229 protein-coding genes and 2 other annotated features (2 of these 231 cut by a window edge) are annotated in these 230,686 nt (G+C 37.2%); of the genes, 43 read left to right on the top strand and 186 right to left on the bottom strand.

Annotated elements, in window-relative coordinates:
• From MKY13_RS04335 to MKY13_RS04235, 21 genes are all read right to left on the bottom strand, one after another.
• On the bottom strand, positions 1-3 hold the 5' portion of the coding sequence (locus MKY13_RS04335; RefSeq protein WP_191698461.1) for an oligopeptide ABC transporter substrate-binding protein. Its footprint begins 1,842 nt before the window's first position; 3 of the gene's 1,845 nt are visible here — the first part of the coding sequence; it begins with the start codon at positions 1-3; the stop codon falls past the left edge of the window.
• Between the two features lie 20 nt (positions 4-23).
• Positions 24-935, bottom strand: coding sequence for an ABC transporter permease (locus MKY13_RS04330; RefSeq protein WP_191698462.1), 912 nt, complete (start codon positions 933-935; stop codon positions 24-26).
• 37 nt (positions 936-972) lie between these two features.
• Entirely contained in the window at positions 973-1,935 is a 963-nt protein-coding gene (gene opp4B / locus MKY13_RS04325; protein WP_191698463.1) for an oligopeptide ABC transporter permease, read from the bottom strand.
• A gap of 1 nt (position 1,936) precedes the next feature.
• Positions 1,937-2,884 carry an ATP-binding cassette domain-containing protein gene (locus MKY13_RS04320; RefSeq protein ID WP_191698464.1) on the bottom strand — a complete coding sequence of 316 codons (948 nt, stop codon included), beginning with the start codon at positions 2,882-2,884 and terminating at the stop codon, positions 1,937-1,939.
• On the bottom strand, positions 2,881-3,897 hold the full coding sequence (locus tag MKY13_RS04315; RefSeq protein ID WP_191698465.1) for an ABC transporter ATP-binding protein: 1,017 nt from the start codon (positions 3,895-3,897) through the stop codon (positions 2,881-2,883). The genes MKY13_RS04320 and MKY13_RS04315 overlap by 4 nt, the downstream gene beginning before the upstream one ends.
• Positions 3,898-4,527: 630 nt before the next feature.
• Positions 4,528-5,160: an orotate phosphoribosyltransferase gene (gene pyrE / locus MKY13_RS04310; protein ID WP_191698466.1), complete on the bottom strand. Its 633-nt coding sequence runs from the start codon at positions 5,158-5,160 to the stop codon at positions 4,528-4,530.
• A gap of 1 nt (position 5,161) precedes the next feature.
• Entirely contained in the window at positions 5,162-5,869 is a 708-nt protein-coding gene (gene pyrF / locus MKY13_RS04305) for an orotidine-5'-phosphate decarboxylase (protein WP_191698467.1), read from the bottom strand.
• A gap of 1 nt (position 5,870) precedes the next feature.
• Entirely contained in the window at positions 5,871-6,782 is a 912-nt protein-coding gene (locus tag MKY13_RS04300) for a dihydroorotate dehydrogenase (protein ID WP_191698468.1), read from the bottom strand.
• Positions 6,779-7,552: a dihydroorotate dehydrogenase electron transfer subunit gene (locus tag MKY13_RS04295; RefSeq protein WP_191698469.1), complete on the bottom strand. Its 774-nt coding sequence runs from the start codon at positions 7,550-7,552 to the stop codon at positions 6,779-6,781. The genes MKY13_RS04300 and MKY13_RS04295 overlap by 4 nt, the downstream gene beginning before the upstream one ends.
• Position 7,553: 1 nt before the next feature.
• On the bottom strand, positions 7,554-10,751 hold the full coding sequence (gene carB, locus MKY13_RS04290; RefSeq protein ID WP_339215447.1) for a carbamoyl-phosphate synthase large subunit: 3,198 nt from the start codon (positions 10,749-10,751) through the stop codon (positions 7,554-7,556).
• Positions 10,744-11,844, bottom strand: a complete 1,101-nt coding sequence (locus tag MKY13_RS04285; RefSeq protein ID WP_339215446.1) for a carbamoyl phosphate synthase small subunit — start codon at positions 11,842-11,844, stop codon at positions 10,744-10,746. Before MKY13_RS04285 ends, carB begins: the two co-directional genes overlap by 8 nt.
• Positions 11,844-13,118: a dihydroorotase gene (locus tag MKY13_RS04280; protein ID WP_191698472.1), complete on the bottom strand. Its 1,275-nt coding sequence runs from the start codon at positions 13,116-13,118 to the stop codon at positions 11,844-11,846. The genes MKY13_RS04285 and MKY13_RS04280 overlap by 1 nt, the downstream gene beginning before the upstream one ends.
• A gap of 1 nt (position 13,119) precedes the next feature.
• Positions 13,120-13,998 carry an aspartate carbamoyltransferase catalytic subunit gene (locus MKY13_RS04275; protein WP_191698473.1) on the bottom strand — a complete coding sequence of 293 codons (879 nt, stop codon included), beginning with the start codon at positions 13,996-13,998 and terminating at the stop codon, positions 13,120-13,122.
• A 242-nt stretch (positions 13,999-14,240) separates the two neighbouring features.
• The gene (locus tag MKY13_RS04270; protein WP_225231065.1) at positions 14,241-15,539 is read right to left on the bottom strand and encodes a solute carrier family 23 protein; all 1,299 of its coding nucleotides are present in this window, start codon (positions 15,537-15,539) and stop codon (positions 14,241-14,243) included.
• Between the two features lie 25 nt (positions 15,540-15,564).
• Complete coding sequence (gene pyrR / locus MKY13_RS04265; protein ID WP_191698474.1) at positions 15,565-16,110, bottom strand: bifunctional pyr operon transcriptional regulator/uracil phosphoribosyltransferase PyrR; 546 nt, start codon at positions 16,108-16,110, stop codon at positions 15,565-15,567.
• Between the two features lie 386 nt (positions 16,111-16,496).
• Positions 16,497-17,189, bottom strand: a complete 693-nt coding sequence (locus MKY13_RS04260) for a hypothetical protein (RefSeq protein WP_191698475.1) — start codon at positions 17,187-17,189, stop codon at positions 16,497-16,499.
• Positions 17,182-17,697, bottom strand: coding sequence for a sigma-70 family RNA polymerase sigma factor (locus tag MKY13_RS04255; protein ID WP_225231066.1), 516 nt, complete (start codon positions 17,695-17,697; stop codon positions 17,182-17,184). The genes MKY13_RS04260 and MKY13_RS04255 overlap by 8 nt, the downstream gene beginning before the upstream one ends.
• A gap of 623 nt (positions 17,698-18,320) precedes the next feature.
• On the bottom strand, positions 18,321-19,223 hold the full coding sequence (locus tag MKY13_RS04250) for an RluA family pseudouridine synthase (RefSeq protein WP_191698476.1): 903 nt from the start codon (positions 19,221-19,223) through the stop codon (positions 18,321-18,323).
• A complete protein-coding gene (gene lspA, locus MKY13_RS04245) occupies positions 19,223-19,699 on the bottom strand; it encodes a signal peptidase II (protein WP_191698477.1) in 477 nt (158 codons plus the stop codon). Before lspA ends, MKY13_RS04250 begins: the two co-directional genes overlap by 1 nt.
• A gap of 346 nt (positions 19,700-20,045) precedes the next feature.
• Positions 20,046-21,188, bottom strand: coding sequence for a glycosyltransferase family 4 protein (locus MKY13_RS04240; protein ID WP_339215441.1), 1,143 nt, complete (start codon positions 21,186-21,188; stop codon positions 20,046-20,048).
• Positions 21,181-21,879, bottom strand: a complete 699-nt coding sequence (locus tag MKY13_RS04235) for a glycosyltransferase family 2 protein (protein WP_191698478.1) — start codon at positions 21,877-21,879, stop codon at positions 21,181-21,183. The genes MKY13_RS04240 and MKY13_RS04235 overlap by 8 nt, the downstream gene beginning before the upstream one ends.
• Positions 21,880-22,033: 154 nt before the next feature.
• Here MKY13_RS04235 and MKY13_RS04230 point away from each other — a divergent pair, with 154 nt between their 5' ends.
• Together MKY13_RS04230 and MKY13_RS04225 are read left to right on the top strand one after the other, a co-directional pair.
• Entirely contained in the window at positions 22,034-22,210 is a 177-nt protein-coding gene (locus MKY13_RS04230; protein WP_191698479.1) for a DUF2642 domain-containing protein, read from the top strand.
• Between the two features lie 18 nt (positions 22,211-22,228).
• A complete protein-coding gene (locus tag MKY13_RS04225) occupies positions 22,229-22,444 on the top strand; it encodes a hypothetical protein (protein ID WP_191698480.1) in 216 nt (71 codons plus the stop codon).
• Between the two features lie 152 nt (positions 22,445-22,596).
• Here the strand turns inward: MKY13_RS04225 and MKY13_RS04220 are convergent, their stop codons facing one another.
• From MKY13_RS04220 to MKY13_RS04050, 35 genes are all read right to left on the bottom strand, one after another.
• Positions 22,597-22,923: an AzlD domain-containing protein gene (locus tag MKY13_RS04220; protein ID WP_191698481.1), complete on the bottom strand. Its 327-nt coding sequence runs from the start codon at positions 22,921-22,923 to the stop codon at positions 22,597-22,599.
• Positions 22,920-23,636 carry an AzlC family ABC transporter permease gene (locus MKY13_RS04215; protein ID WP_191698482.1) on the bottom strand — a complete coding sequence of 239 codons (717 nt, stop codon included), beginning with the start codon at positions 23,634-23,636 and terminating at the stop codon, positions 22,920-22,922. The genes MKY13_RS04220 and MKY13_RS04215 overlap by 4 nt, the downstream gene beginning before the upstream one ends.
• Positions 23,637-23,728: 92 nt before the next feature.
• Positions 23,729-26,494: an isoleucine--tRNA ligase gene (gene ileS, locus MKY13_RS04210; RefSeq protein WP_191698483.1), complete on the bottom strand. Its 2,766-nt coding sequence runs from the start codon at positions 26,492-26,494 to the stop codon at positions 23,729-23,731.
• A 260-nt stretch (positions 26,495-26,754) separates the two neighbouring features.
• Positions 26,755-26,974 (bottom strand) — a binding site (T-box leader).
• A 67-nt stretch (positions 26,975-27,041) separates the two neighbouring features.
• Positions 27,042-27,587, bottom strand: coding sequence for a DivIVA domain-containing protein (locus MKY13_RS04205; protein WP_191702308.1), 546 nt, complete (start codon positions 27,585-27,587; stop codon positions 27,042-27,044).
• Positions 27,588-27,682: 95 nt separating this feature from the next.
• Positions 27,683-28,471, bottom strand: a complete 789-nt coding sequence (locus tag MKY13_RS04200) for an RNA-binding protein (RefSeq protein WP_191698485.1) — start codon at positions 28,469-28,471, stop codon at positions 27,683-27,685.
• A gap of 142 nt (positions 28,472-28,613) precedes the next feature.
• On the bottom strand, positions 28,614-28,874 hold the full coding sequence (locus MKY13_RS04195; protein ID WP_191698486.1) for a YggT family protein: 261 nt from the start codon (positions 28,872-28,874) through the stop codon (positions 28,614-28,616).
• 22 nt (positions 28,875-28,896) lie between these two features.
• Complete coding sequence (locus MKY13_RS04190) at positions 28,897-29,433, bottom strand: cell division protein SepF (protein ID WP_191698487.1); 537 nt, start codon at positions 29,431-29,433, stop codon at positions 28,897-28,899.
• A 12-nt stretch (positions 29,434-29,445) separates the two neighbouring features.
• Positions 29,446-30,114, bottom strand: a complete 669-nt coding sequence (locus MKY13_RS04185) for a YggS family pyridoxal phosphate-dependent enzyme (RefSeq protein WP_191698488.1) — start codon at positions 30,112-30,114, stop codon at positions 29,446-29,448.
• A 75-nt stretch (positions 30,115-30,189) separates the two neighbouring features.
• Positions 30,190-30,429, bottom strand: a complete 240-nt coding sequence (locus tag MKY13_RS04180; protein ID WP_191698489.1) for a YlmC/YmxH family sporulation protein — start codon at positions 30,427-30,429, stop codon at positions 30,190-30,192.
• A gap of 107 nt (positions 30,430-30,536) precedes the next feature.
• Positions 30,537-31,307, bottom strand: a complete 771-nt coding sequence (gene sigG, locus MKY13_RS04175; protein WP_191698490.1) for an RNA polymerase sporulation sigma factor SigG — start codon at positions 31,305-31,307, stop codon at positions 30,537-30,539.
• Between the two features lie 90 nt (positions 31,308-31,397).
• Positions 31,398-32,108, bottom strand: a complete 711-nt coding sequence (sigE, locus tag MKY13_RS04170) for an RNA polymerase sporulation sigma factor SigE (RefSeq protein WP_191698491.1) — start codon at positions 32,106-32,108, stop codon at positions 31,398-31,400.
• Between the two features lie 16 nt (positions 32,109-32,124).
• Positions 32,125-32,943, bottom strand: a complete 819-nt coding sequence (locus tag MKY13_RS04165) for a sigma-E processing peptidase SpoIIGA (protein WP_191698492.1) — start codon at positions 32,941-32,943, stop codon at positions 32,125-32,127.
• Positions 32,944-33,128: 185 nt separating this feature from the next.
• A complete protein-coding gene (gene ftsZ, locus MKY13_RS04160; RefSeq protein WP_191698493.1) occupies positions 33,129-34,286 on the bottom strand; it encodes a cell division protein FtsZ in 1,158 nt (385 codons plus the stop codon).
• 40 nt (positions 34,287-34,326) lie between these two features.
• Complete coding sequence (gene ftsA, locus MKY13_RS04155) at positions 34,327-35,622, bottom strand: cell division protein FtsA (RefSeq protein ID WP_191698494.1); 1,296 nt, start codon at positions 35,620-35,622, stop codon at positions 34,327-34,329.
• 113 nt (positions 35,623-35,735) lie between these two features.
• Positions 35,736-36,089 (bottom strand): small basic family protein, encoded by a 354-nt coding sequence (locus MKY13_RS04150; protein WP_191698495.1) that lies wholly within the window; start codon positions 36,087-36,089, stop codon positions 35,736-35,738.
• A gap of 14 nt (positions 36,090-36,103) precedes the next feature.
• Positions 36,104-36,811 (bottom strand): DUF881 domain-containing protein, encoded by a 708-nt coding sequence (locus MKY13_RS04145; protein ID WP_191698496.1) that lies wholly within the window; start codon positions 36,809-36,811, stop codon positions 36,104-36,106.
• Positions 36,812-36,834: 23 nt separating this feature from the next.
• Entirely contained in the window at positions 36,835-37,575 is a 741-nt protein-coding gene (locus tag MKY13_RS04140) for a DUF881 domain-containing protein (RefSeq protein WP_191698497.1), read from the bottom strand.
• Positions 37,565-38,416: a cell division protein FtsQ/DivIB gene (locus MKY13_RS04135; RefSeq protein WP_191698746.1), complete on the bottom strand. Its 852-nt coding sequence runs from the start codon at positions 38,414-38,416 to the stop codon at positions 37,565-37,567. Before MKY13_RS04135 ends, MKY13_RS04140 begins: the two co-directional genes overlap by 11 nt.
• Positions 38,417-38,423: 7 nt before the next feature.
• Positions 38,424-39,518: a putative lipid II flippase FtsW gene (gene ftsW, locus MKY13_RS04130; protein WP_191698747.1), complete on the bottom strand. Its 1,095-nt coding sequence runs from the start codon at positions 39,516-39,518 to the stop codon at positions 38,424-38,426.
• A gap of 6 nt (positions 39,519-39,524) precedes the next feature.
• Positions 39,525-40,877, bottom strand: coding sequence for a UDP-N-acetylmuramoyl-L-alanine--D-glutamate ligase (murD, locus tag MKY13_RS04125; RefSeq protein ID WP_191698498.1), 1,353 nt, complete (start codon positions 40,875-40,877; stop codon positions 39,525-39,527).
• The gene (gene mraY / locus MKY13_RS04120; RefSeq protein WP_191698499.1) at positions 40,874-41,848 is read right to left on the bottom strand and encodes a phospho-N-acetylmuramoyl-pentapeptide-transferase; all 975 of its coding nucleotides are present in this window, start codon (positions 41,846-41,848) and stop codon (positions 40,874-40,876) included. Before mraY ends, murD begins: the two co-directional genes overlap by 4 nt.
• A 141-nt stretch (positions 41,849-41,989) precedes the next feature.
• Positions 41,990-43,906 (bottom strand): penicillin-binding transpeptidase domain-containing protein, encoded by a 1,917-nt coding sequence (locus MKY13_RS04115; protein WP_191698500.1) that lies wholly within the window; start codon positions 43,904-43,906, stop codon positions 41,990-41,992.
• Positions 43,907-43,965: 59 nt separating this feature from the next.
• Complete coding sequence (locus tag MKY13_RS04110; protein ID WP_191698501.1) at positions 43,966-46,152, bottom strand: penicillin-binding protein; 2,187 nt, start codon at positions 46,150-46,152, stop codon at positions 43,966-43,968.
• 38 nt (positions 46,153-46,190) lie between these two features.
• Positions 46,191-46,571 (bottom strand): cell division protein FtsL, encoded by a 381-nt coding sequence (ftsL, locus tag MKY13_RS04105; protein WP_191698502.1) that lies wholly within the window; start codon positions 46,569-46,571, stop codon positions 46,191-46,193.
• Between the two features lie 3 nt (positions 46,572-46,574).
• Positions 46,575-47,525: a 16S rRNA (cytosine(1402)-N(4))-methyltransferase RsmH gene (rsmH, locus tag MKY13_RS04100; RefSeq protein ID WP_191698503.1), complete on the bottom strand. Its 951-nt coding sequence runs from the start codon at positions 47,523-47,525 to the stop codon at positions 46,575-46,577.
• Between the two features lie 26 nt (positions 47,526-47,551).
• Positions 47,552-47,983 carry a division/cell wall cluster transcriptional repressor MraZ gene (gene mraZ / locus MKY13_RS04095; protein WP_191698504.1) on the bottom strand — a complete coding sequence of 144 codons (432 nt, stop codon included), beginning with the start codon at positions 47,981-47,983 and terminating at the stop codon, positions 47,552-47,554.
• Positions 47,984-48,159: 176 nt separating this feature from the next.
• Positions 48,160-49,776 (bottom strand): bacillithiol biosynthesis cysteine-adding enzyme BshC, encoded by a 1,617-nt coding sequence (bshC, locus tag MKY13_RS04090; RefSeq protein WP_191698505.1) that lies wholly within the window; start codon positions 49,774-49,776, stop codon positions 48,160-48,162.
• Positions 49,777-49,883: 107 nt separating this feature from the next.
• On the bottom strand, positions 49,884-50,279 hold the full coding sequence (locus MKY13_RS04085; protein ID WP_191698506.1) for a DUF3397 domain-containing protein: 396 nt from the start codon (positions 50,277-50,279) through the stop codon (positions 49,884-49,886).
• On the bottom strand, positions 50,276-51,169 hold the full coding sequence (locus tag MKY13_RS04080; RefSeq protein WP_191698507.1) for a 2-dehydropantoate 2-reductase: 894 nt from the start codon (positions 51,167-51,169) through the stop codon (positions 50,276-50,278). The genes MKY13_RS04085 and MKY13_RS04080 overlap by 4 nt, the downstream gene beginning before the upstream one ends.
• 69 nt (positions 51,170-51,238) lie before the next feature.
• Positions 51,239-52,777, bottom strand: a complete 1,539-nt coding sequence (locus MKY13_RS04075) for an acyl-CoA carboxylase subunit beta (protein WP_191698508.1) — start codon at positions 52,775-52,777, stop codon at positions 51,239-51,241.
• Positions 52,778-52,794: 17 nt separating this feature from the next.
• Positions 52,795-53,007, bottom strand: coding sequence for a biotin/lipoyl-binding carrier protein (locus MKY13_RS04070; RefSeq protein ID WP_191698509.1), 213 nt, complete (start codon positions 53,005-53,007; stop codon positions 52,795-52,797).
• Positions 53,008-53,143: 136 nt separating this feature from the next.
• Entirely contained in the window at positions 53,144-53,530 is a 387-nt protein-coding gene (locus tag MKY13_RS04065) for a transcriptional regulator (RefSeq protein WP_191698510.1), read from the bottom strand.
• A 177-nt stretch (positions 53,531-53,707) separates the two neighbouring features.
• Positions 53,708-54,472, bottom strand: coding sequence for an enoyl-CoA hydratase/isomerase family protein (locus MKY13_RS04060; RefSeq protein WP_191698511.1), 765 nt, complete (start codon positions 54,470-54,472; stop codon positions 53,708-53,710).
• 184 nt (positions 54,473-54,656) lie between these two features.
• Positions 54,657-54,830, bottom strand: coding sequence for a 50S ribosomal protein L32 (gene rpmF / locus MKY13_RS04055; protein ID WP_008403415.1), 174 nt, complete (start codon positions 54,828-54,830; stop codon positions 54,657-54,659).
• Between the two features lie 23 nt (positions 54,831-54,853).
• A complete protein-coding gene (locus MKY13_RS04050; protein ID WP_191698512.1) occupies positions 54,854-55,387 on the bottom strand; it encodes a YceD family protein in 534 nt (177 codons plus the stop codon).
• Between the two features lie 187 nt (positions 55,388-55,574).
• Between MKY13_RS04050 and MKY13_RS04045 the strand changes: the two genes are divergently transcribed.
• Positions 55,575-56,783 carry a nucleotidyltransferase gene (locus tag MKY13_RS04045; RefSeq protein ID WP_191698513.1) on the top strand — a complete coding sequence of 403 codons (1,209 nt, stop codon included), beginning with the start codon at positions 55,575-55,577 and terminating at the stop codon, positions 56,781-56,783.
• On the opposite strand, the gene MKY13_RS04040 is transcribed toward MKY13_RS04045, so the two are convergent.
• Positions 56,784-57,833: a SepM family pheromone-processing serine protease gene (locus MKY13_RS04040; protein WP_191698514.1), complete on the bottom strand. Its 1,050-nt coding sequence runs from the start codon at positions 57,831-57,833 to the stop codon at positions 56,784-56,786.
• Positions 57,834-57,933: 100 nt separating this feature from the next.
• Here MKY13_RS04040 and MKY13_RS04035 point away from each other — a divergent pair, with 100 nt between their 5' ends.
• Positions 57,934-58,812, top strand: a complete 879-nt coding sequence (locus tag MKY13_RS04035; protein ID WP_191698515.1) for a hypothetical protein — start codon at positions 57,934-57,936, stop codon at positions 58,810-58,812.
• Positions 58,813-58,883: 71 nt separating this feature from the next.
• On the opposite strand, the gene coaD is transcribed toward MKY13_RS04035, so the two are convergent.
• From coaD to MKY13_RS04020, 3 genes are read right to left on the bottom strand one after another with little or no spacing between them, the layout of a single operon-like run.
• Entirely contained in the window at positions 58,884-59,369 is a 486-nt protein-coding gene (gene coaD / locus MKY13_RS04030; RefSeq protein WP_191698516.1) for a pantetheine-phosphate adenylyltransferase, read from the bottom strand.
• The gene (gene rsmD / locus MKY13_RS04025; RefSeq protein WP_191698517.1) at positions 59,366-59,938 is read right to left on the bottom strand and encodes a 16S rRNA (guanine(966)-N(2))-methyltransferase RsmD; all 573 of its coding nucleotides are present in this window, start codon (positions 59,936-59,938) and stop codon (positions 59,366-59,368) included. The genes coaD and rsmD overlap by 4 nt, the downstream gene beginning before the upstream one ends.
• Positions 59,939-59,962: 24 nt before the next feature.
• Positions 59,963-61,378, bottom strand: a complete 1,416-nt coding sequence (locus MKY13_RS04020; RefSeq protein WP_191698518.1) for an RNA polymerase II — start codon at positions 61,376-61,378, stop codon at positions 59,963-59,965.
• A gap of 52 nt (positions 61,379-61,430) precedes the next feature.
• Here MKY13_RS04020 and MKY13_RS04015 point away from each other — a divergent pair, with 52 nt between their 5' ends.
• Positions 61,431-61,820, top strand: coding sequence for a methylthioribose kinase (locus MKY13_RS04015; protein WP_191698519.1), 390 nt, complete (start codon positions 61,431-61,433; stop codon positions 61,818-61,820).
• Between the two features lie 4 nt (positions 61,821-61,824).
• Here the strand turns inward: MKY13_RS04015 and MKY13_RS04010 are convergent, their stop codons facing one another.
• Positions 61,825-62,097 carry a YlbG family protein gene (locus tag MKY13_RS04010; protein WP_191698520.1) on the bottom strand — a complete coding sequence of 91 codons (273 nt, stop codon included), beginning with the start codon at positions 62,095-62,097 and terminating at the stop codon, positions 61,825-61,827.
• A gap of 278 nt (positions 62,098-62,375) precedes the next feature.
• Between MKY13_RS04010 and MKY13_RS04005 the strand changes: the two genes are divergently transcribed.
• The gene (locus MKY13_RS04005) at positions 62,376-63,284 is read left to right on the top strand and encodes a glycerophosphodiester phosphodiesterase family protein (protein ID WP_191698521.1); all 909 of its coding nucleotides are present in this window, start codon (positions 62,376-62,378) and stop codon (positions 63,282-63,284) included.
• Positions 63,285-63,349: 65 nt separating this feature from the next.
• Here MKY13_RS04005 and MKY13_RS04000 read toward each other — a convergent pair whose 3' ends face one another.
• Genes MKY13_RS04000 through MKY13_RS03990 form a run of 3 tightly spaced genes read right to left on the bottom strand, consistent with a single transcriptional unit; the run spans position 63,350 to position 66,447 of the window.
• On the bottom strand, positions 63,350-63,796 hold the full coding sequence (locus MKY13_RS04000) for a YlbF family regulator (RefSeq protein WP_191698522.1): 447 nt from the start codon (positions 63,794-63,796) through the stop codon (positions 63,350-63,352).
• A gap of 58 nt (positions 63,797-63,854) precedes the next feature.
• Positions 63,855-65,342: a UDP-N-acetylmuramoyl-L-alanyl-D-glutamate--2,6-diaminopimelate ligase gene (locus MKY13_RS03995; protein ID WP_263616764.1), complete on the bottom strand. Its 1,488-nt coding sequence runs from the start codon at positions 65,340-65,342 to the stop codon at positions 63,855-63,857.
• A 55-nt stretch (positions 65,343-65,397) separates the two neighbouring features.
• The gene (locus tag MKY13_RS03990) at positions 65,398-66,447 is read right to left on the bottom strand and encodes a CAP-associated domain-containing protein (protein ID WP_339215425.1); all 1,050 of its coding nucleotides are present in this window, start codon (positions 66,445-66,447) and stop codon (positions 65,398-65,400) included.
• 150 nt (positions 66,448-66,597) lie between these two features.
• Between MKY13_RS03990 and MKY13_RS03985 the strand changes: the two genes are divergently transcribed.
• Positions 66,598-66,954, top strand: a complete 357-nt coding sequence (locus MKY13_RS03985) for a YugN family protein (RefSeq protein WP_191698525.1) — start codon at positions 66,598-66,600, stop codon at positions 66,952-66,954.
• A 212-nt stretch (positions 66,955-67,166) separates the two neighbouring features.
• Here MKY13_RS03985 and MKY13_RS03980 read toward each other — a convergent pair whose 3' ends face one another.
• The 6 genes from MKY13_RS03980 to coxB form a co-directional block, all read right to left on the bottom strand.
• Complete coding sequence (locus MKY13_RS03980; RefSeq protein WP_191698526.1) at positions 67,167-67,628, bottom strand: DUF420 domain-containing protein; 462 nt, start codon at positions 67,626-67,628, stop codon at positions 67,167-67,169.
• 78 nt (positions 67,629-67,706) lie between these two features.
• On the bottom strand, positions 67,707-68,621 hold the full coding sequence (ctaG, locus tag MKY13_RS03975) for a cytochrome c oxidase assembly factor CtaG (protein WP_339215422.1): 915 nt from the start codon (positions 68,619-68,621) through the stop codon (positions 67,707-67,709).
• Between the two features lie 171 nt (positions 68,622-68,792).
• Positions 68,793-69,143, bottom strand: coding sequence for a cytochrome C oxidase subunit IV family protein (locus MKY13_RS03970; RefSeq protein ID WP_191698528.1), 351 nt, complete (start codon positions 69,141-69,143; stop codon positions 68,793-68,795).
• Between the two features lies 1 nt (position 69,144).
• Complete coding sequence (locus MKY13_RS03965) at positions 69,145-69,771, bottom strand: cytochrome (ubi)quinol oxidase subunit III (RefSeq protein WP_191698529.1); 627 nt, start codon at positions 69,769-69,771, stop codon at positions 69,145-69,147.
• Positions 69,771-71,711 carry a cytochrome c oxidase subunit I gene (locus tag MKY13_RS03960; protein ID WP_339215420.1) on the bottom strand — a complete coding sequence of 647 codons (1,941 nt, stop codon included), beginning with the start codon at positions 71,709-71,711 and terminating at the stop codon, positions 69,771-69,773. Before MKY13_RS03960 ends, MKY13_RS03965 begins: the two co-directional genes overlap by 1 nt.
• 41 nt (positions 71,712-71,752) lie before the next feature.
• Positions 71,753-72,823 (bottom strand): cytochrome c oxidase subunit II, encoded by a 1,071-nt coding sequence (gene coxB, locus MKY13_RS03955; protein WP_191698531.1) that lies wholly within the window; start codon positions 72,821-72,823, stop codon positions 71,753-71,755.
• A gap of 692 nt (positions 72,824-73,515) precedes the next feature.
• Between coxB and MKY13_RS03950 the strand changes: the two genes are divergently transcribed.
• On the top strand, positions 73,516-74,427 hold the full coding sequence (locus tag MKY13_RS03950; protein WP_339215418.1) for a heme A synthase: 912 nt from the start codon (positions 73,516-73,518) through the stop codon (positions 74,425-74,427).
• Between the two features lie 74 nt (positions 74,428-74,501).
• Here MKY13_RS03950 and pyc read toward each other — a convergent pair whose 3' ends face one another.
• From pyc to MKY13_RS03935, 3 genes are read right to left on the bottom strand one after another with little or no spacing between them, the layout of a single operon-like run.
• Entirely contained in the window at positions 74,502-77,936 is a 3,435-nt protein-coding gene (gene pyc / locus MKY13_RS03945) for a pyruvate carboxylase (protein WP_339215417.1), read from the bottom strand.
• 17 nt (positions 77,937-77,953) lie between these two features.
• Positions 77,954-79,126 (bottom strand): FtsW/RodA/SpoVE family cell cycle protein, encoded by a 1,173-nt coding sequence (locus MKY13_RS03940; RefSeq protein ID WP_191698534.1) that lies wholly within the window; start codon positions 79,124-79,126, stop codon positions 77,954-77,956.
• Positions 79,127-79,186: 60 nt separating this feature from the next.
• Complete coding sequence (locus tag MKY13_RS03935) at positions 79,187-79,468, bottom strand: YlaN family protein (protein ID WP_191698535.1); 282 nt, start codon at positions 79,466-79,468, stop codon at positions 79,187-79,189.
• Positions 79,469-79,639: 171 nt separating this feature from the next.
• On the opposite strand from MKY13_RS03935, the gene MKY13_RS03930 reads away from it, so the two are divergent.
• Together MKY13_RS03930 and MKY13_RS03925 are read left to right on the top strand one after the other, a co-directional pair.
• Positions 79,640-80,140, top strand: coding sequence for a peptidyl-prolyl cis-trans isomerase (locus tag MKY13_RS03930; RefSeq protein ID WP_191698536.1), 501 nt, complete (start codon positions 79,640-79,642; stop codon positions 80,138-80,140).
• 12 nt (positions 80,141-80,152) lie between these two features.
• The gene (locus MKY13_RS03925; protein WP_191698537.1) at positions 80,153-80,356 is read left to right on the top strand and encodes a YlaI family protein; all 204 of its coding nucleotides are present in this window, start codon (positions 80,153-80,155) and stop codon (positions 80,354-80,356) included.
• Between the two features lie 72 nt (positions 80,357-80,428).
• On the opposite strand, the gene MKY13_RS03920 is transcribed toward MKY13_RS03925, so the two are convergent.
• From MKY13_RS03920 to typA, 3 genes are all read right to left on the bottom strand, one after another.
• The gene (locus MKY13_RS03920) at positions 80,429-81,067 is read right to left on the bottom strand and encodes a fucose permease (protein WP_191698538.1); all 639 of its coding nucleotides are present in this window, start codon (positions 81,065-81,067) and stop codon (positions 80,429-80,431) included.
• Positions 81,068-81,191: 124 nt separating this feature from the next.
• Positions 81,192-81,581: a YlaH-like family protein gene (locus MKY13_RS03915; protein ID WP_339215413.1), complete on the bottom strand. Its 390-nt coding sequence runs from the start codon at positions 81,579-81,581 to the stop codon at positions 81,192-81,194.
• A gap of 23 nt (positions 81,582-81,604) precedes the next feature.
• Positions 81,605-83,455 carry a translational GTPase TypA gene (gene typA / locus MKY13_RS03910; RefSeq protein WP_008403451.1) on the bottom strand — a complete coding sequence of 617 codons (1,851 nt, stop codon included), beginning with the start codon at positions 83,453-83,455 and terminating at the stop codon, positions 81,605-81,607.
• A 129-nt stretch (positions 83,456-83,584) separates the two neighbouring features.
• Here typA and MKY13_RS03905 point away from each other — a divergent pair, with 129 nt between their 5' ends.
• Positions 83,585-83,800 carry a DUF5325 family protein gene (locus MKY13_RS03905; RefSeq protein WP_191698540.1) on the top strand — a complete coding sequence of 72 codons (216 nt, stop codon included), beginning with the start codon at positions 83,585-83,587 and terminating at the stop codon, positions 83,798-83,800.
• 37 nt (positions 83,801-83,837) lie between these two features.
• Here the strand turns inward: MKY13_RS03905 and MKY13_RS03900 are convergent, their stop codons facing one another.
• A complete protein-coding gene (locus tag MKY13_RS03900; RefSeq protein ID WP_339215411.1) occupies positions 83,838-84,632 on the bottom strand; it encodes an inositol monophosphatase family protein in 795 nt (264 codons plus the stop codon).
• A 138-nt stretch (positions 84,633-84,770) separates the two neighbouring features.
• The gene (locus tag MKY13_RS03895; RefSeq protein WP_191698542.1) at positions 84,771-84,968 is read right to left on the bottom strand and encodes a hypothetical protein; all 198 of its coding nucleotides are present in this window, start codon (positions 84,966-84,968) and stop codon (positions 84,771-84,773) included.
• 192 nt (positions 84,969-85,160) lie between these two features.
• On the opposite strand from MKY13_RS03895, the gene MKY13_RS03890 reads away from it, so the two are divergent.
• Complete coding sequence (locus MKY13_RS03890; protein ID WP_339215409.1) at positions 85,161-85,790, top strand: DUF1054 domain-containing protein; 630 nt, start codon at positions 85,161-85,163, stop codon at positions 85,788-85,790.
• A 163-nt stretch (positions 85,791-85,953) separates the two neighbouring features.
• On the opposite strand, the gene MKY13_RS03885 is transcribed toward MKY13_RS03890, so the two are convergent.
• Positions 85,954-86,226, bottom strand: a complete 273-nt coding sequence (locus tag MKY13_RS03885) for a UPF0223 family protein (protein WP_191698544.1) — start codon at positions 86,224-86,226, stop codon at positions 85,954-85,956.
• Positions 86,227-86,246: 20 nt separating this feature from the next.
• Positions 86,247-87,209 (bottom strand): nitronate monooxygenase family protein, encoded by a 963-nt coding sequence (locus MKY13_RS03880; protein WP_191698545.1) that lies wholly within the window; start codon positions 87,207-87,209, stop codon positions 86,247-86,249.
• Positions 87,210-87,333: 124 nt separating this feature from the next.
• Here MKY13_RS03880 and MKY13_RS03875 point away from each other — a divergent pair, with 124 nt between their 5' ends.
• Positions 87,334-88,803 carry an aminotransferase class I/II-fold pyridoxal phosphate-dependent enzyme gene (locus MKY13_RS03875; protein ID WP_339215406.1) on the top strand — a complete coding sequence of 490 codons (1,470 nt, stop codon included), beginning with the start codon at positions 87,334-87,336 and terminating at the stop codon, positions 88,801-88,803.
• A 34-nt stretch (positions 88,804-88,837) separates the two neighbouring features.
• Here MKY13_RS03875 and MKY13_RS03870 read toward each other — a convergent pair whose 3' ends face one another.
• The 6 genes from MKY13_RS03870 to pdhA form a co-directional block, all read right to left on the bottom strand.
• The gene (locus MKY13_RS03870; RefSeq protein WP_339215404.1) at positions 88,838-89,530 is read right to left on the bottom strand and encodes an LrgB family protein; all 693 of its coding nucleotides are present in this window, start codon (positions 89,528-89,530) and stop codon (positions 88,838-88,840) included.
• Entirely contained in the window at positions 89,490-89,903 is a 414-nt protein-coding gene (locus MKY13_RS03865; protein WP_339215402.1) for a CidA/LrgA family protein, read from the bottom strand. Before MKY13_RS03865 ends, MKY13_RS03870 begins: the two co-directional genes overlap by 41 nt.
• A gap of 169 nt (positions 89,904-90,072) precedes the next feature.
• A complete protein-coding gene (gene lpdA / locus MKY13_RS03860; protein WP_191698549.1) occupies positions 90,073-91,485 on the bottom strand; it encodes a dihydrolipoyl dehydrogenase in 1,413 nt (470 codons plus the stop codon).
• A gap of 4 nt (positions 91,486-91,489) precedes the next feature.
• Complete coding sequence (locus tag MKY13_RS03855; protein ID WP_191698550.1) at positions 91,490-92,878, bottom strand: dihydrolipoamide acetyltransferase family protein; 1,389 nt, start codon at positions 92,876-92,878, stop codon at positions 91,490-91,492.
• A 19-nt stretch (positions 92,879-92,897) separates the two neighbouring features.
• On the bottom strand, positions 92,898-93,875 hold the full coding sequence (locus tag MKY13_RS03850; RefSeq protein WP_191698551.1) for an alpha-ketoacid dehydrogenase subunit beta: 978 nt from the start codon (positions 93,873-93,875) through the stop codon (positions 92,898-92,900).
• A 3-nt stretch (positions 93,876-93,878) separates the two neighbouring features.
• Entirely contained in the window at positions 93,879-94,994 is a 1,116-nt protein-coding gene (gene pdhA, locus MKY13_RS03845; RefSeq protein WP_191698552.1) for a pyruvate dehydrogenase (acetyl-transferring) E1 component subunit alpha, read from the bottom strand.
• A gap of 362 nt (positions 94,995-95,356) precedes the next feature.
• Between pdhA and def the strand changes: the two genes are divergently transcribed.
• Entirely contained in the window at positions 95,357-95,914 is a 558-nt protein-coding gene (def, locus tag MKY13_RS03840; RefSeq protein WP_191698553.1) for a peptide deformylase, read from the top strand.
• 157 nt (positions 95,915-96,071) lie between these two features.
• Here the strand turns inward: def and MKY13_RS03835 are convergent, their stop codons facing one another.
• Positions 96,072-96,842 (bottom strand): Cof-type HAD-IIB family hydrolase, encoded by a 771-nt coding sequence (locus MKY13_RS03835; protein WP_191698554.1) that lies wholly within the window; start codon positions 96,840-96,842, stop codon positions 96,072-96,074.
• Between the two features lie 337 nt (positions 96,843-97,179).
• On the opposite strand from MKY13_RS03835, the gene MKY13_RS03830 reads away from it, so the two are divergent.
• Together MKY13_RS03830 and rnjA are read left to right on the top strand one after the other, a co-directional pair.
• Positions 97,180-97,389: a DNA-directed RNA polymerase subunit epsilon gene (locus MKY13_RS03830; RefSeq protein ID WP_191698555.1), complete on the top strand. Its 210-nt coding sequence runs from the start codon at positions 97,180-97,182 to the stop codon at positions 97,387-97,389.
• Positions 97,390-97,394: 5 nt separating this feature from the next.
• Complete coding sequence (gene rnjA, locus MKY13_RS03825) at positions 97,395-99,062, top strand: ribonuclease J1 (protein WP_191698556.1); 1,668 nt, start codon at positions 97,395-97,397, stop codon at positions 99,060-99,062.
• Between the two features lie 97 nt (positions 99,063-99,159).
• Here rnjA and MKY13_RS03820 read toward each other — a convergent pair whose 3' ends face one another.
• Together MKY13_RS03820 and MKY13_RS03815 are read right to left on the bottom strand one after the other, a co-directional pair.
• Positions 99,160-99,822 carry a TrkA family potassium uptake protein gene (locus MKY13_RS03820; protein ID WP_191698557.1) on the bottom strand — a complete coding sequence of 221 codons (663 nt, stop codon included), beginning with the start codon at positions 99,820-99,822 and terminating at the stop codon, positions 99,160-99,162.
• Between the two features lie 60 nt (positions 99,823-99,882).
• On the bottom strand, positions 99,883-100,398 hold the full coding sequence (locus MKY13_RS03815) for a TlpA disulfide reductase family protein (RefSeq protein ID WP_339215396.1): 516 nt from the start codon (positions 100,396-100,398) through the stop codon (positions 99,883-99,885).
• A gap of 142 nt (positions 100,399-100,540) precedes the next feature.
• Between MKY13_RS03815 and MKY13_RS03810 the strand changes: the two genes are divergently transcribed.
• The 5 genes from MKY13_RS03810 to MKY13_RS03790 are packed head-to-tail and all read left to right on the top strand — an operon-like array spanning position 100,541 to position 104,867.
• A complete protein-coding gene (locus tag MKY13_RS03810; protein WP_191698559.1) occupies positions 100,541-101,083 on the top strand; it encodes an XRE family transcriptional regulator in 543 nt (180 codons plus the stop codon).
• A gap of 17 nt (positions 101,084-101,100) precedes the next feature.
• Positions 101,101-102,201, top strand: coding sequence for an ABC transporter ATP-binding protein (locus MKY13_RS03805; RefSeq protein WP_339215394.1), 1,101 nt, complete (start codon positions 101,101-101,103; stop codon positions 102,199-102,201).
• Positions 102,194-102,997 (top strand): ABC transporter permease, encoded by an 804-nt coding sequence (locus MKY13_RS03800; RefSeq protein WP_191698561.1) that lies wholly within the window; start codon positions 102,194-102,196, stop codon positions 102,995-102,997. The genes MKY13_RS03805 and MKY13_RS03800 overlap by 8 nt, the downstream gene beginning before the upstream one ends.
• Positions 102,997-103,797, top strand: a complete 801-nt coding sequence (locus MKY13_RS03795) for an ABC transporter permease (protein WP_339215392.1) — start codon at positions 102,997-102,999, stop codon at positions 103,795-103,797. Before MKY13_RS03800 ends, MKY13_RS03795 begins: the two co-directional genes overlap by 1 nt.
• Positions 103,794-104,867: an ABC transporter substrate-binding protein gene (locus MKY13_RS03790; RefSeq protein ID WP_339215391.1), complete on the top strand. Its 1,074-nt coding sequence runs from the start codon at positions 103,794-103,796 to the stop codon at positions 104,865-104,867. Before MKY13_RS03795 ends, MKY13_RS03790 begins: the two co-directional genes overlap by 4 nt.
• 59 nt (positions 104,868-104,926) lie before the next feature.
• Here MKY13_RS03790 and MKY13_RS03785 read toward each other — a convergent pair whose 3' ends face one another.
• On the bottom strand, positions 104,927-105,388 hold the full coding sequence (locus MKY13_RS03785) for an 8-oxo-dGTP diphosphatase (RefSeq protein WP_191698564.1): 462 nt from the start codon (positions 105,386-105,388) through the stop codon (positions 104,927-104,929).
• A gap of 174 nt (positions 105,389-105,562) precedes the next feature.
• On the opposite strand from MKY13_RS03785, the gene MKY13_RS03780 reads away from it, so the two are divergent.
• Positions 105,563-106,750 carry an MFS transporter gene (locus MKY13_RS03780; protein ID WP_191698748.1) on the top strand — a complete coding sequence of 396 codons (1,188 nt, stop codon included), beginning with the start codon at positions 105,563-105,565 and terminating at the stop codon, positions 106,748-106,750.
• 56 nt (positions 106,751-106,806) lie between these two features.
• On the opposite strand, the gene MKY13_RS03775 is transcribed toward MKY13_RS03780, so the two are convergent.
• From MKY13_RS03775 to MKY13_RS03720, 12 genes are all read right to left on the bottom strand, one after another.
• Complete coding sequence (locus tag MKY13_RS03775) at positions 106,807-107,925, bottom strand: N-acetyldiaminopimelate deacetylase (RefSeq protein ID WP_339215389.1); 1,119 nt, start codon at positions 107,923-107,925, stop codon at positions 106,807-106,809.
• A 14-nt stretch (positions 107,926-107,939) separates the two neighbouring features.
• Positions 107,940-108,653, bottom strand: a complete 714-nt coding sequence (gene dapD, locus MKY13_RS03770) for a 2,3,4,5-tetrahydropyridine-2,6-dicarboxylate N-acetyltransferase (protein WP_191698566.1) — start codon at positions 108,651-108,653, stop codon at positions 107,940-107,942.
• Between the two features lie 74 nt (positions 108,654-108,727).
• Positions 108,728-109,633, bottom strand: a complete 906-nt coding sequence (locus MKY13_RS03765) for a LysR family transcriptional regulator (protein ID WP_339215387.1) — start codon at positions 109,631-109,633, stop codon at positions 108,728-108,730.
• A gap of 71 nt (positions 109,634-109,704) precedes the next feature.
• Complete coding sequence (gene cbpB / locus MKY13_RS03760) at positions 109,705-110,148, bottom strand: cyclic-di-AMP-binding protein CbpB (RefSeq protein WP_191698568.1); 444 nt, start codon at positions 110,146-110,148, stop codon at positions 109,705-109,707.
• A 212-nt stretch (positions 110,149-110,360) separates the two neighbouring features.
• Positions 110,361-110,591 carry a short-chain dehydrogenase gene (locus tag MKY13_RS03755; protein WP_191698569.1) on the bottom strand — a complete coding sequence of 77 codons (231 nt, stop codon included), beginning with the start codon at positions 110,589-110,591 and terminating at the stop codon, positions 110,361-110,363.
• Between the two features lie 61 nt (positions 110,592-110,652).
• Entirely contained in the window at positions 110,653-111,420 is a 768-nt protein-coding gene (fadH, locus tag MKY13_RS03750; protein WP_191698570.1) for a 2,4-dienoyl-CoA reductase, read from the bottom strand.
• Positions 111,421-111,929: 509 nt separating this feature from the next.
• Positions 111,930-114,089 (bottom strand): RNA degradosome polyphosphate kinase, encoded by a 2,160-nt coding sequence (locus MKY13_RS03745; RefSeq protein ID WP_191698571.1) that lies wholly within the window; start codon positions 114,087-114,089, stop codon positions 111,930-111,932.
• A 2-nt stretch (positions 114,090-114,091) separates the two neighbouring features.
• A complete protein-coding gene (locus MKY13_RS03740) occupies positions 114,092-115,633 on the bottom strand; it encodes a Ppx/GppA family phosphatase (RefSeq protein WP_191698572.1) in 1,542 nt (513 codons plus the stop codon).
• Between the two features lie 155 nt (positions 115,634-115,788).
• The gene (locus MKY13_RS03735; protein ID WP_191698573.1) at positions 115,789-116,694 is read right to left on the bottom strand and encodes a chemotaxis protein; all 906 of its coding nucleotides are present in this window, start codon (positions 116,692-116,694) and stop codon (positions 115,789-115,791) included.
• A gap of 91 nt (positions 116,695-116,785) precedes the next feature.
• A complete protein-coding gene (locus MKY13_RS03730) occupies positions 116,786-117,652 on the bottom strand; it encodes an NAD(P)-dependent oxidoreductase (RefSeq protein ID WP_191698574.1) in 867 nt (288 codons plus the stop codon).
• Positions 117,653-117,867: 215 nt separating this feature from the next.
• Positions 117,868-118,071, bottom strand: a complete 204-nt coding sequence (locus MKY13_RS03725) for an aspartyl-phosphate phosphatase Spo0E family protein (protein WP_191698575.1) — start codon at positions 118,069-118,071, stop codon at positions 117,868-117,870.
• Between the two features lie 92 nt (positions 118,072-118,163).
• On the bottom strand, positions 118,164-118,352 hold the full coding sequence (locus MKY13_RS03720; RefSeq protein ID WP_191698576.1) for a hypothetical protein: 189 nt from the start codon (positions 118,350-118,352) through the stop codon (positions 118,164-118,166).
• A 177-nt stretch (positions 118,353-118,529) separates the two neighbouring features.
• On the opposite strand from MKY13_RS03720, the gene MKY13_RS03715 reads away from it, so the two are divergent.
• From MKY13_RS03715 to MKY13_RS03705, 3 genes are all read left to right on the top strand, one after another.
• Positions 118,530-118,715: a DUF2187 family protein gene (locus MKY13_RS03715; RefSeq protein ID WP_191698577.1), complete on the top strand. Its 186-nt coding sequence runs from the start codon at positions 118,530-118,532 to the stop codon at positions 118,713-118,715.
• Between the two features lie 85 nt (positions 118,716-118,800).
• On the top strand, positions 118,801-119,412 hold the full coding sequence (locus tag MKY13_RS03710; RefSeq protein ID WP_225231068.1) for a type II CAAX endopeptidase family protein: 612 nt from the start codon (positions 118,801-118,803) through the stop codon (positions 119,410-119,412).
• A gap of 61 nt (positions 119,413-119,473) precedes the next feature.
• The gene (locus MKY13_RS03705) at positions 119,474-120,166 is read left to right on the top strand and encodes a chemotaxis protein (protein WP_191698578.1); all 693 of its coding nucleotides are present in this window, start codon (positions 119,474-119,476) and stop codon (positions 120,164-120,166) included.
• Between the two features lie 113 nt (positions 120,167-120,279).
• On the opposite strand, the gene MKY13_RS03700 is transcribed toward MKY13_RS03705, so the two are convergent.
• A complete protein-coding gene (locus MKY13_RS03700; protein WP_191698579.1) occupies positions 120,280-120,726 on the bottom strand; it encodes a MarR family transcriptional regulator in 447 nt (148 codons plus the stop codon).
• Positions 120,727-120,790: 64 nt separating this feature from the next.
• A complete protein-coding gene (locus MKY13_RS03695; protein ID WP_191698580.1) occupies positions 120,791-122,251 on the bottom strand; it encodes an ATP-binding protein in 1,461 nt (486 codons plus the stop codon).
• Between the two features lie 166 nt (positions 122,252-122,417).
• Here MKY13_RS03695 and MKY13_RS03690 point away from each other — a divergent pair, with 166 nt between their 5' ends.
• Positions 122,418-124,151: a B12-binding domain-containing radical SAM protein gene (locus tag MKY13_RS03690; protein ID WP_191698581.1), complete on the top strand. Its 1,734-nt coding sequence runs from the start codon at positions 122,418-122,420 to the stop codon at positions 124,149-124,151.
• Between the two features lie 59 nt (positions 124,152-124,210).
• On the opposite strand, the gene MKY13_RS03685 is transcribed toward MKY13_RS03690, so the two are convergent.
• On the bottom strand, positions 124,211-124,378 hold the full coding sequence (locus MKY13_RS03685) for a hypothetical protein (RefSeq protein ID WP_191698582.1): 168 nt from the start codon (positions 124,376-124,378) through the stop codon (positions 124,211-124,213).
• 141 nt (positions 124,379-124,519) lie between these two features.
• On the opposite strand from MKY13_RS03685, the gene MKY13_RS03680 reads away from it, so the two are divergent.
• Positions 124,520-124,807: a transposase gene (locus tag MKY13_RS03680; protein WP_339215381.1), complete on the top strand. Its 288-nt coding sequence runs from the start codon at positions 124,520-124,522 to the stop codon at positions 124,805-124,807.
• An 80-nt stretch (positions 124,808-124,887) separates the two neighbouring features.
• Here the strand turns inward: MKY13_RS03680 and MKY13_RS03675 are convergent, their stop codons facing one another.
• From MKY13_RS03675 to MKY13_RS03665, 3 genes are all read right to left on the bottom strand, one after another.
• Positions 124,888-126,237: a TrkH family potassium uptake protein gene (locus MKY13_RS03675; RefSeq protein ID WP_225231070.1), complete on the bottom strand. Its 1,350-nt coding sequence runs from the start codon at positions 126,235-126,237 to the stop codon at positions 124,888-124,890.
• Positions 126,238-126,341: 104 nt separating this feature from the next.
• Complete coding sequence (locus MKY13_RS03670; RefSeq protein WP_191698584.1) at positions 126,342-127,106, bottom strand: TerC family protein; 765 nt, start codon at positions 127,104-127,106, stop codon at positions 126,342-126,344.
• A gap of 554 nt (positions 127,107-127,660) precedes the next feature.
• A complete protein-coding gene (locus MKY13_RS03665) occupies positions 127,661-130,705 on the bottom strand; it encodes an efflux RND transporter permease subunit (protein ID WP_339215378.1) in 3,045 nt (1,014 codons plus the stop codon).
• A gap of 143 nt (positions 130,706-130,848) precedes the next feature.
• On the opposite strand from MKY13_RS03665, the gene MKY13_RS03660 reads away from it, so the two are divergent.
• Positions 130,849-131,643 carry an NRDE family protein gene (locus MKY13_RS03660; RefSeq protein ID WP_191698586.1) on the top strand — a complete coding sequence of 265 codons (795 nt, stop codon included), beginning with the start codon at positions 130,849-130,851 and terminating at the stop codon, positions 131,641-131,643.
• Positions 131,644-131,704: 61 nt separating this feature from the next.
• Here the strand turns inward: MKY13_RS03660 and MKY13_RS03655 are convergent, their stop codons facing one another.
• The 3 genes from MKY13_RS03655 to MKY13_RS03645 all read right to left on the bottom strand — a co-directional run bounded on the left by MKY13_RS03655 (position 131,705) and on the right by MKY13_RS03645 (position 135,454).
• Positions 131,705-133,276: a peptide chain release factor 3 gene (locus tag MKY13_RS03655; RefSeq protein ID WP_191698587.1), complete on the bottom strand. Its 1,572-nt coding sequence runs from the start codon at positions 133,274-133,276 to the stop codon at positions 131,705-131,707.
• 66 nt (positions 133,277-133,342) lie between these two features.
• Entirely contained in the window at positions 133,343-133,801 is a 459-nt protein-coding gene (locus MKY13_RS03650; RefSeq protein WP_225231071.1) for a VanZ family protein, read from the bottom strand.
• Between the two features lie 183 nt (positions 133,802-133,984).
• Positions 133,985-135,454, bottom strand: coding sequence for a UDP-N-acetylmuramoyl-L-alanyl-D-glutamate--2,6-diaminopimelate ligase (locus MKY13_RS03645; protein WP_339215374.1), 1,470 nt, complete (start codon positions 135,452-135,454; stop codon positions 133,985-133,987).
• Positions 135,455-135,748: 294 nt separating this feature from the next.
• Between MKY13_RS03645 and MKY13_RS03640 the strand changes: the two genes are divergently transcribed.
• Positions 135,749-137,329: an ATP-binding protein gene (locus MKY13_RS03640; protein ID WP_191698590.1), complete on the top strand. Its 1,581-nt coding sequence runs from the start codon at positions 135,749-135,751 to the stop codon at positions 137,327-137,329.
• Positions 137,330-137,480: 151 nt separating this feature from the next.
• Here MKY13_RS03640 and MKY13_RS03635 read toward each other — a convergent pair whose 3' ends face one another.
• The gene (locus tag MKY13_RS03635; RefSeq protein WP_339215370.1) at positions 137,481-138,869 is read right to left on the bottom strand and encodes an aldehyde dehydrogenase; all 1,389 of its coding nucleotides are present in this window, start codon (positions 138,867-138,869) and stop codon (positions 137,481-137,483) included.
• A 229-nt stretch (positions 138,870-139,098) separates the two neighbouring features.
• Between MKY13_RS03635 and MKY13_RS03630 the strand changes: the two genes are divergently transcribed.
• Both MKY13_RS03630 and MKY13_RS03625 read left to right on the top strand, forming a co-directional pair.
• Positions 139,099-139,251, top strand: a complete 153-nt coding sequence (locus tag MKY13_RS03630) for a hypothetical protein (protein WP_191698592.1) — start codon at positions 139,099-139,101, stop codon at positions 139,249-139,251.
• Positions 139,252-139,379: 128 nt separating this feature from the next.
• The gene (locus tag MKY13_RS03625) at positions 139,380-139,865 is read left to right on the top strand and encodes a hypothetical protein (RefSeq protein ID WP_339215368.1); all 486 of its coding nucleotides are present in this window, start codon (positions 139,380-139,382) and stop codon (positions 139,863-139,865) included.
• A gap of 373 nt (positions 139,866-140,238) precedes the next feature.
• Here MKY13_RS03625 and MKY13_RS03620 read toward each other — a convergent pair whose 3' ends face one another.
• The 9 genes from MKY13_RS03620 to MKY13_RS03580 form a co-directional block, all read right to left on the bottom strand.
• Entirely contained in the window at positions 140,239-141,063 is an 825-nt protein-coding gene (locus MKY13_RS03620; RefSeq protein ID WP_339215366.1) for an EfeM/EfeO family lipoprotein, read from the bottom strand.
• A gap of 13 nt (positions 141,064-141,076) precedes the next feature.
• A complete protein-coding gene (gene srtB / locus MKY13_RS03615; protein ID WP_339215364.1) occupies positions 141,077-141,760 on the bottom strand; it encodes a class B sortase in 684 nt (227 codons plus the stop codon).
• 2 nt (positions 141,761-141,762) lie between these two features.
• Positions 141,763-142,533, bottom strand: a complete 771-nt coding sequence (locus MKY13_RS03610; RefSeq protein WP_339215362.1) for an ABC transporter ATP-binding protein — start codon at positions 142,531-142,533, stop codon at positions 141,763-141,765.
• A 5-nt stretch (positions 142,534-142,538) separates the two neighbouring features.
• Positions 142,539-143,492 carry an iron ABC transporter permease gene (locus tag MKY13_RS03605; protein WP_191698597.1) on the bottom strand — a complete coding sequence of 318 codons (954 nt, stop codon included), beginning with the start codon at positions 143,490-143,492 and terminating at the stop codon, positions 142,539-142,541.
• 63 nt (positions 143,493-143,555) lie between these two features.
• Positions 143,556-144,461, bottom strand: a complete 906-nt coding sequence (isdE, locus tag MKY13_RS03600) for a heme ABC transporter substrate-binding protein IsdE (protein ID WP_191698598.1) — start codon at positions 144,459-144,461, stop codon at positions 143,556-143,558.
• A 215-nt stretch (positions 144,462-144,676) separates the two neighbouring features.
• Positions 144,677-146,485: an S-layer homology domain-containing protein gene (locus tag MKY13_RS03595; RefSeq protein ID WP_339215360.1), complete on the bottom strand. Its 1,809-nt coding sequence runs from the start codon at positions 146,483-146,485 to the stop codon at positions 144,677-144,679.
• Between the two features lie 19 nt (positions 146,486-146,504).
• A complete protein-coding gene (gene isdC, locus MKY13_RS03590; protein WP_339215358.1) occupies positions 146,505-147,275 on the bottom strand; it encodes a heme uptake protein IsdC in 771 nt (256 codons plus the stop codon).
• 327 nt (positions 147,276-147,602) lie between these two features.
• Entirely contained in the window at positions 147,603-148,238 is a 636-nt protein-coding gene (locus MKY13_RS03585; protein WP_191698601.1) for a thermonuclease family protein, read from the bottom strand.
• A 19-nt stretch (positions 148,239-148,257) separates the two neighbouring features.
• Positions 148,258-148,839, bottom strand: a complete 582-nt coding sequence (locus MKY13_RS03580) for a phosphatidylglycerophosphatase A (RefSeq protein WP_191698602.1) — start codon at positions 148,837-148,839, stop codon at positions 148,258-148,260.
• A gap of 119 nt (positions 148,840-148,958) precedes the next feature.
• On the opposite strand from MKY13_RS03580, the gene MKY13_RS03575 reads away from it, so the two are divergent.
• The 3 genes from MKY13_RS03575 to MKY13_RS03565 all read left to right on the top strand — a co-directional run bounded on the left by MKY13_RS03575 (position 148,959) and on the right by MKY13_RS03565 (position 150,789).
• Positions 148,959-149,678 (top strand): alpha/beta hydrolase-fold protein, encoded by a 720-nt coding sequence (locus tag MKY13_RS03575; protein ID WP_339215356.1) that lies wholly within the window; start codon positions 148,959-148,961, stop codon positions 149,676-149,678.
• A gap of 163 nt (positions 149,679-149,841) precedes the next feature.
• Complete coding sequence (locus MKY13_RS03570) at positions 149,842-150,357, top strand: YjcG family protein (RefSeq protein WP_191698604.1); 516 nt, start codon at positions 149,842-149,844, stop codon at positions 150,355-150,357.
• A 3-nt stretch (positions 150,358-150,360) separates the two neighbouring features.
• Entirely contained in the window at positions 150,361-150,789 is a 429-nt protein-coding gene (locus MKY13_RS03565) for a GNAT family N-acetyltransferase (protein ID WP_191698605.1), read from the top strand.
• A gap of 164 nt (positions 150,790-150,953) precedes the next feature.
• Here MKY13_RS03565 and MKY13_RS03560 read toward each other — a convergent pair whose 3' ends face one another.
• From MKY13_RS03560 to MKY13_RS03535, 6 genes are all read right to left on the bottom strand, one after another.
• On the bottom strand, positions 150,954-151,202 hold the full coding sequence (locus MKY13_RS03560) for a stage VI sporulation protein F (protein WP_191698606.1): 249 nt from the start codon (positions 151,200-151,202) through the stop codon (positions 150,954-150,956).
• Positions 151,203-151,216: 14 nt separating this feature from the next.
• A complete protein-coding gene (locus MKY13_RS03555; protein ID WP_339215353.1) occupies positions 151,217-151,387 on the bottom strand; it encodes a YjcZ family sporulation protein in 171 nt (56 codons plus the stop codon).
• A 62-nt stretch (positions 151,388-151,449) separates the two neighbouring features.
• Positions 151,450-151,815, bottom strand: a complete 366-nt coding sequence (spoVAE, locus tag MKY13_RS03550; protein WP_191698608.1) for a stage V sporulation protein AE — start codon at positions 151,813-151,815, stop codon at positions 151,450-151,452.
• A 5-nt stretch (positions 151,816-151,820) separates the two neighbouring features.
• The gene (locus MKY13_RS03545) at positions 151,821-152,816 is read right to left on the bottom strand and encodes a stage V sporulation protein AD (protein WP_191698609.1); all 996 of its coding nucleotides are present in this window, start codon (positions 152,814-152,816) and stop codon (positions 151,821-151,823) included.
• Complete coding sequence (gene spoVAC / locus MKY13_RS03540; protein ID WP_191698610.1) at positions 152,810-153,265, bottom strand: stage V sporulation protein AC; 456 nt, start codon at positions 153,263-153,265, stop codon at positions 152,810-152,812. Before spoVAC ends, MKY13_RS03545 begins: the two co-directional genes overlap by 7 nt.
• A 1-nt stretch (position 153,266) precedes the next feature.
• The gene (locus tag MKY13_RS03535; protein ID WP_191698611.1) at positions 153,267-153,668 is read right to left on the bottom strand and encodes a YhcN/YlaJ family sporulation lipoprotein; all 402 of its coding nucleotides are present in this window, start codon (positions 153,666-153,668) and stop codon (positions 153,267-153,269) included.
• Between the two features lie 159 nt (positions 153,669-153,827).
• Here MKY13_RS03535 and MKY13_RS03530 point away from each other — a divergent pair, with 159 nt between their 5' ends.
• Positions 153,828-154,337 (top strand): CotY/CotZ family spore coat protein, encoded by a 510-nt coding sequence (locus tag MKY13_RS03530; protein WP_191698612.1) that lies wholly within the window; start codon positions 153,828-153,830, stop codon positions 154,335-154,337.
• 43 nt (positions 154,338-154,380) lie between these two features.
• Here MKY13_RS03530 and MKY13_RS03525 read toward each other — a convergent pair whose 3' ends face one another.
• The 6 genes from MKY13_RS03525 to MKY13_RS03500 all read right to left on the bottom strand — a co-directional run bounded on the left by MKY13_RS03525 (position 154,381) and on the right by MKY13_RS03500 (position 159,304).
• The gene (locus tag MKY13_RS03525) at positions 154,381-154,710 is read right to left on the bottom strand and encodes a 4-diphosphocytidyl-2C-methyl-D-erythritol kinase (protein ID WP_339216845.1); all 330 of its coding nucleotides are present in this window, start codon (positions 154,708-154,710) and stop codon (positions 154,381-154,383) included.
• Positions 154,711-154,752: 42 nt separating this feature from the next.
• Positions 154,753-156,123 (bottom strand): magnesium transporter, encoded by a 1,371-nt coding sequence (gene mgtE, locus MKY13_RS03520; RefSeq protein WP_191698613.1) that lies wholly within the window; start codon positions 156,121-156,123, stop codon positions 154,753-154,755.
• A 271-nt stretch (positions 156,124-156,394) separates the two neighbouring features.
• Positions 156,395-157,279, bottom strand: a complete 885-nt coding sequence (locus MKY13_RS03515; RefSeq protein ID WP_339215347.1) for an RluA family pseudouridine synthase — start codon at positions 157,277-157,279, stop codon at positions 156,395-156,397.
• Positions 157,280-157,290: 11 nt separating this feature from the next.
• The gene (locus tag MKY13_RS03510) at positions 157,291-158,085 is read right to left on the bottom strand and encodes an NAD kinase (protein ID WP_191698615.1); all 795 of its coding nucleotides are present in this window, start codon (positions 158,083-158,085) and stop codon (positions 157,291-157,293) included.
• Entirely contained in the window at positions 158,085-158,762 is a 678-nt protein-coding gene (locus tag MKY13_RS03505) for a GTP pyrophosphokinase family protein (RefSeq protein WP_191698616.1), read from the bottom strand. The genes MKY13_RS03510 and MKY13_RS03505 overlap by 1 nt, the downstream gene beginning before the upstream one ends.
• Before the next feature lie 158 nt (positions 158,763-158,920).
• A complete protein-coding gene (locus MKY13_RS03500) occupies positions 158,921-159,304 on the bottom strand; it encodes a hypothetical protein (RefSeq protein ID WP_339215344.1) in 384 nt (127 codons plus the stop codon).
• 191 nt (positions 159,305-159,495) lie between these two features.
• Here MKY13_RS03500 and MKY13_RS03495 point away from each other — a divergent pair, with 191 nt between their 5' ends.
• From MKY13_RS03495 to MKY13_RS03480, 4 genes are all read left to right on the top strand, one after another.
• The gene (locus tag MKY13_RS03495; RefSeq protein WP_191698618.1) at positions 159,496-160,083 is read left to right on the top strand and encodes a CYTH domain-containing protein; all 588 of its coding nucleotides are present in this window, start codon (positions 159,496-159,498) and stop codon (positions 160,081-160,083) included.
• 8 nt (positions 160,084-160,091) lie between these two features.
• A complete protein-coding gene (locus MKY13_RS03490) occupies positions 160,092-160,844 on the top strand; it encodes a lytic transglycosylase domain-containing protein (protein WP_339215342.1) in 753 nt (250 codons plus the stop codon).
• A 288-nt stretch (positions 160,845-161,132) separates the two neighbouring features.
• Positions 161,133-161,531, top strand: coding sequence for a globin (locus MKY13_RS03485; protein WP_191698620.1), 399 nt, complete (start codon positions 161,133-161,135; stop codon positions 161,529-161,531).
• Positions 161,528-162,334, top strand: a complete 807-nt coding sequence (locus tag MKY13_RS03480) for a DsbA family protein (RefSeq protein ID WP_191698621.1) — start codon at positions 161,528-161,530, stop codon at positions 162,332-162,334. The genes MKY13_RS03485 and MKY13_RS03480 overlap by 4 nt, the downstream gene beginning before the upstream one ends.
• 560 nt (positions 162,335-162,894) lie before the next feature.
• On the opposite strand, the gene pepF is transcribed toward MKY13_RS03480, so the two are convergent.
• The 4 genes from pepF to spxA all read right to left on the bottom strand — a co-directional run bounded on the left by pepF (position 162,895) and on the right by spxA (position 167,419).
• Positions 162,895-164,703 carry an oligoendopeptidase F gene (pepF, locus tag MKY13_RS03475; protein ID WP_339215340.1) on the bottom strand — a complete coding sequence of 603 codons (1,809 nt, stop codon included), beginning with the start codon at positions 164,701-164,703 and terminating at the stop codon, positions 162,895-162,897.
• Between the two features lie 57 nt (positions 164,704-164,760).
• Complete coding sequence (locus tag MKY13_RS03470) at positions 164,761-165,873, bottom strand: competence protein CoiA family protein (RefSeq protein ID WP_339215338.1); 1,113 nt, start codon at positions 165,871-165,873, stop codon at positions 164,761-164,763.
• 177 nt (positions 165,874-166,050) lie between these two features.
• Positions 166,051-166,704 (bottom strand): adaptor protein MecA, encoded by a 654-nt coding sequence (mecA, locus tag MKY13_RS03465; protein ID WP_339215336.1) that lies wholly within the window; start codon positions 166,702-166,704, stop codon positions 166,051-166,053.
• 316 nt (positions 166,705-167,020) lie between these two features.
• Complete coding sequence (spxA, locus tag MKY13_RS03460) at positions 167,021-167,419, bottom strand: transcriptional regulator SpxA (RefSeq protein WP_008403575.1); 399 nt, start codon at positions 167,417-167,419, stop codon at positions 167,021-167,023.
• A 463-nt stretch (positions 167,420-167,882) separates the two neighbouring features.
• Positions 167,883-168,109, top strand: a binding site (T-box leader).
• Positions 168,110-168,212: 103 nt separating this feature from the next.
• On the opposite strand from spxA, the gene trpS reads away from it, so the two are divergent.
• On the top strand, positions 168,213-169,202 hold the full coding sequence (trpS, locus tag MKY13_RS03455) for a tryptophan--tRNA ligase (RefSeq protein ID WP_339215334.1): 990 nt from the start codon (positions 168,213-168,215) through the stop codon (positions 169,200-169,202).
• A gap of 244 nt (positions 169,203-169,446) precedes the next feature.
• On the opposite strand, the gene fabF is transcribed toward trpS, so the two are convergent.
• Both fabF and MKY13_RS03445 read right to left on the bottom strand, forming a co-directional pair.
• Positions 169,447-170,691: a beta-ketoacyl-ACP synthase II gene (gene fabF / locus MKY13_RS03450; RefSeq protein ID WP_339215332.1), complete on the bottom strand. Its 1,245-nt coding sequence runs from the start codon at positions 170,689-170,691 to the stop codon at positions 169,447-169,449.
• Between the two features lie 22 nt (positions 170,692-170,713).
• The gene (locus MKY13_RS03445) at positions 170,714-171,649 is read right to left on the bottom strand and encodes a beta-ketoacyl-ACP synthase III (RefSeq protein WP_339215330.1); all 936 of its coding nucleotides are present in this window, start codon (positions 171,647-171,649) and stop codon (positions 170,714-170,716) included.
• Between the two features lie 290 nt (positions 171,650-171,939).
• On the opposite strand from MKY13_RS03445, the gene MKY13_RS03440 reads away from it, so the two are divergent.
• Positions 171,940-172,137, top strand: a complete 198-nt coding sequence (locus MKY13_RS03440) for a YjzD family protein (protein WP_191698628.1) — start codon at positions 171,940-171,942, stop codon at positions 172,135-172,137.
• Between the two features lie 84 nt (positions 172,138-172,221).
• Here the strand turns inward: MKY13_RS03440 and MKY13_RS03435 are convergent, their stop codons facing one another.
• From MKY13_RS03435 to MKY13_RS03425, 3 genes are all read right to left on the bottom strand, one after another.
• On the bottom strand, positions 172,222-174,351 hold the full coding sequence (locus MKY13_RS03435) for an AAA family ATPase (protein WP_191698629.1): 2,130 nt from the start codon (positions 174,349-174,351) through the stop codon (positions 172,222-172,224).
• 380 nt (positions 174,352-174,731) lie between these two features.
• Positions 174,732-175,040 carry a metal-sulfur cluster assembly factor gene (locus MKY13_RS03430; protein WP_191698752.1) on the bottom strand — a complete coding sequence of 103 codons (309 nt, stop codon included), beginning with the start codon at positions 175,038-175,040 and terminating at the stop codon, positions 174,732-174,734.
• A gap of 62 nt (positions 175,041-175,102) precedes the next feature.
• On the bottom strand, positions 175,103-175,858 hold the full coding sequence (locus tag MKY13_RS03425) for an alpha/beta hydrolase (protein WP_339215327.1): 756 nt from the start codon (positions 175,856-175,858) through the stop codon (positions 175,103-175,105).
• A 110-nt stretch (positions 175,859-175,968) separates the two neighbouring features.
• On the opposite strand from MKY13_RS03425, the gene MKY13_RS03420 reads away from it, so the two are divergent.
• Positions 175,969-176,775: a Cof-type HAD-IIB family hydrolase gene (locus MKY13_RS03420; protein WP_191698631.1), complete on the top strand. Its 807-nt coding sequence runs from the start codon at positions 175,969-175,971 to the stop codon at positions 176,773-176,775.
• A gap of 78 nt (positions 176,776-176,853) precedes the next feature.
• Here MKY13_RS03420 and MKY13_RS03415 read toward each other — a convergent pair whose 3' ends face one another.
• The 17 genes from MKY13_RS03415 to MKY13_RS03335 form a co-directional block, all read right to left on the bottom strand.
• Positions 176,854-178,305 (bottom strand): alpha-amylase family glycosyl hydrolase, encoded by a 1,452-nt coding sequence (locus MKY13_RS03415; RefSeq protein ID WP_191698632.1) that lies wholly within the window; start codon positions 178,303-178,305, stop codon positions 176,854-176,856.
• Positions 178,306-178,566: 261 nt separating this feature from the next.
• Positions 178,567-178,935 carry a YisL family protein gene (locus tag MKY13_RS03410; RefSeq protein ID WP_191698633.1) on the bottom strand — a complete coding sequence of 123 codons (369 nt, stop codon included), beginning with the start codon at positions 178,933-178,935 and terminating at the stop codon, positions 178,567-178,569.
• Between the two features lie 116 nt (positions 178,936-179,051).
• The gene (locus MKY13_RS03405; protein ID WP_191698634.1) at positions 179,052-179,954 is read right to left on the bottom strand and encodes a fumarylacetoacetate hydrolase family protein; all 903 of its coding nucleotides are present in this window, start codon (positions 179,952-179,954) and stop codon (positions 179,052-179,054) included.
• 130 nt (positions 179,955-180,084) lie between these two features.
• A complete protein-coding gene (locus MKY13_RS03400; RefSeq protein WP_191698635.1) occupies positions 180,085-181,260 on the bottom strand; it encodes a DUF418 domain-containing protein in 1,176 nt (391 codons plus the stop codon).
• A gap of 11 nt (positions 181,261-181,271) precedes the next feature.
• A complete protein-coding gene (addA, locus tag MKY13_RS03395) occupies positions 181,272-184,991 on the bottom strand; it encodes a helicase-exonuclease AddAB subunit AddA (RefSeq protein WP_339215324.1) in 3,720 nt (1,239 codons plus the stop codon).
• Positions 184,966-188,607 (bottom strand): helicase-exonuclease AddAB subunit AddB, encoded by a 3,642-nt coding sequence (gene addB, locus MKY13_RS03390; protein WP_339215322.1) that lies wholly within the window; start codon positions 188,605-188,607, stop codon positions 184,966-184,968. The genes addA and addB overlap by 26 nt, the downstream gene beginning before the upstream one ends.
• A 129-nt stretch (positions 188,608-188,736) precedes the next feature.
• Positions 188,737-189,360, bottom strand: coding sequence for a TVP38/TMEM64 family protein (locus MKY13_RS03385; protein ID WP_191698638.1), 624 nt, complete (start codon positions 189,358-189,360; stop codon positions 188,737-188,739).
• Positions 189,361-189,504: 144 nt separating this feature from the next.
• Positions 189,505-190,674 carry a PDZ domain-containing protein gene (locus tag MKY13_RS03380; protein ID WP_339215320.1) on the bottom strand — a complete coding sequence of 390 codons (1,170 nt, stop codon included), beginning with the start codon at positions 190,672-190,674 and terminating at the stop codon, positions 189,505-189,507.
• Positions 190,675-190,837: 163 nt separating this feature from the next.
• Positions 190,838-192,265 (bottom strand): S41 family peptidase, encoded by a 1,428-nt coding sequence (locus tag MKY13_RS03375; protein WP_339215318.1) that lies wholly within the window; start codon positions 192,263-192,265, stop codon positions 190,838-190,840.
• A 74-nt stretch (positions 192,266-192,339) separates the two neighbouring features.
• On the bottom strand, positions 192,340-192,912 hold the full coding sequence (locus tag MKY13_RS03370) for a TlpA disulfide reductase family protein (protein WP_339215316.1): 573 nt from the start codon (positions 192,910-192,912) through the stop codon (positions 192,340-192,342).
• A 107-nt stretch (positions 192,913-193,019) separates the two neighbouring features.
• Positions 193,020-194,309: a peptidoglycan DD-metalloendopeptidase family protein gene (locus MKY13_RS03365; RefSeq protein WP_339215314.1), complete on the bottom strand. Its 1,290-nt coding sequence runs from the start codon at positions 194,307-194,309 to the stop codon at positions 193,020-193,022.
• A gap of 92 nt (positions 194,310-194,401) precedes the next feature.
• Positions 194,402-195,298: a permease-like cell division protein FtsX gene (gene ftsX / locus MKY13_RS03360; protein ID WP_191698643.1), complete on the bottom strand. Its 897-nt coding sequence runs from the start codon at positions 195,296-195,298 to the stop codon at positions 194,402-194,404.
• A complete protein-coding gene (gene ftsE / locus MKY13_RS03355; RefSeq protein WP_191698644.1) occupies positions 195,288-195,974 on the bottom strand; it encodes a cell division ATP-binding protein FtsE in 687 nt (228 codons plus the stop codon). Before ftsE ends, ftsX begins: the two co-directional genes overlap by 11 nt.
• Positions 195,975-196,438: 464 nt before the next feature.
• Positions 196,439-197,638, bottom strand: coding sequence for a DUF4097 family beta strand repeat-containing protein (locus MKY13_RS03350; RefSeq protein WP_191698645.1), 1,200 nt, complete (start codon positions 197,636-197,638; stop codon positions 196,439-196,441).
• 86 nt (positions 197,639-197,724) lie between these two features.
• Entirely contained in the window at positions 197,725-200,592 is a 2,868-nt protein-coding gene (gene uvrA / locus MKY13_RS03345) for an excinuclease ABC subunit UvrA (protein ID WP_191698646.1), read from the bottom strand.
• Positions 200,593-200,597: 5 nt separating this feature from the next.
• A complete protein-coding gene (gene uvrB / locus MKY13_RS03340) occupies positions 200,598-202,580 on the bottom strand; it encodes an excinuclease ABC subunit UvrB (RefSeq protein ID WP_339215311.1) in 1,983 nt (660 codons plus the stop codon).
• A gap of 272 nt (positions 202,581-202,852) precedes the next feature.
• Positions 202,853-203,095 carry an IDEAL domain-containing protein gene (locus MKY13_RS03335; protein ID WP_191698648.1) on the bottom strand — a complete coding sequence of 81 codons (243 nt, stop codon included), beginning with the start codon at positions 203,093-203,095 and terminating at the stop codon, positions 202,853-202,855.
• A gap of 186 nt (positions 203,096-203,281) precedes the next feature.
• On the opposite strand from MKY13_RS03335, the gene MKY13_RS03330 reads away from it, so the two are divergent.
• A complete protein-coding gene (locus MKY13_RS03330; protein ID WP_191698649.1) occupies positions 203,282-203,773 on the top strand; it encodes a competence protein ComK in 492 nt (163 codons plus the stop codon).
• Positions 203,774-203,776: 3 nt separating this feature from the next.
• Here the strand turns inward: MKY13_RS03330 and MKY13_RS03325 are convergent, their stop codons facing one another.
• The 27 genes from MKY13_RS03325 to flgL all read right to left on the bottom strand — a co-directional run.
• On the bottom strand, positions 203,777-204,130 hold the full coding sequence (locus tag MKY13_RS03325) for a hypothetical protein (RefSeq protein ID WP_191698650.1): 354 nt from the start codon (positions 204,128-204,130) through the stop codon (positions 203,777-203,779).
• Positions 204,131-204,325: 195 nt separating this feature from the next.
• Positions 204,326-205,430 (bottom strand): peptide chain release factor 2 gene (gene prfB, locus MKY13_RS03320; protein WP_191698753.1). Its coding sequence is split into 2 segments (ribosomal slippage): positions 204,326-205,357 and positions 205,359-205,430, totalling 1,104 coding nucleotides; the frame shifts between segments, so codons are not numbered across the junction.
• A gap of 271 nt (positions 205,431-205,701) precedes the next feature.
• On the bottom strand, positions 205,702-208,212 hold the full coding sequence (gene secA / locus MKY13_RS03315) for a preprotein translocase subunit SecA (RefSeq protein WP_339215308.1): 2,511 nt from the start codon (positions 208,210-208,212) through the stop codon (positions 205,702-205,704).
• A 213-nt stretch (positions 208,213-208,425) separates the two neighbouring features.
• Positions 208,426-208,983, bottom strand: coding sequence for a ribosome-associated translation inhibitor RaiA (gene raiA, locus MKY13_RS03310; RefSeq protein WP_191698652.1), 558 nt, complete (start codon positions 208,981-208,983; stop codon positions 208,426-208,428).
• 157 nt (positions 208,984-209,140) lie between these two features.
• Positions 209,141-209,506: a PilZ domain-containing protein gene (locus tag MKY13_RS03305; protein ID WP_339215305.1), complete on the bottom strand. Its 366-nt coding sequence runs from the start codon at positions 209,504-209,506 to the stop codon at positions 209,141-209,143.
• Positions 209,507-209,712: 206 nt separating this feature from the next.
• Entirely contained in the window at positions 209,713-209,982 is a 270-nt protein-coding gene (locus MKY13_RS03300; RefSeq protein WP_339215303.1) for a competence protein ComK, read from the bottom strand.
• Positions 209,983-210,021: 39 nt separating this feature from the next.
• Positions 210,022-210,567: a competence protein ComK gene (locus MKY13_RS03295; protein WP_339215301.1), complete on the bottom strand. Its 546-nt coding sequence runs from the start codon at positions 210,565-210,567 to the stop codon at positions 210,022-210,024.
• 768 nt (positions 210,568-211,335) lie between these two features.
• On the bottom strand, positions 211,336-211,740 hold the full coding sequence (gene fliS / locus MKY13_RS03290) for a flagellar export chaperone FliS (protein WP_339215299.1): 405 nt from the start codon (positions 211,738-211,740) through the stop codon (positions 211,336-211,338).
• Positions 211,741-211,769: 29 nt separating this feature from the next.
• Positions 211,770-212,129, bottom strand: a complete 360-nt coding sequence (locus tag MKY13_RS03285; RefSeq protein WP_339215297.1) for a flagellar protein FliT — start codon at positions 212,127-212,129, stop codon at positions 211,770-211,772.
• Between the two features lie 18 nt (positions 212,130-212,147).
• A complete protein-coding gene (gene fliD / locus MKY13_RS03280) occupies positions 212,148-214,679 on the bottom strand; it encodes a flagellar filament capping protein FliD (RefSeq protein WP_339215295.1) in 2,532 nt (843 codons plus the stop codon).
• Positions 214,680-214,704: 25 nt separating this feature from the next.
• Entirely contained in the window at positions 214,705-215,094 is a 390-nt protein-coding gene (locus tag MKY13_RS03275; RefSeq protein ID WP_339215293.1) for a flagellar protein FlaG, read from the bottom strand.
• Positions 215,095-216,042: 948 nt separating this feature from the next.
• Positions 216,043-218,055, bottom strand: a complete 2,013-nt coding sequence (locus MKY13_RS03270; RefSeq protein ID WP_339215291.1) for a sulfatase-like hydrolase/transferase — start codon at positions 218,053-218,055, stop codon at positions 216,043-216,045.
• 11 nt (positions 218,056-218,066) lie between these two features.
• Complete coding sequence (locus MKY13_RS03265) at positions 218,067-218,735, bottom strand: class I SAM-dependent methyltransferase (RefSeq protein WP_339215289.1); 669 nt, start codon at positions 218,733-218,735, stop codon at positions 218,067-218,069.
• 80 nt (positions 218,736-218,815) lie between these two features.
• Positions 218,816-219,487 (bottom strand): acylneuraminate cytidylyltransferase family protein, encoded by a 672-nt coding sequence (locus MKY13_RS03260; protein ID WP_339215287.1) that lies wholly within the window; start codon positions 219,485-219,487, stop codon positions 218,816-218,818.
• Positions 219,477-220,529, bottom strand: a complete 1,053-nt coding sequence (locus MKY13_RS03255) for a nucleotidyltransferase family protein (protein ID WP_339215285.1) — start codon at positions 220,527-220,529, stop codon at positions 219,477-219,479. Before MKY13_RS03255 ends, MKY13_RS03260 begins: the two co-directional genes overlap by 11 nt.
• A 4-nt stretch (positions 220,530-220,533) precedes the next feature.
• Positions 220,534-221,157 (bottom strand): acetyltransferase, encoded by a 624-nt coding sequence (locus tag MKY13_RS03250; RefSeq protein ID WP_339215283.1) that lies wholly within the window; start codon positions 221,155-221,157, stop codon positions 220,534-220,536.
• Positions 221,150-222,211, bottom strand: a complete 1,062-nt coding sequence (neuB, locus tag MKY13_RS03245; RefSeq protein ID WP_339215281.1) for an N-acetylneuraminate synthase — start codon at positions 222,209-222,211, stop codon at positions 221,150-221,152. Before neuB ends, MKY13_RS03250 begins: the two co-directional genes overlap by 8 nt.
• Complete coding sequence (gene neuC / locus MKY13_RS03240) at positions 222,208-223,341, bottom strand: UDP-N-acetylglucosamine 2-epimerase (RefSeq protein WP_339215279.1); 1,134 nt, start codon at positions 223,339-223,341, stop codon at positions 222,208-222,210. The genes neuB and neuC overlap by 4 nt, the downstream gene beginning before the upstream one ends.
• Positions 223,342-224,496, bottom strand: a complete 1,155-nt coding sequence (locus MKY13_RS03235) for a LegC family aminotransferase (protein WP_339215277.1) — start codon at positions 224,494-224,496, stop codon at positions 223,342-223,344.
• The gene (locus tag MKY13_RS03230; protein ID WP_339215275.1) at positions 224,493-225,488 is read right to left on the bottom strand and encodes an NAD-dependent 4,6-dehydratase LegB; all 996 of its coding nucleotides are present in this window, start codon (positions 225,486-225,488) and stop codon (positions 224,493-224,495) included. The genes MKY13_RS03235 and MKY13_RS03230 overlap by 4 nt, the downstream gene beginning before the upstream one ends.
• 22 nt (positions 225,489-225,510) lie before the next feature.
• Entirely contained in the window at positions 225,511-225,852 is a 342-nt protein-coding gene (locus MKY13_RS03225; RefSeq protein ID WP_339215273.1) for a hypothetical protein, read from the bottom strand.
• Positions 225,845-227,515 carry a 6-hydroxymethylpterin diphosphokinase MptE-like protein gene (locus MKY13_RS03220; protein WP_339215272.1) on the bottom strand — a complete coding sequence of 557 codons (1,671 nt, stop codon included), beginning with the start codon at positions 227,513-227,515 and terminating at the stop codon, positions 225,845-225,847. The genes MKY13_RS03225 and MKY13_RS03220 overlap by 8 nt, the downstream gene beginning before the upstream one ends.
• A gap of 89 nt (positions 227,516-227,604) precedes the next feature.
• Positions 227,605-228,423, bottom strand: a complete 819-nt coding sequence (locus tag MKY13_RS03215; RefSeq protein WP_339215270.1) for a flagellin — start codon at positions 228,421-228,423, stop codon at positions 227,605-227,607.
• Positions 228,424-228,666: 243 nt separating this feature from the next.
• A complete protein-coding gene (csrA, locus tag MKY13_RS03210; RefSeq protein ID WP_339215268.1) occupies positions 228,667-228,888 on the bottom strand; it encodes a carbon storage regulator CsrA in 222 nt (73 codons plus the stop codon).
• The gene (fliW, locus tag MKY13_RS03205) at positions 228,889-229,332 is read right to left on the bottom strand and encodes a flagellar assembly protein FliW (protein WP_339215266.1); all 444 of its coding nucleotides are present in this window, start codon (positions 229,330-229,332) and stop codon (positions 228,889-228,891) included.
• A 14-nt stretch (positions 229,333-229,346) separates the two neighbouring features.
• Positions 229,347-229,913, bottom strand: coding sequence for a DUF6470 family protein (locus MKY13_RS03200; protein ID WP_339215264.1), 567 nt, complete (start codon positions 229,911-229,913; stop codon positions 229,347-229,349).
• A 123-nt stretch (positions 229,914-230,036) separates the two neighbouring features.
• Positions 230,037-230,686, bottom strand: partial view of a flagellar hook-associated protein FlgL gene (gene flgL / locus MKY13_RS03195; protein WP_191698677.1) — the 3' portion only. 310 nt of this gene lie beyond the right edge of the window; 650 of the gene's 960 nt are visible here — the last part of the coding sequence; the start codon falls outside the window, past its right edge; its stop codon occupies positions 230,037-230,039.

The following is a 230,686-nucleotide window of genomic DNA, read 5'->3' as shown; positions in this document are numbered from 1 at the left end:
CATTTGTTTTTCCTCCCTTTTTTTTATCCTAAACGTTGTTTTGCGTCAGCTGCACGACGTAGCGCTTGGCCAACGTAATTTATACCAAGCATCAAAATTAAAATTAATAATGACGCGGGTAACCATATCCACCATTTACTCGATAAGATTATCGGGTTCATAGCATAACTTACTAAAGTACCTAGACTTGGTGTTGACGGTGGTAAACCGAAACCTAAGAACGAAAGACCTGTTTCGATCCCTACGTTGCCTGCAAAGCTTAATGTCACTTCAACAATTAACAGCGAACTTAAGTTTGGTAGTAAACCTTTAAACATAATCGCGAAATCGCTAGTACCCATTGTTTTAGAGGCACTAATGTAATCGCGACGTGCTTCAGATAGTGCTTTTGAGCGCACAAGTCTGGCCGTCGACATCCATTGAAATGCTGCAAGAATTAAAATTAAATCCATTATTCCGTATGATGGAATGATTGTTATAACTACAATGACAATCATAAGAGTTGGTAGAGTGATGAAAAAGTCGATAATACGCATGAAGAAGTTATCGATAAATCCACCGTAGTACCCCATGATAATCCCTAAAGCAATACCTACAACATTGGCTAGAACCGTAATAGCGATTGCAATTAAAATCGAGTTTTTTGCACCTATGATCAGCTGACCGAACATATCTCGACCAGCTTCATCGGCACCAAGAATATAACCTCTTACCCCCGGTTCAGTAAAGCGCTCCAATAATTGAATATTCATGATTTTAGCTTGGTCGATTACAATTGCTAATACCATAACTGTAACCATTAATAAAATAACCCCTATTAAAGAGAACATTGCTAATTTATCTTTTTTAAACTCCCGCAAAATAACTTGAATACCAGTTGGCGGAGAGCTTTGAGATTCTAACTTATCTACAGTCTGTGCATCATTATTTTCCATGATTAAAATCACCTCTCCTTAGTCATTATTAATTTGATTAGTCTATGCGAATGCGCGGGTCAACAATACTTAAAATAATGTCGGACAATAGACTACCTAATAATGCTAAGAAGCCAAATAACATAACTAGTGCTGTAATAACACTGTAGTCACGACTTAAAATTGAATCGATAAATAATTTACCCATACCTTGATATCCGAATACCGTTTCAATAAAAATTGATCCGCTAAGTAATCCGGTAATTGTGAATCCTAAAAATGCTGCGATTGGTAATAGTGAGTTCCGGAAGATATGTCGAGAATATACTTTCTTCATCGGAATTCCTTTACTGCGCGCTGTTTTCACATAATCCATCGTCTTTGCATCAATAATCTCTGTACGTAAATATTGAATTATCCCTGTTGTCCCTAACAGCGCATATGTTATAGCTGGTAACAGCAGGTGGTAGAAACGGCTCCAATAATACTCCCATGTCCCTGCATCGAGAGATATATCTACCGTACCACTTGTTGGAAACCACATGAGCCTGTACCCAAATACGTATACGAAAATCAGCGATAATACAAACGTCGGGATAGCATAAGAGATAAAGCTATATAGGACGATAGATTTATCCAAAAATGACTCTTGATAACGACCTGCAAGCACCCCTAGTGGAATGGCAATTAAATATACTAAAATCACACTTAATAATGAAAGTAATAAAGTATTCATTCCACGAGCTCCGATAATATCGGCAACCGGTTTTTTATACGTATAACTTTGTCCAAAGTCACCTTGTGCGGCATTGGCAATCCAGTTATAGTACTGAACATACCACGGGTCATAGAATCCGGCTTTAATTCGTAATTCCTCAATTACGTTTGGATCAGTTTCCGGTGTAATTAAGCCTGTAAAAGGATCTCCCGGCATTTGTTTCGCTAATATAAAAATTAGGAGACTTAAAACAAATAGCTGCGGAATCATTATTAATACACGGCGAACTATCGTTTTCCACATACTATACACTCTCCTTTTCATCTGCAGACATGGCCACTTTATGTGTGTCTGAAATCGATTTTAAAGGATATACTTTTCCATCCTCATCATAATATTTATGCTGTTCTTCACGGTATGCTGCTTCAACTTTTTGACGTTCAAGCTTTCGCTCAATTCTCGTTTCCGGCTCTATATCAGGAATAGCAGAAAGTAGTCGGTTCGTATAGATATGCTTTGGATTTGTATATATATCTTCACGCTTTCCTGTCTCTACAAATCTACCTTTATACATAATTGAGATGTTATCACACATATGACGAACTACCCCTAAATCATGCGAGATGAATAAATAACTTATTCCATATTGCTCTTGAATGTCCTTCATAAAGTTTAAAACTTGTGCTTGAACAGATAAATCAAGTGCTGATACTGGCTCATCCGCAATAATCATTTTAGGGTTACATGCTACTGCTCGGGCAATCCCTAATCGCTGCTTTTGACCGCCTGAGAATTCATGCGGATATTTTAGTAGAACATCTTCTGACATCCCTACGATTGCAAGAAGCTCATTAATACGTTTACGTTCTTCTTGCGGTGACAATTTCAAGAAGTTGCGAATTGGTTCTGCTAAAATATCCAAAACACGCTTTCTTGGATTCATACTGGAGTGTGAATCCTGGAAAATCATTTGAATATCCCGGTTATATGCTGAATCACGTTTACGACGCGCATTTGTTACATCTTCACCTTCATAAATAATGCGTCCTGATGTAATTTTCTCCAACCCAATTATTGCTTTACCAGTCGTTGACTTCCCTGACCCAGATTCTCCTACAAGACCGTAAGTTTTTCCACGTTCAAATTCCATTGTTACACCATCTACTGCATAAACATGGTCAACTACTGTGTTAAAAAATCCACCTCGGATAGGATAGTGAACTTTTAAATCTTCTACTTGCATAAAACTCATTGATTTACGCTCCCTTCCTCATCCTCAAAATGGAATTCCTTCCAGCAAGTACAGCGAACAAGATGGCCTGGAGCAACTTCATGAAGCTCTGGGTTTTCTTCGTGTGCTGATTGCGGAATCCACGGGATACGTGATGAGAAACGACAGCCTTTACGCGGCAGCTTCATAAGAGAAGGTACCATCCCTTGTATTACTTCCAATTGTTCACTCTCACTATTCGTTTGAGGAATTGATTTCAGTAATGATCTTGTATAAGGGTGCTTTGGATTTCTAAATAACTCTATAACCGGTGCTTCTTCAATAACTTCACCTGCATACATTACTGCTACACGATCTGCCACTTCAGCAACAACACCCAAGTCATGTGTAATTAGAATAATGCCTGATTGAATTTCATCTTGAAGCGATTTTAACAAGTCCAATATTTGAGCTTGAATTGTTACATCCAGTGCTGTTGTCGGTTCGTCAGCAATTATAATTGCCGGCTTTCCTGATAATGCGATCGCGATCATTACACGTTGACGCATACCACCCGATAATTGGTGAGGAAATTGTTTAGCAACACGCTGAACGTTTGGAATCCCCACTTGATCCAATAATTCCAATACGCGGCTTTCACGTTCCTGTTTGTTTAATTTAGTATGATAAACTAAACCTTCCTCAATCTGATCTCCAATACGCATTAACGGATTCAATGCCGATAGTGGATCTTGGAATATAAATCCAATATCGTTACCTCGCAGTTTGTTAAATTGGTTATCCGTTAAATTTACTAGATTTTGATTGTTATAAAGAATTTCACCTTCAACTTTTGTATTATTTGAATTATGTAATCCAACGATTGAAGTTGCTAATGTACTCTTCCCACAACCTGATTCTCCTACAATTGCTAAAATCTCATTTTTACGAAGCGTTAATGAAACATTGTCTACAGCTGGGTAGTATGTATCTTTAATACGGAAACTCGTACGTAAATTTCGGATTTCTAATAATTCGTTCGTATTAGTAGACATTAAATAATCGCTCCTTTCTACATAAACATTCTTTCAACTCAGCTAAGCTCATCCTATAATCAAGTACGCTCTAGCGTAATTGCATCTTCACTTGAGAACCGCAGTACATTTTTCCTGGATGTCAGTAGTTCGTACAATACTTTTGAACAATTTTTCATCCGCGCACTTAGTCCAATTTCCTGATTGTTGATCCAGCTTTAAATTTTCCCAAACGTGTAATATACCCCTGTTGAAAGAATTAAAACTTTTAAAATAATCAGATTTCTTTAAGTGTTAATAATTTGTTGGTTTTTTGTCAAATTTGTTAAGACATAAAATTTTATGTTAATTATTAAACTTTCTAACTATTCTAATTTAACATTTAAAATTTATCAATAGCAAACTATTCTTTAAAATTAAAATTTTCCATTAATTTTTTATAATAAATTGCGTTTATGACTATATTTATATCTTTTTTACATAAAACAAACAGAACAAATCAATCAAAAAAGTTTAATATGACAACTATCTATTAAACTTCACTTTTAAAAAAACTGAAAATTTTCATAACTGGATTATATAACTATAATAAAAACGTGTAAAGTAATTTTTTTTTACTTTCACACGTTTTTGAAATTTTATAATATTTTTTTATTTTAATTTTCCGTCTTTTAAGTCTTTATGCCAATTTTTCAAGAATGGAATCTCTGTTTCTTGAATATTTCCTGATTCTTTAGCCGCATCCACTAAAAAGTCAAAATTAGTTAAAGAAGTATATTTTACATTTGCCGCTTCAAATGCCTGCTCAGCTTTCGGTAAATTATATGTATATACACAAACAACACCTAAAACTTCACAGCCTGCCGCTCTTAACGCCTCTACCGCGGTAATTGATGAGCCACCCGTCGAAACGATATCCTCTACTACAACAACCTTTTGACCTTTAGCATATTTCCCTTCAATTTGTTTTCCACGGCCATGTTCCTTTGCCTTTGAACGTACGTAAACCATCGGCAATTCTAAGATATCTGAAACCCATGCAGCATGTGGAATACCTGCTGTTGCTGTACCTGCTACAACATCACAGTCTGCAAAATTTTCTTTAATTAGCGTTGCTAGGCCATTTGCAATTTGTTTACGAATAGTTGGATCGGAAATTGTTAAACGTGTATCACAATATATGGGTGATTTAATACCGGAAGCCCATGTAAATAAATCTGTCGGATTCAGTTCAACTGCTCCTACCTTTAACATTGCGTGTGCGATTTCGTTTTGTAATGACATATTATTTTTCCTCCCATAGTTCACAAACTTTTTTATAGGCAATAACAGGATTGTCTGCACCTGTTATTGCACGGCCAACTACGATAAGCGATGAGCCGTCTTTTTTTGCTCCATCTGGTGTAGCAATTCGTTTTTGATCATGCGCTTCGCCGCCAAGCATACGAATACCTGGGGTCACCCGTAAAAAGTCTTCGCCGCAAGCTTCACGGATTGCGTGTGCTTCATGAACTGAGCATACTACTCCGTTAAGGCCAGCTTGTTTCGATAACTGAGCATAATGTAAAACCGACTCTTGAAGCGATAAACCGATTTTTTGTTCATTTTGCATTTGCAGTTCTGTCGTTGATGTTAGTTGGGTCACTGCAATGAGTGCAGCGCGTTTTCCTCCTGCTACTGTTCCCGCTTCTAAACCTTCCAAAGCACCTTCCATCATTGCACACCCGCCTGCAGCATGAACATTCACCAAGTCCACACCAAGACGTGCTAAGCCCTTCATAGCCGATTTGACAGTATTAGGTATGTCGTGAAGCTTTAAATCCAAAAAGATATCATGCCCATCACTTTTTACTTGATGAACGATACGGGGACCTTCCTGCATATAAAGCTCCATTCCAATCTTAACGAAAAGCTTTTCTTCAAACTGCGCTAAAAAGCCCATTACATCCTTTTCACTCGGAAAATCCAATGCAATAATAGGTTTTGTGTTCATATTAACGGTGGCTCCTTCCGATAATTTCTGATATATGTTCAACCTGCAATACATCTAGCAAGCCTGGTAATTCTTCAATAATCGTAGGACATACGAAATGATCGACAAAGTTTGCAGTACCAACTGCAACGGCTGATGCACCTGCCGACATAAAATCAATGACATCTTGCGCACATGTTATGCCACCCATACCGATAATCGGAATATTTACCGCTTTATAAACATCATATACCATACGAATAGCAACTGGTTTAATTGCCGGACCGGATAATCCACCTGTTCCATTTGCAATAACTGGTTTACCTGTTCGCTCATCTAAACGCATACCAACTAGTGTATTAATCATTGTAATGCCATCCGCCCCACCTGCCTCAACAGCTTTTGCGATTTCGACAATATTCGTTACATTTGGCGATAATTTTACATAAACCGGCACACTCGAAACCGCCTTAACAGCAGCAGTTAATTGTTGCGCAGTACTAGGATCTGTTCCGAACTGAATACCCCCACATTTAACATTCGGACATGATATGTTTAATTCCAACGCTTTTACATTGGATGCTTTCGAAATACGTTCTGCGACTTCTACATAGTCTGCAACTTCAGTACCCGCTACATTTGCAATGATTGGAACATTATAGTTTTCTAAAAACTTAAGTTCTTCTCCCATTACCTTGTCGATACCCGGGTTTTGCAGCCCAATCGCATTTAACATCCCCGCAGAGGTTTCTGCTACACGTGGCGTTGGATTTCCTTTACGTGTTTCTACAGTTGTTGCTTTAATCATAATTGCACCAAGAAGTGAAAGATCATAAAGTTTTGCATATTCGCGACCAAAGCCGAAGCAACCTGAAGCAGGCATAATTGGATTTTTTAGTTCTAATCCTGGAAGTTGTAAATTTAATCGACTCATAATGCCACAACTCCTTTCGGGAATACTGGTCCGTCTGAGCACACTTTCACATAATCTTTTACATAGTTTTCCGTTGTATCACATACACAGGCAAAGCACGCCCCGATACCGCAACCCATACGTTCTTCAAATGATAAATAGCCCTCTTTGTCCGGGTAATAACCTTCCAATGCTCTTAGCATCGGTAATGGACCACACGAATAAAATACATCAAACTCAGGTTTCACCTCATCAAATACAGTTGTGACAAAGCCCTTCGTTCCTTTCGTGCCATCAACAGTTGCATAATACGTGTCGCCAAGAGCTTTAAATTGCTCCTCATAAAAGCACACATCCTCAGATTGGAACCCTAAAACGTGAATTGTTTTCACTCCGCGAGCATTTAGTTGCTTAGATAATTCGTGAAGTGGCGGGACACCAATTCCTCCACCGACTAAAAGCGCAGTTTGACCAGGTTCCGCTGCTTCAACTGGGAAGCCATTTCCAAGAGGACCTAATACATCCACGATTTGACCTTCACGGTTTGTTGCAAGGAATTTTGTTCCGCGGCCCTCTGCACGGTAAATCATCGTAAACTCATTTTTTTCTTTATCTACATTTGCGATACTAATAGGTCTACGCAGCAACGGTTCGAATGTATCTGACACTTTTACATGAACAAACTGGCCAGGAGTCATGTCCTGAACCAGTTGTCCTTGTAGTGTCAATTCGAAAATATTCGTGGCAATTTGCTTTTGCAAAATAACAGTCATTTTCTCTTGACGAATCATTTTAATGTACTACCTCCGCTTTCGGCATTTCTTCTGCAGTAAATGTCATCGATTCAATAACACGCAACATTGCTTCTGCTGTATCAAGTGATGTTAAACAAGGTACACCATTTTCCACTGACTCACGGCGAATTCGGAAGCCATCACGTGCCGGTTGTTTACCTTTAGTTAATGTGTTAACAACTAATTGTGCTTCGCCATTTTGAATTATATCGATTAACGTTTTCCCTTTACCGCCGATTTTTTCAACGACATCGGTTTTCACACCATTTTCTTCAAATAGCTTCGCTGTACCTTCTGTCGCTACAATGCGGTAGCCAACTGTTGAAAAGCGTTTAGCTAAAGTAACAGCCTCTTCTTTATCTTTATCCGAAACTGTGAATAGGATTGTACCGTGTGTCTTAATTTCCATACCTGCCGCTACAAAGCCTTTGTATAATGCCTTTTCGAAAGTTGCATCTTTCCCCATTACTTCACCTGTCGATTTCATTTCAGGTCCTAAAGTGATATCAACACGACGTAATTTTGCAAACGAGAATACCGGTACTTTCACGAATACGCCTCGTTTTTCAGAAGCTAATCCTGTAGGGTAGCCTTGCTCGATGATTGTTTGGCCTAGAATTGCTTTTGTAGCAATGTTTGCCATTGGGATATTTGTGATTTTACTTAAGAATGGTACTGTACGAGAAGAACGCGGATTTACTTCGATTACGTAAATCTCCCCTTCACTCATGACATACTGGATATTCATTAACCCAACAATCCCCAAACCTTTTGCAAGACGTGTTGTATAGTCTACTAATGTTTCTTTCTGTGCATCTGTTAATTTTTGCGGTGGATATACTGAAATGGAGTCACCAGAGTGTACCCCTGCACGCTCAATGTGTTCCATAATGCCTGGGATCAATACATTTTCTCCATCACAGATTGCATCAACTTCAATTTCCTGACCTGTTAAGTAACGGTCAACTAACACCGGGTGATCTGGAGATGCCTCTACCGCATGCTCCATATAGTGTGCCAGTTCTTCCATATTGTAGACAATTTCCATTGCACGTCCACCAAGGACATATGAAGGGCGGACTAATACTGGGAAGCCTAATTTCTCACCGATTATTAACGCTTCTTCCTTCGATACTGCTGTCTCCCCAGCAGGCTGTGGAATACCAAGTTCCTGTAAGGCTGCTTCAAATTTATTACGGTTTTCGGCACGGTCAATATCTTCCAATGTCGTACCTAAAATTTTCACACCGTTCGCTTCTAGCTTGTCTGCCAAATTGATTGCTGTTTGACCACCGAACTGGACAACAACGCCAATTGGCTGCTCTAAATCGATAATATGCATAACGTCTTCGATTGTCAGTGGCTCAAAGTATAATTTATCTGAAATCGAGAAGTCCGTTGATACCGTTTCAGGGTTTGAGTTGATAATAATCGCTTCGTAACCTGCTTCTTGAATTGCCCATACCGAGTGAACTGTTGCATAGTCAAACTCTACTCCTTGACCTATACGAATTGGACCTGAACCAAGTACAACAACAGATGGTTTGTCTGTACGGATTGATTCATTTTCTTCCTCGTATGTACCATAAAAGTACGGTGTGTTCGACTCGAATTCGGCAGCACAAGTATCTACCATTTTATATACCGGGATGATGCCTTCTTCTTTTCGGAATGCATATACCTCTGACTCTTTCATCTCCCAAAGCTGGGCAACTTTCTTGTCTGCAAATCCTAAACGCTTCGCTGTTCTTAATACATCTTTATCCATTTTATTTTCGACAAGAGTCGTTTCCATATCGACAATTTTCTTCAATTTTGTTAAGAAGAATAAGTCAATGGCAGACCATTCATGGATTTTTTCTACTGAAACACCACGGCGGATCGCTTCTCCAATGAAGAATAAGCGCTCGTCTCCTGCTTTTTTAATACGCTTTTCAATCCATGAATCCGACAAATCTTCAGCGTGTTTCATCTCAAGGTGTACATGACCTGTTTCTAATGAACGGACTGCTTTTAATAATGCTTCTTCAAATGTACGACCAAGTGCCATAACTTCACCAGTTGCCTTCATTTGTGTACCTAAGTTACGTTTTGCAGACTCGAACTTATCAAATGGCCAACGTGGAATTTTAGCTACAATATAGTCAAGTGCTGGCTCGAAACAAGCGAATGTTGAACCAGTTACAGGGTTTTTGATTTCATCCAAAGTAAGGCCTACTGCAATTTTAGCTGCAAGTTTCGCAATTGGATAACCTGTCGCTTTAGAAGCTAGTGCAGATGAACGGGATACACGTGGGTTTACTTCGATAACATAGTATTGGAATGAATATGGGTCTAACGCTAATTGCACGTTACAACCACCTTCAATTTTTAGTGCACGAATAATTTTCAGTGAAATATTACGCAACATTTGATTTTCGCGGTCCGATAATGTTTGTGTCGGTGCTACTACGATTGAATCTCCCGTATGAATACCTACTGGGTCGAAGTTTTCCATATTACAAACAACGATTGCATTATCTGCAGCATCACGCATTACTTCATACTCAATTTCTTTAAATCCGGCAATTGACTTTTCAAGTAAACACTGCGTTACTGGAGAATATTTTAAACCTGATGTTACAATCTCCTGTAAATCCTGGTCATTGTAACAAATTCCCCCACCTGTACCGCCTAGTGTGAATGCTGGACGGACAATTACTGGGTATCCAATTTTTGCAACGAAAGCTTTTGCTTCTTCCATGTTGTGGATGATGTCTGATTCTGGAACAGGTGCTCCTAGCTCATACATTAAATTACGGAACAAATCACGGTCTTCAGCTTTATGGATGGCATCCAGTTTTGTCCCTAAAATTTCGATTCCCAACTCGTCTAAAATTCCAGACTCATCAAGTTCAATCGCCATGTTTAACCCTGTTTGCCCACCTAAAGTTGAAAGGATCGCATCAGGACGCTCTTTACGTAAAATACGAGATACGAATTCTAAAGAAATTGGCTCGATATATACTTTATCTGCAATTTCTGTATCCGTCATAATTGTCGCCGGGTTTGAGTTAATTAAAATTACTTTATAGCCCTCTTCTTTTAATGAAAGACAAGCTTGTGTTCCTGCATAGTCAAATTCTGCTGCTTGTCCGATAACAATTGGACCTGATCCGATTACTAAAATTGTATTTATGTCTGTACGTTTAGGCATACTGATTCTCCTTCGCTGCTTCTTTTTCCATCATTTCAATAAATTCATCAAATAAGTGATTCGAGTCTTCCGGGCCTGGTGAAGCTTCCGGATGGTATTGCACAGTGAAGATTGGATATTTCTTATGGCGTACACCTTCACAAGTCCCGTCATTTAATGCAACATGTGTCAGTTCTAAATCTGTATCTTTTAAAGAATCGATATCTATAGCATAGCCGTGGTTTTGGCTCGTTAAATCGGTACGACCTGTGCATAAATCTTTTACTGGATGATTGCCGCCGCGGTGTCCAAACGGTAACTTAAAGCTTCGCGCACCACATGCTAATGAGAATAATTGGTGACCTAAGCAAATACCGAAGATTGGCACTTTTCCGATTAAACCTTTAATTGTTTCAATACCTTCTGATACGTCTTCCGGGTTACCTGGTCCGTTTGATAACATAATCCCGTCCGGATGCAAGGCTAAAATTTGCTCAGGCGTTGTGTTATAAGGAACAACAAGTACATCGCAATCACGTTTGTTCAATTCTCGTAATATGCCATGCTTCATTCCGAAATCCAGTAAAACTACTCGTTTACCACGACCTGGTGATGGATATGCTGCTTTAGGCGAAACTTCACGGACATGGTGCGTAATAAATGGTGTTTCTTGAAGTTGTGCAACCGTTTCTTCTATATTTACTTCTGCATCCGCTTCAGTTAAGATGGCACGCACCGCACCTTTTTCACGAATAATTCGTGTTAATTTACGAGTATCTATTCCTTCAATACCAGGAATGTCCTGTGCTGTTAAATAAGCATCTACCGACATATCAGATCGCCAATTTGAAGGCTGATCTGCCAATTCACGTACGACAAATCCTCTGATAGCAGGTGTAATAGATTCAAAGTCATCACGGTTAATGCCGTAGTTTCCGATTAATGGATATGTTAAAGTTACAATTTGACCATAAAATGATGGATCAGATAATGTTTCTTGGTAGCCTGTCATCCCTGTTGTAAATACGACTTCTCCCTGACTTGCTTTATCACTACCAAATGCCGTACCTGTAAATACAGTGCCGTCTTCTAAAATTAATAAACGTTTTTTCATTATTCTGCCTCCTGGTATACAATTTTGCCTTCGAAAATCGTTGCTACTGGCCAGCCTTTTGCTGCCCATCCGTTAAATGGTGTATTGCGACCTTTTGATACAAAACCTTCAGCATCAATCGTCTGCTCTTTTTCTAAATCGATTAGTACGATATCCGCTGAAGCACCAACCTCCAATGTTCCGTATGGAAGATCAAAAATTTGAGCTGCCTTCACACTCATCCAATCTACTAATTGTTTTAATGTCCATTTTCCTGTTGCTACAAAGTTTGTATATAGTAATGGGAATGCTGTTTCAAAACCAACAATTCCGAATGGCGCACCCACCATGCCACAGCATTTTTCTTCTACTGTATGTGGGGCATGGTCTGTTGCGATACAATCAATCGTTCCGTCAAGTAATGCTGCATGCAGTGAATCTTTATCGTCTGCAGCACGTAATGGCGGGTTCATCTTCCAGTTGGCATCATCTGAAGGAATGTCCATTTCTTCTAATAATAAATGATGCGGACAAACTTCTGCCGTCACTTTAATTCCTGCTGCTTTAGCGTCTCTTACTGCGCGTACAGATTCTTTCGTCGATACGTGGCATACATGGTAGCGCGCACCTGCTGCTTCAGCAAGTAGTACATCACGTGCAATTTGAACAGATTCACAAATTGACGGAATGCCAGGTAAGCCAAGCTCTTTATTTCGTTTTCCTTCGTGCATAACACCATCGTAAATAAGTGAGTTATCTTCACAGTGTGCTACAACTACCGCATCCAGTTTTGCTGCTTGTTGCATTTGCTCATACATTGTAGAAGCGAGCTGAATACCAACACCATCGTCAGAGAATGCAACTGCGCCATGTGCTTTTAACTCTTCCATGTCAGTTCGAACTTCTCCTGAAATATCCTTAGTTAGTGATCCATATGGCAATACACGAATGATTGCACTGTCTTGAATTAAATTATTAATCAGTTGCATATTTTCAACAGAATCTGGTACAGGCTTTGTATTTGGCATGGCACAAATTGTTGTAAAGCCTCCCTTTGCTGCTGAAGCTGTACCTGTTGCTATCGTTTCTTTATGTTCAAATCCCGGTTCACGTAAATGTGTATGTACGTCTACAAAACCTGGTGATGCAAAAAGACCTTTTCCGTCTATAATTGTTGCATTAGATGGTATATTTCCATTAATTGAAGCGATTTTGCCATTCTCTATTACAATAGTAGAAATTACTAATTCTCCTTTTTCATTTAGCAACTTCACGTCCTGAATAACTGTTGTCATCTTAATCTCTCCCTTTCAAAATCGTTTCTAATATAGCCATTCTTGTGTAAACACCGTTTCGTACTTGTTGGAAAATTCGGGAACGTTCACATTCTACAAGAGCATCAGCAATTTCTACATCACGGTTGACCGGGGCCGGGTGCATAATAATCGCATTTTTTTTCATCAGCTTTTCTCTTTCAACCGTTAAACCGTACTCTTCATGATAGCTCTCTTTTGAAAAATTTTTACTTACTGAATGCCGTTCATGTTGAATCCGTAAGAGCATAATGACATCACTATCTTCGAGCACTTCATCCCAACTATGCGCAGCTTCAAAATCACCTGCCCAGGCAGGCGGACATAAAAATCGGATATTTGCCCCTAAACGCTGCAGTGCTGTTGCATTTGATTTTGCGACACGGCTATGTGATATATCTCCGACAATAGTTATATTCAAGCCTTCAAATTCACCGAACTCTTTACGAATGGTATAAAGATCGAGTAAACATTGAGAAGGATGTTGACCAGCACCATCTCCTGCATTAATAACCGCACACCCGATTCCTTCTAAAAGCTCATTGTAATATTCATCTTCTTTATCCCGGATTACGACTGCGTCTATTCCGATCATTTCTAATGTTCTGACAGTATCGTACAGCGTTTCTCCTTTTGTAGTGCTCGAAAATTCTGCATCAAAGGGGATTACCGTACATCCTAGACGGCGCTCCGCCATTTCAAAGCTTGTTTTTGTACGGGTGCTAGGTTCAAAAAATATATTTGCTACATTGTAAGCGCGCTTTAGAATCGGTTCTTTTCCATTTTCGAAATGTTGTGCTCGATCTAAAATAGACATTATTTCTTCATTCGATAAATGTTCCATTGATAATAAATTTTTCATGCCCGCGCCCTCCGCTACTATCAATTACATGTCAAAGTAACTGATAGCTTAATTTTATTTTATTACATTATGTATATTTAATCTACTTTTTGTTTAAATATGCATACGTTGTTTATAAATAAGCCCCGCTATAACTTTAGCGAGGCTTAAAGGGTGTAACAAACTAAGGTATCATCTTGATAATGAACCTTGTATGTCATACCCTTCGTAGCCTCTCTGGACAAATCTTTAAAAGGTATTGCTTATTCTTCTATTTCATAAATATCTTTTTCAACTATTTCACGACCTGGTAATACTAGATTTAAAACAACACCGATAATCGACGCTAACGCCATACCTTCAATAGCAAAGCTTTCAGTGAATCGCATTGCGGCTCCGCCGATTCCTACTACTAAAATGACAGAGGCAATTACCATATTTCGGTTGTTCCCAAAGTCTATGTTGTTCTCCACAAACATACGCAAACCGCTTGCTGCGATGATACCGAACAGTAAAATTGAAATCCCCCCAAGCACTGCTGTTGGAATTGTTTCAATTAAAGCCATTAGCTGCCCTGAGAATGACACAATAATTGCGACTATCGCTGCACCTAAAATAACGTAAACCGAGTAAACACGTGTGATTGCAAGTACACCAATATTTTCGCCGTAAGTTGTTTTTGGAGGTCCTCCAATTAAGGCCGATGCAAATGTTCCTAGCCCATCCCCTAAAAGTGAACGATGTAAGCCTGGATCCTTAACATAGTTACGATTTACAACTTTCCCCAACACCAGCTGGTGACCGATATGCTCTGAAATCGTTACAATAACAACTGGTACCATACCGATTAAAATTGCACTTGTAACTTTAAATTCATAATCAACGCCTGGAATCAGGAATTCCGGCATTGCCAGGAATTTCGCATTTTGCACTGCTGTAAAGTCAACGATACCGACAATTACTGAGTAAATATAGCCAACTACGATTCCAAGTAAAATTGGCATTGCACTTAATATATTTTTAAAGAATACGTTGAAAATAATAGCTGCTGCCAATGTTACTAATGCTGCCGAGAAGTGAAGTCCGTTGTATTTCCCATCCACGTTCATCGCCATATCGACTGCTACACCTGATAGTCCTAATCCAATAACGATAATAACCGGTGCTACAACAATTGGTGGTAAAATATTCATTAACCATTTATAACCTGTTTTCCAAATTAATAAAGAAACAATTCCGTATACTACCCCGACTGCCATCGCTCCGATCATGGCATTTCCTGGATTTACTTCTACACCCGCTTGTCCAAATCCTGTTACTAAAATAATTGGTGAGATAAAAGCAAAGGAAGAGCCTAAGTAAGCCGGCACTTTAAATTGTGTTACGAGCAGGAAAATAATTGTGGCAATTCCGCTTGTTAATAGTGCAATTGCAGGGCTTAACCCGACTAATTTCGGTACTAAAATTGTTGATCCGAACATGGCAAACATGTGCTGGAAACTAAATGTGATCAGCTGACCAGCACTTGGCTTCTCTTGAATATCTAATACTGCTTTTGACATTATTTTCTCTCCCTGTACGCTCTAATTAATCTACTTTATGAATCGTGATAATATCTTGTCCATCTGTTTCTTCTAAATTCACTAGAATACGCTCTGTACTCGATGTCGGAATATTTTTCCCTACATAATCTGCTCTAATTGGAAGTTCTCTATGACCACGATCCACTAAAACTGCTAATTGAATTTGCGCAGGTCTTCCTAAATCCATGACAGCATCCAAAGCCGCGCGTACTGTCCTTCCTGTATAAAGCACATCATCAATAAGAACAATTTTTTGGTCGCTTACTTGATATTCAATATCTACTTGCTGTACTTGAGCTTGATCATCCACTTGCTTTGTTGATAAATCATCACGGTACAATGTAATATCCAGCTCTCCTGTACGAATTGCTTTGCCTTCAATTGTTTCAATTCTTTCTGCAAGACGTTTAGCTAAATAAGCACCACGTGTTTTAATTCCTACTAGAATTACTTCATCAATACCTTTATTACGTTCAATAATTTCATGGGCAATCCTTGTAATGGCACGATTCATTGATGGGCCATCCAGTAATACGGAAATATGTTCCATGTTGTTTCTCCTTTCATTTTTTAGTAATGTTCACGGGATGTTAAATGTCTTCATTTCAAACAAAAAACCCTCTAGAAGTTCTAGAGGGTTTGAAAAGGTCATGTTGAAAAAACTGCATACGGATATTTTTGCGCACAAAAATGCCGTAAATGCTTACATTATCCCTTCTCAGCCTCTCTGGACTGCCATTAAAGGTGAACAATATTCTGAATAGTAGCGTCTACCTGCTTGCTCTCGTCAAGGTCTGTAGCTCACTGTAGTCAGTATATGCCTCATCAATTTAGAAGTCAATAAACATTCCGAAGGTCAGACAACTGAAAATAAATGTTTAAATAATCATAATTATCTGTTATTTTTAAAAAAACTAAATCACCTAATATATAAAGCTAATTTGTACTTTCCATCAATTTTATATACCCTTCATTTTCTCTAAGCTGCTCTAGCTCGGCAATTGATAAATATAAATACAAATTCCCCATAGGCGTTATCTCAGCTTTTATTATTTGTGAAGTTTCACTTGAATAAAGGTAATGTTGTCCATAAGCCGTAAATTTCATTCCATTGTATGCCTTATATATTTTTTCAAACTGTTCTTCATTTGTATTCAGAAGCAACATTGAAAATAACTTCTCATCATAAAAGTAAAATCTGGCCTCTCCCTTATAATTTAATATAAAGTCAGCACCATTGCCGTCCTCCTGAATCTCTGTTAACTCACTGTCAGCTATTAATTCTGCTACTCGAATTTCTGTTAAATTCTTTTCTCCTAAGCGTTCTACTATATCTGATTTTAAATCACCTAAAGTAAATCCATTTAAATAAAATAAACCATGTTCTTCATAAAATTGCGGTTGAGTAAAATCAAATTGCGGGGTATTAGCTGAATGCTGGTTATCACTCATTATTTGGTTTAGCATAAAGAACATCATACATAATGTAAAAATTGCGCTAATCATTATAAATCGCCATCTATATTTTGGTTTTGTTCGTTTATTCTCGATCTCTTGCACTACATTTTGAATAACACGTTGTTTCATTACTTTTAAATCTTTTATCTCTTTAGGTGTATAGTTATCCATTTAGCAGCACCTCCCATTCAATATCTTTCAATACATCTTTTAATAATTCTTTTCCTCTTCTTAGACGTGTTTTGATCGTACTTTCTGGAGTAGATAGTAAAAGAGCGATCTCACTAATTTTCATATCATTAAAATAATAATAGATAAGTACTTCTCTATGTTTTAACGGTAATTCTAGAATTGCATCACCAACGATTGTTTGTTCATCTTTCCTAACCAATCCATCTGAATCTATTTTAATCGTGGAAGGAAAAATCTTTTGCAGTTGTACTTTTTTATATGTCCAACTTTTTAAGTAATCTTTACTTTTATTAGCAGTCATTTTGTATAAAAAAGCTTTTAGTTCTCCACGTTCTTCATATTTATATTGAGCATGATAGATCTTTATAAATACTTCCTGTACAATATCCTCTGCTGCCTGGCGATCCTTTACGTAGTAATAAGCCAAACGGATTAACGGCTCTGTATAGAGATTCATTATTTCTTTTAAATCATGAATAGTTAACAAGAATACAACTCCTTTCTCTAGATTATTAACGATTTCCAATATGTGAGAGTTTGGATTTATAGAAATATTTTTATGAATGTTTTAATTTCTCAGCAAGATCAAATAATAATATGGCTCATCACCATAACATGTGGTTGCTTTTCTAATAAAATTCCACTTGATTGGTGGGCTGGGGCAAGACAGCGCTAAAGCCACGTGATACGTGTCTTTATCACTGCCTTTATTGCCGTTTACGAGGCCCACCAATCCCAAAATTTTGCCCTCGTTATAAAGTGAGATAAAAAACACCTAATCAAGCCGCTTGCGCCATCGCGAGGCGGCAATTTTGTCATCCCCAACTTTTTGGTGATGAATCAATAATATGGTATATATTGTATTATTTTACATTATCCCAACACAAACGAATAAGTTTTTTATTGCCTTCCTAAAATAAGGGGAGAATTGACCGTTAATTTTATGATGTAGATCATTTTTAGGTCAATAACGGAAATTCCTTCCTCTATTTTTCTCGTCACGCAATTCAATAAAAGCTTTGGAGCCAAGCCATCCGGAATCCCTGCCCCGGGACAGCAAAAAAACCGAACCCTCTAAAGGATTCGGTTGCTCTTATAAGAAATGTATTATTACCCGCGTAACTCTTCTATTAATTGTTTGAAGTCTTCCGGTAGTGGTGATTCAAACTCTAAATATTCTTTCGTAACTGGATGGATAAATCCTAATACACCTGCATGTAATACTTGCCCACCAAAATCGATTGTTTTCTTTGGACCGTATTTTGGATCCCCTGCCAATGGGAAACCGATATAATTCATGTGCACACGGATTTGGTGTGTTCTTCCTGTCTCCAAGCGACATTCAACTAAAGTAAACTCACCGAAACGCTCTATTACTTGGAAGTGCGTCACGGCATGTTTGCCTTTATCTACAACTGCTTGCTTTTGGCGATCTTTTTGATCACGCCCGATTGGAGCATCAATTGTTCCTTTTTCGTGGGCAATATGACCATGTACCAGCGCTGTATATTTACGTGTTACCGATTTATCGACTAATTGATTCACTAATCCTTCATGGGCAACATCATTTTTTGCAACCATTAATAAGCCCGAAGTATCTTTATCAATACGATGCACAATTCCTGGACGTGCTACTCCGTTAATACCTGATAAATCTTTGCAATGATGCATTAAGCCGTTTACTAAAGTACCTGAAGTATGTCCAGGTGCTGGGTGTACCACCATACCACGTGGTTTGTTTACAACTAATACGTCTGCATCTTCATAAACAATTTCTAAATTTAAATCTTCAGGAACGATTTCTAAATCTTCTACTTCAGGGACGTCTACTTCAATGACATCCCCTTGTCTTACTTTGTATTTTGCTTTTACTTTCACGCCATTTACTAAAATGCGCTCTTCGTCAAGCCAATTGCCAATTTGTGAACGTGACCATGATCCTTCCATTTGTGAAAGTGCCTTATCAATACGTTCTCCAGCTAGTTCCTCTATCGTTAATGTGACTACTGCCATTATTTCACCTTTTTCTTATCCTTTTTTTCTTCTAGAATGATCGTAATAAAGAGCATGACTACAGCAATTGTCAGTGCTGCATCAGCTATATTGAAGATTGGGAAATGATAATTGACTACCGGTATATAAACATCGACAAAGTCAACTACTTCTCCTCGGAATAAACGGTCAATAAAGTTACCAACCGCACCACCTAAAAGTAGCATTAAACTAATATGAAAAAGTGGCTTACCTTTTGCTTCTGTATGATTAAAATAAATAATGGCGATAATGACTGCAACTGTTACGATTGTGAACAACCACATTTGTCCTTCCAGCATACCCCATGCTGCACCACGGTTACGATGCGATAAGATGCCAAACCAAGGATCCCAAACACTGATGCGTTCACTTAATTCCATATTTTTAACGACTAGCCATTTTGTCCATTGATCTAAAATGACTGCAACTATAGCTATTCCGTAATATTTATACACAGCAAATCCTCCGTTTACGATATATCTTTCCTATCTTAACATATAGACAATGCAACAAGCTACAAAAACACAAGCTCAAAACCTTATAATATCAAGGTTTTCTATTTATATTATTAACTTCAACTTTGTAATAAAATGTATAACAACGTTTGTATTTGGGGCAAATTGGGACTAACCTTATGTACTAAATTTGCAGAGAAGGGAAATTGATAAAGCAAAGGTTTATGAATTTAAAAATTTATGAAAATAGCTCAATTCCACTGATTAGGGAATTGAGCCATTATTATGTAATAGATGGACCAGCGATAAACAATTAATCCAATCCATCCAATATAAAATAAATTTTTCACTTTGAAGTGTAATCTTTTTTAGTTTCATAGTAGATTTTCAAAATTTCTTGTGTGACTGTCTGAATGTTAAATTTCTCTTTGACAATCTCTCTAGATTTCTTTCCATTTAGCTTGAGCTGTTCTTGATCCTTCAATAATTTTGTTAAATCGTCTCTTAATATGTGTCTGCTACAAGGCATTATTGATCCATGGTCTCCAAAGTAATGGTTCCATGCTTCTTCTAGATTGTCATTATTCACAATCCCAAAATAGCCATGGTTTCCAATCGCAATAATTTGTTTTTCCGATGCCATTGCTTCTAAAGCCACGCGTCCTGTTCCGACTATACAATCAGCAGCTCCATAAAAAGCATTCAAATTTTTTTGTTCACCTACTACATGAATGAACTTGTCATTACATGTTTCTTCAATCTTTTGGGATAAGAATTTAATGTCATCTAATTTGTCGCCATCTCCTACAATAATGACATGAAGATCAGGAAATAAACTCAATTTCAAATCCTTACAAGCTCGTAAAAAAATACTACAAACATGAGCCTTTGCCCATGCAATTCTACTTGCGTAAAGAAGGACAATAGAGTCTTCATGTATCTTCAATTCATTTCTAATCTCTTCAGAAGATGAATTTCCTGGATAGTCCTCTAAATTAATTCCGTTTGGTACTAAGTAAGGATTTTCTATATTAAATGTATTTGCATAATTACATAAAGGAGGACTTACACAGATTACTGCATCGGCTAATTTAAAGAGCTCCTGTATTTCATGGTTTGGATAATAAGTTCCATGTATAGTTAAGACTGTAGCAATTCCTTTATTATTTGCTGCCTGGCCAGCTAAATAACCTGATGGCGTCTGATGAATATGAATATGAGAAATATTTCCAAATTCTATGATCTGTTCTATTTTTTGAACTAACTCTAACTCATGTTCTTTTGGAAGGGAAATCGTTTTGGGGAAATCTATATTATAAATAGGGCATTGTAACTCTTCAAAGGAATTGACTAAACTTCCGTTTTTTTGAGCAGCAATTGCAACAAAAATATTATTTTTAATTAATTCTTTTGCTAAACCTAATACATGTGTTTCAGTTCCTCCAACATATAATGCATCGATTACAAGTAAAATTCTTACCCTATCCACTATTATCTCCTCCATAAAATTTTTTAGATCGTTGTTGATCATGTTGTCGATAGTAATATAAGACCTCATTTAGGTTTTCTATATTTAAATGCGCATTTAAAAATTTAACGATAAATTCATAGTCTTCTGCACCATGTATTCTTCGAGTCGGACCTCCAAGCATGTCAAAAATCTTTCCACGAAACAAGATGGTTCCATGACAGATGCAGTGACCACCTTCTGCATAAACCTTACGAATAGCATCTCCATATTCTAACCAATTTGCCATTTGACCACTTTCTTTTAAATTGATATCCGTAAACACCTGATAATTTGTTCCAATTAAATCATACTCTTGATTTTCTTCTAAAAAGTCTACTTGTTTTTCAAAACGTAAAGGATGTGAGATATCATCTGCATCATTTACCGCAATATACTCACCCGAACTCATAAAGTATCCGACTGTAAGTGCTCCTGCAAACCCTATATTTATAGGAAGATTACATACGATTATTGGGAAAGGCGGATTTGATTTTTCTACCCACTTTTCTACTATACTTTGCGTTTGATCAGTCGAGGCATCGTTCACCAGTATTACTTCCATTTTTTTGTATGACTGTGCTTGTAGTGAATTTAGGCAATCTACTATATATGGGCCAGCATTATAGCATGGAATAACAACACTTACTAAACCTTCTTGTCTATCCTTCATAATCTTCACCTCAAAGCTATGATATGAATCTTACTTCACATACTTTGTGCGCAATACTCAATTTTATTAAAATAACAAAAAATAGAATATATACCTAAGCAACTTTTTATTACAAACATATACTTTAAGATTCCATTATAGAAGGGGGATTATTATGCAACTACTTCGCACTTTTCTTAATTCTTTAAAAGGTTCGACTTTAGAAGTTACAACGGAATATTCAAGAGTTTCCGGGAAGTTAATAGAAGTTAAAACTGACTATATCAAGCTTAAGTCAAATTCTAATTTACTGTATATTCCATTAGGAAGTATTCAAAATATAGCTTATTAAAATAGGGGGGTGATTGAATTGAATGCAAAATTATATTTACAGCTTGGAGAGTATTTGAATAAGGAAATAACGGTCGCGGTAGGTGAAGTGCTTATTACTGGAACATTAGTATCGGTAAATACGGAATTTTTAACACTAATTGAATCAACAGAGCAGTACGAAAGAGAGTCTATAACTAGAGTCATCATTTTATCACAAATAGGCTTTGTACAAGTGGCCGAACAGTTAGTATAAATAAATGCATAGTTGATGTAGTGGAATACAAAAGGTTACTGTAAAAAAACGGCTATCCGAAAGTTCAGTTTTTGTGGATAGCCTTATTAATGTAAAAATGTAATTTTAGCAAGAAAATTATGTTTGGAATCATAAAATATAAACTTTTCACTTTAACTAAAAAAAAATCTAAATCCAGCCATCGTTAGAACACCAGCAATAACAGTTTTAGATAAACTTTTTGTAAGTAATGCGACAAATAATGTCGGGATAAATACCAACACATTTATCCATTGTACCGTTACTATAGTTGAATCTTTTTCAAAAAAACCTTCAATTACCAATGCTGATAATATACAAACCGGTATGTACGCAAGCCATCTTAACACTATTTTAGGCAACTTCATGTTTTTCACTAATATAAATGGTAATATTCTTGGAATCCAAGTCACGAGTGCACAGCCTAAAATTAATAATACCATCGCAATAGAAGTCGTCATTTTTCCATAGCCACCCCTATCGTTGCTACAATAATTGTAGATAGTAGTACTGCCAAATGGCCAGGCATAAAATACAGCATCCCATACATACTTATCGCCATGATGCCAATAAGCTTTATGTAATGCATAAGTTTTTCTTTCGGAATGCTGGCAAGTGTTAGGACAAGTAGTGCTACAAACATTGCTACCAATGCATAATCTAAACCCAATTTTTCCGGATTCGGCAGCCATTGACCGATGACTCCACCTATTGTGCACGCCGCAATCCAAGTCGTATACGCTGTAATATTTAATCCATCCATCCATTTCCCGCCAAGGTGCCCTTCTTTCCCGGCTGTAACGACAGATACACCGAATGTTTCATCGGTCAGTAATGTGCCAAAGCCTATGTTGCGCAATGTTGAATACTGAGTGAAATACGGGGCAATTGTTAAGGACATTAGTAAATGGCGCAAATTTACGATGAAAATAGTGATGATAACCGCAGTAACTGGTGCACCCGCTAAATAGAGTCCACAAAAAATAAACTGTGCAGATCCTGCGTATACAAGTACCGACAGTAAAAACACCTCAAGTAAAGAAATACCGGATGCAATTCCAACGACACCAAATGCAAGACCAATGCTTATATAGCCGAGTAAAGTCGGAATACAATCTTTTACCCCCTGGATGAATGTATCAGGTGTAAATAGCTTCTGTTCTACTTGTGCCAAAGCTATATCTCTCCTAAATTTTTTATTTTTCAGAAAACTAAAAATGCTATAAAGAACGCCATTACCTTATCGGCAACAGCGTTCTAATTTTTTTATACGTAATAGTCTTCTACAACATCCGCACAGCGTTTACATAATGTTGTATGTGATTCGCTCGTACCTACTGTTTCTGAAATTGTCCAGCAGCGCTCACATTTTTCACCGTCTGCTTTTTCTACTACTAAAGCTGTTTTCTCTAGAACTAAAGCTTCTTCCGGTGCATTTTCTTTACTGCCGGCGATAAAGAATTGAGAAACGATAGAAAGCTGTGCAAAGTCGATATTTGCATCATTTAACAATTCGATTGTTTCACTATCTGCATAAACTGAAATTTTTGCTTCTAATGATTTACCGATCGTTTTAGCATTACGTGCCTCTTCTAACGCCTTTAATACTTCATTTCTTACTACAATTACTTTCGCCCACTTCGCACGTAATTCGGCAAAGTTTTCTTGCTCCACAGCTTCAGGGAAGTCTGTTAATTGGACAGATTGTGGTTTGCCTTCGAATTCGATGTAGCTCCATAATTCTTCTGTAGTATGTGGAATAATTGGAGTTAATAATTTTACTAACGCCATTAATGTGTCATACATTACTGTTTGCATCGCACGACGGTATTTATTATCTTTTCCTTCGATATATACAACGTCTTTTGCAATATCTAAATAGAAAGAAGATAACTCGATCGCTACGAAGTTATTCACTGTTGTATAAACTGTCGAGAAATCATAACGGTCATATGCAGCACGGACTGTTTTGATAACATCTTGTAAGCGCATATACATATATTGATCCATTTCACGTAAATCTTCATACGCCACACGGTCAGTCAGTTCGTTGAAGTCTGTAACGTTACCGTGCAGGAAGCGTAGTGTATTACGCACTTTACGGTATGTTTCAGAAACTTGTTTCAGCATATCCATTGAAATACGAACATCACCCGTATAATCAACAGATGCTACCCACATACGAATAATATCGGCACCATATTGCCCCATAACTTTGATTGGATCAATCGTGTTTCCTAGTGATTTGGACATTTTGCGTCCTTCACCGTCTAATACGAAGCCATGTGTTAATAGACCTTTATATGGTGCATGACCATTAATGGCAACAGATGTGATTAGTGACGAGTTGAACCAGCCACGGTGTTGGTCGGAACCTTCCAAATAAAGGTCTGCCGGATATTTCATACCGCGTTCAGCAAGTACACCTTGGTGAGATGAACCTGAGTCGAACCAAACATCCATAATGTCATTTTCTTTTGTAAATTTACCGTTCGGGCTACCTTCATGTGTAAAGCCTTCCGGTAATAAGTCTTTCGCCTCGCGCTGGAACCAAATATTTGAACCGTGCTCACGGAATAATTTTGAAACATGTGCAATCGTTTCAGGTGTAATAATTGGTTCGCCGTTTTCTGCATAGAAAATCGGAATTGGTACACCCCATGCACGTTGACGGGAAATTACCCAGTCACCACGGTCACGAATCATATTGTAAAGACGTGTTTCACCCCATGCAGGTGTAAAATCAGTTGCAGAAACTGCATCTAATAACTCGTTACGGAACATTTCTACAGATGCGAACCATTGTGGTGTTGCACGGTAAATTACTGGTTTTTTTGTACGCCAGTCATGTGGGTATGAGTGTTGGAATTTAGAAACGCTTAATAACGCGCCTTCTTCCTTTAATTTTTCAATTACAATTGGATTAGCTTTTTCATAGAATAACCCTTCAAAGCCAGGTGCTTCGTCCGTATAGCAACCACCGTTATCTACTGGTGATAAAATATCCAAGCCGTATTGTTTACCTACTTGATAGTCATCTTCACCATGTCCTGGTGCTGTGTGTACACATCCAGTACCAGCTTCAGCCGTTACGTGCTCACCAACCATTACTAATGAATCGCGTTTATAAATTGGGTGCTCAGCTACAATCATATCAAGGTCTGCGCCTTTTACTTCTTGAACAATTTGCGCATCTTCCCAACCGAATGTAGAAGCTAATTTATCTAATAAATCTTTTGCTACGATATATTTGCCGCCATTTGCTTCTACTACAGCATATGTGAATTCCGGATTCACTGAAATCCCTAAGTTTGCTGGAATTGTCCATGGTGTTGTTGTCCAAATAACAAATTTTGCATCTGCAGGAACAACTCCTTTTCCATCTTTAATACCAAATGCCACGTAGATTGAATACGACTCAACATCTTTATATTCAATTTCCGCTTCTGCAAGTGCAGATTCAGAAGATGGTGACCAGTAAACTGGTTTTAAACCTTTGTAAATATAGCCTTTTTCAGCCATTTTACCGAAAACTTCAATTTGGCGTGCTTCGAATTCCGGTTTTAATGTGATATAAGGATTTTCCCAATCACCACGTACACCTAGGCGTCGGAATTGACCCTTTTGGTTTTCCACTTGTTCATAAGCATATTTTTCACAAAGCTGACGGAATTCTGCTACCGACATCTCTTTACGCTTAACACCTTTATTTGTTAACGCCTGCTCGATTGGTAAACCGTGTGTATCCCACCCTGGAATATAAGGCACATGGAAACCTGTCATCGATTTTTGACGATTGATCATGTCTTTTAATACTTTGTTTAATGCATGCCCGATATGGATATCACCATTGGCATATGGAGGACCATCATGTAATACATAGTGTGGACGATCTTTTGTGCGCTCTAACACCAATTTATTGATGTCCATTTCATCCCATTGTGCCTGAACTTGCGGCTCCTTCGTTGGTAATCCTCCGCGCATCGGGAAGTCGGTTTTCGGCATTAATAACGTATCTTTATACTCTACCATTTAAAATTCCTCCTAATTATCTTAGTGATTGCTGATAACTCATTGTTGATTTCCATTCCGGATCGGGGGCCAACACGATGTTGGTCACGAATGCGTTGTCACAGGACGTGACGATTTTAGCATTCGTTCCATCTCTCCCCTCCATTCCAATCAACGTTTAAGCAAATGATTTAGCATTCTATATTAATCATAATTTTTTTAACGCTCTTAAGGATTTGGATACTTTTTAAACAACAAAAAAGCCCCTCCATCCCTTATAAAAAAGGGACGAGGAGCATTAGTCTCGTGGTACCACCCTAAATTCGCTAAAAATATAGCCTCATTAGACACTGTAACGTCGTGTTCTACGAAATAGCTTACTCAATTTCAGCTATTTAGCTCAGGAGTGATTTTCATTTTAACCTGCTTCGTTCGAGCTCCCACCGTCCTCGAATCGCTAAACCACAATGTTAAATTTACTGTCTCCGTCAACGCATGATGCATTATACATCCTATTCATTATTTTTCAGTATATGAAAAGGCTAGATGAAATGTCAAGCCCCCACTATTAATAGACCGCATTTTCATCATTTTGACTATCTTCATTTGTCTCATGACGATTATTATCCTGTATTTCTGTTAAATCGACATCATATTCTAACAAACGATCCCAATCATCCGTATTTAACAAATCTAGCTGAGCTTCTACCAGCATTTTAAAACGATTACGGAAAACTTTAGATTGCTTTTTTAATTCGTCAATTTCAATTGCAATTTTTCGTGCTTTTGTTAAGGCATCATTTACAATACGATCTGCATTTTTCTCGGCTTCTTTGACAATTAATTTTGCCTCTTTTTCTGAGTTGCGACGTACTTCACCCGCAGCCTCCTGTGCAACGATAATCGACTTTTGTAATGTGTCTTCCAAAGAATTATAATGATTCATTTGAGTAGACATCATTTTCACTTTCTCTTCCAGATCCTTTTTCTCACGCAAAATAATTTCATAGTCTTTAATAATCTGATCTAAAAACTCATTTACTTCGTCTTCAGCGTATCCACGGAATCCACGCGTAAATTCTTTATTATGTATATCAAGAGGGGATAATGGCATATCGTTCTACTCTCCTTTTTTACGTATGTTCTTAAGAGTATTATAATCGTTTCTCTAATGAATAACATCATATTTCCCCAAAAACAGTTGAAAATTTATACTTTTTGCTCTAAACGTCCTACTTGCAAACGTATTTTATCTTTTTTCGTACGCCCTTCTGTCATAATGACTTTCATGCGTCCATAGCCGCGCGCAGAAATAATATCCCCTTCCTGTAATTCGAAGGCAACCGCTTCACGCACTGTCCAATTTACTTTCACTTTGCCGGCCTGAATTAAACTTTGCGACTTTTGACGTGAAATATTTGTAATTGTTGCAAGTACAACATCTAAACGCATCGAAGATACTGTGTGTGAACTTTCACTCCATTGTTCCTCATTTAGAATATATGGTGTATCAGGGTTTACTACTTCCGCATGCACCTTTACTTTGCCAATTCCCGATAAATTTGCTCTTACATAATCAGCTATTTCTGTCGCCAATGCAAATTGTACGGTATTTTCACTAAGTCGTATATCCCCAAACTTTCCACGATCCAAGCCAATGGACAAAAGTGCACCTAATACATCAGGATGGCGGAGCTGCACGAATTTTGATGGATAACTTAACGAATAAACTTCTATTTGAAAATCTGATTCTTCCGGCTGTAAATAGGAAGGGGCAATCAACATGCGCTTGCGCTCTGCCTCTTCAAAAACTCCTTCTGTAAACACTTGAAGATCTTCCGATTGCTGAATGATGGATTGCACGATAAATCGTTGTCGCGGATCTAAAAAATCAGTCAGCTTTGGGGCGTAACGATCCTCTACTTCACGTTGCCAACCGATTACCTGCTCAATAAATGGTTGCTCATCTTTGCGGAAATGTTGTATTAAATGCTCCATCATTATGCCTACTTTCTTATAGAATATCTTTCTATTTTTTCCACTTTTCTTTTAAATTAAACTTCTCGTTAAAACATTAATTGTATATTTCATTATTAAAATAAAGAAAACTCCTACATTGGCAGGAGTTCTTGCAACTATATTATAAGAAAAATGCTAGTACGCTATAAACGCCGCGCTCAATAAATACTAATGCAAATAAACCTACAATTGGTGATATATCAATCATGCCAATCGGTGGAATAAACTTACGGAAGAATCCTAAATACGGTTCACATACTGTTTCAAGGAAACGACCCACGGCTGAATCTTGTAGCGCTGGAATCCAAGACATTAATATGTAACCAATCAGCATAAAACGATACACAAGAAATGCTGTTTGTACAATTGAAAATATAATCATTTTTTTACCTCACAAAATTTAATTACTCAAACGTTAAATTAGAAATTTCTCCGGATACTTCTACATTTTCTGGTGTACATAAGAAAATATCATTTCCAATACGTTGAATATCTCCACCTAAAGCATACACTGTTCCACTTAAAAAATCGATAATTCGTTTCCCTTGGTCACGATCGATTCGTTGTAAATTAACTACGGTAGCGCGCTTGTTTTTTAAATGTTCCGCGATATCCTGCGCTTCAGCATATACTCTAGGCTCTATTAAAACAAGTTTTGAATTTTTTGATGACGATGCAGCCTGTAAGCTCACAACATTGTTATGATTTTGCGTAACAACTTCATTGCGTGGTGGTTGCTGTTGCATTTTACGCTCCTTTTTCATTCGATTTTGAATGAGTTGTGGTTGTTGTTTTTGCCCTGAATCCTGGTAATATTGCTGTGAATCACTGTGTACAGCTTTTGGTACTTGTTTTTGCGATGTTTGCGTTTGAGCTTGATCATATTCTTCTTCCAATTCTTCTAAATAGAAGAATTTATCAAAAATGTTTTTAATGCTCACATTAAACCCTCCTTAACCAACAAGAGCTGTTCCAATCCTAACAAATGTCGCCCCTTCTTCAACTGCAATTTCGTAGTCATTTGACATGCCCATCGATAATTCAGTACAAGGTACATTTGGTATGTTCAATTGTGACATTTCCTGTTGCAATTGTTTTAACTGTTTAAACACTTGTCTTATAACGGTTTCGTCTTCTGTAAAAGGAGCCATTGTCATTAAACCCACTACTATAATCTTTGAAAATTGCTCAAGTTGCTTCACAAAATCCAGCGCTTGCTGCTTCGTTAAGCCATGTTTCGATTCCTCTCCCGAAACATTCACTTGTATAAAACATTTCACAGCTTTTGTAGCTCTTTTTTCAATTTCCTCAGCTAAGCTTAAACGATCAAGTGAATGTAAATAGTCGATATCATTGATGACTTGTTTAACTTTTCTCGTCTGCAGGGAGCCAATATAATGCCAGGAGACATTTGAATTTATAGATTGTAATTTATTCATTAAGCCTTCAGGGCGATTTTCTCCCAAGTTTGTTAGCCCGGCTTCTATAGCCTCTTTAGTACGAGCGATATCTACTTCTTTTGTCACTGCGATAATATTTACTGTTTGATCTGTATTTGCTCGTTGTTTAGCGTTTACTATTTGATTTTGAATATTTAATAGATTTTCTTCGATTTTCGCCACTTTTTTCCCAACTTTACAACAATAGTTTCTTACATTGTATCAAGGCACACTGGAATTTTCAATGAATAGGGTGAACTAATCATCGTATGATTTCACTAATATAACATCTTTCCCAACTGTGAGTATATGACTAAAAGCAATCTTCTTTACTAACTCTTCCCCTTGAAATAAATGGTAAAACTTTTTTGGAGGAGATATTATAAAGGCCGTGATGACCCCTTCCTTTTCATCCACTTCTGCGTCCACAATATACCCTATAAATTTTCCACTTGTCGCTTCAATAATTTCCTTCTCCTGAACGGTTGAAAAACGCATTCCTCCATCCTCTCTTTGAAATTTAAATTACTTTCGAATAAAATATTTGAATATAGAATAAAAGGACAGCCCTACAAGTTGGACAGTCCCTCATCATTTCTATCTATTTAACGAAAATCACGTTTCATCATTTCTACTGCACTTTTTTCCAATCTTGAAATCTGAGCCTGTGAAATACCTAAAGATTGGGCAATTTCAGTTTGTGTTTCACCTAAGAAAAAGCGTTTTTCTATAATCATTTTTTGTCTACTATTTAATTTTTTCATGCTTTCTTGCAGTGAGATTGAACCGACCCAATGTTCCTCCGTCACTTTATCTTTGATCTGATCAATCATAAATATAGCATCACCGCCATCAGAATAAATAGGCTCCTGCAATGACATCGGGTCCTGAATTGCATCCAGTGCAAATAGTACATCTTCTTTTTTCATCTCAATAGCATGAGCTAATTGCTCGATAGTTGGCTCTGTTAAATTTTCTGCAATAAATTGCTCCTTCGCTTTCATCGCTTTGTATGCAATATCTCGCAGTGATCTGGAAACACGCAATGCATGGTGATCCCTTAAGTGACGGCGAATTTCTCCCATAATCATCGGTACAGCATATGTCGAAAATCGGACATTATGCTTTAAATCAAAATTATCAATTGCTTTCATTAAGCCAATGCAACCTACCTGAAATAAATCATCCGCCTGTTCACCACGATATGCATAGCGACCGACAATGCTGAGCACTAACCGTAGATTGCAAAATACCAATTGCTCACGAACAACCAATTCCCCTTGCTGTAATCGGATAAATAAATCCTTCATTTCATCTGGCTTTAGTACTGGTAATGTTGATGTATCTACACCACATAATTCCACTTTTGTACGCATACAACTTCACCTTCCGAACTTGATTGTCTTTTGTCTTTTCAATCATTTTGTCCGAATTGTCCATTGCTATGCGCGCCAAAATTAACCATCTTATGCAATTGGTTCGTTTAAATATTCCCGTAAATCTAAAATGATTTTTTTCTCTAATCTAGAGATATATGATTGCGATATGCCTAAATGATCTGCTACTTCCTTTTGCGTCATTTCGTCTTTCCCGTTTAATCCAAAACGGCATTCCATAATGTATTTTTCTCTTGGAGTTAGTTGATTAATGGCATTGAACATGTGCTGACGTTCAATTTTACGTTCTACGTCTAATGTAATAATATGTTCCTCAGTACCTAGTATGTCTGATAGTAATAATTCATTGCCATCTGCATCAGCATTTAACGGCTCATCAAAGGAAACTTCGCCTTTCATACGGCTCGTCTTACGTAGATGCATTAAAATTTCATTTTCAATACAGCGTGATGCATATGTGGCTAATTTTATATTTTTATCTAAATTAAATGTTTCAATTGCCTTAATAAGCCCAATTGAACCTATGCTAATTAAATCCTCTATCGGTGTGCTAGTATTATCAAAACGTCTTGCAATATAAACGACTAAACGTAAATTTCTTTCAATTAACATATCTCTGGCATGCAAGTCACCATTCATAAAGGCTTCGACTACGACAACTTCTTCTTCTCTAGTTAATGGAATAGGCAATGAATCATGTCCCCCTATATAGTATGTCCCTTTTTTTCTTCTAAAGTAGCTCAGTATGTTTAAAATTATCGATTGAATTTTTTTAAGCAATATCGATCCTCCCTTATTAATTCGTTAGGACAAACACATGTGCAATCATTTGGGCATTTTGCGGAAAGCGCGCATCATTTTTCGTAAAAACAACATAGTGGTTTGAATACGCTTTATCGCCAACACTAATCGAGGCACGGAAAGCTGGTACAAGTACTGTGCCTTTTTGTACCGTGGTAATCGGAACTATACGTATTCGTTTTTGTACTTCTTTTGAAAACATTGTCAATGAGTAAGGCTCCTGTTCGTTCCATGCAAGCAAACATTTGTTAAACTCCTCGGATAACATAGATTGCACGGTTTTAAATGAAATAAAATGTACGGGTGCTTGACTAAAAGGTTCCGTGCATTCATTCCCTGTATCGATATACGTTAATAGCTCTAATTGCATATCCAGTAATTCAACTTTACTAGTTGTCACATAACGACTTTGTGCAACTTGCTGCAATTTTTGAAACCAGCCTTTTCTCATTACTGTCAAACTAATACATACTATGCCGAAACATATAAAAATATATGCGAAAAATGGAGATGCAAGCAAAAATGGCTGTAATGCTGTTAATAATCCACCAGCGAGCAAAGTAGCAATCAATATCCACTTGCCTTGCTCATAAAATATTTTCCATTTAAATGAAAAAGCAATACCTAATAGTAAGATGAAACTTACAAGTAACATAAAGATGTTTCCCATAAATAACACAGCAATCATCGCACTACAAAAGGCTGCTAAAATTAATCTCCAAATTGGAATGATGGCGTTAGTCATAGTTGCTGTAAATTTTAGTAATACGAGATTCATTAAAAAGTTCATTAAAAGAATCCATTCTGCATACATGTATTGTCCTCCTAAAACAAGATTATCAAAGCAAATGCGAGATTTTTGTCTAACCGTTGCAGTAAAACCCAATAATCGTATGACATAGTATTACTTCATTCAAAAGCATTCGACAAAAAAAGCTAGCTTAACGTTTCCATTTCGAAACGTTAAACTAGCTTTTATATTGTATATTGGATTGATAATTAGCGATTGCGACGATTACGTAAAAACGTCGGAATATCCAGCGCATCATCCTGTTGATAGTTTGTTTGCTGTTGTTGTTGCTGCTGTTGACGCGGCGCTTCCTGTTGTACCGGTTCTTGCATACGTGAAGGTTGCTGTTGTGTCGCAGCTTGTTGGCGCGCTCCAATTGACGGACGCACAGGCTGTGGTTTTTGGACAATAAAGTCGTCAGAGAACCCTGTTGCGATTACAGTAACAATTATTTCATCATTTAAGTTGTCATTAATAACAGAACCGAAAATCATATTAACCTCTTCATCTGAAGCTAATTGTACGATATCTGCTGCTTCCTGAACTTCAAATAAACTTAAGTTCGTACCACCTGTGATGTTCATAATAACGCCTTTTGCTCCATCGATCGATGTTTCAAGCAATGGAGAAGAAATGGCCTTTTTCGCTGCTTCTACTGCACGGTTTTCACCAGCAGCAATACCAATACCCATCAATGCCGAACCTTTATCAGACATGATTGTTTTCACGTCAGCAAAGTCCAGGTTGATTAAACCAGGTGTAGCGATTAAATCCGAAATACCTTGTACACCTTGACGCAATACATTGTCCGCCTCACGGAAGGCTTCCAGCATCGGTGTTGATTTATCAACAATTTGTAATAATTTATCGTTTGGTATCACGATTAATGTATCAACGGCTTCCTTCATAGAAGTAATCCCGCCAATAGCCTGAGTTTGACGTTTACGGCCTTCAAATGTGAATGGACGTGTTACAACACCTACTGTTAATGCACCTAAATCACGTGCAATAGAAGCGATTACTGGTGCTGCACCTGTACCTGTACCTCCGCCCATTCCAGCAGTTACGAATACCATATCTGCTCCGCGCAATACTTCTTCCAGCTGCTCACGGCTTTCTTCAGCGGCTTTTTTTCCTACTTCCGGATTGGCACCTGCGCCAAGTCCTCGCGTTAATTTTCCGCCAATCTGTAATTTATATTCTGCTTTTGATAGATTTAAAGCTTGTGCATCTGTATTAACAGCAATAAAATCTACACCTTGTACACCATGCTCTATCATGCGGTTGACAGCATTGTTACCGCCCCCACCAACGCCGATTACTTTAATAACGGCTAATTGGTCCATATCCGTTTCGAATTCTAACATACACTTCTCCTCCTAATTATTCACGTCATTCATTTTCGTATTAATCGAAAAATTTGTTTAATAGGTTTTTTGCGCGATCAATCACACTTACTTTATTTGCGCTTTCTACTCTCTCCGGCCCATTTGCTTGTTTTTTAGAAGGAGTTGATTGAGTAGGATAAGGTGCTACATATGAAGAAGGGTCTACCGGCTCACTTCTTCCGTAAAAATCGTCTTCTGCATTTGCGTATCGTATTAAACCAACCGAAGTTGTAAAGGCCGGTTCACGAACACCGATATAATCAGGCGTATAAATACGAACTCGCGTCAGCATAATTTGACGTGCCAGTTGGGCAATGCCCTCCAGCTGTGCTACTCCACCAGAAATCACTATACCACCAGGTAAATCCTGTACACCCATTCGAGCTAATTCATCTAAAACTAATTCAAATAACTCTTCTAAACGTACACCGATAATTTCCGAGATATAGCGTTGGCTATATTGATCTGTTGTATCTGTTCCAACAACAGGTACATCAAATAGTTGCTCATCTGAAGCATCATCATAAAAAGCATGTCCATACTGCTTTTTAATTTTTTCAGCTTGTTCAGTAGGTGTTTTTAGTACAATCGATAAATCTTTTGTAATATGATCTCCACCGACTGGTATAACTGCCGTATTCTTCAGTAAACCATCCTGGAATACAGCAACCGTTGTGGAGCCGCCACCTAAATCTATATAAGCCGTTCCTTGGTTTTTCTCGTCTTCCGTTAGCGCAAAGTTTCCTGCTGCCAATGGTTGTAAATAAATTTCACGAATTTGCAAACCTGCACGTTCTACACATCTTAATACATTATGTACAAGCGTCTTTGAGGTTGTAATCATCGTTGCATCCATCTCTAAGCGAATACCAATCATTCCGCGCGGGTCCTTAATTTCATCCAAGTTATCTACTATAAATTGTTTAGGAATTAAGTTTACTAGCTCTCGCTCTGGTGGAATCGACATAACTTGTGCAGAGTCAATTACCCGTGCCAAATCATCATCCGTAATTTCACGGTCTTCACCATTTACCGCCACTACTCCCTTTACAGGCTGTAAAATGGTTTGATTTGCTGGTACACCGAGCACTACTTCCTCTATTTTTATACCAGTCATTCGTTCTGCTTGGTCCACAGCTTTTTTTATCGATTGTACAGTTGCATCTATATCAACAATTGCACCTTTTCTTATACCAGTTGATTTCACATGACCTACACCAATTACGTGCAATTGATCATCGTTCATTTCTCCGATTAGGACCTTTATAGAAGAGGATCCAATATCGAGCGAGACATATATTTCTTGATGATTCAACTTCTGCACCTCCTTCGATTACTCCTATAGTTTATTCTATTGTAAATTTACATGATTGTCTAAGTAAAACGATAAATTGTAATGATATTTTAACGTGATTGTTATGAGTTTTCCTACTTATTATGTTTTCTATTTTCAAATTTTGTCAAAATCAGCCTGCGAATTACCGCAATATTTTGAAATAGTCGTACTCCAAAGGCAAAAATTGCAGCTAAATACAAATCTACACCTATATGAACGCCTAAAAAAGCCAATCCTGCTGCTAAAATTATATTAAAGAAAAACCCTGAAATAAATACTTTATCGTCATATACTTGTTGTAGTTGTGCGCGAATTCCGCCGACCATCGTATCGAGAGCAGCTAGTACAGCAATTGATAAATAGTTTTCATAGACAGATGGAATTTGAATATCTGTTAAAATACCCAATACCACACCAAATATAAGTCCTAAAAGTGGTAACCACATATTCGCATCCCCTTCTATTTCTCAGTTAAATAATTACTTTTTTGTACGGTTACGACTGAGTTTATTCGTACATTTTTTTCTGCTTCATGAATTGTCAATACAAGATTGTCGATGTAGAATTCATCCTGAAAAGAAGAAGCCAATAAATGATTCTTTAACTTTTCAGCTTGCTCATAAGTGGGTGTTATCACATTTATTTCTATATTAGTTTCCCCTATCGGCTCACTATTTATAGTTGTTTGTCCGTTAATATCACGAATGGCGGTATTATAGGTCAACCTTTTGTCATCAATTTCAATTGCATGTGCATTACTACGGTATAAATCGTTAACAAGGCGAATTAATAATTCAGGGGATACAGGCTTGATTTCATAACCAAAGTCTATTAGCTCCTGTGAAGGTTCGACGCTCAATGTCAAACCTGGTCCGCTTATTGGTAAAATACCTGCACGCTCTTTTAAATTATTTACTGTTTGTTCTAATAAAATTTCAGGATTATTAAATTCCTTATCTTCGTATTTACTTACTGTTTCAGACAGGTCGCTAATTGCTGTCAGAAGCTCTGAATGCCGCTCCTGTTCCACTGAAAGTTGTTGACGTATTTCCCATATATCTACTGTGTTACGTTCAGCCGGGCTTTGAACAGTGTTGTATTGCACCGCCAGCATAAAGCCAATGATGAACGAGATCATCGTAATATTACGGTACATTTTTTTCGTCATCATCTTCCCTCCGATATTATGCCTTACTCATCGCTGATAGTTTTCATTTCTATTAAGTCGCTTTTTTCTACAGTCACGACAATTTGTTCATTGATCAACTGGTCAAATACCCCACCTGACAATTCCAATGAGGAGACTAACACCTCTTGGTTACCTACTGCTTCTACTACAAATGGTGCTGGATACTGTTGCCCATCGACCGTAATAACCGGTCCGTTACAAATAATATACGAATTCGGTTTTAACCGCTGTCCGTTTATTGATATGGCCTCAGCCCCAGCAATTTTCAGCTCATTTAATAATTTAAATATGTGACTTTCGTGAACAATATACTCATTTGGATTCGTTGTATTGGAATTATAATCACCATCTCGAAGCGTAACTTTAATGCCTTGTCCTACTCCAGCCGATAACCCTAATAATAATCGTAATTGTTCTGCATCCTGCCGATTTTGTTCATATTGAGCCTCATTAGAGGAAAATTGCTTTTCATATGCACGAATTTTATCTTCCAATTGCGCAAGTTCCTCTGCCAACTCTTTGTTGCGTTCCTTTTTTGCAATTAAATCTTCCCTATATTGATTTTCTTGCTCAAATTGTGGAGAGGCAGAACTTAGCGTACGCTTGTCCTTTGATAAATTATAAGAAAAACCGATTATAAAACCGGTTATTATACATACTATTAGTAAAGCAATATATTTACGAGACAACAATATTGATTTTTTCTTAGGTTGTTTTTTGTTGTTGTTTTCGCTATTCATCATTTTCTACTTCCAGTTGCCCCCCTTCTTCGACCTCCGCACTGCCTTCATCATTTAGATCCAGGTTTTCTGAATCCTTGTCAACTAAAGAATATTCATCTGAAAAAGGTCTGTAGTAAGAACCAACTTCAATATCTACAACCCCTTTTTCAAATGCTTCCTCATTTTCGATTTGGGCAACGATTGACGGATAGTAATTGAGCTTTTCGGCTAGAGTATTCGCATCTGCCCGAACTTCATAACCATCATTCATATAAAGCGTTATCGAATAGGGATCGGCTTCGGAAGGGTTTGCATTGATTTGAGATATAAGTGACAATACCTCAGGCTTCAATTTTGCAAGCTCCTTTAATAACTTTTTCCGTAAAGACTCATCTTCAAATTTCAAAAAAATTGGCGCATCGATTGGAACAATTGCATTGGGTTCATTAAAAACAACCCCATTATCAAGCATGGGGTAAAATTCCCCATCCTTTGATATATAGGCAACTTTTTGCCATTCCTCGACAGTGATTTCAACTTCATTTAAAAACTTCCGTCGTACCTCTACAGACTTTACCCATTCATGCTGAGCAATCTTTTGCTGCACATCCGGAATTTTAAATCCCCATAAGGAATCATCAATATTTAGATTCGTCTGTTCAATATAAAATGTGTCTTCTTTAAGTTGTGCACCCTTTATATTGATTTTTTTAATATCACTATAAGGTAATTGAAAATAAAGAAGTATCATGATGACGAAAAGAAATACCGTAACTAATGCAAGAAATTTTAAATTTGTACGGCGTCTTCTACGTTTTTTCATAGTAGGTACGCGCTCTGTAATATCGATTATCTTTTCCATCATCTGTCTACTCCTTTCTTTTATCATTTGAAAGATTCAAAATGAGCGCTACGGTAACCCATATTACGACTAACGAAGTCCCCCCATAGCTTATAAATGGCAATGTTACACCTGTTACGGGTAATAAATTAATGACAACCCCGATATTAAGACCTGCCTGGACAGCAATCATCGTTGTTAATCCGCATATTGCATAAAAGTGAAAAACATGATCACACTGTAAAGCCAATCGATAACCAAATACTAAAAAGCACGCAAAAATAAGCAGTAGTCCCATTCCACCAACAAGTCCGATTTCTTCTAAAATAATTGCGAAAATAAAATCATTCTGCGGTTCTGGTAAATATAAATACTTTTGTCTGCTTTTTAATAAGCCATGTCCAAATAATCCTGCGGGACCTATTGCAAATAAGGATTGTACTGCCTGGAATCCACTACCCAAAGGATCGGCCCATGGATTGATAAATGCTTCAATACGTTTTAGCCGGTATGGGGCGGCAATGATTAACCCGACCAATCCAGCCATTCCTAGACTTATTAGAACGACATATAGGCGTAACGGATATTGAGCAATAAAAAATACAATTAAAACGACGACGACTAAAATGAATACAGCACCAAAATCCGGTTGTAGCATAATAAGAGCGGATGGAATCATTAAAATCATAAAATGTTTCCATTGAACAATTCGTTCATACGATTTCCGCTGTGATAACAATGCGCTAATATAAATAATTGTGGTCACTTTGGCGATTTCAGCAGGTTGAACAGTTAATGGACCTATGCCAATCCAGCTTTGTGAGCCATTTCTAACGATTCCGATACCAGGAATCATTACTGCAACAAGTAACACTAACGAGACAATATAGAGCATACCCCATATTTTTTGACTTCTTAATAATTCCCAATTCATCATTGCTATGCAAATAAATAGCGCAATAATAAAATAAATGGCCTGCTTTTGGTAAAATGGGGTTTGTCCAGTATAGTGAACATTACCCCAATATGTACCAGCAGAAAAAATAAAGACTATACCTATAATCGACAAAACGATTGCACTTATAAAAAAATATTGTTGTAACTTTTGCGACAGTGTAACTATCCTTTCTTATGAAAGTTTCATAACACGATCAATAAATAAGTCGCCACGAATTTCAAAGCTCGCATGTTGATCCCAACTTGCACATGCAGGTGACAATAAAATGATGTCACCTTCCTCAGATATTTTTGCCCCGTAACCGACTGCATCCTCTACATCAATTGCACGTACGATATTTGTAATGCCACATGACTTTGCAAATTCAATTAAGCGAAGTGCAGTTTCCCCAAATGCGACAACTGCTTTTACGCGTGTCATTTCCTTACGAAGCTCTTCAAATGAATGCCCACGATCCAATCCACCGGCCAACAAAACAATTGGACTGTTAAAGGCTGCTAAAGCGCTTTTTGTTGCGAGTACATTCGTTGCCTTTGAATCATTATAAATTTTTCGCCCTTGCCATTCTCGTACAAATTGTGTACGGTGGCGAACACCTGCAAAGGTTGCAAGTACTTCCTGAATCGCTTCAATCGGACAGTTTTGCAGCTTAGCGGCCGCAACGGCACATAAAATATTTTCTAAATTATGATCACCGGGTAATACAATTTGTTCACGACTTAATATCGCTTCTCCGTACCAGTAAATATTTTTTTCATCTGCACTAATGCCATGATCTGATCGGCCTTTTGTAGTGAAAGGTATTAGTTGAGCTTTTGACTTACTTGTATATTCAGCAACAATTTGCTGATCCGCATTATAAATAAAATAGTCATCGCTCGTTTGATTGCGTGTTACACCAAATTTAGCTTCTGCATATTCCTCAAATGTCCCATGATAATCTAAATGGGCTTCATAAAGATTTGTTAAAATGGCAATGTGTGGTCGGAAAGTACGTGTACCCATTAATTGGAACGAGGATAATTCAGTTACAATAACTTCATCCTCACTTGCTTCTGCTGCAACGCCACAAGCCACAGTTCCGATATTCCCGGCAATTAACGGCTTTAACTGACCAGCTTTTAACATTTCATAAAGTAAAGTCGTTGTCGTCGTTTTACCATTTGAACCCGTAATACCGATGAAAGGTGCTTCACTTACTAAATAAGCAAGTTCCATTTCTGTAATGACTGGCAAACCCTTTTCAATAGCATCTGCAATAATCGGGTTTGTATAGGGAATACCTGGATTTTTAACGACAAGTTCAAACCCTTCATCCAACAAATCCTCTGGATGCCGTCCGCAAATCACCGTAATTCCTTTTGATAATAGCTCTTGCGCCTCGGGATTTGCATCAAATGGTTTTGCATCATTTACTGTTACAAATGCTCCTAATTGATGAAGTAGCTCAGCTGCCGCAACTCCACTTTTTGCTAAACCTAACACTAGTACTTTTTTTGATTGCAATCCTTCATACTCCCTCATAATAACGCCTCCGCTAAAACTGCTATAAGTGCTACGACACAACCAGTCGACCAAAATACAATAACTACTTTCCATTCAGACCATCCTGATAATTCAAAATGATGATGAATAGGACTCATTTTAAAAATACGTTTTTTACGAAGTTTATAACTTCCTACCTGTAAAATAACCGACAATGTTTCAATGACGAATACAAGACCGATTAATAATAACAACAGCTCTTGCTTTACTAAAACAGAAATCATTGCCAATGCACCACCAAGCGCAAGAGATCCTGTATCACCCATAAATACTTTTGCCGGGTTTGCATTGAAAATTAAAAAGCCAAGTAGAGCACCTGTTACAGCAAATGCAAATAGCGCAATATCGGCCTGCTCATTAAACAGTGCAATCACACCGAATGCTGCAAACGCGATGGAAGCCGTACCTGATACAAGTCCGTCTAAGCCATCTGTTAGATTGACTGCATTTGAAAACCCTACTAACCAAAAAATTAAGAAACCTACATACAAGATTCCTAAGTCTATGGATATATCTGTATATGGAATACCTACAGATGTGTCAAAAGATCCTAAACGTAACAGTAAGAATGCTGCGATCGCAATTGCGATTTGGCCAATTAACTTTTGTAGTGAAGTTAATCCTAAATTACGTTTAAAAATAACTTTTAATCCATCATCCAAAAAGCCAATTACCCCAAATCCAACTAAAACAAGTAATAGTACAACCGTTTGTGTTGTAAATAAGTCAAAAATTATTGCGACAACAATTGTCGAAATTATAATAGCTAATAAGAAAATTAATCCACCCATTGTAGGTGTCCCAGCTTTTTTCATATGGGATTGAGGTCCTTCTTCTCGTATGCTTTGCCCGAACTTCAATCTTCGTAAAAGCGGTATACCCATTGGTGCTAAAATGACCGTCAATAAAAATGATGAAAAAAGTATGGTCAATGTTGTTGATAATGTCATAATATATCTCCTTTAAAACTTCTGTCTGGATATGATGGATCGTTTGATTTTTCAACGGTTTGTATCTGATATGTTATTGTGAAAAAACAACCCTCACTATAATAGTTGTTTTAGATGAATTTTAAAAGGCTGAAATCCAATTTAATTTCCTAAATATAAATGAACAATGTCGGTTTGAAGAATCTGGCTATCAGGCGGTGGAACTTGCTCGATTATTTCATTTCCTTCTCCATGCCATTGAATTCTATAAGGATACAAATTCGGTATAACCTTTTCCTTTGTCAACCCAACAAAATTTGGTATGCGCTCTGTCAATTCATCGCCCCAAACGTAGTTTCGTTCTATTTGATTCTCTTGCTTTTCTATATTGTACAGTGGTGCCGCGTCTTCGATAATACGCCCGACAATCGGTGCAGCAATTACACTACCAAACTGCAATGAACTTTTCGGGTTATCTACCGCTACATAAACAATAATTTCCGGATCATTCGCAGGTGCAAAACCGATGAAAGAAACGATATAATCTCCATCCTTATAACGGCCATTTTCAACCTTTTGGGCAGTCCCAGTTTTTCCTGCAATACGTAATCCATCCCGGAAAGCTTGACGACCGGAACCTTTCGCTACAACTAGCTCTAAAGCATGACGAACTTTCTCCGAGGTTTCCTCACTAACTACCTGTGCTTTCACTTCAGGTTTCTGCTCCATAATCACTTCATTGGTATTTCCATCCAAAATTTTCGCTACAGTATATGGTTTATATAGTGTGCCGCCATTAACAGCTGCTGCAACAGCCTGCATTTGTTGGATTGGCGTTACGGAAACACCTTGACCAAAGGACGTAGTAGCGTGCTCTACCGGACCAAATGCCTCTTTTGAAAACAGTATTCCTGAAGATTCTCCTGCTATATTAGAACCTGTTTTTTTACCAAATCCAAATCGATGGATATAATCGAGTAATTTATCCGAGCCGATTCGTTGACCAAGCTCGACAAATCCAGGGTTACAGGAGTTTTGGACAACTTCGTAAAACGTTTGGTCTTTATGTCCCTCACGTTTCCAGCAGCGTAAACGTGCTCCTTCAACCATCGTATAGCCTGCGTCATGAAAATGGTCATGTTCCATATCTACAACGCCTTCTTCAATAGCCGCACTTAGAGTAATGATTTTAAATGTTGAACCTGGCTCATACGACATAAATACTGGAAGATTACGATTGTATATACTTGGATCCACTTCCGAAAACTTGGTTGGATCATACGTCGGGAAAGAAGCAAGTGCCAGTATTTCCCCACTGTTCGGATTCATGGCAATAGCCAGCGCCTGATCAGCATCGTATTCCACCATTGCCTGCGACAATTCCCGTTCAACAATCTTTTGGAGCTTTAAATCAATTGTCAGCTGGATTGTTGCTCCATCCTTACCGTTTTTCCATTCATCATCTACATGTTCTAACGTATTTCCTTTTGCATCAGTAAATAATCGAATTGCTGCATTCGAGCTTTTTAATAATTCATTATATTCGTATTCAATTCCTGCTAGCCCTTGATTATCAACACCTGTAAAACCTAAAAAACGCGCCAATAAGTTCCCATGCGGATAGGACCTCACATAATCAACTCCACTGTACAAGCCTGGAATTTGCATTTGTTGGATTGCCACTGCTTGATCATATGAAATATTTTTTGCTTCTGGTGCTATTTTCACTAAAGAAATACGTTGCTCTAATCTTTTTAAAATTTTGGCACGATCTTTGTTCAGCACTTTAGAAATGGCATCTGCTACATATTCTTTATCTTCGTTTTGCGATGGCATGAAGTACAACGTTGGCGCTAATTCATTCGAAACGATGACTTCTTCGTTTCGATCGGTAATTTTCCCTCGCTCCGCATGGAATGGAATTTCCCGGTCCCAATTCTCTTTCGCCATTGTCGAAAGCTTATCGTACTGAATCACTTGAACGGACACTAACTTAACAAAAATCGCCACGCCGTATACTACTAGTGCGATGGCGATCCATGTTAAGCGTTTTTTTGATTTCGTTGTTACCCACTTCATATTATGACACCTCACCTAAAATAGCGTATGTTATAAATGAAGTTTGTATTCAACTCTCTCTAATCTTGTGGAAGTTCTTCTTCAATTTCTTCGTCTACCATTTCCATATCTTCTGCTGGTGGTGTCGAATGTTTCTCTTCAGGTGTTTTAAGCTTTACTACGATTGGTGCATCGTCAACAATTACTGTCCCTTGGGATATACTCTGACTTTCTACATACCCTTCACCGACAATTTCAATCGGCAGTTTTGACAATGATTTATAGACAAGTAGATTACGTAAAGACCAACTTTCAAATGAAGGTACCGTTATGTCGCCATTTGTTTTTAAAAATACAATACTTCCTTTTGTTAACGAAGTATCGGCAGCCGGAAACTGTTCTGAGATTTCTCCCCCTTGACCGATTAATACCGGTTGTAGCCCTTCTGCCTGTAGTTTGGTCATTACCGAGTCAGTTTGTTGTCCTATATAATTCTCAATTTTGCTCGTTTGCACTTCAGCTACGTCTGCTGGATTTATATTCATGTATTTCAAACTATTTAATATCACAGAGTTAAATACTTGGGATACAGGATCAGAACCGATTTCTGTATCTGCAAGTTTGGGTTTCGCTACGGATATAAACATAACTAGCTCCGGGTCTTCCATAGGTGCCATTCCTAAAAATGAATAAAGGAATTCATTTTTCCCCCAGTCATAACCTACACCACTTGCTTTAGGCATTTGCGCTGTTCCCGTTTTTCCGGCTACTTTATAACCTTCAATTTGGAAACGTTTCGCATTACCTGCTTCCCCATAAACAGTAGAAGCTAAAAGCTCCCTTGCTTTTTTTGCTGTATCTGCAGAAATGGGTTGTCCTTTTTTTGTAGGCTCAGAATCTACTACAATCTCACCTGTATTTGGATTTACTATTTTATCAATGACATATGGTTGCATCATTTCACCGTTATTCGCAATTGCAGTTATTCCTTGAATTAACTGAATTGGAGTAACTGTAGAGCCTTGTCCAAATGTTGTTGTATACTTTTCCAAAGGATAACGGGAGTTAATAATTCCACTTGCTTCATTTGGAAGGTCAATACCCGTTTTTTGTCCGAAGCCAAATTCCTTAATATAGCTCTCGTACGTTTCCCATCCCATAATATCAAGCAAATTTGTCATTGCTGTATTTGATGAGCGTTGAAAGCCTACCAAATAGGAGATTTTCCCCCATCCATACCGATTGTGGTCACGGATAGTATCTTTATAAACTTTATACTGGCCCGACTGGTATTCGGCATTCGGGTACCAATTTCCAGAATCGATTGCTGCTGCAACCGTAAATGCTTTAAAAGTAGAACCTGGCTCAATCGTGTTTTCTATCACATCGTTCAGCCAGTTGCCATCCAATCCTTCACGTGTATCCGGGTTAAATGTTGGCCGTTGTGACATTGCCAATATCTCTCCTGTTTTAGGATTTGCAACGACAGCAACCATTGACTGGGGTTTGTACTGATCATTTACACGGGACATCGCCTCATCCAAAAAATTTTGAATGGTTTTATCGATTGTCAAATAAATGTCATTACCATCTTGTGCATCCTGTATAATTTTATCGCTATTTGGCAATAAATAATTACGAGCATCTCGTTGGTATGACAATTTACCATCTTTACCTGTTAACTGCTCATTATAAATAGATTCAAGCCCCATTTTGCCTACGACAGAGGAATTTCCATTATCATCCGTTTCGCGCAATGCAAAACCGATTAGATGGGATGCGAAGGCACCGTTCGGATAATAGCGCTTTTTGTCGCTATATAAAATAATCCCAGGTAATTTAAGTTCTTCAATTTTCTTTTTTACTTCATGACTGATTCCACGTCCGGCAAGTCCAAATTCAACTTGATATGTGTTTGCTCCAGACTTTGGAGTTAGTCTAGCCAATATTTTTTCTTCATCCATCGGGATAAACTGGGCTAACAATTTGGCTGTTTCCGCCTTATCTACAACATGGCGAGGGTTATTTTTATTTTCTGTTGCAGATTCATTAATCACGGCAACAAGTCGATAACTTAGTGTATCTTCAGCAATTACATTTCCATTGCGATCTAGGATTTTCCCACGGTCTGCCGATAGTACATAACCCGTCTCGTACCTTGCTAAAGCTTCAGCTTCCAACTCATGCCCTTTCACTACCCCTGTAGCCTGTATCGAAACGAAGCGCCAATATAATAGTAAAAAGAGCCCCCCAAAGATTAAAAACATTAGAAAGGCTCCATACTGGTAACGAAATCTTCTCTTTTTCATTCCCCCGGCACTACCTTCACATTTTTCTCATTAAGTGTTAATCCGAGTTCTTTCGCTTTTTCCCAAATACGTTGATGAGTGGAGCGTTCACTTACTTGTACTTTTAAATCAGTATTATTGTTATTTACCTCTGCTATGTCTCGTTCAATTGATTGGATTTCCATACTAAGTGTTTGGATTTCTCCTTGAGTATGTAATATGGAAACAGCGAAAGATGCTACTATGACTGTAAAGATTACGAACAAAAACTTTTCCTGAACAGAAAAAAACTTTAATTTAGGCTTTTTTCTTACGACAGGTTGTCTTTGTTCTTGCTGCTGATGTTGAGGTAGTTCTGGCTGCTGTTGAACATAAACTTGCCTAGCTCTTAATGCCATTTATTACCCACGTCCTTTGTCGTTAATTTTTTCAGCGATGCGCAATTTTGCTGAACGTGAACGATTATTCGCAGCTAACTCCTCGTCTGTTGGTAGAATCGGCTTTCTCGTCACTAATTTAAGAATAGGTTTCATATGTTCCGGGATAACCGGTAATCCATGAGGTAAATCCGGTAATGATGAAGCCTCTTTAAATAGAGTTTTTGTCAAACGATCTTCTAATGAGTGGAATGTAATGACACTAATACGACCGCCAATTTCCAATAAATCGATTGCATCTACTAATGAATCTTCTGCTGCACCTAACTCATCATTTACAGCAATTCGAATTGCCTGGAAGATTCGTTTTGCGGGATGCCCACCTTTTCGACGTGCTGGAGCTGGAATACCATCTTTAATAAGCTCTACCAATTGTCCTGTCGTTTCAATTGGTGCAATTTCACGAGCTTGTTCAATTTTACGCGCAACTTGTTTTGAAAACTTTTCTTCTCCATACCGGAAAAAAATACGAACTAGATTTTCGTAAGACCATTCATTCACTACATGATATGCACTAATTTCTGCCGTTTGGTCCATACGCATATCAAGTGGCGCGTCATGGTGGTAACTAAATCCTCGTTCTGGTGTATCAAGTTGTGGTGATGAGACACCTAAATCATATAAAATTCCATCTACTTGATGTATATTCAGTTTGTGTAATTCCTCTTTTAAATAGCGGAAATTTGAGTGTACGAATATAACACGATCTAAATAATCGGCTAACCGTACTTTAGCGTTTTCAATGGCTATTGTATCCTGATCAAAACAGATCAAACGGCCGTTTTCTGACAATTGCTGTACAAGGTATTCACTATGTCCTGCACCACCTAATGTGCAGTCTACATAAATACCGTCCGGATTGATGTTCAACCCATCAACAGTTTCTTTCAATAATACAGTTGTATGATCGAACATATTTTAAAGCACCTCTTACTTAGTAGTTAAAAATCAAAACCAATTAAATTCTCTGCTATGTCACCAAAAGATTCAGCAGATTGATCAAAGTATTGCTGCCAAGCATCTTTAGCCCAAATCTCAATTTTACTCGATACTCCTAAAACAACGCATTCTTTTTCAAGATTAGCGTACCCGATTAGTGTAGATGGAATGTTAATTCGGCCTTGCTTGTCCACTTCTACCTCTGTTGCACCCGAAAAGAAAAACCGTGCAAAGGCACGAGCATCCTTTTTCGTCATTGGTAAATCTTTTAATTTTTCTTCGAGTTTTCGCCATTCATCCATAGGATATCCAAAAATACATTGATCTAGCCCACGCGTCAGTACAAAGTGTTCGCCAAGCGATTCTCTAAACTTTGCAGGGACAATCATTCGACCTTTTGCATCAATAGAATGTTGATATTCTCCCATGAACATGCTACTCACCCCACTTTAATAAATAATGTACCACATCCCCCCACTTTCCACCACTTATTTCATTACTTCTAATACCAATAAAAATAAATTAAGTAAATGAGCATATTCTCACACATACGTTCGGTGAAAAAAGTCACAAAAAAAGAGTTATCTTCACATGAGATAACTCTTGTTTCTTATAGGACAATAAGATGATGCTGATCTGAAATACTCATAGGTAGTTCCAATAAATCATCAACCAACGTTTCACCATAGGTATTAAGGAATAAATAAGGGTTATAAAACCGTTCTTGATACTGGTTATTTGGATATAATAAAGCTTGGATAGTTTTGTAGTGTCGGATTTCTGTTTCATGCTTATCAATATTTTGCTTCTCGAGCTTCGTTTTCAAATAATCGAATTGTCTTTCATGGTAATTTTTATTCTTTTCTAATAAATCTTCCCCCTGATAGTTTTCAGTTCGTAAATAATCGGTAAGCTCTTCATATTGACGTTGCAATTGCATCTTCATTTGTTCAATGGAAATGTTGAGTCGGTCATCTTTTAAGCTTTCCACAAATTCTTTCATCTTTTGCTCAGATTTATTTGTAAATACATCCGTTATCGATAGCTCTTTTTGCTTCAACAATGTCTCAACTTGACGAGTAACCAATGTCACACTTAATCTCGGTGCGAAAATCGGCATCTGCAGTTGCAATGTCTCAAAAGCAGGCTTTAATGTTGCCCAGTAGGCTAATTCACCAGGACCACCAACGAAAGCTAATACTGGAAGTGCCATTTCCTGCATTAAAGGACGTGTTACAACATTGTTACTTAAACTTTGAGGAGATTCGCTCGCAATAGCTAACAGCTCCTCTTTCGAGAATTTTACAGAAGCTGCACTGTTTTTGAAGAAGTCTTTTTGGCGTTCCAATAAAAAACGCTCTCCTTCTCTAATGTAAAACAAATTCGCGTTTTGCACCGTCGCTTCAATCGGCTTCGGGTATCCTGCTTGAGCTAGCTTTTGTTCTTGAGCAAAAACACCTTTCGCAATTTGTTCATTTTGCTCCACCAATTGTGCAAAATACATTTTTTCATATTGTCTAAACGGCTCAAATGTAGCATCCAACATTAATAAACCATGCTTTTCAAACAAATCATTCATCAATAATGTGAAAAAGTCAGTAAATGTTTTACTATCATTTGCATGCCGCAACACATTTTTCAGTAAATCCTCTGTATATTGTGTTTCTCCAAAGTCTTTAAAAACATTGACTATAAATTGCTCTAGGGCTTCGCCATTCAATTCAGTCGTAGAAGCCATTTTTTTCAGCTTAGAACGTTCACTATAGCCACGCTTTTTCAATTCTCCATTCACCATTGTGTACGTATGATTTATCTCTTCGATGTCATGATCTTCACCAGCAATCCAAAACATAGGTACGACGGGTGTATTTAAAGCTTTTCGTTGCTGTTCGGCAAGTAAAATGACCGAGATCGCTTTATGAACAGAATAAAGCGGTCCCGTTAATAAGCCTGCTTGCTGACCGCCTACTACAACTACAGCACCTTGCTCCAGTTCATTTAAGTAATGATTTGCTTTTTGCGATAAGCCGTATTGTTCCATATAACTGCGTATCACTTGCGCTAATTCTTTTGAGCGGTACGAACGGTTCTTTAAATATTCGATTCTTTTCTCAAAAGATTCCACATTATATTTGTATTCAAAAAATGAATGTATATTAGCACGTTCCGACCAATAATCTTCCAATAGCTTATTCGTCACGGGGGAATGGATTTGTTCTAGCTGCATGAAAATTCTCCTCTACTTCTCTCTTACTCAATTTTAAAACAATCTTATAAATGCTTTACTCTTCTTTTTGCCATTCACCTACAAGCAAAAAGAGGCAGTAGCACAAATTAATCTATCATCATAAATACCATAACCGAATGGGTAATTCCAACAATCCATATCAGGAAATAGCTGAAGCTGAACAACAGGAAATAAATACGCCAAATTTTCCTTAAAAGTGGCTTTATTTCAATCTCCTTCTTCGTTCGCCAATCAATATATGTAAAAATAATCGCAATAACAAGCACTATAATGAGCATTGGCATCATTACTCCAATATCCCACAGTCCTCTCATCGCAATCGGAATTGAAAAAAATAAAAGGAATGTCGTTATATCCGCTGCTAAGCCAATTGTTCTATTTTTTTTTATTCTAAGCTTACGGCAAACGGCCATTACGGCGATAAAAGCAATGATCGGACATAAAATAATTGTCGCAAACGCGAATTGAAGAAATACGATCACGTTTTTTCACCACTCTCTTCAAACGCTTTCACGAGTAAATAAAGCGTCTGTAAAATAGGCATTTTTTTATTATTTTGCTCTGCTTTTTTTAAGACCGCACCAGTAATTGTATCAATTTCCGTTTTCCGATTAGCCAATCTGTCAGCCAGCATGGAGGAATTGTTTTCCGCCGTCCTTTTACATAGTGCAACAACTTGATCAAATTGGAATGTGCTTTCATATTGCGGAAATGTAAATATTATTTCACTGTATAGACTTTTCAACAACAAAAAAGTACTGTTGTCAGAGATTAATTGGCCATTCTTCACTTTCAAAATTGCGGTCAAGGGATTAATAAAACAATTTAATAACGCTTTTTCCATCAGCATTGCTTCTGCATCACGCTCAAATACGATAGGAAGCTGTGGAGATGAAAGGTTTTCTAAAAAAACAAATTTTTCATTATCACCTTTAGCTACTGCAACTTTCATCACACCATTACCTTTATGTGCAACATGCGTTTCCGAAAGTTTCTGCGCACCAAATTGAACTGAGCAAAACGCAATATTTTGCATTTTCAGTGCAAGCGCTTCATCATAATGAGCCAATCCATTTTGCACAAACAAAACAGGAATGGAGTTTTTTACACCTTCCATACTTGCATACACTTCATTAAGTTGTCCATATTTTACAGCTACGATTATTAAATCCGCTTTATTTGAAACTGCCGAAATATACTTACATTGAATAGTAGTGAAAGATTGATCTAAATTTGTACGTATATATTTAAAATCAGTATTCACCTTTTGTTTTGATGGTTTCCCGACAATATATACATCCATTTTCTTTTCCGTAAAATAACTTGCTAGTAATAAACCAACTGCACCTGCACCTATGATTTCAATTCGCATTTTATTATACCTCAAATTTATTTCGAATTAAAAAGGTCTGCCTTCAAGACAGACCTTCAGCTAACATTATTATACTGGATACACCGGATGTTTTCGATACGGTAAAGCAATTTGTTTTGAATTATAGTAATTAAAGCGTTGAATTAATGTATCGCGCAGTTGATTCGGCGCAACAATATCGTCGATTACCATTTCTGAAGCCAATTTATATAAATCAATTTCTTCTTTGTATTCTTCGATTTTTTGTTTTACAAATTGCACACGCTCTTTTGGATCCTCAATCGCTTCAATTTTATTTGAATAAACAGCATTTACAGCAGCTTCCGGTCCCATTACCGCAATTTGCGCAGTCGGTAATGCAATGACTGCATCAGGTTCGAATGCAGGACCACACATTGCATAAAGACCTGCACCGTAAGCCTTACGAACAATTACTGAAATTTTCGGTACAGTCGCAGAACTCATTGCAGAAATGAATTTCGCACCATGTCGAATAATACCTGCCTTTTCAACTTTCGTACCAATCATAAAGCCTGGTACGTCCGCCAAAAATAAAAGCGGAATCGAAAATGCATCACATAATGTAATAAACTTCGCCGCTTTGTCCGCAGAATCTATAAACAATACGCCACCTTTAACTTTCGGCTGATTTGCAATAATCCCCACTACCTGACCATCTATACGAGCGAGACCGGTAATCAGCTCTGATGCAAATAGTTTTTTTATTTCAAAGAAACTGTTTTCATCTATTAATTGATCGATACAGTCATACATATCGAATGGTGCATTTTGGTTTTCAGGAATAATTTCTTCCAATGTTTTACCGCTTTTCGGAGACTTTGTGTCGTCAACCGGCGGAAACTCTGCGAAGTTTGCAGGGAAATAGCTCACGTAACGTCTTGCTTCGAGTATTGCCTGTTCTTCATTCTCCGCTAATACATCTCCACAGCCACTTACGGTACAATGCATACGCGCTCCACCCATTTCTTCGAGCGAAACCTTTTCACCGATTACCTTTTCAGCCATTCGTGGAGATCCTAAGTACATTGAAGCATTGCCATCCACCATAATAACTATGTCGCAAAAGGCCGGAATATATGCCCCTCCAGCAGCAGATGGACCAAATAAAATACATATTTGAGGGATCATACCACTCATACGTACTTGGTTATGGAAAATACGTCCTGCACCACGGCGTCCCGGAAACATTTCAAGCTGATCTGTAATTCGGGCACCTGCAGAATCAACCAAATAAAGCATTGGAACCTGCATTTTTTCTGCAGTCTCTTGAATACGGATAATTTTTTCAACTGTGCGTGAACCCCATGACCCAGCTTTAATTGTCGAATCATTTGCCATAACACAAACAGTTTGTCCATCAATTTGACCAATCGCTGTTACGACACCATCTGCCGGTAAATCTCCAGCCTCACAATTGGCAAAACGAGCATCTTCTTCATATTTTCCATCGTCAAATAGTTGTTTTAAGCGCTCACGGACAAAAAGTTTGTTAGTTTCTTTTAACTTTTCATGATATTTCTGTTGTCCACCTGCATATATTTCTTCTACTTTTTTCTGTAAATGCTCATTATAAGTAGGCTGTGTCATTATCATTCCTCCGTTGCTTATGCTAGTTCTACTAATACATCATTCTCTTCGACAAAATCTCCTTCAGCTACTACAACTTTCGCCACTGTGCCATCTGATTCTGCATCATGAGCTATTTCCATTTTCATTGATTCTAGAATAATAAGTGTTTGCCCCTTTGTCACACTGTCCCCTTCTTTAACACTTACTTCAAATACCGTACCTGCCATTTGTGCTTTTACTTCCGCCATACTAAAAGGCCCCCTTGTTAGAAGATAATTGCGCGTTATTACGCTATGTTTCTACTTCTATTGTAAGTAGCCTTAAAATTAATTACAATTATTTTCTCGTAAAATAATTTTATTTCTATCTATTGTATCTTTTCCTTCAATTTGTTTTCCCTTTTGTCAAAGTAACTCCTTGCTGAAGCCACTTTGAAATTTTGTCATAATCCGACTGTAGTTCTGAATATTTCATTTCCAGATCGTTATATGCCTCTGTCAGTTCTTCGAAGCTGGATAGGGCTAATTTAAGATGACTGCGCATTAATTGCTTAGGACGCTTTCTGACGCTATTTAACACCTGTCCATACTGCGCACGTAATGTTTTATTCCAACGAAAACCACATGCTTGTTTTGTCCGGTTTAATTGCTGTGCTGCCTCTTCAAACGCTTCTAATTGTGTACGTCCATTCTGTACCGTTTGAATAACAATTTCAGCTAACTTTTCATCATCTGCAATTGTCCATTGATCTTTCCTTCTTTTTTGTTCCACAGTTGCACCACCTCATATTTTTTACTACTATATGCCATGATGAACGAAATAGACTTAAAAACAAAAAAAGTTACGAGAAAAATAGTTTTCATCGTAACCAGGGGAATTGATTGTCATTTCGGGTTGCATGATTCACTCAGGACTCGCTCCCACTCAATTCCAATCTCTTATAAAGTTTTATTTTTTCTTGTTCAAAAAATTCTGTACCGCCTGATGGTGTGCTTCAGACTCCCATAGCTTTGCACATAGTCTGATTTCTTCCATAACACGCTCATACATATTGCGCTCACGCCATTTTCTTAATTCAATTTCTTTATAGGCTTGGTGGACAGAAGGATGGATTTTCGCCATATGTTCGATAAAATCTGCAAGCGCCTGTTCTTTTGTCCCTTCAATATATACTCGCATTGCCCAACCAATATCAAATAATGTTTGTGCATCATACGGCTTTGCATCAACCAACATCTTCAATGCGCGGTCATGGCGTAACCCCCGCTCAAATAAATACGTTCCACCGCCCCATCCCGACGTAATCGCTAAAGAGCCTTGAATGAATCCAGCTTTTGCATGAGAGGCCATTAAGCGAAAATCACATGCTGTCGCAATTTCACAGCCACCCCCTACAGCAGCACCATTTATTAATGCAATTGTCGGAACTGGCAATGTAGCTAAATCATATAAAATCTGCCCCATTTTATTGAGCATACCGAAAGCTTCTTCTTCGGTTTCTAAACTATGGAACTCGGATAAATCCCCACCTGAACAAAATGATTTTTCACCTGCACCCGTGACAACTAGAAAACGTACATCATCGTGATTTTTTATGTATGTAATAACTTCTTTCAATCCATCCATAACAGCATAGTTAATTGCATTTCGTTTTTCTTCACGATTAATCGTAAACGTCATAATTCCGTCTTCATTATGAATTAAGTAATCCATCAGCCCATCCCCTTTTATTTATAATATAGCAGAAAATATATTTTGCTATTTTACAATCTAACATAATAGTAATGGAGCATGAATCGTTTGACAATCTATCCGTGCAAAACCATGAATATATAGAAAAAAGACTAGTTAAGAGCCATGGCCTCTTAACTAGTCTTTATATAGCGTAAATACTGAATTATTTCGCTACTACTTCTTTACCTTTGTATTGTCCGCAAGCTTTGCAAACGCGGTGAGATAATTTAGCTTCTCCACAGTTTGGGCAAGCTACCATACCAGGTACAGATAATTTGAAATGCGTACGACGCTTTCTTTTTGCAGTTTTAGAAGTTCTTCTAAATGGTACAGCCATTGATGGCACCTCCTTACAGATATTTATTCATCTGTTTGATCAAAATACTTAGCTAAAGCAGCCAGTCTTGGATCCAATTTTGGTTCGTCAACTTCCTTAGCTTTTTCTACATCTTCATCCGTTGAATAGGCCCAGCCTTTACCGCCTTGCACTTGTCCTTCGGTATCCTCTTTGAATACTTGCATCGGTACTTCCAGAAGAATTAATTCTTCTAGGACTGGTTTCATATCTACGACGTCTCCAACAACATAATGAATATCGCCTTCGATATCCCCGCGATTTTCTTCATCTACCCAACTGAAAATTTCAACTGTATCGATGTTCACAGGATATTCAACATCTTCCCACGTGCGAGCACATGGAAGCGTCAACGTAGTGCTTACCGTTAATTGACAAGTCATTTGCGATGCACCTAAAGTACAAAGCCCTTTTACATGAACGGGTGAAACGTTACGTATATCTGTGTTACGAGTTTTTACATCATCCAATTGTACATAAGTATCAATCGGCATTCCGTCTTTTCGAAACTTTGATAATTGATGAATTGACCATTTCATTCGTTAATCACCTCGAGACAACACTGTTGATTATATAGCTTACAAAAAAAGATGTCAAGATAATTTCTTGTCACTCTTTTAAAACATGCTTATAATCAAGTTAATTCTAACACAATGCATTATTACATTCATTTATAAATGCGTAATAATGTGAACAAAAATTTATTTTATCGTAAGGAGGAAGTTTATGCAAGCAGTCGGCATTATCGTTGAATATAATCCTTTTCATAACGGGCACTTACATCATGTAAAAGAAGCGAAACGTACAACAAATAGCGACGTTGCCGTTGCAGTGATGAGCGGTCATTTTTTACAGCGAGGCGAACCCGCACTCGTCGATAAATGGCACCGCACAAAAATGGCACTTGCAAGCGGCGTTGATGTTGTCATTGAGCTACCTTATATTTTCAGTACCGCACAGGCCACAGGATTTGCTTCAGGCGCTGTACAACTGTTAGAGGCAATGCAATGTACAACATTGGCATTTGGAAGCGAACAAGGTACCATTGAGCCCTTTCTCAACACTTATCATTTAATAGAAAACAATCGTGCACGCTATAACGAAATTATTAAAGAAAATATTCAACTCGGTAAAAGCTACCCACAAGCACTCTTTATTGCCTACGAACAGCTTAAACAACTTTCCCCAAATGCATACATTGATTTAGGTAAACCGAACAATATTTTAGGGTTTCATTATGTAGAAGCTATAAAGCAACTTAATTGCTCGATGCAGCCTGCTACCGTTCAGCGCATCATAGCTGGCTATCATGACGCCATAGATACGAATCATGAAATTGCAAGTGCCACAGGTATTCGCCAAGCGTTATTCAGTGGACAATCGCTCCAAGAAGTAACGAAATATTTACCTTCCGCCAGCATGGAGCAACTTCAAATTTGGCAGAAAGAACATCAGAATTTTGCCAGCTGGGAAAGCTTTTGGCCTTTAATGAAATATGCTATTTTAAGACATACTCCGCAGCAATTAAAACAGTATGCAGATGTATCAGAAGGGCTTGAAAATTCATTAATTAAATATGCAGCTTCAAGCTCAAATTATATGGATTTCATGAATGCGCTAAAATCAAAGCGCTATACATGGACACGTCTTCAAAGGATGCTTTTGCATATTTATACAGGTATAACGAAAGAGCAACTACATGCCTTTTCAAGCCCTAGCTACATTCGTATATTAGGTATGACAACAAAGGGACAGCAATATATTTCAAGCATTAAGAAATCTGTAACGCTACCACTTATAAGCAGAGTAGCAGCTATTACAGATCCGATATTGTCAATTGATATACGTGCCACACAAATGTACCAATTAGGCATACAGCAATTTTCAAATAAAAAAATAGACGAAGATTATAAAACTCCGCCTATACGCTTGTAGCTATTTTTTTGGTTGTAGGTTATTCAAATAGTTTAAAGCATCATCAATCGTTTTTACAGGAACAATTTTCATGTCTGATTCAATGACTGCTGCTGTTTGAACTGCGACTTCATAATTTGAGGTAATGCTCGGGTTATACTCAAGCATTGCTTCTGTTATGGTATCGTCAGGTGCAAAGAAAATGTCGATTCCTTCTTTATCGGCAGAAACAACCTTTTTCTCAATACCTCCAATTCTTCCAACTGTCCCATCCTCCAACATTTCACCAGTACCTGCAATTTCATAGCCCTTTGTAATATCTTCATCGATTAATTGATTTAACAGCTCTAACGTAAACATTAACCCTGCAGATGGACCACCAATATCTTCTGTTTTTACTGTCACTTTCGGGTCGGTTTTAATGGATTTACTTTCAGAGTAAGTTATCCCGATCCCAACCCGTCCTTCTGAGCCTGGTATTTCTTTTATCTCCAAATTTTGATCAATAAGCTCTCCATCACGTTTTACAACAAGGTGAATCTTATCGCCCTTAACTTTCGGTGTTACAATGGTACGAAACGTCTCTAAGCTATCAATCCGCATATTGTCCACTTCGACAATTTCGTCCCCCGGCTTCAAATGACCGTCTGCTGCACCTTGCGCAAGCACATTTAAAACGTATAACCCTTTATATGTGACTTGATAATCAAGACCAGCTCGGTTGAACGCTACATATGTCGCATTAAATTGCGAATCGGTCATATATTTTAATTGGCGCACAGTGTATTCTTCATCATCTTCTTCTTCCTGACGCACGTCGGTCATTTTAACGACATCATAATAATCTGTTACAGCCGCCATCGCGTAGGAAAGTGGTGTTGCCTGCCCCATCGCTACAGTCGTCATAAAAAATGATCCCTGATCATCCTGGTCGCCATTCTGAATTGCCAGAAAATCACTTACATTATATGTACCACCCGGTTTAGTTATATAAAAATCTAACCTGTAAAAAGATAAGCCCATTAATATTATGAAAAAAATACCGAATGCATATTTCCCTTTACTTTCCATTTTTTAGAACGCCCCCAAATTGTTGAAAGACTAATTCAATCGTTGTCTGCATACAATTAGTGTAGCATTTGAACGAGCGAATGACAAAATATTGAAAAGGATGAAAATTATTTGGACAATCCTTTTATGTATTGCATTAATTAGTTTATTATTATTTTTCCCAGAAATTACTCATGAAGGTGCAGATATTGGCGTCAGCCTATTTATGGAGGCTTTATTCCCATACTTATTACCTTACTTAGTATTAACAAATTGGCTTTTGAAATTAACTCATTCCCACAAAAATATATCTTTTCTTGTATTTTTACAGACGTATGGAATCAGTGCAATAGGGGGATATCCTACAGGTGCGGCGACAATTACGCAACTCGTGAAGCGTAATTCGATTACAAAAAAGCAAGCAGCCTATTTACTCGGAATATGCCATTGTCCAAGCCCTCTTTTTTTATTTGGATTCGTCGGTAGTGACCTATTAAATTCTACTACTCTTAGTTGGCAATATTTACTTCTTTTACATAGCTTTTCATTCATTTTGCTGATCATCGTATATTTAAAAGTCCCTACACTTTCCAATGAAGTTCAAAGAGTACCTAAGGATCCAACCCCTTTTACTACAAGCGTTCGGGAAAGTGCTCCGACTATTTTAATTGTAGCAACAACGATTATTTTTTTTACAACGATTTATCACGTGTTTTTACATAGTGTTGAAGTCGTATTTGATTCAATTCCTGCCTATTTGGAACTTGCAATTGCAAGCTTTCTTGAAATGACAAATGGTTTATTTTTACTTCATCAACATTTGTACGGTGATATGCTGTTGTTTTTTACAGTTGTATTATTAACTACTCAAAGTTTAAGTATTCACTTACAAGTAATCGTCATCGCACGCACTGCCAACATTGCCATACGTCCTTATATTATGATTCGGGTTCTATACAGCATTGTCATTCCACTCTTATTTGCTTTATTTTTTCTATAGAAGAAATTTAGCGGAAATTCCACAAAAAAAAAGCTTTTGCGGAGAATTTTTCTCGTCCGCAAAAGCTTTTATTAGTGATTAAATTTTTCTTTTAATGCTTTATCGACGACAGCTGGTACAAGCTCGCCCACTTTACCACCATACTTTGCTACTTCCTTAACAATGCTGGAACTTAAAAAAGAATATTGGTTCTTTGACATAATAAAGAACGTTTCAATATTTTCATCAAGCACACGGTTCATCGATGTAATTTGCATTTCATACTCAAAATCCGAAACAGCACGCAACCCACGGACGATTGCTTTTGCTTTTTTTTCGCGCGCATAATCAATAAGCAGTCCCGATGAAGTTTCAATTCGAATATTCGGCAAATCCTTTGTCACTTCTGATATTAATGCGGTACGTTCTTCAATCGAAAACAATGGATTCTTTGATGAATTATTCAATACAGCAACATATACAATATCAAATACATCTGCTGCACGACGGATAATGTCAATATGGCCATTTGTTATTGGGTCAAAACTTCCAGGTACTACTGCAATTTTCTCTGTCAAACGACTTCTCCCTCTTCCTCTACATGACGATAAATCGAAATGATTGTGCTGCCATAAACTTCTTGCCTCGCAAGGCTGAAGACCCCATATTTTTCCGGCAATGTCACTTCTGTAGAATGTTCACACATAATGATAGCATCTTCGGCCAATTTCCCGCCTTCTACAAGAGTCTCCACTAAATCATAATATTCTTTTTTATGATAGGGCGGATCCACAAACAAATAGTCAATGACGATATCTCTTTTTAGTAGTGCCTTTACCGCACGCATTGCATCTGTTCTGAAAAGTTCCGTTATCTCTTCATAGCGGCATTTTTTTATATTTTCCTGTAGCACTTGAAAAGCCCGTGCGTCCTTCTCGATAAATATAGCATGCGCAGCCCCGCGACTTAACGTTTCAATCCCAAGACCTCCACTACCTGCAAATAAATCCACCGCAGTACCGCCATTAAAGAATGGTCCTATCATATTAAAAATGGATTCTTTTACTTTATCTGTAGTAGGACGTGTCGTATTTCCCGCAATCGCCTTTAAAGGCATACCTTTTCTGTTTCCTGCAACAACGCGCATGATTTCCACCAAACTTTCTAATAACTAATTTCCAGGTTCCGTAATTGTAAGACGATTACTCGATTTATTTATTTCGACTAAAAATAGGCGCTGTAACCATGACTCTTCAATAAAGTACTGTCCCGCAACTTGTTTAATCGGCAGTGAAACCGTGTTGTATCGTCTTTGGTTGAATACATAGAATCCCGGATCATTTGGGAATCGGAAAGCACGAGTCTCACTCGTAACATAATACCCATTTTCCCCAATACTCACATCATACCCTAAATGTTTTAATAATGAATCTGCAGAATATAGAACTTCAGCATCTTTCAAAATAACCTGAACATCGGATTGTTTTTTTAAGTTCACATAAATTTCTCTTGGGTCATTATATAAAAATGGGTATCGCTTATCCAGTTGGGCATTCATCGTTAAAAACTTTGTGGAAGCTCCTAAAACTTCAGACAATAGGGCATCCAATGATTCCACGTTTAGAGCTTCGCCTTCCATTTCACGTAAACGCTCTCTCCACTCTTCTAACTGTTCATCCGTCATTTGAGCGGTAACTGTCGAAGAGATATATTTCGTTTTTTCACTTCCAAAAATCTCACCAGTTAAAAATGATGCGACCATCTCCTTAAGCCAGTGTGGACTCTCTCCAAAATCATAAGTTGTTTCAAGCTGAGAAATAATGACCTTTTGCTGTACTTTCGCTACGGTAATGTCTGGCAAAAAGAGCATACGGAATCCTTCCATACCATCGATGTTTGTACCGTTAATAACTGCTAAATGCTCTTCACTTAAAAATTTTACATTTTCCAATTTCTCATAAAACGCAGGCTTTAATGGAGTTTTAGAATAGATGGATAAAGCGCCTATCTTATTTTGCAAATCAAATCCGCCATCTTGCCAGAATAGATCTTTAACGGGACCTTCCCCACTGAACATAGAATAGTTGACTAAAGATAGTTTTTGCTCCCCAATTAAAGGTATTCCTGTTACCCACTGACCTTCAATTTCCTGTTCCGTCGTAATATGTATAGTTGAAAACTGAACATTGCCATCTTTTAATGAGGCAAATACATTTTTCATTAACTTTCGCGACTGCAGCCCATTCTCCAATGGAATAACGTAGGAAATAGATTGTGCCCTCGTTTCCCCTTCTTTAAACTTCTTGGAGTCCTCACTTAAGCGTGCACAGCTATGTTCATTTTCTATAAAGCAATTCGGGTTAATCGAGCTTCGCGGCCATTCTATTGTTAGCTCTTCTTTCGGCAAGTTTTTGAAATGTTGCCGAATATCCAAGCTTTCCCCCCGATATACTATTTCAATTTCCTGTGAATAATTGTAGCCTTTATCTACACTCCCAACTTCATCTGAATAAACTTGGAACTGCATAAAAAGCACAGTTCCAATTAATACGGCTAAAAATGAAAAAATACTTACGGCAATTTTCATGTGCCTATCCTCCTGCATCATGATACTATTGTAAAGAAAGGAAGTGCTATAATTGATTCAGCAATTTATCGAACTAGGTCAAGGCTACGGAGATATTTACGAGCTTTGTGAACTAATTAAAACAAATGAGCCTCGATTCCATAACGCGTTCATTTTTACTGCGAACCATGAGGGTGCTACTGTTGCTTCACTTGCCGTTGCATTTAAACCATCAGGTGAAAGCAAATTCATGCCAATTTATATTTGCCGCGAAGGGATTCCCTACAATGAGGAAAAACTTTCGAAGCGAATCCAAATATTTAAACAAACGGTCCAGGAAGCTGGACAGCAGGAAAATATTTTCGAAATTAAACACTCATCTATTTTTTCGGAAAAAAATCAATTTTATCAATACCTAATTGGAATTTTACGATTAAATCATTATATACCACCAATGCAATAAGCCATTATAAACCGATTTTATAATCGTATTCTTTTGCTTTATCTGGCTTTGCATTTTCAAATTCATTTTTTACAAATGGGCGGTACGATTCTACAACGTCTTTCACAAATGGAAGACGTTGTAATTTGTTTTTCAGCGTTTCAATTTCATCTCGATTGCAATAAATTACAACATACTTTAATTTTCTTGAGATGAAATTTACATGTCCATACTTTCTTAGCGACTTCGCGTGCTTTAATTGATGAACGTATATAATTAACCCTTGTCTTTCATTCATGGAAAACTCCCCATTTCTTCTATAAAAAAATTTATATTTAGCCAATTCATACAACAAATTTCTGCAAATTCCCTCTGTTTTTCTACCTTCTTATCCAATAAAAGCATACCAAATGTACAATTTGTTAGCAACAGAGTTTAGACAGTTGCACTTATTTTCCGTTATAATGGAAAATAGTAGCGTGTTATGAACACACTATATTAATCTAAGATTTCAACACCTTATATTTTGCACCTAACTTACAATGAACAATGTACGGTCAGAGGAGGACGAATTTAATGGGAAAGAAAACAAAAGTTGCTTTAGCAATTGCTGCGGCAAGCGCAGCGGCATGGGCAGGAACAAAAGCGATTTCGAAACCACAAAAACGTGAATCAAAAGAAGCATTGCAGTTTGAACGTCCAATAATTATCGCACAACACGGTGGAGCTGGTTTAGCACCTGAACATTCTTTGCTTGCCTTTGATCAAGCTAAAAAAATTGGTGTCGATGGTTTTACAGTCAGTGTCCGTCTTTCAAAAGATGAAGAAATTATTGCTTTTCATGACGAAACGATAGATCGTACAACAAATGGCTCTGGTTTTGTGAAAGACTTTACATTCGAACAATTAAAAGAGTTTAATATTGGTTATAATTTTGAGGATTTAGACGGTTCATTCCCTTATAGGGAACAGCAGGTTACTGCAGTTACGTTACGAGAGTTGTTTGAATCATATCCAGACAAATTGTTTATCGTTAACATTCAGGATAGTCCAGATACGTATGAAGGAAGTTTAATGCCTTCTAAACTATGGCGCTTAATAGAAGAATTAGATATTCAATATCAAATTATCGTTTCCAGCCCTTATAGCGAACAAATTGACCGCTTCAATCTGTATGCACAAAACCGCATCGCACTAGGTGCAGGTGAGGGAGATATTAAAAAGGCAATGACTTCATTTACAAGTCAATTCGGCCATTTATACCATCCGAAAGTTGATTTATTTGTAGTCCCACTTAAACAGGGCGTGTTCAATTTTGATTCACCGCGTTTTGTAAAGTTTTTATCGGAATTAAATGTACCGACAATTTATAGCGATATTGATGATTTAGTGACGATGAACCGCCTGCTTCGTCAAGGCGCAATGGGAATTGTAACAAATCGCCCGGATGTAGCTGAAGTATTAATTCAAAAAATTTCACAGTAATACGCATCTATTCCAGAATAAAACAAAAGCTCCCTAAAAAAACGGGAGCTTTTGTTTTTCTATTGTTAAGCCGAACAAGAACATCCTCCACCTGTGCCACAACCTGTGCCACAAGAAGAACTACTCGCGAAAAAGGGATTGCTTACCGGAACTTTAACTGCTTCTGAAACGGAGTGTCCGATAATCAAGCTGATTTCATCCAGTAGATCTTGAAAATCATTTTCTGCAACCTTTAATGTCGCAATCTGTTCGATCATATCAATCCGACGCTTTTCTGTTCGGATTTTTTTCATAATTGTATTGTAATCAGGATGATATTTGCCAAAGCGCTGTACATCCTCATATTGATCTTTTAAACGTTGAAAGGCCATAATTTGTGCGCTTAATTCTATATCCTCATATACCGCTTGCTTTGCAAGGCGTAAGTTTTCGGCTTGTTTAGAAGAAAGGATCATCGCACTTAATTCATCGACCTCATCTAAAATAAAAACCCAATCAGAAGTCATGAGCATTGTTTATTCCTCCCATCTCATTTTAATCATAACAGAAATGAAAGGAAAATCAATCTTGTTAAACTCGCTTTTCCAATTGTTTTACCATCTCTCGGACAAATGCCTTATCAGAAAAATACTTCTGTTTATCACCGATTTGCTGCGTTTTTTCATGACCTTTTCCTAATAGAACGATTGTATCTCCAGCTTCTGCATAGTTTAGTGCATGCTCAATTGCTTCTTTTCGATTCAATCGCTCAATATAGGATTGTGTGGAAGAGAAGCCTTGCCGAATTTGCTTATTAATAAGCTGTGGACTTTCATCACGCGCATTATCGGTCGTTAAAATAATATAATCCGCATATATAGACGCAATCATTCCCATCTTCGGACGTTTAGCCCGATCCCGGTTTCCTCCACAGCTAAATACAACAATTAATCTGCCTGTCGTATGCTTTTTTAACGTCTGTAAAATCATCTTCATTGCATCAGGGGTATGGGCATAATCCACGATGATTGATATACCTAATTGATTTTCTACCTTTTCAAATCTCCCTTCTGGCAATAGTAGTTTTTGAGCCGCGCTACAAATATCCCCCAAAGGAAAGTCTAATTGATTTACACAGGTAATAGCAGCAAGAACATTACTGCATTGATAGTCCCCTACTAAGGGAATATTCACAATATGCTTTTCTTTTTTATGTTGAATACAGCACGTAGTGGAAGATGGACCATCGACCAGCGTTTGCAGAAAATAATCGACATGGCTCCCTTTCCCAAAGAAAATACGCTTGCCCTTAGTTGCTAAACCGATTGAACGACAAACACTGTCATCACTATTAATAATATTCCTTTTAGCCAATGTTGCTAAAATTTGCTTCGACATTTTATATCTTTCAAAGCTTCCATGGTCTTCAATATGATCTTCCGTTACATTTAAAAAAATACCGATATCAATATCACAATAATCCAATCGATGTTTTTCCAGTCCTATAGAAGATGCTTCTAAAATGACGTACGGAATCTCAAGACGGATTGCTTCACTGAATAAAAAATGGATATTTTTTGCTTGCAGCGTAGTTAATGATTCCATTTCCGGATAGCTTTTTTCTCCATTTATAAAAACACCATTCGTTCCAATTACCATTGTTCTATTATTAAGGAGATTCAAAATTTGCCCTATAAAATGCGTGACAGTTGTTTTGCCATTTGTTCCTGTCACCGCAATTACCTTTAATGCTTCCGCAGGGAAATGATACATTTTTGCACTCGCATAGGCTATAAAGCTTAAACAATTTGGTACCCAAATAATCGGAACTGATAATTCAGACGTATTAAAATACGCTTCATCATCTACAACTACGGCAACGGCCCCTTTTTCCAAAGCACTATCGATAAAAGAAATACCGCTCGATTTATTTCCCTTCCTTGCAATAAAAATATCTCCAGGTAAAATATGGTTGGCGTTATCTTCCACTCGATTTATTTCCACTCTAATGGAGCCCTTCATAGTGCAAGGCCAATCTTTAATTAATTCTCCAATTTGCACGGTTTCACTCCTTACCATACTTTATGAAGACAATAAAAAAACGCTACAAATGCAGCGTTTAATTTTCAATATTTTATTTTTGCTGAACGTACAGTTGCGTAAAGTAATTCATATAAGCTCCCGAACCAATATGCGTAAATTGGTTATCTATCAATAGTGCCCGGTGCTCTTTGGAGTTTAGCCAGCCGTGTAATACCTCGATTGTATCTTTATAATTTGCCGCAACATTCACTCCATGCTTCTCATATTCCTGCTGTATTTCATTTAATTGCTGTTCAAATGAATATTCTTCATCAACCGTATAAACCTCCATCATCTGTAAAAACATATCCTCGCTGTTTTCACTGGCCAATGAGGAGAGCGTGTCTAACGGCAATAATGCTGGTAAGTCATATTTTATACGAAAGGAATTCGCCAAGTCGGTCAGTTGCCTTCTGTTAGCCAAGTTTATATCAATTTGCATATAGCTTGAAGGAGTACTTGCTTCATAGAGTTCTCCAAAAAACTGCATTTCATAAGGTTTATGCAATACGAGTGTTTCTCCATCCAAAAAGCGCACCCCATGCAATTGTTTTGTGATTCCATCTATATAGAGTTGCGCGTATAGATCTTCATATTTCACTAAAATTCTATTATGTAAATCTTGTTCATTCATTGCGAAAATATACATATTTTCATCAATCTCCACAGTTATCTCCTGGCCAAAAACAGTCGATCGGTAGATTTCATCCAATGTTTGCCCTATTACAAAGGGATTTATAGGAAAGCTCTTATTATTCGTATAAATTTGGTTAACTTTCTCATTCTTTATACTAACCATTAACAGCTCATCCTTTACGTGATAAATCCACCATTCATAGCCAAATTCTGATTGATCAATGCGATTAGGTCGATCATAAGTTTCCAAAATATCTTTTGGTGATCTCCCGATAAATGTGGAAATACCAGTTGTCGGACGCGGTAGATTTTCAATATCTCTCTGTTGTGTTTCTACATCAGCAATCGGTTTTGTTATGACAGGCGGTCCTTCCAATAATTCCGTTTGTGGTGAGTTCCCCTCGGTATAATAGACAATAATTACAAGACATGTCGCTACAATTAATATTTGAAACATCACCTTCATAGAAGTCCCCCCACACACCTTTTTACTTAGTATAATTATACCAATTTTGGTGACGATGACACAATGTTGTCATTGCATCGATTACCATTTTGTTCTATTATTAAATTTGACCATATACTTATGTATGTTAGGCAAAAGGAGGATTACGAAATGTATTTTGAAGACACACAACTCGAAAATGTAAAGGTTGATCAAGAAGTTTTAACGACAGTAATGGGCAAATTCGGTTTAGAGTGCCATGGTGCATGGGATTATGACCGTATGGCATTTGACCGTTGTTATGATGTCCGTGAAGGCCGTTTTTATTTACGTGTTTTTTGTAACGCAGTATCAGGTGATGTAGGTGCTCTTAATGCCACTTTAAACATTAATAAGCCTGCAATCGGAAAATACTATTATCCACACGGCGTTGAATACACAGATGAAGTATTCCCTGGCCATCTTGTAAAAGAATGTGAAAAAGTATTATCAGATGTTCGTAGAGAGCTTGCTGCATACGGTATATAATCCTTTTAAAAAGCTGGCAACTATCCAGCTTTTTTATTTTGAGTTTAAAAGGAAAAAAGTTGGGACAAAACAAAAATACAATTTTTCTCCGTGGAGAAAAATTGTATTTTTTGATGTGTGAAAAATTGGCTTCCGTTCCGAGTATTATTTCTGCGGGACGGTCTTAGCCTGTAGTCTCAGGCATAGATGCTCCTGACCCTTCACTTTTTTAATTAAAAGCCTAAAATAGCTTTGAATACAGACGTTGTTTCTCCGCCTTCATAAATAATATACAACAGAGAATATACAGCCACACCTGTAATAGCTACGAAGAACCAAATAATACTTGTAATCGCACCAATACGGCGATGAAGCTTCAGGTTATTCTTATATCCTGAAAGTAAGCTCGTTATTCCAAACACTGCACCAACTGTTGCTAAAGTGATATGGAATACTAAGAAGAATGTATAATATCCTTTTAGTTCATCTGGACCGCCGAATGCAGTGTTACCAATAAATACTGTACGTGATGCGTAAATTATAAAGAAAATCAAAGCTGATACACCAGCTGCCATCATCACTTTTTTATGTGCTTCTATATTCCTTTTTGCAATTAATACCCAACCAATTGCAACGAGCACCGCACTAATGACGATAAACGCTGTGCTTATTGTCGGTAAAATAGGTACATTCATTTTCAAATCCCCAATCTAAAATAATATATCCAATTTCAATTATTTGTTGCTTCTAAAGTGTACACATAGCTTATCATATTACTGATAGCGTGTTCTATTTTGGAACTCTTTTAAAGCATTTTCAGTAATTTCCTCTGGATTTTTACGTTCCGTATTCCACCATCTACGGAAAATCTTAAATAAAATAACGCCGAAAATAATTTCCTGAATTATTTTCATTAATACACCGCCAACTTGCTGGTCACTTATTAAATCCATATTTGAGAATAACTCCGGACCTGATAATGTAAGCCCTGACAATGTTGTTGAAGGTACACATAATTCCATCGCCTTTAGCCACATATCACTATCGCTATATGTACCATACATTGGACTTGTAGCAAAAATAATAAGAGCACATGCAGGTGTAATTAAAACTGCATTCGATGCAATGTAAGCTAATTTATTCATATTTTTCATTTCATGCTGACCTTCTACATTATTTAATAGTGGCCAATACATAAAAATAGCGGAAATAAATAAAATCGACGTATAAGCTAAATGATAAAATTCATTTAGTTTTATTGTGTCAAAAACAGATGGCAGGTGATAAACCGAAAATAGACCAATAAATACTACTATCGAAACTAATGGTTTAGTGAAAATACGGAAAATTGACCGGAAAACTGGCGCCTCCACGACTACCTTCCAAACCCACCATGGAATTCCTTTTATAAATAAGATCGGCACTAATAATAATAAAAATGCCATTTGCACCATATGCATCGTAAACATGATATGGCCAAGCAAATCAATTGGAGATCCTTTAATAATATAAAAAGAAATAATTCCTAGAACGAAATATATTGCCTCGTTTTTCTTTAATGGTTCACTTTCTTTAAATTTACTTTGCCACTTGACTGTTAGTAAAAAATAAAAAATTGTTATGACTAGTAAGCCTATAATTAAATAGGGACTCCATAATGCTTGAAAACCAAATATACTTATCGGCATATGACCGCTCCTTTAACCTCAGTAATTTCATTATAGATGGCAATTTCTCCAACTTCAATGAAAGAACTATGACAATTGTTTGAATCAAACATATATTTTTAATACTGTTTATAATATAAAATTGCTAAAAATGAGAAAAACGTCCTTAGCTTTCGCTAAGGACGCCTTAAATTAGTAGTTCCCCCACCAAATAATTGTTGTAAACGCTACGAAGAACGTAAACGCGATGAAGGCTGCACTCCAAATAAAGAATTCAATTACGCCAACCATATGAGTTGAGCGATCTTCCAAGTGCATAAAAGCGTACAGTTGCAACACCACTTGTATTCCAGCTAATAATAAAATAATTGGAATAATGAAAGTTGGTGAAAAATCTGCTAGTACAGCAGCAAATGCGATAAATGTTAAGAAAATCATGATCGCAAAGTTTACTACTTGTTTACGCATATGAGCTTTTGAATGAGCTTTATCATATTCATATTGTGCTTGAGTACGTACTTCTACATGAGTTTCGTGTCCCATATTATCCCAACACTCCCATCAGATATACTACTGTAAAGATGAATACCCATACAACGTCAATGAAGTGCCAGTATAAAGAAGCGGCAAAGAACTTCGGTGCATTGTATAAGTTTAATCCGCGACTACTGTTACGGATAATTAATCCTGTAATCCAAACTAAACCAATAACTACGTGAAGCCCGTGCATTCCTACAAGTGTAAAGAATGCAGAAGAGAATGCAGATTGTGTATAACCAAATCCAATATGCACATAGTGGTAGAACTCGTAAATTTCTAGGCAAAGGAACGCTAAACCTAAAAGCACTGTAATTCCCATCCAAGTACGAACACCCGAATAGTTATAATTTTTCATATGGTACATTGCATATACCGATGTCAATGAAGATGTAAGAAGCAGCATCGTCATAATAAACGCTAATGGTAATTCATAAAGATCTTTTGCAAAGTATGTCATACCTGCTGGACCGCTGTCTTTAAGTGCGATATATGTAGCAAATACACTCGCAAATAATACTGTATCCGATGCTAGGAAAATCCAAAGTCCAACTAACTTGTTTTTCCCTTCCAATGTAGCTTGTTCAGGGTGTTTTGGCCAAGTTTGTGGAGTAAATTTTTGATTAATATCCATTACTTGTTACCCCCTTTTTTACCTGTTGCACGGTAATTAGCTAAATCTGCTTCAATACTTTCGATTTCAGCAACCGTTACATGGAATCCTAAATCATCTTTGAATGAACGAATAATCATACATGCAATCGTTAAACCTAATCCACCAATAATTAATGCTAATGAAACTATTGCTGGAGCCCCAGTAGCTGTACCTGCCTGAACTTGATCACCCCATGGGCTATATAACGCACCGAATGCAGCAATCATCGTACCAATTGACATAATAAACGGTAAAATTGAATTGTTTGGCATATGAATTTCACCTAGTGGCTCTGCATAGACCATACCTTCTTTGTTACCTTCTTCTTTTTCAATCCAATAAGGATCAAATCCACGAACAAGTGGAGTTTGTTTAAAGTTATAGAATGGTAGCGGAGTTTCGATTGCCCACTCAAGAGAACGACCATCGCCCCAGTAATCACGACGGTTAACAGGCTCTGATTTGATCGATAATAATACATCGATTACTAATATTATTACCCCGATCCCCATCATAATAGCACCAATTGATGAAATAAAGTTGAATAAATCCCAACCTTGACCACCCATGTACGTGAATACACGACGTGGCATACCCATTAATCCTAAGAAGTGCTGTACGAAGAACGTTAAATGGAAACCAATAAAGAATATCCAGAAAGTAAGTACGCCCAGTTTCGGATTCAATGCACGGTTAAACATAATCGGCCAGTAGAAGTGTGCCGAACCGAATAGTGCTGTTACGATACCACCTACAATTACGTAATGGAAGTGGGCTACGATAAAGTAAGAATCGTGTAATTGGTAGTCAAGCGGTGCAGTTGCCTGCATTACCCCTGTTACCCCACCCGCAACGAATGAAGGGATGAAACCAAGTGCATATAGCATTGGTACTGTAACTTTAATTGAACCGCCCCAAATAGTAAGAATCCAGTTGAATACTTTCATCCCCGTCGGAACAGCGATCGCCATTGTTGCAACAGCGAAGATTGCGTTCGCAGTAGCACCTAAACCAACTGTGAACATGTGGTGGGCCCATACCATGAACCCTAAGAAACCGATTAAGATTGTTGCGAATACCATTGAAGAGTATCCGAATAAACGTTTACGAGCAAACACTGGAATAATTTCAGAGAATAAACCGAATGCTGGTAATACTAAAATGTATACTTCCGGGTGACCGAAAATCCAGAATAAATGCTCCCAAATAATTGTGTTACCACCCATTGTATGATCGAAGAAATTTGCTCCGAACATACGGTCAACTAACATTAAGAATAATCCACCTGTAAGTGGAGGGAAAGCGAATAAGATTAATGAACTTGAAACTAAAGTAGTCCAAGTAAATAGTGGCATACGCATGAACGTCATACCAGGTGCACGCATCGTAATAATCGTTACGATAAAGTTAATACCTGAGATTAACGTACCCGCACCAGAAATTTGTAGACCTAAAATATAGAAATCAATACCATGGCCCGGTGAGTATAAAGATAATGATGCATACGAAGTCCAACCTGCATCAGGTGCTCCACCTAAAAAGAATGACAGGTGAAGGAATACCGCACCAATAAAGAATAACCAAAATCCTAATGAGTTTAAAAACGGGAATGCAACGTCACGCGCACCAATTTGAAGTGGAACAATCGCGTTCATAAATGCAAATATAATAGGTGTTGCTGCTAAAAACAGCATCGTTGTGCCGTGCATTGTTAATAATTCGTTAAATAGGCCTGCAGAAATGAATGTACTTTCTGGGAACATTAATTGAATACGCATAAGTAACGCTTCAAATCCTGCAATTGCGAAGAACAGTGTACCGGCTGCTAAATACATAATCGCGATCTTTTTATGATCGACCGTTGTTAAATAGTCCCATACATGTGCCCCGAAGCCCTTTTTCTGTGTAACAGAGCTCACAACATTAACCTCCTTCAAAGTTTCTCTCTAATTGTGTATAACTACTTTTCTACTGATAGTGTCATTAAATAATCAGCAATTGCTTCTGCTTCTTCAGGGCTAACATTATAAGTTCCAGTCATTGTGTTTCCTGGCTTATAAGGTTCAGGATCTTTAATCCAGTTTGCTGTATTTTCTGCAGTATGCTCTAAGAAACCAGCAACACGGTTACGATCACCGAATGTTGTTAAGTTAGGGCCAAGACCATTACCGGCAACTGCCGATACTGCGTGACATCCTAAACAAGAGTTAGCAAATGTTGCTTCACCAATATCAGATGATTCTCTATCTGCTGTTTGACCTTCTGTTGCTTGCATTGCTGTTACCCAAGCATTAAATGCTTCTGGCTCAAGCGCTTTAACTTTGAAGTCCATTAATGCATGTGAAGGACCACATAATTCAGCACATTTACCGTAGAATACGCCTTCTCCATCATTTAAGCCTGCAGATTCTTTATCAAACTGTAAATAGAATTTGTTAATGCCATCTACGTTTGTATCCATCTTACCGCCTACTGCAGGAATCCAGAACGAGTGCTTTACGTCAGATGCGATTAGGTTGAAGTATACTTTTTCTCCAGTTGGAACTACTAATTCTTGAGCTGTAATAATTCCTTGGTTTGGATACTCAAACTCCCACCAATATAACTTTGCCGTTACATTTACTGTAAGTGCAGTTTTATTACCTTCTTCGTCTACCTCATCCATTGCAGCTACATCTGCAAATTTATAAGTATAGGTTAATGTCGGTACAGCTAAGATTATTAATAGAATAATTGGAATAACTGTCCAGATAACTTCCAATGTGTGGCTACCTTCCACTTGCTTTGGCATATGGTTTTCGCCAACTTTTGTACGGCGGAATTTGAAGAATGCTACTAAATAGATAGCCGATACTACAACTACTACTAATGTCATAATCCAAATAGCTAATATTAAAATATCTAATTGCTCTTTACCGACCGCACCTGCTGGGCGAAGAGTTGAAATATATTCTTCACCACATGCTGAAAGGAATACTGTCATTACTGTTAATAACGAAAATAATCGCCATTTTTTAAGCCCTTTCATCATAGCTTATTAAACCCCTCTTTCTTCATTATATTTTCATGTGTAACTGGGACTGTTTATTATAAGAGTCCCCACATGTCGGCAGCGAATCATGCCATCTTTTACAAAATTTCGCCTACGTATGAGGAAGGTTTTTGTAATTTTGGTTGCACCTTTACCTGCTGTCTTCTTCAATAAGTGAATCTTTCTCACGTCCTATTGGCATGGCGAGAAGCGATTTAGACTATTTAACTTTTAATCTTCTTTTAAGTCTTCACTGGTTTTGATTACCAATTTCAATCTATAAGTGCAAGAAAACTTATTAGAAGCATTATCGTTAAAGCTATAGTGTTACATGCACTATGGTAAATGTGTCCAATATATTACTACTCCTTTCAAATTTGTAAGCATATTCCGCTACCATAACTATATCTAAATTTGTATCGGATTTCTACACGTTTCGAGAAATTTCAAATTTCATCATGTCAAACAGGTCGAAGCGTACAGAAATCTAAAACAACATCTTTATAGTAATGCATTTTCTGCCAATATTTGTGAAGGATAGGAGACGAATTTATGAACAATTTGTGAAAAACTGGATGCGTTTACATTACAATCCTTGATTGAAGTTGTATTTTTAACATTTTTTCGCTATCATCTTAAACTAGAGACGCTCTTTGTAGCGACCTGAAAATTAAAGTAGGTGGGCTCACTATATGCATCATAAATATTATAAGTTTTTAAAATGGTTTGCTGTATTGTCTACACTCGGTATGCTACTCATCCTCCAAGGTGGAGCACTTGTTACAAAGACTGACAGCGGTCTTGGCTGTGGAAGAAACTGGCCTGACTGTAATGGTTCGTTGATTCCTAAAGAAATCACAACAGAAGTATTAATTGAATTTTCACATCGCCTCGTCACTGGATCTGTATCAATTTTCATTTTAATTTTAGTTATTTGGACTTGGCGTGCTCTCGGTCATATTCGTGAAGTAAAATTATTAGGCTTTTTAGCAATGTTCTTCTTAATTCTCCAAGCGTTAATTGGCGCTGCACAAGTTTTATGGGGACAAGGCGACTTTATATTAGCATTGCATTTTGGTATTTCATTAATCTCTTTTGCTGCTGTTCTACTTCTTACTTTAATAGTATTTGAGGTCGACAAAAAATTTGATGCTGACCGCTTACACATGAGCAAGAAATTAAAAATACATACAATATGCGTTACTTTATATTCTTATATCGTTGTATATACTGGGGCTCTAGTGCGCCATACTGATGCAAGCCTTGTATGTCCGGATTGGCCATTCTGCCGTAATGATCAGCCACTTGCATTGCCTTACAATATGTACGAATGGGTACAAATGGGTCACCGTTTTGCGGTTTTACTATTTGTTATTTGGATAGCCTACATTGCCATCCATGTCATTAGAAACTATAAACAGCAACGCGTTATTTACTGGGGCTGGATTATTGCCCTTTCAATTGTTATTTTGCAAGTGATCGCCGGGATGCTAGTAGTACTTTTAAAACTGCAATTGTTTGTATCTTTAATGCATTCTTTATTGATTACCCTATTATTCGGATTATTATGTTATTTAATAATGCTAGTTTCAAGGTCAAAATAGAAAACAGAAATAGATTAGTAGCACCAATCAATTTCAAAACAAAAAGCGCAGCAAATTTGCTGCGCTTTTTATTATTACTCCAATTCTATTAGTAAATCACCTGTTGAAATAGCATCGCCTGCTTTAGCGTATACTTCTTTTACGATACCATCTTTTGGTGCTTGTACTGTCGTCTCCATTTTCATAGCTTCTGTAATCAATAAATGCTCGCCACGTTTAACCGAGCTTCCTTTATTCACCACAACTTTTAATACTGTTCCCGGCATTGTTGCACCTATTTGATTAGGATTAGAAGAATCGGCCTTCAAAGCAATGCTGCCATCTACTTCAACTGTTAAATCCTGTATAACTAGTTCACGGGATTGACCGTTCATTTCAAAATAAAGAACGCGTGTACCATCATGTTGCGGCTCACCGATCGAAACAAGTTTAATAATCAGTGTTTTTCCTTTTTCGATTTCTACTTCGATTTCCTCACCCAACCTTAAACCATATAGGAAAGTTGCTGTATCGAGTACAGAAACATCACCGAATGATTCTACCGCCTGCATATATTGCTCGAACACTTTCGGATACAATGCATATGCAAGTACATCTTGTTTGGATGGTGTACGTTCGAACTTTTCTGTTAACTCCTCCGACAATTTATCAAAATCAACCGGTGGCAATAGCTCTCCTGGTCTTACTGTTATTGGTGTACGATCCTTTAATACAACTTGCTGAATTTCCTTTGGGAATCCTCCATGTGGCTGACCTAAATACCCTTGGAAAAATTCAATTACTGATTCAGGGAAGTCAATCGTTTGCCCACGCTCAACAATATTGTCTTCTGTTAAATCGTTTTGCACCATGAATAAGGCCATATCGCCCACAACTTTTGAAGAAGGCGTTACTTTCACAATATCTCCAAACATTAAATTTACGCGTGAATACATCGATTTCACTTCATCCCAACGGTCACCCAGTCCTACAGCTTTCGCTTGCTGCTGCAAGTTACTATATTGACCACCCGGCATTTCATGGACATAAATTTCAGAATGTGGTGCATTCATGCCACTTTCGAAATCAACGTAGTATTTGCGTACATCTTCCCAATAATATGATAGCTTTTCCAAGCTTTCAATATCGGCTCTTACATTTCGTTCTGAGCCTTTCATCGCATAGTATAAAGAATTGGCACTTGGCTGTGATGTTAAACCAGCCATTGAGCCTAATGCTGTATCTATAATATCTACGCCCGCTTCGATTGCTTTTGCATATAAATAAATTCCGTTCCCGCTCGTATCATGAGTATGCAAATGAATCGGCAGACTTGTAGCCTCTTTAAGCTCTGAAATTAGGCGATATGCCGCTTGTGGTTTAAGTAAGCCTGCCATATCTTTAATTGCTAAAATATGGGCTCCTGTTGCTTCGAGCTCTTTTGCCATATCTTTATAATATTGAACTGTGTATTTTGCACGTGAGTCATCTAAAATGTCTCCAGTATAGCAAATTGCCGCTTCTGCAACTTTTCCGCTATTACGCACTTCATCAATTGCTACTTCCATTCCTTTAATCCAGTTAAGTGAATCGAAAATACGGAAAACATCCACTCCAGAAGTTGCTGACTCCTGAATAAATTCACGGATTAAGTTATCCGGGTAATTCGTATATCCTACCGCATTAGCTCCACGCAATAACATTTGGAATAAAACGTTCGGTACCTTTTTGCGTAACTTTTCCAAGCGGTCCCATGGATTTTCGCTTAAGAAGCGATATGCTACATCAAATGTCGCTCCACCCCACATTTCAAGTGAGAAATAGTTATGCATTAAATGTGATGTTTCATCCGCAATTTCAAGCATATCCTGTGAACGTACTCGTGTAGCAAGTAGTGACTGATGTGCATCACGGAATGTTGTGTCTGTTAAAAGTACATCTTCCTGCTCTTTAATCCATTTTACAAGTCCATCGGCGCCATGCGCATCTAAAATTTGTTTTGTTCCTGATGGTGAAGGAATTAAAATATCCACTTTCGGCTTTTCTGGCTGTACAAATATTGGCTTCGTACGTTTCTCAACACCCGGGAAACCATTTAAAGTAACATTACCAATATAGTTTAATAGTTTTGTTCCACGGTCTTTGCGTTCCGGGAACTCAAACAATTCAGGCGTTGTATCTATAAAGCTCGTATCAAATTCTCCTGATAGGAATTTATTGTGCAATACTACATTGCCTAAAAACGGAATATTTGTCTTAACCCCACGAATACGGAATTCGCGCAAGTTACGGTCCATTTTTGCTGCCGCTTCTTCAAACGTCATTCCCCACGTTGAAATTTTGACCAACAATGAATCGTAGTAAGGTGTTACTACGGCACCTTGGAAACCATTTCCTGCATCTAAACGTACACCAAAACCACCGCTTGAACGATATACCATCAACTTACCTGTATCTGGCATAAAGTTGTTTGCCGGATCTTCTGTTGTTACACGAGATTGTATCGCATATCCGAATAGTGGAATTTTATTTTGAGCAGGTACACCAACCTCCTTCGAGTGAAGGTCACGGCCCTCTGCTACTTTAATTTGAGCATGGACAATATCAATTCCTGTAATCATTTCTGTAATTGTATGTTCGACTTGAATTCTCGGATTTACTTCAATGAAATAAAATTTATCATCCGCCACTAAAAATTCTACAGTACCTGCATTAATATAATTTACATTTTTCATTAATTTAACGGCTGCTTCGCAAATCTCATTGCGCAAATGTACAGAAATTGAATTAGACGGTGCGATTTCAACAACCTTTTGATGACGTCGTTGAATCGAGCAGTCCCGCTCATATAAATGTACAATATTACCGTGTGTATCACCGATAATTTGCACTTCAATATGTTTCGGCTTAATAATAGCCTTTTCTACATATACTTCATCCGAGCCGAACGCTGCTTTTGCTTCTGATTTTGCTCGTTCATATGACGATTGAAGCTCTTCTTTCGAGCTTACTAAACGCATACCACGTCCGCCACCGCCAAGAGCTGCTTTAATCATGATAGGGAAGCCATAATTTTCACTGAATTTCTCCACTTCCTGTAAACTATCTACGGGTCCATCAGTACCTGGGATAACAGGAATATCAGCCAAAATTGCTTGTTCACGTGCTTTTACTTTATCCCCAAACATATCAAGATGTGCAGAAGTAGGACCAATAAATTGAATACCCTCTTCTTCACAACGTCGTGCAAATAAAACATTTTCCGACAAGAAGCCGTACCCCGGATGAATTGCATCGACATTTGCATCTTTAGCAATTTTCAAGATGCTTTCGATATCCAAATATGCATCAATCGGCTTTTTCCCCATACCGACAAGATAAGCTTCATCCGCTTTATAACGGTGATATGAACCACTATCTTCACGTGAATAAATCGCTACCGTTTTAATATGTAATTCATTACATGCTCGTAAAATACGAATGGCTATTTCGCCTCGGTTTGCAACTAGAATCTTTTTAATCGACTTCATTTCTCCTCGTCCCCCAATTACTTTCTTTTTTCCAATTTGTGATGTGTGGAAACATTTATAAGTATCCCCATTGCTATTGAAAGCAATAATATTGAAGTACCGCCATAGCTAATAAAAGGAAGCGTTACTCCGGTTAACGGGATAAGTCCCGATAATCCACCTAAATTAATAAAAGTTTGAAATCCTATCCATGTAGAAATGCCCGCCGCTAACATTCTTGCAAGCGGATCCTTTGTTGACATCGCGATATAGTAACCACGCAAAACGATAAAGCCTAATCCAATTATAACAATTGAAACACCAAAAATCCCTAATTCCTCAGCAATAATCGCCATTATAAAATCTGTTTGAGGTTCCGGTACATACCCTAGCTTTTGAATCGATTGCCCGAGCCCACGTCCTTCCAACCCACCTGCACCGATTGCATAATAACCGTTCACAACATGATACCCCGAGTTGAGCGGATCGCTGAAAGGATCTAAAAAGGAAGTAATACGACCTCTACGACTCGCATTGAAAACCGTATCCCATTTAAATATTAAAATTCCGATTATTCCGACAACACCCAATGCCGATAATAATCCAAAAATTCTGCCGAGCGTTTTTCCCTTAAGACCGCTTGTAATAACAACAACAAGTGCAATGGCGACAATGATGACCAGTGCGCCTAAATCGGTTTCAAAACCAACAACAAGTACGATAAATAGCCACATGCCCAATGGATACGACACATCATCAAATGTTAATAGCTGCATCGAACCACGATTCACACTTTTACGGTAAAATGTCCCCGCAAAGAAAATAATAATAAAGAGTTTGGCAAATTCGGATGGTTGGAAATTCATAAGGCCGAACATGTTAATCCAACTTCTTGAACCGTTAACACTATTGCCGGCAATTATAAGCCATAACTCTAGTATAAACATAACTGCCAGCAAAAATCCTAATATAGATTTATCGGATAACCTTTTATAGGGCATAATGACAGCGACCGTAAATAAAATTAACGATAAAACTATATTAACGAGCTGGCGATTATAATAATGATTAGGGTTTGCTTCATAATGAATAATAGAAACCCAAATACTTGAACTATAAATCATAACCAGTCCAAATAACATTAACAAAATATAAACGAACAACAACCCATAATCAAAATTGCGAAAATAATTTTTAAAATAATGCTTCATGTTATAAACCTCTTCTTTGAAAAAAAAACTCAAACCGCAATGTAGCGTTTGAGTTTTCTTTTATTTGTCTGTATACGCATCATGTAATAAAGAAAGCTCTTTCTCTAAAGAATCGAGAATTCTCTTTCCCTGTTCACGCTCAATTAGCCCGAGCCTTGCAGCAAATTCTATTTCACGCGATAAACCAAACATTTGTGTATCTAATACTTCTTCATATAACGGACAAGACGGCATAGTTAAATTATCCATTTGTACGCGAATTAATCGAGCAATTTTATCTGCATCCGCAGTTAACAACTCTAATGCTTTTTCCTGAAAGGAAGCTTGTGCTTTCGTATCCATGAGGACGCCCCCATCTATGATATTTCTTCGATTCTATCTTAGTAAAGTGTATCTTTTTACATTCAAAAATGCAAGTGTCTTTGTATGTTTTGCATTCAATTCAATTATATTTCTTTCTACCTGGAATAGCGTTATAATAATGAAGGAAAATAGTTTAGGGGGGACTTACAAATGGTCGAAACAATCATTCCTATAAAAGGTGCGGTCAAATTTCAATTGACGTTAGATCCTACCGTATGGATTTTTGATGATCGTAAACTGAATCTGAAAACATATTTTGCTTCGGAAAAAGTTGAAGAAGATAATGAAAAATACTTACGTGACATGGGTGCACACTGGTCACGCGAAATTATGGAAGGTGCTGTATTTCCGCCGACTTTAAAAACAGAGCGTAAATTTGATCGAAAAGGTATGCTTACTGGAACGTTCGGAATGGAAATTAAGCCATTTTTAAATAATGCACAAATTACAGATGGTGCAAACGAAGTCGTTTTCGAATGTACGACAGATGAAGAGTTTGTTTTCCCATTGCAACAGGCTGAAAACTTTATTTTTAAATTTAGCCAGGACGGTAAACCACTCAACGAGGACGGTCCTGTACATGTAATTTTTGCAGATGGTTCGAATGTTGAAAATCCAATAAAAAATGTGCGTGCGATTCGTATTCAATAGGAGGAATTCGTGATGCGTGTAAAATGTGTCATTTGTGATACACTACATGATTTGCCAAACGATCTACCTTTAGCTAAAAAATTGCGAAATCGCCCTATTCATACGTTTATGTGTCCACCATGCTCAGAACGCATAACGGATAATACACAGAAACGGATTGAAACAGGAAATTTCCGTTTCTTCAGAACATCTTCTAAATTTGATGAAGAATTTTAAAGAGTCGGGAACAAAACAAAAAATATCAATTTTCTCTTCATGAGAAAATTGATATTTTTTTATCTTATATAATTAAAATTCAAATGACTGATTGTGGAACTTGAAATCGATAAAGCTTTGCGCATTAATTTTGCTTAACTGGAAGAAATTAGTTACCTCTGTTTTTACCCCTTCAAATACACGTTCTTCATCAACAACATATGCCTCTATCGAAACAGCAATTTCACCAAATTGAGCTTTTAATGCATCTGCAATCTGCTTAGCTGTATCTTCTGAAATATCTTCATCCACCACTAAATGGACTGTCGCTTTTTCGACATTTACTTCTTCCAAAGTCGCTTCTTCTTTCAAGCCATCCTGGAATACATTGGACATAACTAAAATATCTTCTCCCACAATCGGTTGAATCAGTTCGTTAACCTGAATGTTAACATTTTCAGCAAAGTATTCGCCAAAATATTCACCGTCTTTTGCTTCAAAATCATATACTGTTTTTGTCGTTTCTGATTGGACGGTAATTTCAAAATCATCACCAATAGCAGGTGCTGTCGATTTGGTTACGACAAATTGATCATTGTAAAGTTCGCTTAGTTCCGCTGCCGCATTATCCTCGTTTTTTGCTGTGAGTACTGCAGGTACGAATATAATGCATGATATAATAACTAGCGCTATAGCGACTGTGATAATCACTTGTTTTTTAGTAAAATTCATTTTTCACTACTCCATTTAATTTATTATCCCCATTAGTGAATTATAGCGTTTTCATTATAGATGATTCAAATAAACGCACTTATAAATAAAGAGGTGTGTTAAATTAACACACCTCAATAAAATATTAGTTAGCCTGCTTTGCTTCTTCTCGTTTTTCGCGCCATAAGCGTGATTTATAAACAATTAAAATCAATGCAGCGACAATTAAACCTTCAATCATTGGTAGGAATAACGCTAGAAAAGTTAATATTATACATCCGAAAAATAGGAACGTATAAATAACGATATTTCTTCCTAATGTTAGTTTTTTTGCAAAGCCTAGTTTATAAACTATTGCCGACATAAGGAACACGAGAATAAATGTTACATAACCAGCCATGTCGTAGTTTGGTAAATTTTGATATAAATAACTTGTAATCCCTGACATACGATTAAAGACATATTCATTTTCACTACTAGATACAGATGCTAGTAATACTAAATTTAAATAGCTACTTAACACAGCCAACATCATTCAACCTTCCTTATTGACGCCAATTAAGCTTCTAACTCAGCGTTCTTTTTCTTTTTAGCAACACGTTCACGTTCACCTTTATCAAGGATCTGTTTACGTAAACGGATTGATTCTGGAGTTACTTCTAAATACTCATCATCACCTAAGTATTCTAATGCTTCTTCAAGTGATAAAATACGAGGCTTTTTAATAACATTCGTTTGGTCTTTGTTCGCCGAACGGATATTTGTTTTTTGTTTTTGTTTTGTAATGTTTACAGTAATATCAGCATCACGTGTATTTTCACCAACGATCATACCTTCGTATACTTCAGTACCTGGCTCAATGAATAATGTACCACGATCTTCTACACCCATCATACCGTAAGTTGTTGCTTTACCGTTTTCCATAGATACTAATACACCTTGGTGACGGCCGCCAACTTTACCTGCTACTACTGGAGCGTAGTGATCGAATGTATGGTTCATCATACCGAAACCTTTTGTGATAGACATGAACTCAGTTGTATAACCGATTAAACCACGTGCTGGAACGTTAAAGATTAAACGAACTTGTCCTGATCCGTTGTTTATCATATCTAACATTTCACCTTTACGAGTACCGATTGATTCAATGATAGAACCTACAGAATCTTCTGGTACGTCGATTTGTACGCGTTCGATTGGCTCAGATTTTACGCCATCGATGTTACGGATGATTACTTGTGGTTTAGATACTTGTAATTCATAACCTTCACGACGCATGTTTTCGATTAAGATCGATAAGTGAAGCTCACCACGACCCGAAACTGTCCATGCATCTGGAGAATCTGTATCTTCTACACGTAAAGATACATCTGTTTGTAATTGTGCAAGTAAACGCTCTTCAATTTTACGAGAAGTTACCCATTTCCCTTCGCGACCTGCGAATGGTGAGTTGTTTACTAAGAATGTCATTTGTAATGTTGGCTCATCAATACGTAATGGTGTTAACGCTTCTTGATGATCAATTGGACAAACTGTTTCACCAACGTTAATATCTTCCATTCCTGATACTGCGATTAAATCACCAGCAATTGCTGTTTCGATTTCTTCACGTTTAAGACCGAAGAAACCAAAGATTTTTGTAACACGGAAGTTTTTCACTGTGCCATCTAATTTCATAAGAGAAACTTGTTGACCTACAGAAATTTTACCGCGGAATACGCGACCGATTCCGATACGGCCAACGAAGTCATTATAGTCAAGTAATGCTACTTGGAATTGTAAAGGCTCGTCCGAGTTATCAATTGGTGCTGGAATTGATTCAATGATTTTCTCGAATAGGCAAGTCATGTTTTCTTCTTGATTTGCTGGGTCTGGATCTAAAGATGCTGTACCATTTACACCAGAAGCATAAACAACTGGGAAATCTAATTGATCTTCATCTGCACCTAGCTCGATTAATAACTCTAATACTTCATCTACTACTTCTAGTGGACGAGCTGAGTCTTTATCTACTTTGTTTACTACAACGATTGGTGTTAAGCGTTGTTCTAACGCTTTCTTTAATACAAAACGTGTTTGAGGCATACAACCCTCATACGCATCGACAACTAAACAAACGCCATCTACCATTTTTAAGATACGTTCTACTTCTCCACCGAAGTCTGCGTGTCCAGGCGTATCAAGGATGTTGATACGAGTACCGTTATAATCTACTGCTGTATTTTTAGCTAAAATTGTAATTCCACGTTCACGCTCTATATCACCAGAGTCCATTGCACGTTCTTCTACACGTTCATTTGAACGGAAAGTACCTGATTGCTTTAATAATTGGTCTACTAACGTTGTTTTACCATGGTCAACGTGAGCAATAATTGCGATATTACGAATATCTTGACGTAAATTTGTCATTATTCCACTCCATATTCTTTTTTCAATTGTTTAACTGTGATATTATAGCACATGAAAGATTAAATGTCTTTTCACAATAATTAATATCATTTTTTAGTCACATATTATAGATGTCCGGAGGCAGGAAATATGAATAAAGCAAAATTTGTCATGTTTATTTATGCATTGGCAGCAATCCTATCAATGATTAGTATCGGATTTGCCTTTTCACTAGTATTTATGACTGGCGATGAGTATGAAACAATTGGTTGGATCGGCGTTGTTGTAGGTATTGTCGTTATGTGCGCAATCTTTGGAATGGCATTTAAAACAAAACGTAAATTTAGAGACCAAGGCTTACTCTAAATGTATAAAACTTCGGTGCGTATACGCACCGAAGTTTTTATTTTTTTTCCTCGATATACTTGTCTAAAATTAATTGATGGATGGTAGGGTTTGCAATTATAAATGTATCCATTGATAAAAAATCGAAATCTTTCCCATTAAAGTTTGTTGCAATAGCTCCTACTTCTTTGGCAATAATGACCCCACCACCAATATCCCACGGCGCCAAACGCATTGAGATATAGGCATCCAGCTTACCGCTCACGACAAAAGCTATTTCCATCGCCGCAGAACCATAAGAACGGGTGCCACGTACTGTTCGGACTAATTCCGTTATTTTCTCATGGTTAATGCGATCATTCGGTGTAACCCAACTTGCATTGATACCAATAACAGCTTGTTCAATTTTTACCGGTTGAAGTTTACGGAGAGGAGAATCGTTATACCATGCACCTACCCCTGAAATAGCATTAAATAAATCTTCGCGCATTACATCAAATATGTAACCTAAAACTCCAATACCATCCACATAAATGCCAATCGTAATCATGAAATGGCGATGTTGCTTAACAAAATTCATCGTGCCGTCAATTGGATCAATAATCCATACGACCCCTTCCAGACTTTCTACTTTTTCGCCCATTCCTTCTTCACCTAAAATACGATGGTCCGGATTAAATGCCTTTATTTTTTCGATAAAAAATAACTCTGTTTCCCGGTCAATATTCGTCACTAAATCATTGGGACTAGATTTTGTTTCGATTTCAATATCGTATGAAAATGCTGCACGGATATTTCGCCCCGCTTCAAAAATAATTTTTTTCGCAAATTCATCTAGCTGTTTTACATCCATCGTTCATCCACCTTCCGACAACCATTGCTATTTTTAATATGTAATATATGGAACTTTTTTTAATAACTTCATTATAACAAAAAATCACTTGCTATCTAACTTTGGCAAGTGATTTTTTATTTTGGAAACATTTTTTTGTTACGCATATACATGTAGACCTTTTAATTCCTCTTGAATTTCTGTTAAACGTTTTTTGGATTTTTCGATTTCAGATTGATTTTTATCATTCATAGCTGCATAAAGTGTTGCTAGCTCATAATCCATTTCCAACATTAAAATCTCTTCATATTGCTTTTCAATATCGACTTTGCGTATAATTTTAATCATCTGTTTCATAAAAATCACTTCCTCATCATATTATTTAAACTTTTCCCTAACTTTTTATAAAAAGGATTTTGGATACCATGACTAATTGCTTATAATAATATCCTCACCATTTGTAAAATATAACGGTGTAAAGTTTCTATTAACAGATTTTTTCCCAAAAAGTTAATAAAATAAACATTAAATCGAAAGGATTTGAAAAATTTGAGTAATGTAAAATGGACTACAGAAGACTTCCAAGTATTTGAAATTGACGGCTTAGATGATCGAATGGAAGCTTTAACAAATATAATCCGCCCAAAATTCCATGAACTTTCGGAAATTTTCACCGGTTATTTCAGTACACAGACAGGAGAAGAATTCTTTGGTCATGTTGCAAAACATGCACGCCGTACTGTTAACCCACCAAAAGATTCATGGGTAGCATTCGCGCCTTATAAGCGTGGCTATAAATCTTTGCCACATTTCCAGATTGGACTGTGGGGTACACATCTTTTCATCGTAGTTGCGGTTATTTATGAAGCACCGCAAAAGCACGAAATGGCACAGCGTTTATTAGCTAATATTAATGTAATTAAAAGCTTATCAAATGACTACGTAATTTCCGGAGACCATATGCAGCCGGATGCCTTCCCTTTAAAAGAAGCACGTGATGAAAAGCTTGAGCAGCTCCTTGTACGTCTGCGGGATGTAAAAAAGGGTGAATTCCTAGTTGGTCGACATATTCCTGCCAATGAGGCTATTCAAATGTCTGCAGAGCATTTTTTACAACTAGCTGAAAAGACATTTGATGAACTTCTCCCAATTTATGAAATCATCAAAGGTAACAATTAACCATTTATTATTAATATGTACAAAAGACTGCTAAACATTCCAATAATCTAAAATAAATTTCAAAAAAAATTCCCAACCTAAAAAAGAGAAATAGCACGATTAAAGTGCCATTTCTCTTTTTTCGTAAGTTAAAACAAACAAACTATGCTCCACCTTAACTTTCTTATTTCATTTTTACAATTTGTCCATCAGCCAGTTCTTTAGCCAGCTTTACAACACGGAATGGTACGTAGGTGCTCGCTTGTTCAAAATCTCGGCAAATTGTCTTTTCTTCCGCTTGTGATGGGACAACTTCTTTAAAGCGTTTATAACGTGCCATTACGATTTCGCGCTTTACGCCTTTTTCGTATGCCATTTCCACTACCTCAAAAAAGCGTACGACATCGACCATTTCCTCTGTAGTCCAATCTGTTGACAATGGGTATGAATATTCCATAAATTATTACCTGCCTTTAATTATTGCTGCCCCCATTTTAAACGGATTTCTTCTGCTTGTACAACCATACGCTGAATTAATTCCTCAACTGTTGGAATATCATTTATTAAACCTGTTACTTGACCTGCCCATCCATATCCATTTGCTGAATCACCATCGTATATAAACTTTTTGTTCGCTTCTCCACTAATATAATTTTTTAAAGCTTCGTAAGTAGGAGAATGCTGTTCGATCCCCAAAATTTGATCTGTAAATTCATTTCGGATTACTCTGGCCGGTGCACCAATCGAACGTTTTATAATTGCCGTATCCGTTTCTTCACTTTCAATTAATGCCTGCTTGTATGCCATGGAAGCATGAACACATTCCTTAGTAGCTATAAAACGTGTTCCCATTTCAATTCCCTCTGCACCGAGTGCATGAGCTGCTATCCACCCTCGACCGTCTCCTATGCCTCCAGAAGCTATGACAGGAATCGATACACTATCCACTACCTGAGGCACCAATACCATCGTTCCTACGTCGTCTCTCCCTAAATGACCGCCACCTTCTTGTCCAACAACCATGACAGCATCCGCTCCGAGCTGCTCTGCTTTTTGTGCTTGACGTTTTGCCGCTACCAATACTAGTTTTTTACAAGATGCATCTTTTAATATATCAAAAATAGGCGCTGGATTGCCTCCTGTAATCGTCACTACAGGTACGTCCATTTCCGCAGCGACTTCTACCATTCTTTCATACCCTTTTCCATGCATACCTATCGCAAAATTTACTCCGAATGGTTTATTTGTCATTTCTTTTACTTTTTTTATTTCTTCCTTTAAAGCATCCGGCGACGATAAACTCATCGCTGTAATTTGCCCTAATGCACCTGCATTAGAAACAGCTGCAGCAAGCTCTGAGTAAGCTAAATATGCCAGTCCACCTTGAATAATCGGATATTGAACCTGTAATAATTCTGTTACCTTTGTATGCCAATTCATAGCCATTCCTCCTAAAATAAGTGTCTTCATTACAAGTATTCGAAATATTTATATAGTCAGCATCTTTAATAGGTGCTATAATTCACTTGTTTTAAAATTACAATATAGTGAGGTGGTACCTGCGTTGTCACAGTTAGAGACTCCTTTGTTTGATGCATTACTCAAGCATCGCAACAGACATCCTATTCAGTTCCATATTCCAGGTCATAAAAAAGGACAGGGAATGGATCCAGCTTACAGAGAATTTGTAGGCGACAACGTTTTATCAATTGATTTAATTAATATTGCTCCACTAGATGATTTACACGCTCCTAAAGGTGTGATTATGCAAGCACAAAACCTTGCTGCCCAAGCCTTTGGGGCTGACCATACATTCTTTTCCGTACAAGGTACTAGTGGCGCCATAATGACGATGATTTTAACTGTCGTCGGTCCAGGCGATAAAATAATAGTACCGCGGAATGTACATAAATCAATTATGTCAGCGATTGTTTTCGCGGGTGCTATCCCAATTTTTATCCATCCTGAAGTAGATAGTGAGCTTGGCATCTCCCATGGTATTTCACCTGAGTCAGTTGAGCGTGCACTATTGAAATATCCGGATGCTAAAGCAGTACTTGTTATTAACCCTACTTATTTTGGTTTTGTAGCAGATTTAAAACGTATTGTTGACATTGTTCACGCGAGAAACATTCCTGTAATTGTAGATGAAGCTCACGGCGTTCATATTAAGTTCCATGATGATTTACCCTTATCGGCAATGCAAGCAGGCGCAGATATGGCTGCAACGAGCACACATAAGTTAGGTGGTTCAATGACAGGTAGTTCAGTATTAAACGTTAGAGAGGGCCTTGTGTCCGCTAAACGTGTACAATCTGTATTTTCAATGTTAACTACTACATCCACTTCCTACCCTATGCTTGCTTCAATTGATACAGCACGTCGTCAATTAGCAGTTAACGGGCAGAATTTGTTGGACGATGCGATTCGTTTGGCACAAGATGCGCGTAAACGCATCAATTCTATCCCGCATCTTCATTGTGTGGGGCGTGAGAAGCTCGGTACATCTGCAACTTACGATATGGATCCATTGAAACTATTAATAAGTGTAAAAGATTTAGGGATTACAGGTCATGTAGCTGAAGAATGGCTTCGAGTAAATGCCAATTTAGAAATCGAACTATCAGATCTATACAATATTCTATGTTTAGTTACGATTGGAGATTCTAAAAAAGAAATAAATTTACTTATCAATGCTCTAACACGTATGTCAAAAGCATTTGAATCAGAAGCTTCTATTACAGAGACAAATGTTCAAATTCCCGAAATCCCTGCGCTTGCCATGTCACCACGGGATGCTTTTTATGCACCAACAGAAAGCATACCGCTTGCACTTTCTGAAGGTTACATTTGTGCTGAGTTTATAATGGTATACCCACCAGGGATTCCTATTTTTATTCCCGGGGAAATCATTACGCAAAGTAATATTGATTTCATTAAGATGAATGTTGAAGCGGGTCTTCCTGTGCAAGGTCCTGAAGATAGTACGTTACAGAATATACGAGTTATAAAAGAGAGAAAAGCAATATATTAATATCATTACAGACGACTAATATGTCGTCTGTTTTTTAAATGAAGTAGATTGAAATGAGCGGTATTATAAATGCCCCTACAACCGCACTGAGCCCCATTGATAATGATCCTATAGATAAATCCTCTTCACTATATTCCTTTAGCTTTGTTAAGCCTACACCATGCGAAGCGCTTCCCATAGCAACTCCTCGGCTAATAGCTGTGTCAATATTAAATACTTTAAATAATATAGGTCCCAAAATAGCACCCGTAAAACCTGCTACCATAACCAACACTGCAGTTAGAGGTGGAATCCCTCCTACAAGTTCGCTTACTTGCATCGCAACTGGTGTCGTCAATGACTTAGGTAAAGAAGTATAGATAAAGGCTTTACTTGATCCAAACAGTAAAAGAAACGCTACAACACTTATAAGACCCGCTAACATTGCCACAATAATGCTAATTATAATTGAGTATTTATATTTGAAAATAATATCCCGTTGATTATAAAGCGGAAAGGCTAATGCTACAACTGCAGGACCGAGCATTTTTGATAGCCATTGACCGCCTTCCATATAAGTTTCGTACGGTATGTTAAAGATCAACAAAACCGCTACCGTAATGCAAGTAACAGTTAGAATAGGTAACAAAAAAGGATTGCCAATTTTCAAGTACAGTTTATTCAGTAAAACGAAAAGTAACACTGTGCTACTTATGATAAAGAGACTTAGCAGAACTTGTGGTAACATGTTCCTCCTCCTTTTTTCGCTTTTCTTTTTCCTCAATAATTCTACTAACTTTCCCTGTAATGACTAACGCGAATATTGTACTTATAATTACCGCCAATATGAGGAGCCCACCAGACACCGTAAGTAATTCCGGATAGTTAATTACTGCTACAGTGGAAGGAATAAAAAATAAGGTTAAAAATGCTAACATAAAACTAGCACCCTTTTGAATGAATTTCACATTCAATATTTTGAAATAAAGTGATAACCATAATAATACAAGTCCAATGATACTTCCCGGTATGATAATTCCAGTTAACGAAACTATGTATTCTCCTATTAAATAAAATAAAATGATGATACCTATTTGAGCGATTGTACGTATAACATCCACTTAAAAACCCCCTTGCACACACTTTCATTGTACGACTATTAGAAATTTCTGTCTATTTCATTCTCTTACTATAATATAAAATATACCATTATTACTTTTGAATATATCCATCCATATAGATAACAAAAAGGCTATGCAGTATTTTCAACTGCATAGCCTTTAATCATTATTATTTAGATACGATGTGGATTGGGTTGCCTAATAATACTTCAGCAGCTTCCATCGTAATTTCACCTAAAGTTGGGTGAGCGTGAATTGTTAATGCTACGTCTTCAGCTGTCATACCAGCTTCGATAGCAAGACCCATTTCAGCGATCATATCAGATGCTCCAGCACCGATGATTTGAGCGCCTACAAGTAAGCCATCTTCTTTACGAGCAACTAATTTCACAAAGCCTTCTGTTTGGTTAAGTGCTAATGCACGACCGTTTGCAGCGAATGGGAATTTAGCAGCTTTCACTTCAAGACCTTCAGCTTTAGCTGTTTCTTCAGAGTATCCTACAGTTGCCATTTCTGGATCTGTGAAGCATACTGCTGGAATTGCTAAGTAGTCAACTACTGATGGTTCACCAGCAATTGCTTCTGCAGCAACTTTACCTTCATAAGAAGCTTTATGAGCAAGTTGTGGACCTGCAACGATATCACCGATTGCAAAGATGTTAGAAACTGAAGTACGACCTTGTTTGTCAACTTCCAATAAACCGCGCTCTGCGAATTTAACTCCTACTTCTTCTAAGCCCATTTCATCAGTATTCGGACGACGACCTACAGTTACTAAAACGTAATCCGCTTCAACTGTTTTCTCTTCGCCACCTGCTTCATAAGTAACTACAACGCCGTTTTCGTTTTCTTCAACGCCTTTAGCAGATGCGTTTACTACAACTTCAACGCCCTTTTTCTTAAGACCTTTTTTAACGATTTGCGTCATTTGTTTTTCGAAACCAGCTAAAATATCTTTTCCGCCTTCGATAATTGTTACTTGAGAACCTAAGTTAGCATAAGCTGAACCAAGCTCAGTTCCGATGTAACCGCCACCGATTACTACTAATTTACCTGGTACTTCAGGGAAAGATAATGCACCAGTTGAGCTTACTACGCGCTTTGTAAATTTGAATGTTGGGATTTCGATTGGACGAGATCCTGTTGCTAAGATTGCATTTTTGAATGTATATGTTTGGGCTTTATCGCCATCGATAACACGTACAGTGTTTGCATCTACGAAATACGCTTCACCTTTTACGATGTCTACTTTATTCCCTTTTAATAAACCTTCAACGCCGCCTACTAATTTTTTAACAACGCTGTCTTTAAATGCTTGTGCTTTAGACCAGTCAAGCTTTACTTCTGATGCAGTAACACCCATATCATCTGAATGTTGTGCATGCTCAAAGCGGTGACCTACTGAAATTAATGCTTTAGATGGGATACAGCCTACGTTTAAACAAACTCCACCTAATGCTCCACGTTCAACGATTGTAACTTTTTGACCTGTTTGTGCTGCACGAATTGCTGCAACATATCCACCAGGGCCAGAACCTACTACAAGAGTATCTAGTTCGATTGGAAAATCTCCTACTACCATTTTTTTACGCCTCCATTAATAATAGTTGCGGCTCACTTAATAAACGTTTTAAATGATTTAAAGCGTTTTGTGCAGTCGCACCATCGATCATACGATGATCAAAGCTCAATGATAATGCTAACACATGTGCTGCTACAATTTCACCATTTTTTATTACTGGTTTCTCTGAAATTCGACCAATTCCTAAAATCGCAACTTCAGGGTGATTGATTACTGGTGTAAACCATTGACCACCTGCAGAACCGATATTTGTAATGGATATTGAAGCACCTTTCATTTCATGAGATGCTAGCTTACCATCACGTGCCTTTACAGCCAGTTCATTAATTTCCTGTGACAGGCCAAAAACTGACTTACGATCAGCATGTTTAATAACCGGAACTAATAAACCTTTTTCTGTATCAGCAGCAATACCAATATTATAGTAATGTTTTTGAATAATTTCCTGTGTTGCGTCATCCAGTGATCGGTTGAATTCAGGATATTTACGCAAAGTCGAGATTAAAGCCTTCACAACGTACGGTAAATACGTCAATTTAACACCTTGCTCTGCTGCAATATCCTTGAATTGCTTACGGTGTGCAACAAGTTCTGTTACATCCACTTCATCCATTAACGTTACGTGCGGAGCCGTATGTTTTGAATGAACCATCGCTTTTGCAATCGCTTTGCGCATACCGCTCATTTTTTCACGTGTTTCAGGGAACTCGCCTTCAAGTGTAACAGGAGCAGCTTGTTTTGTTTCGGCTTGTTTCTCTTCTCCTTGTGGCTGTTGAGTCTCTTTTACTTCTTCTGTTTCAGAAGCCGACTCTTGACCTCCGTTTAGGAAGCTCTCAATGTCTTCTTTTAATACACGGCCATTTTTGCCTGTACCTGAAACTTGCTGAATTTCGACACCTTTTTCACGAGCATACTTGCGAATAGAAGGCATAGCGATAATGCGTTTGCCTGAAGTTTCTGTTTCAGACGGCGATGCAGCTTTTTCTGTTTCAGCAGGGGCTTCTGGCTGAGCAGAATCTGCACTTTTATCTGTTTTAGTTTCTTCTTTTTTCACATCTTGACCAGCCTCAGCAGTGGATTGCACTTGTGCTTCTGTTTTATTCGATTCATTTGATTCGTGGTGGTCATCACCTTTTAATTTTAAATCTTCATAACCTGGTGCATCAAAGCGAATTAGGGCATCTCCAACAATTGCCACTGTACCTTCTTCCACCAAAATTTCTTCAACTGTACCTTCTACGGGTGATGGAATTTCCACGACCGCTTTATCATTTTGAACTTCAGCTAAAATATCATCTTCTTTGACTTGATCGCCAGCTTTAACGAACCACTTGACGATTTCACCTTCATGAATACCTTCTCCGATATCTGGTAATCGAAATGTAAATGCCATAATTTCTCACCCTCAATTCTTAGAATGTTAAAACTTTCTTCGCAGTTTCCATTACGTCTTTATATGTTGGTAACCATACACCCTCTGCTTGAGGGAATGAATAAATCGTATCTGGTGCAGCAACACGTAATACTGGAGCTTCTAATGAAAGAATTGCACGCTCTGTAATTTCTGCTACAACATTTGCTGCAATACCTGCTTGCTTTTGCGCCTCTTGAACGACGATTGCACGACCTGTTTTTTCAACAGAAGCGATAATTGTATCGATATCTAAAGGCTGAATCGTACGTAAATCGATTACTTCTACCGAGTAACCTTCTTTTTCAAGCTCCTCTGCCGCTTTTAAACTTTCGTGAACCATTAAGCCATAAGAAATAATTGAAAGGTCTTTCCCTTCGCGTTTTACATCTGCTTTACCAAGTTCAATTGTGTATGACTCTTCAGGAACTTCTTCACGGAACGAACGGTAAAGTTTTAAATGCTCTAAGAAAATAACTGGGTTATTATCACGAATTGATGCAATTAGTAAACCTTTTGCATCATACGGTGTTGATGGAATTACCACTTTTAAACCTGGTGATTGAGCCATTAAACCTTCTAAAGAATCCGAATGCATTTCCGGTGTATGAACACCACCGCCAAATGGGGAACGAATCGTTACAGGTGCATTATACGTACCACCTGAACGGTATTTCATACGAGCTAATTGACCACTAATTGAGTCCATTACTTCAAAAACGAAGCCGAAAAATTGAATTTCAGGCACTGGACGGTATCCAGTTAACGCTAAACCAATTGCTAAACCACCGATTCCTGATTCTGCAAGTGGCGTATCAAATACACGATCAACGCCAAATTCTTTTTGAAGACCTTCTGTAGCACGGAAAACCCCGCCGTTTACACCAACGTCTTCACCGAATACTAAAACGTTTTCGTCATTTTTTAATTCGCAACGTAATGCATCTGTAATTGCTTGAATCATTGTCATTTGTGCCATGGCTTATTTCGACTCCTTCTCTTTATAAATCGCATACTGTTCTTTTAAGTTTGCTGGCATTTCACCATCATACATATTATCCATTAACTCTGTTACCTTTTGTTTTGGAGCTTTATCGGCTTCTTTAATTGCTTCTTTAATTTCCTCTTTTGCACGCTCTATTACTTCTTCTTCTTTCTTCTCATCCCATAAACCTTTAGCTTCAAGGAATTTACGGAAGCGTACTAATGGATCTTTTGCTGCCCATTCATTATCAGTATCAGTAGTACGATAACGTGTTGGGTCATCTCCTGCCATTGTATGTGGACCATATCGGTAACACATTGTTTCAATAAGTGTTGGACCTTCACCGCGAATTGCACGATCACGAGCGTCCTTAGTCGCTGCATAAACAGCTAACGGATCCATTCCGTCCACTAATATAGATGGAATGCCGGCTGCTATACCTTTTTGCGCGATTGTTTTTGCTGCAGTCTGTAATTCACGTGGTGTTGAAATTGCGAATTGGTTGTTTTGCACGATGAAGATAGCCGGTGATTTGAATGCACCTGCAAAGTTAATCCCTTCATAGAAGTCACCTTGTGAAGAACCACCATCTCCTGTATATGTGATTGCAACTGTTTTTGAACCGCGCTTTTGTAAACCAAGTGCCACACCTGCCGTCTGAATATATTGTGCACCAATAATAATTTGCGGTGCCAATATATTTACCCCTTCCGGAACTTGGTTTCCGATAAAGTGACCGCGACTGAATAGGAATGCTTTCCACAATGGTAAACCATGCATAACAATTTGAGGTACATCACGATAACCAGGCAAAATCCAGTCTTCTTTTTCCAATGCATATTGGGAAGCAAGCTGTGATGCTTCTTGACCAGCAGTAGGTGCGTAGAAGCCTAAGCGCCCTTGTCGGTTTAATGAAATTGAACGTTGATCTAAAATACGGACATAAACCATACGACTCATTAACTCAACTAATTGCTCATCCTTTAAATCCGGCATCGCTGCTTCGTTTACAACTTCACCTTGCTCATTCAATACTTGGAACATTTCGAACTTGCTTTCAATTTCCTGTAACGTTCCAGCTGGATCCAATTGATTCATCATTTTATCTGCCATTGTTTACATCCCCTTTAAACTGTATTAAAAAATTCATTATTTTTACTAGTACAATATAACTCTACCCCGAGTATAATGAATAAAAATCTATCGGTCAATCATTGTTTACCATCTTTATTAAAGATTTTTCATATTTAACTTCAAATTGATACAGTTACATCACCTGTATCACAAAATCTCTTTCGCTGTACTATAATAGAAAACTTTAAAACATTCTATTATTATTCTGTTAATAGTTCTTCAACAATATTTATTCCCTTAATTCGAATTCTTAAATCGGAAATCCCGAAGTTTTTTCTACTTCCCTTATCAAGAGTCGTGTATACTTATTCCAATAAGTTTTTACTGAAAGGAAGTTTCACATGATTTTAATGGAACACATTATTCGTGAGGGCCATCCCACATTACGAACACGCGCAGAGGAGGTTTCCTTTCCGTTGTCTGCGGAAGACCGCAAACTTGCAGAGGATTTGTTGCAGTATTTAATTAATAGCCAAGATCCTGAGATTGCCGAAAAGTATAATCTACGAGGGGGCATTGGCTTGGCTGCTAACCAAGTAAACAGCTTAAAGCGGATGTTTGCCCTACATTTGGAAAACGAAGATGGTGAGTTATTAAGCTTCGTTGCCGTCAACCCTAGAATTGTCAGTCATTCTGTTGAGCAGACTTATATAACGAGCGGCGAAGGATGCCTATCTGTAGATCGCGCTGTTCCAGGCTATGTTCCTCGTTATGCTCGGATCACAGTTAAATTTATGACTGTGGACGGAGAAGAAAAGAAAATGCGTTTATCAGGACTTCCTGCTATCGCCTTTCAACATGAGCTTGACCATTTAAACGGTATCATGTTTTACGATCGAATAAACGAAAAAGACCCATTTGAGGTAATTGAAAATAGCATTCCATTTGGTAGAGATTAATACTAAAAACGCGTGTGAATTAAATATTCACACGCGTCAGACTGTAGACAAACTTGAAGAAATTCAAGTTTGTCTACAGTTTTTTGTTTTAAAATAAAGTTTACCAGTGAATACCATTGATTTCTTCAAATGAATGAACGAAATCAATTTCTTTATTTTATATTAGTTTAAGTTTTTCCATCGCCAGAGCCAGCCCGTCTTCATCTACATGCGCTGTTATCATTGACGCTGCTTCCTTCGCTTTTTTATGACCATTCCCCATTGCGACACTTTGAGGGAATTCCGAAAGCATTTCGATATCATTTAGCCCATCCCCAAAGGTAACGATCTGTTCATCTGAGTAACCGGTATACTCCAGCAATTTTTTTATACCGTTCGCTTTCGATCCCCCTTTTGGCAACATATCGCATGATTGGGGATGCCAACGGACGAATTGCACTTCAGGAAACTGTTGTTCATAAATTGGCTGTTCCTGTTCATTTATAAAAATTAATGTTTGATAGACTGGCGTATGCAAATAATAGTTTGCATCGATTTGCGGGTACGGAAAATAAAGTGTAGCCAGGCTTTGTTCGATACTCTCATAATCACCTGCCGAGGCAATCATTTCTTTTTCATTAAGAAAAACAAATGGATGATTTCTTTGTGAACCGAAGCTTAAAATTTCCGTTAGCGTTTCATTTGCAATTTGATCGGTATAAATAACTTTTCCTTTATAAACAACATATTGTCCATTGAACGTCACATATGTATCAATCTGCAATTCTTCCAATATATCTTTTATCATGAACGGAGCTCGACCTGTTGCAATCGCAATTTCATGACCCTTTTCACGCGCTTTGAAAATCGCTTCTTTTGCAGAATTCGGCAATTTTTTATTAGAATCGTACAGTGTTCCATCTACATCAAAAAATAATAATCTTTTCAACTTAAATTCTCCTTTATTTTCAAAGACCCTTTACAGAAATCTGAATATTTAGTATAATGAGAGCGAGGAGTGATGACCTATGTTAAAACGTCTCAAACAGAAATGGCGGAAACGATTAAAAGGCATCCTCGGTAAAAAATTAATTGCCTAAACACTTCATTGATTGGTGCGCCCTATTTAAGGACGTACCATTTTTTAGTTTTTATTCAATCGTTATGTTCATGTATTTGATGGGCTTTTCTTTATTTTAAAGGACTCCCATGATAATATAAAGGAAATGCATTTTTCTACTTATTAGAAATGCAGTAATAATGTTCGTAATTAAAGGAGAGTAACTATGATTTACAAAGTTTATTATCAAGAAAACATCACTGAGATTCCAGTTCGCGAAAACACAAAAACTCTTTATTTAGAGGCGTCATCTGAACGTGAAGTACGTCACTATTTAAAAGACCGAAATTATAATATCGAGCTTGTTCAACTTCTAGAAGGCAACTATTTAGAATACGAACAAAACAGCCCTAATTTCCGTCTGGAGAACGCTTAATTGTTATGAAATTCGTTAAGAATGATCAAGCGGCTGTATTCGCACTCGGCGGACTGGGCGAAATCGGCAAAAACACATATGCAGTACAATTCCAAGATGAAATCATTTTAATTGACGCAGGTATTAAATTCCCTGAGGACGACTTACTTGGAATTGACTACGTAATTCCAGACTATACGTACTTAGTTCGAAACGTAGACAAAATTAAAGGCTTATTTATCACACATGGCCACGAAGATCATATTGGCGGTATTCCTTATTTACTTCGTCAAGTTAATATCCCTGTTTATGGCGGAAAGCTTGCATTGGGACTGCTTCGCAACAAATTGGAAGAACACGGTTTATTACGTTCTACGAAATTAATCGAATTTAAAGAAGACGATGTTATTAAATTCCGTAAAACAGCCGTAAGCTTCTTCCGTACGACCCATAGTATACCCGATGCATATGGTGTAGTAGTTAAAACACCACCAGGCAATATCGTGCATACAGGGGACTTTAAGTTTGACTTTACTCCAGTTGGAGAGCCTGCAAACTTAACAAAAATGGCCGAAATTGGCCGCGATGGTGTACTTTGTTTACTATCAGATAGTACAAATGCAGAAAAAACTGATTTTACAATGTCTGAACGTACAGTCGGGAAAAGCATTGATGAAATTTTCCGTAAAGTTGATGGTCGTATTATTTTTGCGACATTCGCTTCGAATATTCATCGCCTGCAGCAAGCGACAGATGCAGCTGTAAAATATGGCCGTAAAATTGCCGTTTTCGGACGTTCAATGGATAACGCTATTACTATCGGTCGTGAATTAGGATATATCACTGCACCTAAAGAAACCTTTATTGATGTGCAAAGCTTAAATCGTTTACCTGCAAATGAAGTAATGATTTTATGTACAGGTTCTCAAGGTGAGCCAATGGCAGCTTTATCGCGTATTGCCAACGGAACACATCGTCAAATTCAAATTCAGCCTGGTGATACAGTTGTATTCTCTTCTTCACCAGTACCAGGAAATACGATGAGCGTAAACAAAATTATTAACTTATTATTCCGTGCCGGTGCAGAAGTTATCCACGGTGCATTAAATAATATTCACACTTCTGGTCACGGCTCACAGCAAGAACAAAAACTAATGCTACGTTTAATGAAACCGAAATTCTTTATGCCGATTCATGGTGAATACCGTATGTTAAAAATCCATACTGAATTGGCGGAAGCCTGTGAAGTACCACTGGAAAACTCATTCCTTATGGAAAATGGCGATGTATTGGCATTAAGTGCAAATGAAGCACATGTTGCCGGCCGCATTCCTTCAGGTGATGTGTATATTGACGGCAATGGTATTGGAGATATCGGAAATATTGTACTGCGAGATCGTCGTATCCTTTCTGAGGAAGGTTTAGTTATCGTTGTTGTAAGTGTTGATATGGCGAAAAACAAAATCGTTTCAGGTCCGGATATTATTTCTCGAGGATTTGTTTATATGCGTGAATCAGGCATGATGATTAATGAAGCACAAAAAATGTTGAATTATCATTTAAACAGCACAATTCAGGAAAAAGATACACAATGGAACGATTTGAAAAACGAAATAACGGACGTATTAGGTCCATATTTATACGAAAAAACGAAACGTCGTCCTATGATTTTACCAATTATAATGGAAGTATAATTAAAATTGGTAAAGCCATTTAGGTGATTTTCCATAAAAATACCCGCTTACTTATTGTAGGCGGGTATTTTTATTTTAATTTTTTGTTAAGTATCGGCTACTTTTGAACAACTTTTTTCACAAAACGATTAATGTCTACGTCAGCACCAATCATCAGCAAAACATCCCCTAACTGAATACGCTCTGTCGCTGCTGGAGAAATCATAATTTCATCTCCGCGTGTAATGCCAACAATATTGACACCGTATTTTGCACGAACGTCCAGTTCAATCAATGAATGACCTGCAATCTTTTCATTCGCTTTGATTTCCATAATTGAGTGCTCACTGGAGATTTCCAAATAATCAAGTACACTATTAGACATCATATTATTAGCAATACGAATGCCCATATCCCGTTCTGGATGCACAACAAAATCTGCTCCGATTTTAAGCAATACTTTTTCATGGTAATCATTTTGTGCTTTTACTGTAATTTGTGGAACACCAAGTTCTTTTAAAATAAGGGTTGTTAAAATACTCGATTGGATATCTTCCCCAATTGCGACAATTACATGTTCGAAGTTCCAGAGCCCTAGTGATTTAATTGTTTCTTCCTCTGTCGTATCAGCTACTACTGCTTGAGTGGCAATACGGGCAAATTCATCGACACGTTCACTATCTGTATCAATTGCCATTACATTCGCTCCTTGCTTAACCAACTCGCGTACGATACTTCCTCCAAAGCGCCCTAGCCCTATTACTACAAATTCTTTTTTCATTGTATCTCCTCCGAACATCCAGTTGCCATTCATTTTAACTTATAAAAATGTATATTGTCATTAAATAATACGCTCAATTTTTCCTTGCAGGGATTTAGTCGCTAAAGCTCCAGCATGATAGAAGCGCAATTTCTGTTGTTGATCGAATAAATAGTAAGCTGGTACAATTTTATTTCCAAACCTATCGCTAATGATAAGTTCATTATCTAGGTGAATAGGGTAATTTATACCTAATTCCTTTACTTTTCGCCTTACTAATTCTGAAGAAAAGTCGAGCTCTTCCCTTGGCATATGAATCGCTTGAATATTTAATCGATCATTGAAAATATTACCAATATTATTCAATTTCTCTATGGATTGTTCACATTGCGAACAACTCATGGCCCAAAAATAAATTAATGTCGGCATATCTGATAACTCTTTCATATGTTTTTTATTAATAACTTTTGTAGCCCCGCTTAGCGAAGGCATTATTGTCCGAATTCTCAATCGCATCCTCCTCGCTGTAACATATGTAAAGGAGTTTTTTTCTGTACCGAACAAATGTCCAGTAACTAAACAAATAATATCTTTCATTTCACAAATATACTTGAAAATCCCCGTATATTATGTATAATTATTATTATTTTCGTAAACTAAAAGTTTTGTAATAGTAAACTTCCTTACTGGATGTTTATCATATGTAAACAAATTGGTTATGTATAAGGAGCGTGACTTGATGCAAATCGGGACGAAGATTAAAGCGTTACGCATAAAAAAAGGGCTGACCCAGGAAGAACTTGGAGAGCGCACTGATTTAACGAAAGGCTATATATCTCAATTAGAGCGAGATTTAAACTCACCTTCAATTGAAACATTATTCAACTTATTGGAAGTTCTCGGGTGTTCACCACGGGACTTTTTTGATGATGAACAAAAAAATGAAAAAATTGTATTTACAAAAGATGATCAAACCAGTTTTACTGATCATGATAAAAAGTATGAAATTGAATGGCTCATTCCTACTTCGAATGAAAAAGAGATGGAGCCGGTATTTATTACTCTCCATAAGGATGCAGAATTTAAAGCATTCGAACCATCATTAGCGGAAACTTTCATTTATGTAGTTAAAGGGCGAATCCGTGTTGTTCTCGGAAACGAGGAATATATCGCAAGTGAAGGAAATGCTGTTTATTATGAAGCATCTTCCAACCATCAAATTTTTAATGCGCATAATGGAATAACAAAGTTACTCCTTGTCGCAACTCAATCTTACTTATAAATCAGGAGGCTACTTAAATGAATAACACGATTATTCGCTTTGAAAATGTTACAAAATCATATGATGACGGTACAGTTGTCTTAAAAAATATTAACTTCGAACTAGAACGTGGTAAGTTCTACACATTACTCGGTCCATCCGGATGTGGTAAAACAACTATTTTACGTATTATTGCTGGTTTTACTGACGCATCAACAGGTGATGTATTTTTTAATGGAAAACGTATGAACGATGTTCCGGCAAATGAACGCCAAGTAAATACCGTATTCCAGGATTATGCGCTGTTCCCTCACTTAAATGTGTTTGAAAATGTAGCATTTGGCTTACGTATTAAAAAAGTGAAAGAAGCAGAAATAAATGACCGCGTGCAAGAGGCATTAAAGTTCGTCAATTTAGCAGGCTATGGCACCCGTGAAATTTCAGAAATGTCCGGTGGTCAACGTCAACGTGTCGCTATCGCACGTGCTATCGTTAATGATCCAGAAGTTATTTTATTGGATGAGCCATTATCAGCACTTGATTTAAAATTACGTACAGAAATGCAGTATGAGTTACGTGAATTACAGCAGCGATTGGGCAAAACGTTTATTTTTGTTACACATGACCAGGAAGAAGCTTTGGCAATGAGTGATGAAATTTTTGTTCTTTCTAATGGGGAAATTAAACAATCCGGAACTCCAGTGGATATTTATGATGAGCCAATTAACCGTTTTGTAGCAGACTTTATCGGAGAGTCCAACATTGTAGATGGATTAATGATTGAAGATTACAAAGTGCGATTTGCTGGAAAAGAGTTTGAATGTGTTGACGGTGGGATGAAGCCAAACGAAAAGATTGACGTTGTCATTCGTCCGGAAGATTTGGAAATCACAACACCGGAAAACGGCAAGTTAATTGTTACTGTTGATACTCAATTATTCCGCGGTGTTCATTACGAATTATCAACGTATGATCAGGACGGAAATGAATGGTTAGTCCACTCATTGAAAAAAGCAGATGTTGGAGCTGAAATTGGATTGGACTTTGATCCTGAAGCTATTCACGTTATGAGATTAAATGAGACAGAAGCGGACTTCGACAAACGTTTGGAAGCTTATGGGGACGAAGACTATGAATAAGACAGCAAAAGGCCCGTTAATTCCCTATATTTTTTGGATTTTATTATTCGTTATTGCACCAATTGCGTTAATCGTTTATTATTCTGTTCTTGATTTGAATGGTAACTTCACTTTAACCAACTATGCAAAATTCTTTACACCAGTTTATTTAAAAATGACATTGAGCAGCTTCTGGTATGCATTTCTGATTACGCTATTTACGTTGTTATTTGCCTACCCTACTGCCTACTTATTAACAAAAACGAAACATAAGCAATTATGGCTTATGCTCATTATCATTCCATCTTGGATTAACCTACTCTTAAAAACTTATGCATTCATCGGTATTTTTGGTTTATACGGCCCAATTAATGCAATGATTGAAGTGTTTGGTTTTAATCCAAAGCAAATTTTATTTACAGACTTTAGTTTTGTTTTCGTATCGGTATATATTTTCATTCCATTTATGATAATTCCGATTTTCAATTCTTTAGACAAAATGAATCCATCTTTAATCTATGCCGCACGTGATTTAGGTGCATCCAGCTGGACAACCTTCCGCCGAGTTATTTTCCCATTAACAATTGATGGCGTAAAATCAGGTATTCAGGTTACCTTTATCCCAGCTTTATCTTTATTCATGATCACACGTTTAATTGCCGGAAACCAAGTCATTACTTTAGGTACTGCCATTGAACAACAATTCCTTGTATCTCAAAACTGGGGAATGGGTTCGACAATTGCCGTATTCTTAATTCTATTTATGGTTCTTACAATGTTATTTACTAGACAAAAATCTAAAGGAGGACGCGTTTAATGAAAAAATTATCATCTATGTCGAAAATTTATTTAATTTTCGTATTCGCGGTCCTTTATGCTCCGATATTTTATTTAATTTTTTACTCATTCAATAGTGGTGGCAGTATGAATAATTTCGAATCGTTCACACTGGAGCATTACGCAGCAGTATTTGAGGATTCAAGATTAATCATTATTCTACTTAATACAGTGCTCGTTGCCCTTTTATCAGGCCTGATCGCAACAATAATCGGGACATTGGGCGCTATTGGCATTATTTCAATAAAGGATAAAAAAATGCGTAATACATTGCTTTCATTAAATAATGTCCTTATCGTTTCACCGGATGTTGTAATCGGTGCAAGCTTCCTTATTTTATTTACGATGATTGGTGTAAAGTTAGGGTTTGCCTCTGTACTAGTATCGCATGTTGCATTTAGTGTACCGATTGTAGTGCTCATGGTTTTACCAAAATTGCTTGAAATGAATACTTCATTAATTGATGCCGCAAGAGATTTAGGTGCGACAAAACGTGATGTATTAATGCGTGTTATTTTGCCGTATATATCTCCTGGTATTTTCGCAGGATTTTTTATGGCCTTAACATATTCACTTGATGATTTTGCAGTCACTTTCTTCGTTACAGGTAACGGGTTTAGTACATTGTCGGTGGAAATCTACTCAATGGCCCGCGCCGGAATTTCTTTAACAATCAATGCTATTTCAGGATTGGTATTTGCCGTAACAGTGTTAATCGTTATCGGGTATTACTTCATTAATAAACGTTCAAAATCAATAGCAACGGGGGGACATCAATGAGAGACTTAATTCAAGCAACAGTTGCTATTGTCATTGCCTGTGCCCTTCTGTTTGTAGCAGTGGACCGGATGCAGTCTGCTGGATCTGCTGGAAGCAAGGACACATTAACAGTCTTTAACTGGGGCGAATATATCGATCCAGAGTTAATCGATAAATTTGAAGAAGAAACAGGTATTAAAGTAACATACGAAACATTTGATTCAAATGAAGCGATGTTAACAAAAGTACAGCAAGGAGGCTCTGCATATGATATTGCAGTTCCTTCCGAGTATACAATTGAATCGATGAAGGAAGATGGATTACTCATCCCAATCGACCATAGTTTAGTACCGAATTTACAAAATATCAACGAAGACTTTTTAGATTTACCGTTTGATCCAGCTAATGAGTATTCGATCCCTTATTTCTGGGGAACGGTTGGAGTTGTATATAACCCTAATTTAATTGAAGACCATTTAACATTCGAATCTTGGGATGACCTATGGGATCCTTCACTGGAAAGAAAAATTTTCCTAGTGGATGGATCAAGGGAAGTAATCGGTATGGGGCTTAACTCAATCGGTCACTCCCTTAATGTAAAAGATGATGCATTGCTGCGTGAAGCAACAGACAATTTAATTAAGCTTTCACCAAACATTAAAGCAATCATTGGTGATGAAATTACACCACTTATGATTAATAACGAAGCCGCAGTCGCACTTACCTTCTCAGGCCAAGCTGCTGATATGATGTGGGAAAATGAAGAATTGGAATTCGCTGTTCCACAGGAAGGTTCCAACTTATGGTTTGATAATATGGTTATCCCTAAAACTTCAAGAAATATTGAAGGGGCACATAAATTCATTAACTTTATGCTAGATGCAGAAAATGCTGCCCAAAATGCTGACTATGTTGGCTATTCAACACCAAATGAAGCAGCTTGGGAGTTATTGGATGAAGAAGTGGTTAGTGATGAGCGCTTCTACCCTTCACATGATCAACGTGAAAAGTTAGAAGTATATGAAAACCTAGGCCTTGAATGGCTCGGAAAATATAATGAATACTTCTTGGAATTTAAGATGAGTTTTTAATAAAAATTAAGGGCAGCCTTAAAAGTCGATTTTTCTCTGACTTTTCGGCTGTCCTATTTTTATAACTTATGTATAATCCTTCTATCCAGACAATCATTTTCTTCATCCCAAATCATATGAATCTCAAAAGTTCCTGGTTCGAAAAAGTAATCGAAACGAACCTGAATATCTTCCTGCATAGGGTAGTTTTTTGCTTCACTAATTTTCACCCATTCCAATGTTCCTTCATCACAATTTGTGAGCAGTTCCCCTATAAAGTCATCCGTCCAATAATTATAAATAATAAAATGATCTTTTTTTACTTCATTTGTATAATGGGAAATTCCTTTAAATGTTAAGGAAAGTACATCTAGACCTGTCTCCTCTTTTACTTCACGGATTGCTCCTTGTGCAAATCCTTCTGGAAAGTCTACTTTGCCCCCCGGTGGTATGTAGCCTTTAAAATGATCATGCTGACGATTGAGCAATAATACTTTATCGTCTTTTTGTACCATCACTACTGTCCAAAATTTATAATTCATATAAACAACCCCTCTTTAATATAGCTTTATTTTGGCAATATTCTTTTTAACTTTCAATATATAAATTCCTTCAAAGGAATGATGTAATCTATCGTGAAAGTTTGTACAATATGGTATGCTATTGGAAATATATATTTCTACAATCGAAATATTTTAATGGAAGGCTGGCATTATATGACGCAACAATCTAATAAATTGGCACTTTATTTATTAATGTTTAATATGTTTATTACAATGGGTGGGATTGGCATTATTGTCCCTGTTATGCCGGCTTATTTGCAATTATTCGGTGTTGGCGGACAAGTCCTTGGATTTTTAATTGCAGGGTTTGCACTTGCCCAGTTTCTCCTCTCCCCGATTGCAGGGGATTTATCAGATCGACATGGTCGAAAAATGTTTATCATAGGCGGCTTAATTGTCTATGGCTGTGCCCAAATCCTATTTGGACTAGCCACTGAAGTATGGGTACTATTTTTATCACGCTTTTTAAGTGGTGCCGGCGCGGCGTTTATTATGCCTCCTATTATGGCCTTTGTAGCTGATATCACAACCCATGAAGAACGCGGAAAAGGAATGGGCATGATTGGAGCAGCCATGTCTTTAGGCTTTATGATTGGACCAGGTATTGGCGGGTTTTTATCCAATGTAAATTTAACGTTTCCATTTTTCTTAGCTGGGGGTGTTGCATTTATTGCAGCCATTTTATCTGCTATATATTTGCCTAATATAAAAAATACTCAGTCAGTTATAGCGCCAAGGGAAAATTTATCAAAACAGTTAGTTAAATCTGTAAAGACCTCCTATTTCATCTTTTTAATAGTCGTCTTTACATTTAGCTTTGGTATATCAAATTTCCAAGCGACTTTAACGCTATATTTAGATAATAAATTTGGCTACACACCTGGAGAAATAGCGATAATATTAACTGTTGGCGGCTTTGCAGGTGTTGTATTGCAAATGTATGTTGTCAATAAATTATTTAAGCGTTTCGGGGAAGTAAAAGTTATTTTAGTAAACTTGCTGCTGGCTGCAGTGACTATGCTGCTATTTATTTATATTAGTGGTTTCTTCATTATTTTAGTTGTTGCTACCTTATTCTCAATCGCTACAACCTTTATTCGCCCAGCTGTAAATACGCTCATATCCAAGCTTGCTGGCAATGAACAAGGGTTTGCAGCTGGTATGAATAACGCGTACATGAGTCTAGGCAATATGTTTGGACCTGCACTTGCGGGCGTTCTTTTCGATTGGAACCGTGATTCTCCTTATATTTTAGGGGCGATCGTTTTAATTGGCTGCTTCATGCTTGCCTATTTTTGGACAGCAAAAAAAGCTCCGCATTTGCTAAAAGCCTCCTCATAAATTGAAAAAGGGATGACCAGGAAAAGTCCTGGCATCCCTTTTACTTTATTAAACTATTAACGTTGTCGCAAAAATTGCTCTACAAATTGACAATTAAGCGGAATTAATAATTCATCTGGTACCATCTTCGCATGATGAAGACCATATGATGAAGCTGCTCCTGTCCAAAACATTGCACCAGGTATATCCTTTATAAAATAACCAAAGTCCTCACCTGTCATTGCTGCAGGACATTCATATGCAATAGCGCCATCAAATTGTTCGGCAAACTGTAACAGTGCGTTCGCACACTCTGCATCATTGTTTACTTCATAATACATCGAGCCGTAATCAATCGAAACAGTACATTCGAATGCTGCTTCAATACCCGCACAAATCGCCTCAATACGTCTTTTCACTTCTGCCATAGCATCTGCATTCAACGTTCTGATCGTACCTTCCAACCGCGCATTCTCAGCTATTACATTCTGTACTGTGCCGGCTGTCATTTTTCCTACAGTAATAACTGCACTATCCATCGGGTCGACATTACGGCTAATAACTGTTTGAAGCTGCAAAAGTAAATTTGCCGCTGCAATGGTCATATCCCTTGTCTTATGTGGATAGGCTGCATGCCCGCCAATACCTTTTAGATCGATAAATAGCTCTGACGTATTCGCAAACAATAGTCCAGGCTTAGTCGCAATTGTTCCAACAGGATATTCAGGAGCAATATGCAGTGCATATATCTCATTGGCAACAAGCAGTGGTTGTTCTGCTTTTAACCACTCAAGCATCGGTTCTGCTCCCCCTGGTCCTTCCTCAGCCGGCTGAAAATAAATTACGACATTCTGAATTGGAGGCTGTTTGGAGAAGGCTTCAACTAAACCAAGCGCAATTGCCATATGACAATCATGTCCACAAGCATGCATATACCCTTCAAACTCAGACGAAAAGGATAAGCCCGTTTCTTCCTGTACTGGGAGCCCATCAATATCTGTTCGCCAACCGATTAGTTTTGTAGGATTCGTCCCTTTTATATAAACGACTATACCAGTCTTCCAAGTTGTGATTTGCAAATATTGTTGATCCAAGTTTGAAATGAACTGCAATAAATAGCTTTGTGTTTTGAATTCTTTAAACCCTATTTCCGGAATTTTATGTAGGTCCCGTCTTATATCAATGAGATGGCTCATAATAACCTACCTTCTTATAACTGTCTTAAAGAATCAATAATTTCTGTTTTTGATTTAGTTTTTTCATCTAATTTCTTGATTTCACGAGCAGGAACACCTGCCACGACTGTATATGGTTCTACATCTTTAATGACGATTGCACCGGCTGCTACAACTGCACCTTTACCAATACGCACACCTTCTAACACTACGGCGTTTGCACCAATTACTACATCATCTTCCACTACAACCGGTAAAGCACTAGGTGGCTCCACAACACCGGCTAATACTGATCCAGCACCAATATGGCAGTTATCTCCGACTGTTGCGCGACCACCTAATACAACACCCATATCTATCATTGTTTTCGCACCGATTTCAGCACCAATATTAATAATCGCACCCATCATAATAACTGCATTATCCCCAATTGTTACTTGATCACGAATAATAGCACCTGGTTCAATACGTGCGTTTACATGTTTTAAATCTAAAAGTGGTACACCTGAATGACGGCGATCATTTTCTATAACATAATCTTCAATGTTTTGAGCATGCTCTTTTAATGAAGCCTCTATTTCTGACCATTCACCAAATACTACTGCATGATTTCCTTCTCCGAAAACTTTACTTTGTTCACCATATGATAAATCTGCAACACCATTACCCTTCACATATACCTTCACTGGTGTAACCTTTTTTGATTGTGAAATAAAATCAATAATTTGTTGTGCATTTAACTTTTCCATTTGGACACCTCACTGCATGTTAGTATTTTTAACATGACTAATTGTACTAAATTTTCAGCCAAATTAAAACTTTTTTAATTGGTTTCTTTTGAATAATCATAAAGACAACGTGCATGATCTTGTACGACGTCGACAAATGCCTGCACTTGACGGAGTTCAAATGTTGATTCGTAGCCTATAAGCCATGTATCCCGCGTTAAACCTAATCCATCATCCTTCTCTTTATTCGTTAAGGAAATTTTATGGACATTCTCCTCCCCGTTTAACGTAATAGAAGGTAAAATCGCATATCCAATTCCGTTCAATGCCATTTGCTTACATGTTTCGATTTGATCCACGATAATTTGATGCTTTGGATTATAGTTAAAATGACGCTGCCACCATTGCTGAATTTCCTGATAATAGTTTGAATCACTTTTAAACTGAATAAAAGGTCTGTCTGATGTAATAATATCTTCCATATCTTTAATTTCTTTATCTACTAAATACATTGTATCCCGAAATAAGTGAATCTTTTTTCCTTTCCATTCTGATTGACCGCGGACAATACCGATATGCGCTTCTCCATCATAAAGTGCTTTTACAATTTCAGAGCTCCAGCCAGTCATGAGCGAGATTTTCGTATCAGGATATTTTGTTACATAGTCCTTCAACACTTTTGGTAACCAATTTTGCCCTACAATTGAGGCACAGGCAATCTTTAATGTACCATGAACCTTTGAATTCAATGCTTGAATTGTTTCAAAAATATCTTCCCGCTTTATAATCATTTCACTCGAATATTGAATTACAAGCTCTCCTGCAGGCGTCGGTGTCAGCCCTTTTTGGGAACGTATAAAAAGTTGGGCACCCCATTCTTTTTCAATTGACTGTAACCTTTGCGATAAAGCAGGTTGTGTTAAAAAAAGCCGCTCTGCCGCTTTTCGCATGTTTCTCTCTTCTGCCAGTACTTTAATTATTTCGGCTTCCGTAGCTGTCATTGCTATTCTCCCTTTCCGTCTATTCGATTAAAAAATCGACAAAATCCATTTGGACTTTGCCGATTTCCTAATTAAGCGTTATGTTGATAAATATATTTTTTTAATTGTTTTAAAATAATTCTGCGTGTCATTATACCGACAAACGTACCTTCGTCATCGACAACACATAAAAAGGCATGGTTAATGACTAAATCAAGGGCACGTTGGAACGTATCGGAAACTTTTAAATACACTACTTCTTGATTCATTACTTCATCGACACGAATATCGGCCAATTTATCATATTCAATTCGCTCTAGCCCTAAAATCGACTCTGTAATCATTTTTGTACTTAATAATCCTTTTAAGCGATACTTTACGTCCAATACTGGAATGGAAGAATATCCGGTTTTCGTTAATACTAATAATGCATGTTCAGCGCTATTGCCACTTTGTACATGTGCTACCTTCTCAGATGAAATAATAAAGTCTTTAATAGGCATTTCTAGTAAAGCTCTGTTGTTCGTTGAAATCATGACATTCTACTCCTTTTTCCCGCTAATAACAAGTAGCCCATAGTCAATAACCTAAAACCACTACCGTCATTCAAATGTTTTGCCCTATGACAAAACAACTTCTCTCATACTTATAATACCATACCAATCAACTTTATTACTAAGAAAGGTGCCTATTCAAAAAAAGAAAAAGCATAATAAGACGAGTAAAAACGTCTCATTATGCATAAAAGTCAGTATCCTCTTGCCCAGTAATAAAAAATAATGATTCCGGTAAATGCTCCAAAAACAACATAGGATAAAATAATCGGATTAAGCAAAAAAGGATGCTCCTGAATTTCTTCAGGCACTTCTGAATCCCGTTCCTCCCCGCTATCTTCTATATTATGACCAACACGAACCGTCAAATAGTAGCCAATAAAGCTAAGAAGAAACACAACGAAAATCGTTGGATATAGCCACATACCTATCGCCTCCTTCTACGATTAGCAATAGTATGTAGCAATTAATGGCAGACTATACTTTTTAGAATGGATGTTGATTCAGCCATTGACCACCGTCCAATGTAATACATTCACCGTTTAAATAACTTGCTTTATCAGATAACATAAATGTCGCTAAATCCGCAATTTCTTCTGGCGTACCAAGTCGTTTTAATGGTACAGAATTAATTGTACGCTTTGCCTGTTCCTCTGATTCCCATAATTTATCTGCTCCACCTGTACGCTCAATTGGGCCTGGAGCAATTGCATTCACTCGAATACCATATTGCCCTCCCCATTCAACAGCCAGTGTACGCGTCATTGATAATACACCCGCTTTGGCAGCTGCAGAGTGGACAACTCCTGCGCCTGCACCCCAAGCATATGTTGCAACCATATTTAGAATGGAACCTTTAATACCGTTTTCAATCCAGTAACGTCCTACTGCTGATGAACAATAAAATGTACCATTTAAAACAATATCAATAACCGCTTTCCAACCATTTGGCGATAATTTTTCAGCGTGCACAATAAAGTTCCCCGCAGCATTATTGACTAAGCCGTCTACTTGTCCAAATTTTTCAACAGTAAAAGCGACCATTGCCTGGGCATGCTCTGGTTCACGAACATCCATTTGAAATACTTCAACATTGGAACCTAACGCTAATATTTCTTTCTTTGCATTTTCAAGGCGTTCTATATCGCGCCCGGTAATCACAATGTTGGCACCTTCTTTCACGAATTGCTTCGCCATACCAAGCCCCATCCCGCTAGATCCACCTGTAATAATAATTGTCTTATTTTGTAGCATTCCATACATCCCCTTTGCATATAAAATGAACAACCATTCATATTTATATTTTACTACAGTGGAGTGTAAATACCTACTAAAATATAAATAAATTCTGCATCATGCGCCATTCTTCTAGTTTCATACTGTAAATAAACTCGAAGGAATTCGGGATTGCCTACATTCTTTTTAATTAAAATAAAGTTAACTATTGAAAACCGTTGATTTCCATTCCGGGACTGCTTTCCCGGGGCACGGCTCCAGCGATTACTCGTCGTAAAATAAATTTCGCTATTCCCGGTGGAGTCACGGTCCCTCCACTCCAATCAACTTATTCATCGCTTTAAATAAAGTGAGATAGGATATCTACGATGACTAGTAATCATTTTAAATCAATGAACATGAACAACTTATTCCTGCAAAGCATCTAGTAAAAATTAATAAAAAAAAAGACAAAAGGTATCTCGTGACCTTTTGTCGACAATCTGAAACTACTATGAATTTTTTTATCCATAGTAGTTTCACTTTGTTTATTCCTCAACAATCGTACCAAGCGATTCGATTAAAAAGATTTCCTGACTATTAATACGAAGCTCACTATTATGATCTTCTTTATAATGGTAATTACCATTCGAGTCTTGGATTCTCGCCTTTTGGTTATCCTCTATTTGTGTAAGCATAATGCGTTGGATACGTTCTTTAATATCCTCAGAATAAATCGGGAATAGTATTTCTACACGTTTAATCATATTTCTAGTCATCATATCAGCAGAAGATAAATAAATATTATTCTCTCCGTTGTGATGGAACCAGAAAATTCGTGAATGCTCAAGGAATCGCCCTACAATACTCAACACGGTTATATTTTCCGAAATACCGGGAATTCCTGGTCGAATACAGCAAATCCCTCGGATAATAAGTTCGATTTTCACCCCTGCAATTGATGCTTCATACAATTTCATCATTAAATCCTTATCCGTTAATGAATTCATTTTTGCTCGGATAAAGCCATTGCCATGGTGTTTATGTAATGCAATTTCCTTTTCGATTAAATTAAGGAACTCATCGCGGATATCAAAAGGAGCAACGACAATATGATTAAATTTTGGCTTACTCGTATAACCACTTAAATAGTTAAAGAAGTTAGTCGCATCAATGCCGAATTCTTTATTTGATGTGATGATGCCCATATCTGTATAGATTTTCGCTGTTGCATCATTATAATTTCCCGTCCCTAAATGGACGAAACGCTCAATCTTTCCTTGTCGACGACGCACAACAAGTGTGATTTTGGAATGTGTTTTCAAGTTATTCATACCGTAAATAACGAGACAGCCAGCCTGCTCTAGCTGCTTTGCCCAATGTACATTGTTTTCTTCATCAAAGCGGGCCTTAAGTTCCACCAGCACGGTCACTTGCTTACCATTTTCTGCTGCTTGTTTTAACGCTTGTATAATTGGCGAATTTCCGCTAACTCGGTATAACGTTTGCTTAATCGCTAACACACTCGGATCTTCAGCCGCTTCTGAGATAAAGTCGACAATAGGTGCAAACGATTCGAATGGGTGATGGAAAAATAAATCTTGCGTTAATGCTTTTTCATAAATATTTTCATCTGATTGTAGATCTTGGGGTGGCTGTGGAATAAAGCTTTCATATTCTAAATGCTCCCTGCCTACTGATATTACTTTTACAAAGGCAAACATAGCTGTTAGATCAAGTGGTCCATCAATTTTAAAAACATCAGTTTCCTCAATTTCAAACTCATCCAATAAATACTCTAGAACATCGTCATTCATTTCACCATCACGCACTTCCAGCCGTGAGCCAACACCCCATTTACGCTTTTTCAGCTCTTTTTCAATTTCTACTAAAAGATCCTGTGCGCCTTCCTCATGAATCGTTAAATCAGCATTTCTTGTTAAACGAAAAGCTTGAGTCGATTTTACTTTATAACCGAAAAATAAACGGTTTATATTGTTGGATATTACATCCTCCAATAATACGAATACCGTTTCATCCCCCGAAGAAGGTACTTTAATAAAACGATCTAAAACAGATGGAACCTGTACTATTGCCACTCTATCCATATTTTCAGGATCTGGAATGTTATTTTCCAACCGGACAAGTAAGTTGAGCGTACGTCCTAACAAAGTCGGAAATGGACGATAGGCATCGACCGCTACCGGAGTCAAAACCGGGAAAATCGTCTCTTCGAATAATTCATTCACAAAGTTTTTCTGTTCAGGATTCAATAACTTCAAATCGCGAATATGAACATTTTCTTTCGGCAATAATTCATATACTAAATGGCGATAAACTTCAGTTTGACGTCGCACTAATGCTTGTGTACGTTCAGCAATTTTTGCGAGTTGCTCTTTCGGTGTCAATCCTGATTTATTTTCAGGTTTGTGGAATCCTGCACGAATTTGATCTTGCAGTCCAGCTACACGAACCATAAAAAACTCATCCAGATTCGAACTAAATATTGCCAAAAATTTCAATCGCTCTAATAACGGATTGTTCTTATCTTCTGCTTCCTCCAGAACACGCTCATTAAATGCCAGCCAACTCAATTCACGGTTATTATAATATTGTGGTTTCGCAATCTCCTCAAGAATATGAATTCGAGCATTCAGTTCCTCATTATTCTCTTCGAAAAAGGAATCCGCTTCAATATTTCTTGTCATTCCTAATTCCACCCTTCTTCTTTGAATAAAAGTTTCACTTCACTTTTGAAAACACGTTCTAGATGCTTTTTTTGTTTTTCTGCCTGTGCCAATTCGGCAATAGCCCGTTCTGTTGTAATCACCTCTATTTGAAGGTAATCATTTACTTTTTGTATTGAAAGTTTCTTTACAACATTGCGCTTCGTCATATTCAAGGCATAGATGAATTTCAGGATAGCACCAAAATCTCGAAGCTTTTTCAATTCTTCCTTTGAAATCCACGTTTCATATGGTTTGGCGAATCTTGCAAAGTAATCACGGTTTTTATAAGATGCGAGTAACGCAAGCTTCACTCGATCTAAATGGGATAAACCAGCTATAGATTGATTTGAAATTAAATAAAATGTATGCTGACTGGAAGAATCCAGTTCAATATATTCTCCTATCGCATAAACTTTAGCTGATTTTTTCAAGAGCTGTAAATCAGCATCATTGAATTCAAATAATTTTCCTTTACAACATTGTTCATAAAAGTTCTCGGTCAGTTTTTCTAATGTCGCAGCTTCTTCCTCAGAACGCCCATACGCTAAAGCAAGCTGCCTGCCGCTCTCTTCAAAAACATTATACTTATTATACGCTTTGGGATTTCCTTGCAAAACGCGGCTAATAATAAGCCCTTCCCGCAAACCTTTCTTACTGATCTGAAAACTGTCTGTATTTACAACTGACATAAGCGCTATAAATACTTCAAGAGCTGGTACAATCGTATCTGCACGATCTGAAGAGAGTCCATCTAGCTGCATTAACTCATCGTATGATAATGCCGTCAAATAACCACCAAGCTTCTTTAACTCGTTAAGCTTTATTTCGTACTGATGAACACCTGATAATGGGTAGCCTATTTTCTGTTGATGAACTTGCGCAATATTACGGGCACTACCACCAATTGCTATAACCGGCAATTTAGCATCGACAATCCATTTTAAAGAGGAAAATTGTTCCTGCAAAAAAGTACAAAGTTTCTCGCGTTCCTTTTCACTTATGATAGTATTACCTACAAATTTCTGTTTCAATGTAACGGTTCCAAATGGAAAGCTAAATGTTTTTTGAAGCTTTTTATTCGTAAACAAAGTAATTTCTGTAGAACCCCCACCAATATCTATTGTTACAGCAGAAGGGGTATCCATCGAATGTGCTACTGCAACAAAACCATAATAAGCTTCCTCTTCTTCTGATAATATATCTACATTAATGCCCGTCTCTTCTTTCATGCGGTGAATGATTGCCTCATTATTTAACGCTTGGCGTACCGCAGCAGTCGCCGCAGCCTTAACATCTGTCACCTCATAATCTGCCAATATTAATCGAAATGACTTTAACGTTTCTGCCAGTAAATTTATCCCCTCTTCGGACATTTCTTCATTCGGCATAAGATACGTGCGAAGTCGTGCTACTGTCTTTATATTTCCAAACTCTTTTAAGCCTTCATTTTTACTATAGGAATAGAGTACAAGTCGAATTGTATTTGAACCTATATCAATAATTGCTGTTTTTAAATTTTTCATAGGTGCATATCGCCTCCTTTTTCATGTTTCTAATTCATAAGTGGATATAATAATCGAATCACTATACAAAAATAGCCGGAATTACTTTTACAAGTACCCGGCTTTTTCATTATTCTATACATTTTAAAAGGAAGTATCAATTCATTGTATGGTTTTTACAAAATCAGCTTATCCATACGTAAAATTAACTCTGTAATTTCCGGCTTGGAAATTTGGTCTTCTGCTCCTACTTTTTCTCCTTTATGACGTAAATCGTCGGTAATTAGGCTAGAGAAAATAATTACAGGGAGCTTTTGTAAATCCGGATGGGTTTTAATTTTCTTCGTTAAATGATGACCATCCATTTGGGGCATTTCAATATCTGTAACAACCATTTGGACATGCTTTTCAATTTCTTTATCCGCTTTGACTAGTGCTTCCAAATAATCGTATGCATCACGACCATTTTCAAAAAACTCAGTATTAACATAACCTGCTTCATTCATCGTATCGAACAATAGCTTACGCAGCAACGGTGAATCCTCAGCAATTATGACTTTCTTTTCAGTTCGTTCACGCTTACCAAGCTTTTTCACTGCTTCTACGCTGATACTCGATTCAGGATTAATATCCACCATTATTTTTTCAAAGTCTAAAAGTAATATCATTTCATCGTTATGCTTAATAACACCTATTACTTGTGATGTCCCGCCCTGATACATATCAGAAGGCTTTTCGATTTGATCCCACGAAATACGGTGAATTTGCGTAACATTATCTACATGAAATACTACACGTTGTTTATTAAATTCTGCCACAATATACTTTTGCTGTGGATTTCGGTTTTCTGTTGGTATTCCCAACACTTTCAGCATATCAACTACCGGCAACACTTCTCCGCGTAATTGTATAATTCCCTCTACATGTGGATGTGCATGTGGAATAAATGTGACTGGAATTGGTTGAATAATTTCCTTCACTTTAATTACATTAATACCAAATTTATTATTTGCTACTTCAAATTCAACAATTTCAAGTTCATTCGTTCCACTTTCCAGTAAAATCCCTTTTTGATTCTCCAATACATGCCTCTCCTTCCAAACTCCCAGGTTAACAATAACTCTATTGTATCATGCGGCATTTATATCTACTATAAATATTATGTCAAATTACTTACTTATAATATTCAACTAATGCTTGAGTACCGTTATCTCCATATCCTTCATCAAGCAATTGATCATACATTGATTTGGCTAAGGCCAAACCTGGGAGTTGGAGATTCATGCGCTCTGCTTCATCAAGAGCAATCTTCATATCTTTAATTATGTGTTTAATATAAAAACCTGGCTCCAAATCACCCTTAAGTATACGAGGAGCGAGGTTTGATAAGGACCATGAGCCTGCAGCTCCGGCTGTAATCGAGCGAAGAACATCATCCATCGAAAGACCCGCCTTAAGTCCGTAAGCCATCGATTCACATACGCCAATCATTCCTGAGGCAATTGCTATTTGATTGCACATTTTCGTATGTTGCCCATTTCCGGCTTCACCCTGATAAATTATATTTTGACCAAATACTTCGAAAATCGGCTTCATCTTTTCAAATATATTAAAGTCTCCTCCAACCATAAGGGATAGGGTTCCATTTTTTGCGCCAATATCGCCACCCGAAACAGGCGCATCTAAACTATGTAGTCCTTTACTTTTTGCCTCATTATAAATTTTTTTCGCAAACGTTGGTTCAGAAGTAGTCATATCAACAAGAATCGTATCTTCTTTTACAACAGAGAAAATTCCGCCGGTACCAAAATACACTTCTTCAACATCTTTTGGATATCCAACCATCGTAAATATAATATGTTGATCTTTACTAGCCTCTGCGGGTGAAGAGGCCCACGATGCGCCTAATGTAATTAACTCTTCCGCTTTACTTTTTGTTCTTGTATATATCGTAACTTCGTGACCTGCATTGAGTAAATGCTTGACAATGCTTGCTCCCATTACCCCTGTGCCAATGAAGCCAATTTTCTGTGATTTCATATCTATTCCCCTTTAGTATTTTCTTTTATTTTAACAAAACTAGACTAAACTTCAATGTCAGTAATTTCTAAAAATTTAGAATACCATTGAGTATTTTGCAGAAAAACAAAAAAAGAGAGCAGTAGCGTTTGTTCGCTTCTACTCTAAAGGGGGAAATGAGAATGTTGCTGTGTTCAAAGTTATTATTCCCCCATGTTAAAAATTTAAACATAAATTTATAAATTATTTTCATTCGCCGAGTGTATTATTATTTTTGCATTTTGCGATTGATCAAAAGCATTCATTAAGCGATCAACTTGCTTGCTTAACTGAAGGGTAATATCACTTTGTAATCCATTTTCCAAGCCTGATTGAATCATTTGTTTCCGTTTCAATTCAATTTCGATTAGTAGCGCCCTATCCCGCATTGCTCTACCCAATCCTACACCCTCCTCATCATAGTGATTTACCATTATTATACTCGCTTTGTAAGGATCTTACAAAAAAATCATTAGGCATAATTCGACAATAATTATGATCTTGGATTTTCTAAAAATGTGTATTCAACGTCTCCGCCTTGCTTTGCTACCCCGCGGAAATGTTTAAATTGTGGATCTTTTACTAGATGTTCACGGAAATGTAAAAAATCACTCTTCTTAATTAATATAGACTTGACTTCTCCATTTCGTAATTGATCTAGTATTGCTTGATAGTCAGCCATTTAAACACCCTTCCTTCTTCTAATTTTCTTATTATTATCCCATATATTAACCTCCTAATCTAAAAGAAAAAATAAATAAATAATATTAAAATGACAAAATTATTCAAACTAACAGAACTTTATAGTATAATTTCAAACAAACTGTTATTTATTAGTCGATGAAGGGGTTGACTGTGTATGAAAATTGCTGAAGTTGGAAATATAATCGAGTTTAAAGACGGCATAAAAGGTGTCGTTGAAAAGGTGAATGAGAATTCAGTCATTGTAGATATTACAATTACGGATAATTTTCATGATTTAGAAATGGAAGAAAAAACAGTTGTTAATCACAAACGGTATAAAATATTAGCTAATAACGAATAATTTAATGCAAAATACCCTTTTTAACATTGAGATGATGATAAAAGGGGTATTTTTTGTTAACATACGTTAAAGGAGGCTGAATTCATTGAAAAACAAGAAACAAACCATTACTCTCCTTGTGGCATTAGTTTTTATTTTTAGTATGATGTACTTTACATTTTATGAGAGATCCGTTTTTTGGTATTTATACGCGTTTACATTGTTAGTAGGAATTGCGATAAGTTTAGTAGCGGGAAAATTTGAAGATCGTATTCCGACCTGGCAGTATTTGATTTTTGGTATAGGTTATGGAACGATTACATATGGTCTCGTAAAACTCGGCTATATGCTAATGCCTTATATCGATAAAAATGCTGTAAATGAAATTACGAAATTCCTGGATGTATACGGTCCACAAAATATTTTCCATTACCTGCTGTTAATTTTTATAGTTGCAGTTGGAGAAGAAATGTTTTGGCGTGGCTATGTACAACAACAATTAAAACAGTTCACATCACCTTTTTGGGCCGTTATTGTTACTTCTATTTTATTTTCACTTTCACTAGCGCTTAGCGGTTTTATGCCAGGTGCGTTAGCAGCAATTGTTGCAGGTATTTTATGGGGTACACTATACGAATGGAAGAAAAGCTTACCGCTAATTATCGTTTCACATATCGTGTTTGTTTTACTATTATTTTTAGTTTTACCTTTATTCTGATACAATAAAAGCAGAAACTTATCTTTCCAAATTCCGTCTATACATTAAAAGGGGGAGCATTATGAAAAAATCATTAACAGCAATCAGTACAGCACTTATACTTTCTACTGTATTAGCAGCATGTAATACCGACACAGAGGAACCTATTACGAAAGCAGCAAATGAAGAACAGTTAGAAAATGAGCAAGTTCAAAGTGATGAACAGCAAGAAGAACAACAAGAGGAAAATACGGAGTCTGCAGAACCAGCTGAAGAACCGAAAAATGAGCAAGATGTAAAAAAAGAAGAGATTACTACATTAACTTATTCTTCTAATAATCAGCCTTTTACTGAGGAAGTAGTTGAAGCGAAAAGTGAAGAAATGAATTATTCAATTCAACATTTTGAAGATTATACTTTAGTAGCCGAGGAACCTGGTGTTGATCATCTAATTTTTAATAAGGATGACAAACTTTCAATGCAAATTGAAGTTATCAATAAAGAAGAAGCTACTTTTGAGCAAATAAAAGCAACAGCAAAAGAAACAATTTCTGCAATTGCACCGGATAATTTAAAGGAACTAGATTTTTCGACTATTTTAACAGAACGTCCGGAAATTCTGAATATTACGGGATATGAAGGCGTAGTGGACGGAGAAAAAGTGGTAAAAGTAGTACTTGAGCGTTCTAATTTAATTGCCGCTTTAACTATTTACGATACACCACAAGCAGACTTAATGGATGCCTTTATCCAAATGGGTTTAACTATTCACTAAAAGATAAGGGAAGTACACTTAACAAATGTTAAAGGGGGCTGTATCAAAAGTCGATTCGACTTTTGGTACAGCCCCCTTTCTGCTACATCACCAATAATTAATATATTCTATAACTAATAGGATAGATCTTTTATAGACAAACCGAGTTTTTTTAGCAATTCTATTGCTGTTTGTTTTTCTTCTCCTGATAAAGCATCCAGTAACCCATGTAAATTTTGCTCATGCTCAGGAAATAACTTGTCCATGAATTCAGAACCTAAATCGGTAATTTCCGCATATGTTACACGTCGATCGTTTGGACACGAAATCCGAGCCAAAAACTCGCGTTTCTCCAATTTATCAACCACATACGTAATCGAACCACTTGCCAATAAGATTTTTGTCCCTATTTGCTGCAATGGCTGACGTCCTTTATGGTATAAAAGTTCGAGAACTGCGAATTCTGTTGGGTTTAATCCATTTTTTTGTATAAATTGATTCGTCGCTTCATTTATCGCTTTATGTGCTCTTGATAATACAATAAATAATTTCAACGATTGTTTTACTTCCTCTGAAGCCATAAATACCATCCTCTATTTTGAGTAATATGCTTATTATAGCGATGGATTGAAAGTTTTGTCAAAATCACTTTATATTCGCTGAAATTCTACTCTCACCTATTTTGTAGGCATGTATCGGATTCATAAATTCCCTATTACTTTGTGGATTAAATTCAACAATAAAGTTAGTACCTACACCAACCTCACTCTCAATATGAAGGATCGCATTATGCTCTTTTATAACAGACTGAACGAGCAAAAGCCCTAATCCCGAACCATACTCTTTCGTAGTATAGAATGGGTTCAACGCATTTTCCAAGTCCAACGAGTTCATGCCTTTCCCGCTATCTTTAATAGAGAGCTTAATAGAGGAGTCTTTAGAATAGAGTAATTTAACAACAATGTAATTATTGTATTCCACTGATTCAATAGCATTTTTAAGTATATTTATAACCATTTGTTTTAAACGGCTATAATCCCCCATCATTGTATATTCGATTTCTTCATCAAACTCAAATACAATCATCGCATCGGTCGTCAGTGCTGTCGGTTGCATCAGTTGAATAGCTTCATCGACAAGTACTTTCATATCCAGGCTCTTAAACACTTGCTTCTTAGGTTTTGCAATACTTAATAAGTCTACAAGTAAGTCATCCATTCGCTTTAGTTCTGATTCTACAATTTGAAAATAAGGATTTTGCTCCTCATTTAAACTGCTTTTAATCATTTGAATAAATCCTTGGATAGAAGTCATTGGATTGCGGATTTCATGCGCAATTGATGCAATATTTTGACCAATGAAAGATAACGACTGCTGATGCTCAATCTTTTTAAGCAGCATCATTTCTTCTGTCTGATCAATGATTGTTGTTACTAAAAGCCCCAAATTTTCATCTACTTTACTTATGAAATTCAAATAAACCGTTTTCCCGTCAGCGGTTTCCTTTTTTACAAAAAGGCTGGCCATTTCACGATTTGAAATCTTTTTATAGTATTGGACAATAACCGACGATTCATAGTGGCAATCTTCAAATAGATAATCATAACTGCGGTTTTCTATTTGCGCAGGCTTTCTATCCAATAAATGTAAAGCCATTTCGTTCACCGATAATATCTTTCCATCTAACATCGTTAATATTACACCCTGAGCCATTCCATTAATCAAATTCTGGAAAACGATCATATCGTTTTTTTCTTCGAATGAAATAACATTTGAAGGATTTATTTGAATTCGTGTAAAAATCAGCTGCTTCTGCTGAAGATAGTATCCCCAAATCTTGATTGGCATTTTTTGATGATATTTATTTACTAAAAATAAAGTTGTACTAGAAGTTGAATTTTCTATTACGGTGCGTATAAATCGTTCCCATTCGCTATTATTTTTATCAGTGTTACTCCAAAAGTTTGACAGAAGATGCACAGACTTTAAAGTTTCTTCCGCCTTTTTATTGATAAATTCCAAGTTTCCAAGGCGATTAAAGATAATAATTTGCTCACTCGATTCATTAAAAAGCGCTTCTACCATCATAGGCGATTTTCCTTCCAATACATTATTTCCTCCATTTTTTAGAAGTTATAGAATTTTCTGATATATACTTATTATTATTATATTATTCCATATTTGTAATTGTAATAAAATGGGTATATTCTCCCATATTGTTTGAAGCTGTTTACACTGCTACAATAGAGTGTATGAAGAGGAGAATAAAATAATGAAAATCATATTAAGTACACTTAACGCAAAATATATTCATACAAATTTAGCGATTCGCTATTTAAAAGCAGCAGCACTGCCTGAGTTCGATTGTGAGCTTGCTGAATATACAATTAAAGACCCAGCTTTCAACATCGTATCCGACCTTTTCCAAAAGAAACCGGATGTTGTCGGATTCAGCTGTTATATTTGGAATATTAATGAGACGATTGCAGTAATTCGTATGCTAAAAACGGTTTTGCCCAATGTCAAAATTGTATTAGGTGGTCCGGAAGTTTCTTACGATGTCCATGAATGGGTTCGCAAACATGAAGAAATTGACTTCATTATTATGGGTGAAGGTGAAGTTTCATTTAAAGAAATGCTTCGCCACTTCAATGGTGAGATTCCTCTCGACAAAGTACCGGGCATTTGCTATTTAGAAGAAGGCAAATTAAAAATCCATGCACAGCCACCTAAAATCGATTTACGGGAAATTGCTTCCCCTTTCCGATTTGAAGAAGATTTACCTCACCTAGGTAAACGGATTCAATATATTGAAACGAGCCGTGGCTGTCCATTTAGCTGTCAATTTTGCTTATCTTCTATTGAAGTTGGAGTTCGTTATTTCAACCGTGAGAAGATTAAAGAAGATATTCGCTACTTAATGAATAACGGGGCAAAAACGATTAAATTCGTAGACCGTACCTTTAATATTAGTCGTAGCTACGCGATGGAAATGTTTCAGTTTTTAATTGATGAACATCAGCCAGGTGTCGTATTCCAATTCGAAATTACAGCGGACATTATGCGTCCTGAAGTCATCCAATTTTTAAATGACAATGCACCTAAAGGGCTGTTCCGTTTTGAAATCGGTGTCCAGTCAACTAATGATTTGACGAATGACTTGGTAAAACGTCGTCAAAACTTCGAGAAGCTTACTCGTACTGTAACAATGGTAAAGGAAGGCGGCAAAATCGATCAGCATTTGGATTTAATTGCCGGTCTGCCTGAAGAAGACTATGCGTCATTCCGTAAAACATTCAATGATGTATTTGCAATGCGTCCTGAAGAATTACAGCTCGGTTTCCTAAAACTGCTACGTGGAACAGGCTTACGATTGGAAGCAGAAAAATATGGCTACACATATGTTGATATTTCGCCATATGAAATTTTCTCAAATAATGTATTAACTTTTGATGATATTGTCCGTATTAAACATGCGGAAGACGTACTGGAGAAATATTGGAATGCACATCGTATGGACAATACGATTGAATATTTAGTAACAAAAGTATTTGAAACACCATTCGATTTCTTCCAAAGCTTCGGCACATACTGGGAAACAAAAGGCTGGTCACGAATTGGACATCAGCTAGAGGATCTATTCCGCCGCTTACTTGAGTTTCTGCAAACGGTCAATCACGCCGATTTAGAAGTAATTACAAGCCTGATGAAATACGATTTCCTTCAAGGCCAGCAGTTCCAGCCGCGTAAACTATGGTGGGACGACCGCCTTTCAGAGGATGAGATGAAAGATGTCTATGCACGTATTAAAGAAAATCCTTCTCTTGTAGGCGAGGAATTTGAAGCAATGCAAATTACTGAACGCGAATTATTTAAACACTCATTAATTATTCCGTTCCACATCGATTTAGGAAATTACGAAGTCGGTGTACCGCAAAAGAAGACGGGCTATTTATTCACTTACTTCCGCAATGGACAACAGCCTTACTTCAGCACATTCAATTAATCCAAAAACGCTGCAAACTCTTACTATGGAGTGTGCAGCGTTTTTTATAAAGCGAAAACTTATTGCTTATTCGATTTAGAATCATCCGTTTGCTTTTCATGATGTGTATTTTTATATTGTTCTTCTGTTAAATCATTATCTTCACGGAGATCCAAATCATCCGGGTTTAATTCCGGTCCTACCTCTTCTCGCATATTTTGCCGGTCATTCCCTTTCTTTTTTTCCATGCTTATCACCTCCGTTCAACAAATTAACAATTGAGCTATCATCTATTCCACCAAAGTGGTTGAACATAGCTTCAGACAGCCTATTCGTTTTATACCCTAAAAAAGAGGGCATAATTCAAATAAAAGAAAGGAGTGAATTTTTTGAAAATAATTTTGGTGGTTTCAAGTATTATTGTTCCGCTTATTATGGTTTATATAAGAAATAAAATTAGTAAGTCAGCAATTTTATTTAATATATTGGCAGTTATTTTTGTCATCATTTTCGGAAGCATTGCGTCCACTTCCATTTATCAAATCATTATTGACAATGCTGTATTTATGACAAAAATTCATGGTCTATTTTTAAATAAACTTTTTTTAATTTCCGGTGCGTACATTGGTATATTCGTTATTTATCGATTAATGGTTCTTACAATGAAGGAGCGGTAAATTTATTACTGTAATATAAAACATCCATTTTCCAATAGAGGAAAATGGATGTTTTGCTTAAAATTATAATTAGATTGATCTTAGCCAATAATAATTCGCTCTTTAGGGTAATGGTATTTCTTCTTACTGGATGAACCACCAATTGTATAGAGGAATGAAATTAAACCAACCCGGCCTACAAACATGAGTGCCATAATTACCATTTTTCCAAAGGCGGTCAGATCTTCTGTTATGCCAAGAGACATCCCACACGTTCCGAAAGCCGAGGTTATTTCAAAAATGACTTCCATCATTGTCGCACGTGTTTCTGTAATAAATAATACCATCGCCGCCCCCAATACCATTATTATGGCAAAAATTAATACGGCAAAAGAGCGGGAAACATCAATAAGGTGAATTTCACGATTAAATACTTGAATTTCGGACTGTCCACGGGCAAATGCAATTAAAAATAAAATAACTATCGCAAATGTTGTCGTACGAATCCCCCCACCAACAGAACTCGGTGATGCCCCGATAAACATGAGCACACTCATAAAGAGCTGAGTCGCTTCATTAAATGTGGTGACATCATATGTTGTTAAACCTGCAGATCTTGTAGAAATCGAATGGAACATTGCAGAAAATACGGCTTCATGCCACCGCATTCCTTTAAATGACTGAAAGATTTCTATTATAAAAATAACGATAGAACCTAATGCAAATAACGCTACATATGTTACCGTTGTCAGCTTTGTAAATAAACTAAAACGGAATGCAGGATCTTTTTTCAATAAATACGTCTTCACTTCAATTAAAACAGGGAAACCAATTGCCCCTAGGAATATTAAAACCATACAAACAAACTGAACAAAATAGTCATGATGAAACGGCTGTAAACTCATACCGGTAATATCAAACCCGGCATTCGTCGTTGCAGATATTGCCGCGAATATTCCGTTTATTGCCGCTTCTTCCCAAGTTGCAAAATAACGCTTAAAATGAACCGTCAAAATTATTGCACCAGTAAACTCAATCATTAAAAACAATTTTGTAATTTGCCGAATCAACGCTACAACTCCGGACAGATTATATTGGTTATGGTCAATCATTATTAGCTGGCGTTCGCGCATGCCAATTTTTTTCCCAAACAGTAGCCATAGAAAAGTACCAATTGACATTATACCAATGGCTCCAAATTGTAAGATGAGCAAAATCATTGTCAGCCCAAAGCCGCTGTACGTTTCAGCAACAGTAACCGTAGTTAAACCTGTTACACTGACCGCGCTAACAGCTGTAAAAAGGCTGTCTAAATGTGACACGCTTACACCCTCTAGATGAACCCCTGGAATACGTAACAGTAAATATGAAATAAGTATAGCAATAGAATAATATGTGATTAGTATTTGGAAAGGCGTAATACTTCGCCTTTCTAGTTTTTTAAAAGGCATACAAATGGCCTCCCATATATTGTTACATTTTTTCTAGTATAATGAATTCCATTGAAAATGAAAAGAAGATACTTCATTTACAGAAGTATCTCCAAAAAGAATCGTTAACTTGCCTGTTCTTTTTTATTTTTATACACACTTACTAAGTAGCCGCCAATTACAAGGCCAAGCAGTACCGCCCAGAAGATAACTTTCCACGTAGTTGAATGTGGGAAATGCGGGTCGATAATGGCTAAACTCTCATGACCTAATGCTAATACTGCCAATTTTACCCCTACCCACCCTACAATTAGGAATGCTGTCGTTTCCAACGTTGGGTAATTATTTAATAGCTTCACAAACATTTGAGCTGCGAATCGCATAATAACAAGTCCCACAAATCCACCTAGGAACATAACAGCGAATGGACCTGCGTTAATTCCACCAATATGATAGTCACCGATATGCGGCAATGTAATTGCAATGGCTACTGCCGCAAGCATTGAGTCAATGGCAAAAGCAATATCAGCAAGTTCGACTTTTAATACTGTCATCCAGAAGCCTGAACCTTTTCCTTCTTTAATTTCTATACTTTCATCTTGCCTTTTGAAGTGATTATCATATAAATGCTTTATGGAAATGAATAATAAATAAGCGGCACCAAGTGCTTGAATTTCCCAATATTTTGCTAAAAACGTTATTAAAAACAGTGCGATAAAGCGGAACAAGAATGCTCCAAATAATCCGTAAAATAATGCTTTTTTCTGTTGCTCTTTCGGTAAATGTTTTACCATTACCGCCATTACGACTGCATTATCCGCAGCCAAAAGCCCCTCAAGGAAAATTAAAACAAGTAATACCCATGCATATTCTAATAAAATTGCTTCCATGAAAGTTTCCCTCCTAATAATGTACTTGTTGCCAAATATTCAGGCATTTATTATTGATAGTTGAAATAAATACATCTATTTTTGCCAAAAAGAAAAGACCTCTGCCTATAAAAATAGGCAAAGGTCTTGCTAAGCACAATTTATGCTATCACACCCGATGGCTCCTAACCATGTAATGACGAATGTGAAGTAAGTTCAATTAAAAGTAGTGGCCATTACAACAAGCTACTATTTTAATTTCTTATAGCTACTCCCCTTTGACAAATGTCAATGGATATTCAATTCAATTATATAGTTATTCTAACGATATTGTATTGAAAAATCAAATCTTTCTTCCAAAAATCATCAAAACTTTACAAAAAATATTGGTAAATGCCTTATTCCTTCTGTTAATTTAATACTCATTTTAGGAAACGACAGATAAAATTCAATACCGTTTTCTTTAACAAGGACATTTATTTCGACGCTTTCTTGCTACCAACTTATTGTATGATATTCCACTGTCAGATGCTACGCAGTTATAAGTTAAAGAAGCAATTATATGGTTTACAACATTATTTTGTTTCTTTTTCAATTAGGCTATAAATGATCGGTACGATAAATAATGTTAAAATTGTTGAGCTTATTAATCCCCCAATAACGACGATGGCCATTGGTTGATTCATTTCCGTGCCTTCCCCTATTCCCAGTGCTAACGGGACTAAGCCTAAAATTGTCGTTAAAGCTGTCATTAAAATTGGGCGTAGACGGTCTTGAACCCCCACAATAATGGCATCCGTAACGTTTAATCCTTGCTGACGTTTTTGATTAATATAATCAATAAGCACTATTCCGTTATTTACAACAATCCCGACCAATATCAGTATCCCAATAATCGCCGTTACACCTAGTAACGTATTTGTTAAATATAACGAAGCTGCAACACCTATTATCATTAAAGGGACACTAAAAATCATGACAAAAGGAAGCTTAAATGATTCAAATTGAGCGCCCATAACAAGATAAATAAGTATTACTGCAAGAATAATCGCCAAGATCATATCTTGCTTAGCGCTATCGAATAATTCCCGGTCACCGCCAAATGCAATTTTTGTTGTCGTTGGAACTCCTACTTGTTGAATTGCTTCATCTACTTTTTTGGAAATACCACTCAATGATTCTGATGTTTTATATTTCACAAAAATTGCAATAGCCGCGGCTTGATCGGATCTTCGAATGGCCGTCTGCGATTCTTTGATTTCAATGGTTGCCAGTTCCTGCAGTTCTACAAATACACCTGCATTCGTACGAAGCTTCATCTTTTTAAGTGCTTCTATATCTTCTCGAAAAGCTTTACCAAAGCCTGTATACACTCCCAACACTTCACTGTCATCTGCAATAATCTGTGTTGTAAAGGCACCACGAGTCATCATATTAACTGTTTGAGCAATTTGAGAAGGCAGCAATCCATATTGATTTGCTTTATCCCGGTCTACTTCTATTTGAATTTCCTCTTTCACTTCATCCAAATCTGTCGTAACCTCGACTATCGACTCTATTTCCGTAAGCCTTTGCTGAATTTTAGTAACTGTCTCCTTTAAACGCAGCTCATTACTGTCGGTTACTCGGAATGATAATGTATTAGGTGTGGAGCCTGATGAAGAAGAGAGCGAAAAGCTAACTTCTGCCCGTTCCCCAATTTGTTCCTGAACCTGTTTTTCAAATTGCTCAACAAAGTCGAAAATGGAGCGATTACGTTCAGATAGTTCAACGAGCTTAATCGAAATTTCCCCTTCATTTTGCTTACTCGTCTCCCGGGATAAAGATTGCTGATTGCCTCCGATTAAACTTACTACAACATCGACTTCTTCATGTCCCCTTGCCATTTCCTCTATTTCACTAACAATACCTTCTGTCTTTGCAACCGATGCACTATTTGGAAGCTTAACGGATAACGAGACAAACCCCTCATCTGTCGGAGGCAAAAATTCTGTACCTGTTTTGTAAACCCCAAAGCCGGATAAAGCAAGTAATGCTAATGTGATTGATAAAATGAGTGCACGTCTCGTTAATCCCCATTTTATTGCTTTCGTATAATTTCGATAGAGCCACTTGCTTTGTCTCTTTTCAACTGAATTTGCCTGTTTCGCCTGTAAAAAGCGGCTTGCCAGCATTGGAACGACTGTTAAAGCAACCGCGAGTGAAGCAATCAAGCTAAATGAAATGGTCAAAGCAAACTCCATAAAAATTTTACCGATTAGTCCACTTATAAAAATAACAGGTACAAAAACTGCAATGGTAGTAACGGTTGAAGCAGTAATCGCTAAAGCTACTTCTTTTGTACCGTTGATTGCTGCATCTATTGGACTTTCACCGAGTTCTAAATGCCGTTCAATATTTTCAATAACAACTATGGCGTTATCGACAAGCATCCCAATTCCTAAAGCAAGCGCCCCAAGCGTCATAATATTCAACGAAAAGTTTGCAAAGTACATGAGAACAAATGTTACGATTACCGAGAATGGAATTGCAATCCCAATAATAAGCGGACTTTTTATACCAGATAAAAAGAATAGAAGTACAAGCATTGCAAATAAGCCGCCAAAGACTAGAGAGGAGCTAATATTACTAATAGCTAATCGCACATAATCTCCTTGGTCAAATAAAATGGTCGCTTCAATTCCTTTATACTGTGGTTCGTTTAATAAACGATCAAGTTCCTTTTGGAATGTTTCAGAAACACTCGCTGTATTTGCACCAGATTCCTGCAGAACCGAAATCAGAACTGCCGACTGATCGTTTGCACGTGTTATCGTATTTGTTTCCTGCTCTTTTCGTTCTACGGTCGCAATATCCTGAATTTTAAGGGCTTCCCCTGTTAATGGATTTACAGATAATACTATATTCGCTATTTCATCCGGATGAGTAAATAAACTAACTACACGTGTCGTCAATAGCTGATTTTCCTGTGTACTTAATTCTGCACCGGGCATCGAAATATTACTTGCCTGTATGACTTGCATGACGTCCGTTTGCGTTAAATTTTTTTGTTCAAGTTTTTGAGGATCCAGTTCTATTTGGATTTCTTCTACAATTTTTCCTGAAACGGTTACACTTGCTACGCCTTCTGTCCTTTGTAATTCCTGTTCAAGTGACTCCGCTATCTGCCTAATGTCTACATCTTCATCATTTGCTGCCAATGCAAGCTGAATAACCGGAAACTGCGCTGGATCGAATTTCAAAAAGCTAGGTCTCCCGGCATCATCAGGAAGAGGAACTAGATCTATGCGCTGCAATATATCAGTCTGCACTTTATCCATATTTGTTGACCAATTAAACTCTAAAATAATTAGGTTCGAGCTTTCAAGGGATGTCGACTGTACCTTTTTTATACCAGGCAGAGTAGAAAGAGAAGCTTCCAATGGCTTTGTCACTTTCTCATTGACTTCTATGGGACTCGCGCCTGGATAGCTCGTAACAACAACACCAATGGGCGGATTCAAATCGGGTATTAATGTAATCGGGATTTTAAATAGAGAAACAACTCCCAATATTAATACAAAGATCATCGCAACAATCGTAAACACGGGACGTTTAATAGAAAATCTGCTTATATTCATGGATGTTAAATCCTTTCATTTTGTCATCGTATTATTTAAAATTCGTGTAAAGGTTCCTTTTCCCTTTACCATTCAACAATAAAATACTTTCCTAAAATAAAATGTTACAAATTTTCAAACAATATAACTTTGGGGGTTTAACTATGTGTTTAATTGCATTTTCCTATAAAGTTCATCCAAATTATCCGCTTGTTATTATTGCAAATCGTGACGAATTTTATGACCGGCCGACAGCAGCGGCCCATTTTTGGGAGGATAATCCTGCTATATTAGGTGGTCGGGATTTACTTCAACAAGGTAGCTGGATGGGACTTTCGAAAAATGGGCGATTTGCGGCCATTACGAACTATCGCGAGCCAAGCCAGCCAGAAACAACGCTCCTATCACGTGGAGAGATCGTCTCACAGTTCTTACTTTCTACTGAACCAATTGAATCCTTCATTGATTCATTACGGGAAAAAAGGAATCTGTATGGCGGCTACAACGTTTTATTGTTTGATGGGCAGCAAATGCATCATTACAATAACGTATTTGACGAGCACAATAAGATCGAACCAGGTACTTACGGTCTTAGTAATGCTACATTAAATACGACTTGGCCAAAAGTCGAAAAAGCGAAAAATTCATTAATAAACAGTACTCAAAACAAACAATTTGAAGTACAAGATCTTATTTTATTATTATCAGATGATAATATTGCACATGACGAAGTATTGCCAAATACTGGGGTAGGCATTCATTTAGAACGCGCACTCTCAGCACAATTTGTGAAATTACCGAATTATGGAACACGTTGTTCTACAGCAATAATATTTAATAAAAACGAAGATATCCATTTTTTAGAACGCACTTATGATAAAGGTAGCTTTCTATTTGATCGTTCTTTTACTATTAAGCCAAAGAGCTTGGCAGCATCAGACACCCGTCATGATAAATGAAGATAAAAAACCCGGCAAATTTCTTTACTGAGAAATTGCCGGGATATAATAAATGTGCCTATTACAGCAGGCTATAAAGTTTAATTTGTTCGTTCTTTTCAGTGAACCAGCGCATTGCAAATTCATTTTCAAATAAAAATACTTTATTATCAAAACGGTCACGCACTAGCATTGAGCGCTGAGAATGCATTGATTCCTTTACATCTTCCTCATTTTCAATCCAACGTGCGATCTTGCTGCCGATTGGCTCCATCGTTACTTCAACATTGTATTCATTAATCATACGGTGTTGGAAAACTTCAAACTGTAATTGACCTACTGCACCGAGGATGACATCTTCAGTGTGTAAAGTTTTGAAGTATTGGATCGCACCCTCTTGTACTAACTGAAGTACACCTTTTTGGAACTGCTTACCTTTCATAACGTTTTTCGCCGAAACGCGCATAAAAATCTCCGGTGTAAATTGAGGTAACTTCTCAAAGTTAAATCCTTTTTTACTGCCGACCACTGTATCGCCAATCTGATACGTCCCTGTATCATAAAGTCCGATAATATCCCCTGCAACTGCTTCGTTTACAATTTCACGATCATCCGCTAAAAATTGTGTAGACTGCGTTACTTTAAAGGATTTTCCTGTTCGCGCCAACGTCATATTCATCCCACGCTCGAACTTACCGGAAACGATTCGCACGAACGCAATACGGTCACGGTGAGCAGGATTCATGTTTGCTTGAATCTTGAAAATAAACCCTGAAAAATCTTTGTACTCTACAGGATCGATGAATTGCTCATCTTCTGTAATACGTGGCTGTGGAGTTGGTGCAAATTTTAAATACGTATCAAGGAATGTTTGTACCCCGAAATTAGTCAATGCTGACCCAAAAAATACAGGTGTTAATTCCCCACGGCGTATTTTATCTTCCGAGTATTGATTACCCGCTTCATTTAACAATTCGATATCATCCATTGCCTGCGTATAATAAGATGTTACCTTCATTGGATGATCAACCGCTAAGCCGCCCTCTTCATTTAATGGTAAATAGCGATTCGCCTCATCAGTTCTAAACTGCTCAATTCGGTTATTGTATCGATCGTAAATTCCAAGGAATTCTTTCCCCATACCGATTGGCCAATTCATCGGATATGCTGATATACCTAGAACCTCTTCCAGCTCTTCTATAAGCTCTAATGGTTCTTTCCCTTGACGGTCTAATTTATTTATAAATGTAAAAATCGGTATCCCGCGCATTTTACATACTTTAAATAGCTTTAATGTTTGTGCCTCAATACCTTTTGCAGCATCGACTACCATGACAGCAGAGTCTACTGCCATTAAAGTACGGTACGTATCTTCCGAGAAATCCTGGTGACCAGGTGTATCAAGAATGTTTACACGACAGCCTGAATAATCGAATTGCATAACAGAGGATGTAACTGAAATCCCACGTTGCTTTTCGATTTCCATCCAGTCGGATGTTGCGAACTTTCCTGATTTCTTCCCTTTTACTGTACCCGCGTCACGAATTGCACCACCGAATAATAATAGTTTTTCGGTAATCGTCGTTTTACCAGCATCAGGGTGACTGATAATGGCGAATGTTCGACGCGATAATATATCTTGTTCTAAAGTCATTGTTTTCGTCTCCTTTTTCCATACTTTCTTATTTTAAAAGACAACAGTCATTCGTTACAACCTTTTTTACTTTTGAGTTAGTATTTTACGTATTCTTTTCATTATTTTAAATAGGACAAAGCCTATGACAATTGCAATTGCATTTAATAATACATCATCTACATCAATGCTGCGACCGATAAAATATTGTGTACCTTCTATAAATATCGGTATGCTGAATGCGACGATATGCATTTTGCGCCACCCTCTTAGTTTTTTCCATAAAAGCGGTATAAAAAATCCAAATGGAATAAACAGGACAATATTGCCTGCCAAATTATAAAATGCGATATTCGCTAATGGTCCATTTAATTGATCATAATATAAAAGGATCGTTTGTAATGGGGTGAAGTTACTACGGACATAGGCAGTCGATGTATCAAATACAATTTGTCCATTTAAAAAATAAAAATTCGGTATAATCGTTTGCGAAAAGATGCTTACACTATATAGGAAGAATACGAGCATAACAATTTCCCGAGACATATCTTTCTTTTTATTTCTTAAGTATAGTTTTCGGCTAATTATATAAAGAGGAAAACTCAATATACAATACCCAATCATACTCAGTAAGTAGGATTGAATCATTTTTTCTTTTCACCTCCAAAAAAAAACCACCGTTAACGCAATTACGTTAACACGGCGGATTTGAAAAAGATATAGGTTCATCTATACAAATTTTAACTTCCCAGCTTCAATCGCAATTTTGGCATCACTATGCGGGTATTTCGTATTTTCAATGATTTGGTAATCTTCATGACCTTTGCCGGCAAAAATAATAATATCGCCGGGATTTGCTACGCTCACCGCATGTCTAACAGCTTCTGCGCGGTCACCAATACATGCATAGTTATTATGCAGCATCCCTTTTGCTAAATCGCCTGTAATACTATCGTACTCCTCATAGCGTGGATCATCGGTTGTAAGCACAACATAATCTGCAACTGACGCCTTTTCTGCCATCGTTGGACGCTTCGTTTTGTCACGTCCACCACCAGTACCAACGAGGAAAATCAATTTATTTTCCGGTTTTTTATATGGAAGGGCAGCATTGATCGCCTTTTCAATTGCATCTGGAGTATGTGCATAATCAATAAAGATTTGAATTGGTAAATCCGTTTCCACTTTTTCCATGCGTCCTTTTACTGGAGGAAGCATTTCAATCTGTTCAATAATAACTTCAATTGGGAAGCCTCGTGCATAAAACACCGCTGTTGCTGCAAGTACATTGTAAATATTGAATTCACCCAATAAATGCATTGTCACTGGAAATGTACCTTCAGGTGTTTCCATATCAAAATGAGTCATGCCATCTTCATAATTGCAGTTTACTGCCCGGAATATAGCATTGTTTTTTAAACCATAAGTCCATATCGGAAATGGCGTAATTTGTGCATAACGCTCTGACCAGGGATCATCCGCGTTTAATACGACATGCTTGTTCTTTTCCAGATCTTGTCCAAGCTGAGAGAACAACAGGCCTTTTGTGTTGCCGTAATTTTCCATTGTCCCGTGGAAATCCAAATGATCATGCGTCAAATTTGTAAATACCGCGACATCATAATCAACACCCGCTAATCGACCGAGTGCCAAACCATGTGACGAAACTTCCATTACCATCGCACGACAGCCTTCACTTTTAGCACGGAAGATCATCTGCTGGGTATTTAATGAGTCACTTGTTGTATTGGCGGATTCATATAACACACCATTTAAATTAAATCCTATCGTACCGGACAATGCTGACTTTTCTCCAAGCCCAATAAAAATATTGTGGATAATGCCGGATACACTTGTTTTGCCATTAGTCCCTGTTACACCAATCATCATGATATCTTTCGATGGGTAGTCAAAAAACTTCGCTGCTAAAATGCCTAACGTACGTGTCGTATTCTTAACAAGTACTTGTGCAATGTCGCCCTCCAACTCCAATAGACGCTCTGTAACGATAATTGTTGCCCCAGCATCAACAGCCTTCTGTGCATAGTCATGACCATCTACTGTAAAGCCTTTAATGCAAATAAACACACTGTTTGGCTGTACACTGCGAGAATCAATCGCAATATCCGAAATCAGCTTCGGCAATTGTCCTACTATTTTCTTTTGCATGAGTGTACTTAATAGCTCTTCTACATACATTTTTCTTTCCCCCACACTTGCATTATACTTGCGAATCTAAATTTTTCAGTTAAGTTATAGTAATTTCTATGTATTAATCATCATACTGCTCATGGATTGAAATTTCCATGGTTTTCGCTTTACATTAAATACCTTGAACTATTAGAACCACAAAATAACCATTTAATGAAGTGTTCCAAAATGTTCGCATAGTACAATTTTTAATTAATATATCTATCATATCAAAATTCGCCATTTATCGACATCATAAATTACTGTATGATTATAGTTATTATTACTTATCAGAGGTGTTTTATGCAGCAAAATGAAATTCTGAATAAGCGAAATCTGCTTATGGTTATTACTTATGTTTTCTCAACGCTTATTTTTACTACTGTCATTGTTACACAACTGTTCAAGCATCCTTATTCATTTTTAGTTATTAGTATTGGAAGTTGCATTATACTTATTGCTTTGTATTATTTAAAAACGCCTCCAAAAGTGTTTCAAATTATTTTGATTTGTACGTGGCATATGATCGTATTCCTTTTTAACTATCAAAATGTAAGTATATTTTCGTTTTATACTTTTTTCTGGGTTCTAGCGATATTAACAATTTACCGTTCATATATTATTTCAATTATCAATATTAGCCTTGTATTCATTGAAATTTTAATTTTAAATAAATTATCAATGATACCCTATGATAGTTTTAAATCAGAAGATCATCTATTACTTTTAAGCTTTTTAATTGCTGCTTGTATCATGAGTATTGGTCAAAGTTTTTTAATAAAACATATTTGGTTAAAGTTAGAAAAAAATGCGATTGACCGTGAATATTATTTAAACTCCAAGCATGCATATTTACATTTATTTTTTGAACAGGCTAATGATGCAATTGCAGTATTTGATTTGGAGGACCGTGTGATTGCAGTCAATCCAGCATTCGAAAAATTGTATGGCTGGTCTAAGGAGGAAGCATTAGGGCGTGTTTTACCGCTCATCCCTCCGGAAAATGAAAAAGAGTCAAAGAAAAGGAAAGAATATTTGATGCATGGAAAGAAGTTTCATTTACATGAAACAACCGATATGAGAAAGGATGGCACTATTTTCGATGCACAAATCTCATTGTCTCCCATTTTGAGCCCGCACGGCGAAATTATCGGTTCTTCTGTAATTTCACGGGATATTTCATATATTAAGGAGAACGAAAATTTAATTTTGCAATCTGAAAAACTAAAGCTCGTCGGTGAGCTTGCTGCCGGAGTTGCACATGAAATTCGTAATCCGATGACCGTTATATCCGGCTATGTTCAAATGATGAACGAAAATCCTGACTCACCTTACTATGAATATACTAAGCTGATTCAGAGTGAAACGGAACGAATTGAGTTAATTTTATCAGAATTCCTTGTATTATCTAGACCACAGCCTAATCAGTTTATACCTGTTAATTTGGGGGAGGCATTAAATGAAGTAGCTACATTTTTCCAGTATGAGCTTCAGCAAAAGGCTATTTCTCTCAATATTTCGAATGAATATCCGCATACGATTATATTAGGTAATAAAAATCAAATTAAACAAGTATTCATAAATTTATTTAAAAACGCTATTGAGGCAATACCTGAGAATGGAACCATTACATTAGAAGTGTGTGTAGGCGAAGATGGCAAGGATATTTACATTAATATCATCGATACAGGCTGCGGTATACCTTCCCATTTAACAGAACGTATTTTTGAACCTTTTTATACAACGAAAACGAAAGGTACAGGACTTGGAATGATGATTGTTAATAAAATTGTTCAAGATCATAAAGGGACAATTAAAATAAAAAGTCAGCAAAACGTCGGTACAGAAGTTCTATTATCGTTTCCTGTGTTCAGTGAATATTAAAAATGAGAAGGCTGGGTAAAACCAACCTCAAAATTATAAGGAGTTCAAATTTTACAATAGTAAATTTTGAACTCCTTTATTTGTTATCAAGTTATCTACTCCATATCCCCTGCTTGTTGCCCGGGAGTGCTGCTATACCGAAGAATATTCGTTATTTCATAATCGTACGAACAAGCTTAACTTTTTGTTTGTACGGCGGATATAGCAAACTATTTGCAAGTTTATTAGAACGCTGCATAATCGATTTAGGATGTGTAAAGTTCTCGAAGCTGGCCTTTCCATGATACGATTTTACGCCTGAAGGACCAACCCCTCCAAACGGTAAATGAGTATTTCCTACATGTGTGATTACATCATTTATACAGCCTCCGCCAAATGGCAGCTCCTGAAGGAAATAAGCAATTGCCTTTTCATTTTCAGAAAACAGATAGGCACTTAATGGCTTAGGCAATTGGCGTATTTCGTGGATCGCTTTTGGTAATTGCTCATAAGTCAAAATCGGCAAGATTGGTCCAAAAAGTTCATCTTCCATTGATGGACGATCCCACGTTATATTTTCTAAAACTGTTGGCTCCATATATAAATCTTCTCGATCTGTGCGACCGCCGAATGTTACCGTATCACGCTCGTTGTCCAATATATTTTGCAGGCGGTCAAATTGGCGCTCATTGATTACCCGACCATAGTCCGGACTTTGCTGTGGATCATCTCCAAAGAATTCACGTATCGTCTTCTTAAGCAAACGTGTGAATTTTTTAGCAACTGAAGAATGTACTAGCAAATAATCCGGTGCAACACAAGTTTGCCCTGTATTATTAAATTTCCCCCAGACAATTCGCTTTGCTGCCACATCTAAATTAGCGGTTTGATCCACTATGGCAGGGCTCTTACCACCAAGTTCCAATGCAATGGGAGTCAGACGCTCTGCAGCAGCCTTTGCTACTACTTTTCCAACAGCTACACTACCTGTAAAGAAAATATAGTCAAATGGCGCATGAATCAGCGCAGTAACCTCATCCTTTTCACCTTCTACAACACGAACATAATGAGGTGGGAAAACTTCTTCTAAAATTTTCTTTACCATAATGGCTGTATGAACAGCCGTTTCAGATGGCTTAACAATCGCTGTATTGCCTCCGATAATCGCCCCAATCAATGGCTCCATAATTAATTGGAAAGGATAATTAAAAGGCCCAATAATTAATGTAACTCCATACGGTTCACGAACAATGTAACTTTTGGCAGGTTGAAAATGTATTGGTGTTTTCACCAGCTCCGGTTCCATCCAGCCATCTATATTTTTTAAAAAATAAGAAATACTATCATATACAATTCCGATTTCAGTGGAATAAGCTTCAAATTCACTTTTTCTCAAATCTAATGCCAAAGCTTCTATTACTTGTTCCTCATATTTTTTTATTGTTTCTTTTAATAATATGAGTTGCTCTTTACGAAATTCTATATTTTTTGTTGCCCCAGTAAAATAAAAAGAGCGTTGTTCTTCAATCATTTGTTCAACATCTTGTGCAGTGAAGTTCATTTTTTTCATCCTTTCAAAAAGAAATGTATGCATAAATTATAGCTGTTCACACATATTAACTATAGTAATAACTACTACAAAGTTAAATTAAATTCCTTCAAATATTAGCAAGGAAGTTATACAAGGAGGTTAGTTTCAAGAAAAATGTTTATCGAAAAGTTTAAATGGGAATTTCATAAGTAATTATTTAAATCAGACATAAAAACAATCGTACAAGGAGGCTATATAAATGATTATTACTGAAACTTGGTGGGGCGAGATTTTTTCTGGACCATTATCTATTGGATTAAATGAACAAAAGATTACACAGCTAGAGGATGAATCATTTTTATACTTTGACGAATTTGTTGCAACAATTCCTACTGAAGAACAAAATACTTAACCGTAAAAGGACTGTCACATTTGTCAGTCCTTTTTTGCATTTTTCTATGGCATAATGACTATATATAATAGAAATTTGGTCAAAGTCCATAGGAGGTCATCCTTATTTTAAATAAAATACTGAAATTCATGCTAATTTCTTTTCTTATTTTCGTCTGTGTCATTTCAGTACAATATATTATGAAAAAAAACAATTTGGAACATCAAGATTCGATTGAAGAAGCACAAGCTGCCGTTTCTCCAGAACAGTTGAAACTTCAAACAATGCTTGCTATATCTGAAATTGTGCTCCAACAATTTATCGAAAATATTATTCTTAATATTGAAATTACGCCAATGGATGATAAACATAATGTTACCATTTCACTTCAAGCAACTGAATTTTTACATGAAACTACATTGTTAAAAGACAGCTACAATTTATTAAATGAGCTCCAGCATGTAGAAGCTTTAAATGATGTCACTTTGAAATGGTTCAGACCGGTGCAAAATAAAAATACAGAAGTATTCACATTGGCATTTGATGCCGAAACTCTTCAAACAATTAATGAAATCTCATATAAAGATATACCGCAAGTGGCAAAACAATATATAAAACATGCAGCTTTAAACTAAAGAGAGTAGGAACATAATCTCTACTCAATACAAAAAAGAACCTGTGACAAAACTCGCCTCAAAATCAAAAGCCGTTCAAATTTGAACGGCTTTCTTATATGTCTACTTCGTAGCCGTTGTTCTCCGTTACGGCGGGCGCTTTCCTGGGGGCACGGCTCGAGCCTGTAGTCTCTCCCTCGTGCTTGTCCCCTGGGAGTCGCCGCCTTCACTCCGAACAACTAATTTTCCATCTATATCAAGGTAATCTCTGTATAATTCACTCCAACCAATTTTAATAAAGGTTATGTTTATTATACAAATTCCGCTCAATTAAAAAGTTTTCTACTTATGTCCTGACCTTTTTATTTTATTGCTCTCTTTTACCTTCAAACATTTATTTCAAAGAATCATTCATTTCCTGTAATGCGGAGCCTACGCGCTGGACAGCTGTTTTCAGCTCTTCTTTTTGTTTTGCTGTAAAGAAGGAATAGTTCACATAGTCTTCTTTTCCTACTTCATAATAAGCGACAATTTCATTTAATTCTTTCAAAGTCTCTGATGTAGTTTCAGCACTTTCTGTCGAGACGCGGGGAATAAATATCTCCAATAAATCTTCCGCAACTTCTGTCTGTGCTTTGACAGCGTATACTTCATTATTGGCAATGCTTTGTGCAGACAAACGGTTCGTTGCCATCATGTTGAACATCGTTGCAGCTGAAGCTAATACATTATTTTCCGAAACATCCATCGTAGGAAGCTCCGACTGTAATGCTTTCACATTTTCAACAAGTTCATCTACAGCTTCCTCATAGCCTGTAGTTTTCTTCTCTACAAACAATCCATGAGCTAATTTTTGAAAACCTGTTGTTTCCTCTTCTTTTCCTTCTACTACTTCGCCGTTAATTTTCTCGTCAAGTTCCTGGAAATTTGAAGCAATGGGCTGCATTCGCTCATAATACATTGTTACTAATGGATATAACTTTTGTGCTTCTTCCAACTTGCCATCTTTCACATATGTGGCTAGAAGCTCTGTATCTGCTGTGAAGCTGTCCATTTGCCCCATTATCAATGATTTATACTGTTCTGCCTCAGCAGCTACATCTACCTTAACTTCTTGCTGTTCTACAGGTTCTGTTACTGGATTTTCTTCTTTTTTGCCACATGCAGTCAATAACCCTACCGCAACCAAAGCAATCATTATTCTTTTACTGTTTTTCATATTGATTCACCTCTTATTTTTCTAGTTCGACTACCTTTGTATGAACAACAAATCGTTCTTTGTCATCAGGGGATGTCGTACAAGTCGAAAAAGTCACGATTTTATCGGAACTTGCTACTTCGACTGGCATTTTTATTGAAGATTTTTGTTGAATATTTAATAAGAACTGGTCAAAGGTATCATTCGTAAATTGCGTTTCGATATAATAAAAATCTGTTGTCGTTTCATATGCAGCAAATACATGCAAAGCATAGCGTTTTTCATCTGTCTCATAATAAAAAACAGGATGTTCTTCTGCATAAGCTTGCTCGTTAAACTTCGATAAATCACCAAACATCGTACCATTACGTAAAACATGCCCATAAAAAATCGTATGCCGATCTTCCATTACATCATTTCGGAAATCAGCAAAAATACTTCCTCCACGACTTTTTTCATCTAAATAATTATGCTTTAAGTAAAATTCATTATTATCCGTTTGTAATACTGGGTTATTTAATCGGGTATTTTTCAATGTAAGCCATCCGATAATATTTTTATTTTGTCGCTGAAGTTCTTTAAGCTCGCTTTGTTGCACTATTTGCTGTGCCTGTTCCAGCTGTTCGTTCACTTCACTATAGTCTAAATAATAGCGAATCACGATAACTGCACAAACAATCATTACAATGCCGCTTAATGCCTGAATCCATCGCCGCATAATCAGATACTTAACGGCATCATATAGAGTCCCAGCTTTTCATCCTCATGGAACACTGAATTGACACCGTATACTTCCTTAATGACTTCCTTTGTAATGACATTGCGCGGAAGGCCCTCTGCAATGATTTTCCCGGCTTTCATTAAAATAACATGGTCACTGTATCGTATCGCCTGGTTAATATCATGGAGCACCATGACAATCGTCAAACCATACTGTTCATTTAATTGCTTTATAAGCTCCAACAGCTCTAGTTGATAATATATATCCAAATACGTTGTCGGCTCGTCGAGGCATAGTATTTCAGATTGCTGGGCAAGTGCCATCGCAATCCATACACGTTGACGTTCCCCTCCTGATAAGGCAGATAAATCATTTTGGCGTTTACCAAGTAAATTTGTACATTCCAGTGCCCATGTCACAGCCTCTTCATCATCATTCGTTTTCTTTTGGAATAGAGAATTATGCGGCATGCGTCCATACATAACAAGCTTCTCTACAGTTAAATCAGCTGGAATATCATTTTGCTGATAAACAATCGCAAACTTTTTTGCGAATTCTTTCGGTTTATACTCCACTAAATCCTTATTTTCAAGAGTAGCTTTTCCTTTAAGTGGCATCTTATTTCGTGACATCACACTTAATAATGTCGATTTCCCACAACCATTTGGACCAATTATTGTCGTTACTTTCCCTTTCGGAATGACTGTGGATACTTCATTTAAATGCCGCGCCTTGCCATCATGCGAAACGACTACTTGTTTAATTTCCATTTTCGTCACTCTTTTCTAAGTAAAAATATGAGGAACGGACCACCGATAATCGCCATAATTGTCGAAGCCGGCACTTCCATTGGGCTAAACATCGTACGACCTAGGGTATCTGCCAATAGTATAATAAATGCTCCTAATAATGCTGTAAAAGGAATCAGCACTTTATGATCATAACCAACAAGTCGGCGCGCAATATGCGGCACTAAAATCCCAACAAAAGAAATGACCCCTGCTACGACAACCGAAGCTGCCGCCAATAGAACAGCAACAGCGGCTATAACTATTCTTGCAGCCGTTACGTTAAAGCCTACACTTTTCGCAGTTTTATCAGATAGGACGAGAACATTACAGGACGCATATAAAATAATCGCCAAAATAAGTCCGATTGAGCCATAAGTTACGATTAACGATACGTCATCCCAAGTTTTAAACGATAAATTGGATGTAATTGATCCTGATGCAGAAGCACCAAAGGTAATCATTGCTTCTGTAAGACCTGAAAACATTGCATTAATCGCAATCCCGACCAATATTAATTTTAATGGGTTCAATCCTGATTTCCATGAAAGTAAAAAAACGAAGAAACAAGCTAACGCACCACCGATAAATGCCGCGATAGGCGTGAAGAAAAACAGTGTTGGTACGAAGCTAACAATAAAAAGTTTAGTAAATGCAGCCCCAGCGGAAATTCCAATAAATCCTGCATCAGCTAATGGATTTCGCATAATTGCCTGCAATAAAACGCCTGCAACTGATAACGCTGCTCCAGCAAATAATGCAACGATAATTCGTGGAAAGCGCAAATCTTTAATGGCAGCCATATCCGCATTGTCGGGATTAAAAAAATTTGTAATAAACTCAATAAATGACATCTGGATACTCCCAGTTGTCGCGGCATAAATAACGGTAATAATTAATAAAACAGCGACAGCTATAAAGCTGATGATTTTTTTTGTCACAGCAAACACCCTTTATGTAAGGAAACAGCAAAACCTCCCTCAAGGCTTTGCTTTTTCACATTGTTATTGATAGAAAATTTTCTCCAATTGATGAAGTGCATCTGGTACATTCAATGCTGCTGTCGTACCGAATAACTCTTCTTCTAGATCAAATACTTGCCCATTTTTCACTGCATTAAAATGTTTCCAAACATCATTTTCCACAAATTCCTCATCAAACATTTTTATTACCTCATCTGGCATACCGTGAGCTAAACGTAAAATGATATCAGGATTTGAAGAATATAAATATTCAGTGTTAGAAGGCAAATATTCTGCTTCCTGACCGGCCATTACATTTTCTCCGCCGGCTAAACGAACTAAGTCACCCGCGTACGAATTTTCTGTTGCTACTAAATAACTGCCTGGTACACCTAGTAAAATTAAGACACGTGGTTTTTCTTTATCACTTGCAGCTACTTTTACTGCATCAATTTCCGTCTGTAACTCGGCATTTAATAGTTCCGCTTCTTCCACACGATTGTAGCGCTCTCCTAGTACCGTTATTTCTTCCATCATAGCTTCAATACTTGTTAGATCCACAAAATCTACAGGGATTTTTAATTGTTCGAATTTATCCTTTAAATCATATTCCAATGTCGAAACTGACAATACTTCGGTAGGATTTAGGGACTTAATAATTTCTGCGTCTGGATCCATCGCATTTCCGATATCAGGCAGCCCATCAAAACGTGAAGGTAGTTCTTTGATCGTATCCGGAATCGCTACAGCATCAAGGTTTAATCGATCCAGAATTTGCGCGATTACGACTGTACCTGCAATAATGCGATGCTCTTCTTCTACAGCAGACGCTTGGCCTGTACCCGAATTCTCCACCATTGTTTCAGCTTTTTCTGTTTCTTTATCTCCATCGCCACACCCCGCAAGTACAGCAACACTTAATGCGAGTCCGATAAGCCATTTTTTCATTTCTTTTTTCCTCCTAGAGTTTAAACTGAAGTAAACTTTCATCTTCAACATAGATGGAAATTTACTTCAATTTAAGCGTCATCTTACTTACCCTTTCGCAAAAATAGGATTGGGGCTGCGCTAAAAGTAAAACTTTTAACACAACCCTACCTAATATAACTATTTGCTGATGGCTTTTTTAAATTCATTATTCAAACCGTCTGCAGTTCATTTAGTTATTTTTTTAAACCTTCAACAACTGTTAAAGTATTGTTTAAAATTTTAGCCATTTGTGAACGAGTTAATTTGTTTTCTGGATTAAATTTGCCTTCAAACCCAGAAATAATGCCTAATGTATTTAATTCAGAAATTGCTTTTGAAGCTTCCACTTCTTTTGGCATATCAGAGAATTTAGCTGTATCACCAGTTGCAGTATAACCATTTTTCTCTAATAAACGGTAAATCATTAATGCAGCTTGTTTACGAGTCACATCTTGTGCAGGTGCGAATGTAGTAGCTGTTTTACCATTGATGATGCCATAACCATTTAAAGCGTTAATCGCTTTTTTCGCTTCGTCATCATATTTTACGATATCCGTGAATGCTGCTTTTGCTGGTACATCTAATTTTAAGGCACGGTTTAACATTAAAGCGAATTGAGCACGTTTTACGTTATTGCCTGGATTAAAGTTGTCTGCAGCAATGAAAATACCTTTGTTGAATAGGTTAACGATTGCATCTTTGTTACCGTTGTTAGCGATATCTTTAAATGGTGCTGCAACAGGTACTGGTTTCTTTTCACCGAATTGTAATTGTACTTTGTGAACTGAATCATATTTTACACCAGCAGCATCAACTGTTAAATCAACAGTTGCATTATAAATTTCATTAATATCTTTTAATGAGATTGTGTAAATTTGAACTGTATTTTTCCCTACAGTTTCTTCTGATTTCAATGCTACTGTAGCTCCTTCAACATTGAATTCATTTAACCATTGACCTTGTGGGAATGTTACATCAACTTCGTATCCGCCTTCAGTAGAAGTAACCATTACTTCATTTGCTAAATAAGTGCCTTGCATAATTGATTGTTCTTTTGTTCCATCTTTAAATACAGTAACTGGCATTTTTGTTGCTTCAACCGGAGCCGGTGCTGGAGCAGCTTCTGCTTTTGGTAATTCTAAGTTTGCCGTTTCGATAGCAAAACCGAATGGATAAGGTTTATCCATATTCATAGCAGGTACAACAACGTGTACTGATGCTTCATGTAAATCACTGATTGACGGAATTTCAATTATAACTTTCCCATCTTTTGCTTCTACATTTTTACCTGCAATTGTTACATCTGGTACCATTGCTTTAGAATCTTCAGTAATAGTTAACTGTACTGAATATTTTCCATCTTTTACGATTAATTTTGCATCAGGTGAAAAATGGCTTGTAATCGCTTTGTAGTTACCTACTTCATCTTTATAAGCATCCCATTTAATATCATAAGTACCATCTGCTACTGAATCGAATGTTTTGCCTACTTTGAAGATTTTTTCTTCTTTTGCTTCTTCAACTGGTTTAGTTGTTTCAGTTACTTCTTTAATAGTTTTTGCATCTGGAGTTAATGTAACTTTGTAATCTACCGGATCTTTACCAACGAAAGGAATAGTCATATTTAAAGTTACTTCCACTGGCGCATAATCAGCTGTTACTGGAATATTAATATGTTTTTTTCCGTTAAATTCAGCCATTGCTGGTTGACCCGCTACTGTTACGCTATTTACCATACCTAATACTGCGTCTGATAATTCCAGATTAATAAATTGCTGACCATTGCGTTCAACTAATTTCCCTGTAGTTGGGATGAACTGTTGTAAAGATTCAAGGGCATCTACTTTAAAGTCAATCGTCTTTGCTGGTGCAGTAGTAGTTGTTTCACCCGTACGAGTCGTTTCCCCGCCTACTTCAGCAGATACTGCCATTGCTGGTACAATTGCAGATGTTGCTAATAGCGATGCCAAGACCGCTTTTGTTGCTTTTGATTTTTTTACCATTTTCATTTCCTCCAATTTTCTATCTTGTTTTTGTTTGTTTTGTGCGAATAAATACGATCGCCGCTACGATGAATAATATCATCGCCACAAGCGGTAATTCATCGCTCGTCTCCGGATTTTCTACTACCTCTGAATTTTCAGCTTCAGATGCATTTTCTTCATCTGTCTTTGTAGAATCATCTGTATTTTCTTCTGTATTAGCTTGCTCTGCTGATGATTCTGCTTTTTGTGGTTCAGTTGATGGTGCTGGTTTATTTGAAGAAGTATTACTTCCTGACGATGGTGTTGGTGACTCCTTAGTAGATGTCGCTTGTTTTGTTTCCTCTTTTACTGGCTTTACCGGCTCTTTAGGCTCTTCTGCCTTTACTTCTGGTAAACTCGAACTGTTGAATACAAAATCTACACTATAGGCATGGTGATAATCGATATCATCAATATCGATTTTCATGGCGATTGTTACTAAATTTGCATTCGAAACCGGGAATTGAACAGTGCGTTGACCGGCAGATTCATTTGTACTAATCACTTTTGCCCCGCCCGGAGGTTTAAACTCTGTAACCCAGCTACTGTTTTTTATCGTAATCTGCATTGTCATTTTACCGTTATTTACGATTAATTTGGCAGGTTTTAAAAAGTAATCATTTGCCATGGATGCCGAATTGCTGCCAGGCTTATTTACTTGATAGTTCACTTCGTAAGTACCATCTGCAATTGCAGCTAATGAAGCATTTGGCAAAGTAAAAGCTACTAAAAAAAGAACAGATAAAATCATGAAGAAGTTTTTTTTCATACAAATTCTCCTCCTTTTCTTCACAATATGTAATTAACTAATAGAGAATATTTCTCAATGCCATTATATAGCATGCCATAAAAGTGATTGTTTCTCAAATACCAACATTCTCCTTTAGTATAAATTTTTTGCGAAACGATTTAAACTTCATAGAATTGTCGTAATTAATTCTTGAATTTTCATTTCCTTTAGGTATGTGAATAAAAAAAAGATGAAAGTGTATATAACCATTTTCATCCTTTACTTATTTATTGTTTAATACTCAAATTAATCCAGGTCGTGATTTAATCATTGCCCACGGCTCATTATGCAAGAGAAAAAGGCGTATTACTTACTCACTTCTTCTGGATGGAATCCGTCACGTTGCAGATAATTATCATGGGCCCAAATATTGAGTTTTTTCTGTTCGGCCTGTTGTTGAATTTCGAGCAGTTCTTTTTCTAATGTATCGTTCGGTTTATTTACATAACGCACTGCAGCAAGTCCTTCACTTAATAAAACTTCATGCAAGCTGACATTATCCACAAATGCGTATGCTAACAGTCGGTCATAATTATCGGTTTCCGGACCTTTGTCGAATAATAGCTGGACTGAATCCGCCTTTTCCAATAACGCGGTAGTACGTGCCTTCGCTTCTTCAGCATACGGCATCGGTTCGCCTTTATTATAGTTCATTTCTGGTGTATCGATCATAAGGAGGCGTACACGCTCTTTTTCACCATCGATTTCAACATTAAAAGTATCACCATCATTGGCATTTAAAAACTTCACATCAACAAGTTGTTTCCCTGTTTTATCCACTGCCATTTCTGGTGTAATCGTATATGAAATATTTTGTTCTGTAATTACCGGTGAATCTACTTGCTCTGCCTCTTGTTTTGGTTCGCTAAATATTAAATATAAGCCTACTGCTAAAATAATTGTTCCACTCGTAATGAGCGTTTTAATATCTTTTAATTCCATTATTATTGTTTAACTCCTTTTAAATCTCCGTGTTCAACTTCGTGGTTGGCCCTAATTCAACGGGCGGAATATCTGCAAAAGTTTCGCCTTCTTCTTCAAGGTCACGCATCCGATGTGCCAGGCGTGATGCTGCACAAGCCGCAATACTTCCAACTAAATCGTCCAAAAATGTATTAACTGATTCCCCAGCCTTCGTATCAAGCTTTTCAATAATTCCAATCTTTTGCTTATCTAAATGACCAAATGTTGTAACTGCAATACTTCCATACGTAAATACAGAACCCAATGCCAGCGTTTCATCTACACCGAACAGTCCTTCATCTGATTCAATAATAGCCTGAAGCGGGGCAGATAAAAGCCTTTTTTCAGCCAGTTCATCAAGTTCTATACCTACTAATACTGCATGTTGTACTTCACGTTTAGTTAATACACGTTCAACCGATTGAATACAATGTTCTATCGTTAAACCTTCATTATATGGGGATTGCATCGTATAAACGATTTCAGCAATATCTTCAATCGTTACATGGCGACGTTCTAGGGCATCATGTGTAGCTTTTGTCACTTCATCTGAGTGTACACGAATTCTTTTGTTATGCATGAATATATCCTCACCTTTATTTATATTAAGCGCTCATTCACTTGTCTATCTTCTATATTACACCTTTATTTTTCTTTATGATACAATTTTGAATACATCAATCGACAGGGGTGACAACTTTGGAAAAAGGCACAGTAAAAGACATTGCTTTTTTTAGTAAGGCATTAAACGAGGAGTTGGAGCTGTTAATTTATATTCCAGCAAATTATTCTCCACTTTACGAATATAACATCTTAATCGCTTCCGATGGTAAAGATTATTTCCAACTTGGTGGCATACCTCGTTTAGCGGATGAACTAATAGATGGCTATATTATTGAAAATACAATAATCGTCGGTGTTCCATACAAAAATTATGAGGATCGTAAGCGAAAATATACTCCAACAGGTGACCAATTTGAAGCTTATATGCGATTTTTGGCGCATGAACTTGTGCCCTATTTAGACGAAGAGTACTCAACTGCCCAAATAGGAGGCGGGCGTGCACTAATTGGAGATTCCATGGCTGCGACGATTTCATTAATGACTGCAATCCATTATCCGAATATTTTTGGAAAAGCCGTCTTGCAGTCACCTTATGTAGATGAATACGTATTAGAGGCTGTTCGTAGTGCAAATAATATTAATTTTCTTTCGGTGTATCATATTATCGGACTACAAGAAGATAAAGTGACTTTAAAAAACAATACCGTCAAAGATCTCCTGACACCAAACCGTGAACTGCACCAATTGTTAATAAACCATGGAATTGATACCTTTTATGAGGAATTTGAAGGTAATCATACATGGACATATTGGAAGCCAGATTTAAAACGCGCACTAATTGAAATTTTCGGATAATAATGTGTTCTTAAATGTCTATTCATTGTTTTTTCTGTTATACTTATAACAATTGCGCCTCCGGGGTATTTATGTCCACTTTTTAGTTTACTAAAAACTTCTCACGATAGTCGGGCACCTAAAGGCAGATAAAATTTGAATAATTTTCTAGGGGGTAATGAATTTGAAATATGGTATTGTTGCTTTTCCATCTAAGAAAATACAAGATTTAGCGAACACTTATCGCAAACGCTATGACCCACATTATGCGTTAATTACACCTCACATTACTTTGAAAGATGCATTTGATGCGGATGAATCTCAAATGGATCAAATATCCAGTAGTTTACAGCAGGTGGCATCACAATTTGCCCCTTTACAAATTCACGCTTCTCGAATCAGTTCATTTTACCCTACTACAAATACGATCTTTTTCCGAGTTGATCCAACACCGCAATTGGAAAACATCCAAAAAATGATCCAGGAAAAAATCAATTTCGGTGCGCCAAAGCATGTCTTTGTACCGCATATTACAATTGCGCAAAAGTTAAGCGCTTCCGAACATGATGATGTTCACGGTCAGCTACGCATGGTCGGTGTTGATGAAAAAGATGTAATCGATCGTTTCCATTTACTATACCAATTAGAAGATGGCTCATGGACAACTTATGAAACATACAAATTGACTGGAGCTGAGTAATACGTGTTTGAAGTAAAGTTAGTAACAACTGACGAAGACCGTGAACGCGCATATGCTTTACGGAAAGAAGTTTTCGTCAAAGAACAAGGTGTCCCACTAAATTTAGAAATAGATGAATATGATGAAACAGCTACCCACTTTCTTGTAAATGAAGGTGAAAATACAATTGCTACAGCGCGTCTACGTGAAATTGAGCCGAAAGTTGGCAAGGTGGAGCGCGTATGTGTTTTGAATAGCTATCGAGGGAAGCGCCTCGGTGTATTAATTATGGAAGCTGTGGAAGAATATGCGAAAAATGCAGCATTTAAAAAGCTTAAGCTAAATGCTCAAAGCTATGCCGTACCTTTCTATGAAAAGTTGGAGTTCGCTGTAATTTCACCTGAGTTCATGGATGCCGGCATTCCGCATCGTGCCATGGAAAAGAATATTTAGAAGCTGGTCTTATTTTTTTCATAATTGCATGTGAATATAAAAACGATAGCCACCAAGTAAATATTTGCTTGGTGGCTATCTTTGTATAGATGATGCTATAAATTAAGGACGACCTGTATACATATATTTTTTGGATTATTTCTCATCTTGAACTACAGAGAACTTTATTTCATCATTTTTTCAATTTTTGAAAAATCTAATGATTTACCGTCTTGAATGATTGATGCGACGATTTTTTCTTCCAGCTCGCTTGATACCGGTTTATTTGCAAGTTTACTCACTTTTTTGACGATTTTACGAACTTGCTTTTCATCCGAAAAGTCTGCATATGTCAATGCATTAGCAAGATTCATAATTTCATCAAAGTCAACACCTGTTTTACGCTCAATATTTTTGAAAAATGAACGTTCCATTTGAAAATACCTCCTTAAATGATTACGCTACCAACGATAATAAGTAAAATGAATAGTACAACGATTAGTACAAACGTACCGCTATTGTTGCCGCCGCCATAACTTGGAGTTCCATAATCACAACCTTGTTGCCATCCTTGTTGCCAACCTTGTTGTTGTTGCCAACCATATCCGTATCCTGACATACTAAACCCCCCTTTCTATTTTGTAGTGTATGCATACACACAAGAAAAAGGAGGGTATTCGTCTAATCTACTTTGCCTTTTGGTTTAAATATTAATGCTGCAATAAATCCAAAAATAATGGCAGCACTGATTCCCGAGCTCGTCACCTCAAACATGCCTGTCAAAACACCTATCCAACCATGTTTTTCAGCCTCAGCCATCGCCCCATGTGTTAAAGAATTCCCAAAGGAGGTAATGGGTACTGTCGCACCAGCGCCTGCAAAATTAATTAGAGGCTCATATAAGTTAAAGCCGTCTAAAATGGCGCCTGCTACAACTAAAATTGATAATGTGTGACCTGGTGTTAACTTCCCGATATTCATTATTAACTGCCCTATTACACAAATGAAGCCACCTACTACAAATGCCAATAAAAAAGAAAAGCCCATTGTCCTTACCCCATTCCAATTTCGATTGCATGTGCTGTGCACGGAATTGTATCACCCTGCTGAAAAGTAAGCGGGGATAAAAGTGCACCTGTTGCTACTAATAAAACGCGCTTATAGCGGCCTGTTTTAAATTGTTCCATCATATAGCCACTATAAACTGAAGCTGAACAGCCTGGACCACTTGCCCCTGCTAAAAATGATGCATCTTCACCATAAAATTCGGCACCTGCATCACGGAACCTTGATAAATCTTCTTTTTTCACACCGCTTTGCGCGAACATTGCAATTAAAATTTTCAAACCAATCTTACCTAAATCACCTGTCATAATAACATCATAATCTTCCAATTTTTGCGAACGCTTTTTTAGATGCGATTGAATCGTATCAAATGCTGCCGGCGCCATAGCTCCGCCCATATGGTACGGATCTGTTGCTCCATAATCAATCACTTTCCCTACAGTCGCTGCTTCTATATATGGAAGCTTCGGCTCATGTTTACCGATTAATACAAACCCCGCCGCCGTTACGGTCCATTGTGAAGTTGCAGGTTTTTGAGACCCATAGTCAATAGGGTAACGGAATTGTCGTTCAACTGAATTATGTTGACTAGATGCTCCGGCAATTGAAAAATCACTTGCTCCTAGCTCTGTTAACAATGCTGCAATTATCATCGATGAAACAGAAGTGGCACATGCTGAAAAGAGTCCAATAAAAGAAACAGCAAGTTCCCGTGCTGCAAAATTTGTAGGTGTCATTTGATTGACTAAATCGCCACCTAAAAAATAATCGATATCCAAATTATTTAAATTTGATTTTTTTAGTATTATTTGACATGCATCTGAGATGAGCATTGTATTACCTTGCTCATTCGTGGATTTTTGTACCCGTTCATCCTGACTTATCTTATCAAAATATGTTTGGAAAACGCTGCGTTTTTCCAAAGGACCAACAACAGTAGCCGAAGAAAGAATGGCTGGTTTCGATGGAAATACGATTACCATGATGTGACACCTACCGATACTAATATCAATTTAATTAGAGACACGAAAAAAGCCGATACGACGCCGAATAAAATAACCGAACCTGCCAATTTAAACATATTGCCCCCTACACCTAAAACAAGCCCTTCGGATCTATGTTCAATTGCTGCAGAAATTACCGCATTACCAAACCCAGTTACAGGTACAGCACTTCCAGCCCCCGCAAACTGTCCAAGTTTCCGATATTGACCAAACCCCGTCAAAAGCATGGCAAGAAAAACCATTGTAGCCACTGTCGGATTGCCTACAGTCTTTTCCGTAAAATCAAAAAAGATCATGTATAAAAATGAAATTGCTTGTCCTATTGAGCAAATTACCCCTCCCACAACAAAAGCCTTTAAACAGTTTAGGGGTATAGGTACTTTTGGTGTAATTTGATCCTTTAAAGTATTGTATTGTTGCTGTTTCAAATTACGTTTCCTCCTTCGCAAGCTTTTTTAAATGCTTTAATTCTTCCATCATTTTCTTTTGATTCTTTTCTTCCATTAGTTTGGACGATTCCCAAAACATTTTAAAATCGGCCGATACATTTACCGTACTTCCTTCATATTGCTTTTCTAACTTCTTCTGCCAGCGATCTTCAATTTTTTGGCGATTCCACTTTTTTAAAGGCTTTAACTGCATTGCAACAAATATTTCGTTTTCAATTACGACAATATTTACTTGTTCGATATCTGAATCCTTTTCAAAAAGTTTTTCTACTTCATGCTGATGTTGCGTATTGTCTGTTTTTGAATAAGTCATTACTTTCTCACGGTCACCACAACCAGTAAGAATTAAAACTAAACTTATTCCTAAGAGCGCTTTTCGCATAACAGTCCCCCCTTATGTCCATTTTTCTCCGAGTATAGCCTTTCGTATTTTGAATTATTCATTGACGATAAGGAAGTTTCATAAAGCCCGTCATTCGCCCGATTCATTCACAGAACAGGTCATATTTTAGATAGAGTTAAGTTTTAGGAGGTGAAAATTATGGGTTGTGGAAGAGGAAATAGTGATTCAGGCAACCACTCTTCAAAAGGGTGTGTATGTGAAGTTGTTCGCGCAATTTTGGAAATTCAAAATGCTGCAGTACAGGATGATTGCAATAGATGTACAACAAACTGCTTCTTAGAGCCACTTGGAGGAATTGTGAACCCTGCACGTTCAAATGCTGATACACGTGTGTTTACATTATTAAATAAAGATGGCTCACCGTTCTTTGCTACATTCTCTAACGAACCGTCTTCTCCATGTGTATCGATTTATTTCCGTGTAGAGGACATTTTTGATGGCTGCTGCGCAACATTACGTGTTTTAATACCAGAAGATGCAAGTGGAAATCCGGTAGATTTATTAAGTAATTGTGGGTCTAAGATTGATTTCCGTGAAGTATGTAGAGTTACACAGTTCGATGCTTCAGACAGCTGTATTACAGTTGATTTAGATTGCTTCTGCGCTGTTCAATGTATCGATGACGTGGACCTTGGCATTTGTGACTAATTGATCTATAAAAAATGAGGAGCCAAATAAGTGGCTCCTCATTTTAAACCGTATGATGAATCATCACAATTTCATTTGCATGAATCCAGCGCTTTGTCTGGAAACAATTCAATAATACTTGACTGCCATTTATTTTATCAATGGAAGCATGTATTCTTTCACCTGACTGTAAAATAAATAATAACATTCTTGGCTCCTTCACTGGCTTGGCAAAATAATTAAGCTGCCTTGCAACGAGGGAGTTTTCAATTTTTTCAGGGATAGGACGCACATAAATAGACGTACTTTCTTCCTCAATTTCATCAATTTTCTTTTCCTGAATATAACTCGGACTTGCAATAAAAAGTAATGGATGAATTTCCACATTCCACATCCTCTTTTTCATACAATATGCAATAAACTTTCAAATCGTTCCTTATAGAATAAGACCAATAAAGGTAGTAGCCAATCCTAAATAAATTACAATACTCGTGACATCGTTCAATGTCGTAATAAAAGGACCCGATGCAACGGCAGGGTCGACGCCTAGCTTATGCATAATAATCGGAATAAATGACCCGGCTAATGTAGCGACAATAATGGAACAGCAAATTGATGCCCCGACAAGTAAACCTACTATCAAGGTACCTTTCCAAAAGAAAATAATTCCCACTACGATAGCTCCGCTGACCAATCCCATAATGATACCTGTACTTAATTCACGAAGGACAAGCTTGAACTTACTTTTACCTCCGATATCTCCAGTTGCAATACCTCGAATCGCGACTGCTAATGCCTGTGTACCACTATTTCCTGATGTACCGGAAATGAGTGGAATAAACGTGGCAAGTAATGCGACTTTATCAAGCGTTGCTTCAAATATCCCCATTAACCCTGAAGTAAGCATTCCTAGAAACAATAAAATAATTAACCAAGGCAAGCGTTTTCCAGCTGCTCGTATCGGACCTGCATCATTGTCATCCATATCCGAAATACCCGCCAGTTTTGAGTAGTCATCTTCTGCTTCTTCTTCAATAACATCGATAATATCATCGAATGTAATGATACCTTGGAGTTCTCGAGTTTCATTAATAACCGGAATTGCTAAAAAGTCATAGTCCTTCATTAAATTCGCGACATTTTCCTGGTCGTCGGTCACCTTCACAGAAAGGACGCGATCACTCATAATGTCACGAATATATAAATCTCCTTCTGCAACAATTAATTCTCGTAACGTCATGACACCAAGCAGTTTATGGGAACTGTCGACAACAAAAATATAGTAAATGGTTTCGGCAGTCTGTGCTTCTTGACGCAATACGCGCATCGCCTCACGAACAGTAGCACTCTCTAAAACCGAAACATACTCGGTTGTCATTATTGCCCCTGCTGTGTATTCCTCATAGCCTAAAAGCTCATTGATTTCATCAACAGTTTCATCATCCATCATATCTAAGTAATTTTCACGTTGCTCAGTGTTCAGTTCATTTAATATATCTACCGCATTATCGGTATACATAAAACCGAGCATCGCAGCGCCATAGGATGGATCCATTTCATTTAAATAGCTTTCATATTCATCATCTTCAATTTCCATTGACTCTAAAATAATGGCCATTTCCTGAGGAGACAAGTAACGATAAATAACTTGCCGTATATCCGGACCTACCTCTTCGTAAAACTGTGCTTGATCAAATGGATGGAGAACTAAAAAATGCTCACGAAATGCTTCAATATTTTCCTCATCGAGTAGCATTCGCAAAAAGGACTCATCATACTGTACTTCATCATTTCTTTCCTCTATCATGCTTGTCCCCTCCTTTCAATTACTTTATTAATTCTATTATATGCGCTCAATTTCCAATTGCATCAAAATCCAATTATTCATCTTGCACATTCCAATATTGCTATAACAAAGGACTATTTTATTACTAACTTTTTCAGTTCGTCAAGGATAGGAATTGCCTGTATTTATTTACAATATTTAATTGAAGCAGGATTCTGTCCGCCCTTCCAACAGTATATTCCCTTTTTCACCAAAAAATAAAAGACACCAATTGAGTAATTGGCATCTTCTATTAATTAATAAGGTTTAATATTTCAGGCGGGAGATTGCTACAAAATTGCATAGTCTCCTTCGTTAATGGATGTTCAAACTGGATATTCCGGCAATGGAGTGCCTGACGATTTAATAATGTTCGACTTCCTCCGTATAATTCATCTCCCACTAAAGGGTGTCCTATATGAGCCATATGGATTCTTATTTGATGTGTTCTCCCTGTATGGAGCTTAAGGCGAATATGAGTCAAGTTATTTTTACGTGCTATAACCGATACATCCGTATGTGCAAACTGACCATCCGCACGTACTTCACGTTCGATAATACTCGTATCTTTTCGTCCAATCGGTAAAATTATGGACTGTTGATCTTGTTCTACATACCCTTCTACGATTGCTTCATATTCACGATGAATACTTCCGTTTTTTTGCTGGCCACTCATTATATGATGTATATGACGATGTTTCGCAATGACCATCAGCCCTGACGTATCACGGTCGAGTCGTGTAACAATATGCACCGTTGAAGCCAGGTGCTGTTGAACGAAATAGCCATATACATAATTTGCGATGCTGCCGTTTAGGTGTTCTCTGGAAGGAATGGAATTCATAAAAGAAGGCTTGTCCAATACGAGTACTGCTTCATCTTCATATACAATGGCTAAAGGACCTTCTTGTGCAGCCAAACCTTCGCTTACTTCCTCCTGTGGAAAAATAATTGTTACGACATCTCCAATTTTAAGGCTATGCCGTACATTCTTTTCTTCACCATTGACTAAAAGTGTTCCTCCATCAAATTTGATGGCGGTCAAAGCACGCTTCGAAATTCCCCATTGAGCAATCGCATCACGCAATAAGGCATTTTCTATTGAATTAATAAATTGTAATTGAAATCTTTTATCCATATAACCTCATTCTATTCATTTGAGACAAATGAATCATGTACACGTTCCCAAAATGGAAATGGTCGGAAGCGCGCAAAACGCACTTTTTCATTTGCAACATTGAAGGTAATCGACTTTACATCTGTTTCCGTCATGCTTATATGATCGACAGTCATATTGAATTGCTGCTCATGGACTGGCTTTAATACACAATTGTGATGGGCAGGTAATACTAAGGAAGAACCTACAGTACGAAAGACACGATTGTTGATTGATGCCATTTCTGTAAGTTGGAAAGCTTGTAATGTTGGGTGGATAATTGCTCCACCTAAAGCTTTATTGTATGCGGTACTCCCCGATGGTGTCGAAATACACAACCCATCGCCACGGAACCGTTCGAAATGCTCACCATTTAGCTCAACATCCATTACAAGGGTAACGTCCGGTGATTTTATCGTAGCTTCATTCAGAGCCAAATAAGTACTGGAATCCGAATGATGGCGATGTACCTGTACTTCCAACAGCGGATATTCGACTACATTAAATTCCTTTTTAGCAATCGATAATACTAACTTTTCCAGCTCGGAAGGCTTCCAATCGGCATAAAAACCTAAATGCCCTGTATGAATACCAACAAAAGCTGTTTTGTCCAAACGATGCAAATAGCGATGGAATGCATGCAATAAAGTCCCATCACCACCAATGGAAAGAACAATTTCTGGCTCTTCCTCATCAAATTTCAACCCGAAATCGATTAAATAAGATTTTGCGAGCTCCATCAATTCATTTGATTGGTCATCTCTGCGTGATTGAATTGCAAACTTCATTAGCTTTCACGCTCCTCTTTGTCAGTTGACTTATGAATAGCTGTATTAGTTGCTTCTTTTACTTCACTAAAATATGCTTGAGCCTCATGAATTTCACTTTTAATTGAGGACATTTCCTCATCCAGACGAAATGCCGCTTCTGCCGCACTTTGCAATCGATTTTTTATTTCTTCCGGGAAAATTCCCTTATACTTATAGTTTAATGAATGCTCGATAGATGCCCAAAAGTTCATTGCCAATGTACGGATTTGAATTTCGGCCACGACAACAATGCGGCCCTGAATCGTTTCTACAGGATATTCTACAATCATATGATGTGAGCGGTAGCCACTCGGTTTACTATGTGTAATATAATCCTTTTCTTCAATAACCTTCATATCATTACGCTGGCGAATCAATTCCGTAACTGTAGCAATATCGTCAACAAACTGGCACATGATACGAACGCCTGCAATATCCTGCAATTCATTGCCTAAACGCGGATTCGGCTCAAATGGTATCCCTTTATCAAACGATTTATCATATATACTCGCAAGTGGTTTAACACGGCCTGTTACGAATTCAATTGGTGAATTTGCACTCATGATGCCAAATTGCGATCGCATGCCTTTTAATTTAATTTTCAGTTCGTCCACTGCTTGTCGATATGGACTTAAAAATACTTCCCACTGCCCCATTTACAAAGCCCCCCAACTTGAAATAGTACTTTCACGTCACACTATTTCAAAACACGTTGTTTCAAACAATTATACTTCTTGTGCATAAGAAAAACACATTTCACACTTAAATAGCACGAAATGGCACGTTTTTCATTTCAATACATTAAAATTGCTAATCATTCTTTCAAAAAATCGGCAAATTCCTTTTCTACAGCTTCTACAAAGCGGTCTCCATAGTTACTGTTTCCTACTATATTGTACAGTAATCCTTTTAATTCATCGGCAAACTGTATAAGAGGTACCAAGCCATCTTCTACTTTTAAATATGGCTGTTGCCCTGACTTTAACGTTTGTACTAATTGCGACCATACAGCTTGAGGAAAACCAATATAACTATATGCATCGTTTTCTTCTATGATATAAAGAAACGCCTCATTATCCGAATCAACAATCACTTGTCCTACAGGTTGCAATTGGCTAAGTTGTTTCTTTTCATTTAAAATAAAATGGATTTCATTATGTACTGCTTGATATTGACTAACTATATATACATTTCTCAATGAATTGAACTCCTTTTCAATTACGTCTTAATGTTGTATGTTCTAATTTTTCAAACCGGCATGAAATCTTTAAAAATCTATGCCATCCACTACTTGCCTTCACTTCATATTTTACCATAGGACTATCGATTGGTGCAGTTTCGTTTTATTGATTTAAAATAAAAACCTAAACAGTAAAGGAAGATTAAACAATGACCCAGCATATCGAAATAGAATTTAAAAATATTTTAACAAAAGCACAATATGAAGAACTTCTTCAGGCTTTTTCCATCCAGCCCGACCAGATTATTCGTCAAGTTAACCACTACTTCGATACATCTAGCAATCATTTAAAGCAACTCCAAAGTGCACTTAGAATTCGAGAATTCGGGGAAACAATTGAGTGTACATTAAAAGAAAAAACATCAGAACATCAACATTTAGAAACAACCGACTATATAACAAGGGAACAAGCCGATCAAATGCTAGCTGGCAATAGGATTACATTGCCTACTGTAAATGAAAGATTAGAACTTTTTGACATTCCTATGAACACGTTGCAGTGCTACGGATCATTGACAACAGACCGAGTAGAGATACCTTACGAGGGAGGTTTACTTGTGTTCGATCATTCTTTTTATTTGCACTGCGACGATTATGAGGTAGAATATGAGACAAATGATGAAAAGATTGGAAAAATAATTTTTTCCTCATTTTTAGCAAAACATTCAATTGAGCCGCAGCCCGCACAAAAGAAAATTGTGCGATTTATGACGGCATTGAATAATCAGAAAGGCTAGGTGCTGTCATGGATATTTCATCAATGAAGTCATTGTTGGAACTACAGGCAATGCAAAACATCAATACATCACACCAACCAGGCTCGAGTACATTACCATCATCGAACTCGACTTTATTTTCTGATTTAATGAGCGATATATTAAATGGTCAATCCCTTAATGGGCTTGGCGATGTAGGTACCTTAAAGCAATTCACAAATCCAGAACAACAAAATTCAACTACCAATAATTATATCGCTTCATTTTTATTAGAAAATTCAAATAATTCAACGGATTTGGCTGGTTCCCATTACCTCCAAGCAACGAGCGTAACACCAACCAATCTTGAATCATATATGAAAGATTATACGCGTAATAACGATATAAATAATTTCTTTAATGGGGCAGAAAAATATCAAGCAGAAATTGCAGCTGCCGCAAAGAAGTACAATATTCCTGAAAAATTAATTACCGCTGTAATGAAGCAGGAATCAAATTTCAATCCATCCGCTATTAGTGGTGCTGGGGCATCTGGCTTAATGCAACTAATGCCGGCTACTGCAAACTATCTAGGCGTAAAAGACCGCTTTGATCCTGAACAGAATATTATGGGTGGAGCCAAATATTTACGTCAAATGCTGAATCAGTTCGATAACAATATAGAGACAGCTCTTGCCGCATATAATGCAGGTCCAGGAAATGTTAAGAAATATGGAGGAGTCCCTCCTTTCCAAGAAACTCAAAATTATGTCAAAAAAGTAATGAATTATATAAACGTATAGCCCATAAAATGTAATTTATTTGCAAATTGACGTTGGCATTGAACTTTTTAACATGTAAATGTTCCTACTGTAAAATTTTTTAATAAACAATTAAACCTACTATATATATGCATTTCTAGCATATTTTATATGGATGTAAAGAGCCCTTCAAATTTTTTGCAGGGCACTTTATTTGTTAAAACATCATTCCGTTGCTAGAATGAATGTAACGCCTAAATGAAATTTATATTACGGAAACGTCATCCTATTTCATTAATGGGCTAAGAAAGACACAAAGGAGTATAACTAATGAATCGAAATTATACGATTCCTTATGAGGAACTCGGCGCTGAAAAGCTTTCTGAATTAATTAACGCGTTCTACTCTCGAGTGGCGAAGCATCCATTATTAATTCCTATTTTTCCAGATGATTTAACAGAAACAATTCGTAAACAAATACAATTCCAAACGCAGTATCTAGGGGGGCCTAATCTCTTCAGTGAAGAACACGGTCATCCAATGATGCGTGCCCGACATATGCATTTTAAAATTACACCCGATCGTGCCCAGGCATGGCTAGAATGTATGGCAGAAGCGATGGACGAGGTTGGCTTAGACGGTAAATTCCGCGAAGTTTACTATAAGCGTCTCGTAATGACTGCTCACCATATGGTTAACGCCCCAAATGATGAGGAGGGATTTGAGTGAATAATGTCCAACTTTTACAGCAACCTGTTGCACCGTCCACATGTAATAAACCAATTGAGCTTTATATTTTTATTGACCCCCTTTGTGAAAAAGCATTACTTATGCAAATGACTTTGCGTAAGCTTCAAGTAGAATACGGTCATTACTTTACATGTCGATATGTCCTTAGTACGGAACTCTCTGCTTTAAACAGCATTACTAGCCGTATGAAAGGCTGTGTTTCCGGAGCGGAATTGGATATTACACATCCTGCACTACCTTCAATCGCAATTAAAGCCGCTGAACTTCAAGGTAAGCGAGCTGGTTTCCGCTATTTAAACAAAGTACAGGAAATAGCGGTTCTTAATACTCGAAATATTAATTCTCATGCAACATTAATAGAAATTGCACAGCAAGTTAACTTGGATATGGAGGAATTCGTATCTGACTTCGGTTCCAAAGAAGCTGCCCGTGCATTTCAATGTGACTTATACTTAACGCGGGAAATGGAAGTTGATGAAGTACCAAGTATTGTATTTTTCAACGAATGCATTGAAGATGAAGGATTAAAAGTAAGTGGTTCATACAATTACGAAGTCTATGAACATATTTTAGCAGAATTACTTGGTGAAGAATTAACTCGCCAACCCGTCCCTACATTAGATGATTTATTCGATCATTTCAGCATTTTGACGACTGCGGAAGTTGCAGAAATTTATTCAATTAATGAACAGCTTGCCGAACGTGAATTAAAAAAACGGATGCTTCAACAAAAAGTAGAACGTATTATGACTGATGAAATAACACTTTGGCGTGCAAAATAGCACATTCTTTATCATTACACTATTATTTAATTGCCCTTATATATTTATTTTAACCAGCGACGCCTTAAGCGAGCTGGTTTTTTTGTCCTATAAAATAATTAAGTATAATTTCCGGGAAACGCTAATAAAGGCAGGAAAATAGTTATGTAGAATTTTGCATGGATTTAAGGAGAAGTATAAATAAAACAAAAGAGGCGCCTCTATCCTCGAGAGATAGGACGCCTCTTTTTCACAAAGGGGATGGGAGAAATGTTCACGTTCAAACAAAGGGGTGTATGTTTGTTATGTGATTTATTTCACAAATATTACTCTATCACGGAATAATATTTCTTGCAATAATTCTTTTATAATTTCACAAATTCGCCATATAGTAAGCGTTTCCATACTTACAAATTAATCATTGATTCCAAGTATGTTAAAAACGAGTAAATCATTGATATATAGCGCTTTTACACGTATTTATTCGAAAGAAGTTTTCGACTGTTAAAATGCTGATTGGACAGAAAATCCGTTTTCAAAAGCAAAAAACGCACCTGAAACAGATGCGTTTTCACAAACAATTAATTATTTAATAATAACTTTTCTAACTCATCTAACTTTTCTTCAAACACCTTACACGCAAGCGCGATTGGTTCTGGTGACTCCATATCTACACCTGCTGCTTTCAATACTTCAATCGGGAAGTCTGAGCAACCTGCTTTTAGGAAGTTGTTAATATAGCGCTCTACAGCTGGTTCTCCCTCTTCCAATATTTGTTTTGATAAGGCTGTTGCCGCAGATTGACCTGTTGCATATTGGTATACGTAATAGTTGTAATAGAAATGAGGAATACGTGCCCACTCAAGGCCAATTTCTTCATCAACAGTCATCGCATCACCAAAATATTGTTTGTTCAAATCATAGTAGATTGATGTTAGCTTCTCAGCTGTAATCGATTCGCCTTTTGCATCAAGCTCATGAATCATATGCTCAAATTCAGCAAACATCGTCTGACGGAACACTGTGCCGCGGAAACCATCTAGCCATTGATTTAATAAATATATTTTTTTCTTTTCATCATCTAAAGTTTTCATTAAATGATCAAATAGAAGTTCTTCATTGCATGTCGAAGCAACTTCGGCAACGAAAATTGAGTAATCAGAATATTGATACGGTTGGTTTTGACGTGAATAGTAGCTATGCATTGAGTGGCCAAATTCATGTGCCAATGTGTATAAATTGTTCACGTTATTTTGCCAATTCATTAAAACATATGGGTTTGTACCGAATGTACCTGATGAATAGGCACCACTGCGCTTCCCTTTGTTTTCTAAAACGTCAACCCAACGACTATCCAAACCTTTTTGAACAATCTCCTGATATTCCTTACCTAAAGGCGCAAAGCTTTCAACCATTGTTTTCATAGCTTCATCATATGTTACTTCCATTTTCACTTCTTTTACAAGCGGTGTAAATAGATCGTACATATGCAGCTCATCCACGCCTAACACTTGTTTACGCAGTTCCACATAGCGATGTAGTGCTGGTAAATAATCATGGATTGTTGAAATAAGCTGATCATATACTTTTTCAGGAATAAAGTTATTGCTCAATGCTGCATGACGTGCCGAATCGTAATTACGGATTTTTGCATTGGCATTATGTGCCTTCACATTCCCTGCTAAAGTTGTTGCAAATGTATTTTTATATTGACCATATGTTTTGTATACTGCTTTGAAAGCTGATTCTCGTACTTCACGATTGTCACTTTCCAGCATAGTAATGTAATTGCCGTGTGTAATTTGTACTTCTTCCCCATCTTCTCTAATAATTTTAGGGAATTCGATATCGGCATTGTTTAATGCACTAAATGTTTTGCTCGCTGAAGAAGCCACTTCCGACATTTGCGCTAACAGCTCTTCTTTTTCTGCAGATAATACGTGCGGACGGCCTAAGTTAATTTCCTTCAGGCTCTGTTTGTATAAAGCAAGCGGTTCATAGCTTTCCACATAGCTGTTTAGGGTTGCTTCATCCAATGCTAAAATTTCAGGGGTAATAAATGACCATGCAGCTCCGACATTTGTAATAACAGAACGAACGCGACCGTCCAAATCCTGATATTTGCTGTTCGTCGTGTCTTGGTCATGCTTTAAATGAGAATACACATATAATTTGTGCAGACGCTCATATAATGCATCACTAAATTGCAATGTATTGTATAAGCTTTCAGCACTGTCTGCTACTTTCCCTTTAAAATCCGAAGCTTGCTTTGATAATTGGTCTACTTCTTTCAGTTCTGCTTCCCAAGCCTCATCTGACTCGAAAATTGTTGTTAAATCCCAAGTTAAATGCTCCGGTACTTCTTCACGTGTTAAAATTTGCTTAGCCATTCATTTGCCTCCTAATATTCCGAAATTCGAAATTATAAGTCTATTTAATCAATTTCATTACTCAATTGCAACCCATTCGTCGTATAGAGCTTCAAAAAGTTTATTTAAGCTCATACTTTCATGTACTTGCCCAATATTAAGCTCCCTTAATATTTTTAAATACTGTACAACAGCCGCATTCCTCTCGCTAGTTTGTTCCATGCCACTCCATTCAAAAAAATACGGAATAGCCTTTTGGTTCATCGTTTTTGGAGTAAGACTGTGACATTTCATAAAATAAAACAATTGTACTTGCCATTCTAAACAAAAGCTGTCAAAAGCATTTGTATTCATTACTGGAATCCCTAAAAAAATCGGTAAATTAGTGGTCGTTAACCGCAATTCATATAAAGCACGTAAAAATCGATCATTAACCCCTTTTTTACTCAGCAATATACGAGGCCGCAAATATTGGTCGCGGTATTCTCTGAAGCTAATAAGGAACTGACGAAATATTTCCTTCGGGATTTTATCGGGAATGAGGAATGGAAATCGCTGTTGATGTAACGGAAGTATTTTAACAAATGCAAAGTACTGCATTTTATTGATATGAATTAAATTACTCAAATAGTAAAAGTTTTTGCTTTTTACATCATAGGTGAGGAGAAAATATTGATTGTTATACTGTTGGATAAATTGAGCATTGAAATGATTAATTGAAATTTTCAACATTCCTGATGCTTGAAATTTTTCCGGTGTATGCAATAGCCATATTGGTGTAATATTTGCCTTTAAATACCCTTTTGTCCGCTGTAGAAAAAGATCCTGCGAGATCGGGCTGCATTGAAATTCGATGGCATATTGCCTGTCCATTTTAGAAATGAAAATATCGGGTCGTTGACGGAGGAGCGGCAAATAGGGTTCAAGCATTGGTTGCAGCTTGAGCTTTGTAAAATGTTGAAATAGCTGCTGCTTGCCTAATAAATGGGCGGTTGATTCCCGTTCCGAAAATAATGAATCGCAATTACTTTTTTTATAATGTGCAAAGTGAGGAATTTTAATCTGTCCAGCTTTCAGCAAAAGCTCCTCTCTGCACTGGGGACAATAAAACTGCCGCCGTTGCTTTAATTGTTGCAGCTCCCGCTCCGAAAGCTTTGACGTTAAATGAAATAGCTGTTGATTTTCTGTCATTGCGACCAACAATGCCTTCCACTCCTTTTTATCTATCGTAAGCAAATGAAGAACAGCTTTCAACTTATAATAAGTAACTAGTGGGAAAGTGACATTTTCATTAGGTTATGCCTGCAAACAAGTCCAATTATATAGACAAAAAAAGCCACCCAGAATCAGGTGGCTTTAACAACTTGATTATTCAAAATATGTGATGATTGTTTCAAAGCAGTCCTCTGGAATAATTGTCTCCGCGTATTCGTCTAAGCGGTGTCTCGTAACTTTGGAAGCGGATAAATATTCAGTGCATATTGCAACGACATTTTTCGCTTCTTGAATTTCCAGACTTTCTAACTCTACATATAAATAGTAGTAGTCCTCCCATTTATACAGCGCAGATTTAACTCCCAACGGGGCTGCGCGTTTTGCAAGAGGCACTAGCTCATCAATATCTTTAAATCGGAATCGTGCATTTTCAAGCGTCTGCTCTTCATCTTTGGCTGCCTTACCAATTGCATTGAAAATCGATTCTTCCATTTCGTTTAATTGATCTGCTATATGAAGGTCGTCTTCAAAAGTACCAACCATCGATGAAGTTTCGGAATCATTCCCTACAGATGCACGAGTTACAACGACTTCTAACCCACTATCAGAAGCATTAATATGAATCCAAATCGGACCATCTAAGTCGAAATAATCATCTGTATTTACTTCGCCAATGATATCCCAAAAGAGCTCTTCTCCCTTAGCGCGATTGTACCAAATTTCTTCACGCGTATAACCACGGTCTTCGATATCACTATACGTAATAAATAGTTTTAACGTATTTTCATTAATGCGTTCGATGTCCATTAGACCTCAACTCCCTTCACAGTCATTGTATAGAACGTCACTTATATTCCAAAATGCATACAATAAGGCGTTCTATTGCATCGGAACTAAGATACTTAAAAAAATGGGAAGTATCTATAACTCTATTGTATGATGGATTGGATAAAAATGAAAAGAAAAAACATTATTCAGCATAAATTATTTGAATAATTGAAATTGTATTGTACCCATCAGTTTAAATCAAGTATTAAAGAATTCCTTATTAATATGATCTGAAATAAAAAAAAGATGCCACAATTGCACCCTAGGCAACCGTAGCATCATGAGTGTCTTTTATTTAGTTAACCATGCGTTGCGCTTCCTGAAGCTGGTAAGCACGTACTTTACGAGGTAGGAATCGACGGATTTCATCTTCGTTATAGCCGACTTGTAGACGTTTTTCGTCCAATATAATCGGTCGGCGTAAAAGACCTGGATATTCCTGTATTAACTCGTATAATCTTTGCAATGGCAATGTTTCAACATCTACATTCAATTTTTGGAAAATTTTCGATCGCGTTGAAATAATTTCATCGGTACCATCTTCTGTCATTCGTAAAATTTCCTTAATCTCACTAATTGTAAGTGGCTCCGAAAAAATATTGCGCTCTGTATATGGGATATCATGTTCCTCTAACCATGCTTTTGCTTTTCGACATGAAGTACAACTTGGTGAAGTAAATAATGTTACTAACATTGTCTCACTCCTCTCTAATTGATTTCAATTTAACTGATATATGCAGCTTCATTTCATATGGAAGCGTAAATATATAATACTTAGTTTAGAATTAATTTAATTTAAGATTCTGTTCTTATTATACATGAATACGCCATGTTTGAATACACATTGTCAACAAATAATTCAACTACCGTAATAATTTTTATTACATGTTTTTCTCTATTAAGCGCACTTTCTTTATTTTTGTGCTACAACATTTTTGTACCCTTATGCTAATAGATTTAAACTTAAAAGACAGAATGTTTTTTCTCATTTATTCAAATTTAATTGAGAACTAAACTGAGCGTAGATTTGTTGTTTCAAATAATCAGCTTGTTATTTTACTACTATTTCCACTACAATGCATTTTTATTCCTATTTCTTTCAAATAAAACAATTGCTTTCTTTTCAATATTTACGATATAATCACTTTCAAGATTATGAAAAAACGATGACGAAGAGTAGTACATTTAAAGCGAATGCCTAGAGAATCTGTGGTTGGTGCAAACAGATCATTCATTAAATGGAATGGACTTCCGAGTTAGCTTGATGAACGAACTTAAATATAGGTTCCATTAGTTAAGCTCGTTCCCTTCACGTTACGAAGAAGAGTGGCCAATTGAGGCAAGCTGGGTGGTACCGCGGATTTTAACATCATTCGTCCCTTCTATTATTTACTTAATAGAGGACGCATGATGTTTTTTTGTCTAAAAATTACTTCAAGTAATTTTGGAGAAAATCTTATTTACCCATTTTAAGGAGGAATCCCCCAATGAAAACCATCTTTTCAGGCGTACAGCCAACAGGAACAATCACTTTAGGAAACTACATCGGTGCAATTAAACAATTCCCTGCTTTACAGGATGACAATAATGCTATTTATTGCATCGTCGACCAACATGCTATTACCATTCCACAAGATCGATTGGAATTGCGCAAAAATATTCGATCATTGGCAGCGATGTACATTGCATGTGGTATTGATCCTGAAAAATCCATTTTATTTATTCAATCTGAAGTACCTGCGCACGCACAGGCAGGATGGATGCTGCAATGTGTCGCTTCAATCGGTGAATTAGAGCGTATGACACAGTTCAAAGATAAATCAACTGGAAAAGAATCCGTTTCTGCCGCACTTTTAACATACCCGCCGTTAATGGCTGCCGATATTCTTCTTTACAATACGGACATCGTGCCAGTAGGGGAAGATCAAAAGCAACATATCGAGCTGACTCGCGATTTAGCGGAACGTTTTAATAAGCGTTACAATGATGTTTTAACGATTCCTGATATTCAATTACCAAAAGAAGGCGCCCGTATCAAATCATTGCAGGAGCCGACGAAAAAAATGTCAAAATCGGATACAAATACGAAAGCAACAATTCGTCTTTTGGATACACCTAAAGAGATTGAAAAGAAAATCAAATCTGCTGTAACGGATTCTGAGGGAATTGTGAAATTTGACGTTGAAAATAAGCCAGGCGTATCCAATTTGCTTATTATTGAATCTGCCTTATCAGGAGTTTCAATTAAGGATTTAGAAGAAAAATACGAAGGCAAAGGCTACGGCGATTTTAAAGCAGGTGTGGCACAAGCTGTTATCGACCATATTGCACCTATACAAGAGCGCTATTATGCATTAATCGATTCTCCGGAACTAGATCTTATTTTAGATGAAGGAGCTGCTAAAGCGGATGCTATCGCAGCCAAAACGCTTAAGAAAATGGAGAACGCGATGGGATTAGGCCGTAAACGACGCTAACCATTCCGATTACCGCTATTAGAAGCAAATACAGTTCTGCACCATGAAGGATGTACAGCATTACTGCATGCCATGAATAGCCCAATGTCCGATAGTTTAAGTATAAAATCATATTACTAATCGACATTACACAAAGCCCATAAAAAAATAGAAATAGTACGAAGCGTGTCAAAACACCATCCTTTGTACAACTATACGAAAAACGAACGGACGATAGAATTGGTCCGTTCGTTTTTTATATTTTCTATTGCTCTGTGTATTTTTTAAACAATAAACAAGCGTTATGCCCGCCGAATCCTAATGAATTGCTCAGTCCATATTCCACATCAGCTTTTCGTGCTGCATTGGCAACATAGTCCAAGTCACATTCTGGATCAGGGTCATTTAAATTCATCGTCGGAGGTAAAATTCCTTCTTTTAGAGCAAGTACTGTGAAAATCGCTTCAATACCACCTGCTGCTCCTAATAAGTGACCAGTCATACTTTTTGTCGAACTCATTGCCAACTTGTATGCATGATCGCCAAATACCGTTTTTACTGCTTGTGTTTCAAATAAATCGTTGTACGGTGTACTCGTACCGTGTGCATTAATGTATCCTACTTGCTCTGGTGAGACATTCGCATCATCTAACGCCATTTTCATTGCTCGCGCAGCCCCTTCGCCATTTGGAGCGGGAGCTGTAATATGATGGGCATCTCCTGTCGAACCGTAGCCAACTACTTCTCCATAAATTTTCGCGCCACGCGCTTTTGCATGTTCATATTCTTCCAGAATTAATATACCTGCCCCTTCGCCAATAACGAAGCCATCGCGATTTTTATCAAATGGACGTGATGCTGTCGCAGTGTCTGGGTTTAAAGATAATGCAGTGTTTGCACAAAAACCGGCAACCGCCATTGTAACGATTGGTGCTTCCGTTCCTCCTGTAATCATTACATCCGCATCCCCGCGTTCAATTACTTTGAAAGCGTCTCCGATTGAATTTGTCCCTGAAGCACAGGCTGTAACAGAACATGAATTAACTCCTTTTGCTCCCAAATAAATCGATACTTGGCCTGAAGCCATATCAGGAATCATCATTGGTACGAAGAACGGACTTACTCGGCGAACACCGCGCTCTTGGAATGTCAAAAATTGCTGTTCATGTGTTTCCATTCCACCAATTCCCGAGCCAATCCATACGCCAACACGAGGTGCCATTTCTTCTGTAATCGTAAGATTAGCATCTTTTGCAGCCATCATTGAAGCAGCTAGTGCGTAATGAGTAAAGCGATCCATTTTTCGTGCTTCTTTTTTCTCAATGTAATCTTCTATATTAAAATCTTTTACCTCCGCTGCAACAGACACCGGAAATTTAGTCGTATCTACACGCGTTAATGGTCCGATTCCTGATTTTCCTGCTACTACATTGTCCCATGATTGCTCTGCATTGTTTCCTACTGGCGTTACTGCGCCGATTCCTGTTACAACAACTCTTCTTTTCTCCATCATTTAACACCCTTCTCTTTCTTTATTTTCCCCATTTTAATGCGAGTGCCCCCCAAGTAAGCCCTCCACCAAAACCAACTAATACAACGATATCATCGTCCTTTATTTTCCCCTCAGCCAAATCGTCGACAATCGAGATACCGATTGATGCAGCCGATGTATTACCGTATTTCTGAATCGTTTTCGACATTTTTTCTTCCGGTAGTCCTAGACGCTCCCTAGCAGCCTCCATAATGCGGATATTCGCCTGGTGCGGTACTAGGTAATCTACATCTTCCTTCGTTAATCCAGCCTTCTCCAGTACACTGACTGCGGACTCCCCCATTTGACGAACTGCAAACTTAAATACTTCACGACCATTCATCGAAATGTGGTTTTCTGGGTTTAAATATAAATGTTTGCCACCCGTTCCATCCGCCCCAAGTTCATATGCCAATATGCCGCGCCCTTCTGAAACTTTACCAATTACAGCTGCACTTGCACCATCACCAAATAAGACAGCTGTGTTCCGATCTTTCCAATCGGTTATTTTCGATAATTTTTCAACACCTACTACTAATATATATTCATAACTATTACTCTCAATAAATTGTTTTGCTATCGCCGTCCCGTAAATAAAGCCTGAACATGCAGCAGAAATGTCCATTGCACCGCAACCCGATATCCCAAGACGTTCTTGTATTTGGCAGGCTACACTTGGAAAGTTTTGATCTTGAGTAACCGTTGCGACAATGATTAATCCTACTTCATCTGCTGTAATACCGGCGTTTTGAATAGCTTGTTGTGCCGCTTTATAGGCTAAATCTGATGTTTCTTCATTCTCTGCGATATATCGATTTCCAATACCTGTCCGTGAACGAATCCATTCATCCGATGTATCTAAAAATTGTTCAATTTCCGAATTTGTCAAAGCCTTTTTCGGAATATACTTACCCATGCCAACTATACCAGCATTCATATATTATCCCCCTTGTTTTCAAACATATCCAACCCAATCCTTTTGCTGAATAACATAAAATAATCACTAAATATTAGTATCTGGTACTAATTATAAAGTATAAGTATTTCGAAAACAATTAAAATTTATAGAAAAGACAATAGCGATGTTTTTACGGTACGGAATAATCACTTTATGACATCTTGGCGAAAAGTTGTATTCCCCCTTTTATTTTCATGAAGGCTTGTGGTATGATATTGAAGATGTAATTTCAAAATAACGATATAAATAAGTTCAATGAGGTGAAATTGATGCAATATATTATTACTTTCTTTTGGTCATTCCTTTTAGTAACAATGACTAACTATGTAGTAAGTTCTGTATTAGGTGTAAACTTTAATTTCATGAATGGCGTAATCGTATCATTAGTATTCAGCGTATTAGTACTTATTATCGCTGCAATCATTCCAAACGAATCAACTCCAGACATGGAAGCAGAGCAACATTAATAGATGACAAGGGGCTGTCCGGTATTATACTGGACAGCCCCTTGTCATTTAATTTTATTTCGTATAGCAGATTATTTGGACATTCTACTTCTGAGAAATCACCAGTTCATCATTTTCCAGCATAATTTCCAGCACACCACCCGCTGTTACTACTCCTTTTAATAGTTCTCGCGCAACAATTGTTTCCAAGTGGCGCTGAACGAAGCGTTTTAATGGACGTGCACCATATTGAGGATCAATGCCATGTTCTACAATCCAATCCACTACTTCCTTACGTACATGTAACGTAATTTCCTGTTCCGCAACTCTTTCCTGGAGCTGCTTTACATATTTCCAGGCAATTGCATGGAAGTGTTCTTCCGACAATGCATGGAAAATAATAATATCGTCCATTCGATTTAATAACTCCGGCTTAAAGTGCTGACGTAAAGCCGCCTGTACAAGCTTCTCGGAATCATCAGACGCCTCCAGTAAAAATTGTGACCCAATATTAGACGTTAAAATAACAACCGTATTCGTAAAGTTTACTACTCTGCCCTGGCTATCGGTAATTCGACCATCATCCAACAATTGCAGTAAAATATTTGCTACATCTGGATGTGCCTTTTCAATTTCATCTAATAGAACTACTGAATACGGATTACGGCGTACGGCCTCTGTTAGCTGTCCGCCTTCCTCATAACCGACATAACCAGGTGGTGCTCCGACAAGTCGGGATACAGAATGCTTCTCCATATACTCACTCATATCGATGCGGATAAAATGGTCTTCCGAATCAAATAATTGTTCTGCTAATGCTTTTGCCAATTCTGTTTTACCGACACCTGTTGGCCCTAGGAACAGGAAGCTTCCAATTGGCTTATTAGGATCCTTAATACCGGATCGGGCACGCCATACTGCCTCTGCTACATATGTGACTGCATCATCTTGTCCAACAACACGGTCATGTAATGTGTCTTTTAATCGCAATAACTTTTCACGTTCCCCTTCGACAAGCTTCGTTACCGGAATACCTGTCCAGCGGGATATAATTTTTGCAATTTCATCTTCCGTTACTTCTTCACGCAGCATACGATTGCCTTCCGAATCTTTAAGCTGCTTTTCCAATTCTCCAAGCTCTTTCTCCAGTTGTGGAATTATACTGTATTGCAGTTCACTTGCCCGCGCTAAATTGTTGCCGGACACGAACAGTTGATCACGTTCTGCTTCATATTTTTTCAGTTTGTCCTTTTTATCTCGTACAATTTGCAAACCGTTTTTCTCAAGTTCCCATTGTTCTTTCATCGATTGCATTGAAGCTTCTAAAGTATCGATTTCATTCGTAAGGATATCCAGGCGTTTTTTACTCGCATCATCCTTCTCTTTCTTCAATGCTTGTTGTTCAATTTTAAGCTGAGTAAGTCGGCGTGTTAATTGGTCAAGTTCCTGCGGCATTGAATCGATTTCAATTCGAATCATGGCACATGCCTCATCAACTAAATCTATTGCTTTGTCCGGTAAAAAACGGTCTGTAACATAGCGATTGGCTAGTTGTGCTGCTGCAATAATGGCGCGGTCATGAATACGAACACCACGATGATGCTCTTCAAAACGGTCTTTAATACCACGTAGAATGGATACTGTGTCCTCAATAGACGGTTCACGTACTAGAACTTGCTGGAATCGACGTTCCAAAGCAGGATCCTTTTCAATATACATACGATATTCATCCAATGTCGTTGCACCGATACAATGCAATTCCCCGCGCGCAAGCATCGGTTTGAGCATATTTCCTGCGTCCATGGCACCATCACTTTTTCCGGCACCTACAATTGTATGAATTTCATCGATAAATAAAATGATACTTCCATCTGAATCTTTCACTTGCTTTAACACGGATTTCAAACGTTCTTCAAATTGACCACGGTAAGAAGCGCCGGCGATGAGCGCACTCATGTCCAACTCATATAACTGCGCATCCTTTAATCCTTCTGGCACATCCTGTCTTACAATCCGTTGAGCCAAGCCTTCGACAATAGCTGTCTTCCCAACACCTGGTTCGCCAATTAATACAGGGTTATTTTTTGTTTTGCGCGATAAAATCCGGATAACATTGCGAATTTCTTCATCACGTCCAATAACCGGGTCCATCTTGCCATTTTTTACTTGTTCAATTAAATTACGTCCAAATTGCTCTAAAGGCGGACGGTTGTCTTGAGTTTGGTTAAATTGCATATATTGCATCCTCCCGATAGTTTGACCTTTACTGACTAATTTTATTATAGGTCAAAATTAGTCAACTCACAAATTTTTACACTCCCTTTTTAGGTACGTTCTTATATTTTTGTATATTCGATAAAATATACCTTAATAATTAAGTAAAACGAAATAACGACTCATATGTGTGTAACAAATGGCATTTTAGCCTTAATATTTTAGAAAAGCATTTCATTAATAATTATTTGATGTTAAACACATATTTAAACTGGATTCCAATAGAAAAATAAAAAATCACCTTCGACTATCGTTATAGTGAATAATACGGACTTTTTAATCTTAGCCTAAAAAAAAAACGATTATTTTGCTTCTGCAAAATAATCGTTTTAATATTTTTATTAACGGATACCTAAAGCCATTTTTGCATAGCGTGACATATTGTCCTTAGACCATGCCGGTTGCCATACGATATCTACCTTTACCTCTTTTACTTCCGGTAATTCACTTAAAGCTGTCGTTACTTGGTCAACGATTACTGGTGCAAGTGGACAACCCATTGATGTTAATGTCATTGTAACAATCGCTAAGCCCTCTTCTGTTAAATCCACTTCATATACTAAACCTAAGTTGACAATATCGATGCCTAGCTCAGGGTCAATTACGTTTTCCAATGCTCCGTACATGCTGTCTTTCATATCTTGATCAATTGCCATTTTTTTATTTCCCCTTTCGACATAGTGTTATCGTCTATCATAGCAGAACGAATGCTTTATGCCAAACGTTGTGCAATGAAATCCGTCACTTGTAAAATACCATTTCTTGAAACGGCATGTCCTGCTTTTGGCTCTGCGATATATTGAATATTCGCCGCCTTTCCTTCTTTTTCAAGTTGTTCATAAAAAGGGCGACTCATACTAAATGGAACGACCGTATCTTTTTCACCATGCCAAAATATTATTGGCTTGTTTGACCACAATGATTCATGTTTTTCCATATCATATTTGCCGAGCATATCGAACAAAGCACTTTGCTGATCTTCAGATATTGGAAGTTGAACACCCTTTTGCTTCAGTTCCTCAACTTGATGAAGCGCGACCCTCGTGTAGCTCGTTGTCCCCATACAAATACCAGCAGCCTGAATCCACGGATAAATAGTTAAGCAACCCGATGTTACAATGCCACCCATTGACGTTCCAGCAACGCCAATTTTGTCGCCTACCATTTTTTTTAGTTTCAATTCTTCATAAAGCGTATGTACTTCTTCAATCGATTTTAAAACAATTTTCCAAAAGTTATAGTTCATCTGTTCATCCGTTAAATAATCTGACCGTTCTCCATGCATGATTGCATCAGGCAGTATAACTCGGATACCTTTTTGCACAAACTGATACGCATAATGAAGATTATGTTCCTTTGCACTTAAGAACCCATGTAAAAAAATAACGACGGGTGTATGTTCGTCCATCGTTTCATCATACACATGCAATAATGGAATAGATTTCCACAACTCTTGCTTAACAATCATTTTTCTCACCTCGCCTTAACCTTATCAAAACTTCACGATTGTTTCAAAACTTTGACGAATGTTAATTTTTCACGTTACAATAATACCCATGCTAAAGGAGGCTTATTCTCATGAACGAACATTTAATAGTATTGGATTTAGACGGAACATTATTGACGGATGATAAGAAGATTTCCTCCCTTACAAAGGAAACACTGTTTAAGGCAAAGCAAGCGGGACATCAAGTAATGATCGCGACAGGACGTCCTTTCCGGGCTAGTCTTCCCTATTATAAAGAATTGGAGTTAACGACACCTATTGTCAATTTTAACGGTGCACTTATTCACCATCCAAAAAACCCAATGTGGAAAACAATCCATACACCTGTGGATTTAAGTGTAGTCCACGATGTTGTTGAATCAGTCCATAAATATGAATATGATAATTTAATCGCCGAAGTAATGGATGATGTATATCTCCATCGTGAGGATGAAAAAGTACACGAAATGTTTAATATGGGCAGCCCTAATATTTTAATGGGTGATCTCAAGCAGACATTAAAGGAAAATCCGACGAGTTTATTGATTCAGGCAGATGATGTAAATACGCCGATTATCCGCAAACATTTGCAGGATGTGCATGCCGAGCTGATCGAGCATCGACGCTGGGGTGCACCTTTCCCGATTATTGAAATTGTGCATAAAGGGTTAAGTAAAGCAATTGGTATTGACTTCATTTCAAAAGAAATGGGCATCCCACGTGAGCGGATCATTGCATTTGGCGACGAGGACAATGACTTTGAAATGATTGATTATGCCGGAATTGGTGTAGCAATGAGTAATGGAATTGATGATTTAAAAAATATCGCTAATGAAATTACTTTATCTAATAATGAAGATGGTATTGCAAAATTTTTGCATGACCGATTAAAACTGTAGGACACGTTACCGAATTAAGTCCAATTATTAAAAATAGCCCGGAAAAGCGATGTATTCACTTTTCCGGGCTATTTCATTTTATTTTGCTGAATTGGCGCGGCGTTGTTTCCCACGTTTCATAATGACAATCATGAATGCCGTATAAAGTACAACAACTAGTCCAAGTGCCACAATATAAGAAGTATTAATTCCTCGCGCATCGATGACCTGATACACCTCAACCATTTCACGGTCTAAAATGATAGTATAGTTATTATCTTTATTTTCACGAATGATTTCACTATTGAACATCCCACGGATTTCTTTTCCTTCCCCCAGCTCTGCTACCGGGATATGGACACGTTTTGTTTTACTGCTATTGTTAATTACAACTATCCACGTTTCCGTATCAGATTTCCGCTCAAATACGATAAAGCCATCTTCATTTTCAAGCCACTTAAATTCACCATTACGTAATGTCTCTGAATCATTTCGTAAAGATTGAAGCTTTCCAACATAATCTGCCAGTTCTGAATCTGTCTTAAAATTATAGTATTGATGCGCCTCTTCACCGGCAGTACCATTCATTGCAATTTCAGATCCGTATTGAACGACTGGCACACCCGGCAATAATAGTGTGCTTGCAATCGAAATTTTACTGCGTGTTGGAGGGTACATCCCTTCAGCCGTTGCAGCTAAAGTAAAACGGTCAGACCAAATTGTATCGGTCATTGTCAAAACAGGTGTGTCCGATAATGTCTCTTCAATATATGGTTCCAACACTGAAGTATCCAAATCAACATTTTTAAAGGAATTTGTATATTTTGATGCGACATCATTATAGAATTTCGCATCAAAATTCGCATCACTTTCTGCATTTGCAATTACATAGGCACCAGTAGCCTTTAATTGCTCAATCATGCGATTTAAAAATGCTGTATCCACTTGTTCAATATTCGTTAGACGAACGCCATCCAGTCCGTATGTATCCACAAATTGTACAGCACTGTCGATAATTTCGTTTTGTACTTCTTCATTAGTTAAATCCCACTGTATTTTCCCATCATTTGTACTCCCCACAAACCCTTGCTTTTCTGCAAGTTCATGGTTTGGACTAACATCTGTAATAGGGAAATCAGCCATTATTTTCATCTCACGCTTTTGGTATGAACCTACCATTTTCTTAAATTCATCAGCTGTACCAAAACGAGGGTCTAATAGTGTATAGCTTGTCGGCATCGAACCGTCATATTTTTCTGTTGCAAAAACTGAGCCTACTGAAAGCATTGTATAGCCCATATTCGTCACATAATCAATCTTTTTTAAGACACCATCGAAATCTCCACCCGCAAACATTGTCGGGTCTTGGGCATTTACAGTATGATCATCGTTTTTACCTGTTCCATTAAAAAAGCGGTCCACTAAAATGTCATATATACTTTCATCTGCAATTGTACGATTTTCTTCAGCATTTGCTAATGATGCAAATGACAATGAAGTCGAAAGCACTACACCTGCAGTAAGTGCACTAAGCCATTTATTAAATCTCAATTTATTTCCCTCTCTTTCACATACAATCCAACGTCATTTTACCAAAAAACCTATACACGTAGCTATGATAACAAAAGTTATTTGTAGGAAATGCAACAAATACGTGACAAAAATGTGTATGAATTAAAGAATAGCAAATCATATTACCTTTTATACAGGTGGTGGATAAAATAGAGGAGAATGAATGATGGGAAATATAGAGTTGAATAAATTAAAAAGTGTGCAAAAAGTTAAATTCACTTTTTGCACACCATGCTTTTATTAGAAGTTAATACCGATACCCATGCTCATACCTAAGTATAATGTAATTAGTAAAACGATACCGAATAGTACCCAGAACATATTAACAGACTTGCCTTTGTTTTTACGCACTAATACCATTTCCATGAATGCGATTACTAAAATACCAAATAACACTTTCATATCATAGTTCATGCCGCTTTCAGCGATTTTATCACGCCATTCTAAGAATAATGCCAGACCAGTAATGATAACTAAAATATACATTACACGTAAAGTCATGTGAACAGCTGTTAGTTTTTTGCCTGCTAATGCAGCTACAAAAAATAGGATTAATGTGATTGCCCATGCTGTAATGTGCAAGTGTGTTGAACTTGATAAGAAATCCATGTATTTTCCACCTCTTCTATTTATTATCTACACGAAATATCCTACCATGCTAGCATGTATAAATTCAATGGATTCGTCCAAGTAACAATAGAAAAGGTCATAATAAATGAATTATATTAAACAAATCGGTTTGCCAGAGTCCCAATGCCTTCAATCGAAACCTTTACCTCATCACCGGCTTTTAAAAATTTAGGTGGATTCATTGCTTTTCCAACTCCTGCTGGCGTGCCTGTTAAAATAACATCGCCCGGCTCCAGCGTTACAGATTTAGAAATAATCTCAATAATATCCGAGACGGTAAACATCATATCCTTTGTCGAACCGTTTTGACGAACTTCCCCATTCACCTTCGTTACAATTGTTAATGTATGCGGATCTGGAATTTCATCTTTTGTAACTAAATATGGACCCATAGGACAGCTGCCTTCCAAGCTTTTTCCTAGGAAATATTGTTTATGTTTTTCTTGTAAATCACGCGCTGTAATATCATTTGCAATTGTATAGCCAAATACGTAATCATACGCCATTGCTTTAGGAATATTTTTGCCTTGTTTACCGATTACAATCGCCAATTCTCCTTCATAATCAAGAGAATCCGTAAATTCTGCATGAACGGATAATGTCGATTCATCCGACGCAATTGCAGTTGGGGATTTAGTGAATACAACCATATCTTCCGGTGCTTTATCTGCACCCATTTCAACTGCATGGTCATTATAATTCTTGCCGACACACATTATATTTTTCGGTGTACGAGGAACCGGCGACAACCATTCTATATTAGAATATGCTAATTTGAATTTAGCACCATTTTCATGCTTTTGTGCTGCCTCTACTAATTTACGAACTTGCTCAACAAATTCATAGCCGTGTGCTATCCCGTCGATAATTGTTTCTGGAAAGTCTTTTAGTACATTGAGTTGTTTTTGAATTTCGACAACATCCCATACTGCCTCTTCTTTTTTCACTTTAGGGCCAAACTTTACTTGTTCGTTTACTTTAAATGATAACAATTTCATAACGTGGAGCACTCCTTCTGTTTTTTTACATCATACATTAAAAATAAAATTATTGCCTTACTTTTCTGACAAAATAATATTATTCTGTAAAACTAAGCTTTCTTTCTATAAATTTACATAATAATAGGTTTTATTTCCGAGAAGCAAACTTGCCATAAGTTATTTTTTTTAGTAATGCTTCCAGTGGTCCTTGTTTAAATCTTGAAAAATATAGTTCTGCAAATAATACTTGAATGACGAAGATTCCAATTGCCATATAAATACCCATTTGCACATCCACTTTTCCATAAAGACCGAAGCCCCATTTATAAAACAGCACCGTACAAATAACAGATTGCATAATGTAAAGAGTCAGCGACATACGTCCCGCCGTAGCGATTGGAGAGAAAAGCTTCACAACGAACGGTAGCTGCGTTAACAATGTTACAACCGCTATATAGCCGATTGCTAAAATAGGACCGCCAATATAGACTTGTAAATACTCATTACCAATCGTTTGAGCTCCGGCAATCGGCAGGCTTTTCACATACAGTCCGCCAGCCACACCAATTAACGCCAAAACAAACCATAAAACAATTTTTTCTTTTGCCCGTTCGATAAGACGCCATTTTGCAAGAGCAGCACCAAATAACATATAAGGCAAAATGGTAAATAATGAGGACATCCACATAAATATACTCATTTGTATTGCCAAATCATCGAGACGCTGCATAAATGCATCTGTCCAACTACCAATACCATAAGCTGTCACTGCACTTTGAATCGCATCAATATTTACAGATATTGAATCTGTAGATGTTGTAAAAAGGCCAGCCATTGCATACAAACTTAAATTAAATCCATGATATAAAGCATTTACAGCAATTGCTACTAGTAAAAGCCAAATTGCCGGCAGGCGGATAAGTGCAATTAAAAACACACCACAAAATGCATACATTGCTAAAATATCGCCCCACCAAATCAGAATGGCATGGAACATACCAATGCAGAAGATTAGCAAGAGACGTTTCGGAGCAAATTGATAAAAATTAATGCCCCTTTCTTTTGCTTTTACATACTGCATTGCTAAACCATACCCGAAAAGCATAGAAAATAACGGATAAAAACTACTTTGAACATATATATCCAAAAGCTGGTGAAGTACAATATCCTGCACTTCACTAAACCAGCTGCTTAAATCCGCAATATGTGGCATCGGTAAATAAAAGCCAAACATATTTACTAATAGAATGCCGAGCAAACTAAATCCTCGTAAAATATCAAGCGTTGCTATACGCTCATTCGTACCTACTGGGCGAAAATCCACCTTTTATCCCCCTAATCTATTTTCACTTCTAGTCCAATGCTATATAAATACAAAATACGTTCGCTAATTTCGATACGCTTAATAGATTGTACAGCATGCTGATAATAGTTTAATTGAATTTGGTAGGATTTTGTCATTTTTCGTTTAATTTTCTCTAAATCGCCCAAAATCATCTGTTCAATATAATCCGTTTTATAGTCCAGCAGTACCCATTTACCTTCCGCATCTTCAAATATACAGTCGATGACACCTTGTATGATTTGTGCGTCACCGTCTTCATCCTTCAAACTCATCGTAAAAGGAACTTCTCTTAAAATTTCCTTCGCCGTTTTAAAACGTTGTCCTACTTCTGTTCCGAAAAAGGCATATACCTTTTCAGCAGATACCGCGTCCGCTTCCAGTTGTTGAAGTAATTGGCGATCAACAAGGGATTGTATAAATCGTTCTGTTTCTTCAATTGTAGCAAAGCCATGCTGCGGGATATGCTGCATAACAGCATGCACTGCCGTACCTACTTCAGTAGCAGAAAGCTTTCTTTTTTTCTTCTCTTTTAGCATAAAGCTTGGTACTTCTGTTTTTACATAACGTTTTGCTTCGGAATTGTATAAATGCTCCTCTTCCATTTGCTGCAAACTTTCCATACGTTTAAGCTCTGAAACGGACGTTTTGGACTTTTTCGTTACAGCATCTTTGTAAAAATAAGGTGTCGTGAATCGTTCCGTTAGTAGCTGAACGATATCTTCATTTATAACTTCCTCCACTACTTCCTCTTCCGTTAGCTCTACTTCAGTTGCTGCTAAATAGTCACGATTCGGTATTACCGTAATCGACCACTGCGGTGTTGTCGTAGCTTTGCTCGAATACCCATAACTTACAAATAGGAAGTCTTGGTGACGAGCAACAGCTGGTCCAACCCAACTTAAATAACTGTTTGCCTTTGAACGGATATATGCCGGAAGTACGGTTTCTTTCAATTCCTGGTAAAATGTCCATTCTTCTTTTTGCTTTTCCCAATCTTTAATCGAGCCGACTAAAATAAGCCGCTCTTTTGCCCGGGTCATCGCTACATACAATACACGCATTTCCTCAGCTTTCATTTTGGCCAATTTCTTTTCCTTCACATACAAATGTGGAAGAGAAGTAGAAATAATATTCAAGTCTGGATTTACTGATTTAATCGCTAATCCAAAGTCCTGATCAAATATATAGCGGTTCCCTAAATCTTTCGTATTAAATGTACGGCTCATGCCGGCAACGAATACGACCGGATATTCAAGTCCCTTCGACTTATGGATTGTCAGTAAAGTCACAACGTCATCCGCTTCACTTGTGGACTTCGCAACACCTAAATCGTCTCCGCGTGAATGCATACGGTCGATAAAGCGTAAAAATCGGAACAAGCCACGGAACGATGTTTTCTCATAGCTCAGTGCTCGGTCATGAAGTGCACGTAAATTTGCCTGACGTTGCTTCCCGTTGGACATCGCACCGACCATTTCGAAGTAATTTGTATCCAAATAAACTTGCCAAACTAAATCAGCGAGCGCACCGTGACGGCTGAAGTTACGCCACTTGTCGTGCAATGCGAAAAATCTTTCCAGCTTAGCTTCTGTTTCAATCGGCATCTCGCCCTTCGCTTCTTCTTTATACTGTTTTAACGCCTCGTAGAACGGTACTTTCCCATTCACTAGTCGGATTTTCGCCAATTCATTTTCCGTCAGACCAATGAACGGTGCCCGCAGAACAGAGGCGAGCGGAATATCCTGATATGGATTGTCGATTACTTTTAGCGTGTTAATCATAATCATTACTTCCAATGATTCAAAATAGCCGCCATCTGTTTCAGCATAAAGCGGAAGGCCCGCTAATTTAAATTCCTCCGCAAAGGTCGTATACCATGTACGGGAACGCATTAATACGACGATATCCCGATAGCTAACCGAACGCATCGACTTTGTTTTCGGATTGTACACCTGTCCACCATTGTCAACTAAATCGCGGATTCTTTGAATAATGTAGCGTGCTTCTTGCTGGGCTGTACTAATGCTTTCTTCTTCAGCACCTTCATCTTGCCCTGGCACATTTTGCGCCTTCGAGTCACCTTCAAGCAACACAAGTTCAATTGGTACTTGCTGCGCATCATAGCTAGCTCCAAATTTTAATTTTGCCTGCTCATCGTACGCAATTTCTCCGACTTCCTCATCCATAATTTGTTCGAATACATAGTTCGTACCTTCTAGCACTTCGGAGCGACTACGGAAATTGGCGTTTAAATCAATCTTCATTCCTGTATCGGATGGATTCTCTTCAAAGCGCTTATATTTTTCAAGAAATAAGCGCGGCTCTGCAAGTCGAAACGCGTAGATACTTTGCTTCACATCACCAACCATGAACATATTCCCATCCTGCTCTCCTCCGCTTTTCACAAGTTGTAAAATTGTCTCCTGCAAGAAATTCACATCCTGATACTCATCTACAAGTACTTCTTTAAAACGTTTTTGGAAGGTGCGTGCCACATCGGATGGTTGCGGTATTTTGGAATCACTTTGTGGATCCGTTAATATCTCCAAGGCATAATGCTCTAAATCCGAGAAATCCAGTAAGCCGCGCTCTTGTTTGGCTAATTTAAACGCTTCACTATATTCAATTGTCAGCTTTACTAACGTTTCTAAAATAGGCTTTGTTGCCGCCATTTCCTGTACATAGAGCTTTGGATGCCGGGCAAAAAATGTGTCCTTTAATGAATTCAGCATTTCTTTAGCTGTGTCACGGTGATTTTTTGCCACCGCATACGATTCTTTGTCTTCTTCCGTATCTTTTTTCGTCAACGGTTTAATCCGTCCAAATTCAATGGAAGGGATTAACTCATAAGCATGCTCCCACGAACCATTTTCCATTGCATTTAATACATGTGTCACCCCTGTATATTCCGCTGCAAACAATGGCTTGTTTTTTTCTAAAGCGGGCACGATCGAAACAATGTGCAAACCTTTTTCAAGGCGGACTGCAATCTCCTTCAAGCTTGCAATAATAAATGGGCGAACTTCTTGTGCAATCGCTAAATCGTCTATCGGGCTGTTCGGATCAATATCGTATTTTTCCGGTAATGTTTGCAGCCATTCATACGGATTAGGCTGTACGCGTGAAACTTTGTACATTTCCTGCAGTAATAGTTCGATTGCCTGGTCACTTCGGTCTGACGCAAAGCTATCAATCAGTGTATAAAGCTCCTCTTTCGTAAAGAGCGTTTCCATATCACCACGGTACGCTTTTTCAAGCACGTCCATCAGCACATCATCCTGCAATAACGAAGCTTCTTCTGTACTTGCCAGGCGAAAACCAGGGTCTAAATCAATTGTGTATGCATATTCACGGCAAATCGATAAACAAAACGAATGCAATGTGGAAATTTGCGCTTTGTTTAATAAACTTAATTGTCTACGCAGAAAAAGGTTGCTTGGATTTTCAGTAAGAGCTTTTTCAAGTGCTTCTGCCATTCGATTTCGCATTTCTGCAGCAGATGCATTCGTAAAGGTTACAACTAGCAGTTCATCCACATCAATACGTTTTTCTTCCGGCGCTACAATTTTTTGAATAAGCCGCTCGATTAAAACCGCGGTCTTTCCTGAACCAGCGGCTGCAGATACTAAAATATCATGACCGGATGCATAGATGGCTTTCCACTGTACATCCGTCCATTGAATGTCATTCGGCTTCGCTGGAATCGTCATGAACACACACCACCTTTTCAATATTTTTAAATACTTCTTGCTCCGGCTGTTTCTTTATTTCATTAAAGCTATTGCCCGTCTCTGCTTGATCAAATTGGCATACCGCTTTATAGCTGCAAAATGTACAGGCTTTTTGGTTACCTAGGCTATACGGTTTGATTTCTGTATTGCCTTCATAAATTTTATTCCCAGCCTGACGGAATTTATAATGAACAAACTCTTGTAGATTTTCCATTTGTCCTTGTTCGATCACTTTTGAAGAGCGGTTATTAAATTCAGGATCCTCGCCGCTTTTAAATGCAGCCGGAACAATAATGGACGTTTTATTCGGTTCGAGGGATTGATCCATTAGTTGTGCGATTTCTACATCCTTTAACATATAACCACTTAGTTTAAACTTCTCTTGACGTAAATTTTCCACCCGGTCCTGTTCTTCATAATCTTCAGTTGGAATAAGCGGATTGTGTACATGTAAATAGAACATTCCAGCCGCTTGGACAATAATATTTTCCAGCTCTGATAAGTCCTGAATGAATTTACCTTCACGTGCGATAATCGGGATGTTTTTCATCGCCACATCCAAATAAGTTAACAGCTGAAGGGAAATGCCATTATATACTTCAGTAAAATCAAGTTTGCGGCCACTTGATTTGTAATCAATAACACGCAAATATAAATTTTCTGCGTCTTTATAAGCATCAATACGGTCAATTTGACCACGGACATACATTTTGCGGTTATGATCCAATTCAATTTCGAGTGCATCCAATGGATTGTTGTCATCTTGTTCGGTATTTTTGTCATCACGCTTACCGAAAGGCTTTTCATGAGCAATTGCTTTAAACTTAGATAGCTCACTTTGGTTCATAAGAGCATACACCGTACGGGCTACTATTTTCACAAGCTTTGTTTTAATATATTCAAAGCGATGGCTACTTTTTAAAATGCTATAAGAGAAATAATCGACGAGCTTAGAAATAGTATCATTCGCCTTTTTGTAACAATTTACATACGTATTCAATGAAATTGTCGGTTCTTTTTCCGATAAAATTGTCCGAATCGCCTCATGGAATAAATCACCCATTGCAAATGTCTCTAACTTAAATTCTGTACGTTCCTGCAATTTAAGACCGTAAGAAGCAAAATGCGAATACGGACAGCTATAAAAACGTTCAATGCGTGATACGCTTGCCAGGAAGTTTTCCCCATATAATGCCGTAGCAACTTCTTCTGTCAAAGGCTCCGCTTCATTTATTGAATACAATGGTTTCCCCACAATATTGAGCACATTTCTCCATTCGGAATCCCGTTCGTAAAATGCTTTCAACGCAGCCCATTCCTCTGAGAGCGGGCGTCGTTCAATTTGTGATTGCTTCAGCTGTGTCATTAAAAAGCCAATCGACGGCGATGGGTGCTGTAAATAATGGAGTACATTAGCTTTTTGTTGTTCATCCAATGGATCCATCGCTATTTGCCGATGCGGTAATGTACGAACCGTTTCCTCCTGTTGCATTCCCTGATTTTCCACAACCTCGAACATTTTATGCAGTCGGTTAATATAAAGCGACGGAAGCTTACCTTTACTTTCCTCATCTGCATTTGCATACGTAATATATAAATACTGTGTCGACGAGGAAATCGCACGGTAAAATAGAAAGCTCTCCTGAAGCAGCCTACTTTTTATACCTGGCGCCAATTCAACATCAATTTTTTCAAAGGCTTCCCGTTCATCATCAGATAATAATCCCCCTGCATCCATACGCATCGGATAGACACCATCGTTAACACCAATTACAAAAATCGCCTTTTTGTTATCAAAGCGTGCAAAATCAACGGTTGAAACAGTCACCTCATCCAAAGTTGGGGGCACACTTGAAAATTGAAGTGTTTCAAAGCCTTCATCTAATATTTGTGCCACTTCTTCCAACGGCATAATTTTGTCGCCGAACATGAGATCGAATTGCTCTAAAATATGCACCCAGCCATTCCAAGCCTGCTCATGTTCCAGTGATTGATGTAGTGCATTCGTCAGTTCTTCCTGTTCCTGCATTTTTAAAAGCTTTTTATAAATATCCAGTTGTTCCATAAACTCATACAATGCCACTACAATTTCACGGCCTGTCCGTTTACCTTTCAAGCGATTTTGCAATGCTAAAACAGGTTCGCGGATTAAATCCCGGACTGACTTTAAAAGATGTTCATGTTCCAATTCATCTTCTGTCTGTATCGCATTTACTTTTTCCAAAGATTTAAAACGACGATAATGCCAAACTTCTTCGTTTAGCCATCGATCATGGACAATCCCTTTTGCAATGACAAAATTTTCAAGAATGTCGGCTCTGTCTCGCATTGCCATTAAATTCGCTCCATATGGAAAGAACAGATCCGTTTTAATACTCCGGAATATCGGCTCATATTTCCAATTTGTTGTAATAATTTCCAACACAGATCGACTAAATTCAATAAGGGGATGATATAGCATTGCCCGTTTCTCATTTGAGAAAAAAGGGATCTCGTATTGCATAAAGGTCGTACCGATAATTGCCTCATATACATCCGCCTGGCGATACATAATCCCGATATCTTTATAACGCAAACCTTTTTTTAAGATGAGTTGCTTTATTTCCTGGGCAATTCCTTGCACTTCAGCTCGTGGATTTACCCCTTCCAATATTTGCGCATATCCTGTCGATTCAATTGGAGCGTCAATAACTTTATCAAAGCTTCGTTCAATTTGTAGCAAGTCCTGATTTTTTGCTCGGTAATTTACTTCGAGATGAACTCTTGGCTCCTCTTCAATGTCGATTCCCCGTTCAAAACGCAACTTTTGCAGTTCATGCTTTATTTTGTCATATGTCATGGCGGCCCTGTAAAATACGGATCCTTCGAGCATATCAACTTGAGGGTCCTCCAACGGCAGCACAATTGTGACACGCTTTGCATAAATTAAAAGCTCTTTTAATATCGACATTTCCTGTCCATTGAATGAAACAAACCCATCTAAATACACATGGGTATCCCGCAAGCTTTCCATCTTCGGAATGCGTTCAATTAGCATTGGAAAGTAGCCGTCCCCGTCAATATATTCCGTTCCTATGCGCTCATGTAGCTGCTTTAATATTATGTGTAAATCATGCAATTTATGGAGCAGTACTTCACTCGCTCCATTTTCTCTAAGAGAATTAATTAGTGGCTCAATTGTCTCCACATCAATATGGTACTGACTGAATTCTTTTAGAATTTGCTCGACTTCCTTCGTAAAACCACGCTTACCGGCTGCTCGTTTAAATAGTAGAAATTCTTCTTGATGTTCTTCCAAAATACGGCGCAATAACATGCGGTACCCTGTGCCACCAATACGCTCTCGTGCAATACCGCCTTCATTTTGCAGTACATACCATGCCAACCGCTTAAATGTCATAACTTGCGCCCGCATCATGCCTTCAATGTCATAATTCGTCGTCAGTTCATACTCTGTTGTAAATGACATTTGGTCAGGTACTAAAATAAATATTGGATTGGCAAACAAATTTGTTTTTAAATCCTCCACAATCTCGCGGTGAATAAAAGCTGTTTTCCCAGTACCTGCCCGACCCGAAATGACTCGTAATGTCATAATTTCACCTCATTTATCTTTGTTAATCTATTATAATATAAGAATACATGTTCGTACATTAATGGCATTCATAAAACAAAACCTTGTTCATTTACGCAACTGTAAAAAACAAGGTTTAATCATTACATATTATTTATTTCTTCTAAGTTTTTCAATTTCACGCAAGTCGCGCTCTACACGCTTATTTAAGATGCGTTCGATAAGTTTCCCGATACCCCAGATGACCAATACAATCACAATCGATATAATAATCTTTACCGGTGACGCTATAATTTCTCGTAAATCACTACCTAAATAACTAATTAAAAAAATCATAATTGGCTTAGAAATAAAAAGTGTTAAAAAATAATACTTTTTCTTAATATTTGACAGACCGGCCACACTGTTTACAACAACAACCGGTGTGAATGGCAAACATAGCAATACAAATAATGGTGTAAACCCTCTTATATCTACCCAATGGATCAGTTTTTTAACTTGGGTTTGTTCTTTTATGCGACGGAAGATACGATACTTCCCAAACTTTCGAATCATTAAGAAAAACAGATAAGATCCTGCAACCGTCCCAAGCCATGACAGTAGGAAGCCCCAAAACAGTCCGTAGGCAGCTGCATTGGCAACGACGATGACGAATAAAGGTAATATTGGTAAAAAAGATTCTATAAAAGTTAAAAATATACCGAAAAAGGGACCTAATAATTTATATTTTTCTACAACAATTTCTATATTGTCGATAGTCATCCAATCCAACATAACCTTCACTCCTGCCAAAACATAAAATACTCGAAGCATTCAAAATTTTATTTTGATCTTTTTCACTTTTATAGTAACATAAATTATTCTATGTAACCTTAAAAAAAGAACCCCGTGTTCACGGGATTCTTTGCCTTCTATAATCTAGTTCACTACCAAAAGTCCAATTTTATAATTATCATCCCGATGTACAACATGTTGAGCTAAACGCAACTCACCGGCATGATCCAGCACTTCCAGACGACAATGGGCTGCATTAATTTGCAGCGCTTTATATAAATCTTCTTCTGTATAAACATCTTGTCCATTCACACGCTTTATTACTTCTCCTGCCAAGAGGCCCATTTTTTCTGCCGGCGAATTCGGTAAAATCCCTGCAATCATAACACCTCTATCACTACGCATTACAGCATAGCTATTACGGTCTTCGGCACGGCTGTAATAAATCCCTATAACCGTCCGCGAAATTGCTCCTAATGCCAATGCTGCTGCACCTAATACAGGCGAAAAATAGGCAGTTAATCCGACTATCAATACAAATTGACCAATCATGACTATCGAACGCCCCATTTGAGGATAAACGTTCATCGGCAGCTTTTGACGAACCATTTGCTGGAAACCAATTATAAATGGGAAGACAATGAGTGAAAACTGCTCAGCACCCACTGTAAACTGCGGCCAAAATGGAGCAAAACTTTGAATCCCATCACCTGGTATTATTGTAAATACAGGCAATACCCAAAGCTGTTTACTGTAATAACCGATACCGTTTAATCCGCGCTTAGTCGTCTCCATAATAGGAGAGGCAAAACGTCCCCCATAGCGTCGAATCAATATTCCTTCCGCCATTAATAAAAGACCTGTCAATATTGGTACTGTCATGACAAGATTTGTTACTGCATCCGTGCCATTCAATTCAAGCGGACCGATAGAATACGTCCAATTTTGCCATTGCATAATAGCAAGCATACAAAAAGCGATTGCCATTACAATAGCCGGTGACAATAAATGATAAGTATAAATAATTAATGCTACGAGACTTACAACAAAAACAACAGTTAATAATTCGAGTGAGACCGTTAAGCCAATGACAAGACTAAAAACGGAAATAATGACGGAAAGTACAAACCCCATTACTAGCATATTTTTCAACTCGGACCAGCCACCTAATATACGCCTATTGAAGAATCGCCGTTCACGTTTCACTCTGCGGTATCCTAAATAAATTGCAGATATTATAGCGATATACATCAAAGGATTTATAAAAAGTCGGCCAATCCCTTTCAAAATTTCAATTAAAATTGTTTCATCCATTTTCTCACCTACCGTACAATTAATTGTATCAAATCCTATTGATTATGCGTAGTCCCATTTGTACCGATAATAAAATAAAGACGACCTGAAATAAACAATTTCGAGGTCGTCTTACATATACCGATATTCTTTTTTCTTTCTATAAGAGCATCACATTATTACATCATTCCAATTGATGCATTACATAACTAATCGCCATCTGCAATTGCATATCATTTACCTGTGATTGTTTAAATGTTTCAAGCTGTTTCGTTAGTTCTGCGAAGAAAACTTCATCCATATGACGCCCTTCAGGCAAATCTTGTTGTCTTCTAAAGCTTGCTACTTCCTGTGCTGTATCCATATCGAAAAATCCATCGGTACGACTTATAGTAAAGCCCAATTCACTTAAAATCCGCTGACTATAGGCAACTTCTTCACTATACTCCCCTACTTCAAAACGACCTCTCAGTATTTTCGTTTCTACACGGTATAGTGGGTGTTGAGTCACTTCTACATCTGGATCCACACCAACATCATGTACCCAGCGCTTGGACGGTGTAAGCCATTTATTCGTCGATAATTTCACTTCTCCGCCATTTTGTAGATCCCATGTTTGCTGAACAGTCCCTTTCCCAAAACTTGTGACGCCAATAATAACTGCTCGTTTCCAATCTTGCAGCGCACCTGCAAACACTTCACTTGCAGAGGCACTTCCCTCATTTTGTAGAATCGTGACTGGCGTTGATCGTAGCCATTTTGCATAGGGTTCAAACTGTTCAATTTTCTTCGTTTTCAGTGGCTCTGTTACACCATCATGGTTTTGCATATAAGCAAATACGACTTCCTTTTGCTCAAACATGCTCATCATTTGTGCAACACTATGTAAATAGCCACCTGGATTGTCACGCACATCAATGATTAACCCTTCTACATCCTGCTCAATTAATGCATCAAGAGATTTTTGCCATTCATCGGCAGTTTTTTCACCAAACATCGAAATAGTCATGTATCCAATTTTCGTTCCTTCTACTTCAATTACATCTCCTTGCACAGTATCATTTTTCAAGCGTTCCCTTTTTATACTTAGCTTTACATGTTGCTCTAGCTCAGGTCGATACAATACGAGCTCCACACTTTCCCCTTCCTTACCATGCATGAGCTTACGTACTTCCCCCATCGTTTTCCCTTCAAGTCGTACCTCATTGATCTGTACAAGCTCATCCAATGGCCTGATCCCTGCTTTTTCTGCCGGTGAAGATTTAATTGGTGCTACGACGATAAACTTTCCATTCGCTTCTGATAGTTCCAGACCGATTCCAATCCGTTCACTTGCGAGCGTCTGTTTATGTAATGCCGCCTCTTGCTCCGAATAATATGTGCTATATGGGTCATTAATTGCATTGGCCATTCCGCGAAGTGCGCCTTCCACTATTTTTTCGGAATCAATATCATAAACTGACTCGCTCGTTATTAACTTGTGCAGTTCATTCACCACAGCAAAATCTGCCTGTTCAACTTTTGGCTGTGTCTGCATTTTCAATGCCCAATAGACACCTACCCCTATACATAGCAATAAAATAATTAATAAAAAAATCCGACTTTTCCGCACAAATTCTCCTCCGTTCCATAAAATTTATGAAGCGAAAGAAAGATTCATACTTACAAAGACGGATAGAACATGAATTAATTTAATTGTGTCACATTTTCTCGTAATGTATCTAAATCAAGCGGACCTACAATTGTCTTTTGAATTTTCCCCTCTGCATCAATCATAAAGGTTGATGGAAGTGTTAAAAGTTCATATTGGCGGGACACTGTTTCCTCCAATTCCAAAACAATTGGAAATGTTATATCATAGCTTTTCAAAAACTGCTCGACACGTTCAATCTTTTCCCTGTGATACGTAACATTGACACCGACAATTTCAACATTGTCTGTTTCGCGGTATTTCTCATAGTACTTTTGCATATGGGGCATTTCTGCCTCACAGGGTGGACACCAAGTTGCCCAGAAATTAAGTACGACCTTTTTCCCACGTAAATCTGAAAGGGTCACCGGTTCTCCCTGTATATTATATAAAGTAAAATCAGGTGCAAATTGTCCTTTTTCAAGTCCAATTTCCTCCCCTAATTCAATTTCTGTTCCTAATTCCTCACTGCTGATCGCTGTACTTTTATCGAGTTCCTTTTTTATATATGTACTTAGCATCGTAACGACGAGAACTAAAATTATAACGATACCTATATTCTTTTTCATCAACCTCACCTCACTATTTCTTCCTATTAGTACAATATCATACCTTTATGGAATTTATTCAAAATTAAAAGGCAAAACTTTAACAAATAAAGTTTTGCCTTTCATATTTATAATGATATATATCGTAATGGATTTACTGCATTTGAACGGCTGCCATTCCATTCGCCAACATGAATTTCAAAATGTAAATGTGGTCCAGTTGAGTTTCCGGTATTACCTAATCGAGCAATTTGCTGCCCCTTCGAAACAACATCACCAACACTTGAATTAAAGCCGCTTAAATGGGCATATGTTGTCGTGAAAATTTGGCCTTCGATTGAGTGGGTTACCATCACTACATTCCCATAGCCATTCATTGTTCCTGCATAAGAAACAACACCATCAGCTGCTGCAACAACCGGTGTACCGATTGAATTTGCAATATCGATTCCTAAGTGATTTTTACTTCCGATTGGCCCGATATCACGTGAGCCGAAGCCTGAAGTAAATCGCCCAGCTGCTGGTCTTGTCCAAGTACCAGCTGCAACAGTTGGTAAATTTCCAGAGCTTGAAACATTACTGTTATTTTTCTTTTTATTTCTTTTAGCTTCTAAAGCTTTTTGTCGTGCAATTTCAGCTAATCGAGCCTGTTCTTTAAGGAATTTCTCTTCTACTTCTTTACTTAACTCTACTTTATCATCGTATTCTTCTTTTAACGATGTTTTTTGAGCACGTAATTTTGCTTCTTCTTTTTCAAGCTCAGCTACTAATTGATTTTTTTCTCTCTTTTGTTCCTTTAATGACGCCATTAGTTTTTGCAGTTTCGCCTTATTCGCTTCTAAATTCTCTTTTTTCTTTAGTAGCTCTACTTTTTGGACTTCCAGCTTTTCCTGGTCTTCCTTTTGCTCACGCATAATTTGACGGTCAGCATCCATAAGGGTACTTACAGCAGAGAAACGATCAATAAAATCTACAAAACTATTAGCACCTAGGAGTACATCTAAATAACTTACCGTACCACTTGATTGAATTGCACGGGCACGCTCACGCAATAGTTCGTCACGCTTCTTAATTTTATCTTGTAATTCTTTTATTTCATCTTCCAATATCGAAATTTCTTCATTTGCAATTTCGATATCCAATTCGACAACTTCAATTTCTTGATTCTTTGCATTAATCTTTGCCCCAATTTGCTCTAATTGAGAAATAATTTTCTGCTGACGATTTTGATTTGTTTGAATTTCATTTGTTTTTTGTTCGAGTGATTTGTTGAGCATCTTTTTCTCAGCTTCAAGTTGGCTGCGCTCTTTTTTTAGTTCACTTAATGATGCTGCATAAGCTGCCGGCATTTGAATAAATAAAATAAGCGCTAGTAGTACAGCAATGATTTTAAATGAACGCGTTGTTAGCTTCTTCAAAACCTGTTTCCCCCTAAATGCATGAATAGTAGTCGCTCGTTTCGTCTCTCTTTTGTTGATCTTTCAAAGAGCATGATGCAATTTATGTTATATTACACTTTTAAAAACTTACGCACTGACATAAAGCTGCCCCATATACCGATGAACATGCCGATGAATAAAATTAGTCCATTCACCTGCAGCATAAGTGGTGCAACCTCTAATAATTGGAACAACTCGCCTTTTAATCTTGGTGCAAGTAATTCATAAATATTGTAATAAGCAATCGTAACGGCTGTTATAGGAATGATAGATCCAATGATTCCTAGCCACATTCCCTCTAACACAAATGGAATGCGAACAAAAGAATTTGTAGCCCCTACAAGTTTCATAATTTCTATTTCATCTCTACGTGCAGTAATCGTAATGCGAATCGTATTGGAAATTAGGAACATCGCTGTAAACAGCAAACCTAAGATTAACACAAGACCTACATTACGTGCAATTTCTAAGAAGTTAAATAGTTTTTCTACTTTACCTTCACCATATTTCACTTCATATGTGCTTTCAAAGCTTTCAATCTTCTTTGCTACTTCAGCAGTTTTTAATGGATCGACCGCTTTTACGTATAGCACATTATATAATGGATTGTTTTGTTCAAATAAACTTAATTCATCACCAAAGTCTTTAATTAACTTACTTAACTCTTCTTCCTTCGAAGAATATGTAACTTCTTCAACATCTGGTAGATTGTGAATTTCGTCAACTAACTGTTCTTCAGCAAGTTTAGCTTCTGCCTCATCGGGAATAATTTCTATTAATACACGAATTTCAACATCATTTTCTAAATCTGATGCCACTTTGTTTAAATTCATCATAATGGCTGCAAATACGCCTACCAATAATAATGTTACTGTTACGGCACTGATGGATGCCAATGTCATCCAACTATTTCGCCCTAATGATTTGAAACTTTCGCGGAAGTGACGTGCAATTGTTCTAGTTTTCATAGCCGTAATCACCTCCGTACTCATCACGGACGATCATTCCGCCTTCAATTGCAATAACGCGTCTACGCACTGTGTTTACAATTTCCCGGTTATGTGTAGCCATTACAATCGTCGTACCTTGGCGATTAATTTCCTCAAAAATATTCATAATCTCCCAAGATGTTTCCGGATCGAGATTCCCTGTAGGCTCGTCCGCAATCATTACTTTCGGACGATTTACGATGGAACGGGCAATCGCCACCCGTTGCTGCTCCCCACCGGAGAGCTCATTTGGTAGCATACGTACTTTATGCTTTAACCCAACAAGTTCAAGCACTTCCATTACTCGTTTGCGGATCACTTTCGGCTGCTCTTCGATTACTTCCATAGCAAACGCTACATTTTCGTATACCGTTAAGCGCGGTAATAATTTAAAGTCCTGAAACACCACCCCGAGCTGACGGCGTAAATGAGGCACACGGTTGTCTTTTAACGTTCTTAAGTTAATCCCGTTAATTAATACATCACCTGAAGTTGGCTTCTCCTCGCGGTACATCAACTTTATAAATGTCGATTTTCCTGCTCCACTCGGTCCTACTACATAAACAAACTCACCTTTTTTTATTTGAACTGTAATCCCGTTCGCCGCAACGACCCCATTAGGATACTTTTTAACTACATTGTTCATTTGAATCATTAACGAAACCACCTAAGTCTTTGTCTTAATTAAATTATAGTCTTAACTATTATAGCACTTTCAATCTATAATTTTATTACATTTTCTTTTCAATGTAGGCTACTATAAGTATATAAAGTATAATGTCGACACTACAACCTTCATTTTATTAAATAAGTTTTGTTTCTTCGTGTGATATAAACATTTTTTATGTTTTCGTAATATATTTGTTAAACTACGAAATTTTATTAATATAATATAAACTTCCCATTATTCAAGTAATTCGACATATAAAATGGAATTCCTTTACATATATTGATGAAATTTGGATTTTTATGAAGTAGGGTTGTTTTAGCGGAACTTTTTATAAGGGTGAGAGACTTAACTTTTTGAGGGTGTTAAAAATCAGAATTACTCCGTCTATTCTTTTTGAACAGACAAAAGGCACTTACTTATATAAGTAAGCACCCCTTCAGTCTTCTATATTATTGCAGTGTATAGCGTACTAATACCGTACCAGTACGTGATTCACCTACTAATTTCAGTAGTTTCGCGCCTTCCAATTCTTTTGTGAAGCGCAGCGATTTTGAAAGGAATTGCTCCTCTTCTTCAGAAAGCTTCACATCGTTCAAGCCAACGTCTGCTTTCCCGAAGTTTGTGAAAATTTGTCCTTCAAGTGCAACCGTTTTTGGTACATAGATTTCTACTGAACCTGCTAAAGCACGGGCTTTAATTTTGTGTGCCTCTGAGCTTGTAGTTGTAATGACAACATGTCCATTTACAGATTCTGCTTCTACTTCCTTTAATTCTCCGTCGATGTAGATGCGTCCATTTGCTGTTTCCACTTCTAAATCGTCGCCTTTTACATGACGTGCTTCTACCGTACCATTGCTCGCTTGCAATTCTGCATGATCGAAAGTTACGTTTTCAAGTCGAACGATACCGTTATACGTACGGGCTTTAATTAATTTTGCATCCATCTGTTCAATCGATATACTACCTGTTAATAATCGGGCGATAAATACATCGTAATGTTTTTCTGGAATAGCAAGTTGCACATTTAACTGTGTAAATTTATTTGCAGATTGAATAAACAATTTATCATTCGTCAATGTCGATAAGTTTTCAGTAACTTGCGAAATTGTTTCTTCCTGTGTACCTTTTTGCGGCGTTTTGCCAAAAATGTTCACTGTCACCAATTCGTCTGTTGCTCTTACTACATCGACTTTACCATTTGCGACCTCTAACTCAATGCTTTTAATATCGGAGATAGGATATGCAAACGTTTTAGTAAATTCTACTTTTTCACCAAAAGGCGTTTCAATATCAAGATCCTTAAATTTCGATAAAGCTGCACCAACCATTCCAGTCATACGTGTGCTGAATTGCGATAAGTCCTGCTTAATATCTCCCATAAACTCGTCCATCTTTTTAGTGAATTCTTTATCGTTGAATGATTTGCCGAAAATATCTTCAAACCCTGTTGTCTTACGCTTCTGTTTTTGTTCTTCAAAAATTGGGTCTGCCTTATGTGGTTCTTCCTTTTGCTTTTCAAAAGTTGGAACTACTGGCTGTGGAGTGGATTCCTTTTGTGACGAAAGCTTTTCGAATAATACAATCGCCTCTTCTGCTGAAATTGTACCGTTTTCAACTAGCTGTAAAATACGTTTACGTTCTTCTTGCATATAAAAATTCCTCCCTCTGCTTCGTATATAGTTATTATACGAGGAGGGAGGAGAAAAAGTTTCGTTTGCGCTCTCAGTTTTTTAATCTATTTGCTTTTTGCTGCGCTAATTTTCGAGGACATACGCTCGCGGTCACGCTCTAAAATAGGCTTTAAATAGCGCCCCGTATAGCTTTCCTTCACTTCCGCAATTTCCTCTGGTGTGCCGGTTGCTAAAATCGTGCCTCCACCTTCGCCACCTTCAGGACCTAGGTCGATAATATAGTCTGCGGTCTTAATTACATCTAAATTATGTTCAATGACAAGGACTGACTCTCCATTTTCAACTAAACGTTGGAGTACGATTAGCAGACGTGAAATATCATCCGCATGTAACCCTGTCGTTGGCTCATCCAAAATATAAAATGACTTTCCGTTTGAACGGCGATGCAATTCAGAAGCCAATTTCACACGTTGTGCTTCCCCGCCGGATAATGTTGTAGCAGGCTGGCCGAGCTTCACATACCCCAGCCCTACATCGACAATCGTCTGTAATTTCCGTTGAATTTTCGGTATGTTCCCGAAAAATTCCAACGCATCCTCAACGGTCATTTCCAAAATATCAGATATATTTTTATCTTTATATTTCACTTCCAACGTTTCGCGATTGTAGCGCTTTCCGTGGCATATTTCACATGGTACGTAAACATCCGGTAAAAAGTGCATCTCGATTTTAATAATGCCATCCCCGCGACAAGCTTCACAACGTCCGCCTTTTACATTGAAAGAAAATCGTCCTTTTTTATAGCCTCGGATTTTCGCTTCATTCGTCATCGCAAATACATCGCGAATATCATCAAATACACCAATGTAGGTTGCCGGGTTTGAACGTGGTGTACGTCCGATTGGTGACTGATCCACATCAATAACCTTCTCCAGCTGCTCCAACCCTTCGATTGATTTGTGTTTGCCAGGCTTTACTTTTGCACGATTTAATTTTGAAGCGAGTGCTTTATATAATATCTCATTTACTAATGTCGATTTGCCTGAGCCAGAAACACCGGTAACTGCAATAAACTGACCTAATGGAATATCGATATTGACGTTTTTCAAGTTATTTTCCGAAGCGCCTTTAATCGTAATTTTTCGGTCATCCGCTTTACGACGTTCAAGCGGCAATGGAATAAATTTCTTACCACTTAAATACTGTCCGGTAATTGATTCTTTATTTTTCATGACTTGCTTCGGTGTCCCTTGCGCAATAATTTGCCCACCATGTACACCAGCACCTGGTCCGATATCAATTAGATGATCCGCTGCCATCATCGTATCTTCATCATGTTCGACAATGATTAATGTATTGCCCAAATCACGCATATTTTCCAGTGTATGAATCAATCTGTCATTATCCCTCTGGTGCAGCCCAATCGATGGCTCATCTAAAATGTAGAGGACCCCTGACAAGCGCGAACCAATCTGGGTTGCCAACCGAATACGCTGTGCTTCTCCACCCGATAATGTTCCTGCCGAACGAGCAAGCGTTAAATAGTTTAACCCTACATCCAATAGGAACTTCAATCGCTCAATTACTTCACGAATAATTAATTTTGCAATTTGACGTTCTTTTTCTGTCAGCTCCACCGAACTAAAGAAATCATACATTTCCTGAATCGAGTGACGCGTCGCTTCAGAAATATTTTGATCTTTAATTTTCACTGCCAGCGTTTCTTTTTTCAGACGATGCCCCTTACATGTAGCACAAGGCTGCTCCGTCATATATTTTTGCATCGATTCGCGCACATAGTCTGAAGAGGACTCGGTAAAACGGCGCTCGATATTGCCGATTACTCCTTCAAACTCCATATTTTTTTTATGCATTCTGCCATAATCATTTGTATATTCAAAAAGGATTTTCTCTTTGCCTGAACCGTATAAAATTTTATCCATTTTTTCCTTTGGAATATCCTTTACCGGTACATCCATTGGAATATCAAAATGCTTGCATACAGATGCCAAAAGCTGCGGATAATAATTCGAAGAAACAGATTCCCATGGGGCAATCGCATTTTCATTCAATGTTAAATCCCAATTATAAATAACCAAATCTAGATCAGCCTTAGCTCTGCTGCCAAGCCCATCACATGTTGGGCATGCACCGAACGGACTGTTGAACGAGAACATGCGCGGCTCAAGTTCACCAATTGAAAAGCCGCATAGAGGACAGGCATGATGTTCACTGAATAACAGCTCCTCATGCTCCATTACATCAACCAATACCCGTCCACCTGCAATTTTCAGAGCTGCTTCAAGGGAATCGCTTAATCGTGATTCAATCCCCTCTTTTAGAACAATACGGTCGACTACTACTTCAATTGTGTGCTTTTTATTTTTATCGAGCTCAATATTGTCATCTAAATCACGAAGTTCCCCATTTAATCGAATGCGGACATAACCTTGCTTTTTCAGATCTTCCAACAGCTTTACATGCGTTCCTTTTTTTCCTTCAATAACAGGGGCAAGTAACTGCATTTTAGTACGCTCTGGATATTCCAGTAAACGATCCACCATTTGCTCGATTGTCTGGGATGTAATTTCTATACCATGTGTCGGGCAATATGGTTTACCGATCCGTGCAAAAAGTAATCGTAAATAATCATAAATTTCCGTAACCGTCCCAACAGTAGAACGCGGGTTACGGCTCGTTGTTTTCTGATCAATGGAAATGGCTGGGGAAAGCCCTTCAATCGTATCGACATCCGGCTTGTCCATTTGCCCTAAAAATTGTCGTGCATAGGCAGACAATGATTCCACATAACGACGTTGCCCTTCAGCATAAATTGTATCGAATGCTAAAGAAGATTTCCCGGATCCTGAAAGACCTGTCACTACGACAATTTTATCGCGGGGAATTGTGACATCAATATTTTTTAAATTATGCGCGCGTGCACCTTGTACGACAATTTCTGTATTTTTCACATTGTTCACCCTTCTGACTTTAATTCAAATATCATGTCACGTAATTCTGCCGCACGTTCAAAGTCTAATCCTTTTGCGGCTTCTTTCATTTCAACTTGCAAAGTTGCAACAAGCTTCTCCAGCTCTTTTTTTGTAAGCTTTTTGCCGCCTGTCACTTTTGTAATGTATGTTTCTTCCTGTTCCGCAGCTTGAGTTGCCCGGATTATTTCAGGAATCTTTTTAATAATAGTCTTTGGTGTAATACCATGCTCTTCGTTGTAAGCCTTTTGTATTTCACGGCGTCGCTTCGTTTCACTGATGGCCTTTGTCATCGAATCCGTCATATTATTGGCATATAAAATAACATGACCATTCGAGTTACGTGCAGCCCGTCCAATTGTTTGAATTAATGAACGCTCTGAACGAAGGAAGCCTTCCTTGTCCGCATCGAGAATTGCGACAAGGGAAACTTCCGGAATATCGAGACCTTCCCGTAATAAGTTAATGCCGATCAGCACATCATAGGTCCCTTTACGAAGTTCACGGATAATTTCGATTCGTTCCAATGTCTTGATTTCCGAGTGCAAGTATTCGACTTTTAAGCTCATTTCTTTTAAATAACTCGATAAATCTTCAGACATTTTTTTAGTTAAAGTTGTAATTAATGTCCGTTCATTACGACGGATACGTTCATGAATTTCATCGATTAAATCATCAATCTGTCCTTCAATAGGACGTACATCGATTGTTGGATCGAGCAGCCCTGTTGGACGAATAATTTGTTCCACCATTTCCGGTGTATGCTCTAACTCGTATGGACCTGGTGTTGCAGATACATAAATTGCCTGGCTAACTTTTGACTGGAACTCATCGAACATTAACGGACGGTTATCAAGTGCAGACGGCAAACGGAAGCCATGCTCAACTAATACGCCTTTACGAGCCTGGTCTCCATTATACATACCACGTACTTGCGGCAAAGTAACATGACTTTCATCAACAACAAGCAAAAAGTCCTTAGGGAAATAATCTAGTAATGTATATGGTGTAGCCCCTGCTTCACGCAATGTTAAATGGCGCGAATAGTTTTCAATGCCTGAGCAGAAGCCCATTTCCTTCATCATTTCCAAATCATAATTTGTACGCTGCTCTAAACGCTGCGCCTCTAGTAAACGGTCTTCCGAGCGTAATATTGCAAGACGCTCCTCCAGTTCCTTTTCAATATTTTCAATGGCGACCTTCATCTTTTCTTCACGGGTAACGAAGTGGGATGCAGGGAAAATGGCAACATGCTGACGGTCTCCCAAAATTTCACCTGTTAATGCATCGACTTCCCGAATCCGATCAACCTCATCACCGAAAAACTCAACACGAATACAATGCTCGTCTCTAGATGCCGGGAAAATTTCCACAACATCCCCACGCACTCGAAACGTACCACGTGTAAAGTTAATATCATTTCGTTCATATTGAATGTCTACCAGCTTGCGCAATAGCTGATTACGCTCGAGTTCCATCCCTGTACGAATGGATACAACCATTTCACGATATTCTTCAGGATTACCGAGACCATATATACAGGATACTGAAGCAATTATAATAACATCATCCCGTTCAAACAAAGCCGTTGTGGCCGAGTGACGTAGCTTATCGATTTCTTCATTAATACTTGAATCCTTTTCAATATACGTATCGGTTTGCGGTACATACGCTTCCGGTTGGAAATAATCATAATAACTTACGAAATATTCAACTGCATTGTCCGGAAAAAACTCCTTGAACTCACTATATAATTGACCTGCAAGTGTTTTATTGTGTGCCATCACGAGCGTTGGCTTATTCACTTCTTTAATTACATTTGAAATTGTAAAGGTTTTACCTGTACCAGTTGCCCCCAGCAATGTCTGATGGCGTTTTCCTTCTTTAATGCCTTGTACAAGCTGTTTAATCGCTTCCGGCTGGTCACCGGCAGGCTTGTAGGCGGACTGTATTTTATAAGTTTCTGTCATTTTCAGCTTGTCCTTTCTGTCGCTTTTCTTATTCTCTATTTTAACATACCCGTTTTTAATTTACGATAAAATTGCGAACATATATTCCCAAAATGCATTAGGATGGATAATTTGCACTTTGGAAAGGGTTATTCGAAAGTCTTCCACACTTATTAGAAAAAATATCCTATTTATTTGAAAATTTTTGTATTTTATTAGATTATTAAATCCTGTTTCTAAAGCAAACTTTTTAAACACACAAAAAAGCCACCTATCATAAGGTGACTTCTTTGTTAAGAAACAGTGATTGCCAATAAATCGTTCAATTCTGTTGTGTAGCATTCAAATGCCTTTTCGTTCTTTTGATCTAGCGATGTATCGATAAGTAATTTTAGTTGTTCGATACGTTGCATACGCTGTAATCGACTAATAAATAAATCTAAATAAATTTCATTCAATAACTTCTCCGCTTGATTTTCAGTGGACTGCTGACCTACCGCTTTTAAAAAGTCTGTATAAGAATAATATTTATCCATCGATATCACCTCGACCTCTTTTTTCCATTATAAAGTAAAACACATTTAATTTGCAATATATTCTGAAAAATTATCATATGACCAAATTTTCAGAATACGGTGTTGATTTTTCCCATTTATTGTATTATTTTAACTGTATAGTGGAAATTTAAGCGGGTAGGGAATGTTAAAGAAAGGGGATCTAATATGACTAGTAATATACCACAAAATTCAAATTATATTATTTCTAATTCAACTTTTTGTTTAAGTTCCTATCAGTATCGGGATAAAATCCATACGATAATATTGGACAAATACGGAAAAGTAACCGCACCTTATAAGCCTTTAAAGCTCGTTCGCAACACATGCAGGTTGCACGGCAGTTCCTATGAAGCGAGCAAATATCAGGCAAGGAAGTTTTTTGGGGAGAATAAACATAAACTGCCGGTTATGGTGGCATACGATTTTGGGGAGCCTTGTGTATTGTTTCCGCTCTTTTCACCGCAATCCCCTCATAATATTTGGATAGCACTAAACCCTGTCATTAATATTAGTGATGCGGGTGATAAAACACGCGTAACTTTTATAGACGGAACAGAGGTTGAGTTCGCTATCCATATGAAATCGTTTAACCAACAATACGTACGTGCTGCCATGTTCTATAAACACCTTATTCTACATCGCCATGCCACGCTGTAACCATCAGCTTTTTGCAAAATATTCCGCAAGAAGCATCTCGCTATGATTACGAAGGCGAATATTCGAATATCTCCTACACTCCATGACTCCATTAAAATAAAAATGATACTCGGTAAACATATCATCCGTTTCGCCTCTTACTAGACGCATCTGATGAAGTTTAAAATAGTCCTTCGTTTCTTTTAAGTCATATTTTACCTTGGTACGTACAGCATTGATTAAATGTAAATATGGATTTTTAAATTTAAACGGGCTTTGTTCTACAATTGAATAATCCTTCTCAAGAATTATTAATAACAACGGCAAATAAATTCCTGCTTCGTAGTACGGAATCGTTTTAGAAGGAATTTGCACCATAAGAAAACCTCCATTATAAGAACGTTTGTTCGTATTTATTTTCACATATTTTTTTATTTTTGACAAGTGGAAAATAATTACCTAGCTTAAATTTTCATTATAATGAAAAGGCTGTGTTAAAAGTCAATTTGACTTTTAACACAGCCTTTCTACGTAATATAATATGGCTTCTACTGTTTGTCAGAGAGGGACATATTAATATGAGATTTTCGAACGTAAATATGCAGTAATGAATAAATCTAAATCTCCGTCCATTACAGCACTGACATTTCCTGTTTCAGCACTTGTACGGTGATCTTTTACCATTGAATATGGGTGGAAAACATATGAACGAATTTGTGAACCCCAACCGATTTCTTTTTGCTCACCACGAATTTCATCCAGCTGAGCCTGCTGCTTTTCAATTTCTAATTGATACAACTTAGACTTTAACATTTTCATCGCAGCATCACGGTTTTTAATTTGTGAACGCTCGGATTGACATTGAACAACAACACCTGATGGAAGATGTGTAATACGAACAGCAGAGTCCGTCGTATTAATATGCTGTCCACCTGCACCTGTCGCACGGTACGTATCGACTTTTAAATCTTCTGTACGGATATCAATCTCAATTTCATCATTAAATTCTGGCATGATGTCACATGATACGAACGATGTGTGACGACGACCAGATGAATCAAACGGAGAAATACGTACTAAACGGTGTACCCCTTTTTCCGCCTTTAAATAACCGTAAGCATTATGTCCGGTAATTTGTAGTGTTACCGATTTAATACCTGCTTCATCACCTGGTAAATAGTCAATTGTAGTTACTTTAAAGCCGCGCTTTTCTGCCCAGCGTGTGTACATACGTAATAGCATTGAACCCCAGTCTTGTGATTCTGTTCCACCCGCTCCTGGGTGTAGTTCTAAAATGGCGTTGTTTTTATCGTATGGTTCTGATAAAAGCATTTGTAGTTCAAAGTCTGCCATTTTCGATTGGAATTCGGCTAGTTCTGTGCCTAGCTCTTCCTGTAATTCTGCATCTGGTTCTTCGCGTAAAAGCTCAAGCGTCATTTCCAGGTTTTCTTGTGTATCAACTAAGTCTTTGAATTCGTTGACAACTGCTTTAATGCCATTGCTTTCGTTAATGATTGCCTGTGCGCCGTTTTGGTCATTCCAAAAGTTTGGTTCAAGCATCATTTCGTCTAATTCCTGAATACGTGCCTCTTTGTTTTCTAAGTCAAAGAGACCCCCTGAAGTCCGCTAGTTTTGTAGCTGTATTTTCGAGTGCATTGCGCACATCTGCTAATTCCATCATATATTTTCCTCCGTAGTTAAAGTGTACAAATGTCATCTTGATATACCGTTGATTTCCGTTGCGGGCGAATGCTTTCCGCGGGCACGGCTCGAGCCTGTAGTCTCGAGCGTCGTGCTGTTCCCGCAGGAGTCCTCGCCCTCCACTTCAATCAACTTGCTTAACACTAAGTACAAATATTTACTTACAACATAATTTTGTAAACAAACTTTATCAAAAAACAAACCGGGTCATTGAGCATAGTTTCAATGACCTCGGTTTTATTGCTTTGTTATTGTCCTACGCCATGGCAGGATTTGTATTTTTTGCCGCTTCCGCATGGGCATGGGTCGTTGCGTCCGATATTTTCGGCTTTACGTGCTGGCATTTTTTTCGGTTTGGCAGCACCCTCTTCTTTCGGGTTTACTGCTTGGCCTTTTGCTACTTCTTCACGTTGCAGGTTGCTGCGGATTTCTGCTTTTAATGCATACTTCGCTACATCTTCACGTACCGCTGCGACCATGTCCTCGAACATTGCGAAGCCTTCTTGCTGGTATTCACGCAATGGATCGTTTTGACCGTATGCACGTAGGTGAATACCTTGTCGTAATTGGTCCATCGCATCAATATGGTCAATCCATTTAGTGTCGATTGAACGAAGTAAAATTACTTTCTCGAATTCGCGCATACGCTCTGGCGTCATCGCTTCTTCTTTTTCGTTATAGCGTTCCGTCACTTTTTCAGAGATGAATGCAATCATTTCCTCAGGAGATTTGTTTTCAAGCTGCTCTTTCGTAATATCGCCCTCATCTAGGAGATTTGCAGCGATATAGTCTACTAATGCATCAATTGTCCAAGCATCTTCTTCCCCTTGTGTATGAAGGGCTACAGCATTTTCAATCGCCTGTGAAATCATTGATTCCACTAAAGCACGCATATTTTCTGAATCAAGTACTTCTTCACGCTCTTTGTAAATTACTTCACGTTGCTGGCGTAGTACATCATCATATTGCAATAGACGTTTACGCGCATCGAAGTTATTTCCTTCAACGCGTTTTTGTGCTGACTCAACTGCTTTTGAAACCATTCCCGATTGGATCGGCTGTGTATCGTCCATACCTAGTCTTGTCATCATCGATTTCATCTTATCAGAACCGAAGCGACGCATTAACTCATCTTCCAAAGAAAGATAGAATTGCGTTACCCCTGGATTCCCTTGACGACCAGAACGACCACGAAGCTGATTATCAATACGGCGTGATTCATGACGCTCTGTACCAATTACAGCCAAACCGCCTACTTCCAATACACCTTCACCCGGTTTAATGTCCGTACCACGACCAGCCATGTTCGTAGCAATCGTTACAGCACCTTTTTGACCGGCATTTAAAATGATTTCCGCTTCACGCTCATGGTTTTTCGCGTTTAATACATTATGCGGTATTTTAAATTTCGTTAAATATTTTGAAATGATTTCTGATGTTTCAATGGCTACTGTACCGACTAATACCGGCTGGCCTGCACGATGACGCTCTGCAATATCTTCCGCAACCGCTCTAAACTTACCTTCCATCGTTGCAAAAATCAGGTCAGGACGGTCATCACGGGCAATTGGTTTATTCGTTGGAATAGCCACAACATTCATATTATAAATATTACGGAATTCCTCTTCCTCTGTTTTCGCTGTACCTGTCATACCCGACAGTTTCTCGTACATACGGAAATAGTTTTGGAACGTAACTGTTGCCATTGTCATTGATTCATTTTGAATATCCAAGCCTTCTTTAGCTTCAATCGCCTGGTGAAGACCATCTGAATAGCGACGACCTTTCATTAAACGACCTGTAAAGCCATCAACGATTACGACTTCGCCCTCTTGTACAACATAGTCGACATCTTTATGCATCGATGCATGTGCTTTTAAGCTTTGGTTAATCGCATGGTTTAAGCGCACATGAGCTAAATCAAATAAGTTGTCAATGCCAAATGCACGCTCAGCCTTTTCAATCCCTTGCTCTGTCAGCGTTACACCTTTTGTCGATTCTTCATAGTTGTAATCCTCTTCTTGTTTTAGCATACGGACGAAGGCATTTGATTGCACATAAAGCTGTGCAGATTTTCCTGCCTGACCCGAAATGATTAACGGTGTTCGAGCTTCATCGATTAAAATCGAGTCAACCTCATCGATTACCGCATAATAGAGTGGTCGCTGTACACGATCTTCTTTATAAAGGACCATATTGTCGCGCAAATAGTCAAAGCCGAGCTCATTGTTCGTCGAATATGTAATATCGGCTGCATAAGCTTCACGCTTTTGTTCTTTTGATAGGCTGTTCAAGTTCAAACCTACTGTTAAGCCTAACCAGTTATACAGCTCGCCCATTTCCGTCGCGTCACGGCTTGCTAAATATTCATTGACTGTAACAACATGTACTCCTTTACCAGTAAGTGCATTTAAATAAACGGACATTGTCGAAGTTAACGTTTTACCTTCACCCGTTTTCATCTCGGCAATATTTCCTTCATTTAATGCAGCCGCCCCCATAATTTGCACACGGAACGGGTACATGCCCAACACACGACGAGATGCTTCACGAATTGTCGCAAATGCCTCTGGTAATAAATTTTCTACTGTCTCGCCATTTTGGTAACGATTTTTGAACTCTTCAGTCTTCGCTTTTAATGCATCATCAGAAAGGCTTTCAAACTGCCCTGCTAATGCTTCTACTTTATCTGCAGTCTTTTCTAAACGCTTTACTTCTTTTTTATTGAAATCAAATAATTTATTTAATATGTTTGCCATCGAATTGGTCACTTCCCAATAATAGTCTCAAATTATATTTTAGCATTATATATAGGGGTGGTGCAAATAGACTGTTGGAAATATGAGTATAGAATAGATCATTTAGGAAGTTCTTAAAACATAGTGTCGCTTAATAACCGTTCATATTAAACATTCACGGCCCTATATAAAAACGGACTACCCATTACAGGCAATCCGTTTGTGCTAGTTCATTTAGTTCGTTTCGATTAAGCCGTACTTTCCGTCATTACGCTTATAGACGATATTTTTACTGTCTGTTTCAGCATCTGTGAAAATAAAGAAATCATGGCCAAGCATGTTCATCTGCAAAATTGCTTCTTCTTGATCCATCGGTTTCAGGTCAAATTGTTTTGTACGAACAATTGTATATTCTTCATCGGATGACTCCGAGTTCGCTTCCAATTGCGATGTCACATTTGCGAAGTATAGTCCTGTACCTTCGCGATCGCGGAATTTACGATTTACTTTCGTTTTATGTTTACGGATTTGACGCTCAAGCTTGTCGACGATCAAATCAACAGCAGCATACATATCATTATGGCGCTCCTCTGCTCGAAGCGTTAAATTCTTCATTGGAATAGTTACTTCTACTTTTGTTTGTTTATCATTATAAACTTTTAGATTGACGTTAGCATTTGCATTTAAATCTTCATTAAAATAACGTTCTACCTTTTCAATTTTTGTCTCCACATAATCTCGAATCGCTGGAGTTACCTCGATATTTTCACCACGAATGTTAAAGTTTAGCATGTGAACTCCTCCTTCATTACGGCTATACTTACTAATTCTACATACTTTAAAAATCTCCTGTTGCTTCTGAAAACTTTTTTCATTTTTCGACATGTAGCTTTAAATATCGATAAGAATAGACAAACTGCCGGGGCACTTTAAATTGGTCCGGAAACGATTACTTTCGGCTAACCTCTTTTTTACGGCGAATTTTCAACTCACTGACGATCAATTCTTCAATGCCTGGCTGGTTCTCAAAAATGAGACCATACTGATATTTTCCACCGTATTTCTTTTTCCATACAATTTCCCCAATTGCCTTTATCAATACTTCGTCTAAAATAAATTCAAGTTCCAGTTGCACCAGATAATTAGTATTTTCACCAATTTCATGAGAAGAAAACATTTTCATGCCATGCGGACTCACATCTATAATTTCGCATGTGTGCTTCGTTTGTTGTTTGCCGTCGATTAAGACAGTATAATTCGCTGCAATCGGCGCACCAAAAGTAAAGCGAAACCCTTCAGTTCTTTTAAATCCCATTTCCCTTCCTCCTTGCCTTCGTTCCTACATCTTCCATACCCACATTATCATGCAAAATACCAGGAACTGTCTATGTGCTTAATTGCTAATTTATAAAAAAGTTTTTTCTTTAAAATCATTACGAAATAACTATAAATCCAGTATAAATCATATTTTTCTCTCCACAAAAAAACACTCACCAAATGATGAGTGAAAAGGGCGGATAACTATAAATATTTTTTCGTGAATTGAAAATTTGCCTGTACCTGCTTATCATTCACGTTACCAATGCTTCCCCATTTACGTGTCAGTAAATAACCGGTCGGCGGCTTACGATAAAATTGCTTGCTTTCCTGTATTAACATAGAAGGAGACTTCCCGACGACTGCCATATGCTCACGCTCAAAAACAACTGTATATAATCTCCCGTTTTCTGCAACGATTGGTACCATGCCCACTGTATTATGATTCACTAGATAAAAATTCAAAATCCGCATATAGTCCTCCTTTACATACAAACTCTATATTAATATGATTTAGTCGACTAAGTAGGGTTCATTTACTTCTGCACATTTCAACACTAGTTTCTCTTCCGGTTTCAAGTAACGACGCTGAATAATAAACTGGTTAAAAAAAGTCTGAGCAAAATAGCTGCTTGCTTTGTTCCATCGTTGAATAAATCTACTTCGTGATACTTTAACTTCGAATTCACGCCCATCACGAAGTATTACTCTAGTTGTCTCAGACGAAGAGGGCACTTTCTCTGCATTTTGAACATGATGTAAAGCGAAATAGTAACACGATTCATTGCGAGTGGATTCGGTTGAAAACCATACATGAGGAAAGAGCGATCTCGGTATAAAAATAGGAGGTACAGAAGTCTTTCCAAGAATTGCTTTTGCTGCTTCCTTTGCTCCTTTTAAACTTGTACCATTTTCTTTCAGTTCTGTATCAATTAATTGCCTAGGTGTTAAATCAACTCGTTCATATCCATTTGAAGTAACAATAATAGTATAAGGGTTGTTAAAATGATCAAATTTAGGTACTAAAGCACATGCATTTAATAGATAATTTTTATACATTTTTTCATACTCCTTTTAAAAATTATAGTTATCAATTGAAAAGAAAAGGAGTATACTAACATTAAGCTGGTATACTCCAGCACGACCGACCTCAAGTGTTTTCTTATCAGGATGAGCACTTGGGGTTTTTAACTTCCTCTTTTCACATGAATCACCACCTCCTTTACCGTAAAGTAAAAAGCCACTCTATTATGTAATTCACAGTAATATAAAAAAATTAAAAGCAGTAATTTTAAAGTATTTTAAATTGGATTTATTTTGTGTATAGGGGGGGCAATATTATCTTTTGAATATTCATGAACGCTAGCTTAAATATGGAAGTTTGTATTTAGAGAATATCGTGGAGTTGCGTTGAAAAAGTTTTCTTAGTAAGTTAGCATCCAAATGATTATATAAATATTAACCGCCTAATCATTTACATTATAGACATAATTACCTATAAATTTCAAGATTTATTTGAATATTATGGAATTTAAAGTTTACAAAATGAAATATAAAAAAGAGCGTCTCCTAGGAGTACACTCTCACATTTTAGTATCCATTTGCTTGTTAATACGATTGATACCCGCACCAAGTTTACCGCGCATGCCGCCTGTGCTGAATGAAACATATCGGTGAAAGTAATCTTGAATATCAGTTTAATTAACAAAAATTTAATTGAATATTCAACGATACGCTACAGTCTATTAAATATCTTTATATTATAAGAAAAAACCGCTATTAAAAGAATTTAGTCTTTTTAATAACGGTTCGATTTATTTATGATAATTATACTTGTCCTACAGTACCATATTGCTGTTGACGAGTAATTTTGATAACTTCTTTCCATGTGTCGCGGAATTCTGTTACTAGACCCTCTACTTCTTCGATAATTGCTGCATCATTTTGAACGTTTGCTTCCGTCAAGCGACGATTCATATATTCATAGAGTGGTAGCATTTGTTTCGAAATTTCGATGTCCATGTTAAGTGTAGACATAAATTCCCCAATAATTGCTTGCGAACGCTGAATATTATAGTTACGCGCTTCTATATTTTTATCAGCAATTGCCTGCTTCGCTTTATTTAAAAACTTTAAGCACCCGTTATATAACATTAATGTCAGTTCACCAGGGGAAGCAGTTGTCATACTGTTTTGTTTGTATGCGTTGAAAGCATTTGTTTGTGTTGTCAATGTTGACACTCCTTTTACAGCTATTCGTATTAATTCTTTTTATCATAATAGCGGCCATCCATAACTTGGACATTCGCATATGGATTCATATATTGTTGCTCATGCTTTTTTGCATTTTGTAAATCTTTTAAATCGGTTTGTACTACTTTCATGACTTTATTTAAACGCTCGCGTATGCCTTTATCTAACTCAGCAAGCATGGCGTGGGATTTCTGCTGCATATCGACTTTAAAACCGTCCTGTTGCATCTTTCCCATGATGATACCACGCTCATCTAGTAAGATATTTGTTTTTTCAATATAAGTATCTCTCAGTTCTTCTTCGGGAAGGACTGCCAAATGCTGATAAAGCTTTGCAGAAACTTGTAGTAATTGCTGTATATTTTCCATAGAACTCACCACCGACTATTAACCTTGCATGAACATTGAAGACTGTTGATTTGCTTTATTGATAGCTGTCTCCATCGCTGTGAATTGTTTCCAGTAGCGGGCTTCGATATTTTTCAATTTATTTTGCCATGTATCAATTCGCTTCTCGTTATCAATTAAGCTTTTACCAATTGCATATTGCGCGTCAGTCATTGTAGAACGACCCGCTTTTTTCTCTATATTGACTTCTAATGATTTCATTGATTCACGTAGTTTTTCAAGATATCCACGAGTATCTGTACCGCCATGAGCGGGATCTGATTTTTGCCCACCACTATTTTTAAATAATCTCTCTACTGCATCTGAATCTTCCTCAATGGCTTTTCTTAACTTCGCTTCATCAATTTCAAGTGTTCCGCCATCATTATAGTTCTTAGAAGTAGTGATTCCGATATTAAATAATGTATTAAATTTTGAGCCATCTAAGCCCGGATTCGACTGGTAAATAAGTGAGCGCATATTCGATAAGCCATTACGCACTACCGAATCATTGCGAAGTAAACCACTTTTTGCTTTTTCTTCCCATAGCTTAATTTCATTTTCATCCATATCTTTTTTCTGCTCGGCTGTCAGCGGCGTATAATCACGATATTTCGTTTCTTTTGTTTGGTCATTTAAATCTTTAATTAGACCATTATAAGTCGTAACGAATTCTTTAATTTTATTCATCATATCGTCTACGTTTGTAGTGGATGTCATTGTTACCGGTTGAGCTGATGGTGCTGCATTCACTAAATCATCATTAACTGTACCGTCCCCATTGAGTAATCCTGCGTTTTGAGCATCTGCTTTAGCCGTTGTTAAAGAACTTTCTGCATTTGCCAATCGTGCATCTGCCGCAATATCTTCAGCTTTGGCAGTATGATAAGCATTACGTAATTGGTTTTGGTCTGCCAAATTTTTAAATGCTGTTTGCTCAGTTGCAGATAAGCCATTCCAAATTGTTTGTTGTTCCTCTGTTAATGAGGAAACTTTTGAAGGATCTGCAAACACTTCTAAAATTTTTGCATCCCCCAATCTATTGTATTGAGATTTTAATTCCTCGGACTGCGCTTTTGCCACATATTCATTCAATGTATTCACATCTAAATTTTGTAGTGAAGCAAGCGTTTCTTTATCCAATGCCTTTAAAGCTGACTTTAGTTCATCAGAGAAATATTCATTTTCATCTATAGATGTACGAATTGCACTTAATTCGGTTGTTTCATCGATTGTTAAGCCTTTTAAAGCTGTAATAGCATCACCCGATAAATCCTTTAATTTTGAGCCGCCAAATGAAACATAATTTGCCTGTACTTTAAAATGACTAAATTCATTTTCCGAAGTATTGTAGACTGTTGACAATTTTTCCGCAGAAAACGCTTTTAGTTTTGTTTTCGATTCATCCGATAAACTACTTGCATCTATCGCAGCCATAACATCTTCTTTACTATTGGAGCTTGCCAATTTAATTGTTTCAAATTCTTCAGCCGTCAGGTTTTTCCAGTCTGAAGTAGTTAGTTTACGGTATTCTGCTTGTTCTGTTAATGATAATGTATTTCCAAATGCTGCATTGTATATATTGTTATGTGTGCTCGTATAGTTTGGTGTATCACTTGTACCATTTCCATAATAGGCAGAAAGCGCATTTGCGAGAGCTATAGCTTTGTTTGCTTCATTTTCTGTCGCTAATTGCATTTCCTTTTGTGCCGATTTATATTTGTCGGCAATTGTTTGAGTGGAATTGAACGTCTCTTTTAATGTAACGTTATATCCTGAAAGATTAAAGGTATTAGAAGATCGCTCTGTCGCTATGCCGTTTACTTGGAAAATCGCATTTTTTCCATCTGTTGTTTGAAATTTATCGATTAAATTACCTTGCTCATCTTTTTGCTGAAAAAAACCTAAACTTGTGAACACGTCTCTTCCATTCACAACTTCAATTTCTTCCCCAGCTTTGTTATCCCCGGAATTTTTAGCTGTAAATGAGAAACGACCATTTTCAAATACAGCTGATACTCCCGCATTACTCGCATTTACCTTACTCACAAATTGATTAACCGTCATACCATCAGTGATTTCAATTTTCGTTGCTTCAGAAGGCATTGTCCCATCAGCTTTAATTGCCTTCAATTCGATTGTTTTAGTTCCAGTACCAATTAAGTCACTCATTTTTGTTGACCCAACTGCACTTACTTGATTTCCTACAGCCCGTGCTGAAGTTGCTAATTGTGAAACCCCTTCAATCGAAAGTGAACCTGTTGCTGATCCTGTTGCTGTCGCACTAACAAGATTAGAATTTGAAGTCGAAGCCGTTTTAGAATTTAAGGATTTTAATACTAAATTATCTGCAATATACGTATCAAAAGTTTTTAATTTTGTATTTACACCACGATAAGCATCGCGTTGCCATTCATAGGTTTGTTTCTTTTGTGTCAATTTATTTAAAGGTATCCGTTCAGCATTCATTAATTTTTCTACTAAAGCATCGATATCCATACCAGATGCTAATCCACCAACTCGCGTAACCATAATTATTTCCTCCTCAGTTTACTACTTAAATTTTTTCGTCAACAACCATACCAAGCATTTTTTGCATTTCATAAAAAGCGTCCAGTAATTTTTTCGGAGGAATTTCCTTCACAACTTCCTCCGTATCACGATTCACAACCGTCACATAATAGCGTTCCAGTCCTTCGTGGAACATAAATTTAGAAGTACTGTTATTTACATCCAGCATCTCATTCATCTTATTAACAGCCTCTTGGACTTTTGCCTTCGTTTCATCACCATTTTTTAGTTGCATCATCGGCTCTACTACAACTGTTTCTTTTCTAGCAGTATTGTCGCTCACTTGCTTTTCTAGTGCTTCATTAGTAACGTTACTTGTTAAGTTAGCTTTGTTCGTTACAGTTGTTTCGATATTAGCATTTCCTGAAATACGCATATTTCCATCCTCCTTGGATTCATTAAATGCATTGTTAGTTTTAATATCGGACAAAAAAAAAAGAATTTCAGTTTTTGTCTCTATCAAAAGTTCAATTTGTTCTTGCTAAAAGTAAAAGCTTTTTGATTTTACAAAGCCCCCTCATACAAGGTTAATGAAATTAAAATTACATAAATATGTTACTTCAAGTCAAATAAAACGAAGCGTACTCTCAACTTCACTCAATTTTTAGACACACCTAACAATTGGGTGCAACAATTGTTATATAGATACAATCTAATATAATTGTCTATTGTTTATAAATAGATTAATCCATTTTAATATCATGGCTCATCTGCTTTCTAAAGCCTATACATCCATCAAATACACCGCAGTAACAAAAGCCAGACTCTACTTTTCCTCGCTTATCTTAGAATAAGGTATTGTGTTAAGTTAATGGTAAAACTTCATTTGACAATTATGTACACCAAATATGCGTAAGTACCAGTTAGCTTGAATGATGTGCTTATATACCATTATTTAAATGCTACAGCTTGGAGTAGGAGGCGATAGTTAGGATTTTGAAACGTGGCTGTTTTTATGATTAAACCGAATGTTACAGGGATGATTGTTACCTGTCTACTGCCATAAAAATGGCACCTCCTTAAGTAGATACTCTCAGAAGTGCCATGTCATTCTTAAGCTTTATATGAATACGGTTGTACACTTAGTCCCCTAACAAGTTAAAAAAAGAAATTGAGAAGTATAAATTGTTATTATAATGGCATAGTGGCAAGTAAAAAACGAACTCATACCAACAAATAAGCTATAGTAACTTTAAGGAGCCACTCTCTTTATAGGTCTATATAACCAGTCCCCCCCTTTTATCTATACCACAATCATTCACTGATGCTATTGTAGTAACGCGAATTCATAATTATTATATCTAATTAACTAAATACTAATTAACTAAATTTGTAATTTACTTGCTCTTTTAATTACCAAATCACAATAATCCTTTAACTTTTCTTCATATTGTTTTGTCACATTGGTTAGATTTTTTTTATCCAATAAAACTGCCTCGTAATGTTCTAAATCAATTAAGGTATTATCTGTTACATTTTCTTTTGTCTTAAACCTGAAAATATGTTCTGAATCTGTTATAGCTACTAAATATGGTTGTTTGGGATGTAACGTTTCTGTTAGTGCATACTCCCGACCTTCACCACCAAAATCTTTTAAAACTCTACCTTCTTGAGGATTAACATTCACTCCAACAATATTAGCCATCGTTGGGAAAATATCAACAATTGAACTTAATTCTTGACTAATTTGGGGCTTGATATTGCCACCAGCAAGCATAAATGGAACTTTTCTTTTAGGTTCATGTAAAAGGTACTCATCCTCTTTTAAATATGTTTGACCATGATCAGAAATTAAAGAGACTAAAATATTTTCCATCCCAAACGTGTTTTCCAAATAATTAAATAAATTAGACAAGTGGAGATCAACTCTTTTTAATTCTACATCATATTTTTTAATTTTATTAATATCATATTTTGAAAGTACTGATGTCGGACCAAGATTTTTCTTTTGTCTATATTCAGCAGGTAAATTGACTTGAGTCATTAAATCATTATTAATTTCATCCGCAACATCGTGTAAGTCCATTAAACTAACCCATAAAAAATGATTGTTATTTTTAAATGTTTCTAAATGTTCAATTGCCTCAGTAACAACCTCTCCTGCCCAAAATCCACCTGAAGATGTTTGATATACTATACGATCCATACCTTGCAAATAACCATATGTAGGTGTTACTCTCCAATCATTATTAACTTGAGCTGTTAAATAGCCTTGCTCCTTAAAATCTTCTGTAAATAATCTATTATATCGATTTAGCTCAAAATGATTTGTAGGATGGTATAAACCATGATTAATTGTTGTTTTACCAGTATAAATAGCTGATACACTTGGTAAGGTCCAGTCTCCTGATGTATAGCAATTGTTATTAATGTAACCTCTAGAGAAAAAATTATATGTATTTGGCATTAACTCCGATAAGTTCTTTTCAATTGCTGTATTTGCAAGTCCATCAACAAAAATCGACAAGACAACTTGCGTACTTTTTTTCTCAGGTTTTAAATCAATTGGGTTTCCAATAAAAAATGGTTTTTCTGAATATATTTTATAGGAACCAGGATCTGTAAATGTATAATAATTATACTGATTATTAGCTAAAGTATCTTTTGGAAAAGATAGTTTACCATTAGGCCCTTCCACTTTTATCTCATCATAGTCTTTAAATAATGCTACCGGTAATGTTGTTCTATTTGTAACCCTAAAACTATATGAGTCTGCTATTACTCCAGGCATAATTTCATTTTTAAAAAAATAACGGCTTTCATTATTTACATTCGTTATATGCATCGCTTTATACATTTCTGTAAAATAAAGCTCCCCCTCTCGATTCTCCACAGTTCTTTTCACTAGGCTCTCATTGAAACGATTTAGAGGATAGATTCGCTCATCACCCTCTTTCATAATTTCTTCAGCTAGTTTTAAGTGATCTAATAATTCTTGAATTGGAACCTTTGGATTCTGTTTTAAATCATTTATTAACACGTTCAATTGATGGGCAATTTCTTTTTTATTTTCTTCAGATACAGCAATGCGAGCACATATTGCAAATAACTTTAAGCTTTCAAAAAATTCTCCTATTACACTTTTTAGAGTAGCTAAATTATATGTAATCTCGAATGAAAAAGGAATTTTTTCCATTGCCTCTTCCAATAATTTTATTCCCGATGCATAATCACCCTTTAGATATAAATAATTTGAATATAAAGAATAATACATTTCATTATGGATTTTAAATTCGTCCAATTTTAATTTTGCTTCCTTTATTAAGCCATCATTTAATAAAGATTTAACTCCTTCTACTTGATTTTTATAATTTGTGATATGGTTACTTGTTAGCATACTTCTTTCTCCTAAACATTTTTCTTTTTTTCAACAGTTATACGCGCTAAATACGGGTCTTCATTTTTATAAATTGAAAATCCTTGCCCTTTAGTAAAGTTTTTTATAGAAAATCCTTTTCCTAAAAGCTTTAATAATAATTTATCTGTTTCTACATATCTTCTATAATGATTATTATAAACTTTATCTAACACTTCATCTTCTTTCGTTCTAAATTCAGATACAAATATAAATGGTGTTTCAATGTTTGAACATAAATTCTCTAAAATAATATCTTCAACTTCTTCAGGAATTGCATGTAGAAAGAATCTAGTATAAATTAAAAGTTGCTTTTTACTTTCTTTTGTCTTTTCATTAAAAGATTCTAATAATTGTGCAACATTATTTTGATCACTTAAATCTGCACAGTGAAAACTTATACTATTCTTTATTAGGTTATCTATCTTACTATTATTGATTTTTGTAACTTCCTCGGAACCATCTATTCCAATAGTTTCAAAACCATTTTTAGCAAAATAAAAGCTATCTTTCCCTGTACCACACCCCAAATCTATAACCATAAATTGTGATTGCATCCCAGAAAATTCCCTCAAAATATACTCACTGAATGTTGAAGCTTCACTTAAACCTGTATCTTTTTTATAAAAAGTATCCCAATAATTCTTATTTATATAACTCACATTTTTCCTCCTAATTAATTACATATGCCTTTAAAATCCCATATAACTTTTGTATTCAACACTAATTTTCTATTTAACTTTCATCTTAAATATAGCTCACAAACTAATAAGTCTATTTCTGTATCTACATCGACCGACTTTTCGTTCCCCATAATATACCCAATTGTACCTTCCACAATAAATGAACCAAATCGTTGTACTTCTTCTACTTTCCCAACATAAACAGCTCCATTTAAAGCATAAGCTTTTGGTAAATCTTGACGTCGTGTAACAAGCTCACCTTGTGGTATTAATGGACTCATCTTTCCCTCATTCAAGTTGTACATCCAATAAGGTGACTTATCTGGTTCTGTAACCGATACACAAAAATCGGCATCATTCATTAGCAATTTTTCAATACTTCCATCAATATCTTCTACTGTACGTAACGGAGAAGTAGGCTGCAACAGTACAACATAATCATATCCTGGACATTGTTCGATTGCATGAAGAACAGGTGCAATTCCCGGCGTATCATCCTGCGATAGTTCTAGTGGACGTTTAAACGGAACTTCACAGCCATACTGTTTGGCCACCTCAATAATTTCATCATCTTCAGATGAGAGAATTAGTTTGTCAATATAGCGTGATTTTTTCGCCTCATTAATAGTCCATGCAATTAATGGTTTACCTGCTAGGTCTCGAATATTTTTTCTTGGTACCCCTTTTGAACCACCACGAGCTGGAATGATTGCCAAAATTTTAGGTTTCATAAGACATCTCCTTAACTTTTTCATTTGCACGTTCAAAATCATCCACTCGCCCTATATCCAGCCAATACTCATGTATTGGGAAAACAGACGTCTTTTTGCCATGCTCAATCAGCTTTTCAAACAGTGTTGGCATATCGTAAAACGTATCGGTCGGGATATAATCAAAAACTTCTGGGCTTAGTACATAAATCCCTGCATTTACAAAGCTCCTATGAACTGGCTTTTCCTTAATAGTCAATAAATCAGTGCCAGCCGTCTCAATCACGCCATAAGGAATTTGAAATTCATATTCTCTGACACACATTGTCGCAATCGCTTGCTGCTCATTGTGGAACTGCATTAACTGGTTAAAATTCACTTGAGTTAATAAATCACCATTCATGACAAAAAAGGGCACGGTTGGTCGATTTTCAAGTAATGAAAGTGCTCCAGCTGTGCCCATGCGTTTTTCTTCTTCCACATATTCAATCGTCACACCAAATTCTTCACCAGCTTGGAAATAACTTTGGATCACTTCTTTTTTATAATTCACCGAAAAGATAAAGTTTGTATAGCCATATTGTTTAAAACCGTCGACAATCGTCTCTACAATTGGTTTATTTCCAACCTTTAGCATTGGCTTTGGAACATCATTTGTAAGTGGACGTAATCTTGTGCCTAATCCACCAAGCATTAAAATCACTTGATTCTCATTAAGAGGCGCTTCTAATTTATCAATAAATAAAATGTCAATTACTTGATTCGCCTTATTAATAATAGGTAGCTGCTTTAGTTTTTTGGCATTCATTAATCTCTTGTATTCGCTAGATTTCCAACCATTATTGGCACTTATTGGATAATCATTCATAATCGCGGTAATCGGTACATCCAGCCCTTCCCCACGCAAGATACCACGTCTGATATCACCATCTGTTACTGTTCCAAGTAGTCGGTAATTATCATCTACTACGACAGCAAATTGTAAGGACGTTTGATCAATGGTTTTCATTGTTTCAACTAGCGTTTGATGTTCCGTTACTACGATTTTTCTCCAATTATTCAATTGATTACACTTCCTTTGCTGGGACACCATATGCCTTTGTATGATTTTTCATATTTTTTACTACAACAGAACCCGCACCGATTAGACAACTTTCTCCAATATGAATTCCTTGAATAATCGTTGTGCCAGTTCCTATATGCGTACTATTCCCAATTCGAACGTCACCTGAGATTTTTGTTCCTGGTGCAATATGTACATGTGCCCCGATTATGCCATCATGATCAATCATTGCACCTGTGTTTATAATCGTATTATCGGCTATAACAGTAGCGGTTTGAATAATTGCACCGGACATAAGTTGTACACCTTCTCCTAAAATTGCAGAAGGAGCAATGTTTGTGGCAGAATGAATAACGGATTTAAAGCAATAACCTTTTTCTTTAAATTCTTTAAATAGTACTTCACGGAATGATGCAGGTTTTAGCATTCCAATTCCTAATACTAACTCAATTTCCTTCGGATTATAATTGTGAATGACTTGATCTGTACCTAAATAGTTCAATCCAAACCGATTTGTTTCTTCAGTAGGAGCGGTGAAGCCAAGTATCATTTCCCCCTGTGCAATTAACGTTTCAGTTAAAACAGCCGCATGTCCACCATTACCAATAACTATTAGCGACTTATTCATTAATAAGTTCATCCTGCTCATATGATTTTTCAGCCTGTTTGCCAAGATATGCCCAATAGTTCGAAGGAGCAATTCCACTTCCTGGACGTTTTACAGTTAAATTTTCTGCAGTAAATGGCTTTCCTTTTTCAATAGCCATTCTAGCTACTAAACTCTTTCTCGCCGGAATTCGATTTTTCAATTCAATAGCTGATGGCACTTTATGACCATTACCTAATGCTTGTTCGACCTCTCGAATTTGCTTTACCATTTGTTTCAATTCTTGAGGCTCTAAAGATGCAACATGATCCGGCCCCTCTAAAGTTTTATCTAATGTAAAATGCTTTTCAATAACCTTTGCACCTAATGCAACCGCTGCTGTTGGAACCGCTATTCCTTCGGAATGATCAGATAAACCAATTGATACTCGGAACTCCTGTTGCAATGTTGCCATGGCATGTAAGTTAATCGTATCAAATGGGGCAGGATATTCTGTCGTGCAGTGTAGAATCGTTACATATTGTTGAAGTAATCGTTTTGCCTGTTGTGTTGTATAAAAAGCTGCCACTTGCTCCATCTCCGTCTTATTCGCTAAACCAAATGCAATATAGCTAAGTGCCTCATGAATATCGTCGATTGTTGCCATTCCCGTAGACAAAATAATCGGCTTTTTTTTCTTTGCAATCGCATAAATAAATGGGGAGTTCGTCAATTCACCTGATGGGATTTTTGCCGTGTTAATCTGTAAATCATCGAATAAAAAATCGACACTTTCATAATCAAAAGGTGTCGATAAAAATTCTATTCCTTTGTCCACGCAATATTGTCGAAGTGCAGTAAATTCTTCAAATGTCAGCTCTAGCTTTTTCAACATGTGAAATTGCGATGTAGATTCCTTCAAGTTTTCGATTTGATAATCCGCTTGCTTGGCATTTTTCGTAACCAGATTCTCAGCTTTAAACGTTTGAAACTTTACAGCATCTGCTCCAGCTTCTTTTGCTATATCAACAAGCTGTTTCGCCATGTCAGAAGAACCATTATGATTGACGCCTGCTTCTGCGATGATATAAGTCATAGATCATAAAACTCCTTTTGAACTTTATAGTTTGAAATAGATTTTAATTGTTCATAAATTTTATTGGCTGTAAGACCCTCACCAAATAGTTTCTCATACATTATCTCATTGGTTAATGCATAATCAATAGCAGATTTAATAGATTTAATTGACAAATCACAATCAATTACCGAAGCCGGTCGCTCTCTTCCTTTTTGTCGATCCCCGCAATTGATTGTAGGTGTTTTTAAATAAGGTACTTCAATTAAACCACTTGATGAATTGCCAATAACCAACGCTGCAGCCTTCACAGCACTTAAATATCTCACTTGCCCAAGGGAATCATATAATCGTGTGTTCTCTTTATTTGCAAAAACATATTCTTGGAGTTGCTCATTAATTTCTCTGCCACCATTATCAGCATTCGATTTAGTAAAAACAAAATGGTAATCATACTGATAACTCGCTAAAGCTTCCAATAAAATATTTATCCCTATAAAATCGCCATTTGTTTCTGGATGATATGTAATTAAAAAGAAAGGTTTATCTTCATTGATAGTTAACTCTTTATAAATTGTTGATCGGTCCATTAAATTTAATTGCAACGTATGATCAATTCCAATTGCCCCCACATTAAAAACCCGCTCTGGAAACTCACCTAATTGAATGACACGTTTTCGATGTCCTTCGGTACTTGTAAAATGCCAAGTAGCCATTTTTGTAATCGAATGACGAATTGCATCATCATAGGCACCAAAAGTGCATTCACCGCCATGAATATGTGCAATTGGGATTTGCATGATTAATGCCGTTTGTGCGGCAGCTAACATTTCAAAGCGATCTCCTAATATAATGATTAACTCAGGATTTAACCGCTTGTAGGCATCTGCAAACCCAATTGTTGCAAGGCCAATTGATTTTACAACAGCCGTTGACGTATCTGCTGATAACAGCATTTCAACCTTTTCATTAATTTGAAAGCCATCTGCTTCTATTTGCTTATAGGTTAAACCAAATTCATACGACAAATGCATTCCTGTAGCAATTAATTGTAGCTCAAACTCACTGTCTTCTTGAATTAGCTTCATAACATTCGAAAGCAGACCATATTCCGCTCTCGTGCCCGTTACTACACAAATTTTACGTTTCATTTATTTCACCTCTAGCGGCGTACTCGCTATATTTACAAGCCGTCTTTGCAAATCATTCGTCACAGCTAAATCCATAATTGGACAATGTTTATACATTTCTAACTCATGCATTGGCTGCCAAATCGGACGGCTCATTATACCTTGCTCATTTAAAAACGTTAACACTTCATCTCGATTTAACGAATCTGCTAATTTCAATGTTTGTAGCCAATAGTTACTATTACTATGTGCTGGCTCTGTAAATATTGTTACGCTATCTAAATGAGCTACAAGTTCTTCATATTTATTAGCTAATGCTTTTTTCTGAACTAAAAACTGCTCTAATTTTTCTAATTGTGCATAACCAATCGCGGCATTAATATTAGGCATACGATAATTATAACCAATTTCATCATGTGCATATTCCCACTTATGGGGCACCTTTGCTGTTGTTGTTAAATGCTTAGCATAATCAGCAAGTGTTTCATCATCGGTTAAAATCGCACCGCCACCGCCAGTTGTAATGATTTTATTGCCATTAAAGCTCATGGCATTGATTTTACCAAAACTACCTGTATGCTTGCCTTTATAATAAGTACCTAAAGATTCGGCTGCATCCTCAATTAATACTATATGATATTTTTCAGCTATAGCAATAAGCTCATCCAAATGCACAGCATGACCAAACGTATGCATCGGTACTAACGCTTTAATGCGGCGATTCGTATTTTTATTAAATAACTCATTATTTCGCACTTCTGAGATTTCAGATAAATAAGCTTCTAATTTAAACGGATCGATACCTAATGTTTCCTCATGTACATCGACAAAATGAGGTATGGCATTACAGTAAGACACTGCATTTGCTGTAGCAATAAAAGTAAGCGACGGCATCAGCACTTCGTCATCTGCCTCTACCCCCGCTACCTTTAATGCAATATGCAGTGCTGCTGTACCGTTTACAACGGCAACTGCACGCTTTACACCCACAAATTTCGCTAAGGCCTCTTCGAAACGAGTGACATATGCACCTACTGACGACACCCAGCCAGATTTCACACAGTCAGTTACATATTCTAGCTCTTTTTCGTTAAATGTTGGTTCGTGTAAAGGAACAAAGTCTTTACCATATATTCCTTTGACTTCTTCTACAAATTGCATCCATTGTTTATTCATATGTTATATACATCTGCCTTATATTGAGTTAGATTTTTTGGATTCGTAAACCACTCAATTGTTTCCCCTAAGCCCCGACGGAATCCTTCTTTTCCTCCGTATCGTGGCTCCCAACCAAGCAGTTCCTTCGCCTTTTTATTTTCAGCCCAAAGACGCTCTACTTCACTCTTATCTGGACGTAAGCGCTGTTCATCCGTTTCAATTCTTAAATTTACACCCATTATATCGGCAATCATTTCAGCAGTTTCACCAATAGTGACTTCATAGTTTGAGCCAATGTTAATAACTTCTCCATTCGACTTATCAGAATTCATAACAGAAATAAATCCTTGAACCGTATCTTTTACATAGTTAAAATCACGCGTCGGGCTAATTGCACCTAGCTTAATTGTATCCATCCCATTCGCTAATTGACTAATAATCGTTGGAATAACTGCACGTGCAGATTGTCTAGGACCATAAGTATTAAACGGACGTATAATAGTTACCGGTGTGTCAAATGAGCGATAAAAGGATAACGCCATTTGGTCGGCACCAATTTTTGATGCTGAGTAAGGCGATTGCCCTTGTAATGGATGGTCTTCATCAATCGGAACATAAAGTGCTGTTCCATAAACCTCACTTGTAGATGTATGGACCACTTTTTCAACACCTAACTCACGTGCCGCCTGTACGATATTTAATGTACCATTAATGTTAGTATCTACATAGGTTGCTGGCGAATGATACGAATATGGAATCGCAATAAGGGCTGCTAAATTTAACACATGCGTACAGTCCTTCATTGCCTCTTTTACACCATAAGGATCACGAATATCTCCTGTGAATACATCCAGCTGTGATTTAATTTCTTGAGATACATGGTCTAACCAGCCCCAGGAGTTAAAAGAATTGTAATAGCAAAACGCACGTACATCATGTCCATCACGTATTAATTGTTCTGTTAAGTGGGAGCCAATAAAACCATCGGCCCCAGTGACTAAAATTTTCAATTGTATTCACTTCCTAATTACACTATTGAGATAAATTTATAAATTTTATTTTTTTACAATACTCTAATATTTCGTATTCAAAAATATCTGCAACTAAATAAAAATCATTTTTCTCAATAGCACTATTAACTTCTTCTAAATAAGGTAGTATTTCATTTAATGAGATATTCACTTCATCATTATCATTTTTCAATATTTTTGTTGCGCTTTCAAGCCAAATTAAACCTTCAGAAAAATTTTTAATTACTTCTAAAGCTTGTTCTACTTCTTTGTTTCTTAAACTAGTATAAATATACTCGATTCCTTTTGGTAGTGTACTCAAATATTCATTGTAACTCTCAACTAATTCTAATACTTCACTCATTATTATCTCCCTTTTCTTCCCTTAAAATAGTTAGTGATTCTTTTAAAAACTGTTCCGAAAAAGCAACTACATCAGATAAACCCTTATATAATGCCATATTTAAATTACATATTCTTTCAAACTGTTGAATTTCTGTTTCATTTTGAACTTCTTTATATAAACTTAATATATTTTTTACAAGTGGCTGAGTAATATGACTTAACAATACTTCTTCACATACTTTTTCAATTTTTTTATCAATTTTATTTAATTTATTTACTGCACTATTAGGAAATATTCCCTTCTTTTTTACTTCCTTTACTAAATAAATTGCATTGTTTATATCTAACTTTAATTTCTCCAATCTTTTTAAATGTTCACACCAAATATTATCTAATTTATTCAGCGAACTTTGTTCATTAGAAAAAATTATAGAATTTTTTGTATTCGCTTTATCAACAAATTCTTTAATAAAATTATCAAATGAAATTTGTTTTATACCATTTATTCGGGCTCCTCCTTCAGTACAGTTATAAATAGGGGCCGCATGGTTAGATAGTTTTATTAATTCCTCAAAATTATTTTTCATAAATAAAAGCGGATAACTAGTTTTTACTTTATCTCCATAATAGCCATCTACCTCTATTAAATTATCTTCATCTTTAGTATTCTTTACATATTTATTAGCTGCTGAGTGACTTAAATTATTAGTATAAGCCAAATCTTGTCCAATAAAGGCTATCGGTCCAGAGGTTATGTATTGGGCAATTGTAAATGTAAAGTTCGCTACTGAAATCCCACCGTTAACAATTGGTACACACTTTCCAAACTCTTCTTCAAGGAACCCTTGAAAATTTCCATCTCCGTTAGCTAAAAAAGGAACCCTATTGGCTTTATATTCTTTTTGGATTTTATATTTACTCATTAAACAATATAATAATGTTGCAGTAGTTTTTATATCTTTAAAATGACCATAATTTGCTTCCGAACCGTCAACCGTAACAATATAATCCGGATCTATCCCACCTTTAATTAATGGATTAATAGTAGAACCCGCACATAAAATGATTACTTTATCTTTGATTTCTTTAAGTTTTCCCAATTGCTTATCTAAAGATGGCCCACTTGAAGCAATAATTACTGGACTATTATATTTTTTTTCTAATACACTTAGCGAAGAGTCCTGTAAAACATAAATTAAGTTTTTCCAATAATTTTCCTGCCATTCATACGAATACAGTTGAACCGTATTAATATCAGCAGCATTATAAACTTGACTAGTTTTAACTATTTCTAATAACTCTTTATAAGCAATTGGAGCAATCTTATCATAATTTGGGCTACATATTACCTTTATTTCTTTTATTTTATTAACTAATCCTTTTGTAATTCTATTTTTTATATCACTAATATTTGTATGTAATATACTTTCATCATTTACTAACTCTTCTATCGGTTCAACTATAATAAAATCATCTACCGGAAGTTTTTCTTTCAATATATTTGCTATATAACCGACTCCATATCCAAATAAAATATGAAGATAATTTTCCTTATACTCTTTTTCAACAAATTGTTCTGCTTCTCTAATAGGATTATATTTACTGTGTAACAAAAAACCGTTGACTTCTATAATTTCATGCCCACTTTTTGAAATTGTCTTATTTATTATATATTCATTCATTTTCACACCTCTTCATTATTATCGTCAAACTTTCAAAAACATAAAGAAAAGCGTTTGGGAAATTCCCAAACGCTTTAACTTATTAAAGATTAACCTAATAATTGTAATACGCCTTGCGGTTGTTGGTTCGCTTGCGCTAACATAGATTGAGCAGCTTGCATTAAAATATTGTTCTTCGTGAAGCCCATCATTTCTTTCGCCATATCTGTATCACGGATACGAGATTCAGCAGCTGTTAAGTTTTCACTAGAAGCACCTAAGTTATTAATAGTGTGCTCTAGGCGGTTTTGCCAAGCACCAAGTTTCGAACGTTGCTCAGAAACTGATTCTAATGCATCATTAATTTTTGTAATCGCTGAATCAGCTTTTGCTTGTGTTGAAATTTTAGCATTATCACCAGTTAAAGCTAATGCATTTTTACCCATTGAACCAATTTCAACATCTAAACTTTGAGTTGCGTTAGCACCGATGTGAATTTTTTTACTAGAATAAGAACCGTCTAATACTTTCATGTTGTTGAACTCAGTATTTCCTGCAATTCGATCAATTTCTTCTACTAATTGATCAACCTCTGCTTGTAATTTTGCACGGTCTTTATCTTCGTTTGTATCAGTTGCAGCTTGCACAGCTAATTCACGCATACGTTGTAAGATCGCGTGAGTCTCGTTTAATGCACCCTCAGCAGTTTGGATTAAAGAAATACCATCTTGAGCGTTCTTTTGAGCCATGTCCAAACCACGGATTTGTCCGCGCATTTTTTCAGAGATTGCTAAACCAGCAGCGTCATCGCCAGCACGGTTGATTTTGTAACCAGAAGATAATTTCTCTAGGTTTTTAGACGCTTGAGCGTTGTTGAAACCAAGGTTACGGTGTGTGTTTAAAGCTGAAATGTTATGTTGAATTCTCATTTGGAATTCCTCCTTGAATTGTTTTTATATGACCCACATCCTTGTGGGAAAGCTTAGCATTGGCTAGTACCTCTGCCTTACATAATATATATCGTAACTAGTTTGAAATGTTTAATAGTTTTTAAATAAATTATTTTTTATTTTTCTAAGAAGTGACCATTTGGACAAAAATTATAATTGAAAAGGTCCTAAAAAATCCTTATAACAGAAAAATATATTTATTTCATAATAAGACTTCTACATTTAATTCTTCAATCTAAACTGCTTCAACACATTCACCGAAGTAGCCAACGCCTCTTTATTCTGCTGCTGAATCGCTTCAAACACTTCCGAACGATGTACCTTAACAGACTTTGGAGCAACAATCCCCAACTTTACTTGGTCCCCATCAACGGAAATAACTTTCACTTCAATTTGGTCGCCAATCATAATTGTTTCGCCTTTTTTTCGTGTTAAGACTAACATTTATTTTCCACTTCCTTTAGCTATAGCGATTTCATAACGCAATGGGTACTTTTCGCTATCCTGTAGGACAATTTGTTTGCCCAGCTTTTGTTTCGTATTAATGATAATTGGTGCAAGTAAATTTATAGTAGATTCCGAGAAGTTTTCTTTTAATGTAATGACTGTATATGTAGCTACTTCACATTCTTTTTCTAACTGTAACTGCTCTTTATCTTCTTCACTTAAATCAAAGGCATAATCGGATTTGAAGGCGAATGGATACCCTACAACAAAGCCAATTTGCTCGTCTTCAGTCGATTGTAATAAGGCAATAGGTAAATCAGCATCTAGCCCTAAAAGGATGTATTTCGTATATTGTTGAAAACCTGGTAAACCGTTTTCAAAGGTAATAATTTCAGATTGGTTTATTTCTACTTCACCTAAAAATTTTGTTTGAATGTTCATTGATTCCGCTCCTTTTAGCCGATAACGTCAATTTGCACATCTGGTCTAACCATCATTTTGCCACTTACTTTTCCATAAGTGAAGTCCATTTGTGGCTTGTTCACCTTTACGTCAATTTTCGGTGCATTGCGTTCGATATTTACGTCTGTTGTTCCCGGTGTAATATTTACTTTCACTGAGCCAATCGACGGAATAAATTTAATATTGTAAGGACCTGGACGTTCTGGGCCATGATTTTGCTTGGAGATGTTTTGGATTATAGCACGGCCTTGATCCTTTCCAGCACTCATCATGATTTGACGACCTTCACCCATTCGTCTGGACATTCCCTTCAACATTTCTTGCCTTCCCATTTGTGCATATTCTTTAATAAATTCACCAACTGGTTTCGACCCTAAATCTCGCCACATTTGATCCATATTAATATCTAGCTTGGCGTTTGTTGTATTAATTTGGACTGTTGCAGCAGGTTGTGAAATTTTCAAATCTGCTGGTCGCTGTCTAATTTGTTGAAATGGCTTTGTTATTCTGTAATCCATTTGTATATCAGTTGTCGAAATTTGAATTTGTGGAAATCGCATTATAAGGTCTCCCTTCTGTTAACAAAAGCGCTTGGAGCATGTCCAAACGCTTTGAAAGTATTATAAATTTAAAACAGTATGCGTTTGTCGCTTCACTTTCGTCCAAAACCTTGTTAATTTTATTTAACGAATAAAATCTACTAGGGTCTGTTGTATTATCTTAGCTCCAACAGATAAAGACGCTTGGTGGATAGATTCAGCCGTTACCATTTCTGTAATTGTTTTTGCATAATCTGTATCTTCATTTAATGACATTTGCTTTGTTACATTGACTTCCTGCATCTGAAGTCGACTTTCCATTAATTCAACACGATTTTGCTTTGCACCAACTTCTGCTCGCTTCACTAATACTTTTTCATTTAGTGAGTCTAGGCCCGGAATAGCTGGATTTCCTCCCGCTATTAAGTCAACCCCTAGTGCGTTTCCAATATCTGTACCTGTTGTCGTATTATCTTTTAAAAGGTTTTCCAGTCCTGTCATAAATGTGTTTATTTCTTTAAACAGTCCAACACCTTCAGTATTGATTTGCATCTTGATTCCGTCAAAAACATTAATATCAATTGATTTTTCTGTTGCTACTAAAGGTGCGTTAGGGACAGCTATTCTATCAGGAACTGGAGTAAACTTTGGATTAATTGCATCATTTACAAATAGGGGATCGTTTGTATGGGTTCCCGAGAAGATATAGTTTTCTCCAACCTTTGTATTCCCCAAATCTTGAAGATGCTGTCTGATTTGACTAATTTCCTCATTAATTTTTTGACGATCCTCAG

It is taken from the genome of Solibacillus sp. FSL W8-0372 (assembly GCF_037969735.1).
Taxonomy (GTDB): Bacteria; Bacillota; Bacilli; order Bacillales_A; family Planococcaceae; genus Solibacillus; species Solibacillus faecavium.
Note: the sequence above shows the minus strand (reverse complement) of the source record. Positions and strands in the feature narration are given on the sequence as shown.

Bases quoted from the DNA above. Each gene is read 5' to 3' on its own strand.
- MKY13_RS04220 (WP_191698481.1), bottom strand. From the start codon at position 22,923: ATGACGACTTCTATTGCGATGGTATTATTAATTTTAGGCTGTGCACTC.
- MKY13_RS03630 (WP_191698592.1), top strand. From the start codon at position 139,099: ATGATTATTACTGAAACTTGGTGGGGCGAGATTTTTTCTGGACCATTA.
- MKY13_RS03200 (WP_339215264.1), bottom strand. From the start codon at position 229,913: ATGCGATTTCCACAAATTCAAATTTCGACAACTGATATACAAATGGAT.
- MKY13_RS03990 (WP_339215425.1), bottom strand. From the start codon at position 66,447: ATGAAGGTGATGTTTCAAATATTAATTGTAGCGACATGTCTTGTAATT.
- MKY13_RS03790 (WP_339215391.1), top strand. From the start codon at position 103,794: ATGAGAGACTTAATTCAAGCAACAGTTGCTATTGTCATTGCCTGTGCC.
- MKY13_RS03995 (WP_263616764.1), bottom strand. From the start codon at position 65,342: ATGGTAAGGAGTGAAACCGTGCAAATTGGAGAATTAATTAAAGATTGG.
- MKY13_RS03745 (WP_191698571.1), bottom strand. From the start codon at position 114,089: ATGACAAGAAATATTGAAGCGGATTCCTTTTTCGAAGAGAATAATGAG.
- MKY13_RS03385 (WP_191698638.1), bottom strand. From the start codon at position 189,360: ATGTTGGATTGGATGACTATCGACAATATAGAAATTGTTGTAGAAAAA.
- coxB (WP_191698531.1), bottom strand. From the start codon at position 72,823: ATGATGAAAGGGCTTAAAAAATGGCGATTATTTTCGTTATTAACAGTA.
- MKY13_RS03270 (WP_339215291.1), bottom strand. From the start codon at position 218,055: ATGCTAACAAGTAACCATATCACAAATTATAAAAATCAAGTAGAAGGA.
- MKY13_RS03805 (WP_339215394.1), top strand. From the start codon at position 101,101: ATGAATAACACGATTATTCGCTTTGAAAATGTTACAAAATCATATGAT.
- MKY13_RS03405 (WP_191698634.1), bottom strand. From the start codon at position 179,954: ATGAAATTGTTATCATTTAAAGTAAACGAACAAGTAAAGTTTGGCCCT.
- MKY13_RS04005 (WP_191698521.1), top strand. From the start codon at position 62,376: ATGGGAAAGAAAACAAAAGTTGCTTTAGCAATTGCTGCGGCAAGCGCA.
- MKY13_RS04035 (WP_191698515.1), top strand. From the start codon at position 57,934: ATGAAAATTATTTGGACAATCCTTTTATGTATTGCATTAATTAGTTTA.
- MKY13_RS03715 (WP_191698577.1), top strand. From the start codon at position 118,530: ATGAAAATTGCTGAAGTTGGAAATATAATCGAGTTTAAAGACGGCATA.
- MKY13_RS03545 (WP_191698609.1), bottom strand. From the start codon at position 152,816: ATGGTAATCGTATTTCCATCGAAACCAGCCATTCTTTCTTCGGCTACT.
- MKY13_RS04135 (WP_191698746.1), bottom strand. From the start codon at position 38,416: ATGGAAAAGATAATCGATATTACAGAGCGCGTACCTACTATGAAAAAA.
- MKY13_RS03810 (WP_191698559.1), top strand. From the start codon at position 100,541: ATGCAAATCGGGACGAAGATTAAAGCGTTACGCATAAAAAAAGGGCTG.
- mgtE (WP_191698613.1), bottom strand. From the start codon at position 156,123: ATGATAGAGGAAAGAAATGATGAAGTACAGTATGATGAGTCCTTTTTG.
- cbpB (WP_191698568.1), bottom strand. From the start codon at position 110,148: ATGATTTCAACGAACAACAGAGCTTTACTAGAAATGCCTATTAAAGAC.
- MKY13_RS03775 (WP_339215389.1), bottom strand. From the start codon at position 107,925: ATGAGCCATCTCATTGATATAAGACGGGACCTACATAAAATTCCGGAA.
- MKY13_RS03900 (WP_339215411.1), bottom strand. From the start codon at position 84,632: ATGGATGTAAAACAGCTAGATGAATTTGCGAAAAAAATTATTTTTGAA.
- MKY13_RS03470 (WP_339215338.1), bottom strand. From the start codon at position 165,873: ATGACAGAAAATCAACAGCTATTTCATTTAACGTCAAAGCTTTCGGAG.
- MKY13_RS03660 (WP_191698586.1), top strand. From the start codon at position 130,849: ATGTGTTTAATTGCATTTTCCTATAAAGTTCATCCAAATTATCCGCTT.
- ftsZ (WP_191698493.1), bottom strand. From the start codon at position 34,286: ATGTTAGAATTCGAAACGGATATGGACCAATTAGCCGTTATTAAAGTA.
- MKY13_RS03420 (WP_191698631.1), top strand. From the start codon at position 175,969: ATGAACGAACATTTAATAGTATTGGATTTAGACGGAACATTATTGACG.
- lpdA (WP_191698549.1), bottom strand. From the start codon at position 91,485: ATGGTAGTAGGAGATTTTCCAATCGAACTAGATACTCTTGTAGTAGGT.
- MKY13_RS03650 (WP_225231071.1), bottom strand. From the start codon at position 133,801: ATGTCTCGGGAAATTGTTATGCTCGTATTCTTCCTATATAGTGTAAGC.
- MKY13_RS04110 (WP_191698501.1), bottom strand. From the start codon at position 46,152: ATGTTTTTAATCTTTGGGGGGCTCTTTTTACTATTATATTGGCGCTTC.
- MKY13_RS03410 (WP_191698633.1), bottom strand. From the start codon at position 178,935: ATGGATTTCTTATCAAGTTCAACACACTTGCACATTACAGCATGGGCA.
- MKY13_RS03700 (WP_191698579.1), bottom strand. From the start codon at position 120,726: ATGGCTTCAGAGGAAGTAAAACAATCGTTGAAATTATTTATTGTATTA.
- MKY13_RS04295 (WP_191698469.1), bottom strand. From the start codon at position 7,552: ATGATTCGTCAAGAGAAAATGACTGTTATTTTGCAAAAGCAAATTGCC.
- MKY13_RS03560 (WP_191698606.1), bottom strand. From the start codon at position 151,202: ATGGAACGTTCATTTTTCAAAAATATTGAGCGTAAAACAGGTGTTGAC.
- addB (WP_339215322.1), bottom strand. From the start codon at position 188,607: ATGACATTACGAGTCATTTCGGGTCGGGCAGGTACTGGGAAAACAGCT.
- MKY13_RS04275 (WP_191698473.1), bottom strand. From the start codon at position 13,998: ATGAAAAATTTATTATCAATGGAACATTTATCGAATGAAGAAATAATG.
- pepF (WP_339215340.1), bottom strand. From the start codon at position 164,703: ATGGCTAAGCAAATTTTAACACGTGAAGAAGTACCGGAGCATTTAACT.
- mecA (WP_339215336.1), bottom strand. From the start codon at position 166,704: ATGGACATCGAACGCATTAATGAAAATACGTTAAAACTATTTATTACG.
- MKY13_RS04330 (WP_191698462.1), bottom strand. From the start codon at position 935: ATGGAAAATAATGATGCACAGACTGTAGATAAGTTAGAATCTCAAAGC.
- MKY13_RS03505 (WP_191698616.1), bottom strand. From the start codon at position 158,762: ATGGGGCAGTGGGAAGTATTTTTAAGTCCATATCGACAAGCAGTGGAC.
- def (WP_191698553.1), top strand. From the start codon at position 95,357: ATGATTTTAATGGAACACATTATTCGTGAGGGCCATCCCACATTACGA.
- MKY13_RS03740 (WP_191698572.1), bottom strand. From the start codon at position 115,633: ATGAAAAATTTAAAAACAGCAATTATTGATATAGGTTCAAATACAATT.
- MKY13_RS03370 (WP_339215316.1), bottom strand. From the start codon at position 192,912: ATGAAAAAGAATATAGGTATCGTTATAATTTTAGTTCTCGTCGTTACG.
- MKY13_RS04080 (WP_191698507.1), bottom strand. From the start codon at position 51,169: ATGCGAATTGAAATCATAGGTGCAGGTGCAGTTGGTTTATTACTAGCA.
- fabF (WP_339215332.1), bottom strand. From the start codon at position 170,691: ATGGAGAAAAGAAGAGTTGTTGTAACAGGAATCGGCGCAGTAACGCCA.
- csrA (WP_339215268.1), bottom strand. From the start codon at position 228,888: ATGTTAGTCTTAACACGAAAAAAAGGCGAAACAATTATGATTGGCGAC.
- MKY13_RS03800 (WP_191698561.1), top strand. From the start codon at position 102,194: ATGAATAAGACAGCAAAAGGCCCGTTAATTCCCTATATTTTTTGGATT.
- fadH (WP_191698570.1), bottom strand. From the start codon at position 111,420: ATGCTACAAAATAAGACAATTATTATTACAGGTGGATCTAGCGGGATG.
- MKY13_RS04020 (WP_191698518.1), bottom strand. From the start codon at position 61,378: ATGAAAATTGCCGTAAGTATTTTTTCATTTTTAGCCGTATTAATTGGA.
- murD (WP_191698498.1), bottom strand. From the start codon at position 40,877: ATGAGGGAGTATGAAGGATTGCAATCAAAAAAAGTACTAGTGTTAGGT.
- MKY13_RS03535 (WP_191698611.1), bottom strand. From the start codon at position 153,668: ATGCGAAAAGCGCTCTTAGGAATAAGTTTAGTTTTAATTCTTACTGGT.
- MKY13_RS03965 (WP_191698529.1), bottom strand. From the start codon at position 69,771: ATGGATATTAATCAAAAATTTACTCCACAAACTTGGCCAAAACACCCT.
- MKY13_RS04145 (WP_191698496.1), bottom strand. From the start codon at position 36,811: ATGACGAAAAAAATGTACCGTAATATTACGATGATCTCGTTCATCATT.
- MKY13_RS03295 (WP_339215301.1), bottom strand. From the start codon at position 210,567: ATGTATAAAAATTATCTATTAAATGCATGTGCTTTAGTACCTAAATTT.
- MKY13_RS03275 (WP_339215293.1), bottom strand. From the start codon at position 215,094: ATGCGTATTTCAGGAAATGCTAATATCGAAACAACTGTAACGAACAAA.
- MKY13_RS04010 (WP_191698520.1), bottom strand. From the start codon at position 62,097: ATGAATGAAAGACAAGGGTTAATTATATACGTTCATCAATTAAAGCAC.
- spoVAE (WP_191698608.1), bottom strand. From the start codon at position 151,815: ATGGGCTTTTCTTTTTTATTGGCATTTGTAGTAGGTGGCTTCATTTGT.
- mraY (WP_191698499.1), bottom strand. From the start codon at position 41,848: ATGACATTATCAACAACATTGACCATACTTTTTTCATCATTTTTATTG.
- rsmD (WP_191698517.1), bottom strand. From the start codon at position 59,938: ATGCGCGTTGTTGCAGGAAACAGAAAAGGTATGCCTTTAAAGGCGATT.
- MKY13_RS03235 (WP_339215277.1), bottom strand. From the start codon at position 224,496: ATGAATAAACAATGGATGCAATTTGTAGAAGAAGTCAAAGGAATATAT.
- MKY13_RS03555 (WP_339215353.1), bottom strand. From the start codon at position 151,387: ATGTCAGGATACGGATATGGTTGGCAACAACAACAAGGTTGGCAACAA.
- MKY13_RS03285 (WP_339215297.1), bottom strand. From the start codon at position 212,129: ATGGAAAATATACAGCAATTACTACAAGTTTCTGCAAAGCTTTATCAG.
- MKY13_RS04165 (WP_191698492.1), bottom strand. From the start codon at position 32,943: ATGTATGCAGAATGGATTCTTTTAATGAACTTTTTAATGAATCTCGTA.
- MKY13_RS04140 (WP_191698497.1), bottom strand. From the start codon at position 37,575: ATGATGAATAGCGAAAACAACAACAAAAAACAACCTAAGAAAAAATCA.
- MKY13_RS03930 (WP_191698536.1), top strand. From the start codon at position 79,640: ATGGTCGAAACAATCATTCCTATAAAAGGTGCGGTCAAATTTCAATTG.
- MKY13_RS04045 (WP_191698513.1), top strand. From the start codon at position 55,575: ATGCAAGCAGTCGGCATTATCGTTGAATATAATCCTTTTCATAACGGG.
- uvrB (WP_339215311.1), bottom strand. From the start codon at position 202,580: ATGACAGAAACTTATAAAATACAGTCCGCCTACAAGCCTGCCGGTGAC.
- MKY13_RS03940 (WP_191698534.1), bottom strand. From the start codon at position 79,126: ATGAAGCATTATTTTAAAAATTATTTTCGCAATTTTGATTATGGGTTG.
- MKY13_RS03625 (WP_339215368.1), top strand. From the start codon at position 139,380: ATGCTAATTTCTTTTCTTATTTTCGTCTGTGTCATTTCAGTACAATAT.
- MKY13_RS03220 (WP_339215272.1), bottom strand. From the start codon at position 227,515: ATGAATGAATATATAATAAATAAGACAATTTCAAAAAGTGGGCATGAA.
- MKY13_RS03525 (WP_339216845.1), bottom strand. From the start codon at position 154,710: ATGTGGAATGTGGAAATTCATCCATTACTTTTTATTGCAAGTCCGAGT.
- MKY13_RS03325 (WP_191698650.1), bottom strand. From the start codon at position 204,130: ATGGTGCAAATTCCTTCTAAAACGATTCCGTACTACGAAGCAGGAATT.
- fliW (WP_339215266.1), bottom strand. From the start codon at position 229,332: ATGAACATTCAAACAAAATTTTTAGGTGAAGTAGAAATAAACCAATCT.
- MKY13_RS03820 (WP_191698557.1), bottom strand. From the start codon at position 99,822: ATGAAAAAAGAATTTGTAGTAATAGGGCTAGGGCGCTTTGGAGGAAGT.
- trpS (WP_339215334.1), top strand. From the start codon at position 168,213: ATGAAAACCATCTTTTCAGGCGTACAGCCAACAGGAACAATCACTTTA.
- MKY13_RS03495 (WP_191698618.1), top strand. From the start codon at position 159,496: ATGACCCAGCATATCGAAATAGAATTTAAAAATATTTTAACAAAAGCA.
- MKY13_RS03335 (WP_191698648.1), bottom strand. From the start codon at position 203,095: ATGGATAAATATTATTCTTATACAGACTTTTTAAAAGCGGTAGGTCAG.
- MKY13_RS03830 (WP_191698555.1), top strand. From the start codon at position 97,180: ATGATTTACAAAGTTTATTATCAAGAAAACATCACTGAGATTCCAGTT.
- rsmH (WP_191698503.1), bottom strand. From the start codon at position 47,525: ATGTTCGATCATACAACTGTATTATTGAAAGAAACTGTTGATGGGTTG.
- MKY13_RS03905 (WP_191698540.1), top strand. From the start codon at position 83,585: ATGAATAAAGCAAAATTTGTCATGTTTATTTATGCATTGGCAGCAATC.
- MKY13_RS03260 (WP_339215287.1), bottom strand. From the start codon at position 219,487: ATGAAACCTAAAATTTTGGCAATCATTCCAGCTCGTGGTGGTTCAAAA.
- MKY13_RS03350 (WP_191698645.1), bottom strand. From the start codon at position 197,638: ATGCAAGAAGAACGTAAACGTATTTTACAGCTAGTTGAAAACGGTACA.
- MKY13_RS03785 (WP_191698564.1), bottom strand. From the start codon at position 105,388: ATGAATTATAAATTTTGGACAGTAGTGATGGTACAAAAAGACGATAAA.
- isdC (WP_339215358.1), bottom strand. From the start codon at position 147,275: ATGAAAAAAAACTTCTTCATGATTTTATCTGTTCTTTTTTTAGTAGCT.
- MKY13_RS03925 (WP_191698537.1), top strand. From the start codon at position 80,153: ATGCGTGTAAAATGTGTCATTTGTGATACACTACATGATTTGCCAAAC.
- ftsE (WP_191698644.1), bottom strand. From the start codon at position 195,974: ATGATTCAAATGAACAATGTAGTTAAAAAGTATCCTAATGGGGTCGTT.
- MKY13_RS04060 (WP_191698511.1), bottom strand. From the start codon at position 54,472: ATGGATTACTTAATTCATAATGAAGACGGAATTATGACGTTTACGATT.
- MKY13_RS03665 (WP_339215378.1), bottom strand. From the start codon at position 130,705: ATGAATATAAGCAGATTTTCTATTAAACGTCCCGTGTTTACGATTGTT.
- ftsL (WP_191698502.1), bottom strand. From the start codon at position 46,571: ATGGCATTAAGAGCTAGGCAAGTTTATGTTCAACAGCAGCCAGAACTA.
- MKY13_RS03920 (WP_191698538.1), bottom strand. From the start codon at position 81,067: ATGAATTTTACTAAAAAACAAGTGATTATCACAGTCGCTATAGCGCTA.
- MKY13_RS04285 (WP_339215446.1), bottom strand. From the start codon at position 11,844: ATGAAAAAACGTTTATTAATTTTAGAAGACGGCACTGTATTTACAGGT.
- MKY13_RS04260 (WP_191698475.1), bottom strand. From the start codon at position 17,189: ATGGATAACTATACACCTAAAGAGATAAAAGATTTAAAAGTAATGAAA.
- MKY13_RS04050 (WP_191698512.1), bottom strand. From the start codon at position 55,387: ATGAAATGGTCAATTCATCAATTATCAAAGTTTCGAAAAGACGGAATG.
- MKY13_RS03440 (WP_191698628.1), top strand. From the start codon at position 171,940: ATGCAATATATTATTACTTTCTTTTGGTCATTCCTTTTAGTAACAATG.
- MKY13_RS03215 (WP_339215270.1), bottom strand. From the start codon at position 228,423: ATGAGAATTCAACATAACATTTCAGCTTTAAACACACACCGTAACCTT.
- MKY13_RS04180 (WP_191698489.1), bottom strand. From the start codon at position 30,429: ATGCGTTTTTCAACCGTTCAGGAGAAGGAAATTATTGAAGCGACAAGT.
- raiA (WP_191698652.1), bottom strand. From the start codon at position 208,983: ATGCTAAACTTTAACATTCGTGGTGAAAATATCGAGGTAACTCCAGCG.
- MKY13_RS03870 (WP_339215404.1), bottom strand. From the start codon at position 89,530: ATGTTACCACAAGTTCTGCTAAGTCTCTTTATCATAAGTAGCACAGTG.
- MKY13_RS03585 (WP_191698601.1), bottom strand. From the start codon at position 148,238: ATGGAATTAAAAGATATTAAAACGCTCATTACGAGTGGAACAATTATT.
- MKY13_RS03670 (WP_191698584.1), bottom strand. From the start codon at position 127,106: ATGGAAGCAATTTTATTAGAATATGCATGGGTATTACTTGTTTTAATT.
- MKY13_RS03850 (WP_191698551.1), bottom strand. From the start codon at position 93,875: ATGGCACAAATGACAATGATTCAAGCAATTACAGATGCATTACGTTGC.
- rpmF (WP_008403415.1), bottom strand. From the start codon at position 54,830: ATGGCTGTACCATTTAGAAGAACTTCTAAAACTGCAAAAAGAAAGCGT.
- MKY13_RS03985 (WP_191698525.1), top strand. From the start codon at position 66,598: ATGTATTTTGAAGACACACAACTCGAAAATGTAAAGGTTGATCAAGAA.
- pdhA (WP_191698552.1), bottom strand. From the start codon at position 94,994: ATGGCAGATAAAATGATGAATCAATTGGATCCAGCTGGAACGTTACAG.
- MKY13_RS03885 (WP_191698544.1), bottom strand. From the start codon at position 86,226: ATGGAATATTCATACCCATTGTCAACAGATTGGACTACAGAGGAAATG.
- MKY13_RS03730 (WP_191698574.1), bottom strand. From the start codon at position 117,652: ATGAAATCACAGAAAATTGGCTTCATTGGCACAGGGGTAATGGGAGCA.
- MKY13_RS03880 (WP_191698545.1), bottom strand. From the start codon at position 87,209: ATGAATTGGCATACAAAGGTAACAGAATTATTACAGGTTCAATATCCG.
- pyrR (WP_191698474.1), bottom strand. From the start codon at position 16,110: ATGGAACATATTTCCGTATTACTGGATGGCCCATCAATGAATCGTGCC.
- MKY13_RS04115 (WP_191698500.1), bottom strand. From the start codon at position 43,906: ATGAAGTGGGTAACAACGAAATCAAAAAAACGCTTAACATGGATCGCC.
- MKY13_RS04195 (WP_191698486.1), bottom strand. From the start codon at position 28,874: ATGATTATATTTTCAATTGTACAAACAGCATTTCTTGTGTATCGTTTT.
- bshC (WP_191698505.1), bottom strand. From the start codon at position 49,776: ATGCAGCTAGAACAAATCCATTCCCCCGTGACGAATAAGCTATTGGAA.
- MKY13_RS03510 (WP_191698615.1), bottom strand. From the start codon at position 158,085: ATGAAGTTTGCAATTCAATCACGCAGAGATGACCAATCAAATGAATTG.
- secA (WP_339215308.1), bottom strand. From the start codon at position 208,212: ATGGCAAACATATTAAATAAATTATTTGATTTCAATAAAAAAGAAGTA.
- addA (WP_339215324.1), bottom strand. From the start codon at position 184,991: ATGACGATTCCAGCGAAGCCGAATGACATTCAATGGACGGATGTACAG.
- MKY13_RS03580 (WP_191698602.1), bottom strand. From the start codon at position 148,839: ATGCATAACAAAAGAATTCGTGTACACTCAGATGAAGTGACAAAAGCT.
- spxA (WP_008403575.1), bottom strand. From the start codon at position 167,419: ATGTTAGTAACATTATTTACTTCACCAAGTTGTACTTCATGTCGAAAA.
- MKY13_RS04270 (WP_225231065.1), bottom strand. From the start codon at position 15,539: ATGTCAAAAGCAGTATTAGATATTCAAGAGAAGCCAAGTGCTGGTCAG.
- MKY13_RS03435 (WP_191698629.1), bottom strand. From the start codon at position 174,351: ATGCAATTTAACCAAACTCAAGACAACCGTCCGCCTTTAGAGCAATTT.
- MKY13_RS03640 (WP_191698590.1), top strand. From the start codon at position 135,749: ATGCAGCAAAATGAAATTCTGAATAAGCGAAATCTGCTTATGGTTATT.
- MKY13_RS03655 (WP_191698587.1), bottom strand. From the start codon at position 133,276: ATGACTTTAGAACAAGATATATTATCGCGTCGAACATTCGCCATTATC.
- MKY13_RS04040 (WP_191698514.1), bottom strand. From the start codon at position 57,833: ATGGAAAGTAAAGGGAAATATGCATTCGGTATTTTTTTCATAATATTA.
- fliD (WP_339215295.1), bottom strand. From the start codon at position 214,679: ATGGTTACGCGAGTTGGTGGATTAGCATCTGGTATGGATATCGATGCT.
- MKY13_RS03970 (WP_191698528.1), bottom strand. From the start codon at position 69,143: ATGGGACACGAAACTCATGTAGAAGTACGTACTCAAGCACAATATGAA.
- pyc (WP_339215417.1), bottom strand. From the start codon at position 77,936: ATGAAGTCGATTAAAAAGATTCTAGTTGCAAACCGAGGCGAAATAGCC.
- ftsX (WP_191698643.1), bottom strand. From the start codon at position 195,298: ATGAAAACTAGAACAATTGCACGTCACTTCCGCGAAAGTTTCAAATCA.
- MKY13_RS03445 (WP_339215330.1), bottom strand. From the start codon at position 171,649: ATGAATGCTGGTATAGTTGGCATGGGTAAGTATATTCCGAAAAAGGCT.
- sigG (WP_191698490.1), bottom strand. From the start codon at position 31,307: ATGCGTACAAAAGTGGAATTATGTGGTGTAGATACATCAACATTACCA.
- MKY13_RS03685 (WP_191698582.1), bottom strand. From the start codon at position 124,378: ATGGAAAAAAAGAAAGGGAATGACCGGCAAAATATGCGAGAAGAGGTA.
- pyrE (WP_191698466.1), bottom strand. From the start codon at position 5,160: ATGTCATTACAAAACGAAATCGCACACGCAATGTTAAAGGTAGGAGCA.
- MKY13_RS04235 (WP_191698478.1), bottom strand. From the start codon at position 21,879: ATGAAGGATAGACAAGAAGGTTTAGTAAGTGTTGTTATTCCATGCTAT.
- opp4B (WP_191698463.1), bottom strand. From the start codon at position 1,935: ATGTGGAAAACGATAGTTCGCCGTGTATTAATAATGATTCCGCAGCTA.
- neuB (WP_339215281.1), bottom strand. From the start codon at position 222,211: ATGACTTATATCATCGCAGAAGCAGGCGTCAATCATAATGGTTCTTCT.
- MKY13_RS03675 (WP_225231070.1), bottom strand. From the start codon at position 126,237: ATGCCTTTTAAAAAACTAGAAAGGCGAAGTATTACGCCTTTCCAAATA.
- MKY13_RS04320 (WP_191698464.1), bottom strand. From the start codon at position 2,884: ATGAGTTTTATGCAAGTAGAAGATTTAAAAGTTCACTATCCTATCCGA.
- MKY13_RS03720 (WP_191698576.1), bottom strand. From the start codon at position 118,352: ATGGCTGACTATCAAGCAATACTAGATCAATTACGAAATGGAGAAGTC.
- MKY13_RS03250 (WP_339215283.1), bottom strand. From the start codon at position 221,157: ATGAATAAGTCGCTAATAGTTATTGGTAATGGTGGACATGCGGCTGTT.
- MKY13_RS04150 (WP_191698495.1), bottom strand. From the start codon at position 36,089: ATGTGGTTACCACTTTTAGGACTTATATTTGGTGTGGTATTGGGTATT.
- MKY13_RS03815 (WP_339215396.1), bottom strand. From the start codon at position 100,398: ATGAAAGATATTATTTGTTTAGTTACTGGACATTTGTTCGGTACAGAA.
- srtB (WP_339215364.1), bottom strand. From the start codon at position 141,760: ATGCGGCGATGGATTCAGGCATTAAGCGGCATTGTAATGATTGTTTGT.
- MKY13_RS03645 (WP_339215374.1), bottom strand. From the start codon at position 135,454: ATGTATGTAGAAGAGCTATTAAGTACACTCATGCAAAAGAAAATAGTA.
- pyrF (WP_191698467.1), bottom strand. From the start codon at position 5,869: ATGAACACAAAACCTATTATTGCATTGGATTTTCCGAGTGAAAAGGAT.
- MKY13_RS03795 (WP_339215392.1), top strand. From the start codon at position 102,997: ATGAAAAAATTATCATCTATGTCGAAAATTTATTTAATTTTCGTATTC.
- MKY13_RS03530 (WP_191698612.1), top strand. From the start codon at position 153,828: ATGGGTTGTGGAAGAGGAAATAGTGATTCAGGCAACCACTCTTCAAAA.
- isdE (WP_191698598.1), bottom strand. From the start codon at position 144,461: ATGAAAAAATGGCTTATCGGACTCGCATTAAGTGTTGCTGTACTTGCG.
- MKY13_RS03635 (WP_339215370.1), bottom strand. From the start codon at position 138,869: ATGAACTTCACTGCACAAGATGTTGAACAAATGATTGAAGAACAACGC.
- MKY13_RS03490 (WP_339215342.1), top strand. From the start codon at position 160,092: ATGGATATTTCATCAATGAAGTCATTGTTGGAACTACAGGCAATGCAA.
- MKY13_RS03935 (WP_191698535.1), bottom strand. From the start codon at position 79,468: ATGGATACGAAAGCACAAGCTTCCTTTCAGGAAAAAGCATTAGAGTTG.
- MKY13_RS04075 (WP_191698508.1), bottom strand. From the start codon at position 52,777: ATGACACAGCCTACTTATAATGAGCATTTACAGAAAAAAGTAGAAGAA.
- mraZ (WP_191698504.1), bottom strand. From the start codon at position 47,983: ATGTTCATGGGAGAATATCAACATTCTATTGATGCAAAAGGTCGAATG.
- carB (WP_339215447.1), bottom strand. From the start codon at position 10,751: ATGCCTAAACGTACAGACATAAATACAATTTTAGTAATCGGATCAGGT.
- MKY13_RS03620 (WP_339215366.1), bottom strand. From the start codon at position 141,063: ATGAAAAACAGTAAAAGAATAATGATTGCTTTGGTTGCGGTAGGGTTA.
- MKY13_RS03950 (WP_339215418.1), top strand. From the start codon at position 73,516: ATGCATCATAAATATTATAAGTTTTTAAAATGGTTTGCTGTATTGTCT.
- MKY13_RS03755 (WP_191698569.1), bottom strand. From the start codon at position 110,591: ATGTGGCTATATCCAACGATTTTCGTTGTGTTTCTTCTTAGCTTTATT.
- rnjA (WP_191698556.1), top strand. From the start codon at position 97,395: ATGAAATTCGTTAAGAATGATCAAGCGGCTGTATTCGCACTCGGCGGA.
- ctaG (WP_339215422.1), bottom strand. From the start codon at position 68,621: ATGCCGATAAGTATATTTGGTTTTCAAGCATTATGGAGTCCCTATTTA.
- MKY13_RS03895 (WP_191698542.1), bottom strand. From the start codon at position 84,968: ATGAAACAGATGATTAAAATTATACGCAAAGTCGATATTGAAAAGCAA.
- MKY13_RS03225 (WP_339215273.1), bottom strand. From the start codon at position 225,852: ATGAGTGAAGTATTAGAATTAGTTGAGAGTTACAATGAATATTTGAGT.
- MKY13_RS03915 (WP_339215413.1), bottom strand. From the start codon at position 81,581: ATGATGTTGGCTGTGTTAAGTAGCTATTTAAATTTAGTATTACTAGCA.
- MKY13_RS04200 (WP_191698485.1), bottom strand. From the start codon at position 28,471: ATGGAGCATTTAATACAACATTTCCGCAAAGATGAGCAACCATTTATT.
- neuC (WP_339215279.1), bottom strand. From the start codon at position 223,341: ATGAAACGTAAAATTTGTGTAGTAACGGGCACGAGAGCGGAATATGGT.
- MKY13_RS04000 (WP_191698522.1), bottom strand. From the start codon at position 63,796: ATGCTCATGACTTCTGATTGGGTTTTTATTTTAGATGAGGTCGATGAA.
- MKY13_RS04205 (WP_191702308.1), bottom strand. From the start codon at position 27,587: ATGCCATTATCCCCTCTTGATATACATAATAAAGAATTTACGCGTGGA.
- MKY13_RS03485 (WP_191698620.1), top strand. From the start codon at position 161,133: ATGAATCGAAATTATACGATTCCTTATGAGGAACTCGGCGCTGAAAAG.
- MKY13_RS04300 (WP_191698468.1), bottom strand. From the start codon at position 6,782: ATGAGTCGATTAAATTTACAACTTCCAGGATTAGAACTAAAAAATCCA.
- MKY13_RS03305 (WP_339215305.1), bottom strand. From the start codon at position 209,506: ATGGGATTTAAAAGAACTGAAGGGTTTCGCTTTACTTTTGGTGCGCCG.
- MKY13_RS04070 (WP_191698509.1), bottom strand. From the start codon at position 53,007: ATGGCGGAAGTAAAAGCACAAATGGCAGGTACGGTATTTGAAGTAAGT.
- MKY13_RS03380 (WP_339215320.1), bottom strand. From the start codon at position 190,674: ATGGATGAAACAATTTTAATTGAAATTTTGAAAGGGATTGGCCGACTT.
- MKY13_RS04230 (WP_191698479.1), top strand. From the start codon at position 22,034: ATGCAACTACTTCGCACTTTTCTTAATTCTTTAAAAGGTTCGACTTTA.
- MKY13_RS04315 (WP_191698465.1), bottom strand. From the start codon at position 3,897: ATGTCTACTAATACGAACGAATTATTAGAAATCCGAAATTTACGTACG.
- MKY13_RS04280 (WP_191698472.1), bottom strand. From the start codon at position 13,118: ATGACAACAGTTATTCAGGACGTGAAGTTGCTAAATGAAAAAGGAGAA.
- MKY13_RS03610 (WP_339215362.1), bottom strand. From the start codon at position 142,533: ATGGAAATTAAACAAGTAGTCGTTTCGCATGATGGCAAGGCGCGGCAT.
- ileS (WP_191698483.1), bottom strand. From the start codon at position 26,494: ATGGTAGAGTATAAAGATACGTTATTAATGCCGAAAACCGACTTCCCG.
- MKY13_RS03425 (WP_339215327.1), bottom strand. From the start codon at position 175,858: ATGATTGTTAAGCAAGAGTTGTGGAAATCTATTCCATTATTGCATGTG.
- MKY13_RS03690 (WP_191698581.1), top strand. From the start codon at position 122,418: ATGAAAATCATATTAAGTACACTTAACGCAAAATATATTCATACAAAT.
- MKY13_RS03765 (WP_339215387.1), bottom strand. From the start codon at position 109,633: ATGACAGCTACGGAAGCCGAAATAATTAAAGTACTGGCAGAAGAGAGA.
- MKY13_RS03705 (WP_191698578.1), top strand. From the start codon at position 119,474: ATGAAAAAATCATTAACAGCAATCAGTACAGCACTTATACTTTCTACT.
- MKY13_RS04250 (WP_191698476.1), bottom strand. From the start codon at position 19,223: ATGGCAGTAGTCACATTAACGATAGAGGAACTAGCTGGAGAACGTATT.
- MKY13_RS03855 (WP_191698550.1), bottom strand. From the start codon at position 92,878: ATGGCATTTACATTTCGATTACCAGATATCGGAGAAGGTATTCATGAA.
- MKY13_RS03515 (WP_339215347.1), bottom strand. From the start codon at position 157,279: ATGGATAAAAGATTTCAATTACAATTTATTAATTCAATAGAAAATGCC.
- MKY13_RS03330 (WP_191698649.1), top strand. From the start codon at position 203,282: ATGACTAGTAATATACCACAAAATTCAAATTATATTATTTCTAATTCA.
- MKY13_RS03595 (WP_339215360.1), bottom strand. From the start codon at position 146,485: ATGGTAAAAAAATCAAAAGCAACAAAAGCGGTCTTGGCATCGCTATTA.
- MKY13_RS03300 (WP_339215303.1), bottom strand. From the start codon at position 209,982: ATGCGGATTTTGAATTTTTATCTAGTGAATCATAATACAGTGGGCATG.
- dapD (WP_191698566.1), bottom strand. From the start codon at position 108,653: ATGGAAAAGTTAAATGCACAACAAATTATTGATTTTATTTCACAATCA.
- typA (WP_008403451.1), bottom strand. From the start codon at position 83,455: ATGACAAATTTACGTCAAGATATTCGTAATATCGCAATTATTGCTCAC.
- MKY13_RS03780 (WP_191698748.1), top strand. From the start codon at position 105,563: ATGACGCAACAATCTAATAAATTGGCACTTTATTTATTAATGTTTAAT.
- MKY13_RS03980 (WP_191698526.1), bottom strand. From the start codon at position 67,628: ATGAATGTACCTATTTTACCGACAATAAGCACAGCGTTTATCGTCATT.